214 protein-coding genes and 1 tRNA gene (2 of these 215 only partly in view) are annotated in these 227,112 nt (G+C 68.5%); 125 read left to right on the forward strand and 90 right to left on the reverse strand.

Annotated features, from left to right (window positions below; all coding sequences use genetic code 11):
• The 4 genes in view from EV647_RS37905 to EV647_RS37920 are tightly spaced (at most 31 nt apart) and all read left to right on the forward strand, a layout consistent with a single transcriptional unit that may run on beyond the window.
• Positions 1–590, forward strand: partial view of a carbohydrate ABC transporter permease gene (locus EV647_RS37905; RefSeq protein WP_134011832.1) — the 3' portion only. It extends 220 nt beyond the left edge of the window; 590 of the gene's 810 nt are visible here — the last part of the coding sequence; its start codon lies beyond the left edge, outside the window; it ends in the stop codon at positions 588–590.
• Between the two features lie 10 nt (positions 591–600).
• On the forward strand, positions 601–1,356 hold the full coding sequence (locus tag EV647_RS37910) for an SDR family NAD(P)-dependent oxidoreductase (protein ID WP_134011834.1): 756 nt from the start codon (positions 601–603) through the stop codon (positions 1,354–1,356).
• A 31-nt stretch (positions 1,357–1,387) separates the two neighbouring features.
• Positions 1,388–2,602, forward strand: coding sequence for an enolase C-terminal domain-like protein (locus tag EV647_RS37915; protein ID WP_134011836.1), 1,215 nt, complete (start codon positions 1,388–1,390; stop codon positions 2,600–2,602).
• The gene (locus EV647_RS37920; RefSeq protein WP_134011838.1) at positions 2,599–4,632 is read left to right on the forward strand and encodes a hypothetical protein; all 2,034 of its coding nucleotides are present in this window, start codon (positions 2,599–2,601) and stop codon (positions 4,630–4,632) included. The genes EV647_RS37915 and EV647_RS37920 overlap by 4 nt, the downstream gene beginning before the upstream one ends.
• A 16-nt stretch (positions 4,633–4,648) precedes the next feature.
• Here the strand turns inward: EV647_RS37920 and EV647_RS37925 are convergent, their stop codons facing one another.
• Positions 4,649–5,317: a GntR family transcriptional regulator gene (locus EV647_RS37925; protein ID WP_134011840.1), complete on the reverse strand. Its 669-nt coding sequence runs from the start codon at positions 5,315–5,317 to the stop codon at positions 4,649–4,651.
• Between the two features lie 170 nt (positions 5,318–5,487).
• Between EV647_RS37925 and EV647_RS37930 the strand changes: the two genes are divergently transcribed.
• Positions 5,488–7,113: a phage tail tip lysozyme gene (locus EV647_RS37930; RefSeq protein WP_238175355.1), complete on the forward strand. Its 1,626-nt coding sequence runs from the start codon at positions 5,488–5,490 to the stop codon at positions 7,111–7,113.
• A 19-nt stretch (positions 7,114–7,132) separates the two neighbouring features.
• Positions 7,133–7,750, forward strand: coding sequence for an S-layer protein (locus tag EV647_RS37935; RefSeq protein WP_134011842.1), 618 nt, complete (start codon positions 7,133–7,135; stop codon positions 7,748–7,750).
• A 12-nt stretch (positions 7,751–7,762) separates the two neighbouring features.
• Here EV647_RS37935 and EV647_RS37940 read toward each other — a convergent pair whose 3' ends face one another.
• Entirely contained in the window at positions 7,763–8,635 is an 873-nt protein-coding gene (locus EV647_RS37940; RefSeq protein ID WP_134011844.1) for a dimethylarginine dimethylaminohydrolase family protein, read from the reverse strand.
• Positions 8,636–8,790: 155 nt separating this feature from the next.
• Between EV647_RS37940 and hisC the strand changes: the two genes are divergently transcribed.
• Both hisC and EV647_RS37950 read left to right on the forward strand, forming a co-directional pair.
• Complete coding sequence (gene hisC / locus EV647_RS37945; protein ID WP_134011846.1) at positions 8,791–9,870, forward strand: histidinol-phosphate transaminase; 1,080 nt, start codon at positions 8,791–8,793, stop codon at positions 9,868–9,870.
• Between the two features lie 25 nt (positions 9,871–9,895).
• Positions 9,896–10,606, forward strand: coding sequence for an SDR family NAD(P)-dependent oxidoreductase (locus EV647_RS37950; RefSeq protein WP_166680529.1), 711 nt, complete (start codon positions 9,896–9,898; stop codon positions 10,604–10,606).
• A gap of 124 nt (positions 10,607–10,730) precedes the next feature.
• Here the strand turns inward: EV647_RS37950 and EV647_RS37955 are convergent, their stop codons facing one another.
• The gene (locus EV647_RS37955; RefSeq protein WP_134011850.1) at positions 10,731–11,324 is read right to left on the reverse strand and encodes a hypothetical protein; all 594 of its coding nucleotides are present in this window, start codon (positions 11,322–11,324) and stop codon (positions 10,731–10,733) included.
• Between the two features lie 469 nt (positions 11,325–11,793).
• Positions 11,794–12,732, reverse strand: coding sequence for an EamA family transporter (locus EV647_RS37960; protein WP_134011852.1), 939 nt, complete (start codon positions 12,730–12,732; stop codon positions 11,794–11,796).
• Positions 12,733–13,191: 459 nt separating this feature from the next.
• On the opposite strand from EV647_RS37960, the gene pdhA reads away from it, so the two are divergent.
• From pdhA to EV647_RS37975, 3 genes are read left to right on the forward strand one after another with little or no spacing between them, the layout of a single operon-like run.
• Complete coding sequence (pdhA, locus tag EV647_RS37965; protein ID WP_134011854.1) at positions 13,192–14,355, forward strand: pyruvate dehydrogenase (acetyl-transferring) E1 component subunit alpha; 1,164 nt, start codon at positions 13,192–13,194, stop codon at positions 14,353–14,355.
• 3 nt (positions 14,356–14,358) lie between these two features.
• Complete coding sequence (locus EV647_RS37970; protein WP_134011856.1) at positions 14,359–15,333, forward strand: alpha-ketoacid dehydrogenase subunit beta; 975 nt, start codon at positions 14,359–14,361, stop codon at positions 15,331–15,333.
• Positions 15,333–16,730, forward strand: coding sequence for a dihydrolipoamide acetyltransferase family protein (locus EV647_RS37975; RefSeq protein ID WP_202876456.1), 1,398 nt, complete (start codon positions 15,333–15,335; stop codon positions 16,728–16,730). The genes EV647_RS37970 and EV647_RS37975 overlap by 1 nt, the downstream gene beginning before the upstream one ends.
• A gap of 35 nt (positions 16,731–16,765) precedes the next feature.
• Here the strand turns inward: EV647_RS37975 and EV647_RS37980 are convergent, their stop codons facing one another.
• Positions 16,766–17,716 (reverse strand): hypothetical protein, encoded by a 951-nt coding sequence (locus EV647_RS37980; protein WP_134011858.1) that lies wholly within the window; start codon positions 17,714–17,716, stop codon positions 16,766–16,768.
• 214 nt (positions 17,717–17,930) lie between these two features.
• Between EV647_RS37980 and EV647_RS37985 the strand changes: the two genes are divergently transcribed.
• Complete coding sequence (locus EV647_RS37985) at positions 17,931–18,761, forward strand: EamA family transporter (RefSeq protein ID WP_202876457.1); 831 nt, start codon at positions 17,931–17,933, stop codon at positions 18,759–18,761.
• A gap of 109 nt (positions 18,762–18,870) precedes the next feature.
• Here EV647_RS37985 and EV647_RS37990 read toward each other — a convergent pair whose 3' ends face one another.
• Positions 18,871–19,707, reverse strand: a complete 837-nt coding sequence (locus EV647_RS37990; RefSeq protein ID WP_134011860.1) for a carbon-nitrogen hydrolase family protein — start codon at positions 19,705–19,707, stop codon at positions 18,871–18,873.
• A 227-nt stretch (positions 19,708–19,934) separates the two neighbouring features.
• Here EV647_RS37990 and EV647_RS37995 point away from each other — a divergent pair, with 227 nt between their 5' ends.
• On the forward strand, positions 19,935–20,372 hold the full coding sequence (locus EV647_RS37995; protein ID WP_134011862.1) for a hypothetical protein: 438 nt from the start codon (positions 19,935–19,937) through the stop codon (positions 20,370–20,372).
• Between the two features lie 99 nt (positions 20,373–20,471).
• Here the strand turns inward: EV647_RS37995 and EV647_RS38000 are convergent, their stop codons facing one another.
• Both EV647_RS38000 and EV647_RS38005 read right to left on the reverse strand, forming a co-directional pair.
• Positions 20,472–21,074: a hypothetical protein gene (locus tag EV647_RS38000; protein ID WP_134011864.1), complete on the reverse strand. Its 603-nt coding sequence runs from the start codon at positions 21,072–21,074 to the stop codon at positions 20,472–20,474.
• 323 nt (positions 21,075–21,397) lie between these two features.
• A complete protein-coding gene (locus tag EV647_RS38005) occupies positions 21,398–22,783 on the reverse strand; it encodes a S8 family serine peptidase (RefSeq protein ID WP_134011866.1) in 1,386 nt (461 codons plus the stop codon).
• A 258-nt stretch (positions 22,784–23,041) separates the two neighbouring features.
• Here EV647_RS38005 and EV647_RS38010 point away from each other — a divergent pair, with 258 nt between their 5' ends.
• The 5 genes from EV647_RS38010 (at position 23,042) to EV647_RS38030 (ending at position 27,466) form a co-directional block, all read left to right on the forward strand.
• The gene (locus EV647_RS38010) at positions 23,042–23,773 is read left to right on the forward strand and encodes a GntR family transcriptional regulator (protein WP_238177599.1); all 732 of its coding nucleotides are present in this window, start codon (positions 23,042–23,044) and stop codon (positions 23,771–23,773) included.
• The gene (locus EV647_RS38015; RefSeq protein WP_134011870.1) at positions 23,770–25,086 is read left to right on the forward strand and encodes a nitrate/nitrite transporter; all 1,317 of its coding nucleotides are present in this window, start codon (positions 23,770–23,772) and stop codon (positions 25,084–25,086) included. Before EV647_RS38010 ends, EV647_RS38015 begins: the two co-directional genes overlap by 4 nt.
• 99 nt (positions 25,087–25,185) lie before the next feature.
• The gene (locus tag EV647_RS38020) at positions 25,186–26,175 is read left to right on the forward strand and encodes an ATP-binding cassette domain-containing protein (protein WP_134011872.1); all 990 of its coding nucleotides are present in this window, start codon (positions 25,186–25,188) and stop codon (positions 26,173–26,175) included.
• Entirely contained in the window at positions 26,172–26,987 is an 816-nt protein-coding gene (locus EV647_RS38025) for an ABC transporter permease (protein ID WP_134011874.1), read from the forward strand. The genes EV647_RS38020 and EV647_RS38025 overlap by 4 nt, the downstream gene beginning before the upstream one ends.
• Before the next feature lie 35 nt (positions 26,988–27,022).
• Complete coding sequence (locus tag EV647_RS38030) at positions 27,023–27,466, forward strand: VOC family protein (RefSeq protein ID WP_134011876.1); 444 nt, start codon at positions 27,023–27,025, stop codon at positions 27,464–27,466.
• Here the strand turns inward: EV647_RS38030 and EV647_RS38035 are convergent.
• Positions 27,463–28,815: a serine hydrolase gene (locus tag EV647_RS38035; protein ID WP_134011878.1), complete on the reverse strand. Its 1,353-nt coding sequence runs from the start codon at positions 28,813–28,815 to the stop codon at positions 27,463–27,465. The two genes, EV647_RS38030 and EV647_RS38035, sit on opposite strands and share 4 nt — an antisense overlap.
• Before the next feature lie 85 nt (positions 28,816–28,900).
• On the opposite strand from EV647_RS38035, the gene EV647_RS38040 reads away from it, so the two are divergent.
• Positions 28,901–32,146 (forward strand): BTAD domain-containing putative transcriptional regulator, encoded by a 3,246-nt coding sequence (locus tag EV647_RS38040; RefSeq protein WP_166680530.1) that lies wholly within the window; start codon positions 28,901–28,903, stop codon positions 32,144–32,146.
• Positions 32,147–32,165: 19 nt separating this feature from the next.
• Here EV647_RS38040 and EV647_RS38045 read toward each other — a convergent pair whose 3' ends face one another.
• Positions 32,166–32,792, reverse strand: coding sequence for a TetR/AcrR family transcriptional regulator (locus tag EV647_RS38045; protein ID WP_134011882.1), 627 nt, complete (start codon positions 32,790–32,792; stop codon positions 32,166–32,168).
• Positions 32,793–32,943: 151 nt separating this feature from the next.
• On the opposite strand from EV647_RS38045, the gene EV647_RS38050 reads away from it, so the two are divergent.
• Complete coding sequence (locus EV647_RS38050) at positions 32,944–33,627, forward strand: hypothetical protein (protein WP_134011884.1); 684 nt, start codon at positions 32,944–32,946, stop codon at positions 33,625–33,627.
• Positions 33,628–33,716: 89 nt separating this feature from the next.
• On the opposite strand, the gene paaK is transcribed toward EV647_RS38050, so the two are convergent.
• The 3 genes from paaK to paaI are packed head-to-tail and all read right to left on the reverse strand — an operon-like array spanning position 33,717 to position 36,643.
• Positions 33,717–35,012, reverse strand: coding sequence for a phenylacetate--CoA ligase PaaK (gene paaK, locus EV647_RS38055; protein ID WP_134011886.1), 1,296 nt, complete (start codon positions 35,010–35,012; stop codon positions 33,717–33,719).
• 9 nt (positions 35,013–35,021) lie between these two features.
• Entirely contained in the window at positions 35,022–36,224 is a 1,203-nt protein-coding gene (pcaF, locus tag EV647_RS38060; protein WP_134011888.1) for a 3-oxoadipyl-CoA thiolase, read from the reverse strand.
• Positions 36,221–36,643, reverse strand: coding sequence for a hydroxyphenylacetyl-CoA thioesterase PaaI (gene paaI, locus EV647_RS38065; protein ID WP_134011890.1), 423 nt, complete (start codon positions 36,641–36,643; stop codon positions 36,221–36,223). Before paaI ends, pcaF begins: the two co-directional genes overlap by 4 nt.
• Positions 36,644–36,714: 71 nt before the next feature.
• Here paaI and paaN point away from each other — a divergent pair, with 71 nt between their 5' ends.
• The 9 genes from paaN to EV647_RS38110 all read left to right on the forward strand — a co-directional run bounded on the left by paaN (position 36,715) and on the right by EV647_RS38110 (position 47,812).
• The gene (gene paaN, locus EV647_RS38070; RefSeq protein ID WP_134011892.1) at positions 36,715–38,388 is read left to right on the forward strand and encodes a phenylacetic acid degradation protein PaaN; all 1,674 of its coding nucleotides are present in this window, start codon (positions 36,715–36,717) and stop codon (positions 38,386–38,388) included.
• A 142-nt stretch (positions 38,389–38,530) separates the two neighbouring features.
• Positions 38,531–39,898, forward strand: a complete 1,368-nt coding sequence (locus tag EV647_RS38075) for a serine hydrolase (protein ID WP_134011894.1) — start codon at positions 38,531–38,533, stop codon at positions 39,896–39,898.
• A 115-nt stretch (positions 39,899–40,013) separates the two neighbouring features.
• Complete coding sequence (locus tag EV647_RS38080; protein WP_134011896.1) at positions 40,014–40,532, forward strand: flavin reductase family protein; 519 nt, start codon at positions 40,014–40,016, stop codon at positions 40,530–40,532.
• Positions 40,533–40,753: 221 nt separating this feature from the next.
• Positions 40,754–42,031: an ABC transporter substrate-binding protein gene (locus EV647_RS38085; protein WP_134011898.1), complete on the forward strand. Its 1,278-nt coding sequence runs from the start codon at positions 40,754–40,756 to the stop codon at positions 42,029–42,031.
• A 59-nt stretch (positions 42,032–42,090) separates the two neighbouring features.
• Entirely contained in the window at positions 42,091–42,990 is a 900-nt protein-coding gene (locus EV647_RS38090) for a carbohydrate ABC transporter permease (protein ID WP_134011900.1), read from the forward strand.
• On the forward strand, positions 42,987–43,892 hold the full coding sequence (locus EV647_RS38095) for a carbohydrate ABC transporter permease (protein WP_134011902.1): 906 nt from the start codon (positions 42,987–42,989) through the stop codon (positions 43,890–43,892). Before EV647_RS38090 ends, EV647_RS38095 begins: the two co-directional genes overlap by 4 nt.
• 142 nt (positions 43,893–44,034) lie before the next feature.
• Positions 44,035–45,669 (forward strand): hypothetical protein, encoded by a 1,635-nt coding sequence (locus tag EV647_RS38100; protein ID WP_238177600.1) that lies wholly within the window; start codon positions 44,035–44,037, stop codon positions 45,667–45,669.
• Between the two features lie 55 nt (positions 45,670–45,724).
• Positions 45,725–47,503 (forward strand): NHL domain-containing thioredoxin family protein, encoded by a 1,779-nt coding sequence (locus tag EV647_RS38105; RefSeq protein WP_134011904.1) that lies wholly within the window; start codon positions 45,725–45,727, stop codon positions 47,501–47,503.
• Positions 47,504–47,563: 60 nt separating this feature from the next.
• Positions 47,564–47,812 carry a DUF6458 family protein gene (locus tag EV647_RS38110; protein WP_134011906.1) on the forward strand — a complete coding sequence of 83 codons (249 nt, stop codon included), beginning with the start codon at positions 47,564–47,566 and terminating at the stop codon, positions 47,810–47,812.
• Positions 47,813–47,819: 7 nt separating this feature from the next.
• On the opposite strand, the gene EV647_RS38115 is transcribed toward EV647_RS38110, so the two are convergent.
• The 5 genes from EV647_RS38115 to EV647_RS38135 all read right to left on the reverse strand — a co-directional run bounded on the left by EV647_RS38115 (position 47,820) and on the right by EV647_RS38135 (position 53,959).
• Entirely contained in the window at positions 47,820–48,578 is a 759-nt protein-coding gene (locus tag EV647_RS38115; RefSeq protein ID WP_134011908.1) for a DUF4097 family beta strand repeat-containing protein, read from the reverse strand.
• 117 nt (positions 48,579–48,695) lie between these two features.
• Entirely contained in the window at positions 48,696–49,916 is a 1,221-nt protein-coding gene (locus EV647_RS38120; RefSeq protein WP_134011910.1) for a hypothetical protein, read from the reverse strand.
• Complete coding sequence (locus tag EV647_RS38125) at positions 49,913–50,557, reverse strand: hypothetical protein (protein WP_134011912.1); 645 nt, start codon at positions 50,555–50,557, stop codon at positions 49,913–49,915. Before EV647_RS38125 ends, EV647_RS38120 begins: the two co-directional genes overlap by 4 nt.
• Complete coding sequence (locus EV647_RS38130) at positions 50,554–51,768, reverse strand: hypothetical protein (RefSeq protein ID WP_134011914.1); 1,215 nt, start codon at positions 51,766–51,768, stop codon at positions 50,554–50,556. The genes EV647_RS38125 and EV647_RS38130 overlap by 4 nt, the downstream gene beginning before the upstream one ends.
• Positions 51,769–52,099: 331 nt before the next feature.
• Positions 52,100–53,959, reverse strand: a complete 1,860-nt coding sequence (locus EV647_RS38135) for an acyl-CoA dehydrogenase (protein ID WP_134012518.1) — start codon at positions 53,957–53,959, stop codon at positions 52,100–52,102.
• 81 nt (positions 53,960–54,040) lie between these two features.
• On the opposite strand from EV647_RS38135, the gene EV647_RS38140 reads away from it, so the two are divergent.
• Complete coding sequence (locus tag EV647_RS38140) at positions 54,041–54,550, forward strand: histidine phosphatase family protein (RefSeq protein ID WP_134011916.1); 510 nt, start codon at positions 54,041–54,043, stop codon at positions 54,548–54,550.
• A gap of 43 nt (positions 54,551–54,593) precedes the next feature.
• Here EV647_RS38140 and EV647_RS38145 read toward each other — a convergent pair whose 3' ends face one another.
• From EV647_RS38145 to EV647_RS38155, 3 genes are all read right to left on the reverse strand, one after another.
• Positions 54,594–55,493, reverse strand: coding sequence for an endo-beta-N-acetylglucosaminidase H (locus tag EV647_RS38145; RefSeq protein ID WP_134011918.1), 900 nt, complete (start codon positions 55,491–55,493; stop codon positions 54,594–54,596).
• Between the two features lie 154 nt (positions 55,494–55,647).
• Positions 55,648–56,448 carry a hypothetical protein gene (locus EV647_RS38150; RefSeq protein ID WP_134011920.1) on the reverse strand — a complete coding sequence of 267 codons (801 nt, stop codon included), beginning with the start codon at positions 56,446–56,448 and terminating at the stop codon, positions 55,648–55,650.
• On the reverse strand, positions 56,445–56,942 hold the full coding sequence (locus EV647_RS38155) for a SigE family RNA polymerase sigma factor (RefSeq protein WP_134011922.1): 498 nt from the start codon (positions 56,940–56,942) through the stop codon (positions 56,445–56,447). The genes EV647_RS38150 and EV647_RS38155 overlap by 4 nt, the downstream gene beginning before the upstream one ends.
• A gap of 153 nt (positions 56,943–57,095) precedes the next feature.
• Here EV647_RS38155 and EV647_RS38160 point away from each other — a divergent pair, with 153 nt between their 5' ends.
• Genes EV647_RS38160 through EV647_RS38200 form a run of 9 tightly spaced genes read left to right on the forward strand, consistent with a single transcriptional unit; the run spans position 57,096 to position 64,093 of the window.
• Positions 57,096–58,382 (forward strand): MFS transporter, encoded by a 1,287-nt coding sequence (locus EV647_RS38160; protein WP_134011924.1) that lies wholly within the window; start codon positions 57,096–57,098, stop codon positions 58,380–58,382.
• 1 nt (position 58,383) lies between these two features.
• Complete coding sequence (locus EV647_RS38165; protein WP_134011926.1) at positions 58,384–59,535, forward strand: anhydro-N-acetylmuramic acid kinase; 1,152 nt, start codon at positions 58,384–58,386, stop codon at positions 59,533–59,535.
• Between the two features lie 15 nt (positions 59,536–59,550).
• On the forward strand, positions 59,551–60,069 hold the full coding sequence (locus EV647_RS38170) for an AAA family ATPase (protein ID WP_238175352.1): 519 nt from the start codon (positions 59,551–59,553) through the stop codon (positions 60,067–60,069).
• Between the two features lie 34 nt (positions 60,070–60,103).
• A complete protein-coding gene (locus EV647_RS38175) occupies positions 60,104–61,126 on the forward strand; it encodes a MerR family transcriptional regulator (RefSeq protein ID WP_134011928.1) in 1,023 nt (340 codons plus the stop codon).
• A complete protein-coding gene (locus tag EV647_RS38180) occupies positions 61,123–62,295 on the forward strand; it encodes an MFS transporter (RefSeq protein ID WP_134011930.1) in 1,173 nt (390 codons plus the stop codon). The genes EV647_RS38175 and EV647_RS38180 overlap by 4 nt, the downstream gene beginning before the upstream one ends.
• Before the next feature lie 25 nt (positions 62,296–62,320).
• Positions 62,321–62,554 carry a ribbon-helix-helix protein, CopG family gene (locus EV647_RS38185; protein WP_134011932.1) on the forward strand — a complete coding sequence of 78 codons (234 nt, stop codon included), beginning with the start codon at positions 62,321–62,323 and terminating at the stop codon, positions 62,552–62,554.
• Positions 62,554–62,949, forward strand: coding sequence for a type II toxin-antitoxin system VapC family toxin (locus EV647_RS38190; protein WP_134011934.1), 396 nt, complete (start codon positions 62,554–62,556; stop codon positions 62,947–62,949). The genes EV647_RS38185 and EV647_RS38190 overlap by 1 nt, the downstream gene beginning before the upstream one ends.
• 32 nt (positions 62,950–62,981) lie before the next feature.
• Positions 62,982–63,581, forward strand: coding sequence for a DJ-1/PfpI family protein (locus tag EV647_RS38195; RefSeq protein ID WP_134011936.1), 600 nt, complete (start codon positions 62,982–62,984; stop codon positions 63,579–63,581).
• The gene (locus tag EV647_RS38200) at positions 63,578–64,093 is read left to right on the forward strand and encodes a MarR family winged helix-turn-helix transcriptional regulator (protein WP_134011938.1); all 516 of its coding nucleotides are present in this window, start codon (positions 63,578–63,580) and stop codon (positions 64,091–64,093) included. The genes EV647_RS38195 and EV647_RS38200 overlap by 4 nt, the downstream gene beginning before the upstream one ends.
• On the opposite strand, the gene EV647_RS38205 is transcribed toward EV647_RS38200, so the two are convergent.
• Complete coding sequence (locus tag EV647_RS38205) at positions 64,071–66,566, reverse strand: polysaccharide lyase family 8 super-sandwich domain-containing protein (protein WP_134011940.1); 2,496 nt, start codon at positions 66,564–66,566, stop codon at positions 64,071–64,073. The genes EV647_RS38200 and EV647_RS38205 overlap by 23 nt on opposite strands.
• 105 nt (positions 66,567–66,671) lie before the next feature.
• Here EV647_RS38205 and EV647_RS38210 point away from each other — a divergent pair, with 105 nt between their 5' ends.
• Positions 66,672–67,055: a hypothetical protein gene (locus EV647_RS38210; RefSeq protein ID WP_202876458.1), complete on the forward strand. Its 384-nt coding sequence runs from the start codon at positions 66,672–66,674 to the stop codon at positions 67,053–67,055.
• Here EV647_RS38210 and EV647_RS38215 read toward each other — a convergent pair.
• A complete protein-coding gene (locus tag EV647_RS38215) occupies positions 67,028–69,136 on the reverse strand; it encodes a hypothetical protein (protein ID WP_134011944.1) in 2,109 nt (702 codons plus the stop codon). The genes EV647_RS38210 and EV647_RS38215 overlap by 28 nt on opposite strands.
• 187 nt (positions 69,137–69,323) lie before the next feature.
• Here EV647_RS38215 and EV647_RS38220 point away from each other — a divergent pair, with 187 nt between their 5' ends.
• A complete protein-coding gene (locus tag EV647_RS38220; protein WP_166680531.1) occupies positions 69,324–69,959 on the forward strand; it encodes a TetR/AcrR family transcriptional regulator in 636 nt (211 codons plus the stop codon).
• Here the strand turns inward: EV647_RS38220 and EV647_RS38225 are convergent.
• Positions 69,934–70,728, reverse strand: coding sequence for an SDR family NAD(P)-dependent oxidoreductase (locus tag EV647_RS38225; RefSeq protein WP_134011948.1), 795 nt, complete (start codon positions 70,726–70,728; stop codon positions 69,934–69,936). The genes EV647_RS38220 and EV647_RS38225 overlap by 26 nt on opposite strands.
• Before the next feature lie 99 nt (positions 70,729–70,827).
• Between EV647_RS38225 and EV647_RS42330 the strand changes: the two genes are divergently transcribed.
• The 4 genes from EV647_RS42330 (at position 70,828) to EV647_RS38245 (ending at position 74,498) form a co-directional block, all read left to right on the forward strand.
• Positions 70,828–71,604, forward strand: a complete 777-nt coding sequence (locus EV647_RS42330) for a hypothetical protein (RefSeq protein WP_166680532.1) — start codon at positions 70,828–70,830, stop codon at positions 71,602–71,604.
• The gene (locus EV647_RS38235; protein WP_134011950.1) at positions 71,592–72,440 is read left to right on the forward strand and encodes a DUF4097 family beta strand repeat-containing protein; all 849 of its coding nucleotides are present in this window, start codon (positions 71,592–71,594) and stop codon (positions 72,438–72,440) included. The genes EV647_RS42330 and EV647_RS38235 overlap by 13 nt, the downstream gene beginning before the upstream one ends.
• 110 nt (positions 72,441–72,550) lie before the next feature.
• Entirely contained in the window at positions 72,551–72,772 is a 222-nt protein-coding gene (locus EV647_RS38240; RefSeq protein WP_134011952.1) for a hypothetical protein, read from the forward strand.
• Positions 72,773–72,965: 193 nt separating this feature from the next.
• Positions 72,966–74,498 carry a hypothetical protein gene (locus EV647_RS38245; protein WP_134011954.1) on the forward strand — a complete coding sequence of 511 codons (1,533 nt, stop codon included), beginning with the start codon at positions 72,966–72,968 and terminating at the stop codon, positions 74,496–74,498.
• Between the two features lie 43 nt (positions 74,499–74,541).
• Here the strand turns inward: EV647_RS38245 and dcd are convergent, their stop codons facing one another.
• Together dcd and EV647_RS38255 are read right to left on the reverse strand one after the other, a co-directional pair.
• Entirely contained in the window at positions 74,542–75,117 is a 576-nt protein-coding gene (gene dcd / locus EV647_RS38250) for a dCTP deaminase (protein ID WP_134011956.1), read from the reverse strand.
• A 144-nt stretch (positions 75,118–75,261) separates the two neighbouring features.
• The gene (locus EV647_RS38255) at positions 75,262–75,702 is read right to left on the reverse strand and encodes a MarR family winged helix-turn-helix transcriptional regulator (protein WP_133784386.1); all 441 of its coding nucleotides are present in this window, start codon (positions 75,700–75,702) and stop codon (positions 75,262–75,264) included.
• A 445-nt stretch (positions 75,703–76,147) separates the two neighbouring features.
• Between EV647_RS38255 and EV647_RS38260 the strand changes: the two genes are divergently transcribed.
• Both EV647_RS38260 and EV647_RS38265 read left to right on the forward strand, forming a co-directional pair.
• A tRNA-Gly gene (locus EV647_RS38260) sits at positions 76,148–76,221 on the forward strand.
• A gap of 181 nt (positions 76,222–76,402) precedes the next feature.
• Positions 76,403–76,825 (forward strand): hypothetical protein, encoded by a 423-nt coding sequence (locus tag EV647_RS38265; RefSeq protein WP_134011959.1) that lies wholly within the window; start codon positions 76,403–76,405, stop codon positions 76,823–76,825.
• Here EV647_RS38265 and EV647_RS38270 read toward each other — a convergent pair.
• The 5 genes from EV647_RS38270 to EV647_RS38290 all read right to left on the reverse strand — a co-directional run bounded on the left by EV647_RS38270 (position 76,817) and on the right by EV647_RS38290 (position 83,383).
• Complete coding sequence (locus EV647_RS38270; RefSeq protein WP_134011961.1) at positions 76,817–77,782, reverse strand: aminoglycoside phosphotransferase family protein; 966 nt, start codon at positions 77,780–77,782, stop codon at positions 76,817–76,819. The genes EV647_RS38265 and EV647_RS38270 overlap by 9 nt on opposite strands.
• Positions 77,783–77,798: 16 nt before the next feature.
• Entirely contained in the window at positions 77,799–78,668 is an 870-nt protein-coding gene (locus EV647_RS38275; RefSeq protein ID WP_202876459.1) for a hypothetical protein, read from the reverse strand.
• Positions 78,665–80,236 (reverse strand): alkaline phosphatase, encoded by a 1,572-nt coding sequence (locus tag EV647_RS38280; protein ID WP_134011963.1) that lies wholly within the window; start codon positions 80,234–80,236, stop codon positions 78,665–78,667. The genes EV647_RS38275 and EV647_RS38280 overlap by 4 nt, the downstream gene beginning before the upstream one ends.
• Before the next feature lie 97 nt (positions 80,237–80,333).
• On the reverse strand, positions 80,334–81,134 hold the full coding sequence (locus EV647_RS38285) for a hypothetical protein (protein ID WP_134011965.1): 801 nt from the start codon (positions 81,132–81,134) through the stop codon (positions 80,334–80,336).
• 86 nt (positions 81,135–81,220) lie between these two features.
• Complete coding sequence (locus tag EV647_RS38290) at positions 81,221–83,383, reverse strand: (Fe-S)-binding protein (RefSeq protein ID WP_134011967.1); 2,163 nt, start codon at positions 83,381–83,383, stop codon at positions 81,221–81,223.
• A 189-nt stretch (positions 83,384–83,572) separates the two neighbouring features.
• Between EV647_RS38290 and EV647_RS38295 the strand changes: the two genes are divergently transcribed.
• Positions 83,573–84,100 carry a hypothetical protein gene (locus EV647_RS38295; RefSeq protein WP_134011969.1) on the forward strand — a complete coding sequence of 176 codons (528 nt, stop codon included), beginning with the start codon at positions 83,573–83,575 and terminating at the stop codon, positions 84,098–84,100.
• A 106-nt stretch (positions 84,101–84,206) separates the two neighbouring features.
• On the opposite strand, the gene EV647_RS43260 is transcribed toward EV647_RS38295, so the two are convergent.
• The gene (locus EV647_RS43260) at positions 84,207–85,079 is read right to left on the reverse strand and encodes a hypothetical protein (RefSeq protein WP_238177601.1); all 873 of its coding nucleotides are present in this window, start codon (positions 85,077–85,079) and stop codon (positions 84,207–84,209) included.
• A complete protein-coding gene (locus EV647_RS43265) occupies positions 85,076–85,657 on the reverse strand; it encodes a GAF domain-containing protein (protein ID WP_238177602.1) in 582 nt (193 codons plus the stop codon). Before EV647_RS43265 ends, EV647_RS43260 begins: the two co-directional genes overlap by 4 nt.
• Before the next feature lie 83 nt (positions 85,658–85,740).
• On the opposite strand from EV647_RS43265, the gene adh reads away from it, so the two are divergent.
• Both adh and EV647_RS38310 read left to right on the forward strand, forming a co-directional pair.
• Entirely contained in the window at positions 85,741–87,264 is a 1,524-nt protein-coding gene (gene adh / locus EV647_RS38305; protein WP_134011971.1) for an aldehyde dehydrogenase, read from the forward strand.
• A gap of 4 nt (positions 87,265–87,268) precedes the next feature.
• Positions 87,269–87,649 (forward strand): DUF779 domain-containing protein, encoded by a 381-nt coding sequence (locus tag EV647_RS38310; protein WP_134011973.1) that lies wholly within the window; start codon positions 87,269–87,271, stop codon positions 87,647–87,649.
• Positions 87,650–87,695: 46 nt separating this feature from the next.
• Here the strand turns inward: EV647_RS38310 and EV647_RS38315 are convergent, their stop codons facing one another.
• The 6 genes from EV647_RS38315 to EV647_RS38340 are packed head-to-tail and all read right to left on the reverse strand — an operon-like array spanning position 87,696 to position 94,282.
• Positions 87,696–88,181: a hypothetical protein gene (locus tag EV647_RS38315; RefSeq protein ID WP_134011975.1), complete on the reverse strand. Its 486-nt coding sequence runs from the start codon at positions 88,179–88,181 to the stop codon at positions 87,696–87,698.
• A gap of 16 nt (positions 88,182–88,197) precedes the next feature.
• The gene (locus EV647_RS38320) at positions 88,198–90,669 is read right to left on the reverse strand and encodes a GH116 family glycosyl-hydrolase (protein WP_134011977.1); all 2,472 of its coding nucleotides are present in this window, start codon (positions 90,667–90,669) and stop codon (positions 88,198–88,200) included.
• Positions 90,653–91,318 carry a hypothetical protein gene (locus EV647_RS38325; RefSeq protein WP_134011979.1) on the reverse strand — a complete coding sequence of 222 codons (666 nt, stop codon included), beginning with the start codon at positions 91,316–91,318 and terminating at the stop codon, positions 90,653–90,655. Before EV647_RS38325 ends, EV647_RS38320 begins: the two co-directional genes overlap by 17 nt.
• Positions 91,315–92,127: a carbohydrate ABC transporter permease gene (locus EV647_RS38330; RefSeq protein WP_238175351.1), complete on the reverse strand. Its 813-nt coding sequence runs from the start codon at positions 92,125–92,127 to the stop codon at positions 91,315–91,317. Before EV647_RS38330 ends, EV647_RS38325 begins: the two co-directional genes overlap by 4 nt.
• Positions 92,124–92,954 (reverse strand): carbohydrate ABC transporter permease, encoded by an 831-nt coding sequence (locus EV647_RS38335; protein WP_238177603.1) that lies wholly within the window; start codon positions 92,952–92,954, stop codon positions 92,124–92,126. Before EV647_RS38335 ends, EV647_RS38330 begins: the two co-directional genes overlap by 4 nt.
• 32 nt (positions 92,955–92,986) lie before the next feature.
• Complete coding sequence (locus tag EV647_RS38340; protein ID WP_134011983.1) at positions 92,987–94,282, reverse strand: extracellular solute-binding protein; 1,296 nt, start codon at positions 94,280–94,282, stop codon at positions 92,987–92,989.
• A 331-nt stretch (positions 94,283–94,613) separates the two neighbouring features.
• Between EV647_RS38340 and EV647_RS38345 the strand changes: the two genes are divergently transcribed.
• Together EV647_RS38345 and EV647_RS38350 are read left to right on the forward strand one after the other, a co-directional pair.
• A complete protein-coding gene (locus tag EV647_RS38345) occupies positions 94,614–95,825 on the forward strand; it encodes a hypothetical protein (RefSeq protein WP_202876461.1) in 1,212 nt (403 codons plus the stop codon).
• 281 nt (positions 95,826–96,106) lie between these two features.
• Positions 96,107–98,962 carry a M36 family metallopeptidase gene (locus EV647_RS38350; protein ID WP_238177604.1) on the forward strand — a complete coding sequence of 952 codons (2,856 nt, stop codon included), beginning with the start codon at positions 96,107–96,109 and terminating at the stop codon, positions 98,960–98,962.
• 458 nt (positions 98,963–99,420) lie between these two features.
• On the opposite strand, the gene EV647_RS38355 is transcribed toward EV647_RS38350, so the two are convergent.
• The 4 genes from EV647_RS38355 to EV647_RS38370 form a co-directional block, all read right to left on the reverse strand.
• Positions 99,421–99,918 (reverse strand): grhN, encoded by a 498-nt coding sequence (locus EV647_RS38355; protein WP_134011990.1) that lies wholly within the window; start codon positions 99,916–99,918, stop codon positions 99,421–99,423.
• A 27-nt stretch (positions 99,919–99,945) separates the two neighbouring features.
• On the reverse strand, positions 99,946–100,950 hold the full coding sequence (locus tag EV647_RS38360) for a methyltransferase (protein WP_134011992.1): 1,005 nt from the start codon (positions 100,948–100,950) through the stop codon (positions 99,946–99,948).
• A gap of 48 nt (positions 100,951–100,998) precedes the next feature.
• Entirely contained in the window at positions 100,999–103,875 is a 2,877-nt protein-coding gene (locus EV647_RS38365) for an AAA family ATPase (protein ID WP_134011994.1), read from the reverse strand.
• Positions 103,876–104,047: 172 nt separating this feature from the next.
• Complete coding sequence (locus EV647_RS38370; RefSeq protein WP_134011996.1) at positions 104,048–105,058, reverse strand: LacI family DNA-binding transcriptional regulator; 1,011 nt, start codon at positions 105,056–105,058, stop codon at positions 104,048–104,050.
• A gap of 116 nt (positions 105,059–105,174) precedes the next feature.
• Here EV647_RS38370 and EV647_RS38375 point away from each other — a divergent pair, with 116 nt between their 5' ends.
• Complete coding sequence (locus EV647_RS38375) at positions 105,175–106,077, forward strand: amidohydrolase family protein (RefSeq protein ID WP_134011998.1); 903 nt, start codon at positions 105,175–105,177, stop codon at positions 106,075–106,077.
• On the forward strand, positions 106,074–106,634 hold the full coding sequence (locus tag EV647_RS38380; RefSeq protein ID WP_134012000.1) for a cysteine dioxygenase family protein: 561 nt from the start codon (positions 106,074–106,076) through the stop codon (positions 106,632–106,634). Before EV647_RS38375 ends, EV647_RS38380 begins: the two co-directional genes overlap by 4 nt.
• A 74-nt stretch (positions 106,635–106,708) precedes the next feature.
• Here EV647_RS38380 and EV647_RS38385 read toward each other — a convergent pair whose 3' ends face one another.
• Positions 106,709–107,803 carry a TIGR03118 family protein gene (locus tag EV647_RS38385; RefSeq protein WP_134012002.1) on the reverse strand — a complete coding sequence of 365 codons (1,095 nt, stop codon included), beginning with the start codon at positions 107,801–107,803 and terminating at the stop codon, positions 106,709–106,711.
• A gap of 126 nt (positions 107,804–107,929) precedes the next feature.
• Here EV647_RS38385 and EV647_RS38390 point away from each other — a divergent pair, with 126 nt between their 5' ends.
• On the forward strand, positions 107,930–108,736 hold the full coding sequence (locus tag EV647_RS38390) for a PhzF family phenazine biosynthesis protein (protein WP_134012004.1): 807 nt from the start codon (positions 107,930–107,932) through the stop codon (positions 108,734–108,736).
• Here the strand turns inward: EV647_RS38390 and EV647_RS38395 are convergent.
• The gene (locus EV647_RS38395) at positions 108,733–109,356 is read right to left on the reverse strand and encodes a hypothetical protein (RefSeq protein ID WP_134012006.1); all 624 of its coding nucleotides are present in this window, start codon (positions 109,354–109,356) and stop codon (positions 108,733–108,735) included. The genes EV647_RS38390 and EV647_RS38395 overlap by 4 nt on opposite strands.
• 136 nt (positions 109,357–109,492) lie before the next feature.
• Between EV647_RS38395 and kdpF the strand changes: the two genes are divergently transcribed.
• The 7 genes from kdpF to EV647_RS38430 are packed head-to-tail and all read left to right on the forward strand — an operon-like array spanning position 109,493 to position 118,075.
• A complete protein-coding gene (gene kdpF, locus EV647_RS38400) occupies positions 109,493–109,582 on the forward strand; it encodes a K(+)-transporting ATPase subunit F (protein WP_130388079.1) in 90 nt (29 codons plus the stop codon).
• Entirely contained in the window at positions 109,582–111,243 is a 1,662-nt protein-coding gene (gene kdpA / locus EV647_RS38405; protein ID WP_134012008.1) for a potassium-transporting ATPase subunit KdpA, read from the forward strand. Before kdpF ends, kdpA begins: the two co-directional genes overlap by 1 nt.
• Before the next feature lie 17 nt (positions 111,244–111,260).
• Complete coding sequence (gene kdpB / locus EV647_RS38410) at positions 111,261–113,261, forward strand: potassium-transporting ATPase subunit KdpB (protein ID WP_134012526.1); 2,001 nt, start codon at positions 111,261–111,263, stop codon at positions 113,259–113,261.
• A 13-nt stretch (positions 113,262–113,274) separates the two neighbouring features.
• Positions 113,275–113,907 carry a potassium-transporting ATPase subunit KdpC gene (gene kdpC, locus EV647_RS38415; RefSeq protein ID WP_134012010.1) on the forward strand — a complete coding sequence of 211 codons (633 nt, stop codon included), beginning with the start codon at positions 113,275–113,277 and terminating at the stop codon, positions 113,905–113,907.
• Positions 113,908–113,924: 17 nt separating this feature from the next.
• Positions 113,925–116,504: a DUF4118 domain-containing protein gene (locus EV647_RS38420; protein ID WP_134012012.1), complete on the forward strand. Its 2,580-nt coding sequence runs from the start codon at positions 113,925–113,927 to the stop codon at positions 116,502–116,504.
• Positions 116,501–117,178 carry a response regulator gene (locus EV647_RS38425; protein ID WP_134012015.1) on the forward strand — a complete coding sequence of 226 codons (678 nt, stop codon included), beginning with the start codon at positions 116,501–116,503 and terminating at the stop codon, positions 117,176–117,178. The genes EV647_RS38420 and EV647_RS38425 overlap by 4 nt, the downstream gene beginning before the upstream one ends.
• A 54-nt stretch (positions 117,179–117,232) precedes the next feature.
• Positions 117,233–118,075: a hypothetical protein gene (locus EV647_RS38430; RefSeq protein ID WP_134012018.1), complete on the forward strand. Its 843-nt coding sequence runs from the start codon at positions 117,233–117,235 to the stop codon at positions 118,073–118,075.
• Here the strand turns inward: EV647_RS38430 and EV647_RS38435 are convergent.
• The 3 genes from EV647_RS38435 to EV647_RS38445 all read right to left on the reverse strand — a co-directional run bounded on the left by EV647_RS38435 (position 118,072) and on the right by EV647_RS38445 (position 121,015).
• On the reverse strand, positions 118,072–119,493 hold the full coding sequence (locus tag EV647_RS38435; RefSeq protein WP_134012020.1) for an aromatic amino acid lyase: 1,422 nt from the start codon (positions 119,491–119,493) through the stop codon (positions 118,072–118,074). The two genes, EV647_RS38430 and EV647_RS38435, sit on opposite strands and share 4 nt — an antisense overlap.
• 200 nt (positions 119,494–119,693) lie before the next feature.
• Positions 119,694–119,939, reverse strand: coding sequence for a type B 50S ribosomal protein L31 (locus tag EV647_RS38440; protein ID WP_133786074.1), 246 nt, complete (start codon positions 119,937–119,939; stop codon positions 119,694–119,696).
• The gene (locus EV647_RS38445; protein WP_134012022.1) at positions 119,936–121,015 is read right to left on the reverse strand and encodes a GTP-binding protein; all 1,080 of its coding nucleotides are present in this window, start codon (positions 121,013–121,015) and stop codon (positions 119,936–119,938) included. The genes EV647_RS38440 and EV647_RS38445 overlap by 4 nt, the downstream gene beginning before the upstream one ends.
• Before the next feature lie 74 nt (positions 121,016–121,089).
• Between EV647_RS38445 and rpmG the strand changes: the two genes are divergently transcribed.
• Entirely contained in the window at positions 121,090–121,257 is a 168-nt protein-coding gene (rpmG, locus tag EV647_RS38450; protein ID WP_134012024.1) for a 50S ribosomal protein L33, read from the forward strand.
• Positions 121,258–121,355: 98 nt separating this feature from the next.
• Here the strand turns inward: rpmG and EV647_RS38455 are convergent, their stop codons facing one another.
• The 3 genes from EV647_RS38455 to EV647_RS38465 are packed head-to-tail and all read right to left on the reverse strand — an operon-like array spanning position 121,356 to position 123,224.
• Positions 121,356–122,114, reverse strand: coding sequence for an IclR family transcriptional regulator (locus tag EV647_RS38455; protein WP_134012026.1), 759 nt, complete (start codon positions 122,112–122,114; stop codon positions 121,356–121,358).
• A gap of 25 nt (positions 122,115–122,139) precedes the next feature.
• Positions 122,140–122,331, reverse strand: a complete 192-nt coding sequence (locus EV647_RS38460) for a hypothetical protein (RefSeq protein WP_134012028.1) — start codon at positions 122,329–122,331, stop codon at positions 122,140–122,142.
• On the reverse strand, positions 122,328–123,224 hold the full coding sequence (locus tag EV647_RS38465; protein WP_238177605.1) for a GNAT family N-acetyltransferase: 897 nt from the start codon (positions 123,222–123,224) through the stop codon (positions 122,328–122,330). Before EV647_RS38465 ends, EV647_RS38460 begins: the two co-directional genes overlap by 4 nt.
• A 107-nt stretch (positions 123,225–123,331) precedes the next feature.
• On the opposite strand from EV647_RS38465, the gene hutH reads away from it, so the two are divergent.
• The 9 genes from hutH (at position 123,332) to hutI (ending at position 133,671) form a co-directional block, all read left to right on the forward strand.
• A complete protein-coding gene (gene hutH / locus EV647_RS38470) occupies positions 123,332–124,873 on the forward strand; it encodes a histidine ammonia-lyase (RefSeq protein WP_134012030.1) in 1,542 nt (513 codons plus the stop codon).
• Between the two features lie 16 nt (positions 124,874–124,889).
• Positions 124,890–126,545 (forward strand): urocanate hydratase, encoded by a 1,656-nt coding sequence (gene hutU, locus EV647_RS38475; protein WP_134012032.1) that lies wholly within the window; start codon positions 124,890–124,892, stop codon positions 126,543–126,545.
• A gap of 138 nt (positions 126,546–126,683) precedes the next feature.
• On the forward strand, positions 126,684–127,682 hold the full coding sequence (locus EV647_RS38480; RefSeq protein WP_134012034.1) for an ABC transporter ATP-binding protein: 999 nt from the start codon (positions 126,684–126,686) through the stop codon (positions 127,680–127,682).
• Complete coding sequence (locus EV647_RS38485) at positions 127,679–128,335, forward strand: ABC transporter permease (protein ID WP_134012036.1); 657 nt, start codon at positions 127,679–127,681, stop codon at positions 128,333–128,335. The genes EV647_RS38480 and EV647_RS38485 overlap by 4 nt, the downstream gene beginning before the upstream one ends.
• Before the next feature lies 1 nt (position 128,336).
• On the forward strand, positions 128,337–128,987 hold the full coding sequence (locus EV647_RS38490; RefSeq protein ID WP_134012038.1) for an ABC transporter permease: 651 nt from the start codon (positions 128,337–128,339) through the stop codon (positions 128,985–128,987).
• A gap of 80 nt (positions 128,988–129,067) precedes the next feature.
• Complete coding sequence (locus EV647_RS38495; RefSeq protein WP_238175347.1) at positions 129,068–129,991, forward strand: ABC transporter substrate-binding protein; 924 nt, start codon at positions 129,068–129,070, stop codon at positions 129,989–129,991.
• A gap of 7 nt (positions 129,992–129,998) precedes the next feature.
• Positions 129,999–131,186 carry an allantoate amidohydrolase gene (locus EV647_RS38500; protein WP_134012040.1) on the forward strand — a complete coding sequence of 396 codons (1,188 nt, stop codon included), beginning with the start codon at positions 129,999–130,001 and terminating at the stop codon, positions 131,184–131,186.
• Positions 131,183–132,511, forward strand: coding sequence for a formimidoylglutamate deiminase (locus EV647_RS38505; RefSeq protein WP_134012042.1), 1,329 nt, complete (start codon positions 131,183–131,185; stop codon positions 132,509–132,511). The genes EV647_RS38500 and EV647_RS38505 overlap by 4 nt, the downstream gene beginning before the upstream one ends.
• Entirely contained in the window at positions 132,508–133,671 is a 1,164-nt protein-coding gene (hutI, locus tag EV647_RS38510; protein WP_134012044.1) for an imidazolonepropionase, read from the forward strand. Before EV647_RS38505 ends, hutI begins: the two co-directional genes overlap by 4 nt.
• A gap of 62 nt (positions 133,672–133,733) precedes the next feature.
• On the opposite strand, the gene EV647_RS38515 is transcribed toward hutI, so the two are convergent.
• Positions 133,734–134,609: a DUF559 domain-containing protein gene (locus tag EV647_RS38515; RefSeq protein WP_134012046.1), complete on the reverse strand. Its 876-nt coding sequence runs from the start codon at positions 134,607–134,609 to the stop codon at positions 133,734–133,736.
• A gap of 185 nt (positions 134,610–134,794) precedes the next feature.
• On the reverse strand, positions 134,795–135,256 hold the full coding sequence (locus tag EV647_RS38520; RefSeq protein WP_134012048.1) for a GNAT family N-acetyltransferase: 462 nt from the start codon (positions 135,254–135,256) through the stop codon (positions 134,795–134,797).
• 270 nt (positions 135,257–135,526) lie between these two features.
• Here EV647_RS38520 and dnaK point away from each other — a divergent pair, with 270 nt between their 5' ends.
• From dnaK to EV647_RS38560, 8 genes are all read left to right on the forward strand, one after another.
• Positions 135,527–137,395, forward strand: a complete 1,869-nt coding sequence (gene dnaK / locus EV647_RS38525; RefSeq protein ID WP_134012050.1) for a molecular chaperone DnaK — start codon at positions 135,527–135,529, stop codon at positions 137,393–137,395.
• Positions 137,392–138,087: a nucleotide exchange factor GrpE gene (gene grpE, locus EV647_RS38530; protein ID WP_134012053.1), complete on the forward strand. Its 696-nt coding sequence runs from the start codon at positions 137,392–137,394 to the stop codon at positions 138,085–138,087. The genes dnaK and grpE overlap by 4 nt, the downstream gene beginning before the upstream one ends.
• Before the next feature lie 27 nt (positions 138,088–138,114).
• Complete coding sequence (gene dnaJ / locus EV647_RS38535; protein ID WP_134012056.1) at positions 138,115–139,278, forward strand: molecular chaperone DnaJ; 1,164 nt, start codon at positions 138,115–138,117, stop codon at positions 139,276–139,278.
• Positions 139,278–139,733, forward strand: a complete 456-nt coding sequence (locus EV647_RS38540) for a heat shock protein transcriptional repressor HspR (RefSeq protein ID WP_134012059.1) — start codon at positions 139,278–139,280, stop codon at positions 139,731–139,733. The genes dnaJ and EV647_RS38540 overlap by 1 nt, the downstream gene beginning before the upstream one ends.
• Positions 139,734–139,938: 205 nt before the next feature.
• Positions 139,939–140,475 (forward strand): GNAT family N-acetyltransferase, encoded by a 537-nt coding sequence (locus EV647_RS38545; RefSeq protein WP_238177606.1) that lies wholly within the window; start codon positions 139,939–139,941, stop codon positions 140,473–140,475.
• Between the two features lie 162 nt (positions 140,476–140,637).
• Entirely contained in the window at positions 140,638–143,217 is a 2,580-nt protein-coding gene (gene clpB / locus EV647_RS38550) for an ATP-dependent chaperone ClpB (protein ID WP_134012062.1), read from the forward strand.
• 239 nt (positions 143,218–143,456) lie between these two features.
• Entirely contained in the window at positions 143,457–144,056 is a 600-nt protein-coding gene (locus tag EV647_RS38555) for a hypothetical protein (protein WP_134012065.1), read from the forward strand.
• Positions 144,053–146,671, forward strand: coding sequence for a hypothetical protein (locus tag EV647_RS38560; protein ID WP_134012067.1), 2,619 nt, complete (start codon positions 144,053–144,055; stop codon positions 146,669–146,671). The genes EV647_RS38555 and EV647_RS38560 overlap by 4 nt, the downstream gene beginning before the upstream one ends.
• Before the next feature lie 40 nt (positions 146,672–146,711).
• Here EV647_RS38560 and EV647_RS38565 read toward each other — a convergent pair whose 3' ends face one another.
• Positions 146,712–147,263 carry a dihydrofolate reductase family protein gene (locus tag EV647_RS38565; RefSeq protein ID WP_134012069.1) on the reverse strand — a complete coding sequence of 184 codons (552 nt, stop codon included), beginning with the start codon at positions 147,261–147,263 and terminating at the stop codon, positions 146,712–146,714.
• 102 nt (positions 147,264–147,365) lie between these two features.
• Between EV647_RS38565 and EV647_RS38570 the strand changes: the two genes are divergently transcribed.
• Both EV647_RS38570 and EV647_RS38575 read left to right on the forward strand, forming a co-directional pair.
• Positions 147,366–147,830: a hypothetical protein gene (locus EV647_RS38570; protein WP_134012071.1), complete on the forward strand. Its 465-nt coding sequence runs from the start codon at positions 147,366–147,368 to the stop codon at positions 147,828–147,830.
• 14 nt (positions 147,831–147,844) lie between these two features.
• The gene (locus EV647_RS38575) at positions 147,845–148,195 is read left to right on the forward strand and encodes an ArsC/Spx/MgsR family protein (protein WP_134012073.1); all 351 of its coding nucleotides are present in this window, start codon (positions 147,845–147,847) and stop codon (positions 148,193–148,195) included.
• Here EV647_RS38575 and EV647_RS38580 read toward each other — a convergent pair.
• Entirely contained in the window at positions 148,176–149,339 is a 1,164-nt protein-coding gene (locus EV647_RS38580; RefSeq protein WP_134012075.1) for a pyridoxal phosphate-dependent aminotransferase, read from the reverse strand. The genes EV647_RS38575 and EV647_RS38580 overlap by 20 nt on opposite strands.
• A 3-nt stretch (positions 149,340–149,342) precedes the next feature.
• Positions 149,343–149,774, reverse strand: a complete 432-nt coding sequence (locus EV647_RS38585; RefSeq protein WP_134012077.1) for a MarR family winged helix-turn-helix transcriptional regulator — start codon at positions 149,772–149,774, stop codon at positions 149,343–149,345.
• Positions 149,775–149,868: 94 nt separating this feature from the next.
• Between EV647_RS38585 and EV647_RS38590 the strand changes: the two genes are divergently transcribed.
• Positions 149,869–151,173 carry an MFS transporter gene (locus EV647_RS38590; protein ID WP_166680533.1) on the forward strand — a complete coding sequence of 435 codons (1,305 nt, stop codon included), beginning with the start codon at positions 149,869–149,871 and terminating at the stop codon, positions 151,171–151,173.
• A complete protein-coding gene (locus EV647_RS38595) occupies positions 151,104–151,427 on the forward strand; it encodes a hypothetical protein (protein ID WP_134012081.1) in 324 nt (107 codons plus the stop codon). Before EV647_RS38590 ends, EV647_RS38595 begins: the two co-directional genes overlap by 70 nt.
• Positions 151,428–151,448: 21 nt before the next feature.
• Here EV647_RS38595 and EV647_RS38600 read toward each other — a convergent pair whose 3' ends face one another.
• From EV647_RS38600 to EV647_RS38615, 4 genes are all read right to left on the reverse strand, one after another.
• Positions 151,449–153,401 carry a glycosyl hydrolase family 28-related protein gene (locus EV647_RS38600; RefSeq protein ID WP_134012083.1) on the reverse strand — a complete coding sequence of 651 codons (1,953 nt, stop codon included), beginning with the start codon at positions 153,399–153,401 and terminating at the stop codon, positions 151,449–151,451.
• A gap of 72 nt (positions 153,402–153,473) precedes the next feature.
• On the reverse strand, positions 153,474–153,905 hold the full coding sequence (locus EV647_RS38605; protein WP_134012085.1) for a GNAT family N-acetyltransferase: 432 nt from the start codon (positions 153,903–153,905) through the stop codon (positions 153,474–153,476).
• Positions 153,902–154,600: a FadR/GntR family transcriptional regulator gene (locus EV647_RS38610; protein ID WP_134012087.1), complete on the reverse strand. Its 699-nt coding sequence runs from the start codon at positions 154,598–154,600 to the stop codon at positions 153,902–153,904. Before EV647_RS38610 ends, EV647_RS38605 begins: the two co-directional genes overlap by 4 nt.
• A 93-nt stretch (positions 154,601–154,693) precedes the next feature.
• A complete protein-coding gene (locus EV647_RS38615) occupies positions 154,694–155,332 on the reverse strand; it encodes a pyrimidine 5'-nucleotidase (RefSeq protein WP_134012089.1) in 639 nt (212 codons plus the stop codon).
• A gap of 52 nt (positions 155,333–155,384) precedes the next feature.
• Here EV647_RS38615 and EV647_RS38620 point away from each other — a divergent pair, with 52 nt between their 5' ends.
• Positions 155,385–156,182, forward strand: coding sequence for an SDR family oxidoreductase (locus EV647_RS38620; RefSeq protein WP_134012091.1), 798 nt, complete (start codon positions 155,385–155,387; stop codon positions 156,180–156,182).
• On the opposite strand, the gene EV647_RS38625 is transcribed toward EV647_RS38620, so the two are convergent.
• Positions 156,103–156,741: a TetR/AcrR family transcriptional regulator gene (locus tag EV647_RS38625; protein WP_134012093.1), complete on the reverse strand. Its 639-nt coding sequence runs from the start codon at positions 156,739–156,741 to the stop codon at positions 156,103–156,105. The genes EV647_RS38620 and EV647_RS38625 overlap by 80 nt on opposite strands.
• A gap of 99 nt (positions 156,742–156,840) precedes the next feature.
• Here EV647_RS38625 and EV647_RS38630 point away from each other — a divergent pair, with 99 nt between their 5' ends.
• Positions 156,841–157,512: an NAD(P)-dependent oxidoreductase gene (locus EV647_RS38630; RefSeq protein WP_134012534.1), complete on the forward strand. Its 672-nt coding sequence runs from the start codon at positions 156,841–156,843 to the stop codon at positions 157,510–157,512.
• On the opposite strand, the gene EV647_RS38635 is transcribed toward EV647_RS38630, so the two are convergent.
• Positions 157,513–158,412: a LysR family transcriptional regulator gene (locus EV647_RS38635; RefSeq protein WP_134012536.1), complete on the reverse strand. Its 900-nt coding sequence runs from the start codon at positions 158,410–158,412 to the stop codon at positions 157,513–157,515.
• Positions 158,369–158,623 (reverse strand): hypothetical protein, encoded by a 255-nt coding sequence (locus tag EV647_RS42335; RefSeq protein WP_166680534.1) that lies wholly within the window; start codon positions 158,621–158,623, stop codon positions 158,369–158,371. Before EV647_RS42335 ends, EV647_RS38635 begins: the two co-directional genes overlap by 44 nt.
• Positions 158,624–158,935: 312 nt before the next feature.
• Here EV647_RS42335 and EV647_RS38640 point away from each other — a divergent pair, with 312 nt between their 5' ends.
• Entirely contained in the window at positions 158,936–159,829 is an 894-nt protein-coding gene (locus EV647_RS38640; RefSeq protein WP_166679897.1) for a LysR family transcriptional regulator, read from the forward strand.
• Positions 159,830–159,858: 29 nt separating this feature from the next.
• On the opposite strand, the gene EV647_RS38645 is transcribed toward EV647_RS38640, so the two are convergent.
• The 5 genes from EV647_RS38645 to tdh form a co-directional block, all read right to left on the reverse strand.
• Complete coding sequence (locus tag EV647_RS38645) at positions 159,859–160,683, reverse strand: aldo/keto reductase (protein ID WP_134012097.1); 825 nt, start codon at positions 160,681–160,683, stop codon at positions 159,859–159,861.
• 62 nt (positions 160,684–160,745) lie between these two features.
• On the reverse strand, positions 160,746–161,759 hold the full coding sequence (locus EV647_RS38650; protein WP_238177607.1) for a winged helix DNA-binding domain-containing protein: 1,014 nt from the start codon (positions 161,757–161,759) through the stop codon (positions 160,746–160,748).
• A gap of 103 nt (positions 161,760–161,862) precedes the next feature.
• Positions 161,863–162,450, reverse strand: coding sequence for a hypothetical protein (locus EV647_RS38655; RefSeq protein ID WP_134012101.1), 588 nt, complete (start codon positions 162,448–162,450; stop codon positions 161,863–161,865).
• A gap of 52 nt (positions 162,451–162,502) precedes the next feature.
• A complete protein-coding gene (locus tag EV647_RS38660; protein ID WP_134012103.1) occupies positions 162,503–163,687 on the reverse strand; it encodes a glycine C-acetyltransferase in 1,185 nt (394 codons plus the stop codon).
• Positions 163,687–164,736, reverse strand: coding sequence for an L-threonine 3-dehydrogenase (tdh, locus tag EV647_RS38665; protein WP_134012105.1), 1,050 nt, complete (start codon positions 164,734–164,736; stop codon positions 163,687–163,689). The genes EV647_RS38660 and tdh overlap by 1 nt, the downstream gene beginning before the upstream one ends.
• 149 nt (positions 164,737–164,885) lie before the next feature.
• Here tdh and pyrE point away from each other — a divergent pair, with 149 nt between their 5' ends.
• The 5 genes from pyrE (at position 164,886) to EV647_RS38690 (ending at position 170,797) form a co-directional block, all read left to right on the forward strand.
• The gene (gene pyrE / locus EV647_RS38670) at positions 164,886–165,431 is read left to right on the forward strand and encodes an orotate phosphoribosyltransferase (RefSeq protein WP_134012107.1); all 546 of its coding nucleotides are present in this window, start codon (positions 164,886–164,888) and stop codon (positions 165,429–165,431) included.
• Positions 165,431–166,201, forward strand: a complete 771-nt coding sequence (locus tag EV647_RS38675; RefSeq protein ID WP_238177608.1) for a hypothetical protein — start codon at positions 165,431–165,433, stop codon at positions 166,199–166,201. The genes pyrE and EV647_RS38675 overlap by 1 nt, the downstream gene beginning before the upstream one ends.
• A gap of 39 nt (positions 166,202–166,240) precedes the next feature.
• A complete protein-coding gene (locus tag EV647_RS38680; protein ID WP_134012109.1) occupies positions 166,241–167,095 on the forward strand; it encodes a LemA family protein in 855 nt (284 codons plus the stop codon).
• Between the two features lie 217 nt (positions 167,096–167,312).
• Positions 167,313–170,294: a BTAD domain-containing putative transcriptional regulator gene (locus EV647_RS38685; protein ID WP_134012111.1), complete on the forward strand. Its 2,982-nt coding sequence runs from the start codon at positions 167,313–167,315 to the stop codon at positions 170,292–170,294.
• Positions 170,295–170,386: 92 nt separating this feature from the next.
• Entirely contained in the window at positions 170,387–170,797 is a 411-nt protein-coding gene (locus tag EV647_RS38690; RefSeq protein WP_134012113.1) for a hypothetical protein, read from the forward strand.
• Here EV647_RS38690 and EV647_RS38695 read toward each other — a convergent pair.
• A complete protein-coding gene (locus EV647_RS38695) occupies positions 170,791–171,489 on the reverse strand; it encodes a DedA family protein (protein ID WP_238175344.1) in 699 nt (232 codons plus the stop codon). The two genes, EV647_RS38690 and EV647_RS38695, sit on opposite strands and share 7 nt — an antisense overlap.
• A 60-nt stretch (positions 171,490–171,549) precedes the next feature.
• On the opposite strand from EV647_RS38695, the gene EV647_RS38700 reads away from it, so the two are divergent.
• The 3 genes from EV647_RS38700 (at position 171,550) to EV647_RS38710 (ending at position 173,657) form a co-directional block, all read left to right on the forward strand.
• Positions 171,550–172,176, forward strand: a complete 627-nt coding sequence (locus EV647_RS38700) for a TrmH family RNA methyltransferase (protein ID WP_134012540.1) — start codon at positions 171,550–171,552, stop codon at positions 172,174–172,176.
• Positions 172,177–172,196: 20 nt separating this feature from the next.
• A complete protein-coding gene (locus tag EV647_RS38705) occupies positions 172,197–173,375 on the forward strand; it encodes an alpha-amylase family protein (protein WP_134012115.1) in 1,179 nt (392 codons plus the stop codon).
• A gap of 93 nt (positions 173,376–173,468) precedes the next feature.
• Complete coding sequence (locus tag EV647_RS38710) at positions 173,469–173,657, forward strand: hypothetical protein (protein WP_134012117.1); 189 nt, start codon at positions 173,469–173,471, stop codon at positions 173,655–173,657.
• Here the strand turns inward: EV647_RS38710 and EV647_RS38715 are convergent.
• From EV647_RS38715 to EV647_RS38725, 3 genes are read right to left on the reverse strand one after another with little or no spacing between them, the layout of a single operon-like run.
• The gene (locus EV647_RS38715; protein ID WP_134012119.1) at positions 173,646–175,376 is read right to left on the reverse strand and encodes an FAD-dependent monooxygenase; all 1,731 of its coding nucleotides are present in this window, start codon (positions 175,374–175,376) and stop codon (positions 173,646–173,648) included. The genes EV647_RS38710 and EV647_RS38715 overlap by 12 nt on opposite strands.
• Complete coding sequence (locus EV647_RS38720) at positions 175,373–176,245, reverse strand: intradiol ring-cleavage dioxygenase (protein ID WP_134012121.1); 873 nt, start codon at positions 176,243–176,245, stop codon at positions 175,373–175,375. The genes EV647_RS38715 and EV647_RS38720 overlap by 4 nt, the downstream gene beginning before the upstream one ends.
• Before the next feature lie 16 nt (positions 176,246–176,261).
• Positions 176,262–177,380, reverse strand: a complete 1,119-nt coding sequence (locus EV647_RS38725; protein ID WP_134012123.1) for a maleylacetate reductase — start codon at positions 177,378–177,380, stop codon at positions 176,262–176,264.
• A gap of 64 nt (positions 177,381–177,444) precedes the next feature.
• Between EV647_RS38725 and EV647_RS38730 the strand changes: the two genes are divergently transcribed.
• Both EV647_RS38730 and EV647_RS38735 read left to right on the forward strand, forming a co-directional pair.
• Complete coding sequence (locus EV647_RS38730; protein WP_134012125.1) at positions 177,445–178,227, forward strand: IclR family transcriptional regulator C-terminal domain-containing protein; 783 nt, start codon at positions 177,445–177,447, stop codon at positions 178,225–178,227.
• Between the two features lie 64 nt (positions 178,228–178,291).
• Positions 178,292–179,227, forward strand: coding sequence for a DUF1905 domain-containing protein (locus EV647_RS38735; protein WP_202876464.1), 936 nt, complete (start codon positions 178,292–178,294; stop codon positions 179,225–179,227).
• A 6-nt stretch (positions 179,228–179,233) separates the two neighbouring features.
• On the opposite strand, the gene EV647_RS38740 is transcribed toward EV647_RS38735, so the two are convergent.
• Positions 179,234–179,653, reverse strand: coding sequence for a VOC family protein (locus EV647_RS38740; RefSeq protein WP_134012127.1), 420 nt, complete (start codon positions 179,651–179,653; stop codon positions 179,234–179,236).
• Positions 179,654–179,735: 82 nt separating this feature from the next.
• Positions 179,736–180,755 carry an SIS domain-containing protein gene (locus EV647_RS38745; protein WP_133786017.1) on the reverse strand — a complete coding sequence of 340 codons (1,020 nt, stop codon included), beginning with the start codon at positions 180,753–180,755 and terminating at the stop codon, positions 179,736–179,738.
• Positions 180,756–180,894: 139 nt separating this feature from the next.
• Between EV647_RS38745 and EV647_RS38750 the strand changes: the two genes are divergently transcribed.
• Together EV647_RS38750 and fbaA are read left to right on the forward strand one after the other, a co-directional pair.
• Positions 180,895–181,614 (forward strand): GntR family transcriptional regulator, encoded by a 720-nt coding sequence (locus tag EV647_RS38750; protein WP_130388014.1) that lies wholly within the window; start codon positions 180,895–180,897, stop codon positions 181,612–181,614.
• Positions 181,615–181,806: 192 nt separating this feature from the next.
• Positions 181,807–182,832 (forward strand): class II fructose-bisphosphate aldolase, encoded by a 1,026-nt coding sequence (gene fbaA / locus EV647_RS38755; RefSeq protein WP_134012129.1) that lies wholly within the window; start codon positions 181,807–181,809, stop codon positions 182,830–182,832.
• A 66-nt stretch (positions 182,833–182,898) separates the two neighbouring features.
• Here the strand turns inward: fbaA and EV647_RS38760 are convergent, their stop codons facing one another.
• The 3 genes from EV647_RS38760 to EV647_RS38770 are packed head-to-tail and all read right to left on the reverse strand — an operon-like array spanning position 182,899 to position 185,142.
• Positions 182,899–183,870, reverse strand: a complete 972-nt coding sequence (locus tag EV647_RS38760) for a type IV toxin-antitoxin system AbiEi family antitoxin domain-containing protein (RefSeq protein WP_238177609.1) — start codon at positions 183,868–183,870, stop codon at positions 182,899–182,901.
• A 45-nt stretch (positions 183,871–183,915) separates the two neighbouring features.
• Positions 183,916–184,680: a GNAT family N-acetyltransferase gene (locus EV647_RS38765; protein ID WP_134012131.1), complete on the reverse strand. Its 765-nt coding sequence runs from the start codon at positions 184,678–184,680 to the stop codon at positions 183,916–183,918.
• A 12-nt stretch (positions 184,681–184,692) separates the two neighbouring features.
• Positions 184,693–185,142, reverse strand: coding sequence for an HNH endonuclease (locus EV647_RS38770; RefSeq protein ID WP_131335989.1), 450 nt, complete (start codon positions 185,140–185,142; stop codon positions 184,693–184,695).
• 143 nt (positions 185,143–185,285) lie between these two features.
• Here EV647_RS38770 and EV647_RS38775 point away from each other — a divergent pair, with 143 nt between their 5' ends.
• From EV647_RS38775 to EV647_RS38785, 3 genes are all read left to right on the forward strand, one after another.
• Positions 185,286–185,693, forward strand: a complete 408-nt coding sequence (locus tag EV647_RS38775; protein WP_134012133.1) for a DUF3151 domain-containing protein — start codon at positions 185,286–185,288, stop codon at positions 185,691–185,693.
• Positions 185,694–185,736: 43 nt separating this feature from the next.
• Positions 185,737–186,486, forward strand: a complete 750-nt coding sequence (locus tag EV647_RS38780) for a 2-phosphosulfolactate phosphatase (RefSeq protein WP_202876465.1) — start codon at positions 185,737–185,739, stop codon at positions 186,484–186,486.
• A 172-nt stretch (positions 186,487–186,658) separates the two neighbouring features.
• Positions 186,659–187,864 carry an MFS transporter gene (locus tag EV647_RS38785; RefSeq protein ID WP_134012138.1) on the forward strand — a complete coding sequence of 402 codons (1,206 nt, stop codon included), beginning with the start codon at positions 186,659–186,661 and terminating at the stop codon, positions 187,862–187,864.
• Here EV647_RS38785 and EV647_RS38790 read toward each other — a convergent pair.
• Positions 187,851–188,669: a helix-turn-helix domain-containing protein gene (locus EV647_RS38790; protein WP_134012140.1), complete on the reverse strand. Its 819-nt coding sequence runs from the start codon at positions 188,667–188,669 to the stop codon at positions 187,851–187,853. The two genes, EV647_RS38785 and EV647_RS38790, sit on opposite strands and share 14 nt — an antisense overlap.
• Positions 188,670–188,726: 57 nt before the next feature.
• Between EV647_RS38790 and EV647_RS38795 the strand changes: the two genes are divergently transcribed.
• Together EV647_RS38795 and EV647_RS38800 are read left to right on the forward strand one after the other, a co-directional pair.
• On the forward strand, positions 188,727–189,212 hold the full coding sequence (locus EV647_RS38795) for a VOC family protein (RefSeq protein ID WP_134012142.1): 486 nt from the start codon (positions 188,727–188,729) through the stop codon (positions 189,210–189,212).
• A 268-nt stretch (positions 189,213–189,480) separates the two neighbouring features.
• Positions 189,481–190,761: an adenylosuccinate synthase gene (locus tag EV647_RS38800; RefSeq protein WP_134012146.1), complete on the forward strand. Its 1,281-nt coding sequence runs from the start codon at positions 189,481–189,483 to the stop codon at positions 190,759–190,761.
• Between the two features lie 21 nt (positions 190,762–190,782).
• On the opposite strand, the gene EV647_RS38805 is transcribed toward EV647_RS38800, so the two are convergent.
• Positions 190,783–192,618 (reverse strand): serine/threonine-protein kinase, encoded by a 1,836-nt coding sequence (locus EV647_RS38805; RefSeq protein WP_134012150.1) that lies wholly within the window; start codon positions 192,616–192,618, stop codon positions 190,783–190,785.
• Between the two features lie 65 nt (positions 192,619–192,683).
• Entirely contained in the window at positions 192,684–194,678 is a 1,995-nt protein-coding gene (locus EV647_RS38810; RefSeq protein ID WP_166680535.1) for a sialate O-acetylesterase, read from the reverse strand.
• A 176-nt stretch (positions 194,679–194,854) separates the two neighbouring features.
• On the opposite strand from EV647_RS38810, the gene EV647_RS38815 reads away from it, so the two are divergent.
• A complete protein-coding gene (locus EV647_RS38815) occupies positions 194,855–195,451 on the forward strand; it encodes a DJ-1/PfpI family protein (protein ID WP_134012156.1) in 597 nt (198 codons plus the stop codon).
• On the opposite strand, the gene EV647_RS38820 is transcribed toward EV647_RS38815, so the two are convergent.
• Positions 195,440–196,141: an SDR family oxidoreductase gene (locus EV647_RS38820; RefSeq protein WP_134012158.1), complete on the reverse strand. Its 702-nt coding sequence runs from the start codon at positions 196,139–196,141 to the stop codon at positions 195,440–195,442. The two genes, EV647_RS38815 and EV647_RS38820, sit on opposite strands and share 12 nt — an antisense overlap.
• Before the next feature lie 88 nt (positions 196,142–196,229).
• Here EV647_RS38820 and EV647_RS38825 point away from each other — a divergent pair, with 88 nt between their 5' ends.
• The 3 genes from EV647_RS38825 (at position 196,230) to EV647_RS38835 (ending at position 198,573) form a co-directional block, all read left to right on the forward strand.
• The gene (locus EV647_RS38825) at positions 196,230–196,814 is read left to right on the forward strand and encodes a TetR/AcrR family transcriptional regulator (RefSeq protein WP_134012160.1); all 585 of its coding nucleotides are present in this window, start codon (positions 196,230–196,232) and stop codon (positions 196,812–196,814) included.
• A gap of 16 nt (positions 196,815–196,830) precedes the next feature.
• Positions 196,831–197,226 (forward strand): PPOX class F420-dependent oxidoreductase, encoded by a 396-nt coding sequence (locus EV647_RS38830; protein WP_166680536.1) that lies wholly within the window; start codon positions 196,831–196,833, stop codon positions 197,224–197,226.
• A 159-nt stretch (positions 197,227–197,385) separates the two neighbouring features.
• A complete protein-coding gene (locus tag EV647_RS38835; RefSeq protein WP_134012164.1) occupies positions 197,386–198,573 on the forward strand; it encodes an alginate lyase family protein in 1,188 nt (395 codons plus the stop codon).
• A gap of 46 nt (positions 198,574–198,619) precedes the next feature.
• On the opposite strand, the gene EV647_RS38840 is transcribed toward EV647_RS38835, so the two are convergent.
• The gene (locus tag EV647_RS38840; protein ID WP_134012166.1) at positions 198,620–199,426 is read right to left on the reverse strand and encodes a siderophore-interacting protein; all 807 of its coding nucleotides are present in this window, start codon (positions 199,424–199,426) and stop codon (positions 198,620–198,622) included.
• Between the two features lie 115 nt (positions 199,427–199,541).
• Here EV647_RS38840 and EV647_RS38845 point away from each other — a divergent pair, with 115 nt between their 5' ends.
• The 3 genes from EV647_RS38845 to EV647_RS38855 are packed head-to-tail and all read left to right on the forward strand — an operon-like array spanning position 199,542 to position 202,538.
• Positions 199,542–200,609, forward strand: a complete 1,068-nt coding sequence (locus EV647_RS38845) for an iron ABC transporter permease (protein ID WP_134012168.1) — start codon at positions 199,542–199,544, stop codon at positions 200,607–200,609.
• Positions 200,606–201,643: an iron chelate uptake ABC transporter family permease subunit gene (locus EV647_RS38850; RefSeq protein ID WP_134012170.1), complete on the forward strand. Its 1,038-nt coding sequence runs from the start codon at positions 200,606–200,608 to the stop codon at positions 201,641–201,643. Before EV647_RS38845 ends, EV647_RS38850 begins: the two co-directional genes overlap by 4 nt.
• A gap of 4 nt (positions 201,644–201,647) precedes the next feature.
• On the forward strand, positions 201,648–202,538 hold the full coding sequence (locus EV647_RS38855) for an ABC transporter ATP-binding protein (protein ID WP_134012172.1): 891 nt from the start codon (positions 201,648–201,650) through the stop codon (positions 202,536–202,538).
• Here EV647_RS38855 and EV647_RS38860 read toward each other — a convergent pair.
• Positions 202,535–203,245 carry an MBL fold metallo-hydrolase gene (locus EV647_RS38860; RefSeq protein ID WP_134012174.1) on the reverse strand — a complete coding sequence of 237 codons (711 nt, stop codon included), beginning with the start codon at positions 203,243–203,245 and terminating at the stop codon, positions 202,535–202,537. The two genes, EV647_RS38855 and EV647_RS38860, sit on opposite strands and share 4 nt — an antisense overlap.
• Positions 203,246–203,308: 63 nt before the next feature.
• Here EV647_RS38860 and EV647_RS38865 point away from each other — a divergent pair, with 63 nt between their 5' ends.
• Entirely contained in the window at positions 203,309–204,475 is a 1,167-nt protein-coding gene (locus tag EV647_RS38865; protein ID WP_166680537.1) for a M48 family metalloprotease, read from the forward strand.
• Positions 204,472–209,490, forward strand: coding sequence for an AAA domain-containing protein (locus EV647_RS38870; RefSeq protein ID WP_166680538.1), 5,019 nt, complete (start codon positions 204,472–204,474; stop codon positions 209,488–209,490). The genes EV647_RS38865 and EV647_RS38870 overlap by 4 nt, the downstream gene beginning before the upstream one ends.
• Here the strand turns inward: EV647_RS38870 and EV647_RS38875 are convergent.
• Entirely contained in the window at positions 209,447–210,088 is a 642-nt protein-coding gene (locus EV647_RS38875) for a hypothetical protein (RefSeq protein ID WP_134012180.1), read from the reverse strand. The genes EV647_RS38870 and EV647_RS38875 overlap by 44 nt on opposite strands.
• Positions 210,089–210,142: 54 nt before the next feature.
• Positions 210,143–211,174: a hypothetical protein gene (locus EV647_RS38880; protein WP_134012182.1), complete on the reverse strand. Its 1,032-nt coding sequence runs from the start codon at positions 211,172–211,174 to the stop codon at positions 210,143–210,145.
• 93 nt (positions 211,175–211,267) lie between these two features.
• Between EV647_RS38880 and EV647_RS38885 the strand changes: the two genes are divergently transcribed.
• Positions 211,268–214,969, forward strand: coding sequence for a S8 family serine peptidase (locus tag EV647_RS38885; protein WP_134012184.1), 3,702 nt, complete (start codon positions 211,268–211,270; stop codon positions 214,967–214,969).
• A gap of 76 nt (positions 214,970–215,045) precedes the next feature.
• Here EV647_RS38885 and EV647_RS38890 read toward each other — a convergent pair whose 3' ends face one another.
• Complete coding sequence (locus tag EV647_RS38890; protein WP_133785989.1) at positions 215,046–215,417, reverse strand: FKBP-type peptidyl-prolyl cis-trans isomerase; 372 nt, start codon at positions 215,415–215,417, stop codon at positions 215,046–215,048.
• Between the two features lie 80 nt (positions 215,418–215,497).
• On the opposite strand from EV647_RS38890, the gene EV647_RS38895 reads away from it, so the two are divergent.
• From EV647_RS38895 to EV647_RS38910, 4 genes are all read left to right on the forward strand, one after another.
• Entirely contained in the window at positions 215,498–216,358 is an 861-nt protein-coding gene (locus EV647_RS38895; protein WP_134012186.1) for an alpha/beta fold hydrolase, read from the forward strand.
• 32 nt (positions 216,359–216,390) lie between these two features.
• Positions 216,391–217,053, forward strand: a complete 663-nt coding sequence (locus tag EV647_RS38900) for a hypothetical protein (protein WP_370344779.1) — start codon at positions 216,391–216,393, stop codon at positions 217,051–217,053.
• 111 nt (positions 217,054–217,164) lie between these two features.
• A complete protein-coding gene (locus EV647_RS38905) occupies positions 217,165–217,377 on the forward strand; it encodes a type II toxin-antitoxin system HicA family toxin (RefSeq protein ID WP_238177627.1) in 213 nt (70 codons plus the stop codon).
• Positions 217,374–217,847 (forward strand): type II toxin-antitoxin system HicB family antitoxin, encoded by a 474-nt coding sequence (locus EV647_RS38910; protein ID WP_202876466.1) that lies wholly within the window; start codon positions 217,374–217,376, stop codon positions 217,845–217,847. The genes EV647_RS38905 and EV647_RS38910 overlap by 4 nt, the downstream gene beginning before the upstream one ends.
• Before the next feature lie 241 nt (positions 217,848–218,088).
• On the opposite strand, the gene EV647_RS38915 is transcribed toward EV647_RS38910, so the two are convergent.
• Genes EV647_RS38915 through EV647_RS38925 form a run of 3 tightly spaced genes read right to left on the reverse strand, consistent with a single transcriptional unit; the run spans position 218,089 to position 221,263 of the window.
• Entirely contained in the window at positions 218,089–219,492 is a 1,404-nt protein-coding gene (locus EV647_RS38915; RefSeq protein WP_134012190.1) for an ABC transporter substrate-binding protein, read from the reverse strand.
• Between the two features lie 14 nt (positions 219,493–219,506).
• Entirely contained in the window at positions 219,507–220,349 is an 843-nt protein-coding gene (locus EV647_RS38920) for a carbohydrate ABC transporter permease (RefSeq protein WP_134012192.1), read from the reverse strand.
• Entirely contained in the window at positions 220,346–221,263 is a 918-nt protein-coding gene (locus EV647_RS38925; RefSeq protein WP_238175341.1) for a carbohydrate ABC transporter permease, read from the reverse strand. The genes EV647_RS38920 and EV647_RS38925 overlap by 4 nt, the downstream gene beginning before the upstream one ends.
• A 76-nt stretch (positions 221,264–221,339) precedes the next feature.
• On the opposite strand from EV647_RS38925, the gene purD reads away from it, so the two are divergent.
• Positions 221,340–222,617: a phosphoribosylamine--glycine ligase gene (gene purD / locus EV647_RS38930; RefSeq protein WP_134012194.1), complete on the forward strand. Its 1,278-nt coding sequence runs from the start codon at positions 221,340–221,342 to the stop codon at positions 222,615–222,617.
• A gap of 3 nt (positions 222,618–222,620) precedes the next feature.
• On the opposite strand, the gene EV647_RS38935 is transcribed toward purD, so the two are convergent.
• A complete protein-coding gene (locus EV647_RS38935) occupies positions 222,621–223,130 on the reverse strand; it encodes a TIGR04222 domain-containing membrane protein (protein ID WP_134012196.1) in 510 nt (169 codons plus the stop codon).
• 72 nt (positions 223,131–223,202) lie between these two features.
• Between EV647_RS38935 and EV647_RS38940 the strand changes: the two genes are divergently transcribed.
• The 6 genes from EV647_RS38940 to EV647_RS38965 all read left to right on the forward strand — a co-directional run.
• A complete protein-coding gene (locus EV647_RS38940; RefSeq protein ID WP_134012198.1) occupies positions 223,203–223,691 on the forward strand; it encodes a SigE family RNA polymerase sigma factor in 489 nt (162 codons plus the stop codon).
• Positions 223,684–224,301 carry a hypothetical protein gene (locus EV647_RS38945; protein ID WP_134012200.1) on the forward strand — a complete coding sequence of 206 codons (618 nt, stop codon included), beginning with the start codon at positions 223,684–223,686 and terminating at the stop codon, positions 224,299–224,301. Before EV647_RS38940 ends, EV647_RS38945 begins: the two co-directional genes overlap by 8 nt.
• 77 nt (positions 224,302–224,378) lie before the next feature.
• Positions 224,379–225,815, forward strand: a complete 1,437-nt coding sequence (gene purB / locus EV647_RS38950; RefSeq protein WP_134012202.1) for an adenylosuccinate lyase — start codon at positions 224,379–224,381, stop codon at positions 225,813–225,815.
• A 3-nt stretch (positions 225,816–225,818) separates the two neighbouring features.
• Complete coding sequence (locus EV647_RS38955; RefSeq protein ID WP_134012203.1) at positions 225,819–226,175, forward strand: hypothetical protein; 357 nt, start codon at positions 225,819–225,821, stop codon at positions 226,173–226,175.
• A gap of 1 nt (position 226,176) precedes the next feature.
• The gene (locus EV647_RS38960) at positions 226,177–226,569 is read left to right on the forward strand and encodes a hypothetical protein (RefSeq protein WP_130387968.1); all 393 of its coding nucleotides are present in this window, start codon (positions 226,177–226,179) and stop codon (positions 226,567–226,569) included.
• Between the two features lie 63 nt (positions 226,570–226,632).
• Positions 226,633–227,112: the 5' portion of a bifunctional glycosyltransferase family 2/GtrA family protein gene (locus tag EV647_RS38965; RefSeq protein ID WP_134012205.1), read on the forward strand. Its footprint extends 750 nt past the window's final position; the window shows 480 of its 1,230 coding nt (coding positions 1–480); the start codon lies at positions 226,633–226,635; the stop codon falls past the right edge of the window.

The raw sequence follows: 227,112 nt of genomic DNA on the forward strand, positions 1-227,112 counted from the left end.
CGCCGGTGGTCGCGGTGCTGATCGGCTCTGCGGCCGGGTACGCGATCGTCGTACTGCGGTTGAAGCGCGGCTTCCTGTGGTTCGTGTTCATCTTCGGCGGGACGATCTTCCCGCTGCAGATGATCCTGATGCCGTTGTTCTCCGGGTACGCGAACTCCGGGCTGTACGACACCCGGATCGGGATGATCATCGTCTACACCGCGATCAGCGTGCCGTTCTCGGCATTCGTGATGCGGAACTTCTTCACCGGGATCGCGCGCAGCGTGTTCGAGGCCGCGGTGGTCGACGGCGGCGGGCTGTTCCGGATCTTCCGCAGCATCTACCTGCCGATGGCGGGGTCGGCGCTGGCGGCGATCTTCATCCTGCAGGCGACGTTCGTCTGGAACGACCTGCTGCTCGGCCTGACCCTGAGCCAGTCGGACTCGGTCCGGCCGATCATGCCGGCCCTCACCGGCCTGCAGAGTACGTACGGCGGGGCCTCGCTCCCGACCGTCCTGGCAGGTGGCCTGCTCGTCTCGCTGCCCACGGTCATCCTCTTCCTCGCCGCCCAACGCTTCTTCTCCCGGGGCCTCGCCCTGGGCCAGTTCTGAGAGGACACATATGAGTAGCCGCACAGTCGTCGTGACCGGCGGTGCCGCTGGCATCGGACGGGGTGCAGTCGAACGCTTCGTCGCCGCCGGAGACCGGGTGATCGCCCTGGACCGGGACGCGGAAGCACTGTTAGCCCTGGGTGATCAGGTGACAGGCGTGGTTGTGGATGTCTCCGACCGTGAGGCTCTCGCGGCCGCTGCGGACGAGCTCGGCGCGGTGGACGCGCTCGTATGCGCCGCCGGGATCCAGCGGTACGGGACGGTTGTCGACACGCCGTCGTCGGTCTACGACGAGGTGATGGCGGTGAACGTCGGCGGCGTGTTCTTCGCGTGCCAGGCGTTCGTCCCACGGATGTCGCGGGGCGGGAGTGTCGTGGTGGTGTCGTCCGTGCAGGCGTATGCGGCGCAGACGGGTGTCGCGGCGTACTCGATGGGCAAGGGCGCCTTGCTCAGCCTCGTACGGGCGATGGCGGTGGATCACGCTCCGGACGGGATTCGCGTGAACGCGGTCTGCCCGGGGTCGGTGGACACGCCGATGTTGCGTACGTCGGCAGCACAGTTCGCCGGCGACCGGACGACGGACGAGGTGGTCGCCGAATGGGGCCGCTCGCACCCGCTCGGGCGGGTCGCGACACCGGAAGAGGTTGCCGAGGTCATCTACTTCCTGTCCTCCCCGGCCGCGTCGTTCGTGACCGGAGCGGACGTGAAGGTCGACGGTGGGCTGACCGCCGGGCTGGCCGTCGTACTGCCGGAGGACGCGAAGTGAAGCCTGACTGGGGCGACGGGGTGGGGGAAGCATGAGAATCGTCGACGTACGCGCGACCACGGTGACGATGCCGTTGGAGGCACCGCTGCGGCACAGCAACGGAGCGCACTGGGGACGTTTCGTGCGGACTGTCGTGGAGGTCGAGGCCGACAACGGGCTGATCGGACTCGGCGAGATGGGCGGCGGCGGGCAGAGCGCCGAGGCCGCGGTCACCGGGCTCAAACCGTATCTCCTTGGTCACGACCCGGCGCGCACCGAGGCGCTGCGCTGGATGCTCGCCAATCCAACCGCCAGCCTCTACAACAATCGCACCCAATTGCTGGCCGCCATCGAGTTCGCCTGCCTGGACCTGCAGGGCCGGGAGCTCGGCGTGCCCGTGCACGCGTTGCTGGGCGGGAAGGTGCGCTCGCACGTGCCCTTCGCCAGCTACCTGTTCTTCCGGCATCCCGCCGAGGACGGGACGGGCGAGATCCGTACGGCGGAACAGCTCGTAGCGCACGCCCGCGAGCTGGTCGACCAGCACGGGTTCAGCGTGCACAAGCTGAAGGGCGGCGTGTTCCCGCCGGATTACGAACGCGAATGCTTCCGTGCGCTGGCCGAGGCGTTCCCGGGCCACCGCCTGCGGTTCGACCCGAACGGCGCGTTCAGTGTCGAGGAGGCGATCCGGTTCGCCCGCGGGATCGAGGACCTCGACAACGACTACCTCGAGGACCCGACCTGGGGCCTGAACGGGATGCGCCGGGTCCGCGAGAAGACCCCGATCCCGCTCGCGACGAACACCGTCGTGGTGAACTTCGAGCAGCTCGCCGCCAACGTCCGCGACCCCGCGGTCGACGTGATCCTGCTGGACACGACGTTCTGGGGCGGCATCCGGCCGTGCATCAAGGCGGCCGGTGTCTGCGAGACGTTCCAGCTCGGGGTCGCGGTGCACTCGTCGGGCGAGCTCGGCATCCAGCTCGCGACGATGCTGCACCTCGGTGCCGTCGTACCGAACCTGTCGTTCGCCGCGGACGCGCACTACCACCACCTGTGTGACGACATCATTGCCGGCGGCAAGCTTCCGTACGCCGACGGCGCGATCGCGGTCCCCGACGCACCCGGCCTGGGCGTCGAGCTGGACCGCGACAAGCTGGCCGAGTACGCCGAACTGTTCCGCGAACTCGGCTCGTACCCCTACGACCGCGATCCGGCCCGCCCGGACTGGTACCCCCTGCTCCCGAACACCGATTGGGCCGACCCGTCATGACGATTCCGCGTTCTGCCGATCTGGCGAGCGACGTTCTTGTCCACACCTACGACGACATGTTCAACCCGCCCGGGCTGACGAACTTCCTGGGCACGGCGCAGGTCGACCACGACGTCGTGGCGATCAGGAGCGTCAACTTCCCGCCGTACTCGCACGGCGACACCATCACCGGGCAGCTGTACGTCGACGGACGCCTGGCGCGCTCGTACGGCGGGACCGTGGAGGTGGTGTGGCGGCCGGACTGCGTCGTCCGCTCCACCACCGTCGACGGCCTTGACCTCCGCACGACCACCGCCTGCGCTCCGGGCAGACCAGCCGTCGTCGTCCAACTCGAAGTGTCGGGACTACCGGGACGGTCCGTCCGACTGGGACTCGCGCTGGCCAGTACTGCGACGCGCTCGCCGACGGGCTGGTTGCGCCCGGAACCGCCGTCCGAGCCCAACACGCTGCAGGTTGTGGACAATCGGGTTGTCGGCACCGGCGAGTCCGGATCGGCCGTGAGCGTGCAGGGTCTCGATGTGCCCAGCACTGTGGACAGGGCGATGCTCGAGGCAACGGTCGTGCTGGACGAGTCGGGGCGCGGGCGGCTGTCCTACGTGCATGTGCTGGCGGGGACACTGGAGGAGGCGACGGAGCACTTCGATGTCTGCGTGGCCGACGTACCCTCCGTGATCGCGGTCGCGGAGAGCATGTGGGACGTGGCGCTCGCCGACGCGTTCGACCCTCACAGCGACGGGTTCAGCGGTTCGTTGCCTGTACTGGAGACGTCGAACGAGGCGCTGCGGAAGCTGTACTGGTGGGGTGTGCTGGGTGTCATCTGGTTCCGGAGGGACAACCCGGCCAGTGTGATCGGGCGGACGTACGACACGTTGATGCCGCGGTACTGGCAGACCACGACGTTCATCTGGGACTACAGCCTGTCCTCGCTGACGCATGCGCTGCTGGACCCGGAGCCGATGCGAAAGCACATCGAGCACTGGATCGACCTGGACACGCACAAACACTTCGGCACCGAGTGGCTGACCGGCGGACCGGTCGGCTACTGGTACTCCGTGAACGACTTCGCCATGACCCGGCTGGTGCGCGACTACGTGCGCTTCACCGGGGACTCGGCGTTCCTGGACGTTTCCGTTGGCCCGAAGCCGGTCGGGGAGCATGTGCACGACTGGGCGACCGCGTGGCGCGGACTGCGCGGTGAACATGCGCTGGCCGACTACGGCGGCATCGACAACCTGCTGGAGTGCGTGAGCAGCTATGTGCACGAGGTGGCCAGCTTCAACGCCGCCAACGTGTGGTGCATGCGGGTAGCGGCTGAGATCGCAGACCGCTCCGGTGACGCAGACCGTGCTGCTCTGCTTCGCAAGGAGGCGTCCGCGCAGGCAGGCCACGTCAACGAGCTGTACGTCGAGGGCAAGGGCTTCTGGCACGCGCGGCAGCCGGACGGCAAGCTTGTCCCGGTCCGGCACTGCTACGACTTCAACATCGTCGGTACGACGATCCCGGACGACCTGTCCGAGTCGCAGCGCGCCGAGATGGTGTCGTTCTTCCAGCGGGAGCTCCAGACGCCCACATGGATGCGCGCGCTGTCGCCGTACGACGCGGATGCCGCGTTCAGCGTGCGGCCGGACCACCAGTGTAACGGCGCGTACCCGGCGTGGCCGGCCGACGCCGGTCGCGCACTGTTCGCGCTCGGGCGCGGCGACGTACTGCTGGACTGGCTTCCGGGTCTGGCCAAGTCCGCGAACCAGGGCCCGTGCGGTCAGGCGCACTTCGTCGAGGAGGCACAGCCGCCGATGGCGGGGGGAGCGCGGAAATCGCCGCCGCAGTTCCCGTACCTGATCGACTGGTCCTGCTCGTCGTCCGGCGCCTGGGTCAGCCTGGTCCTGGAGGGCGTCTTCGGCATCGAGGTCGCACTGGACGGCACCGTGACCGCGAGCCCACAGGTCGCCGCACTCGACCCGAACGCCCGCCTGACCGGCCTCCGGGTCGGCTCGAAGACGTACGACGTGACGGCGGACGGACTGGTCTGAGACGCAGCGGGACCGCTCAAGCCGGCGGCATCGCGATGGCCTCGAGGAGGGACTCCTCGGCGCCGGCGAGGTGACGGCGGAGCTCTTCGACGCACTCGTCGAGCTCGCCCCGCTCGAGCAACCGGACGAGTTTGCGGTGGGAGGCGACCTGCTGGCGCGCGTCCTGCCGCAGCGCGTCCACCCGGGCCAGCGCGAGCCGCGCCTCGCCGGTGATCGAGTCGGCGGTCGCGATCAAGCGTTCACTGCCGGTGAGCGCCACCAGGCTGCGGTGGATGGCCAGATGGGTCTCGGTCAGGGCCTCCGGGTCGGCACCGTCCCTGGCGGTCGCGGCGAACACCCGCATCGCCTCCCGGACCCGCTCCCGGGCCGTCTCGTCGGCGTCGTACCAGGCCCGGATCCCGGCGGACTCGAGCACGAACCGGGCTCGGCAGATGTCGGCCACCGCGTCGGGGTGCAGGATCGCCACGCTGACGCCCTTGTTCGGCTCGCGGACCGCGAGGCCCTCGGTGACCAGCATCGTCATCGCCTCGCGGATGGTGCTCCGGGCCACCCCGAGCGCCTCGGCGAGCGGCTGCTCACGCAGCGGCGTACCCGGCTCCAGATCACCGGCGAACAGGGCGGCGCGCAGCGCGTCGACCACCCGGTCCACCGTGGTCGAGCGGTCCACCCGCAGCCGTTCGTACATGGTGTGATTCTCGTCCAGACCCGGTCCGTTGTCGCGCCCGACCCGGCCCGGACGGGCGGCCTGTGGATAACTTCCGGCAGATGACCCGGTTTTCGGGCAGCATTTCCCTGGTGGCGCCACTGCCCGCGGGCCCAGCGCGGGAAGCCACTTGAACCAGCGAGGAGCAGAGCGTGGGAAAGATCAGTCCGCTTCAGCTCCTCGGTGCGGTCGGGCTGGTGCTGTTGCTGCCGTTGATCATCGTCCTGCTGATGCTGCTCGGCGTTCTGAGCGGGCTGGACTCGGCCGAAGCGCAGTGCGCGCAGCACAGTCAGGACCAGAGCCTGATGGGCTGGCCGACGGATCGGCACCAGATCGACGGGGACTGGACCATCTTTCACCAGGGCTACGACTTCCAGGTGAAGGAGGACGACAAGGTCTACGCCTCCCAGGACGGCAAGGTCGTCATGGCCTCGGGGAACGAGGTCCGGATCCGCCTGGAGAGCGTCGAGACGCGGTACAAGTTCCTGAAGACCATCACCGTCAGCAAGGACGCCGACGTCAAGCGGGGCGACCCGATCGGCACCGCCGGCATCGGCAGCGAGGGCACCGACGCCAACGGCGCCCCGATCGGTGTCGCCGGGGCGCATGTGCACTGGGAGATGTGGGCCGACCAGGAGAACAACAACAAGTGGTCCATCGTCCCGAAGCCGGAGGAGAACCCGTTCGAGCTCGACACCTCGAAGGGCGGTGGCGGCTGCAGCTGCGTCGACGGCAACCTCTCCGGGGCCAACAACCAGCAGAAGGCCTTCAACTTCTTCGTCCAGAACGGCTACTCCAAGGAGCAGGCTGCGGGCATCGTCGGCAACATGATCGCCGAGTCCAGCGTGGAGCCGGCTCGGCTGCAGAACACGGCGCCGGGCGTCGTCACCCCGCCGGACAAAGTGGTGAACTCCCCGCTCGGCTGGGGCATCGTGCAGTGGACACCGGCCGGCAAGATGATCAACCCGTCCCGCGACGCCGGGGTCCAGGACGAGCAGATCGCCTCCCTGGGCTACCAGCTGGAATTCCTGATCAAGCAGCTCAACGGCGACGGACCCCTCGGGGAAGGGGCGGCCGGGCGCGCCATCAAGTCGGCGACAACGGTCGAGCAGGCTGCGTACGAGTTCGGCGACAAGTTCGAGCGGTTCGGCGGACACGAGAACCCGAACCATCCGACGTACGCCGAGCGCAAGGCGAACGCGCGGCACGTTTTCGACCAGTTCGCCGGTTCGGCGCCGGCGTCGGGCGGGGACGCGCAGACCGCCGGTACCGGCGGGTGCGGCGAAGGCAGCGGCAACATCGCCGAGGTCGCGAAGAACCTGGCCTGGCCCGAGGACGGTCACGACGGCGTCGACGCGAGCATCGCGAAGAAGGAGTACGTCGATGCGATGGAGAAGTTCAACGACGGCTCCAGCGGCATCGACCCCTACAGCGACTGCGGCCGCTTCGTCGCGACGGTGATGCACATGAGCGGCGCCGACAAGGACTACCCGAACGTCGGAACCGACGTTCAGCGGACGTATCTGGAGAGCTCCGGGAAGTACGACTGGTGGCACGGGGAGCCTCCGGGCGGCATGAAGCCGGGTGACATCCTGAACGGGCCCGGTCACACCTACCTCTTCGTCGGTCCGTGGGGTAAGGAGGGCGGCGGTTACAACGCGGCCTCCGCCTCCCTCCACGGTCACGTACCGGAGGCAGGCCACCTGTACGACGTCGGCGGCGGTTCGGGCAACTTCACGGTCTACCGGCTGAAGAACGCGCCGAAACCGGCGAGCTGAGCAAGGACGGGAGCAGCGGATGCTGGATGAGAACCGGCGGCCCTTCATGGTCGTCGTGGTCGTGCTGGCGGTCGTCCTGATCGTGATCGGCGGCGTCGTGCTGTTCCGCGGCGGCGGATCGGAGACGACGCTGACCGTGCAGTCGATCCCGAACGACCTGACCCTGAAGCTGGACGGCCACGAGATCCCGGCGAACGGCGAGGTCAAGATCAAGGCAGGCACGCACACCCTGGAGGGTTCGCGGCGCGGCTTCCAGAGCTACACCCAGACCTTCACCTCGGGCAGCGACCGGCTGAGCTACAAGATGTTCCTCTACGCCAACAGCGCCGAGGGCCGGGAGTGGGCCAAGAACAACCCCGAGCAGCAGCGTGAGGCCGAGGCCGAGGCCGGCCGGAGGTACGACGAGGTCCAGGCCCGCCTCAAGCAGAAGTACCCGATCCTCAGCCAGCTCCCGTACGTCGGCGACGGCTTTCAGGCGACGTACACCAAGTCCAAGAGCGACCCGACGAACCCGGAGGCGATCTCGATCGTCATCGAGGTCTTCGGGCCCCAGGGCAGGACGAAGGCCCTCCAGTGGATCAAGGGCTACGGCTGGGACATCGACACCCTCGACATCATCTGGACCACCGGCAAGTAGGCGCCGCGCAGGTCAGGCGGGGAGGACGACCTCCCCGCCCGGCGTGCCGATCCGGGACAGCGGAAAGTCCAGCGGGTTCGTCAGGCACCGGATCGAGCCGCCGCCCTTGTGGAACTCCGACAGGTCCAGGACGACGACGCGCAGTCCGAGACCCGTGAAGACGTCGTGCAGCCGCGGCGAGCAGGCCGGCATGATGATCGTCTCGCCGACCACGATCGAGTTCGCGCTGAACGCGAACGCCTCCTCGTCGGTGAGCACGATCGGGTCCGGGACGATCCCGGACAGTTCCGCCTGGCTCGCGGCGTCGAACGCCGACGGGTAGATCATCGCGTGCGTGCTGTCCACCGGGCAGAACGGCAGGTCGAGGTGGTACATGCCCTCGTGGGCGATGCGCAGCCCGCGGACCCGGATGTTCCACTCGGTCGCGAGGTGCTTGAGTGCCGCTTCCTCGGTCCGCGGCCCGTACCCGACGACCAGGCTGTCGCCGAACACGAACGCATCCCCGGACTCGAAGTGCGGCCCGACGCCCTCACTGCCGGTCCGGTCGAGCCGGAAACCGGCCTCGGTGAACCAGTCGGCCGCGCTCAGCGACTCCTTGCGGCGCGGCTCGAACCGCATGTGCGAGAGCATCGCGCGGCCGTCCGCGGTGGCCAGTCCGAGGTTCATCGCGTACACCATGTCCGGCGAGTCGGCCCGCTGCGCGAGGACCTCGACCTCGCCGCCGGCGTCCACGATCGCCTGCCGCAGCGACTCCCACTGCTTGAGCGTCAGTGCCGGGTCCGGCTGGTCGTGTGTCGACATGTACGGGTTGATCACGTAGTCGATCCGGAAGTGGTCCGGCCGGACCATCAGATAGCGACGACCCCACTCCAGCGGCTGCCCCATGAACCCCTCCTGACGACGTTTCGGATCTTGCCAGATCCCCTGATTGTCCGACAATCAGTCAGTCTGAGGCTCGAGGTTTCCGGAGTCAAACGGCGTGCTGTACGTCGCTTTCCGGAGGGTGGTTCCGGGGTGCGGGTAAGGACTAACCTGCGGGCATGACCCCTGACAACGAGGTTCGCTTTCGCGCCTGCCTGGACGATGTCGCGGCTTACAAGCCGGGTCGTCCGCCGGAGCGCTCCGACGGTCGCCCGACGTACAAACTGTCCAGCAACGAGAACCCGTACCCGCCGCTTCCGGGTGTGCTGGCCGCCGCGACCGAGGCCGCCGCGCAGATGAACCGGTACCCGGACATGGGTGCCGTCGACCTGCTCGAGGCGCTGTCGGACCGGTTCGGCGTACCGGTGAGCGACCTCGCGGTCGGGACCGGGTCGGTCGCGCTGCTGTACCACTTGCTGCAGGCGACAGTCGCCGAGGGCGACGAGGTCGTCTACGCATGGCGCTCGTTCGAGGCGTACCCGATCGCGGTCCAGCTGACCGGCGCGACGTCGGTCAAGGTGCCGCTGACCGCCGAGGCCCGCCACGACTTCAAGGCGATGGAGGCCGCGATCACCGACCGCACCAAGGTCGTGCTGGTCTGTACGCCGAACAACCCGACCGGCCCGGTGGTACGACGCGACGAGCTGCTCGCGTTCCTCGACGCCGTACCGTCGAACGTGCTGGTCGTGATCGACGAGGCGTACCGCGAGTTCGTCCGGGAGACCGACGTCGTGGACGGGGTCGAGCTGTACCGTGACCGGCCGAACGTGCTGGTCCTGCGGACGTTCTCGAAGGCGTACGGGCTGGCCGGGTTCCGGGTCGGGTACGCGATCGGTCACCCGGCCGTCGTCGGGGCGATCCGGAAGTGCGCGCTCCCGTTCGGCGTCAGCTACGTGGCCCAGGCGGCGGCGATCGCGTCCCTCGGCGTCGAGGAGGAGCTGTTGGAGCGGGTCGACGCCCTGGTCGAGGAGCGTCAGCGGGTCGTCTCCGCGCTCCAGGCCGCCGGCTGGGACGTCCCGGAGTCGCAGACGAACTTCGTCTGGCTCGAGCTCGGCGAGGACACCGTCCGGTTCGCCGAGGCTGTCCAGGCCGAAGGTGTCTCGGTCCGCCCGTTCCCCGGCGAAGGCGTCCGCGTCACGATCGGCGAACGCGAGGCCAACGACCTGTTCCTGAACGTCGCCCGCACCTGGCGCCAGTGACCGTCGGCGGACGGGGTTCCTGCCGGTGAGCGCTCTCGTTTGGATCTCGGGTGCTTCGGCCGGGATCGGCGCGGCGCTCGCCGCGACGGTGCCGTTCCGGGATGCCCGCGTCGTGGACATCTCACGCCGCGGCGGTACGCCGGAACACTTCAAGGCGGACCTCGCGGATCCCGCCGACTGGTCCCGCGTCGCGGAGCACTTCACGGACGAGCTGTCGACGTACGACGGTGACCGCGTCGTCTTCATCCACAACGCCGGCACGATCACCCCGATCGGCCCAGCGGCTGGAGCAGATCCCGACGACTACACCCGAGCGGTCCTGCTGAACTCCGCAGCGCCCCAGGTCCTCGGGGCCGCGTTCCTCCGGGCGTCCGCGCACCTCACGTGCGAGCGCCATCTGGTGATGCTCTCCTCCGGTGCCGCAACAACGGCGTACTCCGGCTGGTCGTCGTACAACGCCGGCAAGGCCGCCGTAGAGCACTGGGTCCGCACCGTAGGTCAGGAACAACCCACCGACGGCTGCCGAATCCTCGCCGTAGCCCCGGGCGTAGTAGACACCGCCATGCAATCCGAAATCCGATCCACCCCCGAAGCAGACTTCCCCGCCGTAGCTCGCTTCCACACCCTCAAAGCCACCGGCTCCCTCACCACCCCCGAGGCAGCAGCCACCGGCATCTGGTCCCTCCTGCACCGGGATCTCCCCAACGGCACCTGCACAGACCTCCGAACCCTCTGAGGCCAGGCACAAAGGAGCGGCGCCGGGAGGAGTGAGGCTTGCTCCCGGCGCCGCTTGTGTTGCTCCGAATCAGTCAATCCACCGAGGTGACTGGTTCGGGTCCCGCATCACTGACCAGGGAGGGTCAGTTGTTCTGCTCGTTGCTCTGCTCGCAGGTCTTGAGCGAGTCGACGGAGTTGCCGTCGTTGTCCAGGCCCAGGATGCCGGTCGGGTTCGACAGCGGGACAGTGCCGCCGATGCCCGTGATGTCGACCTGGTTGTGGCAGACCTGCCACGGACCGACCTTGTTGTCGGACACGGACACGACACCGTTGCCGTCGGCCTTGTACCACTTACGGTTCTGCTCGTTCTCCTGCTCGCAGGTCTTGACGGCGGTCACGCTGTTGCCGTCGTTGCCCCAGCCGATGATGCCGGTGATGTCGTTGGCCGGCACGGTGCCGCCGATGCCGGTGCCGGCACCGAGGTTGTGGCAGGCCTGGAACGCGCCGAGGTCGTTGCGGTCGATGGCGACCAGCGAGCCGTCCTTGTGCATGCCCCACCAGCGGGCGTGGCCGCCGTCGTAGCCCTTGCTGGCCGAGGAGACCGCGTCGGCCAGGCCGGTGACCTGAGCCTTCTGCTGGGCGTCGTCGAGAACGTTGGCGCTCACGACGGTGGCCAGACCGAGGGTGGCGACAGTCGCCACCGCTGCAGCGGCGACGATCTTACGAGTTACCTGCATTATGCCAGGTTTCCTTTCGGGTTTTGACGGATTCGTCTTAGTGCTAACGACACCTGGCACAGGCGGTTACAAACTTTTTCGTCAACTATTTTCCGGGTACGGACATGCATAGTAGTCCGGTGATGAGTTCCCTGACGGAGCAGCAAACCTCGTGCTGACCAGGCAACTTGCCGGTGACGGTAGTGAGTGGAAGTTGATACGGAAGGTCCCGTAACCGAGCTCCCGGTACGTCGTTGAGTCAGCGCGGGTGACGGAAGCCCGGCGAATCGGAAGATTGTTTCGGTGGGCTCGGTGGCTGCCGAATTGGCAATAGCACGATTCGTCGGAATATGTTGGAACCATTGCCGGAGATTCGTGCCGTGTTTTTCGGGGCACGGCGCGACCGGCAGCCAGACCCGCTGCCGCGCGCATCGGCAGCGGTGGGAGACCCGGGTCCCTTGGGCCCGGGTCTTTCCTTTTCGTACGGGCGCTACGAGCGCCGGCGCTCCGAGGTGACCACGAGCGCAACGCCGACGATGATCACCGCGCCGCCGAGCAGGATCTGCCAGGTCAGGCTCTCGCTCAGGATCAGCCAGCCGAGGAACACCGCGACCGCCGGATTCACGTACGCGTAGGTGCCCACCAGCGAGATCGGCGCGTTCGCCAGCAGATACGAGTACGCCGTGTATGCGAGCAGCGACCCGAACACCACCAGGTACGCGAGTGCGATCCACCCGGATCCCTGGATCCGGTCCAGGTGCAGTCGCCCCGGCTCTCCTCGCAGTACGCCGAGCAGCACCATCGCCGTACCGCCGAAGACCATTTCGTAGAGCGCTGTCACCAGGGGATCCCGCGGCAGCCCGAGCTGCGGCGCGTACCGCGAGCCGGTCGCCCAGCAGATCGTGCCGACCACCAGGATCGCCACCGACAGCGGCTTCGCGCTCGTGTTACCACCTGACAACGCGAGCAGCGCCGCGCCGCCGAACCCGATCAGTACGCCGACCCACGTCATCGCCCGCGGCCGCTCGCCGCCGCCGACGCGCAGCAGCATCAGCCACAACGGGATCGCGGCGACCAGCAACGCGGCCAGCCCGGACGGCACCGTCTGCTCCGCGATCGCCACCGCCCCGTTGCCGAAGGCAAGGAGCAGGACCCCGACCGTGGCCGCGCCGATGGCCTCGCGGCGGGTGATCCGCAGCCGCTGCCAGCCCGACTTAACAGCCAGGCCGGCGGCCATCAGCAACGCGGCGGTGAGGAAGCGGGTGGCCATCCCGAGCATCGGCGGGATGTCCGCCTCCACCACGACCCGGATCGCCAGGTACGTCGAACCCCACACGACGTACACGACGGCGAGGGCGGTCCAGATCATCGCGCCGGAGGCCGTCCGGGAACCGGACTCGACCACTTCGGCGGGAGCGGACGCGGCCATCGGAACCTCCTCGGAAAGGGTGTCAGGGGTGTTTTGCAAGAACGATGCTTACGCTATGGCTCGCGACGGCTCCCCGCAAGGCGGTATCCGGCCACCGATCCACGGATTCCCGCCAGTTCGGCGTACGTCGAGACCCATTTGTGACACTTGATGTCGAGATGCCAGATCTCTGTAATATGAGCGTGCCGATAGGACCAGTGGATGGACTGGTGTCTCACCGGAGGACCGATTTCGGTACCGCCGTACCCGCCGGAGTCCAGACAGTTAGCGAATCAGGCACCTCGTCGGTACGGTGTCCGGCAAGATGGGAGTGAGACCAGTGAGGAGGTCCACTGCCAGCAGTGCATCAACCCCTGGAATCACGCGGACCAGCCTGCGAAAGCCTCATCCGGCGCACCGGGCCGGCCCCGTGCAACGTTGCGGTCGCGGCGATCCCGCGCTCGAACCCGAGGAGTGCATGTGAGTGAGTCGGTGCCGGGCCCTGCCCCGGAAGTGTTCGCGCCCCACAAGGCGCCGGTCAGTCCGCCCCAGGCCTCCGAGGAGGTCGAGTTCGTCCAGCTCCTGACGCCCGAAGGCGAGCGCGTCGAGCATCCGGACTACACGTTCGACCTGGACGACGAGACGATCAAGGGCTTCTACCGGGACATGGTCCTGGTCCGCCGGATCGACACCGAGGCGACCGCCCTGCAACGCCAGGGTGAGCTCGGGCTGTGGGCGTCGCTGCTCGGCCAGGAGGCCGCGCAGATCGGCTCCGGCCGGGCTCTGAACAAGAAGGACATGGTCTTCCCGACGTACCGCGAGCACGGTGTCGCGTTCTGTCAGGGGGTCAACCCGCTGAACCTGCTCGGCCTGTTCCGCGGCGTCGACCAGGGTGCCTGGGACCCGAAGGACAACAACTTCCACCTCTACACGATCGTGATCGGCGCGCAGACGCTGCACGCGACCGGGTACGCGATGGGCCAGCAGCGCGACCACGCGATCGGTGACGCCGAGAACGGCGAGGCCACGATCGCCTACTTCGGCGACGGCGCCAGCAGCCAGGGTGACGTCAACGAGGCGTTCATCTGGGCCTCGGTGTTCAACGCGCCGGTGGTCTTCTTCTGCCAGAACAACCAGTGGGCGATCTCGGAGCCGATCGACCGGCAGACCCGGATCCCGCTGTACCAGCGCGCCGCCGGCTTCGGCTTCCCCGGAGTCCGCGTCGACGGCAACGACGTACTCGCGACGTACGCCGTCACCCAGCAGGCCCTGAAGCGGGCCCGCGAGGGCAGTGGCCCGACGCTGATCGAGGCGTACACGTACCGGATGGGCGCGCACACCACGTCCGACGACCCGACGAAGTACCGGCTCAACGAGGACCTCGAGCACTGGAAGCTCAAGGACCCGATCGAGCGCGTACACGCGTACCTGAGCCGGCACGCCGCCGTCGACCACGACTTCTTCGACGAGGTCGAGGCCGAGGGGAACAAGATCGCCGCCGAACTGCGGGCCGGCTGCCTCGCGCTGCCGGACCCGGTGCTCACCGACTTCTTCCAGAACGTGTACGTCGAGGAGACGCCGCAACTGGCCGAGCAGCGGGACCAGTTCATTGCGTACGCCGCTTCGTTCGAAGGCGAGGGCTGAGCGATGACCAAGATCACTCTCGGCAAGGCCATCAACGCCGGACTCCGGGCCTCGATGGAGAAGGACCCGAAGGTCGTCGTGATGGGCGAGGACATCGGCAAGCTCGGCGGCGTGTTCCGGGTCACCGAAGGACTGCAGAAGGACTTCGGCGAGGATCGGGTGATCGACACCCCGCTCGCCGAGTCCGGGATCATCGGCACCGCGGTCGGCCTCGCGCTGCGCGGGTACCGGCCGGTCTGCGAGATCCAGTTCGACGGCTTCGTGTTCCCGGCGTACGACCAGATCATCAACCAGGTCGCGAAGATGCACTACCGGTCGATGGGCAAGATCACCATGCCGATCGTCATCCGGATCCCGTACGGCGGCGGTATCGGCGCGGTCGAGCACCACTCGGAGTCGCCGGAGACGCTGTTCGCGCACGTGCCGGGCCTCAAGGTGATCTCCTGCGGCGACCCGGTCGACGCGTACTGGATGATCCAGCAGGCGATCACGTCCGACGACCCGATCGTGTTCTTCGAGCCGAAGCGCCGGTACCACGAGAAGGCCGAGCTGGACGAGTCCGTGCCGCCGATGCCGCTGCACAAGGCGAAGGTGCTCCGGGAGGGCACCGACGCGACGCTGCTCTGCTACGGCCCGATGGTGAAGACCTGTCTGCAGGCGGCCGAGGCCGCGGTCGAGGACGGCCGCAACCTGGAGGTCATCGACCTGCGGACGATCGCGCCGTTCGACCTGGCGACGATCTTCGCCTCCGTCAAGAAGACGCGGCGTGCGGTTGTCGTGCACGAGGCGCCGTACTCGTTCGGTCCGGGGTCGGAGATCGCGGCGCGGGTGACCGAGGAGTGCTTCTACCACCTCGAGGCACCGGTGCTGCGTATCACCGGATACGACACCCCGTACCCGCCGTCGCGGATGGAGGACGACTACCTTCCGGACCTCGACCGGGTGCTGGACGGCGTCGACAAGGTGATGGGGTACTGATGGGCATCCAGCAGTTCCGCCTCCCCGACGTCGGCGAAGGACTCGTCGAGGCCGAGATCGTCAGCTGGAAGGTCAAGCCCGGCGACACGGTCAAGCTCAACGACACCGTCGTCGAGATCGAGACCTCGAAGTCGCTGGTCGAGCTCCCGGTTCCGTTCGCCGGCGTGGTCACCGAGTTGCTCGTGCCGGAGGGCGAGACGGTCCCGGTCGGTACGCCGATCATCTCGGTGCAGACCGAGTCCGCCGAAGCCCTCGCCGACGACATGGTTCCGACGATCCCGGAGCCCGAGGAGACCGGCGGCCGCACCGCGGTCCTGGTCGGCTACGGGCCGAAGACCACCGACGCCAAACGCCGCCAACGCAAGCCCGCAGCCTCCGCCGGCCCGACTCCGGCTGCCGCGGTAGCTGCGGTGCCCGCGGCTGCCCCGGTAGCTCCGGTTCCCGCGGCTGCCCCGGTTGCCCCGCCCGCACCGGCGGCGGTCCCCGCTCCGGCGCCGGTTGCTGGGGGCAACGGGTCTGTTCACGTGTTGGCGAAGCCGCCGGTGCGGAAGCTCGCCAAGGATCTGGGGATCGATCTGGCTGTGGTGCCGGCGACCGGCCCAGGTGGAGTGATCACACGGGCCGACGTCGAGGGTTACGCGGCGGCGCCTGCGGTTGCGGACGTTCCGGCGTACGAGCCTGCTCCGGTTGTCAGCGGCCGCGAAGACACCCGCGTCCCGGTCAAGGGTGTGCAGAAGGCGATGGCGCAGGCGATGGTTGCCAGTGCGTTCACCGCGCCGCATGTGACCGAGTGGATCACCGTCGACGTCAGCGCCACCATGGAACTGGTCGAGCGGCTGAAGTCCGACAGGGCGTTCAAGGATCTGCGCGTCTCGCCGTTGCTGATCGTCGCGAAGGCGGTCACGCTGGCGGCCCGGCGTACGCCGATCATCAACGCGGCCTGGGACGAGCAGGCGCAGGAGATCGTCTACAAGGGCGCGGTCAACCTCGGCATCGCCGCGGCCACCCCGCGCGGGCTGATCGTCCCGAACATCAAGGGCGCCGACTCGCTCACCCTGCCCGACCTGTGCCGGGCGCTGAACGACCTGGTCGCCACCGCCCGCGAGGGCAAGACCCAGCCGGCGGACCAGGCCGGTGGATCGTTCACGATCACCAACGTCGGCGTGTTCGGCGTCGACGCCGGTACGCCGATCATCAATCCGGGCGAGGCCGCGATCCTCGCCTTCGGCGCGGTCCGCAAGCAGCCGTGGGTGGTGGACGACGAGATCGTCCCGCGCTGGATCACCACGCTCGCGCTGTCCTTCGACCACCGCCTCATCGACGGCGAGAAGGGCTCCACCTTCCTCGCCGACGTCGCCGGCATCCTCGAGGACCCGGCCCGCGCCCTGATGTTCTGACCGCCGGCAGGCCCGGGTGCATCCGCCCGGGCCTGCTATCCCCAGGGATCCTCTGAACGCCAGCGCCGGCCCGCCATGGACGGCCGCTCGCGCCGACCCACTGTCATCGAGTGGAAGGCGGCACGCCAGCTTCGCGGCGGTTGGTGGAGCGTTCGCAGTACGTCGTCTGCCAGCCGCTCGGGCGCTTGATCGCCGATCGGGAACCGCAGGAAGACCTGGAACTGCTCGTCTTTCACGAACAGCGCTACCAGGAACTTCCGCGGGTCCTGATGATCGACCGCCGCCCAGCTGAGCTCCATACCTGCTGGGATGAAGCGCTCGCGATCGACCGCCTCGATCACCAACCGCGCCGCGGTGTCCGCCGGCCGCTGCCAGCTCCGGTCGTTGCCGATCCGTTCGACTTCGGCGTCGTACTGCGCGGCGTCGAAGGACACCCCGTGACCCAGCGGCGGGTCGACGTACCAATCCCAATGGACGGCCATGCCCAAACGCGTGATCCGGGCCTCGGTCGAGCCGCAACCCGATTCGCCGCAGGTGCAGCGAGCGACCACGACGTGGCGCGGCTCGGTGGTCGCAACGAGCTGGTTGGTGGGGACGAAGAGGTTGAACGGGTGCATGCCCATTCCGGCGCCCGCCTCGGTGATCTCCAGGTCGTTGACGTGGATCAGCACCTCGCTCGGCGTGATTTCGAGGCGCAGCGTGTCGGTGGGAAGGCGGGCGTACCTCGTACCGCCGATGTGCTGACCGGGCGACGCTTCGGGGCGCGGGACCGAGAGTTCGTCGAGCGCGTCGAGCAGGAGCCGGCGAAGTTTTCTGATCCGGTCCGACTGCGACGCGGCGGCGAGTTCTCGCAGTCCGGGGGAGTCGAGGCCGTCTGTGAGGGCATGGGTTGCGGTCTCGATCAGGCGGGTGGAGTTGGCCCAGTACGGGTCCGCGGAGCAACGGGCGGCCGCGTCGTACAAGCGCTCCGTAGGCGAGGTCTCCACCAGACCATGATGAGGGTTGCCCGCTCGTGGCGACCGGCTCTTCGCGGCCGAGTGCTGCAAGCTCGACAGGTAGTGCACCGGCGAGACGCTGTACGCACGGACGCATTCACGCTCAGGTGCACTACCCGGCCGGGTGACACATCCTGTCGAGCTGCAGATCACACCGAGCCTAATCCGCCTGACTGTGTCGGCGGGACGGTGAGAGGGTGGTGCGGTGCTGGTGATCTTGGTGGTGCTTGGGGCGGCGGTTCTGCATGCAACGTGGAACGCGATGGCCCATGGGGCACCGGATCGGGTCGCTGGGTTGGCGTTGTTCGAGCTTGCGGCGGGGGTGATCGGGCTCGTCGCGGTGCTGGTGATGGGGCTGCCGCCCGCCGGGACGTGGTGGTACATCATCGCGTCCGCGTTGCTGCACCTCGCGTATCTCGGTGGGCTGCTGGCGTCGTACCAGCTGGGTCAGTTCAGCCAGATGTACCCGTTGGCCCGCGGTATGTCGCCATGGGTCGTGGCCGTGGTGTCCATCGTCGTACTGCACCAGACCCTGGCCGTACTCGAGTTGGCCGGCGTACTGCTCGTGTCGGCCGGCCTGATCGCGCTCGTGTTCATCGGCCGCCCGGGGCGCGGTCAGGTCCCGGCGTTGTTCGCGGCGATCGGGACGGGGCTGATGATCGCGTCGTACACGGTCGTCGACGGGGTCGCCGTACACAAGATGCCGGTGGCGACGTACATGGGCTGGGTGTTCATGCTGCAAGGGTTCGCGGTGCCGTTGGCGGTTCTGTTCTGGCGCGGCCGGCAGGCGTTCAACCTGCCCCGCCCCGCGATCCTCTCCGGGCTGGCGGGCGGCGTCGTCTCGATGGCCGCGTACGGACTGGTCCTCTGGGCCCAGACCCGCGGCACCCTGGCCGCGATCGCCGCCCTCCGCGAAACCAGCATCATCTTCGGCGCCATCATCGGCGCAATCTTCTTCCACGAACGCTTCGGCCCCAAACGAGCCACCGCCGCAGCCGTAGTAGTCGCCGGCATCGTGTTGATCACCACCGGCTAACCGCTCCTCGCCCGCCGAGTCGTGGGAATTGGCTGAAGATTCGAGCCTCGATCCACGACTCGGCGATCGGGGTCGGAGCCAATCGCCACGACTCGACGACGGCCGGGTTTTACAGACAGGTGCGGTCGGTGCTTCGTGGATCGTCCACCCGCTGGCTGCGGTAGATCTGACCGTGCATCGCACTGTCGCGCCATGGTCGGGCCTTCTCGAACCACATGTCGAAGTCGGGCCGGGTCAGGTCGGCGTACACCACGCCTTCACCGCCGTCGACCTGCGCGAGGTAGCGACCGTCCGGACCGATCACGCCGGAGTTCATCAGGTGCGCTGTCTGCGAGGGCAACGCCATGGCGACCCAGTACGTGTTGATCGAGGCGTGGGCGCGCGCCTTGGCCTCGAAGACCTCGTCGACGGGATAGGCCGACAGCAGCAGGCAGTCGACGCCGAGTTCGCGGTACTGCGAGAACAGGTCGGGGAAATTGATCTCGATACAGATCGCGCACCCGAACCGGAACCCGTCGACCTCGAAGACAACCGGGTCGAACCCGGGACTGTAGAAGCTCGTGATCTCGGTGTGCGAGCAGAACCGCTTGTCGTAGCGATCGACGACCTTCCCCTCGTCCGAGATCACGTACAGGCTGTTGTGCGGCCGATGCGGTGGAGTCAGCGGGTGCGCTGATCCCAGTACGACCCAGATGCCCAGCTCGGCGGCCAGTACGGCGATCTGCTCGAGTTCGTCGCGGACCGCCGGCCAGTCGACGTCGCCCCAGTCCTGGATCTGTTCCTTGGCGTATCCGGACAGGAAACCTTCGGGGAACTGCACCAACCGAGCTCGCTCACTCGCGGCATCGCGCATCAGCCGCCGTACCGTGCCGCCGTTGTGGCGGATGTCCGCGGTGGCAGTCGTCTGAGCGACCGCGATGCGAAGGGATTGCTTGCTGTTCGTCACTTCGTCCTCCGTGCCCCGGCACACGGCTTCCCCAGCAACCACGTCCGAGACGGTAGGACCAGCGACAACGACCCGAGACCAAGGTCCCTTTGCCTTCACAACAGACCGCGCTGGGGACGATCAACGAAGGTTAGGCGCAGGCCGCGCCGCGACATATCGTGCCGCCTCTCCCGAACGCGCGTCAACCAAGACATCGTCAAGGACGACCGCTTGGCTAGCATCGACCCGTGGCAGTGACGGCGTCTGGGGTGTTCCGGCGGACCGCGATCGAGCGGGCAGATCAACGAGTCTCCTGGGAACGAACGGATCAGGCGTTCTTCTCGAGTGGGGCATGCCACGTGCTGGCTTGGGCGTGCAGGGATTTCTATCCCGATCAGGGGATCGACCTGGCGGCGCTGTACTTGGGTGATTTCGAGCATCCACTTCATGTGTACGCGAGGTGGGGCACGTGGGTGTTCGATGCGTCGGGTTGGAACCTCGAGTCCGAACTCCTGCAGGCCAACAGCGACTTCGAGGGCCTCCCCGTCCGTGAGGTGGAGACGATCAGAACTGACCTTCGGGAGTTCTGTGAAAAGCACGTCCATCGACAACCGCACCAGTACTGGGCAGATCCGACAGAACGCGCCCGCGCCTACGTGGCCCGATACAACCCACCCTGGCTCTAGGCGCCTTCGCTCGTGCCAGCCATGAACCACGTCGCCGACGGCTAGGGACATCGCCTCCGTGGTTCGTTCCTGATCCCAGGCGTCGACAAGTAGCCGCGTTCAGGCCACGAAGCTCGGATCGTCGTAGCCCATGTCGCGCATCTTCGCGGCCGAGAAGACGATCATGATCTCGTCGCCCGCCGTGAACGCACGTTCCATCGACGGATATTGCGGGCTCGCGGGCGCGAACCAGACAGGACCGGCGCTGAAGTCCAGGCGCAGAGCAGTAGGAATCTCGACGACACGAGCAGGCTCGACCACCTCGCCGCTCGCCAAGGTGGCTGGACCGAGTTCGATCCGCTCCCACGATGTCGTCGTCCGCAGTACAGGGGTGTCCAGGATGCCTGTCCAACGGGATATTCCATCGGGGCCGATTCGTTCCGGCCCGTCCTCTCCCAGAACAAGATGGCGTTCGATGGGTTCAGCGAAGACCTCGACGCCGTAGGCGTAGAAGGTGCTGGTCCATGTGACGGTCACGGGGCCGGCGTCCGTAGAAAGTTGCACACCCATGACGGCGTGATGCCAGTCGCCGTAATCCCACCGGGCCGGCTCGGGACCGTAGTTGTGGATGTCCCAATAGTCCACTGCGTGGATCCGAAGCCCTTCAAGCGCGTGCACCTTCCGATGAAAGGCGGCCCGCGCGTCGGCATCGTTGACTGTCACGAGCCCATGATCCCGAATCGCGGGCCGCCGGATAGACGAAACGCACCCTCATGCCGCCATCCGCGCTGTCTCGCGAGCGGAGAGATCACTGTGCGCGGGCTCCTACGGATCAGAAGGTGCGGGTTTGGCGGGCGGTAGCCCGCAACTCCGGCGCTAAGCCGGAGAGTGGGTGGGCGGCGCGTAGCGCTGCGACGGAGGAGCCGTGCGTAGCACCGGGTGGGCTGACCACGGTTCCCGGAAACCACATTGCCTGGGCAAACCACAGTTCCCGGGCAACCACGGTGTTGTGAGCGGGGGTCCCGGGCGGGGGACCCCCGCTCGGTTCAGGGGGTTACGGCGTCCAGGGCGTCGGCGATGCCTTCGCCGTAGAAGGCGTTGTTGGCGGTGGTGCCGGTGCAGCGGGGGTCGGGGGTGGTGGGGCAGGCGGTGTCGTCCGCTTCCTGGTGGAGGGCGCGCTCGATGTCGCGTGGGCCCCACCACGGGTGGGTGGACTTCATCAGGGCCGCGATGCCGGTGACGTGCGGCGACGCCATCGACGTACCGCTGAACTTGGCGTAGCCGCCGGGGACTGTGGACAGGATCGAGCTGCCGGGGGCGGCGACGTCGATCTTGTTCAGGCCGAAGTTGGAGAAGCTGCTCTTCACGCGCGCCTGCGTGGTGCTGGCGACGGTGATGACGCCTGGCAGTTCGGTGGGCATGTCGAGGCAGTCGTTGTTGATCGTCCGCGTGACGGCGGTCGAGTCGTTCGGGCTGTTGGCGTCCGTGGTCTTGTTGGACAGGTCGTAGTTCGAGTTACCCGCGGCCGCGACCGAGAGGGTGCCCTGGTCGGTCGCCCACGCGTACGCGCGCCGTACGGCTTCCTGCACCGCGCCCTGGTCCCCGTTGTCGTTGCACCAGAACTCGTACGGGTCGATGAAGTAGCTGTGGTTCGTGATGGCCATCCGGTGCTGGGCGGCCCACACGATCCCGCAGATCGAGTACTCCGGGTAGATGAAGCCGGCGTCGTTCACGACCTTGACGGACGCGATCCGTACGCCGGGTGCGACTCCGACGATCCCGACGCCGTTCCGGGCCGCGGCGACCGTGCCGGCCACGTGCGTGCCGTGCGCGCTGGTCGTCGGCCGCCAGGCGCCCGTGGTGGTGTCCGGTACGCCGTTGTTCACGCAGCTGACCGAGTCCGCCGCGTCGAAGTTCGGCGCGAGGTCGGGGTGGGTGTCGTCGACGCCGCTGTCGTTGATGCCGACCAGCACGTTCCGGGAGCCGTCGGTCACCGCGTGCGCCTGGTCCGCCTTGATCTGGACCATGTCCCACTGCTCGCCCTCGCGCGGGTCGGCGACCGGGGTCGCGTCGGCGAGGTCGTTCGAGTTCAGCCCGCCGGGGCCTTCGCTGACCGCGGCGGTCCGGGTGGCGCCGACCGACTGCACGTCACGCGAAACGCGGACGTCGGTCTTGAAGTCGGGGTTCGTCGACTGCGCGATCACCACGCCGAGCTGCCGGTACGAGACCAGGACGGTTCCGCCGGCCGCTTTTACCGCATCCTCGGTCTTCCGGACGTGACCGGGCGTGGCCTTCGTGTTCACCACGTAGTTCATCAGCGGGCCGGGAGCCGGGTCGGCTTGCGCCGTGGTCGCGGCACCCAGCGACACACACGCCAGGGCGATGGCGGAGAGGCCGGCCGCCAGTCGGCGGGGGCGAGACGTTCGGGACAAGATGCCTCCTCAGGGCTGACCGGGCGGACGGGCCCGGTATGCCGAGACCTTAGGACGGATTCGCCACAGACGGAGTCCTTCATCCACAACGCAGGGGAAACCCTGCATCACGGTGAGGTCCTGTCTGGTTCCCCACATCCTGTGGATCGGCCTGTGGATAACTCGTGGACAAGTTGGGGAATACCCGGCCTCAGCGGTGGATTAGGTTGTGTGTAAGATAGATACAACAGAGATACGAGCCGTATGGGTGGGAGTTCAGTGGTAGGCGGGGAGCCGGCGCAGGCGCCGGATGCGTTGATCTTGGGTGACGAGACCGCGGAGATCGCTCGCGTGGTCGTCGAGGCGGCGCCGGGGGTGGAGAAGATCCCCGCGGCCGAGCGCGTGTATGCGTACGTGAAGGCCGCGATCCTGGACCGCGTCTATCCCGGCGGCGAGCTGGTCACCGAGGGTGAGCTGGCGACCGCGGTCGGTGTTTCCCGTACGCCGGTACGCGAGGCGCTGCTCCGCCTCGAGGAGTCCGGCCTCGTCAAGCTGTACCCGAAGCGCGGCGCGCTCGTCCTGCCGGTGCTGCCGCAGGAGATCGACGACGTCCTCGAGGCCCGCGAGTTGATCGAGACGCACGCGGCCGCCAAGGTCTGGCCGCGGCGCAAGCGGCTGATCGAGACGCTGACCGAGCGCGTCGACGAGATGCGCGCGCACCGCAACGCCGGTGACGCGAAGAGCTTCCTGGAGGCCGATCGGGCCTTCCACGAGGCCATCGTCGATGCCGCGGGCAACCAAATCCTGGCGAAGCTCTACAACAGCCTGCGGGACCGTCAGGTCCGGATGGGCGTGCCCGGGATCGAGGTCCAGCCGGTGCGGATGGACAAGTCCATCACCGCGCACCAGGAGATGATCGACGCGCTCGGCGCCAACAGCGTCAAGCGCTTCCGTGAGCTCGTCATCGCCCACATTGCCGAAGCCGCGAGCGATCTGCGGGGCACTCGGTGACCGAACTCCTCTTCCCCCTGGGCGGACGGCGAGCCTGGGCGGTGTGGGCCACTGCTGTCCTGACGTACCTCGTGACCGTGCTGCACCGCGGCTCGATGAGCGTGGCCGGCCTCCAGGCCGCAGAACGCTTCGACATCTCCGCATCCGCTCTAGCGAGCTTCACCGTCGTACAGCTGACGGTGTACGCCGCCATGCAGGTCCCAGTCGGCGTACTACTCGACAGGTACGGCTCCAAGCGCCTCCTGATCACCGCGTCCGGACTGCTGTTCGTAGCGCAGTCGGCCTTCAGCCTGGTCGACTCGTACCCCGCTGCGCTCGCCGCACGCGCCGTACTGGGTGTCGGCGACGCACTGGTCTTCATCAGCGTGCTGCGCGTGGTCATGTCCTGGTTCCCCGCGCTACGGCAGCCTGTGATGTCGCAGGCGACAGGAATGCTCGGAGGTCTCGGAGCGATCATGTCGACCGTGCCGATGGCCGCTGCCTTCCACGCCTTCGGCTGGACGACCACGTTCGCCAGTGCGAGCGTGCTGAGCCTCCTGGCCGGTCTACTCGTCCTGTTCCTCATCAAGGACACGCCGTACGACGAACCGCTCCGCCGGGCCAAGCAGCCGCTGCGCGAGGTCAAGAAGAACCTGCGCCGTGCCTGGCAGGAGCCGGGTACGCGACTCGGTCTGTGGACCCACTTCACCACCAGCTTCTCCGGGAGCACGTTCGGACTGCTCTGGGGCTACCCGTTCCTCGTACAGGGCCAGGGACTCGCTCCGACGACCGCTGCGGCCATGCTGATCATTCCTGTGCTGGCTGGGCTCTGCTACGGCCCGCTGGTCGGGCGGTACGCCGCCAAGTTCCCGTTCTACCGCTCGTGGATCGTGCTGGCGGTGATCGCGGGCTCGGTCGTGATGTGGACCGTCGTACTGCTTTGGCCGGGTCGTGCGCCGCTGCCGGTGCTCCTCGCGCTCATCGTCGTACAGGCGGCCGGCGGACCGGGCTCGATGCTCGGTCTGGACTACGCGCGGACGTTCAACCCCACAACGCGGTTCGGTGCGGCCAACGGAATGGTCAACACCGGCGGGTTCATCGCCACCCTGATCTGCATCGGCATGGTCGGCGTACTGCTCGACGCGTCGTCAGGTGGTGCACCGCAGGCGATCGACGACTTCAAGTTCGCGCTGGCGTTCCAGTACGTGCTGTGGGCGATCGGCACCCGGCAGATCCTCAAGTACCGGCGGAAGGCCCGCGGCAACCTGGCACGGTACAACCCCGAGGCCTACCAGGCCCTGCTCGCCAACGAGATCGTCCCGCTCAAGGGCTGATACCAGCGCGCTGTCACGGCCTGACAGCCGAGTGCCAGAGCGGTGCCAGGCCTCCGCGGCACGGTAGTCCCAGTGAAGTGCGAAAGCTGGGAGGAACCGATGACCACAACGAACCAGGTCGCCATCGAGGCGGTCGGTCTGGTCAAGAAATATGGCAGTACGACCGCGCTTGCCGGCGTCGACCTGAGCGTGCCCACCGGCACGGTCCTCGGAGTCCTCGGCCCGAACGGCGCCGGCAAGACGACCGCGGTCCGCATCCTCGGCACGCTGCTCCGGCCGGACAGCGGCCAGGCCACCGTCGGCGGGTACGACGTCGTACGGGAGGCGGGCAAGGTCCGCAGCATCATCGGGCTGACCGGGCAGTACGCCTCTGTCGACGAGGACATGTCCGGCCGCCGCAACCTGATCATGATCGGCCGCCTGCTCGGCTACTCGCGACCGCAGGCCCGCGCCAAGGCGGACGAGCTGCTGGAGCGGTTCGAGCTGGTCGACGCCGGTGACCGGACCGCGAAGACGTACTCCGGCGGTATGCGTCGCCGCCTCGACCTCGCCTCGAGCCTGGTCGGCAACCCGAGCATCCTGTACCTCGACGAGCCCACGACCGGACTCGACCCGCATGCCCGCAACGGCGTCTGGGAAACGGTCCGCAACCTGGTGCTCGACGGCACCACGGTCCTGCTCACCACGCAGTACCTGGAAGAGGCCGACGCGCTGGCCGACTCGATCGTGGTGTTCGACAAGGGCTCCGTGGTCGCGAACGGGCGGCCCGCCGAGCTCAAGGCGCAGGCGGGCAAGCAGTCGCTGGACGTCCGGCCGGCCGAGCCGGCCCACCTCGAGCGGGTCGCCGCGATCGTCGCCGAGTCGACCGGGTCACGTCCGAACGTCGACGTGGTGAACACCCTCGTCAGCGTTCCGGTCAGTGACGGTTCGTCGATGCCGGTCGTCGTACGGCGGCTGGACGAGGCAGGGATCGCGGTGACCGAGCTGTCGCTGCGGCTGCCCAGCCTGGACGAGGTGTTCCTGGCGCTGACCGGGCACACCGCCGAAGAAAAGAAGTCCGACGGCGTCCTGGAAGGAGCGAGCCGATGAGCACCGCAACCCTTGAACCTGCTGCGCACCTGGGCCACCGCTCGCGGCCGTTCGCCTGGGTACAGCAGAGCCTGACACTCGCCTGGCGGAACATCGTCCGGATCCGGCAGAACCCGGAAGCCCTGGCGGACGTGACGTTCCAGCCGATCATCTTTCTGGCGCTGTTCCTGTTCGTCTTCGGAGGCGCGATCGCCGGGGGCGGCGGCTGGCGCGGCTACCTGCCGCAGTTGCTGCCCGGCCTGCTCGTGCAGACCGTGGTGTTCGCGACGATGGGCACCGGGGTCGGTCTGAACGACGACTTCGCCAAGGGCGTCTTCGACCGGTTCCGCAGCCTGCCGATCGCCCGGGTCTCGCCGCTGATCGGTGCCGTCCTCGGAGACGCGGTCCGCTACTCGCTGTCGATCGTGATCCTGATGACGAGCGGGTTCGTGCTCGGTTTCCGCTTCGACAACGGGGTCGGCAACGGCCTCCTGGGCATGCTGATCGTGCTGCTGTTCGCGCTGTCGATGTGCTGGATCTGGGTCTGGCTGGGCCTGGTCATGAAGACCGCCCAAGGCGTGCAGGGCATCGCCTTCCTGGTGATGTTCCCGCTGACCTTCGGCAGCAACATCTTCGTCCCGACCAGCACGCTGCCCGGTTTCCTGCAGGCCTTCACCAAGGTCAGCCCGATCACGTACCTGGTCGACACCGAGCGCGCCCTGATGGGCGGCGGTGCACTCCAGAAGCCGCTCTTGATCACGCTGGCCTGGATGGTCGGTCTGGTCGCGGTCTTCGCGCCCTTGGCGATCCGCGCCTACCGCCGCCGTACCTGAGGAAATTGTCGGTGGTGAGCGGCACAGTGGCCGGTATGACGACCAACTGGACGCTCACCATCGACTGCGCGGATCCGGCCCTCGTCGCGCGCTTCTGGTGTACGGCGCTCGGCTACACGGAGGCGGATCCGCCGCAAGGCTGGGACACCTGGGAGGACTGGCTCACCGATCTGAACGTCCCCAAGGACGAGTGGAACGACGGCGCCTCGATCTCGGACCTGAACGGCGTTCTGCCGAGCATCTCGTTCCTCAAGGTCCCCGAGCCCCGCACCGTCAAGAACCGCCTGCACCTGGACCTCCAGGTAGCAGGCGGCCGCGCCGTCCCCCAGCACCTGCGCGAACAACGCATCCGCGCCACCGCCGAAACCCTCATCGAAGCCGGCGCCACCCTCGTCCGCGAGATCCCCATGGAAAACTCCACCACCCTCGACCACCTGTGGATGCAGGACCCCGAAGGCAACGACTTCTGCGTCGTCTAGCGCGGAATGATGTCGGCGAAGGCCAGGGGTTGGCGGGTGCAGAGGTAGGTTGCCCAGTGCAACTTTGCGGGGGTGCCGGAGGGGTCGCGGGTGATGCGGAGGAGTTCGCCGGTTTCGCGGCCGGAGACGGTGCGGTAGGTGTCTTCGGAGAGGCGTTCGAAGACCGCGGGGGACTGGTACTCGGCGGCGGCCGGGGACTTGGCCTCGAGTACGCCGTTCTTCACCGAGAACACGAACGGGGAGCCTTCGGTGAACCAGGTGCCGAGGACGCCGGCGAGTTCGGCGGGGACCTCGGTGCCCGGAACCCAGGGCTCCGGCGGGAGCGGGTCGTCCTCGAGGACCTTGATGATCAGGTCGGTGGCCAGCGCGCTGGGCGCCGGCGACGACGTGGCGCCGAACAGCGCGATCCCCGCCGTACCGGACGAGCGGTCGACGAAGGTCGACGTGATGTGGCCGGGCATACCGCCGTCGTGGCCGACGAACAGCCGGTCGCCGCGGCGCAGCAGCATGAACCCGAGCCCGAACGCGAGCTGCCAACGGTCCACGTCGGCCATGATCTGCACCTGGCACATCTCGTCCAGCGTGTCCTTCGACAGCACCTCGTCGACCGGGTTCGCAATGAACATCGCCCACTTCGCCAGGTCCTCCGCGGTCGACGCGAGCCCGCCGCACGCGTCCATCGCGCCGATGTCGAGCAGCGGCTCCCGCACCGGTACGTCGGACCACGGCGGCACGTAGTACCCGGTCTGCGCGGGGCCGCCGTCCATCCCGACCGTCGTACGCCGCATCTCGAGCGGGTCCAGGATCCGCGCCTTCACCGCGTCGTACCAGGACCGCCCGTCGATCCGCGCGACGATCTCGCCGAGCAGTGAGAACACCAGGTTCGAGTAGTGGAAACGGTGGTGCGGTTTGCCGATCCGCTCTGCGGCGTTCCAGCCCGGCACCAGTTCCTCGCGGGACGGGAACTTCATCAGGTCCCACACGTCACCGACCGGCTCGCGCTGCATCCCGCTGGCGTGGCTGAGCATCTGCCGGACGGTGATGCCCTCGTGCTTGCTGTCACCGATCAGCTTCTCGATCGGGTCGTCGAGGCTGAGCTTGCCCTCGTCACGCAACGCCATGATCGTCACGGCGGTCAGCGTCTTGCTCTGCGACGCGATCAGGAACTGCGAGTCCGCGGTCGGCGGTACGCCGGGATCGTCCAGGTCGGCGGACCCGACCCCGGTCGACCAGGCGAGCGACCCGGCGCGGGCGACGGCGCCCACCACCCCGGGAACCCGGCCCTTGGCTTGACGTTCGGCGACGATGCGGGAGAGCGCGACCTGTGTCTGCGCGGCGATTTCAGTCACGGCTCCCGACCTTAAGCTCCGGAATGACAAAAGGCACGGGTGTTTGGTCGGGCGGATGTGCGAGGCTGGTGGGGTGCGCATAGCGGTGCTTGGGCCTCTCGCGATGTGGGCGGCCGATGGGACTCCGCTCGACATCCGCGGCGTCCGCCTGCGCGGGTTGCTCGCGCGCCTGGCGTTGAGCGCGGGCAGGCCGGTCAGCGTCGAGACCCTGGTCGACGGGTTGTGGGGTAGTGAAGCCCCGAGTGCGAACGCTCTGCAGTCGCTCGTGTCCCGGCTGCGGGCGAGTCTGCCGGCCACCGAGTCGAGCATCTCCGTCCAGTCCGGTCCGGCGGGCTACACGCTGACGATCGGCCCGGACTGCGTCGACGCCCTCCAGTTCGAAGAGCTGGTACGGCGGGGGCGTGCGCTCCTCACGTCCGAGCCGGAGCAGGCGCACACGCTCCTCACCCAGGCCGAGAAGCTGTGGCGCGGCGATGCTCTCACCGACCTGCGCGACCTCCCGTTCGCCGCGGTCGAGGCGGACCGGCTGGCCGAGCTGCGTCTCGCCGCCGCAGAGGATCAGGCCGAGGCAGCCGTCAGCTGCGGTCACGCCCGCGACCTGATCACCGACCTCGAGCAGCTCGCCGTTACCCACCCGCTCCGTGAGCGCGTGCACGAGCTCCTCATCCGCTCCCTGTACGCCGACGGCCGCCAGGCGGAAGCGTTGGCGGCGTACGAACGTATCCGGACCACACTGGCTGACGAGCTAGGAGCCGACCCCGGCACCCGCCTGCGCGACCTGCATGTCTCGGTACTGCGTGGTGACGCAGTAGACCCGACTGCGAAGACAGCCCCCGTACCAGCGCCGGCAGCGCCCCGTAGCAACCTGCGCGCGCCGATGACGAGCTTTGTCGGTCGCCGCGAGGACGTGGCGGAGCTGACGCGTCTGCTGAGCAACGGGACCCGTCTGGTGACCATGGTCGGACCAGGTGGTGCCGGCAAGACCAGACTGGCCACGGAGACCGGTAGGACGCTGGTAGGTCAGTCGGGTGACGGCATCTGGTTCGTAGAGCTCGCACCACTCGGTGACGCAGCCGATGTGGCGCCTGCGGTCCTGTCTACGCTCGGCGCCAGCGAGTACGTCGACCTGCCGTCGACACCCTTCGGGCCGAAACACGTTCCGACGAGCCGGGCCGCGACCCTGCGACTTGTCGAGGTCATCGGCGATCGCCGGATCCTGCTCGTCCTCGACAACTGCGAGCACCTCGTCCAAGAGGTCGCCGGCATGGTCGACTCCCTGCTGGCGTCGTGCCCGCGACTCCGGGTCCTGACCACCAGCCGCGAGCCGCTGAGCATCCCCGGTGAGCACCTGCATCCAGTCGGTCCGCTCGGCCTTCCCCCAGAGGACTCGATCACCGACGAGTACCCGGCGATGCAGCTGTTCGTCGACCGCGCCCGCGCAGTACGTCCTGACTTCCAGCTGACCGACGCCAACCGGGAGGCGGTCGCCGAGATCTGCAGGCGGCTCGACGGGATGCCCCTGGCGATCGAGCTCGCGGCAGCTCGGCTGCGGGCGCTCAACCCGCCGCAGATCGTGGACCGGCTCGCGGACCGGTTCCGGCTGCTCACGAGCGGTTCCCGGACCGCACTGCCGCGCCACCAGACGCTGCGAGCGGTCGTGGAGTGGAGCTGGGACCTGCTGGACCCGGACGAGCAGGCTGTCGCTCGGCGACTCTCCCTGTTCTCAGGCGGTGCAACACTCGATGCGGCCGAGCAGATCTGCAGCGACGAGAGCATCCCTGCCGAGTCCGTGCTCGGCGTGCTCGCATCCCTTGTGGACAAGTCACTCGTCGAAGCGGCGGCCGACGAGAGGTCCGTGCGCTACCGGATGCTGGAGACGGTCCGTGCGTACGGCGCCGAACAGCTGAAGGCCTCGGGTGAGTACGAGCGGTTCAGGCACGCGCACACGATGTACTTCAGCCGCATGCTGCGCAGGGCGCGGCCGAAGCTGCGGACCGGTGAGCAGATCGAGTGGATCGCCCGGCTGACCGCCGACAACGAGAACCTGATCGACGCGCTCCGGACGGCGATCGACGTCGGGTCGGCGCGAGTCGCCGTCCAGATGGTCGCCGTCCTGGGGGAGTACTGGACGATGAGCGGCCGCCCTGCCGAAGCGGTGAGCTGGATGCAGGCCGCCCTCGCGGTACCGGGCAAGAGCGTTCCGCTGGACAAGGCCGAGGCGCTGTACCTGCTCGCGCTCGGCCGGATGTCCACCGAGCGGGAACCGTCAACGTCGTTCCAGCAGATGATCCGTGGACTCGCCACGGTCCGCTGGATGACCCGGCGGCACCGGATCCTCGTCGACTCCGGGATCGGCCTGTTCACCAATGCGATGTGGGCGGCGATCCGGCGGGACAAGGCGGCCTGCTTCGCCGAGCTCGAGGCCGCGGCCCGGCACCCGGATCCCTGGATCCGGAACATGGGCCTGATGACGAGCGCCATGTTCCGCGAGAACGAAGGCGAGGTCGACGAGATGGCGGCCACCCTGACGATCGCGCTCGACGGCTTCCGCGAGCTCGGCGACCGCTTCGGTTCGTCGATGGCGCTGCGCGGACTCGCCGGCTACCAGGCCAGTCACGCGGAGCACGACAAAGCCCTGGAGTCACTGCTCGAGGCACTCCGGCTGGTCGAGGAGCTCGGTACGACAGACGGCGTCGCGCAACTGCTCGGCGGCAGCGCGATGAGCCGCATCGAGCTCGGTGACCACGACGGCGCCCGCGCCGATCTGGAGCGTGCCATCCGGCTGTCCGAGGAGACCGGGTCCCAGGGCGGCCAGACGATGGCGTACATCGGACTGGCGCGACTGGCACACCGCGCCGGCAACTTCGACGAGGCCAAGGAGCTCGCGGAGCTGGCCTACTCGAGGCTCGATCTCGCGGCGGAGCGCGTGGCGCCGCATGGACAGTCGATGGTCCTCTCGCAGCTGAGCCGGATCTATGCGTCCGCCGGCGACGTCGAGGAAGCGCAGCGGCGCGGCCGGGAAGCGGTCGGCCTGGCGCTCAGCACCGAGGACATGCCGGTCGCGGCAGCCGTCGTCGAGGCGTCGACGGACGCGCTCGTGCTGGCCGCCGGCACCAACACCGCCGAGCTGTCGGCGGCCGCCCGGACGCTCGGTCTCGCCGCCGCGATCAAGGGCACGCGGGCGATCCCGGACGCCGACGTACAGCGCCTCGTCGACCGGCTGCGCGATGCCCTGGGCAACGAAACCTACGAGACGGCGTACGGCGAAGGCGCGGCCCTGACTCGCGCCGACGCCGTCGCCGAACTCCGAAAGCGCTACACCACGGACTAACGACGCGCTATACCACTGACTAAGCCGTGATCAGTTGGACGGCGAGGTCGCGGAGGGACTGCTGGACGTTCTGCTCCGGTGGGCGGGGGTCGGCGAGCATCCAGTCGTAGACGACGGTGTTCACCGCGCCGAAGAACGCCAGCGCGAGGAACCGGAAGTCCTTGCGCTTGATCTCACCGCGCTCGACCGCGGAGTCGCCGAGGGCCTGGACGTTGCGGATCAGCAGCTCCCGGAACGCGATCCGCTGCTCCTCGACCGCCGGGCTGGTGCCGACCACCTCGACGAACGAGATCCGGGCCCGCCGGAGGTCGGCCATGATGGTGCGCAGGTACGAGTCGACCGCCGCGGCGATCCGCTCCCGCACCGGCCGGTCGGCGGTCCGGCGGAGCGCGTCCCCGGTGGTCCCGACCGCCAGCTCGATCACCTGCGCGTGCACCGCGAGGAGCACCGCTTCCTTGTTCTGGAACTCGTGGTAGAAGTGCCGCGTGGACACTTTCGCCTGTGTGCACAGGCGTTCCACGGATGTCGCCGGATAGCCTTCGGTCCCGAAGAGTTCGAGCGCGGCAGCCAGTAGCCGTTCCCGGCGCGCGGCCTTCCACTCCTCGACTGACCGCCCGGAATAACGGCGTACGGAGGGTTCCCTCATCACACCTCTTGTCGCTACCCCGTGCCAGATCCCGGACATCCTATCCACCCCTCGGCCCGCGCGTAACCGGGTTACCGCCCTCGAGTCCCTGGTGGGCTGGTGGGGTGGCATGCTCGTTTGGTCGGCGACCGCCTTCGCTGAGAGGTGAGACGTGGATCCACGGTTCGACCTGCCCTTGTACACGCGTGCTGAGGCCGCGCTGCATCTTGGGCTGCCGGCTACGACGCTCGGGGACTGGTTGCGGTCGGGAGCGCTGGAGGCGAGCAGCGGGAGTCGCGGCGAGCCGACGATCACCTTCGCCGGCCTGGTCGAGACGCACATGCTCCGGCACCTGCGTCGTACCGGGCTGTCCTTGCACGCTATCGGCGAAGCCGCCATCGCCCTACGGTCGAGGGCCGGCCGGCGCTATCCGCTGGCCTGGTCGGGACTCGCGCACGACGGCCGCGACCTGCTGGTCGAGATCGCCGCCGAGGGCCGGGAACAGGGCTGGGAACGGATCCGTGACAGCCAGGGCGGCTTCCCCGGCGTCCTGCGCCGCGGCTCGGCCGCGATCGGCTGGTCCGACGACGGGTACGCCGCAACGCTGCGGCTGGTGATCTACCACGACATCGACGTGATCGTGAACCCCGAACGCTCCTACGGCCGTCCGATGGTCGACAACGTCCAGGTCGAAGACGTCATCGCGCAGGTCCGCACGGGCGCGCCCTACCGAGAAATCGCCACCAAGTTCAACCTCGAGGACTTCGAGGTCGAAGCCCTGGTCCGCCCGCACATTCGCCCACCCGCCTTCCACAAAACCCGCACCCTGGAATCCCAAGCCGAGCCCCTGCTCTGAGCTAAGGACAGGAAGTAGTCGGCCCCGCTCGATCACTCCCGCCTCAGCCGGGCGGCGGCGCGGGCGCAGCAGGCGACTACCTCCTGTCGTTAGCGGTTGTCCTTGATGTGTTTGGCCTTGCCGAGGGAGCGTTCCAGGGCGTGGGGGTCGAGGACCTCGACGGTGGCGGTGACGCCTACCCGGTCCTTGATGCGGCGGGACAACGTGGTCGCCGCGGCTGTGCGGTCCGCCAGGTCGGGGGCGGCTTCGACCTGGACTGTCAGTTCGTCGAGGCGGTGAGGGCGGGTGAGGACGCAGAGGTAGTGCGGGGTGAGGCCTTCGACCAGGAGGATCTGTTCTTCGATCTGGGTGGGGAAGACGTTGACGCCGCGGACGATCATCATGTCGTCGGTGCGGCCGGTGATCTTCTCCATGCGGCGCAGGCCGGGGCGGGCCGTTCCCGGCAGCAACCGGGTCAGATCCCTGGTGCGGTAGCGCAGTACCGGGAAGGCTTCCTTGGTCAGCGTGGTGAAGACCAGTTCGCCTTCGGAGCCGTCGGGAAGTACGTCGCCGGTGACCGGATCGATGATCTCCGGATAGAAGTGGTCCTCCCAGATGTGCAGGCCGTCCTTCGTCTCCACGCACTCCTGCGCGACGCCGGGTCCCATCACCTCGGACAGTCCGTAGATGTCGACGGCATGGATGCCGGTGCGTTCCTCGACCTCGGTGCGCATCTGCTCGGTCCACGGTTCGGCGCCGAAGATCCCGATCCGCAGCGACGTGTCCCGCGGATCGAGGCCGCGGGCCTCCATCTCGTCGACGATCGCGAGGAAGTACGACGGCGTGACCATGATGATGCGGGCGCCGAAGTCGCGGATCAGGTCCACCTGGCGTTCGGTCATCCCGCCGGAGACCGGTACGACGGTGCACCCGAGCCGCTCGGCCCCGTAGTGCGCACCGAGTCCGCCGGTGAACAGGCCGTATCCGTAGGCGACATGGCAGACGTCCCCCGCGCGCCCGCCGGCCGCGCGGATCGATCGCGCCATCAGGTCCGCCCAGTTGTCGAGATCCCGCCGCGTATACCCGACCACCGTCGGCCGGCCGGTAGTCCCGGACGAAGCATGCACACGCACGACTTGAGTCCTGGGTACCGCGAACATCCCGAACGGGTAGTTGTCGCGCAGGTGCTTCTTCGCCGTGAACGGCAACCGGCTCAGATCGCTCAGATCAGCAAGGTCGCCGGGCTTGAACCCGACCGCGTCCAACGCGGCCCGGTAGTGCGGGACGTTCTCGTAGGCCCGCCGTACGGTTGCCTGCAGCAACGACAGCTGCCGGGCCCGCAGCTCGTCGACCGACAACTGCTCGCCGGCATCACGCAACTCCGAAGGACAGGCGTCACCGAGCATAAGGACTCCCTAGGGACGGGCGAGCAGGGTCGCGATGCCCTGGCCGACGCCGATGCACATGGTGGCCAGCGCGTACCGGGCGTCGCGGTGGCGGAGCTCCAGGGCCGCGGTGAGCGCGAGGCGGGCGCCGGACATCCCCAGCGGGTGGCCGAGGGCGATGGCGCCGCCGTTCGGATTGACGTGCTCGGCGTCGTCGGGCAGGCCGAGCTCCCGCAGTACGGCGAGCGACTGGGACGCGAATGCCTCGTTCAACTCGATCACGTCGATGTCGGACAACGCGACCCCGGTGCGGTCGAGCAGCTTCCGCGTCGCGGGCGCCGGTCCGATCCCCATGATCCGAGGCGGTACGCCGGCAGCGGCCGTCCCCACGACCCGGGCCAACGGTGTCACGCCGTACTGCTCCACAGCCTCACCGCTCATCACGAGCAAGGCCGCCGCCCCGTCGTTCACCCCCGACGCGTTCCCCGCCGTCACCGTCCCAGGCGATCGGAACGGAGTCTTCAAGCCGGCGAGCGCTTCGAGCGAGGTCTCACGCGGGTGCTCGTCAGCATCAACGACGGTCACCGCCCCGCGCTTACCCGGTACGTCGACCGCAACGATCTCTTCGGAAAGTCGTCCGTTGGCCTGCGCCTTGGCGGCCCGCTGCTGCGAGCGCAACGCGAACAGGTCCTGATCCTCGCGAGAGATCGAGAAGTCCGCGGCGACGTTCTCGGCCGTCTCCGGCATCGAGTCGATCCCGTACTGCTCCTTCAGCACCGGATTGACGAACCGCCACCCGATCGTGGTGTCGAAGACCTCCGCCTGCCGGGAGAACGCGGTCGTTGCCTTCGGCATCACGAACGGCGCCCGCGACATCGACTCGACGCCGCCGGCCACCACGATGTCGTTGTCCCCGGCAATGATCGACCGGGCGGCGTAGGCGACCGCATCCAGGCCCGATCCACAGAGCCGGTTGATGGTCGTCCCCGGGACCGAGTCCGGCAGACCGGCGAGCAGCACCGCCATCCGCGCGACGTTCCGGTTGTCCTCGCCGGCCTGGTTCGCGCAGCCGAGGATCACGTCGTCGATCCGGGCCGGGTCCAGCGCGGTCCGGTTCAGCAGCGACGAGATCGCGTGCGCGGCGAGGTCGTCCGGACGGACCAGGGCGAGCGCACCGCCGTACCGCCCGATCGGGGTGCGGACACCATCGACCAGAAACGCCTCGCGAGTCATGATTCCTCCGTAACGATGGTTCCGGACAGTTGGCGGCTGCGGCCGCGGAACTCGGCGATCACCTCGTCGTCGCGGGTGACCGTGATGTCGTAGATCGCGTTCCGGCCGTACGACGTCCGCTCCCGGGCCTCGGCGACCAGCAGATCGCCACGGCGTGCCGGGGCGACGAACACGATGTCGCAGGCCTGCGCGACCGTCACCTGGTTGCGCGAGTTGCAGGCGAACGCGAACGCCGAGTCGGCCAGACAGAACACGAATCCACCATGCGCGATCCCGTGCCCGTTGACCATGTCCTCGCGCACCGGCATCTCGAGTCGCGCCGTACCCTCGCCGACCGCCACCAGCCGCATCCCCAGCCCGGCGCTGGCGGTGTCCTCCGCCCACATCGCCGCCGCCACGCGGGCCGCCAAGTCGTCCATCCGTTGCCCAATCGAGAAGAGGCTTGTGACACCCTAGTACGAATCGCGTCAACGACTGTAACATCGCCCTCATGACCACCGACCTGCTCTCCTCCCACCGCGAGCGCCTCAACGGTGCGCTGAAGGCGATCCACGACCGCGGCTACCACTCCGCGTTCCCGGAGTCACCGAGCCCCCGGGTGTACGGCGAGACCGCGGCGGCCGACGGTAAGGCGGCCTTCGAAGCTCATCTGGGTACGACGTACGCGCTCGAGATCCCCGGATCGCGCGGCACTGTCGTCACCGAGCAGTCGCCGTACGGGATCGCGATGGACGTCTCGTACCCGCGGGTCGTCGAGGAGGGTCTGGACGAGCTGCTGACCGCGGCGCAGCAGGGCCTCGCGGACTGGCGCCGGGCCGGGATCGACGGGCGGACCGGGGTCGCCCTGGAGATTCTCGAGCGGCTGCACAAGCGGATCTTCGAGCTCGCCAACGCCGTTCAGCACACCAGCGGTCAGGCGTTCGTGATGGCCTTCCAGGCCGGCGGCGCGCACGCGCTCGACCGGGCGCTCGAGGCGGTCGCGTACGCGCACGAGGAGATGAACCGCTATCCCGCGACCGCGACCTGGGAGAAGCCGGCCAAGGGCGATCCGATCCGGATGGAGAAGACGTTCACCGTCACCGGCCGCGGCGTCGCGCTGGTGATCGGCTGCAACACGTTCCCGACCTGGAACTCCTGGCCCGGCCTGTTCGCCTCGCTGGTCACCGGCAACGCGGTCGTCGTCAAGCCGCACCCGCTGGCCGTGCTGCCGTTGGCGATCACCGTCGACGTCTGCCGGGAGGTGCTCGCCGAGGCCGGTTTCGACCCGAACCTGGTCACCCTCGCCACTGAGCGCGCAGGTGACGGCCTGGCCAAGCCGCTGGCGACCCGGCCCGAGGTGAAGCTGATCGACTTCACCGGCGGCAGCGAGTTCGGCGAGTGGCTGGAGCAGAACGCGACCCAGGCGACCGTCTTCACCGAGAAGGCCGGCGTGAACGCGGTCGTCATCGACTCCACCGACTCCTTCAAGGCACTGACCGGCAACCTGGCTTTCACGCTCTCCCTCTACTCCGGCCAGATGTGCACCACCACCCAGAACCTGTTCGTCCCGGCCGGCGGGATCGAGACCGACGAGGGCCACAAGTCCTTCGAGGAGGTCGGCGCCGCGCTCGCGACGGCGATCGGCAGACTGCTCGGCGACGACGCCCGCGCGGTCGAGATCCTCGGCGGCATCGTGAACCAGGCCGTGATCAGCCGCCTCGACCTCGCCCCGGAGTACGGCGAGGTGGTGCTGGAGTCCCGCGCGATCCAGCACCCGGCGTTCCCGGACGCGGTGGTCCGTACGCCGTTGCTCGTGGCGGTCGGCGCGGACGACGCCGAGGTGTACGGGCGCGAGTGCTTCGGGCCGGTCTCGTTCCTGGTCAAGACCGCCGACACCGCGCAATCGATCGACCTGTTCCGGAAGACCGTCGCCGAGGGCGGCGCGATGACCGCCGGGATCTACTCGACCGACTCCAAGGTCTTGGACGAGGCCCGGGACGCGGCCCTCGACGCGGGCGTCGCGCTGTCGGAGAACCTGACCGGCCAGGTGTTCGTGAACCAGTCGGCCGCGTTCAGCGACTTCCACGGCACCGGGGCGAACCCCGCGGCCAACGCGATGTACACCGACGGCGCCTATGTCGCGAGCCGCTTCCGGGTCATCCAGTCCCGCCGCCACGCTGGGTAGCGGGTCGATTCGTTTCGGCAGGAATGGACAGGATTGGAAAGGACTCGCGGCGCTCAAGTTGCTGCCCTGGCGTCGTTGAGCGGACCCTGATGCGGAAGGCCTGACAGAAATCTCCATCCGCCGATCCGCCAGGAGAACCGCCGTGACACAAAGCGTGACCGAGGCACTCGCCTACTACGACAGCTGGCTGGCGTTCAACCAGCGGTACCAGCGGGTGCCGGGCGTCCAGGTCGCGGTGTACGTCGAGGACTCGATCGCGTTCTCGGCGTCGTACGGGCTGGCGGACGTGGAGAACGACGTACCGCTGACCGACCAGCACCTGTTCCGGATCGCGTCGCACTCGAAGACGTTCACCGGCACCGCCATCTTCCAGCTGGTCGAGCAGGGCCGGCTGCGGCTGGACGACAAGGTGTCGCAGCACGTCACCGAGATCGTCGGTACGCCGGTCGGCGAGCGGACCGTCCGTGAGCTGCTCGCGCACGCCGGAGGCGTGACCCGGGACAGCCTGGACGCGAGCTGGTGGCAGTTGTCCACAGCCTTCCCGGACCGTGACCAGTTGCTCGAGGTACTGCGGGACGAGTCGTCGGCCGTGATCGCGGAGAACGAGCGCTTCAAGTACTCGAACATCGGCTACGGCCTGCTCGGACTCGTCGTCGAGGCGGCGAGCGGTACGCCGTACAACTCCTATGTCCAGACCGCGATCGTGGACAAGCTCGGGCTGTCGGGTCTCGGCCCGGAGCTGGATCCGGCCCGGCTGACCGAGTACGCCGCCGGGTACAGCGCGCTGACGTACGCCGACACGCGCGTCCCGATCGAGCATGTCGACACCCGTGCGCTGGCCTCGGCGACCGGGTTCTTCGGTAACGCGCGCGACTTGGTCACGTACTTCTCCGCGCACCTGCCCGGCGACGACCGGCTGCTCTCGGACAAGTCCAAGCGCGAGATGCAGCACCCGCTGTGGACGACCGGGGCGGACGAGAAGGCGCGGTACGGCCTCGGCCTGGCGGTGAGCAAGGTCGGCGACCGGGAGGTGTTCGGCCACGGCGGCGGGTATCCGGGCCACATCACCAGGACCCTCGTCGACCCCGAGCACCGGATCGTCGTCTCGGTGCTGACCAACGCGATCGACGGGCCCGCGTCGCAGTTCGCGGAGGGTCTCTTCAGGCTCCTCGACCTCGCCGAGTCGAAGGATCGCGGCGCAGGCGACCTCCACCGCTTCACCGGCCGCTTCGCGAACCTCTGGGGCGTCACGGACTTCGTCGTCATCGGCGGCCGCCTCTACGCGACCGACCCGTCCAGCCCGAACCCGGCTGACGAACCGCAGCCGCTCGAGGCGGACGGCGACACACTCCGCGTCACCGGCGGCAACGGCTACGGCTCGTACGGCGAGTCGTACCGCTTCACGTTCGACGCCAACGGCGCGGTCAAGACGGTCCACGGCTCCAGCGGCCTGAGCCTGGAGCCCATCGAAACCTTCACCCTCCCGAAACGAGTTACCGTGGCCCGGTGACAGCACACATGCCACGCCTCCGGCGCGGCGGGTCATGGGGCTTTAACTCCCGTCCTTCCCTCGTCGCTCCGGTCGCTTCGCTCCCTCCACTCCTCAGTCCAGGACGGGAGGCCCCATGACCATTCACGGTGACCATCCGTTCCTGCCGCCTGAGTCCGAGCGGAGTCCGGTTCGGCGGTTGCGGGGGCGGCTCCCGTCGCCGGTCGGGCTGTGGACGACGGCGTACGACGGGAAGCGGGCCGGGCTCACGGTGTCGTCGATGCTGGTGGCCGACGGCGAGCCCGGGTACGTGATCGGCCTGCTCGACCCGGACTCGGACCTGTGGGAAACGTTGCGCGAGGCAAGGACCGCGGTGGTGTCGCTGCTCGGCGAACCGCACCGCCAACTGGCCGACGCCTTCGGGTACATCGCACCCGCTCCGGGCGGACCGTTCCGGATGATCGACTGGACGGATACCGCCTGGGGCCCGGCGCCGGCCGGCGTCAGCACCTGGGCCGGCTGCACCCTCGTCGACCCCGACCCGCCCGAGATCGGCTGGGCGCTCCAGGTGCAACTGGAGATCGCGCACGTGGAGCTCGCCGCCGACGACGTACCCGCGCTGGTGCACCGCCGCGGACGCTACGCGACGATCTAGGTGCTGCTCAGACCCTGACGTTTTGCGCACTTCGGATGCGCGCAGGGGTCGATCGAACCCGGAATGTGCGCGCTCTCACACTGTCAAGGTGCGCGGGGTCACGGCTGCGCAACGCGCCTGCGCGGAACGTTGACACCCGCTGCGCGCCGTCCCAGAGTTGCACCGTCAAGGGGGCATCGTTGTCACAGGCGGCTCCATCTATTGATCGGAGAGTGAAAATCATGCGTGGTGGTCTGAGCAAGACCCTGGCGCTGGTGGGTGCGGCGGGTCTTCTCGCGGTGAGCGCCTGCGGAAACAGCGACGACAGCGGTGGCGGAGACTCCTCCGCGAGCAAGGACGTCACTGTCTTCACCTGGTGGGCAGACGGTGGTGAGAAGGCCGGGCTGGACGGCCTGGTGTCCGTGTTCGGCACGGAGTGCAAGGACTACAAGTTCGTCAACTCGGCGGTGGCCGGCGGTGCCGGCGCGAACGCCAAGCAGGTGCTGGCCAACGACCTGCAGGCGGGCAAGCCGCCGTCGACGTTCCAGGCGCACGCAGGTGCGGAGCTGAAGGACTACATCAACGCCGGCCAGGTCGACGACGTCAGCCAGCTGTACAAGGACTACGGACTGGACAAGGCTTTCCCGCAGAACCTGATCGACAATCTGACCGTCGACGGCAAGATCTACTCGATCCCCGCCAACATCCACCGGGCGAACGTGGTCTGGACGAACCCGACGGTCCTGAAGAAGGCGAACATCGACGCCACCAAGGCTCCGGCCAGCGTGGACGCGTGGATCGCCGATCTGACCAAGCTGAAGGCCGCCGGTGTGGCCGCGCCGCTGGGGCTCTCCAAGGGCTTCGCCCAGGAGATGCTGGTGGAGACGACTCTGCTGGCCGAGCTCGGTCCGGACAAGTTCAAAGGTCTCTGGGACGGCAAGACTGACTGGGCCGGCGCCGATGTGACCGCGGCGCTGAACAAGTACAAGACGCTGCTGTCGTTCAGCAACGCCGACCGCGAGGCGATCGACTGGTCGGACTCGCTCGGCTACGTGAACGCCGGCAAGGCCGGATACACCCTGATGGGTGACTGGGTCGCCGCGCAGCAGCTGGCCAACAAGGTTCCGGAGACGGCGTACACCTACTGGCCGGCCCCGGGTACGGGCGACTCGTTCCAGTTCCTCGCGGACTCGTTCACGCTGCCGACCAACGGTGCGGACCCCGACGGTGCGAAGTGCTGGCTGAAGGTCGTCGGCTCGGCCGAGGGCCAGAAGGCGTTCAACACCAAGAAGGGCTCGATCCCGGCGCGTTCGGACGCCGACCCGGCCGACTACCCGAAGTACCAGCAGACCGCGATGGCGGACTGGAAGAAGGACACGATCGTCCCGTCCTGCGCCCACGGTGCCGCGTGCACGGCCGGCCAGAACAACGACATCCTGTCGGCGCTCAGCCAGTTCAGCGGCAGTCAGGACGTCGCGAAGCTGCAGAAAGCCCTTGGTACTGCGATGAAGACGAGCTGATGCAGCCAAGAAAATTCAGCGCAGCGTTGCGGACCGTATGCTCGTTGGAGGACTGAGAGGTGCACGGAAGAATTCGCACGTGGGGCCCTGGCGCCCTGGTGCTGCTGCCGACGGTGCTGCTGCTCGGGTACTTCGTCTACGGGCTGATCGCATGGTCCTTCAACACCTCGCTGACGAACCGGCACACGGCTCGCAAGGGCCCGGCGGACTACGTCGGGTTCGAGAACTACGGGCACCTGTTCACCGAGGACCGGTTCCTCAACTCGCTGAAGAACCTCGGCGTGCTCACGGTGGCGTTCATCGTGGGCACGCTGATCTTCGGTCTGATCTGGGCCTTGCTGCTCGAAAAGGGCGTGCCCGGCGAGTCGATCTTCCGGTCGGTCTTCCTGTTCCCGATGGCGATCTCGATGATCGCCTCGGGCGTCGTCTGGGGCTGGTTGCTGAACCCGTCCCAGGGCGACGACGCGCGGGGGCTGAACCGGCTGTTCGCGATTCTCCATCTGAACTTCCTGGAGAATCCGTGGTGGACCGGGGGAAGTAGATGGACGACGATGATGTCGATCGCGTTGCCCGCGGTCTGGCAGATGTCCGGATACATCATGGCGCTGTTCCTGGCCGGCTTCCGCGGAATTCCGCCGGAGCTGCGTGAGGCGGCCCGGGTGGACGGCGCGTCGGAGTTCAAGCTGTACCGGCACGTGTTGTTCCCGCAGCTGTCGCCGATCGCGCTGTCGGCTCTCATCATCCTCGGGCACATCTCGCTGAAGCTGTTCGACCTGATCTACGCGATCACCGGGCCGAACCAGTTCCGCACCGAGGTGCCGGCCATCCTGATGTGGAACACCTTGTTGCGCAGTGACCAGGCCAAGGCGGCCGCGATCGCGATCGTGATGCTCGCGGTCGTCGCCGTACTCGTCATCCCGTACCTCGCGTTGACCGTCCGGCACGAGGAGGAGCGATGACCGCCGTCGAGGCGCAGGCCGCGACCGGCAAGGCAGCGGCGGCGATCAGCCGGAAGCCGCCGAGCAGCAGGCTCGGCGAAGGAACGACCCGGCGCAGCAGGACCGTGCGTTACATCCTGCTGCTGCTGTTCCTGTTGTTCGTGCTGACCCCGGTGTACGTCGTACTGATCACCAGCTTCAAGACGTCCGGCGACACCACCGCGGCCTCGCAGTGGAACCTGCCGAAGGAATGGACGCTGGAGCCGTGGCGCAAGGCCTGGGACGTGCTGCAGCCGTACATGATCCGGTCGCTGTCGCTGGCGATCCCGGCCGCGATCATCTCGTCGGTGATCGGGTCCGCGAACGGGTTCGTGCTGGCCCGCTGGCGGTTCCCGGGCGCGAACATCGTGTTCGCGTTCATCCTGTTCGGGATGTTCATCCCCTACCAGGCGGTGATGCTGCCGCTGCGGACGACGTTCACCGAGCTGGACATCACCCGGGGCGTGCCGACCCTGATCGTCGCTCACTGCATCTACGGCATCCCGATCTGCACGCTGATCTTCCGCAACTACTACGCCACCATCGTTCCGAACGAGATCATCGAGTCGGCCCGGGTGGACGGGGCCGGCCTGATCCAGACGTACGCGCGGATCATTCTGCCGATCTCGATCTCCGGGTTCGTGGTGACGCTGATCTGGCAGTTCACCTCGGTCTGGAACGACTTCCTGTTCGCGTTGTTCCTGACCCAGCAGAACAACGGGCCCGTGACCTTGGGCCTGGCGGCATTGTCCGGCGGCCAGAAGGTCGACTACGCGGCGAGTATGGCGGGCGCGCTGATCACGTCGTTCCCGACGCTGCTCGTCTACATCCTCCTGGGCCGCTGGTTCATCGGCGGCCTGATGGCCGGCGCCCTCAAGGGCTGAAGCCGGCCGTCTTCGAGCACCCACCAACCGCATTTCCACCCGCGAAACGGTTGGTGGGTGCTCATGGATGTACGGCGGAGTTGTCCACAGGGCGCGCTGACAGGACTGCGGGGGAGGGGGTGCGGACGGTAATCTCACGGAGGTGACCAAGTCTCCGAGTGGACGGGACGGACGGCGCAGCCATCTGCGGCTCGTCGGCTCCGACCCGGGCGAGTCGCCCGCGCCGGCGGTGGCTGTGGATGTCGACACCACGCCGAGCGTCGCCGTGCTGGAGACCTTGCTGGAAACGCTTGCCCTCGACATGGCCGCGGTTCCGGCCGCTCTGCATCCGGTGATCGCCGAGGCGTCGGTGGCGCGTTCGGCGGCGATGCTCGCCGACCAGCTGTGGCCGGCCGGGCTCCCGGACGAGATCGGCGAGGTGGAGCGGTTCTTCTGGGCCGACGCGGCGCGGGTGCTCGGCGAGCGCCGTGATCTCGAGTCTTTCGTCCTGCTGACGAGCCTGGCCCGGACCGTCGGCCCGGCCGGGCGACTGCCGCTGCAGCGGGCGCATGTTTCCCGGTTGCGGACACAGGACGAAGTACCGGAATGGGTGACGCGGATCGCCGGCTTCCGGCTGACCAGCGCGATCGTGTCCGAGGACATCACCGGTGACGGGCTGAGCGTCGTGCTCGACTACGACGACGAGCAGCATCCGCACACTGTGGTGGTGTTCATCGACAACAATCTCGGCGCGATCATCAAGGACGTGTTCGTCGGCCCGCCGGTGGACCGCGTCCTGGAGGCGTACGAGCGCGGCGGCCGGGTGACCATCCGGACCGTGCGGCCGCCGATCGCCGCCGGCATCATCCTGCACGCGCTCGGCGAGACCCGCGACTACGACGATCCGCCGGTGAGCGAGGACTTCGAGTTCTTCACCGGCCTGCTGGTGAACCGGCTGACCCAGATGCCGGAGCGCCCGGTCCGGCCGCCGATCCGCCCGCTCATGACTCCGCGACAGCGCGAACAGCTGGTCGAGGAGTTCCTCGATTCACGGTACGCCGTTGGCCTGCCCGACGACGCCGCGGACATCGCCCGGCTGTGGATCGATCACGCGGTCGACCACACCGTCGGCGGTCCGCTGCGCGTCAGCGGCGTACTGGTCGAGCTCTTCCTCGCGCACTGGCTGCCGCGCAAGGTGCTTGCTGACAGCACCTATTTCGACGCGGTCCCGGTGGTGGTGAAGGCCTGGCTCGAGTTCGCCGGCGATCGGACCCACCTGCCGCTGGACACGGTCGACGAGGCGATCGACGCCGTCGACGTCTGGCAACCGGCCCTGGAAGCCGCCGCGATGATCGACCCGGTCGGCTCGAAGCCTGGCGAGCGGGTCTTCCTCGACGACGCGACCAACGACCTGGAAGACGCTTACCGAGCCCTCGCCGGCCTCGGGTCCCCGCCTCAGCCCGACCTCCGCGGCCTGGACAATCACCAAGCCGCGACGCTCTCGGTCCTCGCGCCGCACGCCTGGCTGATGGCCGGTGAAACCCTCGGTACGGCGTACGCGCCGGACGCCTTCGACATTGCCGAACGCCTGGTCCGCGACGCCCCCGACCTCCTGGCCAAGGCCCGCCTCTCCACCTGGCCCCGAGCCATCGTCTGGCTCCTCGCGCACCGCCACCGCCTGGTAGGCCCCGGCGAAACCCTCACCCCCTACACCCTCGCCACCGACCTCTCGTCCTCCCCGGCAACCCTCCGCAAAACCGCAAAACTCCTGACCGACACCCTGATCCTGCCGCGCTGATCTCATCCGCCGGGCCTGTGGCGGCTGCTGTTGAGCCGCGGCGGACAATGGGGACATGCATGTGCGCGCGCCGGAGCTCAAGGGTCGTGGGTGGTTGAACACGGGTGGGCGGGAGTTGTCGCTCGCGGACTTCCGTGGACGCTTTCTGTTGCTGGATTTTTGGACGTTCTGCTGCATCAACTGTCTGCATGTTCTGGACGAGTTGCGGCCGTTGGAGGAGAAGTACGGCGACGCGCTGGTGATTGTCGGGGTGCACTCCCCGAAATTCGCGCACGAAGGGGAGGAAGCTGCGGTCCGAGCCGCTGTCGAGCGGTACGAGGTGGGGCATCCGGTGCTCGACGACCCGGAGCTGATCACCTGGCAGAACTACACGGCACGCGCCTGGCCGACGCTGGTCCTGGTGGATCCGAACGGGTACGTCGTCGCGCAGTACTCCGGTGAAGGCCACGAGCATGCCCTGGACGCCCTGCTGGCCGAGCTGATCGTGCAGCACGAAGAGGCAGGGACCCTGACCCGCGGCCGGTCGCCGTACGTCGCTCCGACACCCGAGCCGTCCGACCTCCGCTTCCCGGCGAAGGTCGTTGCGGTGGACAACGGGTTCCTGGTCGCGGACGCCGGTAACCACAGCATCGTCGAGCTCGCCGCCGACGCGACCACCGTCGTACGCCGGATCGGATCGGGCCATCGTGGTTTCGCCGACGGAGCCGCCGGTGAGGCGAGCTTCTCCGAGCCGAACGGTCTGGTGGTGCTGCCGTCCGACGTGGCCGAGAAGGTCGGGTACGACGTCGTGGTCGCGGACACCGTCAATCACGCGCTGCGCGGCGTGTCGCTCGCCGACGGCCAGGTGACGACGTTGGTCGGCACCGGCAAGCAATGGATGGACGGCGACGGGACCGACGTACTGAGCTCGCCATGGGATGTCGCTTGGTGGGGCGACAAGGTGTGGATCGCGATGGCCGGCGTACACCAGCTGTGGACGTTCGATCCGTTCACCGGAGAGACCGCGGTCGCGGCAGGTACGACCAACGAGGGGCTGAAGGACGGGCCGCTCGGCGAAGCGTGGTTCGCGCAGACGAGCGGGCTCGCGGCGGACGGCGATCGGCTGTGGCTGGCTGATTCGGAGATCTCGGCGCTGCGATGGATCGACGCCGAGGTACACACTGCTGTCGGCACCGGGCTCTTCGACTTCGGGCTGCGCGACGGCAAGGCGAGTGAGGCGTTGCTGCAGCATCCGCTCGGCGTGACGATCCTCCCGGACGGATCCGTCGCGATCGCCGACACCTACAACGGCGCCGTACGGCGGTACGACCCGCGGACCGAGACCGTCGACACAATGGCCACCGGGCTGGCCGAGCCGAGCGGAGCTGTTGTCGTGGGCAACGAGTTGCTCGTCGTCGAGTCCGCCGCGCACCGCCTGACCCGGATCCCGCTCGGGGCTTCCGCGACGGCCGACGAGTTCAGCACGCGGTCGCAGCGTCCGCCGATGGATCTCGCTGCTGGAGAGGTCACGCTCGAGGTCGTCTTCAACCCGCCGCCGGGACAGAAGCTGGACGACCGCTACGGCCCGTCCACCCGGCTTCTGGTCTCCTCCACTCCGGACAACCTGCTCCGTGCGGGGGCGGGCGACTCCACCGATCTCGTACGTCGTCTCGTCGTCGACCCGCACGCCGGCTCCGGGGTCCTCCACGTGGCCGTCCAGGCCGCCTCGTGCGACGACTCCGCCGAGGTGGAGTTCCCCGCCTGCCATATGCACCGCCAGGACTGGGGCGTCCCCGTCCACATCACCCCCGACGGCCCGAACCGCGTCGAACTCGTTCTGTCCGGCGGTAAGTAACTTGTTTGCCGAAGGGGTACCGTCGAAGGTGTAGGTCCAAGGACTCGCTGGGAGGCCCGGATGAGTATCGGTGTGGGGATCTTTTTGATGGTGGTCGGCGGCATTTTCGCGTTCGCCGTCCGCGACAGCTGGGACGCCGTGAACCTGCAGGTCGTCGGCTACATCCTGCTCCTGGCGGGCCTGGCCGGCATCCTGCTTTCCTTCTACATCACCAACCGCCGCCGGCGGGTGGAGACCACCGCTATCGACCCAGCCGTCGAAGAGGAATACCGCGTCGTCGAGGAACACCACCGCGACCTGAAGGAGTAGTCCTTCATCAGTGGCTGTGGAGTTCGATATCGCCTGAGGTGGTGGTAGCGGTCAGAGTGTGGCCGGCGGTCGTGTTGCTGCCGAGGCTGTCCTCGACCTCGCCGTGCTTGGTCTCGGTGGTGACCTTGTAGCCGCCGCTCGGTGCGCTGATCTCGATGTCCCCGCTGGTGCCCTTGGCGCGGATGTCGCCGGCCTCGGAGAGGTCGAGCTCGATGTCGCCGGACGTGGTCTCGACGTTCACCGTGCCGCCACTCAGGTCCTTGGCCTCGATATCGCCGGAGTTGGCCTTGACGTCGAGTTTCCCGGTCAGGTCCTGCACGGACACGTTGCCGGAGGTGACATCGAGGTTGACGTCGCCCTTCACCTCGCGGAGCTCGACCTTGCCCGAGTTGGACTTCGCGTCGACCCCGGCCACGCCGGTGATCTCGATATCACCGCTGCCGTTCTCGCCGGTGACCTTGGTGCCGCGCGGCACGGTCACCTCGAAGTCGGCGGTGCACTGCCAGCCGCAGTCGCCGTCCAGCTTGAGTACGCCGTCCTTCACCGAGTACGCGTCGCCGTGCTTCCAGAACCAGAACTTGCGCTTCTCCCGCACGCCGGCCTGGTCGTCGTCGGACACGTTGATCGTGATGTCGGCGTGGCCCGCGGCGAGCTGGACGGTGGTGATCTTGTGCGTGTCGTCGGAGTCCCGATCCCCGAACTGCCAGAACGCCAGCCCGGCCGCCGCCACCAGCAGGATCACGCCGAGCTGCTTGTTCTCCGCCATCGTCCGCCTCTTCTCGAGCCCACCCACGTTGTCGCAACGACAGTAGGCTCCGGAGCCGGGCCCCAGGATCCGGCAGATCCCCCGACGCGCCCCTGAACCGCTCTCAGGGAAGTACCCTCACCGACGCAGCTCGCCCCGGGAGACAGCCGCGGCCAGATCGTCGCCGGTGGTGCCGAAGAAGGTCCGCGCCCAGACCGAGTCCTCGTACCAGTACGGCCCGTCCTCCCCGGGCAGCGACGCCGGCGCCGAGCGACGCTTGAGCGCCTGCCGGCACTCGTTGCACAGCGGCAGCGTGAGCGTGGTGCCGTCCGACTCCACCTTGGTCGGCCGACCGGACGAGCGACCGTGCAGCGGGTTGAAAGCGCACAGATCCGGTACGGCGTCCACCTTCCGGTCGGCTGCGACCGCGACTGCGGCGTCGTACTCCCGCCGTGCCTTGTCGAGCAGCACCATCGCGCCGACCAGGTCGACGAGGTCGGGCGACGTGTCGAGCACCTTCGACGCGGCGGCGTGGTCGTCGAGCGCGGCCTGCTGGTGGACAAGACCTGCGCCTTCGGCGGTCGGGAGCGCGGCCAGCTCCGAGCCGAGCCTGGTGAGCTCGGCGTTCGTCTCCTGGGTCAGGCGCCGGCGCCGCTCGGCCGCCACCGTCGCGGCCACGTGCGGCGGGATCCGGAACGTCTTGGACCCCGAACCCCGGCTGCGCCCGATCAGCAGACCGAGACCGACCAGGACGACGAGACCGCCGACGATCGACAGCGCGACGATCCACCCGTGACCGCCTGGGTCCGAGATGCCCCGTGACGGCCGACCCGACTGCGGTCGGTTCGAGGTCTTCGGGATACCCGGTTGGGCGAGCAGCTCGTACATCCGGGTCAGCACCTCGGTCGGCCCGGCGTCGTACCCCGTGTCGGCCAGCGCGCGCGTCCGCGCCGCCTCCAGCTTCTCCTCGCTGACCTGTGAGACGTCGCGCGCCTCGTACCACGGGAAGCGGCTGCCGCCGTCCACCACGACGTACAGCCCCGGCTGCCGGAGCGCGTCCATCACCAGGGTGAGCGCCGTACTCTCCTCGCCCTGGAACTCGTCGCTCGGGGTCAGCGGCAGGACGACGGTGTAGACCGGGTACCCGAGGGCCTTCGCCTTCGTCCGCAGGTCGTCCAGCAGCTTCGCGGGCAGCGCCGTCTTGTACGCCGGGTCGACGTAGACCGGGTCCTTCTTCAACGCGGTCGCGATCTCTTGCGCCCGCTCCGCCGGGGTCCGCGCAGTACCGGCCTCGGCCGGAGCCGCGACGAGCAGCGTCAACGCCGCCGCGAGGCAGGTGAGGAGAAAACGGGCCTTCACGCGCGTCCCTTTCGTCGTGGGCGGGCCAGCGCCGCCACGATCAACACGATTCCGCCGAGGAGACCGCCGCCCATCAGGCCGAGCACGGTACCGCCGAGGCCGTTCCCGATCGCCTTGCCGACGGTGAACTTCTCCACCGGTGCCGAATCCTCCGGCTCGAGCGGCAGCGGCGCGGTCCGGGCCGGCTTCGGCGTGCTGTACGTCGACTCCCGCAGGCCGTCGAGGTACTCCGAGAGTTGCTTGCTCAGCGCCTCGTCCCCGTCCGCGTAGGTCCACGTCGGCACATACGCACCGAGTTGGTGCGCGACGCCGTACGACCGGTCGCCGTCCATCACGACGTACACGCCCGGCTTGCCGTTCGCGGCTGCCAACCGGCCGGCGAGCAGCGTGGTGTCGCCCTTCTCCGGGAACCATTCGCCGCTCGGTACGACGGCCACGAAAACGGGCACCTTCGCGTTCGAGATCACCTGCAGCGTCGCCTCGCGGTCCGCGATCGACGTGAAGTCCGGGTCGACGTACAGGTTCTCCTGCGCCCAGGCCGCGACCGCGGCGGTGATCCGGGGATCGGTCGGAGTCGCCGCCGACGCAGTCCCCGTCAGCAGCACAACTGTTGCCGTCAGCAAGAGGACGAGTCGTCTCATCGGACATCCTCCTTCCGGCCGGTGATGCGGTCGGCCAGGTCGTCGGAGAGCGCGCCGAAGCCGGTCGCGACCATCGGGCTGTCCTCCGGGTCGAGCGTCCAGTACGGCACCCCCTTGCGGTCGCCACCGAGCAGCCCGGACTTGGCCGGCACCAGCAGACCGCGCGGCGTATCACCTCGGCGTACGACGCTGGCGCACTGCTGGCAGGCAGGTACTTCGACCTCGTCCGACCAGTCGACCTTCACCGTTCCGGGGTTGTGCGTCGGGTCGAAGAAGCACGGTGGCTGGAGGGCCGCGCCGGAGGCGATCCGCTCGGCCTGCCGGGCGAGCACGAGCGCGCCGGCCGACGCGAGGACGTCCTCCGGCTGGTCCGCGCGCAGCGTCCGCGCCGCGTCGAGCCGGCGGTACGCGTCGTCGCGCTGATCCAGCAGTTTGGTCGTCTTGTTGCGACGCCGGTCCAGGCGCCCGAGGGCCCGCTCGGCCTGCTTGATCTTGCCGTCCGCCTTGAGCCGTACGTTCCGCGGCTCGACCGCACGCTTACTGGTCCCGGAACTCTTCGGCCCGCTACGCCGCCGCAGTGCGATCACCAGCGTCAGCACGAGCCCGAGGAATCCGCCGACACCTAGGCCGACGTATGCAGCCCGGTCCGACTTGTCGGTCACCGAGAGGCCGCGATGCGGGCGCTCCGGCTCCAGATCGGCGGCAGGGACAGCCGGCAGCGCGCGACCGTCGTACGCCGTCGACGCATGCTGGATCGTGCGGACGATCTGTGGCGCCGGACGATCAGTGAGGAGGTCGAGGCGCTGCTTGTCCTCGGCCCGCACGCTGGTCAGGTCGCGTCCCCGGAGCCCGCCCTGCCGGTACAGCTCCGCGCTCGTCGACCAGTAGTTGTCGTCCGCGAGCGCGACCAGGTACAGGCCGGGTTCACCGACCCGCGCGTGCAACAGGGTCGGCCAGTCGAGTCTGTTCTTCGCCAGGTACGGCGTGCGCGGCACGAGGGCGACGTACACCGGAAGGCCCGCGGTGCGCATCGCGCTGCGGATCCGGTCCAGCTCGGTGGCGGGGATCGCCAGCCGCGGGTCGACGGACAGGTGATCGGTTCGCCAGGCGGCGGCGATCCGGTCGGGCGGCTCAGGCGTCTCGGCACGCGCCGGTAGGGCGGGGAGGAACGCGACTGCCGCGAGCAGGGCGGTGAGGAATCGAACGGGCATCGCGCACAGCGTACGACGACCGAGCTTCGACACATCCACACGGACGCAAGCACACATCGACTGGTTCCACCCAGGTGAGTTGGGCGCGACCCTGGCTCGGACAGGGGAGACCAAGCCAGGGTCACGGTGTTTCAGGGCAGAAACGTTGCTACACCAGCACGCTCCGCAACAGGGTAGATCGTGGGGCAACCTGGGGCAGATCAGCCGATTTCATGCCCCGAGTTTGTCCTGAGCATCCTTGCCCTGGGCACTCTTGCTCTGGGCATCCTTGCCCTGGGCCCCGAACCTCCGGCTCGACCCGCGCAAGTGGCCGAGCCGGAGGAGAACGGGATCAGAAGGCGGACTCAGGAAGGTCCATCACCTCGAGGTCGGTGAGTTCGGCCTTGACCCGCTCGGCGCGGACCGACGGCATCGTCGAGCGCACGAACCACTGTGCCGCCGCGACCTTGCCGGTGTAGAAGTCCTGGTCGGCCGGGGACAGCTCGCCGCCCAGCTTCTCCAGTGCGACCTCGGCCTGCCGGAGCATCAGCCACGAGCAGACCACGTCGCCGAGGACGAACAGCAGCCGGGAGGTGTTCAGGCCGACCTTGTAGACGTTCCGCGGGTCGCCGTTCTCCGCCTGCGGGTTGGCGGCCATGAGGGCCTGCCCCATGATGCCCAGGATCTTCTGGGTGTCCTCGAGGCCCTTCGCGAGCAGCCCGCGCTCTTCCTTCAGCCGTCCGTTGCCGGCCTCGGAGGCGACGAACGCCTGCACCTGCTCGGCGAGGTGGCCGAGCGCCTTGCCCTGGTCCTTGATGATCTTGCGGAAGAACAGATCCTGACCCTGGATGGCGGTCGTGCCCTCGTAGAGCGTGTCGATCTTCGCGTCCCGCACGTACTGCTCGATCGGGTAGTCCTGCAGGAAGCCGGAGCCGCCGAACGTCTGCAGCGACTCGGTGCCGAGCAGCGTCCAGGACTTCTCCGAGCCGTAGCCCTTCACCAGCGGCAGCAGCAGGTCGTTGACGCCCTCGGCCAGCGTGTCGTGCTCACCGGCGTACCGCGCCTGCTCGGCCCGGTCCTGGTACGTCGCCGTGAACAGCACGAGCGCCCGCAGCGCCTCGGCGTACGCCTTCTGCGTCAGCAACGAACGCCGTACGTCGGGGTGATGGGTGATCGTGACCCGCGGCGCGTCCTTGGCCGGGTTCGTCATGTCGGCGCCCTGGACCCGCTCCTTGGCGTACTCGAGCGCGTTCAGGTAGCCCGTCGACAGGGTCGCGATCGCCTTGGTGCCGACCATCATCCGCGCGTACTCGATCACCTGGAACATCTGCGCGATGCCGTCGTGCACCTCGCCGAGCAGCCAGCCCTTCGCGGGAACACCGTCGCCGAACGTGACCTCGCAGGTCGTGGAGACCTTGATGCCCATCTTCTTCTCGACGTTCGTCACGAAGGCGCCGTTGCGCTCACCGGTCAGCTCACCGGTCTCCAGGTCGAAGTGGTGCTTCGGGACCACGAACAGGCTCAGGCCCTTCGTGCCCGGACCGCCGACGCCCTCGACGCCCTGCGGACGGGCCAGCACCAGGTGGACGATGTTCTCGGTCATGTCGTGCTCGCCCGAGGTGATGAACCGCTTGACGCCCTCGATGTGCCAGGAGCCGTCGTCCTGCAGTGTGGCCTTGGTCCGCCCGGCGCCGACGTCGGAGCCGGCGTCCGGCTCGGTCAGCACCATGGTGGCGCCCCAGCCGCGCTCGATGATGTGGTGCGCGATCTTCTTGTCCCGCTCGGTCCCGTTGCGCCAGAGCACGTGCGCGAAGTTCGGGCCGGCGGCGTACATGTGCACCGGCGGGTTGGCGCCCAGGACCAGCTCGGCGGCGGCCCAGCGCAGCGACGGCGGAGTCGGCTGACCGCCCAGCTCGGCCGGCAGTTCGAGCTTGAACCACTCGGCGTCCATGTAGGCGTGGTAGCTCTTCTTGAACGCCTCCGGCATCCGGACCTCATGGGCCTCCGGGTCGAAGACCGGCGGGTTCCGGTCGGCCTCCGCGAAGGACTCGGCCAGCTCGTGCTTGGCCAGCCGGTCGATCTCCGCGAGCACCTCGCGGGCGGTGTCGACGTCCATATCGGCGTACGGGCCCTGACCGAGCACGTCGCCCCGGCCCAGCACCTCGAGCAGGTTGAACTCGATGTCCCGCAGATTCGACTTGTAGTGAGTCACAGACACTCCCCAACTTTACTCGCCAGTAACTTAAGTATATACCCGCCGGTAATGAGGGCAAAGGGAGATTGACTGTGAGGTATGAAGTTGATCTACGAGACGCACGCGACCACGGTCGACAACGAACGCGGGATCGCGACCGGTTGGTTGCCGGGTGAACTGTCGGCCGCGGGCCGCGAGCAGGCGCGGGAACTCGGCGAGCGCCGGCGAGAGGTCGATGTGGTGTTCAGCTCGGATCTGCGGCGCGCCGTGCAGACCGTCGAGCTGTCCGGGCTCACCGTGTCGCACTTCCAGGACTGGCGGCTGCGCGAGTGCGACTACGGCGAGCTGAACGGCGCGCCGCGAGACGCGCTCGAGCCGCGGGTCGAGCGCGTCGGTACGCCGTTTCCCGGTGGCCAGTCGTACGACGACGTACTCGAACTGACGCGCTCGTTCCTCGCTGACGTCGAGCGATGGTACGAGGACCAGGTGGTGCTCGTGGTGGCCCACTCGGCGAACCGCTGGTCCCTCGAGCACCTCGTGGGCAGCCGCGCCCCGATGGAACAGTTGGTTGCCGACGGCGTCAACTGGCAACCGGGCTGGGAGTACTGACCGGGATCGCCGGCTCGGTTGGCCGACCATCCCGTTGTTGTTTCTAAGGCTTGTAAACCGTCGCGCTGCCGTACAGCTTCTGCGTGAAGGCGCTCATGTACGACGACGTGTCGGACTCGGTGAGGTTGTACGTGAGGAAGACGCCGTACCCCTCGCTGACCGTGCGTTGCGCGAGGCTTGCGGCGGTCGAGGAGCTGGTGGCGGTGTACGACACGGCGGCGGGGGACACGCGCGACTTGGCGCTCGGTGCGGACGGGACGCCCCAGGTGCCGTAGTACGGGTTCCAGCCGTAGTCGAAGGTGTCGACGATGCTCTGGCCGTTGTAGGTGAGCCGGTCCGCGGCCGGGCCGATGTCGTAGAGCGTGATGAGCTTGTTCGGAAGCTTCGCGCGGAGCGCCTGGACCAGGTAGACGAACGAGAAGTCGTTCGGCTGGCCGGTGCCGTTGTTGCCGTACTCGGCGTACTCGTCGTCGAAGTCGATGCCGTCCAGGCCGTACTGGTTGACCGCGTCCGCGAGTTCCTGGGCGAAGGCCTCGGCGGACGCCTGGTCCGGGAAGTTCGCGAAGCCGGCGCCCTGGTGGTTGCCGAGGATCGAGAGCAGGACCTTGATGCCCTTCTGCTGCAGCGGCCGGACCTGCGTGGCGACGTTGTCCAGCACGCTCTGGACCTGCTGGTTGAAGGACAGGTACGCCTTCGTGCCGTCGTAGTTGATGTTCGCCGCGAAGATCACCGCGACGTCGATCACCTGCGCGCCGCCGTTCGCGAGCGTGTACTTGCCCGCGTTCAGCATGCTGTGGTCGTTGACCTCGATGTACGCGACGGTGACCGGTCCGGTCTTCGCGCGCGGGCGGCGCTTGTCGGCGGCCTCGGCGGGCAGCGCGGCACCGGTGGCGGCCGCGGCGGTCCCGACGGCCAGAGCTGACAACAGGGTCCTTCGCTTCATGAGCTGATCGACTCCTCGTCAAACGATGGGCGGTATCGCTATATCGGTTAAGTGGCCGTCGCCGCCTGGCCGAACACCCAGACGGCGACGAGAGATAAACCGGTATAGCGACACCGATCATCGATCGGCGAATACCCGGTGTCAAGAGGTCGGGCTACCGGGGCTGCAGCGGCAGGACGCTGAGCTTGGCGGGGTCAACGGATGCCGGCAGGACCAGCACGCTGACGCCATCTTTGAAATGCAATGGGGTGTACTGGTGCCGGCCCTTCGCGTCGGCACCCGCGGACCAGCCGGCCGGCTGGCCGACGTCGGCCGTGACGAGCACATTCGTACCGCCCTTCGATGCCACGTGGCTGGGCAGGCGGCCGCCGGCCGGCAGCGGGTACAGCACCACCGGCACCGACGGATTTCCTTTGTGGTCATCGGCAACGAAGGCGACGAGGGTGTAGACCCCCTCCATGGCCAGCTTGACGTTGCCCCGAGGATGCACCTCGTAGTGTTGCGCCACGATCGCGATCCGGCCGGCCGGGGTGTTCCCCGCCCAGTAGACCTTCGGGTCGCCGCGCAGCGCGCCGGTGACGGCGGAGTCGCGGACGGAAAACAAACCGCTGCTGGAACCGCGCCAGGTAGCGAGCACCTTGTCGAGGTAGGCCTTGTCGCCGGCGAGATCGCCCCGGGTCAGTCCTTGCATCAACGACTTGTACGGATCATCGGCGGCCGGCGTGACCGGCGCGGGGCTGGCGGCCGGCTGGTCGTTCGTGCGGCCGCCGAGCAGCCCCGGGACGACGACCGCGCCGCCGACGAGCGCGGCTACGGCGAAGGTGGTGCCGGTCAGGGTGGCGAATCGGCGCCGGCGGACGCGACGGGTGCCGCCGAGGCGGGTGCGGTCGAGCAGGTCGGACGGCGCTTCGACGTCCTCGACGATGTCGATCAAGCGCTGCTTGAGATCAGTCATCGGAGTCCCTCCAGGATGGTGGGTTCAGTGATCAGCCGGAGCCGGTCGAGGGCTCGCGAGGCCTGGCTCTTGACCGTGCCGACCGAACAGCCCAGTACGTCGGCGGTTTGCGCCTCGGTCAGGTCCTCGTAGTACCGCAGGACGATGACGGCGCGCTGCCGCGGCGGCAGCTCCTGCAGTGCGGCCAGCAACTGGTCGCGGATGGCGAAGTTGTCGGAACCGTCCGGGGTGGCACGGTCATGGTCGGCCAGGGCGACCTCGGGTTTGCGTCCCCGGCTGCGCCAGCGGTTGGCGGTCAGGTTGGCAAGGGTCTTGTGCGCATAGGCCTCAGGAGCGCTGTGGATCCGCCGCCAGCGGACGTAGATCCGCTCGTACGTCTCCTGGACGAGATCCTCGGCCGCCGCCCGGTCGCCGGTCAGCAGTACGGCGGTGCGCAGCAGCCGGGTCGCGCTGCCGCGGACGAAGTCGTCGAAATCGTCTCCCCGGGTGACCATCCGCCCCTCCTCGGTCAGTCGGCCTGTCACCGAGAATGACACCGGCGGCGCGCGGAAGGTTGCCTCCGGGCTCGCCTACCTGGGAAGTTATGCACGAAGATGAGTCGGAGGGGCGGGAGAAACTTACGGGGGCCTTTTCTGGAGGAGGACCCGATGAGCACTGTTGACCAGGCCACGACGGCGCGCACCAGGCGGTCACTGGTCGCCGGGACGGTCGGTAACTTCGTCGAGTGGTACGAGTTCGGTGCCTACGGCTTCTTCGCCACCGTGATCGCGGCGAACTTCTTCAGCAGTACGGCGACCAGCGACGCGGAGAGCTTGATCAAGACGTACGCCTCGTTCGCGCTGGCGTTCTTCTTCCGGCCGATCGGCGCCGCGGTCTTCGGCCGGGTCGGTGACCGGATCGGGCGGCGGCCGACGCTGATCCTGGTGCTGCTGCTGATGACGCTGTCGACCACGCTGATCGGCCTGCTGCCCACCTACGCGAGTGTCGGCGCTGCCGCACCGTGGTTGCTGACGCTGGTGCGGGCGTTGCAAGGACTGTCGGCGGGTGGTGAGTTCGGCGGCGCCGTGTCGATCATGACCGAGTTCGCGCCCCGGACCAAGCGCGGCCTGTACGGCGCCTGGCAGTCGTTCACGGTCGCACTCGGCCTGCTCGCGGGAGCCGGACTCGCGGCGATTCTCGCGACCACGTTGAGCAAGGAAGCATTGTCGGACTGGGGCTGGCGGGTGCCGTTCCTGGTGGCGCTGCCGCTCGGCCTGGTCGCGCTGTGGCTGCGGCTCAAACTGGACGAGACGCCGAGCTTCGCACGGGTCCAGGAGGAGCCGCGCCCTGCCCCGGCCGGTGAGGTGGCCAAGGCGATCGCGCTCGGCATCGGCCGGCTGATGGGCTGGTCCGCGGCCGGATACACGTTCCTTGTGGTGATGCCGTCGTACCTGCAGGCGACCCTGCACGCGACGTTCCAGCAGGCCTTGGTCGCGACCGTGCTCGCGAACACCGGGTTCGCGGTCTCGATCCTGCCGGCCGGGTGGTTGAGTGACCGGATCGGGCGGCGGCCGGTGATGGTGGCCGGCGCGGCGCTGGTCGTCGTACTGGCGTTCCCCTTGATGAACCTGCTGCAGGACAAGGAGTCGGGCAACGCCGCCAAGGGGCTCGCGGTGTTCGTGGCCGGGCTCGTCGTGGGGCTGATGGCGGGCCCGGGTCCGGCGATGCTCGCGGAGATGTTCCCGACCCGGGCGCGCTACACCGGGCTCGGGTTGGCGTACTCGCTGTCCAACGCGGTCTTCTCGGGATCGGCCGGGCTGATCATCACCGAGTTGATCAAGCGGACGAAGAACGTCGACATTCCGGCCTGGTACGTGGTGGTCACCTGTGCCGTCAGTGTGATCGCATTGCTCACACTGCGAGGTGACGACTACCGACGGGAGCTGCGGGACTGACATGCGAGTCATCGGATTGATGTCCGGGACGTCGTACGACGCGATCGACGCCGCTGCCGCGGACCTGCGGCTGGACGGCGACGAGTTGGTGCTGACGCCGTTGGGGATGTTGAGTCAGCCGTATCCGGACGAGCTGCGAGCGGCCGTTGCGGCGTCGTTGCCGCCGGCGTCCACCTCGGTCGAGCAGGTGTGCAAGCTCGACACCGGGATCGGGCAGTCGTTCGCGGCGGTGGCGGGGCAGGCGGTCGAGCAGCTCTGCGGTGGGTACGCGGACCTGATCGTGTCGCACGGGCAGACGGTCTTCCACTGGGTCGACAACGGATCGGTGCGCGGAACGCTGCAGCTCGGGCAGCCGGCCTGGATCGCGGAGGCGACCGGCGTACCGGTGGTGTCGGACCTGCGAGCGCGGGACGTCGCGGCGGGTGGGCAAGGGGCGCCGCTGGTCAGCATTCTCGACGTGCTGTGGTTGCGCGGGCGGCCCGGCGTACCCGTGGCGCTGAATCTCGGCGGGATCGCGAACATCACCGTCGTCCAGGACGAACCGGTTGCCTTCGACACCGGTCCGGCGAATGCGCTGATCGATGCGGTCGTGACGGAGCTGACCGGGCAGCCGTTCGACGCGGACGGGGTGATGGCGACGCGCGGGCAGGTGCATGACGAGTTGCTCGCGCGGTTGCTGGCCGAGCCGTACTACGCGCGGCCGGCGCCGAAGTCGACAGGGAAGGAGCTGTTCAACCTCGCGTACCTGGCCCAGGCGATGGAGGGACTGCCGGTGATCCCGGCAGAGGACCTGGTCGCGACAGTGACCACGCTGACGGCGCGAACCGTGGCCGACGCCGTACGGCGGTACGGCGGGACCGAGGTGGTGGCGTCGGGTGGCGGGATCCGGAACCCGGCGCTGATGCATCTGCTGGCGGACGAGTTGGACGTTCCGGTCCGGACCACCGACGAGCTGGGGATGCCGTCGGCGGCGAAGGAGGCGTACGCATTCGCCGTACTCGGCTACCTCACCGTCCACGGCCTCGGCGGAACGGTCCCGAGCTGCACCGGCGCCGGACACTCGAGCGTCCTCGGCTCGGTCACCCCCGGTCTGAGCGGACTACCGACCATCTCAGGCGAGGCACGACCACCCATGCGCCTCCTGCTCGAGTGACCGCACACTAGTCCTGTGACGAGATTGTTCGTGGTGACTGGGGCACCTGGGTCGGGGAAGTCGACGGTCGTGCCGGAGCTCGTGCGGCTGAATCCTGGGAACCTGGTCGTGATGGACATGGACGAGCTGCTGGACGACGACGGCCGGCTGCTCGGGCTGGACATCGCGAGTCCGATGGCGGCGCCGATCTGGCCGGCGTACAACGCGCTGTGGCTGCGGATCACCGAGCTGATCCGGCGCTCCGGCATACCGGTTCTGCTGCTGTCCCCGGCGCAGCCGGCCGAGCTGCCCGAGGGCCGGTGGCTGCACCTGGACTGTCCGGACGCGGTACGGCGGAAGCGGCTGGCGCGACGTGGCTGGCCGGAGTCCCAGATCGACGAGGCGATCGCGGATGCGGCCGAGATCCGTAAGCTCGTACCGCGCTCGGTGCGCGGGGACGTCTCGCCGGAGCGGGTCGCGAGGAGCATCCTGGACTGGATCCGCGGGGAACGCTTCGGCAAGACCCTGAGCCTGTGGGGCCGGTTCCGGAGTTGACCTTCGAGTTGGTGCAGGGATGAAGGTCGGGCCCATGAGGCTGACGATCAGTGAGTTCGCACGGCTGGTGGGACTGGCGCCGAGTGCGCTGCGGTTCTACGACGACTGCGGTCTGCTCCCACCCGCCGAGGTCGACGCGACGAACGGCTACCGGTACTACGACAAGTCGCAACAACCGCGGGCCCGGTTACTCCGCGACCTCCGCGAGATCGACCTCCCACTGCCCGACGTCCGCCTCGCCCTGGACGCTTCTCCGTCGGAGGTCGCCGACCTGGTCCGCGCCCACCTCCGCACCCTGGAAGCGAAATCCACCGCCACCCGCACAGCCGCAACCCGCCTCCTCACCAACCTCCTCTCCCAAAAAACCACCGCCCTCCTAGGCGGCCCCGAACTAGCCAGCGCCATCCGCCAAGTAACCCCCACCGCAGCCCCACCGGGGGAGGAGGACCTGGGGCTGGTGTTGAGCTGTGTGCTGATTGAACTGGGGCCGGACGAGGTTACGTTTGTTGCGACGGATCGGTATCGGCTGGCGGTGCGGACCGTGCGGCCGGTGGAGTTCGGCGGGGTGGCGGCGCGGTTGCTGGTACGCGCCGACGAGCTGGCTCAGGTAAGTAGGTGGGCTGCGGCGGGGGACGTCGTACGGGTAGAGGTGAACGGCGGTCTGACGCTGGTGCGAGGGGAGGAGTCGCGTGAACTGCAAACGGTTGATGCGGAGTATCCGGCGTACGGTCAGATCCTCGACGGCCTGACGCCGCCGGCGTGCCGTGTAGTGGTCGATCGCCTGCGTTTGCTGGACGTGCTGGCGGGCCGCGACGTCGTTGCCTTAGACATCGATCAGCAGAGTCTGCGGATCGGCGACGAGGTGAAGCTCGATGCGATCGGGACCGGTTCGGTGCGGATCGGGTTCACCGCAAGCCTGCTGGCGGCCGCGCTCGAGGCGAGTGTCGGGCCGGACGTGCTGCTCGAGATCTGTGAGCCGGCGCGACCGGTCGTCGTACGGTCGGCCGACCAGGGCACGTTCACCACCCTCGTCATGCCCGTCCGGCTGGACGGGTGAACCGGTCCTACTACGGCTGGCTGGCAGGTTCGACACTCTCGGTTCTCGGCGACACCGCGCTGTTCTTCGCGCTCGGCTGGGCCGCGACGGGCATCGGCTCGCGAGTCGCCGCGCTGGTGCTGACGGGGTTCACCCTGCCCCGCGCCGTACTCCTCCTGCTCGGCGGCGTACTCGGTGACCGCATCGGTCCACGCCGCCTGCTGCTCGCCTGCACCGCGATCGTCGGCTCGTGCTGCTTCCTGCTGGCCGTCGCTGTCGGGATCCGCGGAGTCTCGGCCGGGCTGCTGCTGGCCACATCGGTCGTCGTCGGCACCGTCGATGCCTTCGCACTACCGGCCGCCGGCGTACTCCCGCGGCTGTTCGTACCCGACGATCAGTTGCCCAAGGCAATGGCGTTGCGTACGTCGGCCACCCAGCTCATCACCCTCGCCGGCGGACCGATCAGCGGTCTCCTCGTCGCGACGGTCGGGCTGGTCGGGGCACTCACCCTCGACGGCCTGACGTTCGCCGTCCAGTTCGCGGTCCTCCTGATGCTCAGACCGCCGTACGACGTGACACCGCAGCGCGACCGCCCCTCGGTGGTCCGCGACGCGGTGGACGGACTCCGCGTGGCTGTCCGCGATCCCGTACTACGGATGATCCTCGCGGTCGTCGCGCTGGTCGCAGCCTTCGTACTACCGGTCACGTCCCTCTGCGTCCCGCTACTCGCCCGCTCAAACGGCTGGGAAGCCAAGCAGGCAGGCTTCGTGGTGGCGGGCAACGTCGCCGGCGGACTGCTGGTCACAGTCCTCGTCGCACGCTTCGGCACCTTCACCCGAGCCGAACTGACCGGCGGCCTCGGCTGCCTACTCGCCGCACTCGGAATCGCCGGCCTAGCCCTAGCCCCTTCGGTCCCAGCCGCCATCGGCGCAACCCTCACACAAGGCGTAGGCATCGGCCTGTTCACCTCACACCTAGCTCCCCTCTTCGTCCGCAGCACACCACGATCCCACCTGACCCGCCTCCAATCCCTCCTCTCCCTGGCCCAAACCGTCCCCCTGATCGCCTCGACGAACCTCCTGGCCACCCTTCCCATCCACCAATCCCTAACCCTCACCGCCACCACAACAGCCCTAGCCGGCCTGATCCTCCTCAAACTCAAACCATCCGACCGCCTCGTGGCCTTGTAAGACGATTCGTCTTACAATTGGTGTCATGGCTGACACCATCACGATTCGCACCGACGCGGAGACCGAGCATGCGCTGGACGTGCTGACACGCGACGGCAGCTCGCGGTCGGCGGTCATCAGGCGGGCCGTCCTCGAAGCCGCGGTCCGCCGCGAGCGGGCGGCGGCGATGCGTCGCGAAGTACTGCGGATGCACATCGGTGATCCGGACGGGATCGACGTCGGTGCCGAGCTCTCCCGGGAGCGGGACGGCGAGCGCTGATGATCTACCTCGATTCGGCCGCGATCGTGAAACTGGTACATGCCGAGTCCGAGTCGCACGCCCTGCGTCAGTGGCTCGATGAGCGGGCGGAGGTGGGGTGGGTGAGTTCGGTGCTCGCGGAGATCGAGTCGTTCCGCGCCCTCGCGCGGCATGTTCCGGAGGCGGTCTCGCGGCTGCCCCGCGTGCTCGACCTGATCGACCTCCTCGAGCTGGATGCCGGTGCCCGGATCCTTGCGCAGACCGTGCGGCCGGCGACGGTGCGGAGCCTGGACGCCATCCATCTCGCGACCGCGTTGCGCGTCCAGCCGCTCACGTCGTTCGTCACCTACGACAAGCGCCTGGCCGACGCGGCCCGAATCGCCGGACTGACCGTCGACGCCCCCGCGAGCCATTGACAACATGTTGTCGTTATGACAGCATATTGTCTATGAGAACAGCATATGTGGCGGTGTACGAGACGTTGGCGGACTGGGAGATCGGGCATTTGGTGGTGGAGCTGCGGACTGGGCGGTTCACCGGGGTGCCGTGGAACGTGGTGACGGTGGGCGAGACGTTGGAGTCGGTGGTGACCATGGGTGGGATGCGGGTCGTGCCGGACGTGACGATCGCGGACGTGACGCCCGACGCGGGAGATCTGCTCGTGCTCGCCGGGTCGGGGCAGTGGGATGTTGGTGGTGGTGAGGCGTTCGCGAAGTTGGCGGGGCAGTTCCTCGATGCCGGCGTACCGGTTGCGGCGATCTGTGGCGCGACGGCCGGTCTGGCTCGGGCGGGGCTGCTCGACGAGCGGAAGCACACGAGTGCGGCCAAGGAGTACCTGCAGGCGACCGGGTACCAGGGTTCGGAGCAGTACGTCGATGCCCGCGCGGTCGTCGACCAGGACCTGATCACGGCGGGACCGGACTCGCCGGTGCAGTTCGCGCGGGCCGTCATGGAGCGGCTCGAACTCGCGGACGAGCCGAAGCGCGAGGCGTACGAGGGCGTGTTCCACCGCGCCGACCCGGCGGCGTACGCAACGCTGGTCGGATGACGGCGAAGGATCAAGCGGGAGCGGCCGAGCGCGCGGCGGCCGTCCCGCCCCGAGAGGAGTGGCCGGAGGTCGGGAAGCGGTCCGAAGGTGGTGTGGTGTTGACGGATGTCGTCCTCGCCACCTTCCGGCTGAACGCGCGGCTGATGGAAGCCGCGCAAGGCTTGGCGGCGAACGGCGGGATCACGGCGGCCTGGTGGCAGGTGCTCGGCGGCGTCCTCGACGAGCCGCGGTCGGTCGCCGACGCGGGCCGGATCATGGGTGTCAGTAGACAAGCCGTGCAACGGATCGCGGACCTGCTGGTCGAACGTGGTCTCGCGGAGTACCGGCCCAACCCGGCGCACCGCCGCGCGAAGCTCCTCGCCTGCACCGAGGCGGGCTACTGGGCGATCCGGCAGATCTCACTTGCTCAGGGCCCGTGGACCACCGAACTCGCCAAGGCCGTCGACGTCGACGACCTCCGTACGACGCTCAGCACGCTGCAGACGCTGATCACCAAGCTGGAAGAAGCTTGATCGCGAGGCTCCGCCCGTAGGTCTGCCGCGTGGTGAACGTCAGTCGCGTCCCGGTGGCCGTGCGCGTCACCTGAACCCCGTCGACCGGTGCCGCGGGCCTGAGGTACTGCGCCCGCAGGTTGACCGTGACGCTGTCGCGCTGCGTCGTCGGATCGGAGACGGCGACCTGCACGCTCGAGGACTGTCGGCGGATGAGCAGTGAAGCCGGACCGTCGATGCTCAATCCCGGAAGGTTGTGGGGACCGGGAGTAAACGTGTTGACGGCGGTGAGGCGCAGACCGAGGTGCTGGATCGCCTGCATTTTCACGGTGTTCGAGAGCGTCGCGATCCGGCCGTGCTGATACGACTTCAAGGCGGAATCCGTTGCGTTGGGCACCAATGCGTAGGCGAGTGCGCGCTTCGTGCCGGCCGGTTGGGCGACGGTGAGCGCGAAGACCTGCTTGGTGACCGCGGTATCCGGATTGGAGGTCCGCACCTCCCGGCGGCTCCGGGTGACTGTCCGGAGATCTGCCGACAGTTCGGTCGGCTGAAGGAAGTAGTAGCCGACGGACACGGCGCCGTTGGCGTAGCGAAGCCACCGCGGTTCCCCGGTGCCGGTCCAGGTCTGACCGTCACGTCGTACGCCGGTGATCGTCACGGGATCGGCGGCGCCGGCGATGCGGGTGTCGAGGGTGGTCGTCACCGCGCGGGTCGCGTCGCCGACACCGGCTGCGAGTACGACGATCTCGTCGTCGAGCAGGAACCACGACTTGGTCGCGGATGCGTTCTGGTAGACCACGAAGTCGTCCGGCAGGCTCGCCCGCGACGCGTACGCGAAGTCGTCCGACTGCACCCAGCCGACCGCGCCGTACGCATCGAGCGTCGCGCCACCGGAGTATTCATTCGTCCCGACCGGGAAGTAGACGTAGGTGTTCTGGGCCTCCGACGACGGGGTGAAAGTCGGCGGGTTGTCGTAGTACGCCGTCCCGTACAGTTCCGGGATCGACTTGCGCGTCTCGACCGGCGCCGTCACGCCGCCCAGCGCGTACGGCGACACCGTGGTGAAGTAGTCGACGCCGAAGGACTGCGTCTGATCCTGACCGGCGAGGTACAGGTAGTGCGCGCCGTCGCCCTGGAACCACGGCATCAGGTTCTCGCCACTCATGTACTCGTACTTGCTGATCCGCGACGAGTTCCGCGCCAGCGCGAACGCATATCCGGGCCTGCGATGCACCGTCCGGTCCATGGCGTTGAACGCCGTCGTACCCGCGGCCGGGTTGAGATCGGCCGGGACGATCGCAGGATCGTTCTTGATGTCCGCGAACCGCCCGATGCTCACTGGTGAGACGAAGGAATTCACGTTGATCGTCGGCCGTGCTGTGAACTTCGCGAAGGCCTTCAACCGCTGGGAATCCGCTCCCGTCGCGTAGTCAGCGAGGTCGACGATCGCCTCGACGACGACCGCGACGTCGTCGTACCCGGTCGCCGTCCGGGACACCGCGCGGCCCTTGACGATCTCCATCATCCAGCCCTCGAAGATCAGCGGCGCGAACCCGTGCTCGACCCAGCCCTGCACCACGCCGACCAGGTCGTCGCTCTGCGCGTACTCCGTCCCGGCGAGCACCTTGATGGTCTGCACGACCCTGCTGAGCAGGCCTTTTCCGTACGAGCCCGTGTAGGCGACCGATGCGTGCTGGACGAACGAGCCGTCCGCGTAGTACCCGTCGGTGACGCCGTGCTGCAGGGTGTACGGGTCGACGGTCGCGAACACCGTGAACTGGTCCTGCAACGCCTTCCGGACCCGCGCGTCGTCGTTCAGGAGAGCGCCCTGAAGGACCCGGTTCGCGGTGATGTCGACGAGGTTCGCGCCGGTGTGGAAGCGCGAGTCGAGGTCGACGTCGCCGTCCTTGCCGTTGCGCAGGTACGCGTCCATCGAGGCGACGTACCGCGTGATCAGGTCGGCCGGGGCGTCGATCAGGGCGAGCGTCTTCGACACATACGTCGAGATGCCGATCTCCCAGGTGAACCAGTTGCCGTAGTACCCCTTCGACTGGTCGCCGTAGTAGTTGTCGTGCAGCCAGACGAGTTTCTCCGCGATCCGCGCGCGGACCTGCTCGTTGCCCTGCAGGTCCGAGGCCGGTCCCGGTCGCCGGTAGGCGAGGGCGATCTCGTAGAGGTGCTGGTACGACGAGCTCAGGTTCGGATCGCTGGTCCCGAGTGGGAGGCCCGCGAACAGCTCGCCGCTGCCGGCGCGGTCGAGTGCGGTCAGCCAGGTACGGGCGGTGTTGTCCATCGCGGTGACCTTCGCGGCGACCTCGGGGCGCGCGTTCGACTCCGCCGTACCGGCGTAGATCGCGATCGCGTTGGCCAGTAGCTGGCTGGGGTCGGCGTTCACCGCAGCCCTGCCGGCGCGCGCGGCCGGAGCCGGGTTGACCGCAGTCAGCAACGCGGTCGCAGGGACAAAGGACAGCAGACGACGGCGGGTGAGATCCACTGGTACTCCCGGGCGGATGGGAAAACCTAACCAGCGAAGTCAATCAGTCGGAACTATCCTGCGACAACCGCTGACTGCTCAGTAAGACATGAGATCGTTCTGCTCGTGACCACTCGCACGGCGCCCGACAGCCGTCTCGCCTCTGTACTGCGGTTCGCGACCGAGCTGATCGCGTGGGTCGGAACACCGTGGGCGATCGCTCCGCACTCCGTCCTGCTCGCGATCGTCTCGGTCGTCGTCCTGATCGGCCTGCCGACGGTCTTCCAGACCCGGGGTGACAAGCCGCACGTCGTCGTACCGGTCCCCGGCTTCGTCACTGTCCTGCTGGTGCTTCCGCAGTTGGTCGCCGCAGTGGTGGCCGCCTGGTTTGCCTGGCCGACTGCTGACGCACTCGTCGTCAGCGTGCTCGCGGCTGGATGTGTGGTGACGGAGCAGCCACGGTGGCGGTGGCTGCTGTCCCGTCAGGCGCCGCCGGCGCCTACTAGTTGAGGGTCTATTGAGAGGACCTGTACCGCGTCGCCGGTTGACTTGGCCGGGATCACAACGGCGACCTGGTGCAGGTAGTCCTGGTGCAGGGTCTGGGTGTACTTGACCATGCTGCTGAACGCGGTGGCCTCGCCGCTGGTCCAGTAGGCGTTCGAGCCCGGCTCGACGCGTTGCAGGTACCGCTCGGTGAGTGACAGGAACACCAGCGCGTCGCCGGACTCCGTGATGAACGTCAGCGGGACAGCGGACGGCGCGAACGTGTCGGTGACGTCGGCGATGTACGGCTCCGCGGTGTCGGCGGCCTTGGACTTCGCGCGCAGGTCGAGCATCTTGGTCAGGCCGGGCGTCGGCGTGAAGAGGCGCGACTGCGGCGCGTTCTTGCCGCCGGTGAGGTACGCCGCGAGGTCCTTCGCGACTGCCTCGGGCCGGCCCTGGAGCTTGCTCAGGTCGTCCGCGTCCGGGGTACGCAGCCCGTCGACGGACGGCAGTTCCACGGCCTTCGGCGGGTAGACCGAGTGCGTCAGCAGCCACGGGCTCCCGGCGCTCTCCCGCTGCCAGACGCCGAGCTGACGGTTCCCGGGCGCGTCCGAGACGCCGGAGCTGACCACGAACCGCATCGGGTACGAGGCGAACTGCGGCGCGCCGATCTCCGGGTCGGTGTAGCTGAACGGCTTCGACACGTCCTTGCCCGCGGCGTCGAGCTTCCGGCCGATCAGGAAGCCCGCCTGGGTCTGCGCGAGGGTCGGGTTGCCCTCGATCGTCGCGGCCAGCTTCCCGTCGCGGGTCTTGTTCGCCTGGTTGTTCAGCTGGTTGTACCGCTGGACGACGGCCTGCGCGTCGGCGAGCGTGACGGCCGGGCGGGAGTCCGCCGCCGTCATCGTGTTCTTCGGCGGCATCAGCCCGCAGCTGGTTGCCGTCAGCAACATCGCGCCGCTGGCCAGCAACGCCGCCGTACGCCGCACAGCCTCGTCGCTTTTCACGAACTCCGGCGAGGCCGCCAACGGAACGGTCTCCTCCGCAACGATCTCGGTGGGCTCATCGACAGGTTCGGCGTACGTCGTCTGCGCAGGCTCGTCGTACCGCTGGGAGGCGCCCGCCCCGATGAGCGCGGGCGACTTGGCCCGCGCGATCGCGGCAGGCGACATGAACATCGGTGCCGCCGGCACAGCAGCCGCCGGCCGAACCGGCGCCGGCCGCACAGGCACCTGCCGCACGGGCGCCTTCACCGGAGCTGGAGCCGGAGCCGGGCTGACCTGTGCCGGAGCCGCGGCGGCTGCGGCCGGTGCCGTCTCGTTCACCGCCTGCTCCTTCTTCGCGGCGACCGGGGCGAACGGGCTGACTCGATCGGGGGCGAAGGGGGAGACGCGATACGCCGGAGCGTTCTCCTCCTCTTCGCGCTGGACCGGGGCCGTCGTCACCAGGACCGGGATCCGGGTGTTCGTGATGACCGGGATCTCGGTCGTGTCCGAGATCTCCTTCACCACCGAGCGGCGGCGCAGTACCAAGGCCAGGCCGAGCGCGAGCACCACGATGCCGGCCCCGAGGACCAGCAGGCAGATGCCGAACAGGCGGTGCACCTCGATCCCGAACGAGACCTGCGCGCCGACCGCCGGCGTACCGTCCGCGTTCATCACTACCACGTCGTACAGCCCGTCCTGCATCGGCCAATTGACGGCCTGCGAGCCCGGCGCCGACTGCGCGACCCACCAGTCCAGCTCGCCGGGCGGCGTCAGCTTCTTGGTGCCGCCGCGCAGCTCCTGCGTGCCGAACGTGGCCGGCGGCTCGAACTGGATCAGCCGGGTGTGCGCGGTCCCCGCGAGGTAGTCGCGCACGTCCAGGTCCTGTCCGACGCCGATGAACAGCGGCTTGTCGCCCGACGCGCTCACGCGCAGTGTCGGGCCGTGCCGGTCGAGGAGGGACGGGGCGGTGACGACCGCGAGACCCGTACTGGCGAGCTCGCGGCGAGGTGTCGAGATCGTGTTGTCCGGGCCGACGAGCCAGAAGGCCGCGACGGCCCCGGCGATGGCGGCGAGCAGGCCTGAAAGTGCCAGCAGCAGACCCAAGGTGATGCGGGCGAAACGCATGAAGAGGCTCCCGTTGTCCGACGAGCCCGGCCCACGGACGGGTGCACCGGACGGCGGGTGCACTGGTCCGGACCCCTCTCCAGGTGTCCGGAAGCTCACCCGTTGTCACTGAATAACTGAGCCAACAAGGATCTGTTACGATTCCGTGTATTAACGAATGGCCATTCATAAACCAGGAGGCGTTGACATGGCCCGGCCGCGGCTGGTGAGCGACGACGCGATCCTGGACGCCACTCGCCAGGTGCTGGCGGAGCTCGGCCCGGTGAAACTGACCCTCGCGGCGGTCGGTTCCCGGGTCGGTCTGGCGCCGCCGACGCTGATGCAGCGGTTCGGTTCCAAGCGCGGTCTGCTGCTCGCGTCCGCGGCGCGGTCGCCACTGATGGTCAAGCTCGGGGCCGAGGAGGCCGCCGCCCGCAACACCTCCCCGCTCGCGACGCTGCGCGACTTCGCACTCTCGGCGGTCGCGCACATCAAGCGCCGCGAGGAGCTCGGCAACGGTCTCGGGTTCGTCCAGCTCGACGTCGCGGATCCGGAGTTCCGGCAGCACGCGCTGGCGCACTCCGCGGCGATCGTCGACAGCTGCGAGACGTTCTACCGGGCTGCGGTGGAAGTCGGTGAGCTCCGCGAGGACACCGACGTACCGGCGCTGGCTCGGCAGACCCTCGTCTGTTTCAACGGCGCGCTCCAGGTCTGGGCGGTGAACGGCTGGGGCTCGCTGTCCGAGTTCCTGACCGAGCAGCTCGACCTGATGATCGCCCCCTATCTCAGGAGTGACGGTGTTCCTGGTGGCGGTCTGTTCAGTGCAGGTACGACGCGCCGTTGAAGTCGAGGACCGCGCCGCTCGCCCAGTTCGCCTCGGCTGAGGCGAGCCAGTAGATCGCGTTCCCGACCTCCTCGGCGGTCGCGACCCGGCCGAACGGGCTCTGTGCCCGGATCGCGTCGCCGCCGGGACCCGCGAGGAACGTCTCGGTCATGTCGGTCGCGATGAAACCGGGCGCGATTGACGTCACGGTGATGTCATGTGGCGCCAACGACGCCGCCAACGACTGCCCGAGCGAGTGCAGTCCGGCCTTCGAGGCGCCGTACGCCGGGACGTCGGGCTCACCGCGGTAGGCGCCACGCGAGCCGACGTTGACGATCGCGCCCCGCCGTACGCCGTGCGCGGGCTCCTTGTCGAGCATCTGCCGCGCCACGCACCAGGTCACGTGCGCCGCGCCCTCGAGATTGACGGCGAGGGTACGACGCCAGGTCGCGACCCATTCCTCGTACGACGTCTCCGCCAGCGGGTGACCGACCCGGCGGGAGCCCGCAACCGGCTCGTCGACGAACATCGCGGCGTTGTTCACCAGTACGTCGATCCGCCCGAGCTCGGCGGCCGATTCCGCAACCAGGGAAGGGATTGCGGCCGCATTGCCGAGATCCGCGGCGATCACCGCGTGGCCCTCGCCGGGAAGTCCGGCGCGGACCTCCTCGGCGCGATCGACGGCGCCCCGGCAATGCAGCACGACCCGGTCGCCAGCGTCCGCGAACGCCCGCGCGGCAGCCGCGCCGACACCCCTCGACGCACCGGTGATCAGTACTCCTCTAGACATGGTCCTCCTATCGGTGACTGCACGAAATTCTGCCCTTGCCGCCATCATGACATCAGAAGGGGTTGACAGTGACGTCACGATGACGTCATGCTTGCTGTCATGGAACTTGACCATTACCTCGAGTCGGTCCGGCGGAGCGTTGAGAACGCCACCGCCCTGGCCGACGAGCAAACTCGCTCCGTGGCACAGCGCCTCGGGGCAACGCTGGATGACGCGGGCCGCCTGGCCCTCATCTCAGCCCTGTCCGACGCCGCCGGGGAGATCAGCCGTGAGCTGTCCCCGGGTTCGGTCGAGCTCCGGATGGCCGGCGGCCGCCCGGAGTTCGTGGTCACGCCGGCGCCCAGCCAGCTGACCGGTCCGGACGAGACCGACGAAGACATCGACGACGAGACCGACGCCGAGGCCGGCGACCAGTTCGTGTTCGACGCCGACGAGCCGACCGCGCGGATCACGCTGCGGCTGCCGATGTCGATCAAGAACAAGGTCGACGAGGCCGCCAACGCCGAGGGCATCTCCTCGAACGCGTGGCTGATGCGCACCGTGATGACCGCGCTCAGCGAGCGCCGCCGCGGCGGCCCGCGCCCACCCCGGCCGCCGCGCCCGCCGCGTGGCCCGGTGTTCGGTCCGGAGGGCCCGCTGGGTCCGAACGGACCGCTCGGCCCCGACGGGGTCTTCGGCCCGAACGGCGTGTTCGGCCCGAACGGCCCGTTCGGCGAGGAAGGCGTCTTCGGCCAGGACCGCGGCCGCTGGGAGCGCGATCGGCGTCGTGACGACCGGGACCGCCGCCGGGACGACAAGGACCGGCGACGCGAGGACAAGGAACGCCGCCGTGGCGGACACGGGCCGGGCCAGCGACTGACGGGATGGGCGGAGTGATGGGCGGCTTCAGCCAGCAGATCATCGACGACGAGAACGACCGGATCGAGCGGATCCGGATCGACATCGGCTCCGGCCTGGTCGAGATCGGCGCCAACGCCGACGGCGAGGGCACCGCGGTCACCGTCGAGGTCGACAGCGGGCCCGAGGAGGACGTCGTCGTCGAGGTCGTGGACGGCGAGCTGATCGTCGAGGGGCCGCGCAACGTCCGCCGGGGGCCGGAGATCCAGGTCCGGATCGCCACCTCCGCGGTGCTCGACGCCCGGGTCAAGACCGGCTCCGGTGACATCACCGCGGACGTCCCGCTCGGTTCGGCGCGGCTCGCGACCGGCTCCGGCGACGTCCGGCTGACCCGGGTCGAGAACGAGCTCGGCGTCAACACCGGCAGTGGTGACGTCAAGGTCGAGTCGGCCGCCGGCGCGGTCCGGGCCGGCACCGGCTCGGGCTCGATCGACATCGAGGAGGCCGGCGACGCGCTCGGCCTGAGCACCGGCTCCGGCGACGTCACGATCGGCGACGCGGCCGGTCCCACCTCCGTCAAGGTCGGCTCGGGTGACATCACCATCGAGCGGATCCGCGACCACTCGGTCGCCACCTCCGGCTCCGGCGACGTCAAGGTCGAGATCGCCGACGGGCCGAGCGTCCAGGCCGAGACGGCCCGCGGCGACGTACAGATCGGGGTCCCGGACGGACTTCCGACGTACCTGGACCTGAAGACGGTCACCGGACGGATCCGGTGCGATCTCGAGCCCGGCCAGAAGCCGGCCGAAGGGGACCGCGCCCTGATGCTGCGCGCCCGCACCGTCTCCGGCGACATCACCGTCGTCAAGGTCTGACCCACCCACCACCGCACAAGGTCCCGCCACTGGGGGCGGGACCTGGGCGAAGCACTGCCTGAAACCACTCTGAAACCACAGCACGGGGATTACGCGAGGGGAGCACCATCATGATGACCGAGCAGCAGGAAGTTGCCCGCTACCGCGTCGAGGACCAGTTGCGGAGAATCGAAGCACGGGCGATAGGGCGCAACGGCAGGCCGCGCACCACGCTGCGCACGCGGGTGGCGCACTTGTTGCGCAGGATCGCCGACCGGCTGGAGCCCGCGTCCCGCCGCCTGACCGAGCCGCAGCCCCGCCATCGCGGGACCGGGCTCTCGATCGTCCGATGAACGGCGTACCGCTGAACGGCCTACCGCTGAACGGCCCGGCCGCCGCGATCTGCGCCGTACTCGAAAGGCTCGGACTCCTCGGCGCGGGACCGACGGTCCGCCGGTAGCGCTGCAGGTTCGTGCAATGCCTGTGGATAACCGCCGGGCGGACCCGCGGACACTGCTAGCGTTCAGTCGATCATTCTCGGTCGACATGGGAGAGAAACCAACGATGTTGCGTCCGATGGTGGCAACCACAGCTGTCACCGCAGCCCTGATCCTGGTAGCCGGTTGCGGCGGCAACGACAAGAAGTCCGACTCGGGCTCCGAGAACAAAAGCGGCGAGTCCACCACCTCGGCCACACCGTCCGCCCCGGCTGCCCCGTCGTTCGACCCGCCCAAGGCCTTCACCGCCGCGGCGGCGTACCCGGTGATCAAGGACAAGGCGAACCCGTTCTCGGAGGCGAAGGCCCAGACGGGCATGGCCGGCCAGGTCGCGCTGATCGGGCGCTGGACCGGCCTCACCGGCCACGACGTCGCCGACCCGAACAAGACCTGGACGGTCAAGTCCGCGGAGGCCGAGACCACCAAGGTCAGTGACGCGACGAAGCCGGCGGCGGTCAAGGTCGACGGCAAGGACGTCGCCCTGGTCGCGTACGCCGAGTCCGACAAGGGCAGCGGGACGCAGAAGCCGACCGGGCTGGTGGTCGTCCACTGGGTCGACGTGGCGTCCGGCCAGAAGATCGCCGAGGTGTCCGCGAAGGTGAGCACGCTGGAGGGCACCGGCGACACCGCGCCCGGCACCCCGAGCATCGCGGGCGCGGCCTACGACCCGGAGACCGGTCAGATCGCCGTCGGCGTGAGCCTGTCCGGCAGCGTGTCGAAGTACCAGACGGTGTACGCGGATCCCAAGACGCAGAAGTCCACGGTCGTGCCGGGGATGAACCCGGCCGCCGTGCACGACGGAGTGGTCGCGGGCTCGAAGGGCGCGGCGGACGAGGGTTCCGCGGACGGCACGGTGCTGCTCGTCGACGGCGCGAGCGGGAAGGTCACGAAGCAGGTCCCGCTCAAGCAGGCCTCCCTCAAGCCGCTGGCCACCAGTGCCGGGCACGCGTACTTCTACGGATACAAGGACTCGTCGTACGTCAGCGGCACCAAGGGCCAGGCCCTCTTCGTGATCGACCTCTCGACCGGTGCCGTCACGCAGACCGTGCCCGCGGCCCCGTCGGACTCGAACGTCGAGGTCGAGTGCCTCGCGGACCAGGCGACCTCGGTCGTCTGCACGAGCAGGACGGTCCAGGGCGGTGCCGTGGAGATCGTCGGGTTCGACGACGCGACCGGCAAGAAGACGTGGGGTTACACGAACGACTCCGGCGGCCGTGTCGTACCTCGGGTGACCGCGGCCTTCCATGGTGTCGTCTACGCGCAGACTGAGGCACAGCCGGTGCTGATGGACGCGAAGACCGGTGAGGACCTGCCGAGCGCGTCGTCCTCGTCCAGCCCGGGCTCGAGCGAAACCCCGTCCTCCGGTGACACGCCCACGTCCAGTGACACGCCGTCCGGCAGCGACTCTCCGACGGGCAACGAGTCTCCCGGGAACGGCGACATGGGTCTGTTCGACGGCAAGATGCTGTCGCCGTCGGCCGTGTCGCCGTACGGCGGTGTCTACGGGCAGTTGCCGAACGGTGACGGCATGAGCACAGTCGAGCTCGAATCCGTGTTCATCTTCCTGAAGCCGACCGCCTGACGTCAGCGAGAAGGGCCCCGGTTTTCCGGGGCCCTTTCGTTTGTCAGATGTCGGTCCGGTGGAAGTTCTTGAACGAGCGCGACGGGGTCGGGCCGCGCTGGCCCTGGTAACGGGAGCCGTACTTCGACGAGCCGTACGGGTACTCGGCGGGGGAGGACAGCCGGAAGAAGCAGAGCTGGCCGATCTTCATGCCGGGCCAGAGCTTGATCGGCAGTGTCGCGACGTTCGAGAGCTCGAGCGTCACATGGCCGGAGAAGCCCGGGTCGATGAAGCCGGCGGTGGAGTGGGTCAGCAGGCCCAGACGGCCCAGCGACGACTTGCCCTCGAGCCGGGCGGCGACGTCGTCGGGCAGCGTGACGAGCTCGTACGTCGATCCCAGGACGAACTCACCGGGATGCAGGATGAACGGCTCGCCGCCTTCGGGCTCGACCAGCCGGGTCAGATCGGGCTGTTCCTCGGCCGGGTCGATATGCGGATACTTGTGGTTCTCGAAGACCCGGAAGAACCGGTCCAGCCGTACGTCGACACTCGACGGCTGCACCATCGCAGCTTCGAACGGATCCAGCTGGACCCGCTTCGCGTCGAGCTCGGCCAAGATGTCGCGGTCGGAGAGCAGCACGGTCGCACGTTAGCAGCGTGCCGCTCGTCCGCACAGCTCGAGTTGCCGGTCGGGCCCGTTCCCGTGCCTGGTGGTGAGTCGTCCGGAGCCCTCAGCTCCCCGGCGGGAGCACACCACCAGACCGTGGGCCTGAGGCAACTATTTTCAGTTGGCCAGCTTGTTGAACTTCGACACCTGGCTGGCGAAGGTCTTCACCTGCGCCGGCGACCAGTCCTTGAGCAGGTCCTCGATCACCTTGTGCCGCTTCTTCCGGGCCGCCGTCAGCTTGCGCTTGCCGGCCGCGGTCAGCGTCAGCAGGGTCGCGCGCGCGTCCGACTTGTCGGCGGCCCGCTTCAGCAGGCCCTCCTCCTCGAGTCGCGCGCAGGCCCGGCTGACCGGTCCCTTGTCCACCTCGAGCGCTGCCACCAGGTCGGCCATCCGCACCGGCGCCAGCTCCTCCACGTGGTTCAGCAACGCGTACTGCGCCGGCTCCAGGTCCGGATGCGCCTCGTCGGACAGCGTCCGCTGCAGACCGCGCAGCCGCCGTGCCAACGTGACGAGTTCCTTCTCCAGGTTGTCCACCGCGTCAGTTGTGTCTGTTGCCACCGTTCACCCCTTCATCCAGTTGCCCCGCAACCATCTTGTCCGGTCCCGGCGAGGACCGCATCCTCACGTTGCGTCGAATGTTGCCCCCGGCAACGCGTTCTAATCTGCCAGAAGATGACGAACCTGCCCAGTCCTGAACGTGCCCTTTGTGAAAAACTGCCCAAGAACCCCCGATGCAAACCGCCCACCCCCTCTTTTCGATGCATCGGGCACCTTCTACACACCAACCCTCCTGACCCGGCAACAACCACCCCGCCACCCGGGACCTCGGACAAGACCCGGGGACATGTGCTGGGGACAGGAGACAGGCAATGACCTGTCCCAAGTCCCCGCCGGGTGTTCCCAGTCCCGGTACGGCGTCGCAGTCGCGCGGCGCGCCGGACCCGTGATGCCGGCCCCTTGGCGCATCGGCTATGCTCTTCACCGCTGCCGGGAGATCGGCCGCGCGGGTGTAGTTCAATGGCAGAACATCAGCTTCCCAAGCTGACAGTGCGGGTTCGATTCCCGTCACCCGCTCCATCGGTAACCCGCAGGTCAGCGGTGTGTTTGCGACCTGCGGGTTTTGTCGTTCCAGGGAGGATGCGCTGTGCCGCCGTCCGGTTACGCGATCTTTTTGAACGGTGGGTTCGGTGTTGGGAAGTCGGCTGCGCTCGAGCATGTCGGGGATCTGCTCGCGGATGCCGGTCGGCCGTTCAGTCTGATGGATGTCGACTGGTTCCATCGGTCGTGGCCGCCTGCTGAGCAGGACAATGCTCTGATCGAGGCAAACAACATTGCCGCGGTCTGGAAGTCCTATCGGTCGGTTGGGCCGCGTCAGTTGGTCATGTGTGGGGTGATCAGTACCGCGGCCGATCGAGAGCGCTACGAGGCCGCGGTCGAGAGCCCTCTTCGTATGGTTCGTCTCACCGCGAACGCCGACATCACCAGGAAACGGCTGCGCGGCCGGTACACCGCGAGTCAGAGGTCGGCGTTGGAATGGCACCTGGAGCGCTGTGACGAGATCGCCGCGCGCCTCGACGCCGCGGATCTGGACGAATTGGTCATCGACACCAGCGCGCTCGAGCCGCAGGAGGTGGCTGAGCGCACGCTGCGCCACTTCGGTCTGCTGGACAACTCAGAGTAAATCGATCGTTTGCGTTGCTCGGTGCAGTTGGTCGAGTTTGCCGGGAAGGTCCCGCAGAGTGTTGCCGATGGCGTTCTCGATCGCCGTGTGGTCGCCCATCCATCGGACTGCAGTGGTCTCCCCGAGTGAGACGCGGATCTGCTCGCCGAGCACCTGGACGACATTTCTCGCCACACTGAGGAAGAGATCCGCGCCGGCCCATCCGAGATCGCCGCCTGCTGCGACGTACGCGGTGAGGATTCTCTTGATCTGCTCGGGTTCGCCGTCTCCGAAGATGTACGCCGACCGACCTGCCTCAAGGGCTGCACTGTCGGTCCGGACACTGTCCCAGTCCACTAATACTGGACCGGATGGAGACGTGACGATGTTGTGGGTCTTGAAGTCGCCATGCGTCGTTACGAGGTCCGGTACGTCGTCGCAGAGTTCGGCGATGCGCGCTGTGACCGCGAGGATGTGCGGAAGGCTGTCCGCTTGCAGAGCTGCCCATGAGGCGTCGCGTTGTCGGGCCTTGGCGAACCAGCCCTCCCAGGTCCCCGGCGGCTGCACCGGTTGCCGCCACCACCGAGGCAAGCCGGCCCGACCGAGTGGCTGCAGTTCATGGACCTTCGCCATCGTCCCGCCGAGCCAGGCCGAGATGTCGGGCTCGGGTGTTCGGTGCTCGATCCATCGGTAGACGCGGAACAGCCGATCCTCGATGCGGGTCACCCAGCCAAGAAGAGGATTGGTCGGCGCGATCGGCTCTGGCATGTCCACGCCGGACGCGAGCGCCTGACGCTCGAACGCCATCGCGAGTTCCAGTTGGTGCACATCCGCGGCAGCCAAGTACCCCTTGACGAAATAGCTCCCGGTTGAGGTGTTCAGCCGCCAAGCATCCGCGTCGCCGCGTCGGACGTGGATGAGGTCGCCGTCCGGTGAGCCCAGATCGAAGGCGAGCGCGACTTCTTCTGAACCAGGCATAGTTCAAATGGTTGACCTAGGTTCCGTAGACCTCGAGTTCGACGATGCGGGAGTAGGTGTGGTCGTTGCCGTCGAGGCAGAGGACACGTACAGCTTCCGCCTGGACCGGGTCGAAGGTCGATGTGACGTGGCCCAGGGTGTTGCCGCGGACCTGTGTGACGGTCTGCCATACGCCTCCGACCTTGGCCTGAATGTCCCAGTCGCGTAGGCCGTTGAGCCGTGCCGGGTACTTCGCTGAGTCGAGCGTGTAGAGCTCTACCCGGTTCACGGTGGCGGGGGCCGACAGTGCGACGTCGTACGTGTCGGGGAAGACCGCGCGGGTGCCGTCGTTCCAGCCGGTCAGGGTGTCCCAGTGTTCTGGGTCCTTGTCGCCGTCGACGGCGCCGCAGAGGGTGAAGTTGCCGTGGGTGGAGGACGCCGTCGCCTGCTCGCCGAGCGCGAGGTTGTCACCGGGACCCTTCGACGGCAGCGGTTCGACCGTCACCGGGACCGTGACCCGCGACCGGTCGACCTCGACGCCGATCTGATAGCTGCCGGGCTTGGTCTCGCGCGGGACCCGGATCTCGACCGGCGCGGACACGGGCTGGTCGGGATCGACCGCGGGCAGCCACGAGGAGAAGAGCGTGCGGGACAGTTGCAGCGGACCGGTCGGCTCGAGCGTCAGGTCGGCGTACCGGTCCTGGCTGCCGGTGTTGGTCATCGTCAGGTTGAGGGTGCTGGGCAAGCACGGGAGTCCGACCACGCTCAGCTGCTCCGGAGCGACGCTCACCGCCACGTCGGAGGTTGCCGCCACGTCGGGGGTTGCCGCAGGCATCGAACTGGAGCCGAGCACGGCGGCCGCCAGCAGCGTGCCGGCCGCGACGACGGTCTGTCGGGGGATCCTCATTTCTGCACCTCCGCGATGCCGGGGCGGCCGTCCTCCACGAGGAGTTTGGCCCGAGTGCTCACGGTGCCGCCCTGGACGGACACCTTGTCGACGACTCGGTAGTCGGAGATCCATCGCTGCGGCGTGATGGAGCAGCTGACGTACCCGCGCTGGAAGTTGCCGAACTTCATGTGCGGGTTCTCCCGCAGCAAGGTCGCGCCGCCGGCGTCGAGGTCCTGACCGTCGATCCCGGACGTGATCGACGTACCGACGAACTCGGCTCCGACCGTCGCCGATGCCGGATCGTTGAAGTCGAGCTTCAGGTCCGACGCCACGCTGCGGTGCAGGTCGCCCGCGATCGAGACCAGGTTGCGAACCTTGCGTTGTACCGCGCCGCCGAGGATCCGGTTCCGCGATGCCTCGTACCCGTCCCAGGTGTCCATCGGGACCAGCACCTCCGGCCCGTCCTTCGTGTCCAGCCGGGCGATCGCGGTCTGGTGCGCCAGCACGTTCCAGCGCGTCTGCGACGCGGCCCACCCGTCGAGCAGCCACTTCTCCTGAGCGTCACCGGTGATCGTGCGCGCCGGGTCCTTCGTCTCCGGCCCCGGCGCCTTCGTGCCGTCGCCATACGCCTGGTCCGACCGGTACTGGCGCGTGTCGAGCACGCTGAACTCTGCCAGCCGCCCGTATCTGAACCGTCGGTACAGCTGCATGTCCGGCCCCTTCGGCAGTTGCGCGAGCCGCAGCGGCATGTGTTCCCAGTACGCGCGGAACGCGTTGGCCCGGCGTACCCGGAACTGGGCGGGCGGCGCACTCGGATGCGCCTCGTCGGCCCAGTTGTCGACCACCTCGTGGTCGTCGAGCGTCACGATCCACGGCGCCTTCGCGTGCGCGCTCTGCAGATCCGGATCCAGCTTGTACGCCGCATACCGCCGCCGGTACTCGTCCAGTGTCACGGTCTGCTGGGTGATGTACGGCTCGTTCGAATGCGGCCGGATGCCGCGGTCGATCCCGAACTCGTAGATGTAGTCGCCGAGGAAGAACACCACGTCGTGGTCGCGCTTCGCCATGTCGGCGTACGCCGTGTACCAGCCCTCCCACCATGCCTGGCAGGACGCGAACGCCAGCGACAGCTCAGGAACGACAGCGTCGTACGCCGGTGCGGTCCTGGTCCGACCGACCGGGCTGAGCTGCCCGTTCACGCGGAAGCGGTACCAGTAGTGCCGCCAGGGCCGCAGACCGCGTACGTCGACGTGCACCGAGTGACTCGCTTCGGGCCCGGTCCTGGCCGTGCCGGAGCGGACGATCCGGCGGAACTCCTCGTCCTCCGCGACCTGCCACTGCACCTCGACCGGCCGCCGATCCATCCCGCCGAACGGCGCGAGTGGATCGGGGGCCAGCCGGGTCCAGATCACCACCGCGTCCGGCAACGGATCGCCGGACGCGACACCGAGCGTGAACGGATCCCGCCGGTCCACCCGGCCGGTCCAGCCCGCTGCGGCCGTCTTGATCTCCGGAAGACTGCCGCTCAGCGCGAGCGCCGCCGCTGCTCCGCTGACGGTAAGGAAGTTGCGTCGTGTAGTCGGCATCGGCACCCACCCACCCGATCATCCTGAGGTGATCACATCCGTAACGGGAGATTACGAGAAGTTCACACAACAGGGTGGGAAAATGACCGATTCCGGCCTATTTCACGATCTTGCTCGCCGGCGGCGCGGTGATGTTCACCGGCTTGTTGTAGTCGGACATGGTCATCACCATCGACACACCGCTGAGGTCGAAGGTCATCCGCCGGACCAGGTGGGACTTGTCCAGCCACATCGAGTAGGTCAGCGTCTTCGGCAGGCCGGCCGGGACCTTCTTGCCCTGGAGGGCCAGCGCCTTCGCGGTGTTCACCGTCACGGCGTACCGGTCGAGCTGCTGCCCGCCGATCGTCTCGGTGCGGACGAACTTGGCGTCGACCATGCTCTTGTCGAAGGACTTGTAGATCTTGGTCGGGTCGCCGCCTTCGATCAGCTCGGTCAGCTGGTCGTTCAGACCGGACGCGACCTTCTTGTACTTCCCGGCCGGCGTCAGCCCGGGGATCGAGAGGTAGGCGGTCTTCCCGATCACGACGATCTTCGCGGTCTTGCCCTGGAACGCCGCACCGGACATCTCCATGGACATGGCGACCGGGTTCGTGGTCTGGACGCCGTCCATCGTCATCAGGGGCGAGCCGTTGGCGGTGACCGTGCCGACCGTGTGCCAGGCCTTCTGCTTGCTGACCGCCGTCGTCATCGCCGGGACGAACGTCACGCGGTTCAGATGGGCGACCGTTGCCGGCTTGGCCGGTGCGGACGTGCTGGTGGCGGCCGGCTTGGGTGCGGCCGTTGTGGTGGCCGGAGTCGTCGGCTTGTAGCCGGTGGCCTTGGGCTCTCCACCGCAAGCGGCGAGGCCGAGGACGAGCGGTACGGCGGCCGCGGTGGCCACGGCGGCGCGGAACTTCATGATGCGTTTCCTCCCCAGATGATGCAGACGGTGGATCTTATGGTCTGGACCACCCGGGGAGGAAGTGTTTTGCAGCTAGTTGCAGGTCAGCTTTCCCCACGCTTTACGGAAGCGAGCAGGAGCTGGGCCACGTCCTGGACCTCGACGGACTCGCGGGCCGATCCGTCCGCCTGCTTGGCGGTGAGGCCGTCGGACAGCATCACCCGGCAGAACGGGCAGCCGGTGGCGATCTTGTCCGCACCGGTCTCGACCGCCTCGGTGGTCCGGTTCAGGTTGATCCGGGTGCCGAGCTTCTCCTCCATCCACATCCGCGCGCCGCCGGCGCCGCAGCAGAACGACTTGGTCTGGTTCCGCGGCATCTCGGCGTACTCCGCGCCCGGGATGATGTCGAGCAGCTCGCGCGGGGCGTCGTACACCTGGTTGTGGCGGCCGAGGTAGCACGGGTCGTGGTACGTGATCTTCTGCCCGTTGAGCGAGCTGTCGGCCGGCGCGACCGGGGTCAGCTTGCCGTCGCGGACCAGCCGGTTCAGCAACTGCGTGTGGTGGATGACGTCGAGCTCGACGCCCAACTGTGAGTACTCGTTCTTCAATGTGTTGAAGCAGTGCGCACAGGTCGAGACGACCTTCTTGACGTTCGTCTCCTTGAAGACCTCCGCGTTCTGCATCGCCAACTGCTGGAACACGAACTCGTTGCCGGACCGGCGCGCCGGGTCACCGGTGCAGGTCTCGCCGTCACCGAGTACGGCGAACGAAACGCCGGCGATGTTCAACAGCTCGGCCACTGCCTGCGTGGTCTTCTTGGCGCGGTCCTCGAACGCACCGGCGCAGCCGACCCAGAACAGGTACTCGACCTCGTCCAGCGACTCGACGTCCGAACCGACCTGCTTGACCTCGAACGGCAGGTCCTTGGCCCAGTCCATCCGGCCGGACGGGTTCATGTTCCACGGGTTGCCCTTGTTCTCCAGACCCTTGAACAGCCCGTTGAGCTCGGACGGGAACGACGACTCGATCAGCACCTGGTACCGGCGCATGTCCATGATCGCGTCGACGTGCTCGATGTCGACCGGGCACTGCTGCACGCACGCACCGCACGACGTACACGCCCACAGCGCGTCCTCGTCGATGACCGCGACGTCCGCGGGCCCGACCAAGGGCTTGTCCTGCTCGGCGAGCACCAGCTCCGGCAGCGACTTGCGGGCGTCGTCATCGGCGGCCAGCAGGTACGGCGCCTTGGCGTATGCGTGCTCGCGCAGGTTCATCATGATCAGCTTGGGCGACAACGGCTTGTCGGTGTTCCACGCCGGGCACTGCGACTGGCACCGCCCGCACTCGGTGCAGGTGGTGAAGTCGAGCAGGCCCTTCCAGGTGAAGTCCTCGACCTTGCCGACACCGAGCGCCGCGTCCTCGTCCAGCTCGTCGATGTTCTCGAAGTCGATCGGGGCGCCGTTGACCGAGATCGGCTGCAGCGCGCCGAGCGCCGTACCGCCGTCGGCCTTGCGCTTGAACCAGATGTTCGGCCAGGCGGTGAACCGGTGCCAGGCCACGCCCATCGTCGCGTTCAGCGAGATCGTGATCATCCACGCGAACGAGATCAGGATCTTGACCATCGCGACCAGGTAGACCGCGTTCTCCAGACCGTGCTCGCTCAGCCCGCCGAACAGTCCGCTGCCCAGGAAGAACGTCATCGGGAAGTGGAACTTGTCGCCTGCTCCGAGTTGGTACTCGAGACCGCGCAGCAACAGGATGCAGATCAGTACGCCGAGGATCGTGTACTCGACGTAGTAGGCCTGCCAGGACACCGATCCGTAGAACCGCGAGTACCGGCCCTCCTCGCCGCCCGAGCGACGCGGCAGGTTGCGCAACCGGATCGCGATCAGACCGATGATCGACAGCAGGCCGGTCCAGCTGAGCGCCTCACTGACCCACTCGAACACGAACCAGTGCCCGATGATCGGCAGTGCCCAGTGCGGGTCGAAGAGCTGGCCGAACGCCGTCACCAGGCTGAGGAACAGCCCGATGAACCCGAACGCGACGAACCAGTGCATCACCCCGATGTGGCTCCACTGCAGCATCCGGGTGTGGCCGAGGGACTCCTTGACCAGGGTGACGGTCCGCTTGCCCGGCTCATCGGTCCGGGAGACCGGCTGACCGAGCTTGATCACGGACACGATGTGCCCGATCGTCTTGCCGAACAGCGCGACGGCGACCAGTGTCACCGCGAGCGAGACGACGATGGCGAGGATCTGCATACCAGCGATGTTATTGGTCGGTTACCCGTCAGTCATGTCTGTGTAGGGCTCGTCACGCCGCCAATTCCGCTGTCACCAAACCGACACACAGCGTTACAGAAGGTTCGTTGTGCTCGTGGTGGACCAATGCGTAAGTTTCTAACCACTGCAACCGCAGTATCTGTCAATCGGTTTCGGTGGGAGAGAACCATGCGTCTTCGTCGGGGAATCGCTGCTGGAGTACTGATCGCGACCGGTCTGGTGGTGCCGGCCGCGGCGAGCGCGGCACCGGCCGTGGCCAAGAAGTGCGACACGAACACCGTCAACTGGTACACCCGCGGCGGGCACGAGGTGTACGTCGGCACGAACCTCTACAGCGACTGGATGGAGGGGCCGGGCCGGATCACCTACCAGAAGACCGCTACCTCGGAGTCGAACTCGTCCTGGTCCGGTGACCTCGGGGTCAGCATCCCGCTGGTGATCGCCGAGATCCAGAACAAGTACTCCAAGACGGTCGGCAAGTCCCACGCGATCACCGACAGTTGGTCGTACACCGCCGAGGTGCCGGCCAACAAGGTACGCCGTCTGCATCAGCTCAAGCAGTCGTGGCGGGTCCAGGTGGTGCGCTGGAAGTACACCACCAGCGACTGCAAGAAGACCAAGGAAGTCAGCAACAAGACCGCCACGTTCCCGACCAAGAACCGCGACTACATGTGGATCCTCGTCGGCCGCGAGTGAAGGCGGACCTCAGCCACTCACCAAACGGCGGCGTGCCCGCCGGCGCACGCTCGCCGGACCGCGTCGGGCGCCTTGCGGCACAGGTTGCCGAGTGGTGGGCGTCCGCTCAGTCGACGAGCCGCGCGAGGCGGGCAGCGATCGCCGGGCGGCGCGGGTCGTCCACGGGCAGACGGGCCTCGAGGGCCTCGAAGATTTCGAGGTCCTCGGCGCCGACCGGCGTCTGCGCGAACTGCCAGAGCATGTCCGCGTCGGCAGCGTCCAGGACGGCGCGGCGCAGGGTGGCGTCGAGTTCGTCACGTTCGGAGCGCAGTGCCGGGGCGTCCGAGCGGGCGAGCAGCGGACCGGCGTACAGCTCGAGGGCCTTCGGCAGATCGCCGCGGCGCAGCGCGGCCTGTACTTCGGTCACGTCGCCGGTGACGTCCGCGATGATGCGGTACGGCTTGGTGTCGAGGACTCCGCCGCCGAGCAGGTTCCGCAGCCGGTGCATCTCGGCGCGGACCGTCGTCGGGTTGCCCTCGTCGCCGTACAACTGGAGCATCAACTGGTCGGCCGTGAGCCCGGTCGGCTGCAGTAACAACAGTGCGAGTACCTCGGCGCGCCGCAATGTCAGCGCGATCTCGCGGCCGTCGACGACCGCGATCGGCTGTCCCGAGCCGAGCAGCTTCAACCGCAACGACGGTCGCGTACGGCGTACCGGCGTACCGGGCATGCGGAGCAGGAAGCCCTCGTCCAGGCGCTCCAGCAGACCTTCCCGGCCGTCGCCGAGGTCGATGCGGTCGGCGCCGTCCGGTACGACGAGGCGGTCGGGCAACCATTCGAGCGGCTGGACGGCGAGCACGCGGCCGGTCGGGGTCAGCAAGGCCCCCGGCGCATCGCCGAGCGCCATCAGGTGCCGCATGTTGCGGGCGCGAAGCATCTCGTCGGCGGCGGCCATCCGGACCCGCAGCTGTCCTTCGGCGAGCTGAGCCGCCGCGGTCACCAGGGCGACATGGCGGGGTGGACCGTGCGCAGCGGTCCGGAGACGTCGACCGCGCCGAGCAGCTTGCCGGTGTCGGGATCGTGGACCGGCGCGGCGGCGCAGGTCCATTCGTGGATCCGGCGGACCAGGTGCTCGGCCGAGTGGATCTGGACCGGTTGGCCGACGGCGAGCGACGTACCCATGCCGTTGGTCCCGATCTTCTCCTCCGACCAGACCGCGCCCTCGGACAGTGCGATCCGGTCGGCCTGGCGTTTCACCTCCGACGATCCCTCGCGCCACAGGATCGTCCCCTGGGCGTCGGTGATGATCATGATGTGCGACGCCTCGTCGGCGATCGTGGTCAGCGTCTGCCGGAGCACCGGGAGGACGGCCTGCAGCGGGTGGTTCTCGCGGAGCGCCGCGACCACGTCCGGGTCGACGATCACCGGCGGCGCGTCGAGCTCGGGATCGACCGCGGCCGCCAGAGAGCGCTCCCAGGAGGCGGCGACGAGCGGGCGCGGGTCGGCTGTTGCCCGGCCGCCGCCGAGAACCTCGTCGTACAACTCGCTCAACCGGCGGGCCTGATCCGATGCGTCCATGCCGCCTCACTCCGCGCTGCAACGTCGGTGCAACGTTCATTCTCCTACCTTCGGTTCAACGTCGGGTATCCGAAGGAGAACCAATGACGATCTTCGCAGCTCCTGGGCAGGATGGCAGCCCGGTCACGTTCAAGTCGCGCTACGACCACTACATCGGCGGGGAGTGGGTGCCGCCGGTCAAGGGCGGGTACTTCGAGAACCCAACTCCCGTCACGGGGGAGACCTTCACCGAGATCGCTCGCGGTACGGCGGACGACGTCGAGCGTGCCCTCGACGCCGCCCATGGTGCCGCGCCGGGCTGGGGGCGGACGTCACCGGCCGAGCGCGCCAACATCCTGAACAAGATCGCCGACCGGATCGAGGCCAACCTCGAACTGCTCGCGGTCGCCGAGTCCTGGGACAACGGCAAGGCCGTCCGCGAGACGCTGGCCGCCGACCTGCCGCTGGCCATCGACCACTTCCGGTACTTCGCCGGCGCGCTGCGGGCCCAGGAGGGCTCGGTGTCGGTGATCGACGACGACACGATCGCGTACCACTTCCACGAGCCGCTCGGCGTGGTCGCGCAGATCATCCCGTGGAATTTCCCGATCCTGATGGCGGTCTGGAAGCTGGCGCCCGCGCTCGCGGCCGGCAATGCCGTCGTACTCAAGCCGGCCGAGCAGACCCCGGCCTCGATCCACGTGCTGCTCGAACTGATCCACGACCTGCTGCCGCCCGGCGTACTCAACGTCGTCAACGGATTCGGCGTCGAGGCCGGCAAACCGCTTGCCTCGAGCAACAGAGTCGCCAAGGTCGCGTTCACTGGTGAGACCACGACCGGGCGGCTGATCATGCAGTACGCGTCCGAGAACATCATCCCGGTGACCCTCGAGCTCGGCGGCAAGAGCCCGAACGTGTTCTTCGCCGACGTCGCGTCGTCCCGGGACGACTTCTACGACAAGGCGCTCGAGGGCTTCACGATGTTCGCGCTGAACCAGGGCGAGGTCTGCACCTGCCCGTCACGGGCGCTGATCCAGTCGTCGATCTACGAATCGTTCCTGGGCGACGCGGTGGCCCGGACGCAGGCGATCAAACTCGGCAACCCGCTCGACACCGACACGATGATGGGCGCGCAGGCCAGCAACGACCAGTACGAGAAGATCCTCGCCTACCTCGACATCGGTCGCGCCGAGGGCGCCCGGGTCGTGACCGGTGGAGCTCGCGCGGAACTGGAAGGCGACCTGGCCGGCGGGTACTACATCCAGCCGACGGTCTTCGAGGGCGACAACAAGATGCGGATCTTCCAGGAGGAGATCTTCGGCCCGGTCGTCGCGGTGACCAAGTTCGACGACTACGCCGACGCGATGAAGATCGCCAACGACACGCTGTACGGACTCGGGGCGGGCGTCTGGTCGCGGGACATCAACACGGCGTACCGGGCCGGCCGGGAGATCCAGGCCGGGCGGGTCTGGACGAACAACTACCACGCCTACCCGGCGCACGCGGCGTTCGGCGGGTACAAGAACTCCGGCATCGGCCGGGAGAACCACAAGATGATGCTCGACCACTACCAGCAGACCAAGAACCTGCTGGTCAGCTACAGCCCTTCGAAGCTCGGGTTCTTCTGAGCTCATGACGGTCGAGAAGGTGTTGTTGACAGACGAGGCGGCGGAGTGGCTGCGCCGCCTCACCGGGATGCACGGTCCGCTGATGTTCCACCAATCCGGTGGCTGCTGCGACGGCAGCTCGCCGATGTGTTACCCGGACGGGGAATTCATCACGGGGTCGGCGGACGTGCATCTCGGCGATCTGCTCGTCGACGGGGTAGACGATCCGATCGGCTTCTGGATGTCTGCGAACCAGTACGAGTACTGGAAGCACACCCAACTCACCGTCGACGTGGTGAAAGGCCGAGGCAGCGGCTTCTCGGTGGAGGCCCCCGAGGGCGTCCGCTTCCTGATCCGCTCCCGCCTCTTCACCGACAAAGAGTCCGCCGAACTAGGACTCCCCTGATCGAGTGCCGCCCGTCCGGTGGCGTTGCCGGACGGCCGGCACTCTTCTATTTCCCGAGAACGGCGGCGTAGATCGCCGAACTGTCCCTGTCGGCATCGGCATCCTTCAACTCCAGAATCCGCCGCCGCTGCCCATCGCTCGCTCCCTTCAACCGCAGTGCATCAGCCACATGCGGCCGCTCCACCACGTGCAGCCAGAAGGTCAGGTCGATCTTCCAGTCGTCGGTGTGCAGCACCGCGTAGAAGCGTTCGTCGGTGATTGCTGGTGTGGGGCGGCGGTCCGCTCGCTCGTCTCGGAAGTCGACGCTGCGCAACTCCACCCGGCCGGCCAGGGTGATCAGACCGCTGAGGATGGTGGTGCTCGTCGCTTTCGGTGCGTCGAACATGACGTCTAGGTCGCGGTCGACCATCAGGCCGGAGAGGGCGCTCCCGATCAGCACCGGCTCCCACGGGAACGCGGTGCCGAGGTCCAGGAGGTGGTAGAGCTCCCGGGCCTCGGCCTGCAACGCGTGCGCTCGCTCGACGAGGTCCATGCCTCGACGGTAGGTGTCAGGTTGTTGCGATCACGAAGGGTTTTCCGGGGTGGATCGGGGCGTCGATCGAGTAGGTGGTGCCGTCGACCGTGATGGCTCGGAGGTCGAGATGGCCGGCTTTGCAGGTGATGGTGAGGGTGGTGCCGTCGTGGGTGGCGATGGCCCAGCCGGTGTTGGTGGTGAAGGGGAAGCGCCAGGTGTTGCCTGATCGGGCCGGGGGGAGGGGCGCGAAGGTGATGGTCTTGGTGATCGCGTTGTGGCGGTAGCCGGTGAGGGCTTCGAGGACGGACCAGCCCGCGGCGTTGCGGATGTAGTGGTCGCCGCACTCGATCGGGTTGAACGGGTTGCGGCGGGTTCCGTCGTACCTGGTCCAGAGGCCTTGCAGGATGGACAAGCCCTCGGCGGTGAGGCCTTCGTAGAGGCAGTGGGCGGCGACCTGGTACTCCGAGCCGGTCCAGACCTCGTCGCAGTACCGCGTGGGGATGTCGGGGCGGCCGCCGCGTGGCCAGGTGCACATGAGGAGTCCGGTGTCGTCGCCGTCGGCGAAGACGCGGTAGGGGTGGTCGAAGTCGCGGAAACCGGTCCGCAGGTTGTGCCGTACGACGTTGCGCAGCGCCGTACGCACGTGGTCCTCCGGGAGCAGGTAACCGAGGTCCAGCTGGTGCGCCCACCACTGCCCGATCAGCTGGTCGGCCAGGCAGCCGTCACCCCACTGGAAGTCACGGGTCTCGTCCGGGTCCAGGATCTGCCGGTAGTACTCGCCTGTGAAGAGCAGTTCGTCGTACGCCGTGCTGCCCATGTCGAACAGGCTGCGGTACTCCTTGGCGTCCTCACCGAGCAATAGCGCCATCTCCTCCGCCGCACGCAGTGCCGCGAGCCACAGCGTGCCCATGAACGAGTTGACACCGCACAGGTCGATGTCGTGCGTACTGGGCTGGATGCCACGCAGTACGCCGTCCCGCAGCCACTTGCCGTGGATGTGGTCGAGTAGGCGCACCACCTGAGGCCAACGTCGACCCAACCAGTCCAGACCGGCGCCCTGCCGTACCTCTCTATATGTCTTGAGTACCGCGCCCAGCATCCCGTCCAGGGCCGGCTCTTCCGGTCCACCGATCACCACGTCCCACAGTTGCTTCACGTAGAGCGGTGCGCGGACCCGGTGCGGGATGTACCCCTCCGGCGCCTGCATGACGTTGTACTCCGTGTCGCGCATGTTCTGCTCCAGCGCCGGGAAGAGGCGCGACAGCGTCTGCTCGTAGTTCCACACGTGCGTGCAGTTGAGCGGACACGAGCCGCCGTACCGGCCGCCCCACATCGCGGTGGACGCGCCGAGGACGCCTTCGAATCCGAGTACGTCGCCGTCCGCGGTCTGGAAGACGGTTGGACTCCGTACGTCGGCCGCTAGCGCTGCTAGCCGTGCACCGGCCTCGCCGGGCAGGCTGCTCTCCTCGAACGCCTCCGTCCAGGCGGTCGTCAGTGTTTCCAGTTCGGACCAGTGCTCGATGAAGTGGTCGGCCGCGGCGACGGCGTCCGGCGTACGACGGGTGTACGCGTTGCCGAGCCAGAAGCGGGTGTGACCGTACTCCGGGTGCGGTCCGAACTGGTTGAAGTCGACATATCGGTTCGGGAAGTGCCACGCGATCACGAACCGGACCGTGGCGGTCTCACCTGGTCGGAGGTTGAACGGCACCGCCAGGCCGCCGTTCCAGGTGGTGCCCGGAGCGCTGGCACCGCTCGCCTGGTGTACGGGGCCGTTGAGGAAGGCAACGAATTCGTCCGGACGGGACCATTGCGGGTGAGTGAACGCGTCAGAGTCGGTCGCGAGTACCAGCTGCCCGGAACCGTGGTGATCGAGAGGAAGCGTGGTGTTTTCGAGGACGAGCGAGGTCCAGCCGGCGCCGCGGCGGGTGCGGTTCGTGTTGCCGCCGTACAGGCTGCAGGACACGCCGTCGACCGGGGTGACGCCGTCCCAGCCGACCGAGTTCTGGAGCGCGCTTGCGAGCTTGCCGTGGATGGCGATGTCACCCGGGTTGTGCAGCGTGAACGTGAACCCGACGACAGGCTGCGAGCTGGCGGCCGCGTCCGACGGCACCAACGGGTTGAACACGTCCAGGCTGATCTCGATCGGCAGCTCCGTCTCGTACACCACACGGGCGCGGGGATAGGTAGCGGTCACCTTCGTCGTACCGATCGACGGGATGACCTCGTGCAGTCGTTGCTCGCCAGCCGGTACGACGTCATCGGTGACCAGCGGGGTGTCGGTGGGGTCCAGCGGCAGGCCTTGGAGGAGGCGGATCTCGTCGAGCGGCGGCTCGATCCGGGAGAGGCGGATCGCGAAGAAGCTGTCCGGCACATGTCCTTCGTGGTTGCCGATGTTGTGCAGCTGCCATTGCCGCAGCGCACCGTTGCCGGCCAGCGCGACGGTGCCGGTGCCGAGACCTCCCAACGGCAGTGCGAAGTGTCGAAGGTTCTCACCGGTGTAGTGCATGTTTCTCCGTCCCATAAGAAGTCCAGGTGCCGGCAGAGGCGAACAACGCCACCGGACCGGGGGCGAGCAAGAGTAGTGAGGCGGTAACCGAGGTCCCGAGGAGCAGGGCGACGAAAACGAGTGCGAGTACGCCGAGTGGGACCAGCGGAGCGCGGGCGACCAGATGGAGTGCGGTGAACCAGAGTGTCTTGCCGCGCAGTCCTGAGGTGATACGCAGGCTGAACGCGTAGCAGGAGGCCAGTAGTAGCAGCACGCCGGCACAGCCGCTGACTGCCAGGGGGAGGGCGTAGAGCGGTCCGGCGTACAGCTGCCAGTTCAGTAGAGCGAGCGCGATCACTACTGCCGGAACCACACCCACCTCCAGCCCGGCTAGTGCGTGCCTGCGGAGGTTCTTCAGCAGCAAGGGTACGCCGCCGCGGTCTTCTCGGACTACTGCATCCATGGTGGCGACGACGGCTGCCCAAACCGGGGCGATGGCGAATGCGGCTAGGAGAACGCTGAGTGGTGACAGCCCTGGACTGAGTAGTACTACAACGGCCGAGGCTGCGCAGACGAGGGCTCCGGCCGTGGCCAGCAGAGGGAGCTCGTGCCAGAGCGCCTTGAGCGCGGTCGGGAGATGGTCGTGCGTGGCGCCGGGGTGGTTGGTCATGCGCGCAAGCCTGTGGACGCGATGGAGGCGATGAACGAGCGCTGGAAGATCAGGAACAGGACGAGGATCGGTAGCACCACCAGGGTGATCGCGGCGAACAGTACGACGGCCGGACCGCCGCCGACCGCTCCCTGCAACGACACCAGCCCCACGGGAAGCGTCATCTTCTCCGGCGACGACAGGAAGATGTACGGCCAGAAGAAGTTGTTCCAGGACGCCTCGAAGACGAAGATCCCGAGTGCCGTGAGCCCCGGTCGCGCGAGCGGCAGAATCACCCGGAACAGGATCCAGAAATGCCCGGCGCCGTCCATGATCGCCGCCTCGTCCAGCTCCCGCGGGATCGACGAGATGTACTGCCGCAGGAAGAAGATCCCGAACACGTTCACCAACGCGGGCAACCAGATCGCCACCGTCGTGTCCACCAGATGCAACCAGCGCATCATGATGAAGATCGGGACGACGGTCAGCTGCACCGGAACAACCAGCGCTGCCAGCAGAACCGAGAAGATCTGGTCCCGCCCCGGGAACCGCAGCCGGTTGAACGCGTACGCCGCCAGCGCGCTCGTCAGCAATGCGCCGGCCGTCGTGATCACCGCGATCTGCAGACTGTTCCATGCCATCTGAGCGAACGGGATCAGGTCCGGCACCTGCTGGAAGTTCTGCAGCGTCGGCGGTCGCGGAATCCACCGCGGCGGCAACTGGAACGCGTCGATCGGCTCCGACAACGCGTTCACGACCAGCCACACCAGCGGCGTGATCATCACCACCCCGCCGAGCACCAGCACGAGGTCGAGCAGCTTGCCCCTCACTGGTGCACCCACCTCCGGCTCAGGCGGAACTGCAGGCCGGTGACGACCATGATCACGACGAACAGGACGAGCGACAGCGCCGCGGCGTACCCGACCTCGAAGGACTGGAAGCCCTTTTCGTAGGTGTACTGCACGATGCTCCGGGTCGCCCCGTCCGGGCCGCCCTGGGTCATGATCACCATCGGGTCGAAGATCTGGAACGCGCCGATGAATGTGATCACGGTCGCGAAGAAGATCGTCGGCGACATCACCGGCAGCGTCACGCTCCAGAACCGCCACCACGCGTTCGCGCCGTCCACCCGCGCCGCCTCGTGCAGCTGCGCCGGCACGGTCTGCAGCCCGGCCAGCAGGATGATGAACGTGTACCCGATCGTGTGCCACCAGTCGACCACGATCAGCGTCGGCAACGCGAGCGTCGGCGAGGCGAGCCAGTTCGTCGTCGCCGAGAGGTAGTAGTTCGCCAGCCCGAACGCCGGATCCAGGACGTACTTCCAGATCAGCGCGACCGCGGCCCAGGACACCAGGAACGGGAAGAAATAGGCGGTTCTGACGAAGTACTTCGTTCCGCGCGTCATCGTCCGGTGTACGCCGAGCGCGAGCAGCATCCCGATCCCGATATGGGTGACCACCGACGCGAGCGCGAAGACGAAGGTGTTGATCACGGCGCGCACGGTGGCGCCGTCGGTGACGAGTTGCCTGAAGTTGTCCAGGCCCGCGAATTCCGGCGTACTCAGCAAATCCCAGTGGAACAAGCTGAGCGCGAAGGCGGCGACCAGAGGCCCGGCGACGAAGACGACGAAGAGCAGGATGGCTGGGCTGATGAACAAGTAGCCCGGCAGCCAGTCACGACGTTGGGGTTTCAGACCAATTCCTCCAGCGTGGTCTGGGCCTTGCCGAGTGCGTCGGCCGGTGCGGCGTTGCCGGTCAGCACCTGCTTCCAGCCGTCCTCGATCGCCTTCTGTACGGCGGCGCCCTTGTCCGGCGACGGGATCGGGGTCGCGTAGCTGAGCGCCTGGTAGAGGTACTCCGTACCCTTCGGCGCGTCGGTGAGGAACGACTGGCTGTTCGCGATCGACTTCCGCGCCGGGACGATGGTGCCGCCGAGCTGGGCGAACGTCGACGAGCCTTCCTTCGAGATCAGGAACTTGATGAACGTCCAGGCGTCGTCCTTCTTCTTCGACGCCTTCAGGATCGGGTACCCGTTCCAGCCGACCGGCGAGCCCTGCTGCACCTTCACAGGCCAGGGCACGATGCCCATCTTCGCCGTCGCCTTCAGGTTCCGGATGCTGATGATCGGCCAGCGGCCACCGCCGAACATCGCGAGCTTGCCCTGCGCGGCCGCGGTGAACGCGTCGAACGTGCCGCCGGGCGGCGGCGACAACTTGTCCGCAACCAGCTTTCGGTTGAATTCAGCGGCCTCGATCACGCGAGGGTCGTCGTACGTCGGCGTCGACCAGTCCTCGGAGAAACTGCTGGTCCCGTTGGTGAGCAGCCACGGCATGATCGCCGCGAAGTACGCCGAGTCGGCGGCGTACCCGAAGGCGCCGGTCTTGGTCTTGATCTGCTCGCACGCGTGCCGGAAGTCGTCCCACGTCCATTTCGCGGTCGGCTCGGGTACGCCGGCCTTCGCGAACAGGTCCTTCGAGTACCACATGCACATCGTGTTGAACTCGCCCGGCAGGTAGTACGTCTTGCCGTCGGTGGACGCATACTTCTTGTCCCACTCGATCAGGTTCGGGTCCATGTCGCCGTAGTACTCGTCGATCGTCGACTGGTCCTTCTTGATGTAGTCGTCGAGCGGCGCGAGCAGGCCTTTGGACGCGAACAGCCGCTGGCCCTCGGTGGCGATCTGGATGACATCCGGCACCTGGCCGCCGGCGATCCGGGTGGAGAGCTTGTTGAAGAAGTCGCCCCAGTTCGACAGTGGGATGCCCTCGGCCTTGAGCTTGATCTCCGGGTGCTGCTCGGTGAACTTCGCGAACAGCTTGTTCCAGGTCGCCTGCTGCTCGGCCGTGCCCATGTAGACGAACGACAGCTCCTTGGTGGATGCACCGCCCCCACTACCCCCGCCTCCGCAGGCGGCCAGCGATGCGGCGAGCGCCGTACCGCCACTGGCCTGGAGGAAACGTCGTCTGCTGAGCAGGGCTTGGTCCATGACGAAACCTCCAGCGAGGGAAATCGATTTCTCAGAGATTCCGGCAGCATAGTCCCGAGAGCTGAAACCGTGTCAAGAGTCGGCGCTCCGGAAACTCAGGGGGAAACCTTCATCGGCCCGCGCCCCCTCGTGACGCCGCGATCACGCGAGAATTCCGGTCCAGCCGGGGCGGTTGTCACGGGGTCACCCATGACATTTGTCAGCGGTCCGATCGCTGGCTTCCGGTGCTCCGGCGGACGCACGATGCGATCACCCCCAAATCAAGCCGGCCTCCGCCCACCGGCCCGACGGGACCATCCGCGGAGGCCTGCCCCAACCTCGAGGAGTCCAGTTGAGGCAACGGATTCTCGTCTCCGCCCTGAGTGCCGGCGCACTTGCCGTCGTCGGACTGACCACAGCGGTGTCGAGCGCATCGGGAGCCGTCGCGGCGCCCACCCCCTACACGGCCGGGAAGCATGCCGCCAAGGTCTGCTCGGCAGCTACGGCCGCGCACACCGCGGCCTGCATGGCGGTCAAGCTGGTGAACGACAAGGGTGTCGCGCCCGCGTCCACCGCACCACCGGCGACCGGTCTCACCCCGACCGGCCTGCGCGACGCGTACAAGCTGAACGGTCTCAGCGCCGGCGGCCGGACGGTCGCGATCGTCGACGCCTACGGTTACCCGAACCTGGAGCGCGACCTCGGCGTCTATCGCTCACAGTTCGGCCTGTCGGCATGTACGACGGCCAACGGCTGCCTGAAAATCATCAACCAGAGCGGCGGGACGACACTTCCGCGGTTCAACGTCGGCTGGGCCGGTGAGCAGGCGCTCGACGTCGACGCGGTGTCGGCGGCCGCGCCGGACGCGAAGATCGTCGTCGTCCAGGCGAACTCGGCGAGCTTCGCCGACCTCGGCGCCGCGGTCGTGACGGCGTCCAAGCAGCCGGGAGTCGTTGCCATCTCCAACAGTTACGGCGGTGGCGACGCGTCCGACGCGACGTACGGCAGTTACTACAACCACCCGGGTATCGCGGTCACCGCCTCCACCGGTGACAACGGTTACCAGGGCGGTAGTTACCCGGCGTCCTCGTCGTACACGACTGCTGTCGGCGGTACGTCGTTGGTTGCTGCTAGCAACACTCGCGGTTGGAGCGAGAGCGTCTGGGACGGCGCCGGCTCGGGCTGCTCGACGTACAACACGGCTCTGAGCGCCGCGTCGTCGTTCGACACCGGTTGCTCGAAGCGTGCGATGGCCGACGTGTCCGCGGCGGCCGACCCGTCCAAGGGCGGCATGGCGATCTACTACCCGACGAGCAAGACAGCGTCGACCTGGGCGCAGTTCGGCGGTACGAGTGAGGCCGCGCCGATCATCGCGGCGGTCTACGCGCTGTCGGGCAACACCGCCGGGTACGCCAACGCGTTGCCGTACGCCCACCCGGGCTCGCTGTTCGACGTGACGAGTGGCAGCAACGGCACCTGCCCGACAACCCAGTGGTGCAACGCCCGCACTGGTTGGGACGGTCCGACCGGCCTCGGTACGCCGAACGGCGCCGCGGCGTTCTGACCCCTTTGAGACACCGTTAGTGACCGGTCTGTCGCTACGTGCAACCTTCCGGTCACTAACGGTACTGTTCCGAGCACGAAGGACAACCCTCGACTCCGCGACATTCCGGTGATTTCTCTTCCCCGGACCCTTCGGCAGGCTTAAGGTCGGCCCCCGGGGACGGGTCGTGGAGGGCGACCCGCGAACACGAAACTTGATGGAGATTCGCTGTGACAACATCACGCAGAGGGCGGGGGCTCTTAGCAGTCTCAGCCGTCTCCGCGGCTGCCACCGTGCTGGCCATGACGGCCGGCGGTGGCGCGGACGCTGCTCAGAACTCCGGTGCCGAGGGCAAGAAACCCGCGCAGACCGAACAGAGTGCAGCCAAGGACCGCAAGGGCAACTACGACGCCCGTACGCCGAACGCCCGCACCACCTATGCCCGCGCCGCGAAGGTCGAGGGCAAGGAGACGGCCGCCGCGAAGAAGTTCCGCGACTCGCTCGGCACCCAGGGTGTCGTCGAGGTCGACCCGAACACCGGCACGCCGGCCCAGGTCACCAAGCTCAACGGCTTCCTCACCGGTAAGAGCGCGAAGAAGGCCACGGACGTTGCCCTCGGCTATGTGAAGGCGCACCCGGAGATCTTCAAGCTGTCCGACGCCGACCTCGGCACGCTGAAGCTGCGCAAGGACTACGTCGACGATCTCGGTACCCACCACATCTTCTGGTCGCAGGTCGTCGACGGCGTCGAGGTGTTCGGCAACGGCCTGAAGGCCAACGTCACCAAGCACGGCCAGCTGATCTCGGTCATGGGCTCGCCGGTCTCCGGCCTCGCCACCGCCGCGCAGAGCCGGTCCGCCGCCGCGTCGCCGAAGGTCACCGCCGCGGGCGCCCGCAGCGCCGCGATCCAGGACGCCGGTGGTACGACGAAGTCCGCGACCGCGACCACGTCCGGCGTGAACACCAAGTGGAGCAACGGCGACACCGCCAAGCAGGTGTGGTTCCACACCGCCGACGGGCTCCGCAAGGGCTGGTTGACCTACACCAACTCCGGTGGCACCAAGATCTACAGCCACGTCGTCGACGCCCAGACCGGTGCCACGCTGTACCGCAAGGACCTGGTCAGCGAGGGCAACGGCGACGCCCTCGTGCAGGACAACTACCCGGGCGCCGCGAAGGGCGGCACGCAGCGGGTCGAGAACCTGATCTACAACAAATGGCTGCCGAAGAACGCCAAGACCCTCCTTGAAGGTACGTCGGTCGCCGCCTTCGCGGACGTCAACGACGACAACCAGCCGAACGCCGGCGAGACGGTCAAGGTGCCCGGCACCAAGACCGGCGCCGAGTACAAGCTGACCACCTTCCAGAACGCGTCCTCGTTCTGCTCGGCCTCGTTCATCTGCACCTGGGACCCGGCGAAGCCGGACTCCTGGAAGACGAACCTGAACCAGGACGTCACCAACGCGTTCTACCTGGCCAGCAACTTCCACGACTGGCTGGCGAAGGCGCCGATCAGCTTCACCCCGGCGGCCGGCTCGTTCGACGCCGCGGGCGGCGACCCGGTGCACCTGAACGCCCTCGACGGCGCCGCCACCGGTGCGGACGGCGGACCCGACGCCAACCACGACGACAACGCGAACATGTCGACGCCGCCGGACGGCACCTCGCCGACCATGCAGATGTACCTGTGGCACTCGCCGGGCAAGTCCGACGCGCAGGAGCCGTGGGTCCCGGCCAGCGGCGCCAACGACGCCAGCATCCTCTACCACGAGTACACACACGGTCTGTCGAACCGCCTGGTCGTCGACGCCACCGGCAACTCGACCCTGAACAGCATCCAGGGCGGCTCGATGGGCGAGGCGTGGAGCGACTTCTACGCGATGGACTACCTGGTCTCGCACGGCCTGGAGAAGGACACCACCGCTGCGGGTGAGGTCCTCGAGGGCAAGTACGTCGCGCACGGCGAGCTGTTCCGCACCCAGGCGATCGACTGCCGCGTGAAGGCCGTGAGCCCGAACTGCGTCAAGGCGAACGGTGCCAAGGGCGGCTACACGTACGGCGACTTCCCGACCATCGGATCCCGCGGGCCGGAGGTGCACTCGTCCGGCGAGGTCTGGGCCCAGACCCTGTGGGACCTGCGTGAGCGGTTCGGTCGCGCCTACGCGATGAGCATCATCACCCGCGCGATGGAGCTGTCGCCGGCCGACCCGACGATGCTCGACATGCGCAACGCGATCGTCCAGGCCGATCTGGTCGCCAGCGGCGGCAAGAACGCGGACATCATCTGGACCGTGTTCGCCAACCGCGGCATGGGCTGGTACGCCGGTGTCGTCGACGGCGGCGACGCCTACCCGGCGGAGGACTTCCACAAGCCGCCGACAGGTGCGACCACCTCGCTGACCGGCACCGTGAAGGACAAGGACACCGGTGCCCCGGTGGCCGGCGCGCTCGTGTACGTCGGCGGTCACTCGTCCGGCTACGCCGGTGACTACGCGGGCTCGACCGACGCGACCGGCAAGTACACGATCACCGGCGTTGCGCCGGGTACCTACCCGAAGGTCGTCGTCTCCGCTCCGGGCTACGAGCTGCTCGTCCAGCCCGTCAAGGTCAGCGCCGGCGCTCAGGCGAACTTCGTACCGCGCCGCAACTGGGCCGCCTCCTCCGGCGGCGGGTCTGTCGTCGGCTTCAACGGTCCGGACTACAGCGACTTCGGTTGCGGCCCGGGCGGTGCGATCGACAACGCGCAGGGCACCGGCTGGGGCAGCACCACCGGCGACAACAACGGCACGCCGACGGGCACGATGGTCCCGAAGCACGTCGACATCAAGCTGCCGGAGAAGGTCAACATCAGCTCCTTCAACGTCGACCCGTCGGCCACCTGCGGTGACTCGGGCACGGCGTCGACCGGCCAGTACAAGATCGAGACCTCGGCCGACGGCACCACCTGGGCGACCGCTCAGGAGGGTACCTTCACCACCGCCAACCAGGGCAAGTACAACCTGCTCACCCCGAGCGGCAACGCGACCGGCGTCCAGTACGTCCGCTTCTGGATGCTCAGCCCGCAGGTCCCGGACTTCTCCACCACCTGCCCCGGCAGCACCACCAGCGGCTGCAGCTTCACCGACATGACCGAACTCCAGGTCTTCGGCACCAAGTAACCCAGCACCCCCGCAACAACGCAGTACCTCCCCCGAGAAGGCCGGCCGAGCACCAGCTCGACCGGCCTTCCGGCATTCCCCCTCCACCCCGCTCGCTACCAACCCCGCCAACCCACCGCACTGCGCATCCACCGACCCACCCGCCCTGCGCATCCACCGACCCACCCGCCCTACGTATCCACCGACCCACCCGCCCTACGAACCCACCAGCACCGCCCACCGACCCGCACCGTGCACCCACCGCCACGGGGTAGCTCACGCGAGGGGATATCTCCTGCTGTGATGGGTTCTCTGCTGGTGTAGGAGGGGAGAACCCAGAACGCGCGGGGATATCTGCTCGTGTGTCGGTTGGCTGGCGCGGGCATGCGGGTGGGTACGCGGCTGAGCGCCGGCCGCCGCGATCTCGGGCATTAGGCGAGGCCGCTTGTCACGGCCATGTCGTCAGGAGCCTTTGCCGGTCATTCCTCGAGGGCCGCGGGCTCCAGCTCGAGGCGGATTGCGCACCTGCCCAGGGCCGGAGCTAGTGCGGCGAGCTCTGCGGCGGTCGGCTCGTGCCCCTTCGGACTGCGGATCCCCATCCGCTGCGCCGAGCCACCGCTGTCCAGCGACTTGCGGACGGCCGCACCCATCTCGTCCGGGGTGAGGCGCACCAGCGTGCCGTGGGTGTGGTGCGCCCGGCCTCGGTAGGTCACGGTTACGGGCGTGCGAGGCATGAAATTGTGCCGCCACGGCGCCTCGGTGAAGGCCATGAAGACTCCGTCCACGCGGTTCAGGTTGACGGGGACCCGGATGGTACGGCCCGAGCGCCGGCCCTGGAACTCCAGCAACATGACGCCGTCCATTCGCCTGCCGAGCGGTGAGGCGAGCAGCGGCCGCATCACGTGGTTCATCGTCCGCAGCACCCAGCGTGGGGGCGGTGGCACCAGGCGGACACCGGTCGCAGATTCGGTGGCCATGACTCCTCCTCGAGTCGGTAGGTGTCGTCAGATCGCCACGGCCTCGAGCACCCGCATGGCGCTCGGGGTGTCGATGACGGTGGTGGTGCGGAACCCGGCGTCGCCGAGGAGTGCGCCGAGTTGCGCCGGCGTACGCTCCCGGCCGCCGGTGAGCGCCAGCATGATCACGTCGAGGGTGGCCGCGCGGGGGTCGTCGACGTCGTCGTCGCGGATGCCCTCGACGATCAGCACGGTCGCGCCGGGCGAGGCCGCGCTGCGGATCGCGCGCAGGATCGCGGTCGCCTCGGCGTCGTCCCAGTCGTGGATGATTTCCATCAGTACGTAGCAGTCGGCACGCGGCAAGGGGTCCACGAAGAAGTCGCCGCGGTGGTAGCCGAGGCCCGGGCCGGGCTCCGGCAACGAGTCCACCACTCCGGGCAGCTCGAACAGAATGCCCCGCGCACCCGGAGCCGCCTCGAGGACGGCCCGTAGCAGGTGACCGCGTCCGCCTCCGATGTCCGCGACCGTGGCGAACGGCTGGAAGTCGTAGGCGGACACCACGGCGCCGATATCGGCCTGCGCCTTCGCCTCCATGGCCCGGTTGAAGGTCTCGGCCGCTTCCGGATTGGACCGCAGATAGGTCCACAGGCCGCCCGGGGAGACGCTCTCGATCGCCGGCGCGCCGGTCGCGAGCGTGTGAGTGAGCCGGGCGAAGGTCTGGTCGAAGACCGGCAGGCCCATCATCTGCGCGAAGGCGCGCATCGACCTGGGGTGGTCGGAGCGGAGCAGCGCGGAGGCGTCGTTATGGCTGTACGTCGACCCGCGGCGCGTGAAGACGCCGTAGCTGACCAGCAGCCTGAGCACACGGTCGAGAGAGTCGGGATCCACCGCGCAACGCTCGGCCAGCGCGGCGACGTCGATCTCGCCTTCGACCTGGTCGGCCACCCCGAGCTCGGCGACCAGGTGCAGGCAACGCGCCGGTATGGCGGCGTTGATCAGGGACCGTACGGTCTCGTGGACGGGCGTGGCAGCGGAAGCGGTGTCGGTGGTCATGACCGCACCGTAGGGGCACCTTCCCGTCCGCGGGATCCGTGGATCCACTCAGGCGTGGTACGCAACCCGATGCGCGGCCCAGGCGGCCACCTGCGCACGGTTGGTCAGCCCCAGCTTGGCCAGCACGCTCCGCACGTGCTGCTCGACGGTGCGCTCCGAAAGCACCAGGCGCGCCGCGATTTCGCGGTTGGTCAGCCCTTCCGCCACCAGCCGTGCCACCTCGGTCTCTCGCGGCGACAGTGCGACGACGCCGGCGAGCCGGTCCACCTCGGCCTGGACCGCCGCGGCAGTCGCGACGTACGGCGTCATACCGAGCCGGCGCGCTGTCGGAGCCGCCACACCGAGTAGGACACCCGCCCGGGTCAGGTCGCCGTGACCGCGCCGGTCGGCCAGCACGGCGGCGAGGCGGATCTGGGCCTCCACCCGGAAGCCTGCGGCGCCGGCGCGCGCACAGTGGGCATCGGCCTGCTCGAGGTCGGCTACGGCCTCGTCCAAGAGTCCGAGCCGGTGCGCGGCCACGCCGAGCCACAGCTCGACCGGTCCGAAGTAGCAGATCTGGGCAATGCCACTCACGACATGGTGGCCGCGATGGGCGGCGAGACGATCGCGCAAGTAGGACAGGTCTCCGGCGTCGCCGAGAACGTCCGACACCGCGATACCGAAAGCGTCGACGAGCAGCACCACGTGCGGCGGCGGACGCCAGGACTCGACCGAACCCGACGCGCGATAGAGCCGTTCTGCCTCTCCGAGCTCGCCCGCCGTCGCGTGGGCGTGCGCGGCGGCCACGTGGGCAATCAGCCCGAAGCGACGCAGGACCTCCGGGTCGCCCGACATCATCGCGCTGGCGTCCATCGACCGCCGCTCCGGTCCGACGTGGCGGCCGACCACGGGCAGCAGTCCCGACCTGAGTACGAGGGTCGACGCCAGGCCCCGCGCCTTCATGAGTTCGTAGGCCGTGTCCTCGAGCCGCACCGCGTCGGCGTACCGGCCCTGCGCCTGCGCCAGGACCGCACGGCACCTCGCTACCTCGAAGCGGGCGGTGAGCCAGCCGAGCGATGAGGCGCACCGGGCCAGGGCGTCGACCTCGTCTGCCACCCGCTGGAGGTCGCCGCGCTCGCTCGACGCATCGATCTGCCACAGGCGAGCCGCCAGCTCGGTGGGCGGGTCGCCGTCCCGCGCAGCCAGCTCGAGCATCCGCGCGGCCAGGATCTCCCGCTCCGCCAGTCCGCCGGGGCCGGCGCAGACGATCCGGCGGGCCGCCATCGCCGCACCCAGCGCCGCCGCGTCGTCGCAGGCCGTCGCGATGGCGAGCGCTTCGTCGCTCTCGGGGGCGACCCTCTCGAGGTCGCTGCCGAACATGTGGGTGTCCACCACCCGGGCGAGGAGCCGCGCCCGCATCGACGTGGGCTCCGAGCCGAGCGCGGCCAGGGCCTCCTTGCACAGCCTCCGGGTTACGACTTCGAAGCCCGGCGCGCTCGCAGTCACCTCCATGACGAGCGCCGCCTCGGCCAGGAGGTCTGCCCGCCCGAGCTCGCGGGCGACGTCCGCGGCGTCCAGGCAGGCCTGGAGCCGCCCGGCGAGGTTCCCCGCAAGGTGGTCGGCGCGCCCGACCAGCAGTAGCAGACGAACCCGGTCGACGGGCGCCAGCTCGGCCTCCGCCAGGGCGAGTGCACGACGCAGCAGCAGCGCCGCGTCCTCGAACGCCAGCTGGCCCATCGCCCGCACGGCGGCGCGTTCGAGCCAAACTGCGGCGACCAGGCGGTCGTCCCCGACGACCGCCGCCTCGGCGCGATGGTGGGCGATGTCGCCCACGTGGGCACCAGGGCTCGCGCCCACGCGTGCTTCCAGTGCTTCGGCCGCCGCCCGGTGGAGCGCGCCGCGCGTCCGCATCGGTAGCGCGTCGAGCACGGCGTCCCGCACGATCGCGTGGTCGAATCGCCACCGCCCGGCGTCGTCCGCAGGCTGGAGCAGCGCGGCGTCCTGTGCCTCACCGAGCAGCCGCACAACCTCTGTCGGGTCGGCGTCGGCCAGTCTGGCGAGTTCCGGAACCGACACCTCCGCACCCAGGACGGCCGCTGCCCGGACCACCTCCGCTGCGGCGGGTGCCAGGCTGCGCAGGCGCTCGGCGATCGCCGCCCGCAACGCGGTGGTCACCGGTACCCGACCCGGATCCGGTCCGGCAGCAAGCGCGCGGCCTACCTCCCCCACAAAGAACGGGTTGCCGCCGGTCGAGGCACGGACCCGCTCGACCAGGGCATCGTCGACGGCCCGTCTGGTGATCCCGACGAGGCGCCGGCGCACCGCCGTACAGTCCAGTCCGCCGAGTGCCAGGTCTGTGGCCGCCGGCTCGCTCAGCAGGGTGCCAAGGACGTCGATCTCCTGGCCTCCTGCCTGTCGGCGCGAATTGACCAGCAGCAGCAGCCGCTCGTCCTGCAGCGCTTTCACCACGTGCTGGAGCAGTCGAAGGCTGGCCTCGTCGGCCCAGTGCATGTCATCGAGCACCAGCAACAGAGACGACCGCCGGGCCACCTCCCGTATCAGCCGCGCGATGCCGTCGAAGAGCCGGAACCGGTCTTCAGGAGTCGTCCCCAGCTGGGGACGGCCGGTGTCGCGCAGACCCGACAGCTGGGCCTGCAGGCCGCGTTCCCGCGCCAGCTCCTCCAGACCGACGACCTCGTCGATTTCGCGCAGTGCCTGCCACCAGCACCAGTACGGCGGAGCCCCGGAGGCCTCGAGTGCTGCACCGAAACCGGTCAGGAACCCTTCCTCGCGGGCGCGCGCCACCAACTCCCGGGCCAGTCGGGTCTTGCCGACGCCGGGCTCGCCGCGACAGATGACGAGCTGTGGCCGGCCCGTCCCAGCGGCGTCGAGGCAGGCCGACAGGGTGGCGAGCTCTCGGTCCCTCCCGACAAGGCCGTCTGTCATGATCACCCCCCCGGCGATCCACCAATTGCCTCCAGTGCACCACAGCAGGCTGGGCGGCCGCGAGGACCGAGGCGCACGCCGACGTCCGGATCATGGACAAGGGGCAGTAAGTACAGTGGATTAGTCTAGTTTCGAGCGCGTGGAACCTGTCGCGTATCAGCCGCCGCTTCGCCTACTTGCTGGGCGGGGCGGCGACCGAGCCGCGTTCGATCAGGGTCGGGGTGAGCGTGGTCCGGCGGACCCGGCGGTTGGTGTCGACGGCGGACGTGACGCGGGAGACGACGTGGCTGACCAGGTCGTCGAGCGGCCAGTGGAAGGTCGAGAGCGGCGGCGTGAGCAGCTGGGACATCGGCTGGTCGTCGTACCCGAGCAGCGACAGGTCGTCCGGGATGCGCAGGCCGAGCTCTCGGCCGGCGGCGTACACCCCGAAGGCCATCGAGTCGGCCAGCGCGAGGATGCCGGTCGGGCGCGCGGTGCCGGAGAGCAGCGTCCGGGCGACGGCGGTCGCGCCGGCCAGGTCGTGCGGGCATTGCAGCAGGCGGATCTTCAGGCCGAGATCGGTGGCCACCCGCTGCGCGATCTCCTCGGCGGAGCGCTCGACTTCGAGGCGGCGGGTCGGACTCAGTACGGCGATGTCGCGGTGGCCGGCGTCCGACAGGCGACGCAGCGCCGTACTCACGCCGGACTCGTTGTCGAGGATCACCTCGGACTTCGCCTTCGCGCCGGGCAGCGCGTCGCCGATCGCGATCACCGGCGCCTGCTGGGCGATCTTGGCCCAGCCCTTCGCGGCCGGGTCGATCGGGATCACCACGATCGCGTCGGCGCGGTGGTCGACCAGGTGCTGGGCGAGCTCGAGTTGGCGGTCGGCGTCGCCGGCCGAGTCGATGATCCAGGCGTTCCGGTCCGGGGCCAGGAGTTCGCGGCCGAGCGCGGCCGCGACGCGTTGCTGCCAGAGATCCTCGAGCGAGGCACAGAGCACGCCGATGGAGCCGCTGCGGCCGGAGGCGAGCGCGCGAGCGACCGGATCGGCCTGGTAGCCGAGGCGGTCGGCGGCGTCCTGGACCCGCTGCCGGGTCTCGGGCGTGCCGTGCAGACCGCGCAGCGCGTACGACACGGCGGCCATCGAGAGCCCGGTCTCGGCGGCGATGTCCTTGAGGGTCGGCCTCCGGCTGGTTCCGGACATGTCCATGACCCTAGCCGTCGCCGTGGACAGAAACTTGACAGACCGCCCTTTGAAGCGCTTCACTCTAATCATCCTGAAGCGCTTCAATTTGATCAAACAGGCGAGGGGAGGGGCCGATGATCGACGTCCATCAGCATCTCTGGCCGGAAGCGTTCGTCGACCGGCTCCGGGCCCGCCGCGAGCCGCCGTACCTCGACGGCTGGACGCTGCACACCACGTGCGAAGCGCCGTACGACGTGGATCCGGCGGCGCACGAGCTCGGCAAGCGGGTCGCGCTGGAGGAGGACTCCGGTACGACGCTGGCCGCGGTGTCGCTGTCGAGTCCGCTCGGCGTCGAGGAACTCGGGGACGCGGAGCTGCTCGCCGCCTGGCACGACGGGGCGGCGGAGTTCCCGAAGCCGTTCCGCGCGTGGGCTTCCGTTGATCTGCTCGATCCTGATGTTGCCGGGCTGGAATCCCTTCTGAACAAGGGATTCCTAGGTCTGCAACTGCCGGCTCATGTGCTTGCTGAACCCGCCGGCTGGGAGGCGCAGGCGGAGTTGCTGCGGGTCGCCGAGTGGGCGGGCAGGCCGATCCTGGTGCACCCCGGTACGGCGCGACCGACCGATGCGCCGGGGTGGTGGGCGCCGGTCGTCGACTACACGACACAGTTGCAGGCGGCCTGGTGGGCGTGGCATGCCTTCGGCGGGCGACGCTCGTACCCTGATCTTCGCCTGTGCTTCGTTGCTGCCGCCGGTCTTGCGCCCGTGCACCACGAGCGGCTGACCGCGCGCGGCGGCCGGCTCGGCACCATCGACCCGAACCTGTACGTCGACACGTCGAGCTACGGCCCGCAAGGGATCGACGCAGTCGCGCGGGTACTCGGCATCGACCAGGTCGTCCACGGCACCGACCGGCCGTACGCCGACAGCATCGAACTCCGCCAGGGCGACGCCGCGACCGCGGTGATCCGCCACGACAATCCACACCGGCTGCTGTTCGGCACCGGTACAGCTACTCCTGAGAGGGGAGTGCAATGACTGCTCAGCCAATCGACGTACCCAACGTCCCGGCGCGCCAGGCCAGCCGGCTCGTGGAGCTCAACAACTGTCTGTCGCTGGACGACCTTCCGGGCCGCGACCTGACACCCGCGGAGCTGTCCGAGCTGGCCGCGTCGATCGCGGCGCAGCCGCACCTGTGGGAGGACCAGGTCGCGTACAGCGACGAGGAGCGGGTCTTCGCTTCACTCCACCGGGACGCGAACGTCGACGTCTGGCTGATCTGCTGGACGCCCGTGAACGACACCGGCTGGCACGATCACGACGTCTCGTCCGGCGCGGTGGCCGTTGCCCGCGGCAAGCTTGTCGAGCACAATCTCGCGATCGGTACCGAGTCGATCGAGACCGAGGTGGAGGCGGGTGACGTCTACGGCTTCGGCCCCGACCACATCCACCGCCTCACCGGCCTCGACAAGGGCAGCGTCACCGTCCACGCCTACAGCCCGCCCCTGTGGCGCATGGGCCAGTACTCGGTCAAGGACGGCGTACTCCGCCGGGTCTCCGTCTCGTACGCCGACGAGCTCCGCCCCATCGACTGACCCCGAGACGGCCCGGGTTGGGGAGGGTTTTGTACCCGGAACGGCACGAAACCCTCCCCAACTCCGGTGAGAAGTTACGGTTTGCGGAGTTGGCCGAGGAGGCCGTGGGTTTCGTTGGCGGGGCCGGCGGAGAACCAGAGGACATCGGTGCCGCCTGTGGTGGGTGTGCCCGGGATGAGGGCCCAGAGGCCTTCGACGGCGAGAGGTTCGCCGGTGGTGGCGCGGACCTGGCCGGTGAGCTTGAAGCGGTTGTGGGACCTGGGTTCGAGAATGTTGATCCGCCCGTCGCCGAAGTTGCCGACCAGGAGCGTGCCGGCCGGCGCCCCCCAGGCGGCAGGGGCGAGAGCGAGAGCCCACGGGGCGTTCAGCGTGCTGCGCGACGCGACCCGGGTGACCAGCTTGCCGTCGGTCGTGAACTCGTCGACGAAGCCGAGGCCTTGTCCGCGAGTCGCGCGGCCGGTCTTGGGGTCCGGCTTGGCGTAGGTGACGAAGATCCGCCCGCCCAGCGTCTGCACGTTGTACGGCGCGTAGCCGCGAGGCAGTGAGAAGTCCCGGAACGACCACCACGGTAGCTGCACCGGCTGGAACGCCCCGTCGAACACGTCGATCCGCCCGCGGGCGAAGTCGGCCGCGAACAACCGGTCCGGCGTCGCGGCGATCGCCAGCCCGGTGTAGACGGCGCCTGGCGTGGTCGCCTTGATGTCGGCCGGCCCGAGCAGCGGGTTGATCGTCGGGTTCCAGGCCGCGATCTGCCCGGTCAGGGTCGCGAAGATGAACCGGGCCGGGGCGCTCGCGGTCGCGTTGCTGACCACGAACGAGGTGCTCGCGTTGGACACCTGCCCGGTCGGCAGCGGCACCGTGACGCGGACGGTCGGAACCTTCGTCACGGTGGCCGAACCCGGCGCGGACGAGTACAGCGTGGACGTCGACGTACCTTGGTTCGAGACCCACAGCGGGGTCGTCGCGCCCAGCGACAGCCCCCACGGATTCACCAGATCCGGATCCTGGAGCACGGCCTTCCCGGGCTCGTCGGAAACCAGATTGACCTGCTGTACGGCGAGGGCTTGCGACGAACCGTGTGCGTCGGCGGTCGCCGGAGCGACCAGGGCAAGGCTGCCGACGAGTGCGGTCGCAACTGCGAGTGGACGGCCCTTCGAGCGGAACGACATGTCACTTTCCTGTCGGTCGGGATGCGGGACACCCTCGATACGGCCCGTTCCGCGGAGCGGTTCAATGGCCACTCGGACGGAAAGTGGTTATGGAACGCGGACCGGCGCAGTGGTTAGCGTCGAGGCATGAGGATCCGCGTGGTTGATGCGTTCGCTGACCGAGCCTTCACCGGGAATCCGGCGGGCGTCTGTGTGCTCGAAGCCGGTGACTGGCCGGACGAGGGCTGGATGCGAGCCGTGGCAGCCGAGATGAAGCACGCGGAGACCGCGTTCGTCCGGCCGTCGGCGGGCGCCGAGGCCGAGTGGGACCTGCGGTGGTTCACACCGACGAAGGAAGTGGTGCTCTGCGGGCACGCGACACTGGCGACTGCCCATGTACTCGCGGCGGACGGAAAGGTGTCCGGGAAGGCGTCGTTCGCGACGCTGAGCGGGGTGCTGGTGGCCGACGTTGCGGACGACGGGATCACTCTGGACTTTCCGCTCAACCGGCCGATCGAGGTTCCGGTTCCGGACGGGCTCGGCGACGCGCTGGCGGTGGAGCCGGCGGAGGTCTATGTCACCGGCGAACTCCGTGACCTGCTGGTCGTCGTCCGCGACGAGGCGACGGTGCGCGCGGTAGCGCCGGACTACGACGCGATCGCCGCGATCACGCAGCGGGAGAATCTTCGCGGCGTGATCGTGACGGCGCAGGGTACGACGTACGACTTCGTCTCGCGGTTCTTCGCGCCGGCGAGCGGGATCCCGGAGGATCCGGTGACGGGGAGCGCACACACGAGCCTCGCGCCGTACTGGGCCGAGCGCCTCGGGCGGGACGAGCTGGTGGGTTACCAGGCGTCCGCCCGAGGCGGTGTCGTCCAGGTCGTGCCGGCCGGCGACCGCGTCTACCTGAAGGGCCAGGCGGTCACGGTGCTGGACGGGGAGTTGCTCGTCTAGGCCCAGGTCTCGGCGTGGGTGGCGACGCCGTTCGGGGCGATGAGTTCGGTGACGACATCCTCGGCGTCCGCGTCGAGCGGCTCGAAGGGCGGCTCGGGTACGACGTACGCGCGGGCGCCGGCCACCATCTCGATACCGGGCAGCTCGAACCACGCCTCGCCGACCTCACGGCTGATCTCGTAGATCGCCTGCTCGGCGGAGTCGACCGGCTCGCGGTCGCCGGACTCGTCCAGTTCGGCCGGGTGCCGCTCCTGCGCGGCGCGTCCGGCCTCGAGCAGCGCGTCGAGGTCGAACACGCGCAGGTCGAACCGCGACACCACGCTGATCACCTGGTCCTGCTCGGCCTCTTCGTCCTCCTCGTCGTCGACTGCGTCGTCCAGCAGCAACGGCGACGTACCGGTGTGCTCGAAGACCGCGTCGTTCCAGTCCTCGACCACGCCTTCGAGCGCCGCGTTGTGCTCGAACAGCGTGGTGTGATCCTCGTCGCCCGTCATCGCGAGCAGGGCGTCGGTGTGCGCCTGGAGCCGTTCGGCGAGCTTGCGGCTCGCTTCGGCGAGGGCGGTCCGGGTCTCCGCGGAGAAGAACTGCTCGGCGGGGGCGGTGGTGTCCAGTTCAGTCACGTACGTGTACTTCCCTCATCTGTCGGTGGGAATGCCAGGCGTAAGTATGTGAGAAGCCTGTGAGAGCTGCGTCGGCGGGTGTGAGAGCCCTGCGAGAACCCTCCTGACGGGGCAGCAAGCGGTGTGCAGTGAAGGCATGAACGCGGAGAACATCGCCGGCCTGGTCGTGGCCGCTGCTCTGGTCCTCTATCTGATCGCCGCCCTGGTCTTTCCCGAGAGGTTCTGATGTCCGACACTGCGGCCGGCTTGTTGCAGGTCGGCCTTCTCCTCGCGTGCCTGGCGGCCGTGTACCGCCCGTTCGGCGGGTACCTGGCTCGGGTCTACACGTCCGACAACGACCTGCGGATCGAGCGCGCGACGTACAAACTCCTCGGCGTCGACTCGAAGGCCGATCAGACCTGGGCAGTCTATGCCCGTTCGCTGATCGCGTTCTCCGCGCTCAGCGTCGTCCTGCTGTACCTGCTCCAGCGGTTGCAGCACTGGCTGCCGCTCTCGCTCGGGCTACCGAACGTGGAGTCGGGGCTGGCCTTCAACACCGCCGCGTCGTTCGTGTCGAACACGAACTGGCAGAGTTACGTGCCCGAGGCGGTCATGGGCCATTTGGTCCAGTTCGCCGGTCTCGCGGTGCAGAACTTCCTGTCGGCGGCCGTCGGCATCGTGGTCGCGATCGCCCTGATCCGCGGCTTCTCCCGGTCGACGACGAACCGGCTCGGCAACTTCTGGGTCGACCTGACCCGGACCGTACTGCGAGTACTGCTGCCGATCGCTGTGCTCGGGACCGTGGCGCTGGTTGCGATGGGCGTCGTACAGAACTTCTCCGGCGGTCACGAGATCACCTCGGTGGTCGGCCAGACGCAGACTCTCCCGGGCGGCACCGTCGCCAGCCAGGAGGTCATCAAGGAACTGGGCACCAACGGCGGTGGCTACTACAACGCCAACTCCGCCCACCCGTTCGAGAATCCGAACCCGTTGTCGAACCTGTTCGAGATCTTCCTGCTGCTGGTCATCCCGGTCTGCCTGACCCGGACCTTCGGCCTGATGGTGAAGGACAGGCGGCAGGGGTACGCGATCCTCGGCGTGATGGCGACCATCTGGTCGGCCTTCGTCGTCCTCGCGACGCTCTTCGAGGTCCAGGGCGCGGGTTCCGCGACCCAAGCCGCCGGGGCCGCGATGGAGGGCAAGGAGACACGGTTCGGCGAGTGGGCGTCGGCCCTTTTCGCGGTTTCCACGACGGGTACGTCGACCGGTGCGGTCAACTCGATGCACGACTCGTTCACCCCACTCGGCGGCGGTACGGCGCTGTTCCACATGATGCTCGGCGAAGTGACGCCCGGCGGTACCGGGACCGGGTTGTACGGCATGTTGATCCTGGCCGTGCTCGCGGTCTTCGTCGCGGGCCTGATGGTCGGCCGTACGCCGGAATACCTGAAGAAGAAGATCACCGCGCGCGAGATGAAGCTGGTGTCGCTCTACATCCTGACCACGCCGACCCTGGTCCTCGTCGGGACCTCGATCGCGATGGGCCTGGCGACGGCGCGCGCCTCGATCCTCAACACCGACAGCCCGCACGGCTTCTCGGAGGTGCTGTACGCCTTCACGTCGGCCGGCAACAACAACGGGAGCGCGTTCGCCGGTATCAGCGCGAACACCCCGTTCTACAACACCGCTCTCGGGCTGGTGATGCTCCTCGGCCGGTTCGTGCCGATCGTGTTCGCGCTTGCCCTGGCCGGCTCGCTCGCGCGGCAGCACCCGGTCCCGGTGACCCAGGGCACGCTGCCCACCCACAAGGCCCTGTTCGTCACGATGCTCGTCGGTGTCGTCCTGATCGTGACCGGCCTGACCTACTTCCCCGCACTGACTCTCGGACCCCTCGCGGAGGGACTGTGACCACGTTCAAGCCGAAGATGTTGCTCACGTCGCTGCCGGACGCGCTTCGGAAGCTCGATCCGCGGGTGATGTGGAAGAACCCGGTCATGTTCGTGGTCGAGGTGGGCGCTGCCGGATCGACGATCCTGGCCTTCACCGACTCCAGCGTGTTCGTCTGGTGGATCGTGGTCTGGCTCTGGCTGACGGTGATCTTCGCGAATCTCGCGGAGGCCGTCGCCGAAGGCCGGGGCAAGGCCCAGGCCGAGACGCTGCGCCGTGCCAAGACCGAGACCACCGCGCGCCGGCTGACCGCAAGCGGCGACGAGGAAGAGGTTCCGGCCACCCAGTTGAGGCTCGGCGACCTTGTCGTCGTAGAGGCCGGCCAGATCATCCCCGGCGACGGTGACGTCGTCGAGGGCGTCGCGAGTGTCGACGAGTCAGCGATCACCGGGGAGTCGGCTCCGGTCATCCGCGAGTCCGGTGGCGACCGCAGTGCGGTCACCGGCGGTACGAAGGTGCTGTCCGACCGGATCGTCGTGAAGATCACCACGAAGCCCGGTGAGAGCTTCATCGACCGGATGATCGCGCTGGTCGAGGGCGCCTCGCGGCAGAAGACCCCGAACGAGATCGCCCTGAACATCCTGCTGGCGAGCCTGACGATCGTGTTCCTGATCGCGACGGCCACCCTGCCGACGTTCGCCGCCTACGCGCACACGAACCTGAGTCTGGTGATCCTGGTGGCCCTGCTGGTCTGCCTGATCCCGACCACGATCGGCGCGCTGCTGTCCGCGATCGGCATCGCGGGAATGGACCGCCTGGTGCAGCGCAATGTGCTGGCGATGTCCGGCCGCGCCGTCGAGGCGGCCGGCGACGTGAACACCTTGCTCCTGGACAAGACCGGAACGATCACGCTGGGCAACCGGCAGGCGTCCGAGTTCATCCCGGTCCAAGGCGTCAGCGACACCGAGCTGGCCGATGCGGCGCAGCTGTCCAGCCTCGCCGACGAGACGCCGGAGGGCCGGTCGATCGTCGTACTGGCGAAGACCGGCTACGGGCTGCGTGAGCGGCACACCGGGGAGTTGCCGCACGCAACGTTCGTGGAGTTCACGGCGCAGACCCGGATGAGTGGCGTGGACGTCGACAACCGGCAGGTCCGCAAGGGCGCCGCGGGTGCGGTGAACGCGTGGATCCGTGAGCACGGCGGTACGACGGACGCGCGGCTCGGCGAGATCGTCGACGGGATCTCGGCTTCCGGCGGCACACCCCTGGTTGTTGCCGAGAGCATCGATGGTACGGCGCGGGCGCTCGGCGTGATCCATCTCAAGGACGTGGTCAAGGCGGGGATGCGGGAGCGGTTCGACCAGATGCGCGCGATGGGCATCCGGACCGTGATGATCACCGGCGACAACGCGCTGACCGCGAAGGCGATCGCGGAGGAGGCCGGGGTCGACGACTTCCTGGCCGAGGCGACGCCCGAGGACAAGATGGCGCTGATCAAGCAGGAGCAGGAGGGCGGCCGCCTGGTCGCGATGACAGGTGACGGTACCAACGACGCTCCGGCCCTGGCGCAGGCCGATGTCGGCGTGGCGATGAACAGTGGTACGTCGGCCGCGAAAGAGGCCGGCAACATGGTCGACCTCGACTCCAACCCGACCAAGCTGATCGAGATCGTCGAGATCGGCAAGCAGTTGCTCATCACCCGCGGATCGCTGACCACGTTCTCGATCGCGAACGACGTGGCGAAGTACTTCGCGATTCTGCCGGCGTTGTTCGCGGCGGCGTACCCGGGTCTGGACAAGCTGAACATCATGGGGCTGCACTCGCCGGAGTCGGCGATCGTGTCCGCCATCGTGTTCAACGCCCTTGTCATCGTCGCGCTCGTGCCGCTCGCGCTGCGGGGCGTCCGCTACAAGCCGTCGTCGGCCTCGGCAATGCTGCGCCGGAACCTGCTGGTGTACGGCGTCGGTGGTCTCATCACCCCGTTCGTCGGAATCAAGCTCCTGGACCTGGTGATCTCACTGATCCCAGGATTGCGCTGAAAGGTAGTTGTTGATGGCAAGCAATCTGCCCGGCTCGGTCCGGCAGCTCGGAGTGGCGCTCAGGGCGCTGCTCGTCTTCACGGCGGTCCTCGGGATCGTCTACCCGCTGGTGATGACCGGAGTCGCCCAGGCGCTGTTCCACGGCAACGCGAACGGGTCGATCATCAAGGTGAACGGCAAGGAGGTCGCGTCCGATCTGATCGGCCAGGCGTACACGATGGACAGCGGCAGGTTGGACTCCGACGGCAAGGCGATCATGGTCGCCGACCCGAAGTGGTTCCAGACCCGCCCGTCCGCGAGCGACTACGACGCGAAGGCCAGCGGGGGCTCGAACCTCGGGCCGAACAACGCCGACCTGCTCGCCGCGATCGACGAGCGGCGCAAGGCGGTCGCGGCGCTGGAAGGCGTCGCCCCGTCCCAAGTCCCGCCCGACGCGGTCACGGCCAGCGGCAGCGGTCTCGATCCGAACATCAGCCCGGCGTACGCCGCTCTGCAGGTCAACCGGGTCGCCCGTGAGCGGGGCCTGCGGGTCGAGCTGGTCCAAAAGCTGGTGAAGGACAGCACGGAGGGTCGGGTCCTGGGCTTCCTCGGCGAGCCCAGGGTGAACGTGGTCAAGCTCAACGCCGCAATGGCTGCGCTGGGCTGAGCTGAGAGCATGAGGGTATGAGCAAGAGCGGCCGCGGGCATCTGCGGATCTATCTGGGGGCCGCGCCCGGCGTTGGGAAGACCTACAAGATGCTGGGCGAGGGCCGCCGCCGGCGCGACCGGGGAACCGACGTCGCGGTCGGTTTCGTGGAGACCCACGGCCGCAAGTACACCGGCGAGATGCTCGACGGCCTGGAGACGGTGCCACGGCGGATCGTCGACTACCGCGGCGCCAGCTTCACCGAGATGGACCTCGACGCGGTCCTGGCCCGGCGGCCGGACGTCGTGCTGATCGACGAGATGGCGCACACCAATGTGCCGGGCAGCCGGCACGAGAAGCGCTGGCAGGACATCGACGAGCTGCTGAACGCCGGGATCGACGTGATCTCGACGCTGAACATCCAGCACCTCGAGTCGATCAACGACGTGGTCGAGAAGATCACCGGCGTACCGCAGCAGGAGACGGTCCCGGACCGGGTGGTGCGGGCTGCGGACCAGATCGAGCTCGTCGACATGACACCGGAGGCGCTCCGCCGCCGGATGGCGCACGGGAACGTGTATGCCGCCGACAAGATCGACGCTGCTCTGGGCAACTATTTCCGGGTCGGGAACCTGTCCGCACTGCGGGAGCTCGCACTGCTCTGGCTCGCCGACCGGGTAGACGCTGGTCTGCAGCAGTACCGGGCAGAGCACGACATCGACTCCACCTGGGAGGCCCGGGAGCGCGTGGTGGTCGCGCTGACCGGCGGTCCCGAGGGCGAGACGCTGATCCGGCGTGCCGCGCGGATCGCGGCGCGGTCGTCCGGCGGCGATCTGCTCGCGGTCCATGTCGCGCGGTCCGACGGGCTGACCGGCGCGAACCCGAGCAAGCTCGCCGAGCAGCGGAACCTGGTCGAGCAGCTTGGCGGCACCTACCACCAGGTGGTCGGCGACGACATCCCCACCGCGCTACTGACCTTCGCGCGGGCGGAGAACGCCACGCAGCTCGTCCTCGGCGGCTCGCGCCGGAGCCGGCTGTCGACGTTGCTCACCGGCCCGGGCATCGGGTCGACGACGATCCGCGACTCCGGCGACATCGACGTACACCTCGTCACGCATTCGCTGATGGGTCGCGGCAGATTGCCCAGGCTCCGGGGCAGTCTGTCCCGGAAACGGAAGGTTCAGGGCTTCGTGCTGGCGGTTCTCCTGCCGCCGGTGCTTGCGCTGGTCCTGGGGTTGGGCGGTGACACGCTCAATCTGACCAGCAACGTGCTGGCGTTCCTGTTCGCTGTCGTAGTGGTGGCGCTGGTCGGCGGCATGTGGCCGGCGATGGTGACCGCGATCGCCGGGTCGCTGGTGCTGAATTGGTTCTTCACCCCGCCGAAGCGGACGTTCACGATCGCCGAGCTGAACAACGCGCTGGCGTTGCTGATCTTCGTCCTGGTCGCGGCCATGGTCAGTACGGTCGTCGACCGCGCGGCACGACGTACCAGACAAGCCGCCCGGGCGGCCGCGGAATCGGAGACGCTAGCGACGTTGGCCGGATCGGTACTGCGTGGCGAGACGGCGCTGCCCGCCCTGCTCGAGCGGGTCCGCGAGGCGTTCGGGATGACCGGAGCCTGCCTGATGGAGCGCGTGGACGACGACGAGCTGACCGAGGTCTGGCGACCGGTCGCCTCGGCCGGGACGCTGACCTGCACCCGGCCGGAGGAGGCCGACGCGGAGATCCCGGCCCGCGACGATCTGGTGCTGGTGCTGCAGGGGCATCGGCTGGAGGCGGACGAGCGGCGACTGGTCGGGGCGTTCGCGGCGCATGCGGCGGCGCTGGTCGATCGGGCTCGGTTGAGCGAGGCGGCCGCCGAGGCGAAGCCGCTCGCGGAGGCCGACAAGCTGCGTACGGCGTTGCTTCGCGCTGTCGGCCATGACCTGAGATCGCCGCTGGCGTCGGCGAAGGCGTCGGTGACTTCGCTGCGCAGCGATGATGTGGAGTGGAGCGAGTCTGAGCGGGCCGAGCTGCTGGAGACCGCGGACGAGTCGCTCGACCGGTTGTCGCGGCTCGTGGACAACCTGCTCGACCTCAGTCGCCTGCAAGCCGGCGTACTCCCGGTCTTCACGCGTCCGATGGCGCTCGACGAGATCCTCCCCGGCGTACTGGCCGAGCTGGGCGACGACGCCGATCGGGTGACGGTCGACGTCCCGGACACCCTGCCGTTGGTCGAGGCGGATCCGGCGCTGCTGGAGCGCGTGGTGGCGAACATCCTGGCGAACGCGATCCGCTACTCGCCGGCCGGACGGGCACCGCTGGTCACCGGGAGCGCGCTCGGCGACACCGTGGAGATCCGCGTGATCGACCGCGGACCGGGGATCCCGCGCGAGGAACGGGACCGGGTGTTCGCGCCGTTCCAGCGACTCGGCGACACGGACAACACCGTCGGCGTCGGGCTCGGGCTGGCACTGGCCCGAGGACTCGCCGAGGCGATGCACGGCACGTTGCAGCCCGAGGACACTCCAGGTGGTGGACTGACCATGGTGGTCGCGATCCCGGCCGCGACAGTGCGCCCCACCGACGTCCCCGTACCCGGCACCCGCGAACGATCCCAACAGGAAGGCGCCTCGTGACGAGGGTTCTGGTGGTTGACGACGAGCCGCAGATCGTGCGGGCGTTGCAGATCAACCTGAAGGCGCGGGGGTACGAAGTGCATCTGGCCGGCACCGGTACGTCGGCGTTGAAGGTCGCCGCGCAGCATCCGCCGGAGCTGGTGATCCTCGACCTCGGGCTGCCGGACTTCGACGGCGTGGACGTGATCCGCGGACTGCGTGGCTGGACCGACGCGCCGATCCTGGTGCTGTCGGGGCGGACCGACCAGACCGACAAGGTCGAGGCGCTGGACGCCGGCGCGGACGACTACGTGACGAAGCCGTTCGGGATCGACGAGCTGCTGGCCCGGATGCGCGCCGTACTCCGCCGAAGCAACGTAGCCCAGGACCAGCCGGTCGTGACCGTCGGCGGCGCCGTCGTCGACCTGGCCGCGAAGCGCGTCACCCTGGAGAACGGCGAGGACATCCGCCTCACACCGACCGAGTGGCACCTCCTGGAGGTTCTCGTCCGCAACCCCGGCAAGCTGATGTCCCAGCGCCAGCTCCTCACCGAGGTCTGGGGCCCCGGCTACGAGACCGCCGGCGGCAACCTCCGCTTCTACATGGGCCAGCTCCGCCGCAAACTGGAACCCGACCCCGCCCGCCCCAAACATCTCCTCACCGAACCAGGAATGGGCTACCGCTTCGAGCCGTGACGAGGTGTCCGATTCGTTCAAGACCTGTCGGTGGGGATGGGTAAGGGTACGGGTATGGACATCTTCACGGCAGGTCGGGACTTTGTACGGCGGGATGCTCGGGTGCTCGAGCGGCGGCTCTTCGCGGCGGTTTTCGAGGGGGCTGATCCGCAGGGGGTGGTCGACGCGCTCCGCGGGTTCCAGAACGCTGACGGCGGGTTCGGGCACGGGCTGGAGCCGGACAAGCGTTGTCCGGACAGCCTGCCGCTGGACGTCGAGGTCGCGTTCGACACGATGCTCGCGGCGGGAGCCCGGGACGAGGAGATGATTCGGCGAGCGGCTGACTGGCTCGACCAGACCGCGACGGCCGATGGCGCTGTGCCGTTGTGCGGGCCGGCGGTGGAGGGCTATCCGCGCGCCGAGCACATCACCGAATGGACCTACCAACCCGACATCAACCCCACCGCGGGCCTGGTCGGCCGGCTGCACAAGCTCGACATCGAGCACCCGTGGCGTGACCGGGCCGCCGTTTGGTGCGCCGCCCAGCTGGCGAACGGGTTCCCGGAGGACGCTCACGGAATGCACGAGGCGCTCGAGTTCCTGGAGCACACCGGTGACGTCGACTTCGACCGCGTCCGCGAGTGGCTCCCGAAGCTCGCGCATTACCGTGCCGACGCCGCGGATCCGACGTACGGCGTGACTCCGCTGCAGTTCGCGCCGACTCCGGACAGCTTCTGGCGCCCGCTCTTCACCGACGCCCAGCTCGACGCCCACCTGGACCGCCTGGTGGAGGATCAGCAGGACGACGGCGGCTGGGCCATCACCTGGGAACCGCCGGGACCCGCCGCCACCCTCGAGTACCGCGGCATCGTCACCATCGCCGCCCTCCGCACCCTGAAGGCGTACAACCGCCTCTAGCCGGACTCGGCGGGGTGTTCGACCTGGCGGTCGCCCCATTGGGTGAGGAGGCCGCGGGCGATCTCCAGGTCTTCCCGGAGGGATCGGTCGGCCAGATCGTCCGGCAGGGCTGCGAGGGCGTCGGTCAGCCACGGGGCGGCGGGTGCCGGGGCGAGATCGTCCGGGGTCAGGCCGGCCAGACGGATCGCGCGGACGGCGGTGACGAGTTCGCTGGCGAGGACCTCGCGGAGTGCGTCGAGGAGTTGCTTGGTCAGTACGGCGGCTTGCGGCGCGAAGCTGGCGTGCAACTCGGCGCCGCGGGACAGTGTCGCCGTACCGAGAGTCGCGGGTTGCGCGGCCGAGCGAACCGCGGCGAGGGCGTCGTGGGCGACGTACTCGATCATCATCACGCCCGAGCTCGCCTCCGCACCGCTGGCAAGGAACGCGCTGAGGCCGGTGTACTCCGGGTCGACGAGGTTCGCCACCCGGGTCGTCGACAGGGTGGCGACACTGTGCAGGCTGAGCCGGAGCGAGTCGAGGGCGATGGCGATCGGCATCGCGTGCCAGTTGCCGTTGTGCAGCACGGTGTCGCCGGCCACCAGCGGATTCTCCGCCGCCGCGTTGATGTCGATCCGCACGCTGTTGCCCAGGGCATCGGCATGGTCGACGGCCGGGCCGAGGACCTGGGCGAAAGCCCGCAATCCGAAGGGATCCTGGACCCGGGCCGGTTTCAGCGGGAGCCCTTCGAGCAGTTCACGCATCCGGCGCGCGACCCGGATCTGACCCGGCTGCGGGCGGGCCTCATGGACGCGGACGTCGTACACCTCGGCGTTGCCGCGGAGCGCGACGTGGGAGAGAGCGCCGACCAGCGGTACGACGTTGATCAGCGTGGCGGCCTCGACGTACGCGAGGCAGCACTCCGCGAGCGTGAGCGCGTTGCTGGAGAGCAGCGGGAGGGCGCTGGTGCCGTCGATGACGTCGCCGAGCGCGAGCCCGAGTTCGGCGAGCGGGCCGAGGTCTCCGGTGCCGATCGCACCGCCGCGGTGCAGGTCGGGCAGGTCGTCGTCGTTGAGCAGGCCAACGATCGCGTCGGCCACCGCCGGGTCGAGCCCGGACCCACCCGCCGCGAGCTGGTTGACCCGGATCAGGAGCCCGAGCCGTACGACGTCCTTCGGGTACGACGTCGTACCGGTGGTGGAATGCGATCCGAGCAACCGCGCGCCGTGCTCCGGGTCGGACGTCAGCACGTCCCGGTTCGCCCCGACACCCGTGGTCCGCCCGTACACCGGCCGGCGCCCCGCGACCTCGGCGACCACCTGCGCCGACTCGTACATCCGCTTCCGGGCGTCGTCGCTCAACCGCACCGCCGTACGCCGTTGCCCGAGCGCCACCGCCTCCAACGGCGACAGCCCCGCGCCCGTCAGCTCAACCGGCTCCATGCGCACAGTGTGATCCGCCCCACCCCCGAACTCCCACTACCCCCGCCGTCTTCCCGTCTCGAACCCGAGACAACCCATCTTTGAGAAGCCACCGATCATCGTCGCGGGCTCAGAACGGTTGGTGGCTTCTCAAAGTTGGCATCGGGTGGGCATGCGAACGGCCCGCTCGGAGATCGAGCGGGCCGTTGGGGTACGGCGGGTTACTTCTGGCCGTAGCGCTTGCGGAACTTCTCCACGCGGCCCTGGGTGTCCATGACGCGCTGCTGGCCCGTGTAGAACGGGTGGCTCGCGGACGAGATCTCGACGTCGACGACCGGGTAGGTGTTCCCGTCGTGCCACTCGATGGTCTCGTTGCTCTCGCGGGTCGAACCGGTGAGGAAGCTGAAGTCGCCGGACTTGTCCCGGAAGACGACCCGGCGGTAGTCGGGGTGAATGTCCTTCTTCATGCTGCGGTACTTCCTTCCAAGTAGGGAGCGAACGGATCGGTCAGGGGGTGGACCGCTTCGTCCGCACGCAGGACACAACCGTCGAGGCGCTCCTGTAATTCCCGGACGTCCAGGTCGGCACCGGTCAGTGAGAGGTACGACGCACGGTCGCCGTACTCGGGGTGCCACTCGAGGGCCGACCGCGCCTGGTGCTGCTGCCCGACGCCGGCCCAGCGATCGGCGGGGAGGTCGGCCAGCCAGGGACCGAGGACGCCGATCGACACGTTCGTGCCGAAGCTGTCCCAGCTGAGCCGGTTGCGGTGCTGGGTCGCGATCCAGAGCGTGCCGCGGCCGCGGGCCGTGCCGGCGACCAGGTCCTCGAGGGCGTCGTACAGCCGCTCGGGGTGGAACGGCCGGGCGGACTGCCAAACGAAGGTCCGGCCCTCCAATGGCGCCGCGATCGAGCCGGGCTCGACGGCGGCGCCGGGAACATGCAGCCGTACGCCGAGCAGGCCGGCCGGACTGGTCTTGACCAGGAGTCTCGGGTTGATCGCCTGGATCAGCGCGCGGGTGTTCTCCTCGTCGGTGGTGAGGACGGCTGCGTCGGCGTACTCGAGCTGCCGTACGACGATCTCGGCGATCGCGCGGCCGTCCTCCGCAGCGGTCGGGATGGCGCGTTCCCGGACCAGCTCTTCGCCGGTCAGGTCGGCGGTAGCGGTCGTCGTGTCGACGGTGGTGATGACCGCGTCGACGCGGAGGTCGGTGTCGCGGTCGATCTCGGTCGCGATCGCGTGCGTGTCGCCGGCGGTGGGGACGTTGACGATCGCGACGTCGTACCGCTCGACAGCGGCGATGCTCGCCAGCAGCTGGAGGAGCGATCCGCGCATCGCACAGGACACGCACGGGTGGTCCATCGTGATCACCTCACGGTCGATCACGCCGGTGGCGGTGCGGGCGATCCGTACGACGGAGCCGGTGCTCAGGGCGCTCACGTCGTACTCCACCAGGACGCCCCGCGGGGCGGCGGCCAGCAGATTCCCCGCGACGGCGCCGCGGAACCCGTCGTCGAGCCCCGTCAGCAAGGTCACCGGAATCATCTGCGCTCCTGTCTTGTTGAAAACGATAACCAATACAAAATACCCTATGGGTCCCCGGTCAGTGAAAGGACAGCATGGCCAAGCGCAACGACCTCCGCCCCATCGTCAAGCTCCGCAGTACGGCGGGTACCGGCTTCACCTATGTAACCCGCAAGAACCGCCGGAACAATCCCGACCGCCTCGTGATCCGCAAGTACGACCCCAAACTCCGCCACCACACCGACTTCCGCGAAGAGCGCTAAGCGGCCATCACTCCTGGTAGCCCGCCGGCTGGCGGCTTGTCACCGCTGACCCGCTACAACAGGCCAGCCATCAAACAACCCGCCAGTCGGTGGCAGGTTCAGCCGTGGAGGCGGCGGGTCAGGGCTTTGGCGGCTTGGCGGATTTTGTGGGCCAGGTGGGGGCGGTCGGTGGCGGGGACCGCGTCGGTGCGGAAGGTGACGCTGATGGCGGCTACCGGGTGGCCGGCGTGGTCGACGGCGGCGCTGGCGACCGAGGCGACGCCGGGGGTGATGAAGGAGTCCTCGACGGCGAAACCCTGGCGTTTCTCGTCGGCGAGGAGGCGGCGCAGTTGGCTCAGCGTCTGCGGTCCCAGATCGGTACGCCGTACGAAGGACTCCGGCGTCGGGAACAACGCCCGTACCTGAGCCGGCGGCAACTCGGCCAGCAGTGCGCGACCTGACGCAGTGAGCGTCGCAGGCAGCCGTACGCCGACATCCGTCACCAACGTGACAGGTCGCGGCGGCTGCTCCTTCAGCAGATACACCAGCTCCCGACCATGCAGTACGCCGAGATGCGCCGTCTGCCCCACCTCGTGCACCAACTGCGCGAGCAACGGGCGGGCCAACCGCTCGAGCGGATCGTGCCGCAGGTACGCGGACCCGATCTCGAAGGCCGCCACCCCGAGCCCGTACCGCTTCTCCTCGGGCAGATGCACGACGAACCCCTCGTCGATCATTGCCCGCAGCAAGTGGTACGTCGACGAGCGCGGCAACCCGACCGCGGACGCGATGCGCTCCATCGGTACGGGACCGGGCTGCGTGGCCAGGAACGTCAGGACCCGCAGGGTTCGGGTCGAAGCGGGAACGTTGCCGCTCACAACCGCACTGTAACTCCGCCCCGCCTCAGATCCCGGTCGTTTGGCGTTTCTTCGCGCGGCTCTTCCGCAGCCAGAACCGGAAGCACTCACCGGCGACCGCGACCGCGAACAGCCCGCCCGCCACGCCCCAGTCCATGAACGACGGCCCGGACAGCACGTATCCGATGACGAGCGCCAGCACCAGGAAGAACGTCAGTGAGATCGCGAGCCGCTTCACAGGGCCTTCTCCGCGGTCCAGGCGCCCCCGGTCTCCTGGTATCCGAGCCACCGGTTCACCGCGAGCATCGGCTCGTTCGCCGCGTCGTTCCCGGTCGACGCGACCGTGAACCCGGCATCCCGGGACCGGGCGAGCGCCACGGACTTCACCACCTTCGCCAGCCCGCGGCCACGCGCCGAGGGGATCGTCCCGGTCAGGTTCGACCAGATCAGCTTCCGGTCCGGATCCGCGGTCGTGGTCACGAACGACAGCGCCCGGTCCCCGTCCAATACGGCGATGCTCAGGTCGTACCGGTTGTCCGGGTTCGACCACGACGTACGGACCCATTCCTCGTACGCCGGTCCGCCCGACAGCCCGCTCGGGTCGTCGTCACGCACCTGGACCTCGGCGTCGTACAACTGCTTCGGATCCAGTTCGTCGTACGTCGCCACCCGCAGGCCCTCCGGCGGGGCGAGCGGCTCGCGCGCCGCGGTCAGGTCGGCGGCGGAGTGCGACATCCGCCGCCCGATCGTGAACCCGCGCTTCGTCGCGAAGGCCTGCGAGTCGGGGTCGTCACCCACGACCACCAGCAACCGCCCGGCGCCGAGCTCCGCGCACCGCTGCGTGACCCTGGTCGTCAACGCACTCCCGATCCCGCGCCCGCGGTACTCCGGCGGCACCTGGATCGTGACCCGCACCCGCGGCGCCTCGGCATCCGCCGGCGGCAGGTAGATGTTCGCGTACCCGACGACGTCCCGTCCGTCGACGGCGATCAGCACCTCCTGGCTGCGACCGTGCCTCAACTGCAGCTCGATCGCCCCCGCGGTCTTCACCAGATGTGGCACCGCCGCGGCCCAGACCTGGGCGATCCCCACCGCATCCTCCGGACGCCCCGTCCGGACCTCGAACACCATGGCAGGACTCTACGGCTACCGAGGGTCGCGACGGCTGTCTCAGATCCGAGACGGATAGTGGTACGGCGCTGCTGTCCAGGAGCGATCCGGCGCGGTGCAATGTTCGGGTGGAACACACAGTGGATGTCGGCGCCGGACCGCTGACCCCGGCCGAGGTGGTCGCGGTCGCACGGTACGGCGCGCAGGTACGGATCGACGACCAGGCCCTCGAGGAGATCGCGAAGTCGCGCGCCGCGATCGAGGCGCTGGCCCACGCGGACACCCCGCACTACGGGGTCTCGACCGGGTTCGGCGCGCTCGCCACGCGGCACATCGCGCCGGACCTCCGGGCGCAGCTGCAGCGCAGCCTGATCCGCTCGCACGCGGCCGGCTCCGGCCCCGAGGTGGAGACCGAGGTCGTCCGGGCGCTGGCCCTGCTCCGGCTGTCGACCCTCGCCACCGGCCGCACCGGGGTGAAGGTCGAGACGGCCCAGGCGTACGCCGGTCTGCTCAACGCGCACCTGACGCCGGTGGTCCATGAATACGGCAGCCTCGGATGCTCGGGCGACCTCGCCCCGCTGTCCCATGTCGCCCTCGCGATCCTGGGCGAAGGCAAGGTCCGCGATGCCGACGGCAACCTTCTCGACGCCGGCGAGGCGCTCCAGCAGCACGGCCTCACGCCGGTCGTCCTGGCCGAGAAGGAAGGCCTCGCGCTGATCAACGGGACCGACGGCATGCTCGGCATGCTGCTCCTCGCGCTCGCCGATCTCGACCGGCTCTTCAAGTCCGCCGACCTCGCCGCGGCGATGAGCGTCGAGGCCCAGCTCGGGACCGACCGGGTGTTCGCCGAGGACCTGCAGGCTCTGCGTCCGCACCCCGGCCAGGCCGCGTCCGCCGCCAATCTGCGCGCGATCCTCAAGGACAGCGCAATCGTCGCCAGCCACCGCGGCCCGGACTGCAACCGGGTGCAGGACGCCTACTCCCTCCGCTGTTCGCCCCAGGTCCACGGCGCCGCCCGCGACACCGCCGCGCACGCCGCGAGCGTCGCAGGCCGCGAGCTCGCCGCCGCGATCGACAACCCGGTCGTGCTGCCGGACGGTCGCGTCGAGTCCAACGGTAACTTCCACGGCGCACCGGTCGGGTACGTGCTCGACTTCCTCGCGATCGCCGTCGCGGACCTCGCCAGCATCAGCGAACGACGTACCGACCGTTTCCTGGACGTCGCCCGCAACCACGGCCTGAACGCGTTCCTGGCCGATGATCCGGGCGTGGACAGCGGCCACATGATCGCGCAGTACACCCAGGCCGCTATCGTCTCCGAACTCAAGCGCCTCGCCGTACCCGCCAGTGTCGACTCGATCCCGAGCAGCGCGATGCAGGAGGACCACGTCTCGATGGGCTGGTCCGCCGCGCGCAAGCTGCGCAAGTCCGTCGACGGCCTGCAGCGGGTGCTGGCGATCGAGATCCTCACGGCCGCGCGGGCGCTCGACCTGCGCGCGCCGCTGGAGCCGGCGCCGGCCACCGCCGCCGTCCGGGCCGCCCTGCGGGAGTACGTCGAGGGCCCGGGCACCGACCGGCACCTCGCTCCCGAGATCGAGCACTCCGTCCAGCTTGTTGCTGACGGCACCTATGTCACCGCCGCCGAGGCCGTCACCGGCCCGCTCTCCTAGAAAGGCTGGATCACCCATGTCCGGACCCCGTCCCGTACGCGCGCCTCGCGGAACCACCCTGACCGCCCGCGGCTGGCAGCAGGAAGCCGCGCTGCGGATGCTGCAGAACAACCTCGACCCCGAGGTCGCGGAGCACCCTGACGAACTCGTCGTGTACGGCGGTTCCGGCAAGGCCGCCCGCGACTGGAACTCGTTCGACGCGATGGTGCGCACCCTGACCACGCTCAAGAACGACGAGACGATGCTCGTCCAGTCCGGACGCCCGGTCGGCGTGATGCAGACCCACGAGTGGGCTCCGCGGGTGCTGATCGCGAACTCGAACCTGGTCGGCGACTGGGCCACCTGGGAGGAGTTCCGCAAGCTCGAGGCGATGGGGCTCACGATGTACGGCCAGATGACGGCCGGGTCGTGGATCTACATCGGCACGCAGGGCATCCTGCAGGGCACGTACGAGACGTTCGGCGCGGTCGCGGACAAGAAGTTCGGCGGCTCGCTGGCCGGCACCGTCACGCTGACCGCCGGCCTCGGCGGCATGGGTGGCGCGCAGCCGCTGGCGGTCACCATGAACGACGGCGTCGCGATCTGCATCGACGTCGACTCCACGCGGATCGACCGGCGCATCGAGCACCGCTACCTCGACGTACGGGCGTCTTCCCTGGACGAGGCGTTGCGCCTGGCGGAGGAGGCCAAGAGGGCGCGCCGGCCGCTGTCGATCGGTGTCCTCGGCAACGCCGCGGTGATCGTGCCCGAACTGCTCGAGCTCGGGGCGCCGATCGACATCGTCACCGACCAGACCTCGGCGCACGACCCGTTGATGTACCTGCCGGTCGGCATCGACTTCGAGGACTGGGCGACCGCGCGGGAGAAGGACCCGGCCGGGTTCACCGAGCGCGCGCAGGCCTCGATGGCGCGGCACGTCGCGGCGATGGTCGGGTTCCAGGACGCGGGCGCCGAGGTGTTCGACTACGGCAACTCGATCCGGGACGAGGCGCGGAAGGCGGGTTACAGCCGCGCGTTCGAGTTCCCCGGATTCGTGCCGGCGTACATCCGGCCGTTGTTCTGTGAAGGAAAGGGCCCGTTCCGGTGGGCGGCGCTGTCCGGCAACCCGGCGGACATCGCGAAGACGGACCAGGCGATCCTGGACCTGTTCCCGGACAACGAGCACCTCGGCCGGTGGATCAAAATGGCCGGCGAGCGGGTCGCGTTCCAGGGGCTGCCGGCAAGGATCTGCTGGCTCGGCCAGGGCGAGCGGGACAAGGCCGGGCTGCGGTTCAACGAGATGGTGGCCTCCGGTGAACTCGAGGCGCCCATCGTGATCGGCCGCGACCACCTGGACACCGGCAGCGTGGCCTCGCCGTACCGGGAGACCGAAGGCATGCTGGACGGCTCGGACGCGATCGCGGACTGGCCGTTGCTGAACGCGATGGTGAACGTGGCCAGTGGCGCGTCCTGGGTGTCGATCCACCACGGCGGCGGCGTCGGCATCGGCCGGTCCATCCACGCCGGCCAGGTGTCGGTTGCCGACGGCACCGACCTCGCCCGGCAGAAGCTGGAGCGGGTGCTCACCAACGACCCGGCGATGGGTGTGATCCGCCACGTCGACGCGGGCTACGACAAGGCGGTGGAAGTTGCTGACCAGAAGGGTGTCAGGATCCCGATGCGGGAGTCCTGACTGCGGAGTGCGACCGCGGCAATCTGTACTGCTACGGTGCACTTTCTCACGGACCGGGAAACTGTGCGATCACGTGGAATAGATCGCCCGGTCCGCTAGGGTCGATCGGGCGACCGACGACGAGCGCGAAGGGGCGCCATGATCGAGTTCGAGGACGTCACCAAGCGGTATCCGGACGGCACCGTCGCCGTGGACAAACTGTCCCTGCGGATCCCGAGCAACCAGATCACCGTGTTCGTCGGCCCGTCCGGCTGCGGCAAGACCACGTCGCTGCGGATGATCAACCGCACGATCGAGCGGACCAGCGGGACCATCTCGATCGACGGCGACGACATCAACTCCCACGACGCCGTGACACTGCGCCGCGGGATCGGGTACGTGATCCAGAACGCCGGCCTGTTCCCGCACAAGACGGTCGTGGAGAACGTCGCCACCGTGCCGAAGCTGATCGGCTGGGACAAGCGCAAGGCGCACGGTACGGCGATGGAGCTGCTCGAACGCGTCGGCCTCGACGTCAAGCTGGCCGAGCGGTACCCGGCCCAGCTGTCCGGGGGCCAGCAGCAACGAGTCGGCGTCGCCCGCGCGCTGGCGGCCGATCCGGCGATCATGCTGATGGACGAGCCGTTCAGCGCGGTCGACCCGATCGTCCGCCACCAGCTGCAGGAGGAGCTGCTCCGGCTGCAGCGCGACATCGGCAAGACGATCGTGTTCGTCACCCACGACATCGACGAGGCGATCAAGCTCGGGGACAACGTCGCCGTACTGCGGGTCGGCGGCAAGCTCGCCCAGTTCGCGCCGCCGGCCGAGCTGCTTGCCAATCCGGCCGACGACTTCGTCCGCGGGTTCGTCGGGCAGGACCGGGGTTACCGGGCTCTTACGTTCGTACACCCCGACGAGCTGCCGGTGAAGCCGTTGCCGGACGAGCTGGCGTTGCAGGACGGCGTACCGGTCGGATGGCGCAACGGGTCCGAGGAGCTGCTGCCGCTGGGCGCCGTCTTCAAGCGCGGTGATTCCCTGCGCGCGGCGTTGGACGCCGTACTCACCTCACCGACGGGCTGCGGAGTCTGCGTCGACGACGACGGCAAGGCCGTCGGCGTCATCGACCAATCCACGGTCGCGGAAGCCTTGCGCTCATGAGCTGGATCGGCGACAACCTCGGACTGATCTGGGAACAGTTGCGCGAGCACCTCTATCTGGCGATCCTTCCGGTCATCCTCGGGCTGATCATCTCGGTGCCGTTGGGGTACGTCGCAACGCGCTACGCCTGGTTGGCGAACCCGCTGATCGCGTTCGGCGGCATCCTGTACTCGTTGCCGTCGATCGCGTTGTTCATCGTGATCCCGGCGGTGCTCGGCACCAAGGTGCTGTCCACGGTCAACATCATCGTGGCGCTGACCATCTATACGGTGTCCCTGCTGATCCGCAACGTGATCGACGGACTCCGCTCCGTGCCGCCCGACGTCCGGCAGTCGGCGATCGCGGTCGGGTACGGCGCCTTGCACCGGGTGGTCGCGGTGGATCTGCCGATCGCCGTACCGGTGATCTTCACCGGTCTGCGGGTCGTCACCGTCGCGAACATCTCGATGGTGAGCGTCGGCGCGGTGATCGGCATCGGCGGGCTGGGGGAGCTGTTCACGCTGGGCTTCCAGAAGGACTTCCTCACCCCGGTCGTGGTCGGGGTGGTGCTGTCGCTGGCCCTGGCGCTGATCGCGGACGTCATCCTGGTCACCTTGCAGCGGATCCTGACTCCTTGGGCGCGGGTCGCGACGCCCGTGGCGGAGGTGGCGTGACATGTGGGAATACCTGACCGACCCGTTCAACTGGTCCGGCAACGAGGGGATCTGGGCGCGGATCGTCCAGCACCTCTGGTACACGTTCGCCGCGCTCGGCCTGTCCGTCGTGATCGCCCTGCCGATCGGTCTGCGGATCGGGCACACGCGGCGCGGCGCGTTCCTGGCCATCAACCTGGGCAACGCCGCCCGCGCCCTGCCGAGCCTCGGCCTGCTGATGATCGCGGTGCTGCTGACCGATCAGATCGGCTTCCTGCCGGTGCTGATCGCGCTGGTCGCGCTGGGCATCCCGCCGATCCTGGCCTCGACGTACGCCGGTCTGTCGGGTGTCGATCCGGCCACGATCGACGCCGCGCGGGGGATGGGGATGACGGGCCGCGAGATCCTCACCAAGGTGGAGATCCCGATCGGGCTGCCGTTGATCATCTCCGGCGTCCGGAGCGCGACCCTGCAGATCGTGTCCACCGCGACGATCGCCGCGCTGGTGTCGCTCGGTGGTCTGGGCCGCTACGTGGTCGACGGGCTGAAGCTCCGCGACTTCCCGCAGATGTTCACCGGTGCCCTGCTGGTGGCGCTGCTCGCCCTGCTGCTCGACGCGGTGTTCGCGCTGATCGGCCGGATCACCGTGTCGCCCGGGCTGAAAATCGGCTGAACTGTCGGTTGTACCTGATGAACTTGCTGCACCATCCATCGGCACCGGCCGATGGCTGAACGAGAACACTGGAGGCTCTCGTGTTGAGATCCACACTCATCCGTACTGCGATCGCCGGGATGGCGGTGCTCGGCCTGGCCGGCTGTGGGGGTGGGGGCGACCAACTCGGCGACAAGGACGCGGGGTCCTCGCCCGCACCGTCCAAGGTTTCGAGCATCACCGTCGGCTCGGCCGACTTCTCCGAGAGCCAGCTGCTGGCGGAGATCTACGGCCAGGCGCTGGCGGCCAAGGGCATCGAGGTGAAGAAGAAGCCGAACATCGGCAACCGCGAGACCTACATGGCCGCGATCAAGGACGGGTCCGTCGACCTGGTGCCGGAGTACACCGGCGCCGCGCTGGCGTACTTCGACAAGAACTCCACCGAGACCGACCCCGACAAGGCGTACGACGCGCTGAAGAAGGCGCTGCCCTCCGGGCTCGAGGTGCTGGACAAGTCGCCGGCCACCGACGAGGACACGATCGTGGTCACCAAGGCGACCGCGGACAAGTACAGCCTGAAGTCGCTGGGCGACCTCAAGGGCAAGAACCTGGTCGCGGGCGGTAGCTCGGAGTTCAAGGTCCGGTCGGCCGGTCTGAAGGGCCTGAAGGAGAAGTACGGCGTCGAGTTCAAGGAGTACAAGACGCTGGACGCGGGTGGTCCGCTGAGCATCAAGGCGCTGCTGGACAACCAGGTCCAGGTGACGAACCTGTTCACCACCCAGTCGGTCATCAAGGACCAGGGCCTGGTGCAGCTCGACGACCCGGAGAAGATCCTGCCGCCGAACAACATCGTTCCGCTGATCCGGACCGACCACAAGTCCGACGACGTCAGCGCGACGCTCAACGCGGTGGACGCCAAGCTCACCACGGACGCACTGACCGACCTGGTCAAGCGGATCGACGTCGGCAAGGAGAGCGCGGACGCGGTCGCCAAGGACTGGCTGTCGAAGAACCCCCTGTCGTGAGTCTGTCTTGAGCTTCGAATCCCTCTGGGCGGACGAGTCCGCCATCGGCCGTAGCCCCGACACCGGCGGCTACACCCGCGGCGGCTGGTCTCCCACCGAACGCGAGGCGACGCACTGGTTCCTGGACCAGTGCGCCGCCCGCGGCCTGACCGTCGAATCCGACGGCATCGGCAATCTCATCGCGTGGTGGGGCGCCTCGGACGGACCTGGGGTGGTCACCGGTAGCCATCTCGACTCCGTGATCGACGGCGGAGCGTTCGACGGGCCGCTCGGTGTCGTGTCGGCGCTTGCGGCTGTGGATCAGTTGCGGGCCGAGGGATTCGAGCCCGGGGTTCCGATCGGTATCGGGGCATTCGTAGAAGAAGAAGGGGCGCGATTCGGGATGCCCTGTCTGGGGTCCCGGGTCGCGGCCGGGGTGTTGCCCGCCGAGAAGGCGCTGCAATTGAAGGATCGGGTCGGCGTCGGGCTGGGGGAGGCCTTGGAGAAGGCCGGCCTCGACCCCGCCGCAGTCGGCCCGTCGCCGCTGCTGCGACGGATGGGGACGTTCGTCGAGTTGCACGTGGAGCAGGGGCGCGGTCTGACCGCGCCGGTGGGCGTGGCCAGCTCGATCTGGCCGCACGGGCGGTTCCGGTTCACGTTCGGCGGTGAGGCCAACCACGCCGGCACCACGCTGATGGAGGACCGGCACGACCCGATGCTCACGTACGCGATGACCGCCCTCGCCGCCAACAAACAGGCCCGGCTCGCCGGCGCCCGCGCGACGTTCGGCCGGCTCTCGGTGGAGCCCAACGGGACGAACGCCGTACCGTCCCAGGTCACCGCCTGGCTCGACGCCCGGGCCGCCGACACCGCCACCCTCGAATCGTTGCTCGCAGCAATCACCAAGCAGGCCACGGAACGGGCCGAGCGGGACGGCACGACGCTCGAGGTGACACCGGAGTCGGTGTCGCCGATCGTCGACTTCCCGGCCGGGCTGCGGGACCGGTTGGTGAACGTGCTCGACGGCGCACCGGTGCTGCCGACCGGCGCGGGGCACGACGCGGGCGTGTTCTCGGATGCCGGGATCCCGACCGCGATGCTGTTCGTCCGCAACCCGACGGGCATCTCGCATTCGCCGGCCGAGTACGCCGAGATGGACGACTGCCTGGCCGGCGTCGAAGCGCTGGCCGCCGTACTGAAGGACCTTGCGAAGTGACGTCGTACTGGTGCGAGACCGCTCTCCTCCCCGACGGTCTCACCGGGCGAGTTCTGGTGTCTGTGGTCGACGGTCGCTTCGCCTCGGTGGAATCCGGCGTCGACCCCGGCGACGCCCAGGTGCTGAACGGCCTCGTCGTGCCCGGGCTCGCGAACTGCCACAGTCACGCGTTCCACCGCGCGCTCCGCGGCCGCACGCAGACCGAGCGCGGCACGTTCTGGACCTGGCGCGAGCAGATGTACGCCGTCGCCGCTGCGCTCACCCCCGACACGTACTACGAGCTCGCGAAGGCCGTGTACGCCGAGATGCTGCTCGCCGGGATCACCGCGGTCGGCGAATTCCACTACCTGCATCACGCGCCCGGCGGCAGTCGGTACGACGACGCGAACGCCATGGGTACGGCGCTGATCGCGGCGGCCCGTGATGCCGGCCTCCGGATCGCGCTGCTCGACACCTGCTACCTCGCCGGAGGGTTCGACCAGCCGCTGAACGAGGTCCAGCAACGCTTCAGCGACGGCGACGCCACCGCGTGGGCCTCCCGGGTCGCGCAGCTCGCCGGTGCGCATGGTGTCGCTGGTGCGGACGATGTCGTGATCGGTGCGGCCGCGCATTCGGTGCGCGGCGTTCCGCAGGATCAGCTCGGCGCGGTCGCCTCGGCGTTTCCCGACGTACCGCTTCACATCCACCTGTCCGAGCAGGTCGCCGAGAACGAGGCCTGCCTCGCGGCGTACGGCCGGACCCCGACGCAGGCGCTCGACGAGGCCGGTTTCCTGTCCGGGCGGACCAGTGCGGTGCATGCGACGCATCTGACCTCGGTCGACATCGGGCTGCTCGGGAGCTCCGCGACGTACTCGTGCTTCTGCCCGACCACCGAGCGCGATCTCGCGGACGGGATCGGTCCGTCGGTGCAGCTGCGGGATGCGGGGTCGCCGTTGACGCTGGGCTCGGACAGTCACGCTGTGATCGACTTGTTTGAGGAGATGCGCGCCGTCGAGCTGGACGAGCGGTTGGCGTCGCAGGAGCGCGGGCACTGGTCCGCGGCGGAGCTCCTGAAGGCGGCAACGGTCGACGGCCACCGCTCGATCGGCTTCGAGGACGCGGGGGTGATCGCGCCCGGTGCCCGCGCCGACCTCGTCGCGATCCGCCTCGACAGCGCCCGTACGGCGGGGACCGGTGGCACTGTGGAGACCGCAGTATTCGCCGCAACGGCCGCGGACGTCACCGACGTCGTTGTCTCCGGCCGGCGGGTGGTTGCTGCGGGCAAGCATTCGGCGATCGACGTACCGTCCGCGCTGTCCACCTCGATCGCGGCGGTGACCTCGTGAGCTCGCTGCTGCTGACCGGTATCGGGTCGTTGGTGACCAACGACCCCGCCCATGGCGGGTTGCTCGGCGAGCTTCACGACGCGGCGCTCGTGATCGACGGCAGCACGGTGGCGTGGGTCGGCTCGCGGCGCGAGGCGCCGGCGGCCGACAGTGCGATCGACCTCGGCGGGCGAGCGGTGATCCCGGGGTTCGTCGACTCGCACTCCCACCTGGTGTTCGCGGGCGATCGGGCCGAGGAGTTCGCGGCCCGCATGACCGGTACGCCGTACTCCGCCGGCGGCATCCGCACCACGGTGGCGGCGACCCGCGAGGCCACCGACGAACAGTTGACCGCGAACGTGTCCCGGCTGGTCGCGGAGATGCGCCGCCAGGGGACGACGACTGTCGAGATCAAGTCCGGGTACGGGCTGACGGTCGCGGACGAGGCGCGGGGGCTGCAGATCGCGCGGCAGTTCACCGACGAGACGACGTACCTCGGCGCGCACGTCGTACCGGCCGACTACGCCGACGACGCGGCGGGCTATGTGTCGCTCGTGACCGGGCCGATGCTCGACGCGGCGGCCAAGCACTCGAAGTGGATCGACGTTTTCGTGGAGCGTGGCGCGTTCGACGCGGACCAAGGACGGGCGATCCTCCAGGCCGGGATCGCGCGCGGCCTGCAGGCGCGAGTGCACGCCAACCAACTCGGCGAGGGGCCTGGTGTCCAACTCGCCGCCGAGGTCGGCGCCGCGTCGGCCGATCACTGCACCTATCTCACCGATGCCGACGTCGACGCGCTCGCGTCCACTGGAGTCGTCGCCGGACTCCTGCCCGCGATCGAGTTCTCGACAAGGTCGCCGTACCCGAACGCCCGCCGCCTCCTCGACGCCGGCGTCACCGTTGCCCTCGCCACCGACTGCAACCCCGGCTCCGGCTACTCGTCCTCCATGCCGTTCTGCATCGCACTCGCAGTCCGCGAAATGCACATGACCCCGGCCGAAGCCCTCTGGTCCGCCACCGCCGGCGGAGCCGCTTCCCTCCGCCGCCCCGACCTGGGCCACCTAACCCCCGGCACCCAAGCCGACCTAGCCGTCCTGGACGCCCCCTCCTACCTACACCTCGCCTACCGCCCGGCGGTCCCCCTCGTCACGCAAACGTTCATCGGCGGACGACTGGTGTAGGGCCGGACCGCCCCCACTCAGCAACCTCCAGCTGCGTGACCGCCGCACGCTCACTCGTCGAGTCAGGCGGCGCGCAGTAGGCGCTTACTGAGTGGCGGAAGTCCGGCAGCCCGCTCGATCGTGGCGACCACCCAGTCAGGGTCGTACATGATGTCCTCCCAGCTGAAACGAAGTACTCGCCAGCCACGGACCGTCAGGTTCGCCTGCCGACGACAGTCCTTCACCAGCGCCCGCCGGCTCCCGTGGAACGCGAACCCGTCCGCCTCCAGACCGAGGAGAAGCTCGGTGTTGCCCAGGTCGAGGCGAGCCGAGAATTCCGCGTCCCGCACAACCAGCTGAGGTACGAAGCCTTCGATTCCCCGCTCGATCAACAAGGCGCGCAGAACCGACTCCAGAACTGATTCGGCTCGACCGTCCGCGAGTCCGACGGCGTGCTGGATGCGCCGACGGTGTGGCCCTCGCAGCCGAGCCGCCGCGTCGAGGAGCAGGTCGTGCTCGACACAGCCCGTGCGTAAGGCCGAGTCCGCGATCGCGAGCCCTTCGGCCAGCGGCACGATGCGAAGGCAGTCCAGGACGGTCCGGAGTGGGGTGGTGACATCGTCCAGCGCGGGAACATCAGCCCAGTGCAGTGTGCAGGGCAGGCCGGTGCGTCGCCGGACTCGGCCCGGAGGCAAGGTGACGTGCGGCCGAACGGGCGGGGTGATCACCCCGAGACCCCAGTGCTGCGCTGCGCTGAGATGCGAGACGACACCGCCGTGGCTTCGAGCCGCGATGAGCGCCGGTGGTGCGGCCGGCACCGCGTAGACACCCTTCGCCACGCGGTTGATCACACCTGACGTGAGCGCGTTGCGGATGGCGCGCGCGGACACGACCGCGCGCAGGTCACCGAACGTTGCCGACCCGCCGCGCCTACCGATCACCTCGACCACGTCTGCCATGAGTTCATGATGGGGAGTTTTCGCGGACCGGGGCGGGCGTTGTCCACAGGCGGACCGCCACCACTCAGTAAGCAGGCTGCCTTCCGGCCGCTCACGCTCGACTCCGCGTGCGAGAAGCGCATGCCGGCGACTTAGTGAGTGGCAGCGGTCCGCCCCAGCCACATGAACCACCCACGGGCGCCGCCCTAGTCCGAGAGTTCCTTCGAGACGAGGATGGTGGTGCTCCCGTTGGGGTGGTGTTGTTTGGCGACCTCTTCGTAGCCGCGGGTCTTGTGGAAGGCGAGGGCTGGGGTGTCGGTGGGGACGGAGGCGACGGTGCGGTCGAAGGGTTTGGCGGCTCGTTCGATGGCGCGGTAGACCTGGGTCGCTATGCCGGTACGCCGGTGCTCGGTGGCGATCACGATCCGCTCGACGAGCAGGAAGCGGTCGGCGTACGTCCGGGTGAACGCCTCGAACGCCAGCCCGTCGTACGCCGAGCCCGGGGTGAACGTGAGCACGAACCCGGCGGGGACGCCGTCCAGGTCGACGACGACGGCGTGGGCGGCGATCAGCCGGAGCCAGTCCAGGCGGTCGGGGTTGAGGGGTTCGACAAGACCTTCCGCGGTGCCGTTCAGCGCGAGGACCGCGCCGAGGTCGGCTGCGGTCATCGGGCGGAGTTTCACACTGAGCAGGATCGCACGGTAAACGTTTGCATCGGGAGGGGTGACCCTGGCCGCACCCTGGCCGGAACCCCGAAATCGGGGGCTGCCCTTGGGAATGACCTGACCGTCGTGCAATGTTGAGTCCAGTGAACTCAAGTTTGTTCAGTCACGGATTTGAATCCGAGGCGGACGAACGGCAACATTGAGTCTGCATCACTCAAGTTTCCGGGGGTTACGGGGGTCGTCCCCCGGACTCACTCAGTGTGGAGGTAAAGCATGGCCCGCGCGGTCGGAATCGATCTCGGTACGACGAACTCCGTCATCGCCGTACTGGAAGGTGGCGAGCCCACCGTCATCCCCAACGCCGAGGGAGCGCGCACGACGCCCTCGGTGGTGGCCTTCGCCAAGAACGGCGAGGTCCTGGTCGGCGAGGTGGCGAAGCGCCAGGCCACCACGAACGTCGACCGCACCATCCGCTCCGTCAAGCGTCACATGGGCGAGAGCTGGAACGTCGACATCGACGGCAAGAAGTTCACGCCGCAGCAGATCAGCGCTTTCGTGCTGCAGAAGCTGAAGCGGGACGCCGAGGCGTACCTCGGGGAGCAGGTCACCGACGCGGTCATCACCGTGCCGGCGTACTTCTCCGACGCGCAGCGCCAGGCGACCAAGGAGGCCGGCGAGATCGCGGGCCTGAAGGTGCACCGGATCGTCAACGAGCCGACCGCGGCCGCGCTCGCCTACGGCCTGGACAAGGGCACCGAGCAGACCATCCTGGTCTTCGACCTCGGCGGCGGCACGTTCGACGTCTCGCTGCTGGAGATCGGCGACGGTGTCTTCGAGGTGAAGGCGACCAGCGGTGACAACCACCTCGGTGGTGACGACTGGGACAACCGGATCGTCCAGTGGCTGGTGACCCAGTTCAAGAACAAGAACGGCACCGACCTGTCCGGCGACAAGATGGCCATGCAGCGCCTCACCGAGGCTGCCGAGAAGGCGAAGATCGAGCTGTCCGCCGCGGCCGAGACCACGATCCACCTGCCGTACTTGAGCCTGACCGAGTCCGGCCCGCTGCACCTGGAGGAGAAGCTCTCCCGGGCAGAGTTCCAGAAGATGACCAACGACCTGCTCGAGCGCGCCCGCGCTCCGTTCAAGGCCGTCATCAAGGACGCCGGCATCGACGTGTCGAAGATCGACCACGTCATCCTGGTCGGTGGTTCGACCCGGATGCCCGCGGTTGCGGACCTGGTCAAGGAGCTCACCGGCGGCAAGGACCCGAACAAGGGCGTGAACCCGGACGAGGTCGTCGCGGTCGGCGCCTCCCTGCAGGCCGGTGTGCTGAAGGGTGAGGTCAAGGACGTCCTGCTGCTCGACGTGACCCCGCTGAGCCTCGGTATCGAGACCAAGGGCGGCGTGTTCACCAAGATCATCGAGCGCAACACCACGATCCCGACCAAGGGCTCGGAGATCTTCACCACGGCCGAGGACAACCAGCCGTCGGTGATGATCCAGGTCTACCAGGGCGAGCGCGAGATGGCCCGCGACAACAAGTCGCTCGGCAACTTCGAGCTGACCGGCCTGCCGCCGGCGCCGCGGAACGTGCCGCAGATCGAGGTCACCTTCGACATCGACGCGAACGGCATCGTGCACGTGAACGCCAAGGACCTGGCCACCGGCAAGGAGCAGCGGATGACGGTCACGGGTGGCTCCGCGCTGCCGAAGACCGACATCGACCAGATGGTCCGCGACGCCGAGCAGTACGCCGAGGAGGACCGCAAGCGCCGCGAGGCGGTGGAGAACCGCAACCAGGCGGAGAGCCTCGTCTACCAGACCGAGAAGTTCCTGCAGGAGAACGAGGACAAGGTTCCGGACGACGTCAAGACCGAGGTCAAGGACGCCGTTGCCGAGCTGAAGAAGGCCCTCGAGGGTGACGACGCCGACGCGGTCAAGGCCGCCTCGGAGAAGCTCGCCCAGTCCAGCCAGAAGATGGGCGCCGCGATGTACGCGAACGCCCAGGCCGCCGGCGGTTCCACCGACGACGGCGCCACCTCCGAGGACACGACCGGCGGCAGCAGCAACGACGACGACGTCGTCGACGCCGAGATCGTGGACGAGGACCGGCCGCAGGACAAGACGGAGGACAAGTGACGGATCGACCGACTGGCAGCGAGTTCGGTGACGGCGAGCCCGTCATCCGCGACAAGCGCCGGATCGACCCGGAAACCGGCAAGCTGCGGGAGCCTGCGGAGCAGTCCGCGGCTCCCGCGGCGGAGGCCCCGAGCGGACAGCCGCCCCGGGACCCGTCCGACCTGATCGGTCCGTCCGCTCAGGAGGCCCTGCTGACCGAGGCGCTCGCGGAGCGTACGGCGGACCTGCAGCGACTGCAGGCCGAGTACGTGAACTACAAGCGCCGCGTGGACCGGGAGCGGGAAGCGTCCCGCGAGCTGGTGATCGGCACGGTGCTCTCCGAGCTGCTCGGGATCCTGGACGACGTCGGCCGGGCCCGCGAAGCCGGCGAGCTCGAGGGCGCGTTCAAGGCCGTCGCCGAGTCGCTGGAGCGGGTCACCGAGAAGCTCGGCCTGGTGAAGTTCGGCGAGAAGGGCGACCCCTTCGACCCGCGGATCCACGAGGCCTTGCTGCACAACTACTCCGACGAGGTCGACGGCCCGACCGCGACGATGATCATGCAGCCGGGCTACCGCCACGGTGAGCGGATCCTGCGGGCGGCGCGCGTGGCCGTGTCGGAGCCGACCGAACAACTACCGGGCGAGCCTGCGAAGGCCGACGCGCCGGTGGAGAGCACTGATGACGACAAGGCCGCGGACGAGTCCGCGGAGTAATCGGTACGACGGGAGGGGAGGCGCCAGATGAGTACGAAGGACTGGATCGAGAAGGACTTCTACAAGGTTCTCGGCGTCTCCAAGACCGCCGAGGCCGACGAGATCAAGAAGGCCTACCGCAAGCTCGCCCGGCAGTACCACCCGGACTCCAACGCCGGGGACACCAAGGCGGAGGCCAAGTTCAAGGAGGTCTCCGAGGCGTACGACGTCGTCGGCGACCCGAAGAAGCGCAAGGAGTACGACGAGGCACGCCGGCTGTTCGGCAGCGGCGGCTTCCGGATGCCGAGCGGCAGCGGTCAGGGCGGGGGCTTCGACTTCAACGTCGGTGACCTGTTCAACCGCGGCGGCCAAGGCGGCGGCAGCGGGCTCGGCGACATCCTGGGCGGCATGTTCGGCGGTGGCGGCCGGACCACGACCACCACCACGGCCCGTCCGCGGCGCGGCCAGGACATCGAGACCGAGGCGACGATCGAGTTCGCCGAGGCCGTGAACGGTGTCACGGTCGGGCTCCGGATGACCAGCGACGCCCCGTGCCCGACATGTCGCGGGACCGGTGCGAAGTATGGCACGGTGCCGAAGGTCTGCCTGAAGTGCGAAGGCACGGGCATGCAGACCTCGGTGCAGGGCGGTGTGTTCGCGATGACCGAGCCGTGCACCGAGTGCAAGGGTCGCGGTCTGGTCGTCGACCAGCCGTGCGAGACCTGCCACGGCTCCGGCCGCGGCCAGTCGAGCAAGACCATGCAGGTCCGCATCCCCGCGGGCGTGCAGGACGGTCAGCGGATCCGGCTGAAGGGCAAGGGCGCGGCCGGCGAACGGGGTGGCCCCGCGGGCGACCTGTACGTCACCGTGCACGTCAAGCCGCACCGGATCTTCGGCCGGCAGGGCGAGCACCTGACGTTGAGCGTCCCGGTGAGCTTCACCGAGGCGGCGCTGGGTGCCGAGATCAAGGTTCCGACCCTGGACGGCCTGCCCGTCACAGTCCGGATCCCAGCAGGTACGGCGAACGGGAGCAAGCTGCGCGTCCGCGGTAAGGGTTCGGTCCGGCGGGACGGGACCAAGGGCGACCTGATGCTCACGCTCGAAGTGCAGGTCCCGCACGAGCTGACCGACGAGCAGAAAGAGAAGCTGCAGGAGTTCAACTCCGCGTCGGATCAGCCTGATCTGCGGGCCGGGTTGTTCGGGAGTTCGTGATGGGCATCCCGTTCAGCCAGGTGCCGACCTGGGACGACCGCACCCCGATCTACGTGATCTCGGTGGCGGCCCAGCTGGCCGGCATGCATCCGCAGACGTTGCGCCAGTACGACCGGCTCGGCCTGGTAGTGCCGAGCCGGGCGTCCGGCCGCGGCCGGCGGTACTCGGCGTACGACGTGGCGCGGCTGCGCTACGTGCAGCACCTGTCCCAGGAAGAGGGCGTCAACCTCGCGGGAATCCGGCACATTCTCGCGCTACAGTCAGAGGTGGAGGACCTGCGTCAGCGGGTCAACCAGCTGCTGGCCGAAGTCCAGCGCGGTGTCGGCGCCTCCCGGCGCCCCGCCGCCAGCCGGGTCTTCTCGGCCGGTCCCGCCGGCGACGTGATCGCCATGGGCCGGCAGCAGACCACGACGCGATGGATCCGCACCCAGCCCCTGGAACTCGGTCCTCGCTGATCCTCCGCCGTACATCTCCTAGCACCGGAGTGTTCTGATCCCCCTCGGGGCCTCCGGTTCGGTGGAGGCCGTCGTTCCCCCACGACGCCTCCGCAAGTCGAAGGTGCGCTATCCCCCCAGCGCCCTTCGGCCACCGCAGGGTGGTCCGTTCCAGGACCGCCCTGCGGTTCGCTTTCTGTTGTGTCCCGGCGCGTACGCTGGCGAGGTGAACCTGAAGCTGGAGACCGACCGGCTGCTGATCCGGGACTGGGAGGAAGACGACGCCGACGCCGCGCTGGAGATCTTTGGCTCCGCCGACGTGGCGCCCTGGCTGTCACCGGCCATCGACAAGGTGCCGGATGCCGCGACCATGCGGCTGATCCTGCAGTCCTGGATCGAGGCCCAGCCCAACTTCGTCGTACCCGCGGGCCGCTGGGCGATCACGCGCCGGGACGACGGTGAGGTCGTCGGCGCGTTGCTGATCCGTCTGCTCCCGCCGTACGAGGAGGATCTCGAGATCGGCTGGCAGTTGCGGCCGAGCGCCTGGGGTTTCGGGTACGCGACCGAGGCCAGCCGCGCGTTGATGGGCTGGGCGTTCGGCGACGGCGAGGTCGACGAACTGTTCGCCGTCGCGCGACCGGCCAACAAGCGCGCGATCGCCACCGCGCGACGGCTCGGCATGGAATGGGTCGGCGAGACCGACAAGTACTACAACCTGAATCTGCAGGTGTACCGGATCCGCGCCTCGGAGTTCACCGCCTGATCCTGTCTGCGAGGGGTGGCGCCGCACCGGTGCCACCCCTCAGGCATGCCCCGGGACCCTGACTTGTCCCTGGGATTTTCCAGAGTTGAGTGGAATGGACTCAAGTTTGGATAAGTTGTACTCAGTGACTGTTGTTGCTGGAACTGAAAGGCTGGAAACCAGATGGACGTTCAGCGGTTGACGACGCTGGCCCGGGAAACCCTGTCGGTCGCGATCCGTCAGACCTCCGCGGCGGGCAACCCGACCGTGGAACCGATTCACCTGCTGTCCGGATTGCTCGCGCAGCCCGAGGGCACCACGATCGGCCTGCTCGAAGCGGCCGGCGGGGACGTGGACGCCGTACGCCGGAAGACCGCCGAGCAGCTGAGCCGGCTCCCGAAGGCGAGCGGTGGCAGTGTGCAGGCGCCGAGCCTGTCGCCGAAGACAGGTGACGTGCTGAACCAGGCGGAGCAGCGGGCCCTCGGGCTCGGGGACGAGTACGTCTCCACCGAGCACCTGCTGATCGCGCTCGCGACCGTCGAGGGAGCCGCGCAGAGCGCGCTCGGCGTGACGCCGGACGCGTTGCTGAAGGCGTTCGACGAGATGCGCGGCAACCGCCGGATCACCTCGCCGGAGGCCGAGGGCACCACCAAGAGCCTGGAGAAGTACGGCGTCGACCTGACACAGGGCGCGAAGGACGGCAAGCTCGACCCGGTCATCGGCCGGGACACCGAGATCCGGCGCGTCGTCCAGGTGCTGTCCCGCCGTACCAAGAACAACCCGGTCCTGATCGGTGAGCCCGGCGTCGGCAAGACCGCCGTCGTCGAAGGGCTGGCCCAGCGGATCGTGGCCGGTGACGTGCCCGAGTCGCTGCGTGGCCGCCGGCTGATCAGCCTGGACCTCGGCGCGATGGTCGCGGGTGCGAAGTACCGCGGTGAGTTCGAGGAGCGGCTGAAGGCCGTGCTGACCGAGATCAAGGAGTCCGACGGTCAGATCATCACGTTCATCGACGAGTTGCACACCGTCGTCGGCGCCGGTGCGTCCGGCGAGGGCGCGATGGACGCCGGCAACATGCTGAAGCCGATGCTGGCGCGCGGTGAGCTGCGGATGATCGGTGCGACCACCCTGGACGAGTACCGGACGCGGATCGAGAAGGACCCCGCGCTGGAGCGCCGCTTCCAGCAGGTGTTCGTCGGCGAGCCGTCCGTCGAGGACTCGATCGCCATCCTGCGTGGCCTGAAGGAGCGCTACGAGGCGCACCACAAGGTCGCGATCTCCGACTCCGCGCTGGTCGCCGCGGCGACGCTGTCGAACCGGTACATCTCCGGTCGGCAGCTGCCCGACAAGGCGATCGACCTGGTCGACGAGGCCGCGTCCCGGCTGCGGATGGAGATCGACTCGTCCCCGGTCGAGATCGACTCGCTGCGCCGTACCGTCGACCGGCTGAAGATGGAGGAGCTCGCGCTGTCCCGCGAGGACGACGCCTCGTCGCAGGAACGGCTGGAGCGGCTGCGCGCCGACCTCGCCGACCGCGAGGAGGAGCTGCGCGCGCTGGAGGCCCGCTGGGAGCGCGAGAAGACCGGCCTGAACCGGGTCGGCGAGATCAAGGAGCGCATCGACGAGCTGCGCGGCCAGGCCGAGCGCGCCCAGCGCGACGGGGACCTGGAGACCGCGTCCCGGCTGCTGTACGGCGAGATTCCGCAGCTGACCAAGGAGCTCGAGGAGGCCGACGCCGAGGAAGAGGTCGCCGAAGGCCCCGAAGCGATGGTCAACGAGGAGGTCGGCCCGACCGAGATCGCCGAGGTGATCGCGATGTGGACCGGCATCCCGACCGGCCGGCTGCTCGAGGGCGAGACCGGCAAGCTGCTCCGGATGGAGGACGAGCTCGGGCACCGGCTGATCGGTCAGCGCGAGGCGGTCAAGGCCGTGAGCGACGCCGTACGGCGGGCGCGAGCGGGCATCTCCGACCCGGACCGGCCGACCGGTTCGTTCCTGTTCCTCGGCCCGACCGGTGTGGGTAAGACCGAGCTGGCGAAGGCGCTCGCGGACTTCCTGTTCGACGACGAGCGGGCGATGGTCCGGATCGACATGTCGGAGTACGGCGAGAAGCACAGCGTCGCGCGGCTGGTCGGAGCACCGCCCGGGTACGTCGGGTACGAGGAGGGTGGCCAGCTGACCGAGGCCGTACGCCGCCGGCCGTACTCGGTGATCCTGCTCGACGAGGTGGAGAAGGCGCACCCCGAGGTCTTCGACATCCTGCTGCAGGTGCTGGACGACGGCCGGCTGACCGACGGCCAGGGTCGTACGGTCGACTTCCGGAACGTGATCCTGATCCTCACCAGCAACCTGGGTTCGGCGTACCTGGCCGATCTGACGCTCGACGACAAGGCCAAGCGCGACCAGGTGATGGCCGTCGTGCGGCAGTCGTTCAAGCCGGAGTTCATCAACCGGCTGGACGAGATCGTGCTGTTCGACGCGCTCGGGACCGAGGAGCTGACGAAGATCGTCGGCCTGCAGATCGCCGCACTGCAGCGGCGGCTGACCGATCGGCGGATCACGCTGGACGTCGACGAGGGCGCGATGGAGTGGCTGGCGCTGACCGGGTACGACCCGGTGTACGGCGCCCGCCCGCTTCGCCGCCTGGTCCAGTCCGCGATCGGCGACGAACTCGCCCGCGGCCTCCTCAACGGCACCATCCGCGACGGCGAAACCGTCAAGGTCACCCTCAACGAGTCGAAGGACGCGCTGGACGTCGCTGCCTGACGATCACTGCTCGAGCCGGGCCGGTCTCCCTGACCGGCCCGGCTTTTGCATTGGCCCCGAATGCCTTCAAACACTTGAACTTCCAGCAGTTGGCAGTCGGTATCTCTCCGCTCTTGAAACCAGTGGTTACTGCTTGGTAGGAACGTCCGTCAGCAAGGTACTGAACAGTAGTTCAAGTACCTGAAACTTGGATTTTCCGGCGGGGGGTCCCCGGAGTCCCACAGTGAGTGGAGGACTCAATGCAGCGCAGCACCCTGTTATCCGGTGCACTGCTGGCCGTCATCGCGGGTCTGTTGTGTCTGGTCGGGGAAGCCCTCGGTCTGGATACGCAGCACATAGCACTGGTCGGCGGGGCACTGGGCGGTGTGGTGGGGCTGGTGCACGACCGCACCCCGGCGATGCGCGCGGCCGGCTTCTTGATCGGGCTGTTCGTCGCCTGGCTCGGATTCGCCGTACGGGCGCTCTATCTGCCGGACTCGGCCTCCGGCCGGGCCGTCGCGGCCGTCGCCGTGATGGCCGTGTGCGTGGCGTTCACGGCCGGCTCGGCCGACCGGATCCCGTTGTGGACGTTGCTGCTCGGTGCGGCCGCGATGGTCGCCGTGTACGAGGAGACCTATACCGCGGACAGCCCGGCCTTCCTCGCCCAGTCGCCGTCGGCGGCCACCGGCGTACTGCTGGCGGCCGGGATCGGGTTCCTGACGACCTCGCTCCAGCGGCCGCGACCGGCGCCGGCCGCTGAGCGTTCCGAGGTTCCACCCGACGAGCCTGCCGAAGAAGACACCTGGGTTCCCGCCGACGACACCCGTGAGCTTGCCTCGACCGAAGGAGACCGTGCGTGACCGCCCGACGCATCACCCGGGGACTGGCTGTCGCCATCGCCGTCCCCTCCGCTTTCGTCCTGTCGACGTCCCAGGCACTGGCCACCTCGAGCGCACTCTCCGCCGGACCTGTCACGGTCACCAACACCGAGACTGTTCAGGCCAGACTCGATCCCAGCGGCAAGGTCAAAGGCGCCCGCATCTACGAGCAACTCGCCTTTGCCGGCACCGGAAAGGTGAAGCTCGCCAACCCGGTCTCGACCGACAGCCTGCGCAACCTGGACAGCTTCGGCGGCTTCTCGGTCAAAGACGGCAAGATGGCTGTCGACCTGTCGGTGGACGGCGAGCAGCGGATTCGTACCGTCAGCGACTTCGACAAGAAGAAGCTGCCGATCAAGGTCGCCGTCACCTACACCCTGAACGGCAAGAAGCTGTCCAAGCCCAGTGACGTCGTCGGCAAGAAGGGTCGGCTGGAGGCGCACTACGTCGTGGAGAACACCTCGGCCAAGACGGAGTCGGTGACGATCACCGATGGGTACGGCAAGCAGGTCGTCGAGGAGGCCGACGTCGTCATTCCGATGGTCGGTCAGCTGACGACGGTGCTGCCGCCCGAATTCGCTGATGTCACCTCGGCCGAGGCGAACAAGGCCGGCGACGGCAAGGGCGGTACGAAGCTGAGCTTCACCGCGACGCTGTTCCCGCCCGTCGGTGCCGCGACCGCGGAGTTCGGCTGGGCGGCGGAGGTCAGGGACGCGATCGTCCCCGAGGCCGAGCTGACCGCGTTGCCGGTCAGCCCGCTGGAAAGCCCGTCGTTCAAGACCGCGGTGTCCGGCTACCAGAGCGGCGCGGAGAAGGGCGCCGACCTGGTCGAGGGCGGTACGACGCTCGACTCGAACCTGATCCGGCTGCGGGACGGCGCCCAGAAGCTGCTGACCGGCCTGCTCCAGTTGAACGCCGGCGCGAAGACCCTGAACGAAGGCCTCGCCAACCAGGCCGCTCCGGGTGCCACGAAGCTCTCCGGCGGTGCGGTGCGGCTGGCCGACGGCCTGGGTGAGCTCGAGTCAGGTGCATCTCTCCTACGCACGAAGACCGGCGAGGCCGCCAAGGGTGCGAACAAGCTGGACAAGGGCGCGGGTGAGCTGCAGAAAGGCGCGAAGGACCTCGCAGCAGGTGCCGGGCGGCTGAAGACCGGCACCGGCAAACTCGCCTCCGGCCTGGAGGAGGCCGCCGGCAAAGCTCCTGCCCTGATCGACGGCCTGAACCAGGTCAGCGGCGGGCTGAAGAGCGTCGAGGACGGGCTCGGTCAGATGTACGGCGGCATCGGCCAACTGCCCGTCAAAGCGAAAGCCCTGCACGACGGCGTGGCGCAGCTCCGCGCGGGGATCGGCTCGGTCGGAGCCGAGGGAACGCTGCTCGGCGGACTGGAGAGCCTGAAGAAGCAGCTCGCGGCCGCCGGTCCGGGAATCGACAAGATGCGCGGTGGCGTGCACTGTGCGGCGGACGCGCTCACCGCAGTCAGCAAGGGCAAGCCGGCCGGAACGTACGACGAGGCTTGCTATGGCGCCGCTGCCGCGCAGCTGAACGGGCCGGCCGGGGCGCTGAACGTCGGGCCGGAGACCAATCCGGTCAAGAAGATGATCCTCGACTCGGTGATCGCCCGGATGGGCTCGATGGGTGACCCGGTGCCCGATCTGGACAAGCCGCTGCCGGATTCCGCCGAACTGCAGGCTGCTCTCGCTTATCTGAAGGGTCGGCTGACCCAGCGCGCCGTACCAGGTATCGCGCAGCTGCAGTGCGGGCTCGACAACCGGGTCTCGGGCTGCCCGGACTCGGAGCCTGGTCTGGTGCAGGGGCTCGCGGCGGTGGATGCCGGCGTGACTCAGCTGGTGTCCGGCGTGGTTGCCAGTGTCCAGGGCGGCATCGGCACCTCCAAGGACACGCCGGCCAACAAGACCCTGCGTGGTGGGGTCAACGGGCTGCAGGGTGGCATCGGACAGATCCAGGCAGGTGGTAAAACGCTGCTGGCCGGCCTCACCCAGCTGTCGGACGGAGCTGACCAGCTCGACACGGGTGCGGGTGCGCTGTCCACCGGCACTGGCAAGCTCAAAGCGGGCGCCGGCGTGCTGGCGAACGGCACCGGGCAGCTCGGCAACGGGCTCGGGTTGCTGGCCGGCGGTACGGGCAAGTTGGCCGACGGCGTCGGCCAGGCCAAGACCGGCTCGGACCAGCTGGCCCAGGGCTCCAAGGACCTGGCGACCGGCATCGGCTCCGCGGCCGAGGGTTCGGGCAAGCTGGCGGACGGTCTCACCACCGCCGCCGAGCAAGCGCCCGCCATCCCTGACGGCGCCGGCCGACTCTCGAAGGAAGGTGCGAAGGTGCTGACCAAGAACGGCGCCGACACCGCACGCGACTTCGGCCGCCGCTACAGCCTGCTCTCCGCCGCCGCCGACCGCGCCAAGACCGAGTCGATGCCGTTCGGTGCTCCCGAGGGTTCGACCGGCGCAACGGCGTACTCGCTCAAGCTGGCCGGGGCCACCGGTGAAGGCGACCGCAGCTGGATCCGCCTTCTTGCCGGCCTGGCGGTCTTCGGGGTCGCCGTCGGCGCCACCAGTCGCCTCCGCAGGCGCGCCATCTAGGCGTGTTGGGGCCCGGTCACTCTGACCGGGCCCCATTCGTCTATGCGGGTTCGTAGGTCAACACCAGGACGCCTGATTGCAGCGTCTTCTGACGCACCAGTTTCAGTTCGGTGCGTTCCGCGAACAGTGTCTGGCCCGTGCCCAGCACCAGCGGGTGCAGCATGATCTCCAGTTCGTCGACCAACCCGTGCTCCAGCAGGCTGTGCAGGAGCGCCGGATTGCCGTACATCATGATGTCGCCGCCGTCCTCCTTCTTGATCTCCCGGAGAGCAGCGATCGCATCGCCTTCCAGCAGCGTCGCGTTCCACGTCAGTTTCCCGGTCAAGGTGCTGGAGGCAACGAGTTTCGGCAGGCTCCGCAGGCGATCGGCGTACGGCCCGTCGGCGTTTCCCCAGGCGGCGGCGAACATCTCGTAGGTACGCCGCCCGCACAGGAAGTAGTCGCAGGTCGCCAGCTTCTCGATCGACAGGCGCACCGACTCCTCACCGAAGTACGGTTGCGCCCAGCCGCCGTACGCCGTACCGCTGTAGCCTCCAGGGTCCTCTACGACTCCGTCGAGCGTCATCAGCGCCGAGGCGATGATCTTGCGCATGCTGCTCCTTCCGGTCTTTGGTGAATAGACCGGCCGCGAGTGCGAAAGGAATCGGTTTTGGTGATCTGGGAGGATCGGGGCGGGGGTCGTGGAAGGAAGCGGATGGCTGAGCAGCGTGGCGACGAGCCGGTCGATGGTGGGCCGGGACCGTACAGCGGGCTGTTCGGTGCGGTGCCGGACACGCACAGCTATGAGGCGGCGACGCCCAAGCAGGTGACGGTCGCCGCGGTCATCTCCGCCGGGCTGGGCGCGATGTGCCTGCTGCTGGCGGCGCTCACCCTGACGTCCGCAGGCGGCCAGATCTCCGAAGTACTTACCGGGTCCCGTGGCAACACCCCGGTCGCGGTCGCGGCCGCGCTTGTCTGCGCCGTCGTCTACCTTGTCCCCGCCCTCTACCTCCGCAAAGGCCGCCCCTGGTCGCGCTACGTCCTGATCGCCGTAGCAGCCCTCGGCATCGCAGGCGGCGTCATGGCCCTACCAGCAAGCCTCCTAGGCCTGGCCATCCACGTCACCTTGCTGACCCTCATGCTCCAACGTCCCACCAGACTCTGGTTCAACCACCGCTGACTCCAGGAGACCCTGTGGAGATCTGGATCAACCCCGCCTGCTCGAAATGCCGAGCCGCCACCACGGCGTTCGACGAGGCCGGCATCGACTACACCGTACGGCGCTACCTCGACGACCCGCCCACCGCCGAAGAACTGACCGCCGTCCTCACCCGCCTCAACCTCGAACCCTGGGACATCGTCCGCCACAACGAACCCGCCGCGAAGCCCCTCAAAGCCCTGCCCCGCGACGCCGATCACCGCAGCGAATGGATCGACGCGATGGTCGCCGACCCCATCCTCATCCAACGCCCCATCATCACCGCCGACGACCGGACCACCGCCATCGCCCGCGACCCCGAGACGCTCAGGAAGTTCCTCCCCTGAGCTTCTGCAAGCGCTCCAGGGCCTCCTGTAGCACCTCGGGTTGTTTGCAGAAGGCCCAGCGGACCAAGGGGCGGCCTGGTTCGGGGTTGTCGTAGAAGACCTGGTGGGGGATGGCTACAACGCCGGCTCGTTGGGGGAGCATCCGGCAGAATTCGATGCCGTCGGTGTGGCCGAGGGGGCGGATGTCGGTGGTGACGAAGTAGGTGCCGGCGGGCCGGTGGACCTCGAAGCCGAGGTCGGCCAGGCCGTCGGACAGGAGGTCGCGGCGGGACTGGAGGTCGGCGCGCAGGGCGTCGTAGTAGTCGTTGCCCAGGGCAAGAGCGTTCGCGACGGCCGGCTGGAAAGGGGCGCCGGAGGTGAAGGTGAGGAACTGTTTGGCGGTGGTGACCGCCGTCACCACCTCGGGTGACCCGGTGACCCACCCGATCTTCCATCCGGTGACCGCGAACGTCTTCCCGGCGCTGCTGATCGACACGGTCCGGTCCGCCATCCCGTCGTACGACGCCAGCGGCCGGTGGATCCCGTCGTACACCAGGTGTTCGTAGACCTCGTCGGTGATCACGATCAGGTCGTGTTCGAGGGCGACGTCGCGGATGCCGCGCAGTTCTTCGTCGTCGAGGACGGTCCCGGTCGGGTTGTGCGGTGAGTTGATCAGCAGGACCTTCGTCCGCGGCGTGACCGCGGCGCGCATTTCGTCGAGGTCCAGGCGGTACGACGGTGCGCGCAGTGTCACGGGTACGCGCCGACCGCCGGCGAAGGCGATGCCGGCCGCGTACGAGTCGTAGTACGGCTCCAGCGCGATCACCTCGTCGCCGGGCTCGACGAACGCCAGCAGCGCGGCCGCGATCGCCTCTGTCGCGCCGGTGGTGACCAGGACCTGCGTGTCGGGGTCGTACGAGAGGTCGTAGAACCGCTTCTGGTGGTCGACGATCGCCTGCCGCAGCGCGGGCACCCCGCGAGCCGGCGCGTACTGGTTCGCGCCGGCCCGGATCGCCGCGATCGCATCCTCGAGCAGCGAGTCCGGCCCGTCGCGGTCCGGGAAGCCCTGGCCGAGGTTCACCGACCCGGTCGCCAGCGCCAGCGCGGACATCTCCGCGAAGATCGTCGTACCCAGGCCGTTCAACCGCTCAGCGTGTGCGCGCATCCCTCAACCCTCGACGGCCGTGACCATGTGCGCAAGCCAGGCGCGCGCGGTGGCGCGGTCGGCCGGGCTGAAGGCGGCCTCGAGGTCGTTCTCGACCTTGCGGATCGCCGGGGCCGCCTCGGCCAGCCGGCGTTCGCCGCCGGGGGTGAGGTGCACCTGCTGGGTACGGCGGTCCTTCGGGTTCGGCCGCCGTTCGACCAGGCCGGCCCGCTCCATCCCGGTGATCAGCTCGTTCGCGGACTGCCGCGTCGTACCGACCACGCGGCCGACCTCGGCCACGGTGAGTCCCGGCGCCTCGCGGACGCACAGCAACGTGCCGTACTGCTGGACCGACAGCCCGTGCTCGTCGAGCGCGACCGCGAGCGCGGATCGCATGCTCAGCCAGGCGTGCCGCACCAGGAACGTCACACAGCCGGTCTCGTCATTGGGGTCCATGCATCACATTCTGCCGAAAAAGAGATTGACAGGAACCTGTCAATCTACGACGATGGGAAACCTCGTCAGGGTCCTGTCAATTATAGGAGACCTCGTGTCTGTGATCGACCCCCCGCAAGGTCCAATCCACCAGCGCCGCATACTCGCGATCCTGGTCGTCTCGGCCGTCCTGATCTGGATCGACTCGACCGTCCTCGGTATCGCTCTCGAACGCCTCGCCGATCCCGTGGCGGGCCTCGGCGCCACGCCCGGCCAGCTGCAGTGGGCCGTCGGCATCTACTCGCTGTTGTTCGCCACCGCCCTGTTCCTGGCCGGCGCCCTCGGCGACCGCTACGGCCACCGAACCATCCTGATGCTCGGCCTGCTGATCTTCGGCATCGCCTCCGCCTGGGCCGCCTGGGCCACCGACCCGGTCGGCCTGATCCTCGCCCGCGCCACCATGGGCCTCGGCGGCGCGTTGATCATGCCCACGTCGATGGCGATCATCGGCTGGACCTTCCCGCCGGAACGCCGGGCCGGTGCGATCGCGGTCTGGTCGTCGTCGGCCGGTGTCGGCGTCGCCGTCGGGCCGGTGCTCGGCGGGGTGCTGATCGATCACTTCTGGTGGGGGTCGGTCTTCACGATCAACCTGCCGATCGTCGCCTTCGGCCTGATCGGTGCCGCCGTCGTACTCCCGAACCCGCGCAGCCCGAAGCGCCGCCGGCTCGACCCGCTCGGCCTCGGCCTGTCCACGCTCGGCCTGCTCGGCCTCTCGTACGGACTGATCGAAGGCGGTCACCAGGGCGGCTGGGATCGCTGGCAGGTCTGGGCAAGCATCGGTGCCGGTCTCGTGCTGCTCGCCGGCTTCCTCTACTCCGAGTGGCGTGAACCGGAGCCGAGCTTCGACCCGCGCCTGTTCCGCAATCGCCGCTTCGCGGCCGGCAATCTCTCGCTGGCGGCGGTCTTCCTCACCATTACCGGGCAGGGCTTCTACCTCGCGTTCTATCTCCAGGGCGCCCGCGGTATGAGCGCCCTGGACGCCGGTCTGATGTCGTTGCCTGGGGCAATGGGTGTGATCGTCGGCGCCCCGCTCGGTGCCCGGCTGGCCGCACGGCTCGGCGTCGCCAAGGTGTCGGGTACGGCGGTCCTCACCCTCGCGGCGTGCTTCGCGCTCAACCTCACGTACGACGTCAGCACGTCGCTCGTGGTGATCGGGATCATCGGCGGCCTCGCCGGGCTCGCGATCGGCATGACCGTCGCGCCGACGACCGCGGCCGTGATGGCGACGCTCCCGATGGATCGGATCGGGGCCGGATCCGCGGTCAGCAACGCCCTGCGTCAGGTGGCAGTGTGCTCGGTGTCGCCGTACTCGGGACCGTCGTGTCGTCGACGTACCAGCACCAGATCGCGCCGGCGCTGACCGGCCTGCCGAACGAGGAGGCGATCGGTACGTCGGCCGAGGCGACCCGCCACGCGGCCGGCGCGCTGCACCGCCCCGACCTGGTACAACTCGCGAACGACGCCTTCGTCCACGCCATGCACACCGCGGCCGGCGTCGCCGCGGCCATCGTCCTCCTCGGCGCGATCGTCCTCACGGCCGCCTTCCGGACCTCCAGGCCATCACAATCGCCGAATCAGCAAGCAACTACGCCGGAGCGCGCCGGCATCGGTTAATTGTGATGGCCTGGGGAACCGTCAGTTCCACGGAGACGGCGGCGGTGGCGGGACAACGGTGGGGCGATCCTCGCACCAGGTTGCGCTCGTCCAGCCGCCGTCGTTGCCGGCGAGCAGGCGTACGTCGAACTCCGGCGGGCCGTTGAAGTGGAACGTGCCGCAGTTGTTGACGAACGGCGCGCCGACGTTGCGGGCGTCGACGTTCTCGAAGGTCGCCCAGCCGCCGACCCGGGCGTTCACCACGTTGGTCCCGGTGCCGTCGACGTGGGCGTTGCGGACGACGACGCCGGTGATCGCGTAGTCGTCCTTCACCGGCCAGTCGACGACGAACATCATCGCGTTGTACGTCGAGTCCAGGAACGAGCTGTCGACGATCTCGACGGGAGCCGACATCGTGGACTGCAACGCGTACAGCCAGATCGCGCCGAGGCCGATGTTCCAGTTGAGATCGCGCGGACCGCCGCGGACCGTGGTGTTGCGGGCGAACCTCAGCGTGCCCTCGAACGGGGTCGCGTTGAAGCGCGAGCCGGCGTGCAACGTACTGCCCTCGCGGATCGGATCGGCGACCAGGTTGTCGGTGACCGCGTTGTCGCGACCGCCGTAGATCGCGATGTTGTTCGCGAGCACCGGGGTCTGCACGGTGTTGTGGTCGTAGACGTTGTCGTGATTGACCACACCGGACGGGTTCGCCTCCGACCACATCGCCAGCCCGTCGTCGCCGCTGTTCCGGACGAAGTTGTTGGTGGCCCTGACGTTCGAGACGCCGAGGTGCAGATTGATGCCGTCGGCAACGGCGTCGGTGATGACGTTGTTGCGGATCAGCAGGCCGTCCATCGGGCCGTCGAGCCAGATGCCGACCTTGGTGTGGTGCAGGTACAGGTTCTGGATCGTGGAGCCGCCGCCGATCGCACCGCCGATGCCGTTCACCTGGTCGGTGTCGATGCGTTCGCGGACGTCGCTCTCGATCGCGAAGTCCGACAGATGTACGCCGGTGCTCCCGCCGTCGGCGGCGTACTTGCCGTAGAAGCCGGGTGCGCTGTGCACCGACTTGTCCGGCGCAGGCTCCGCGAGCGGCAGGACCCTGCCCTTGATGATCGTCCACCAGTTGCCGGCGCCGCGGATCGTCACCCGGTCGACGACGATGTGCCGGTTGACCTGGAACGTGCCCGCCGGGATGAACACCGACCAGCCGATCCGCCTCGCGGCCGCGATCGTGCGCTCGATCGCGGGCGCGGCGTCCCGTCGCCCGGTCGGATCGGCGCCGAACAACCGCACGTCGAGGGACCGGGCCGGCTGCTTCATCGGGGCGTTCACCAGCTCGAAGTCTGCGACGTCGAGCACCGTCCACGCCGCCGCAGTCGCGTTTGGTACCGCGAACCGAATGCGCGCGCCGGCCTGGTACGTCCGATCGAGCATCACTCGCTGCTCGTCGTAGAAGTGGTTCGGCCGGAACGGCTTCGCGACCGGATCCGGCTCGGGCTTCCACCAGCCCGGGGTCGGGTCGACGTTCGGGTCGTTGGAGAACGGATACATGCCGTACAGCCAGGCGTACTGTGATGTCAGCGTCATCGTCTGGCGGTGCTTCCCGTTGACGCTCACGTCGAGCGGCGCGGTGATCCCACCGCCGGCCGGTGCGTCCGGGATGCTGTACCGCAGCGTGAACGCGTTCGCGGGCTGCGTCAGCGTGAATTCGACGTACTGCTTGGGCTGCAGCCGTACGGCGGTACGCCCGGAGGCCTCGGCCGGGAGGGTGTACGCCTCCCGTCCCGGGCCGAGTTGCTCGCCGGTGAAGGCGGCGTTCTCCGCCTCCTGCTCGACGAACGGTACGTCGGCGCCGCGGCCGGTCACCAAGGCGGGATCGAGGCCCGCACGGGTGATGCGCGGCGCGGGGCTCGCGGCGGCTGGTTGGTACGTGAGCACGGCACCGAGCAGCGCGGTCGACACGGCGACCGCGATCAAGTGCGAACGGGACATCGGCGGATCCCCTCCCGGACGAATTGTCTGGAGGTTATGCACCCGACGATCGGCGCGCAAGATCTCGACAGGTCAGAGAAATTTCCGAACCATGAAGACGTCGACGGGATCCTCGGCCTCGGTGACGAAGCCGTGGCGCTCGTACAGCTTCCGGGCCGGGCTGCCCTGCAGGACGTTCAGCGCGACGGTCGCGCCGCCGGCTTCGTCCAGGACAGCGCGCAGTACGGCGGAACCGACGCCGCGGCCCTGGTGGTGGGGGGCGAGGTAGAAGTGCTCGAGCCACTGGCGGTCCTTGGCCGGCCGCATGCTGATGGACCCGGCGAACTCGCCGTCGACCTCGATGATCCGGGTGTGCTCGGGTGCGTAGGCGTCCCGCAGGCGTTGCCGCACGCGATGGTCGTCGTACCGCCCGAGGCGTTCGAGGTCCGGGCGCATGGCCACGGCCCGGAGCTCGACGAGATCCTCGAGGTCGTTCGCCGTCGCGGGCCGCAAGGTCCACCTCATGGCAGCGCCGGTTGCGGGACGGGTCGGAGGGCGCGTAGCCAGAGTTCGGTCTGGGCGATGTGGGCGGATGCGGCGGTGGCGGCGGCCGCGGGGTCGCGGGTGGTGATCGCGGCCAGGATCTCGCGGTGGCCGCGGTCGCTCGTCTGTTTGATCGCGTCGAAGTCGGCGCCGGGCTCGAAGATCCGGTAGTGGCCGCCGCGGCCGCGGATCACGCCGGTGAGCGCGGTGACGGTCGGGTTGCCGCCGGCCGCGCAGATCAGGCCGTGGAACTCGGCGTCCAGGTGCTGGATCTCGGTCGCGTCGGTGGTCGACTCGAGCCGATCGAGGACCTCGCTCAGGTGCGCTGCGAGCTCCGGGTCCTGGCGGGCCGCCGCGGCAGCGGTGGCGTGCGCCTCGAGCACCCGGCGTACCTCCAGCAGTTCGAGCACTCCTTCGAGCGGGATCAGCTCGACCGACAGCGAGAACCTGCCGATGATCGCGGCCGGGTCCAGCGCGGAGACGTACGTGCCCGACCCGTGCCGGGACTCGATCACCCCGAGCGCGCCGAGCGACCGTACGGCCTCCCGCAGCGAGCTCCGGGACACGCCCAAGTGGTCGCACAACTCGGGCTCCGGCGGAAACTTCGCCCCCGGCCCGAGTTCCCCGGACGCGATCATCTGCCGCAACCCGGCCAGTGCCTTGTCCGTAGCAGCCATCCCCTCACCTCCCTCCGAAGCGTAAGTCCTCAGACCACTCATGGTCACATTGCCCATGCGCAGCCTGCTCGACCGAGCCAATCCGGTAATTCATCAGATGTTTGCTCGCAGGAACCCGGTCAGATCGGCCGCCCGCCAGCGCCGGTCACCGAGCCGCTCGTACGGCGTCCCGCCGGTCACCCAGACCGTCGTCATCCCGCGCTCGTGCGGCCCGGTCAGGTTCACCTCGAGATCGTCGAACATCGCGGCGCGAGCCGGGTCGATCCCGAACGACGCCAGGAACGCGTCCAGGCTCTCGTCGTACGGCTTCGGGATCAGGTCGGCGGCGAGGATGTCGAAGACGCCGTCGATGCACTCGCTCAGTCCGAGGCGACCTAGCACCTGCTCAGCGTGGTACGCCGAGCCGTTCGTGTACAGGTACCGCCGCCCGGGCAACCCGCGGAGAACCTCCGCCAGCGCCGGATCGGGACGCAGTACGGCGTAGTCGATCGTGTGCTCCCACGCGAGGTAGTCGTGGGGGTCGATCGACCGGGTGTTCATCAGGCCGCGCAGGGTCGTCCCGTGCTCGGCGACGAGCTGCGCCTGCAACCGAAGGGCCTCGGCTTCGTCGGTGCCGAACAGGTTGGACAGGTACGCCCGGATCCGCACGTTCATCTGGCCGGCCAGTCCGGTCTCGGCCGGATACAACGTGTTGTCGAGATCCAGAACCCAGGTGTCGATGTCCGCCAGCACCAGATCAGGGTAGGTGACACACTGGTGGCGTCACCGACGGGAGGACTGCACGATGCCGACTGCGCTCGTCACCGGGCCGGCGACCGGGATCGGCCGGGCGTTCGCGGACAAGCTCGCGCTCGAGGGGTACGACCTGGTGCTGGTGTCGCGGGACGAGGCGCGCCTCAAGGAGGTCGCCGCCGACATCACGCGGCTGCACGGCGTCGAGTGCGAGGTGCTGGCCGCCGACCTTACCGACGCGGCCGATCTGGCGCGCGTCGAGGAGCGGTTCCGGACCGGGCCGATCGAACTGCTGGTGAACAACGCCGGCTTCGGCCAGAAGAAGCCGTTCTGGGAGAACCCGGTCGAGGTCGAGGAGAAGCAGCTCGATCTGCTGGTCCGCGTCGTACTGCGGCTCACGCATGCCGCCGTACTTCCGATGATCGAGCGCGGCTCGGGTGCGGTGATCAACGTGTCCTCGGTGGCCGGGTTCCTGCAGCGCAACATCTACAGCGCGCACAAGGCGTGGGTGACGACCTTCTCCGCCGGGTTGGCGACCGGGCTGCACGCGCAAGGTGTGGCAGTGATGGCCTTGTGCCCGGGGTTCGTGCACACCGAGTTCCACGAGCGGATGGGGATGGACAAGACGCTCATCCCGTCCTTCATGTGGCTGGACGCGGACGAGCTGGTCGCCGCGGCCTGGAAGGACCTGATGCGAGGCAAGGCGATCTCGATCCCGAGCCGCCGCTACAAGCTCCTGATGCTCGCCGCGCGCTTCACACCCCGAGCGCTCATTGCGCGCGTGTCGACCGTGGGCCTGGACGGCCGCCGTCCGGCTTCGTCGGCTGCAGGGTCTCGTAGAGAGTCTTGACGAGAGCGGCGGCGTACTTGTCGTGCTCCTCGCCGGACGGTGTGACCCCGGCGAAGTTGACCTCGAACCCGCGCTGGAAGCACGCCCCGAACAACAACGCGGCCGCGGCGCCGGCATCAGCGGTACGCCGTACACGCCCGAGCTTCTGCTCAGCGCGGAGGTAGCGGATCAGGCCCTCCTGCGCCTTGTGTGGCCCGGCGTTCAGCTCCTGCAGACGAAGCCGGTGCGCGGCGAGCAACTCCCGCGACGAGAACAGTGATACCAGGATCGGAAAGCCCTCGACGTAGAAGTCGATCGCGGTGCGCGCCAGCTGGGTCAGATTGCCGCGGACCGTTCCGCTGCCGGGGTTGCCGAGCAGTTCCTTCAAGGAGCCGGGGAGTTCGGGCATCCGCTCGTGCATGACCGCGAGCAGGATCGCGGCCTTGTCCGCGAAGTGCTTGTAGAGCGCGGCCTCGGAGTACCCGGCGACCTGGGCGATCGACTTGGTGGTCGCCCGCGCGAACCCCTGCGTCCGCAACACCTCCGCGGCCGCGTCCAGGATCTCGTCCCTGGTCCCCATCCCGTCCTCCCGTTCGTCCGCGCCGAACTCTACCTTGACAGGTTGGTGAGTGTTTACTAACCATAGTGAGTGAGCGTTTACTAACCTGGAGGGGTGACGATGAAGCTGGTGGTGTTCGGGGCGTCCGGACGGATCGGGACCGAAGTGGTGCAGCAGGCGGTGGCGGCCGGGCACGCGGTCACGGCCGTCGTACGCGAGGGGTCGAGTCTCCAGGTGCCGCTGCCGGAGCTCCGGCTGGTCGCGGCGCGCGCCGGTGTTGCCGGCGGGCTGACCGAAGTGGTGACAGCCGACGTGATGGACCCGGCGTCGATCACGCCGGTCGTGGCCGGCCACGACGCCGTACTGTCCGCGCTCGGTCCGCGGCCGAAGGGGCCGAGCGATGTGCTGACGAGCAGCGCGCGAAGCATCCTGCACGCGATGAGCGATGCCGACGTACGACGCTTCCTCGTGGTGAGTGTGGCCGGCATCCACAGCGGTGGCGACGACCTGTTCACGAAGTACGTCGTGAAGCCGATCCTGCAACGCATCCTCCGGGACTCGTTCGCCGACGCCCGCCAGATGGAGGAGGTGATCCGGGCGAGCGACCTCGACTGGACGATCGCGTGCCCACCGCGTCTGACCAACGCCGCTGCGAAAGGCACCTTCCGCAGCAACACCGAAGGCACCGTTCGCGGCGGATTCACCATGACCCGCGCGGACGTCGCCACCTACCTGCTGAACGCGATCGACGACGCGGCGGTTGTTCGGAAGACCGTAGTCATCTCCAACTGACTACAGCTTCTCGGCGACCTCGGTGAGGACTGTGAGGGTTGCGGTGATCAGGGGGTGGTCGGCTCGGCTGTTGCGGACGGCGGCGTAGACGCGGCGGGTCGGCGCGGGGGCCGGGAGTGGGCGGATCAGGGCGAGGGTCGGTTCGGGTACGGCGAGGCGTGGGACGAGCGAGACGCCGCCACCGGCCGCGACCAGTGCCGCGACGGCGCGGAAATCGTCGGACTGGTGGACGATCCGCGGCTGGAACCCGGCCTGCTCACACGCGAGCAGCACGACGTCGCGGATCGGGTTGCCCGGTGCGGTCATCACCCAGTCGTCGTCCGCGAGCATGCCCAGCTCGATCGTGTCGTGGTCCGCGCCCGGGTGCGTCGGCGGCAGGACGGCCACGAAGGGCTCGGCGTACAACGGGATCCGGACCAGGCGCTGGTCGTCGTGCCGCGGGGAGCCGCGGTGCTCGACGGCGATCGCGAGGTCGGCGTCGCCGTCGAGCAGATGGGTGATGCCCTGGTGTCCCTCGGCATCGCGCACGACGAGGGAGAGGCCGGGGCTGGTCTCGCGGAGTCTGGTCAGCGCCGGTGCGACCAGCAAGGTGATCGCGGTCGCGAAGGCGACGACGCGGACCTCGCCGTTCGCGCCGCTCGCGTGCAGCCGCATCGCGTCCTCGGCGCGTTCGACCTCGGCGAGGATGGTGTCGGCGTGGGCGAGGAGCAGCCGGCCGGCCGAGGTGATCGCGACCCGGCGGCCGCGGCGTTCGAGCAGTTCCTGGCCTACCTCGGACTCCAGGGCCGCCAGTTGCTGCGAGACCGCCGAGGGTGTCAGATGCAGCACCTCGGCGGCCGCGGTCACAGTCCCGTGGTCAGCAAGCGCGCGCAACACCCGCAGGCGTCGTACCTCGATCACGAAGCTCAGCTTGGCACAGGTCGTCATTGAGCTCGCCGGGGAGCAGGTTCAGTTCGACGGCCGGACGGTCCGGCGTACGGCGCTCCCGCCACCGGCGTACGGCGTCACGGATCGGGTGGCGTTTCGGGACATAGGGGCGCACCGGGGCATCCGACGCGGCGGAGTGGGTCTGCTCGTGAATCGACTTGATCACGGTATAGGGGATGTACATGCGTCAGCTCGCAACGTCTCTGAGACAGGGCGTGGGTTGGCACGTGTTGGTGACCGGACGCGTCCCGGCGTTGCGGCGTACTGCTCGGAGTGGCCGCAGCAAGCCGCGCAGCGGACGGCGAGGCGGACGGTGCGGGACGACCGGGGCGTTGGGCCAGGCCGAGCGGTTTTCGTTGTGGACCTTCTTGATGACTTCTGTCGGGAAGACGTACATCGGTTTTCCTTTCCTCTGCTTTCGACAGTAGGAACCGGACCTTGATACGTCCAATGAAAGTTCTGGGCGGAGTTGATGTGCATGGTGCATGATGTGGGTATGGAACTGCGCCAGCTCAGGTCGTTCGTGGTGGTGGCCGAGGAGATGAACGTCGGGCGTGCGGCCACGCGGCTGCACCTGACCCAGCCGTCGCTGAGTCGCCAGATCGCGGCACTCGAACACGATCTCGGCGTCGAGCTGTTCGCTCGCGTGAAGCGACGGTTCGTGCTGACGGCCGCGGGCGCGACGTTCCTCGCCGATGCGCAGGACCTGCTGCGGCGGTCGGACGAGGCGGTCCGCGCGGCGCAACGGACGCAGCGCGGTGAGCTCGGGACGTTGCGGCTGCGATTCGTGCAGTCGGCAACGTTCGATACGTTGCCGCGGCTGCTGGGTGCGTTCCGGCAGGCGTATCCCGAGGTGGTGCTGGACCTGGAGTCGTGGACGACGTTGCGGCAGACCGAGGCGCTCCGGGACGGGCGGATCGACGTCGGGCTGCTGCGGCCCAGTACGCCGGCGGGTGCGAGTGCCGTCGTACAGCTCGCGCCCAAGTTGACGTCGCGGGTGGTTGCCGAGGACTCGTTGGTGGTTGCGTTGCCGGCCCGGCATCGGCTGGCTCGGCGGAAACGGCTGCGGCTGGCCGAGCTCGCGGAGGAGCCGTTCGTGTTCTACGCGCGGCCGAGCGGCCCGGCGGTGCACGACACGATCGTCGGGTACTGCCGGGATGCCGGATTCACACCGCGGATCGAGCAGGAGGCGGCCGACGTACAGACGATCGTGTCGCTGGTCGCGGCCGGACTCGGGATCTCGCTGCTGATCAGCCCGACCCCGCCGTCCAACCCCGACACGGTCGTCTACCGCGAGTTGTCCGACGACCTACCACCGTGGCAACTCTCCGTAGCCTGGTCCCCGGACAACCACTCGCCCGTCCTGACGCGCTTCCTCGAACTGGTGTAGGTCCTGTCTGGTGATCCATCAGACAGGACCTAGCCGAAGACGTCCGGGTCGCCGCCGGTGCGGACGCCGGTCTCCAGGTCCGCGATCGCGGCCATGTCGTCGTTGTCCAGCCGGAAGTCGAAGACCTCGAAGTTCTCCTTGATCCGGCTCGGCGTCACCGTCTTCGGGATCACCACGTTGCCGAGCTGCAGGTGCCAGCGGATCATCACCTGGGCCGCCGACTTGCCGTACTTCGCGCCGATCGTGGCGAGCGCCGGGTTCGCCAGCAGCTCGCCGGACGCCAGCGGGCTCCACGCCTCGGTGACGATGTCGTTCTCGGCGTTGAACGCGCGCAACTCGTCCTGCGGGAGCGCCGGGTGCAGTTCGATCTGGTTCACCGCGGGCCGGATCGTGGTCTCCTCGAAGATCCGCCGCAGCGCGGGCTCGTGGAAGTTCGAGACGCCGATCGCACGCACCCGCTTGTCGGCGTACAGCTGCTCGAACGCCTTCCAGGTCTCGACGTACAGGTCCCGCTGCAGCGACTGCCAGTGGATCAGGTACAGGTCGACGTACTCGAGGCCGAGCTTCTCCAGACTCGCGTCGAAGGCCTTCAGCGTGCTGTCGTACCCCTGCTCGGAGTTCCACAGCTTGGTGGTGATGAACAGTTCGTCACGCGGGAGACCTGACGCCGCGATCGCCCGGCCGACGCCGGACTCGTTGCCGTAGATCGCTGCGGTGTCGATGTGCCGGTAGCCGGTCTCGAACGCCGCGGCCACGACGTCGGTGACGATCGCATCCTCGACCTGCCAGACCCCCAGGCCCAGCTGCGGGATCTCGACGCCGTTGTCCAGAGTGATGGAGGGGACTGTGTTCATCTACCCATTCCACCCGGCGAAGGGTTTCTGGCCCAGTCATCCGACGTGTGACAACAACCTCATTAACCGGTAGTAACCACTTCATAGGACTTGGCATCGGGCTCCAGGAACCGGAGTAGCCCGTCGCCTTCCCGCTCCAGCTCCGCCTGTGTCTTCTTCAGCGTCCGGCCGAACGGAGTCAGCGTGAGAGTGGCCACACCGCGCTTCTTCTCGGTCGTCCACAGCCCGGCGACCAGGCCGTCGACGGTGTACGTCGCTTTGACGCGGAGGTTCTTCGTGAACACGGCCGGCTTGTGTTCGTCGGCGATGATCCGCTCCCGTTTTGCGTGCGACAGCAGCACGTTGTCGAACTCCGGCAGGAAGCGCACCGGCGCCGGCGTGTCCGGGTCGGGGCGAGGCGCGTCCGGTACGTCGTACAGCGTCTTGCCGGCCTCGTCCTTGAACGTCTCGAGCTCGAGCTCGTCGAACAACGGCTTCGCCTTCTGCAAACCGGACCACGTCTGGAAGTCCGCCGGCGTGGCGGGGCCGAACGCCTGCAGGTAGCGGGTGATGAGTTCCTTGGTCTCCGAGCGCTGGTGGAGTTTCTTCCCGATCCACTTCTCGGCCGGCGTGAACCTGGAGTTCGCCGTCCAGGACCAGCGGACGTCTGTCGGGTACACCACCAACGGCACCAGCATCCGCGTGCAGAACCCGAGCGCGCGCTCGTTCACGTCCGGGAACTGCTGCTGCAACGCGTCGCGTACCTCGGTGAACGTCAACGGCTCCTTGGTCAGCAACTTCTTCGCCGCGGCCACGACCTTCTCCGGCTCGAGCCCCGCGCCGCGTTCCCCCAGAACCTTCAATCCCGCTTCGAGCACCGGCGCCACGGTCGCGCGGAACCGCAGGTAATCCGCCGCAGTCACCAGATGCAACGTCCCGCGAAACAGCGTTGCCCGTACGACGTCGTGCTCCCGGACCGCATCATCCAACTCGGACTCCGCGAAGTGGTCGATCCGCGACCACAACCCGACGTACGGATGCTTGGCCTCCTGCCCCTGCATCCCCACCAGCCGGCCGACCACGTCAACCGCCGGCACCGCTTCGCGCCCCAGCAAAACCTGCCGAGCCAACGTCGCCCGATTAACCGCCCGCCCACTCATCACCACCATGCACGCATCTTCGCGCACAGCACCGACAACGTCAGCTGTAGTCCTTCTCGTTGTACTTGGGGAGGCCCAGGAGTTGGCGGATCTGGGTGGAGGGGGACTTGCCGCCGGCGGCTGAGGCGCGCTGGACGTGGTCGGCCATCTCGGACTTGCTGTCGGCCGCGGCGGCCAGGAGCCAGTGTGGCCGGGCGGCGGCATCCGCCTTCGCCAGTGCCCGGATCTGCGTCGAGACCTTGGCGGGCCAGACGGTCGACCTCAGTGCGCCGTACTCGGCGAGGTTCGCCGCGGCCACCGCCTTGGCCCTGGCCTGCAGGGTCGTCAGCGACATGTTCTCGTTGGCCGCCTTCTCGAACCGCTCGAGCGCGACGTTGTACGGCCGGGTGATCTGCAGGTACTTCGTGCCCGCAGCAGAAAGACTCAGCATCGTCGGTGTCGTCCGCACAACGGGAACGCTCCGCGCCGACGTCGGCGGCGTGTACGCCCCAGCCGGCTCCGAAGGTGTCACCGGCGGCGCACTCGAGGAGGCCGGCGACGGCGCCGTGGCCACCGGCCCGCCGTCCGCCCCACATCCGGCAACGCACGCCAAACCCAGTACTCCGACAACGGCCAGCATCTGGCGCATAAAGCTCCTCACCCAGTGCGAACCGGACAACCCTAGCGGCGTCCGGCTCGAACTATCCCGCCAGGGCGGCGCGAGCTTCGGCGAACGCAGCGACGGCGCGCTCCACGTCCTCGGTGGAGTGAGCTGCGGACAGCTGGACCCGGATGCGGGCCTTGCCCTGGGGTACGACGGGGTACGAGAAGCCGATGACGTAGATGCCGAGGTCGAGGAGTTTGTCGGCCAAGCGGCCGGCTTCGGCGGCGTCGCCGATCATCACGGGGGAGATCGGGTGGTCGCCGGGGAGTACGTCGAAGCCCGCCGCGGTCATCTTGGTGCGGAAGAGTGCGGTGTTGGCGGCGAGCTTGTCGCGCAGGTCGCTCGAGGTGCCGATCAGCTCCAGTGCCTTCAGTGAGGCGGCGGTGACGGACGGCGCCAGCGAGTTCGAGAACAGGTACGGGCGGGAGCGCTGGCGGAGCAGCTCGACGATCTCGCGGCGGGCGGACACGTAGCCGCCGGACGCGCCGCCGAGGGCCTTGCCGAGCGTTCCGGTGACGATGTCGACGCGGTCCTTCACGCCGAACAGCGACGGGGTGCCGGCGCCGTCCGGTCCGACGAAACCGACCGCGTGCGAGTCGTCGACCATCACCAGGGCGTCGTAGCGCTCGGCCAGGTCGCAGATCTCGTCGAGCGGGGCGACGTACCCGTCCATCGAGAACACGCCGTCGGTGGCGATCAGCCGGTACCGCGCGTCGGCGGCGTCCTTCAGCTGGGCCTCGAGGTCGGCCATGTCCCGGTTCTTGTAGCGGTACCGGCGAGCCTTCGAGAGCCGGACGCCGTCGATGATGCTGGCGTGGTTCAGCTCGTCGGAGATGATCGCGTCCTCGGCACCGAGCAGCGTCTCGAAGAGGCCGCCGTTCGCGTCGAAGCAGGAGCTGTAGAGGATCGTGTCCTCGGTCCCGAGGAAGTTGCTCAGGGCACCTTCGAGGTCCTTGTGGATCGCTTGCGTCCCGCAGATGAAGCGCACCGAGGCCATCCCGAAACCCCAGCGGTCCAAGGCGTCCCGGGCCGCGGCGATCACCTCGGGGTGGTCGGCCAGGCCGAGGTAGTTGTTCGCGCAGAAGTTCAGTACTTCGTTGCCTGACGCAACCGAGATCAAGGACTGCTGGGGTGAGGTGATCACCCGCTCGGACTTGTAGAGCCCGGCGTCCCGGATCTCGCCGATCGTCGTCGTCAGGTCGTCCCGCATCCGCCCGAACATCAGTGCTTCTCCTCCAGCGTCTCAGCCGTCCAGTCCATGATCACCTTGCCGCACTGCCCCTGGCGCGCCACGTCGAAGGCCCGCTCGAAGTCGCCGTACCCGAACCTGTGGGTGATCACCGGCGTCAGGTCCAGTCCGCGCTCCAGCATCACCGACATCGAGTACCAGGTCTCGAACATCTCCCGGCCGTAGATGCCCTTGATGGTCAGCATGTTGAGCACCACCGTGCCCCAGTCGATCGCGATCTCGTCCGACGGCAGGCCGAGCATCGCGACCTTCCCGCCGTGCGTCATGTTCGCGAGCATGTCCCGGAGCGCGGCCGGCTGCCCGGACATCTCCATCCCGACGTCGAACCCCTCACGCATCCCGAGGCTCTGCTGCGCCTGCGCGATCGTCTCGTCGGCGACGTTCACCGCGCGGGTCACGCCGATCTTCCGCGCCAGGTCCAGGCGGTACTCCGACAGGTCGGTGATCACGACGTTCCGCGCCCCGGCGTGCAGCGCGACCGCCGCGGCCATCACCCCGATCGGGCCGGCCCCGGTGATCAGCACGTCCTCGCCGACGAGCGGGAACGACAAGGCGGTGTGTACGGCGTTGCCGAACGGGTCGAAGATCGCGGCGACGTCGAGGTCCACCGCGTCCTTGTGAACCCAGGCGTTCATGGCCGGCAGAGCGACGTACTCCGCGAACGCGCCCGGCACGTGGACGCCGAGGCCACGCGTCTTGATGCACAGGTGGCGGCGCCCGGCCCGGCAGTTGCGGCAGCGGCCGCAGACCAGGTGTCCCTCACCGCTGACCAGGTCGCCGACCGCGACGTCACGGACGCCGACGCCGACCTCGACCACCTCACCGCAGAACTCGTGCCCGGTCACCATCGGCACCGGCACGTTCTTCTGCGCCCAGTGGTCCCAGCTCTGGATGTGCAGATCGGTGCCGCACAACCCGGTGCGGAGCACCTTGATCAGGACCTCGTCGGCCTCGATCTTCGGCTCCGGGACCTCCTGCAACCACAGACCGGGCTTGGCCTCAGCCTTCACGAGCGCCTTCATGCCCACATCGTCGTCCCGGGCAACCATCGCCGTCCATCGACACGTCGTACACAGCCTTTACAGGTCAACTGCATACTCGTCCGTGTGCGGGGAGTAGCCAGGTGAGCAAGAAGTCGGAGCGCCCCGGCCGTGATCTAAGCTCAAGGCTCATGAGCTACGACCGGGACGGACTGCTGGAGCAGGTCAAGAGCAAGGCGATCGTGCACGGCCGGGTGACGCTGGCCTCGGGCAAGGAAGCCGACTATTACGTCGACCTGCGCCGGATCACGCTCGACGCGGCCGCTGCGCCGTTGATCGGCCCGGCGATGCTCGAGCTGACCAAGGACCTGGAGTACGACGCTGTCGGCGGGCTGACGCTCGGCGCGGACCCGGTCGCGATGTCGATGCTGCACGCGGCGGCCCAGGAAGGGCGGGCGCTCGACGCGTTCGTCGTACGGAAGGCCGAGAAGACGCACGGTCTGCAGCGGCGGATCGAGGGTCCGGACGTGAAGGGTCGCCGGGTGCTCGCGGTCGAGGACACCTCGACGACCGGGGGATCGGTGCTCACGGCGGTCGAGGCGTTGCGCGAGGCCGGGGCCGAGGTGGTCGCCGTAGCGGTGATCGTGGACCGGTCGACCGGCGCGCAGGAGCGGGTCGAGGCGGAGGGCCTGGAGTACCGGTCCGTGTTCGGACTCGAGGACCTGGGGCTCGGCTGATGCAGAGCAGCACCCTTCTGTACATCCTGCTGGCGATCGTCGTCGGCGTCGGCCTCGTCTACTTCAACTACTACCGGGCGAAGAAGCGCCGAGAGATGTTCGCCGGGTTCGCTGCCCAGCACGGCTGGTCGTACGTCCCGGCCAACCACTCGCTGGCCGGTCAATGGGCCGGTACGCCGTTCCGCACCGGCGACAACTGGCGCGTCAAGAACGTGCTGTCCGGACCGTACAACGGCCACCAGATGGTTGCCTTCGACTACAGCTACCAGACCCACACCACGAACGGGAAAGGTCAGCGGCGCACCACCACCCACAACTTCGGTGTCGTCGTGCTGCAGTTGCCGGGCGCGCTGCCGCACCTCGAGGTGACGCACGAGGGGATCTTCGGCGGCGCCGTGGCCAACGCGTTCGGTTTCCGCGACATCCAGTTCGAGAGCGATCAGTTCAACCGGGCGTTCCGGGTCAAGGCCGACGACGAACGGTTCGGGCACGCGGTGGTGACGCCGCGGATGATGGAGCTGCTGCTCGCCCGCGGCGAGATCGGCTGGCGCTTCGAGGGGAATTCGCTGGTCGGCTGGGACAACGGCGCGCACAACCCGAACGAGGTGCTGAACCGCCTCGCGCTGCTCGAACAGGTCGCGCTGAACGTCCCGCCGTACGTCTGGCGCGACTACGCGGGCGTCGACCCCCGCGGGCCGCAGCCGGCTTACCCGCAGCAGCCGTCCGCCTACCCACAGCAGCCACCCGCGGGCGGACCCACCTACCCGTAGAGTCGCTCCCAGCACTGCCAATTATTCGGGAGCTGGGAAATGGTCTGGGTCATCATCGCGATCGTCGCGGTGATCGTCATTCTGGCGATCATGCTGATCACGTCGTACAACCGGTTCGTCAAGCAGCGGAACCTGATCCAGGAGTCGTGGCGGCAGATCGACGTCGAGCTGCACCGCCGGTACGACCTGATCCCGAACCTGGTCGAGACCGTGCGCGCGTACGCGGCGCACGAGCGGCACGTGTTCGAGGAGGTCGCCCGGCTGCGCACCCAGGCGGTGAACGTGCAGGGTTCCAACCCGGAGCAGCGAGCCGCTGCGGAGGGTCAGCTGTCCGGCGCGCTGCGTCAGATGATGATCTCGGTCGAGCAGTACCCGCAGCTGCAGTCGAACCAGAACTTCCTCGGTCTGCAGCGCGAGCTGACCGACACCGAGGACCGGATCGCGGCCGGCCGCCGGTTCTACAACGCGAACGTCGGCGACTACAACACCCGGATCGAGGCGTTCCCGTCGAACCTGATCGCGGGCGGCTTCAAGTTCGAGAAGGCCGGCTACTTCGAGGTCAAGGACGAGCAGGTCCGTGCGGTGCCGCAGGTCTCGTTCGGCACCATCGGCTCGGTCGCCGGCGAGCAGGCGCCGCCGCAGATGCAGCCGGGTGCGCCGTCGTCGGGCCAGATCCACCCGCAGATGCCAGGGGATCAGGGCAACTACCCGCAGCAGATTCCGGGCGGTTACCAGCAGCCCGCGCAGCAGCCGCCGTACCAGGGCCAGCCGGGTCAGGGGCAGGGTCAGTACCCTGCTCCGGGGCAGTACCAGGGAGAGCCACCGGTGGGCGGGCCGCCTGCGGGTTCCCCCGCGCCACAGGACGGACAGCCGCCATTCACCGGTGGCCAGTAGGCACCGGTTCCCCGTGATCCAGGTCCCCCGATCCCGGACTCACTCCCAGTGCCAGGCCCGGTGTGACGGCGGTCAAGTCGCCACCTCCGGGCCTGCCCTCCCCCCGGTACCTGTGTCAACAGTGCCGGATTGAGATACATCCGGCGTACATCGGGCTTCCCGGCGCGTACAGCCGGATGCCACGATGGGGCAGTTCAAGAGTGGAGAGGTCGGGCGAGTGGACAGTCTGAGGTACGGGATCCTCGGACCTCTGCGACTCGTTCACGTCCCGGGACAGCCGCTCAAGGCCGCCAAACCGCGCCAGTTGCTCGCAACCCTGCTGCTGCACCCGAACCGGTTCGTCTCCACGGACCTGATCGCGGACGCGCTCTGGGAGAACACCCCGCCGCGTTCCGCGACCGCGAACATCCGGACGTACGTCCGCGCGCTCCGCGGCGTGCTGCAGGACGCCGGGCTGCCCGCGCCGATCGACACCTCAGCTGCCGGCTACAGCATCGAGGTCGGTGTCGACGAGCTCGACGCCAGCCTTTTCGAGTCGCTGCTCGCCGAGGGTGGCCACCTGCGCGACCAGGGTGACGGGCGGCAGGCCATGCAGGTGCTGTCCCGCGCGTACTCGCTCTGGCGTGGCCGCCCGCTCGAGGACCTGCCGATGCCCGCGGCATGGGAGGGCTCGATCGCCCGCCTGGAGGCGCAGCACCGTGGGCTCGTCGACGGCCTGCTGGACCTGCGGCTCGAGTACGGCGACGTGAGTGGCGCCGCCGTACTGCTGAGCGCACGCCTCACCGAGGACCCGTACGACGAGCAGCTCTGGCGGCGGCTCGTCGACGCACTCGTAGCCGCGGGGCGAGTGGGCGAGGCGCGAGCGGCGTACGCGAAGGCAGTGCAGACGCTGGCCGACGACCTGGACATCAAGCCCGGTCCGGAACTGGAGGCCGCCGGCGCTCGCGCCGAGAACGGCCGCTCGGCGAACTGGCCCAACCCGGGCATCCCAGCGGACCGTACGGCGGACCGGCCGGGACCGACCGCGCAACCCGGCCCGATGGCCGCGCCCGAGCTGACCGATCCGCTGCGGCCGCCGAGCCAGCTCCCGCTGGACCTGGCCGACTTCAGCGGCCGGCAGGAGCTCCTGGACCAGCTGCGCGACCTGGTCTGCGGCCGCGACCCGGTGCGGCCGCCGATCGCTGTCATCTCCGGTGCGCCCGGGACCGGGAAGACCTCGCTGGCCGTTCGGCTCGGGCACCTGGTCCGGGAGTACTTCCCCGACGGGCAGATCTACCTGGACATGCACGGCGCGACACACCCGCGTGACCCGGCCGCTGCACTGACCGATCTGCTGCTGAGCCTGAACCTGCCCGACTATGCGATCCCGACCGACCCCGAGCGGCGGTCCGCGATGCTGCGCTCCGAGCTGGCCAGCCGCCGCGTGCTGATCATCCTCGACGACGTGGCGACCGCAGGTCAGGTGACTCCGCTGATGCCAGGTACCGGCGCGTCGGCTGTGGTCGTGACGAGTCGCAACCGGCTCATGGACCTGGCAGGTGCGGACAGTACGCCGCTCGACACGTTCGACGACCGCGAGGCAGCCCTTCTGCTGTCGTCGGTCGCTGGATCCGGCCGGATCGATCCGTCCTCTCCCGAGGCCGAGGAGATCCTGGCGGCGTGCGCGAACCTGCCGCTGGCGATCCGGATCGTCGGCAGCCGCCTGGCGCAGCGCCCCGATCTGAGTGCCCGTGAGCTGGCGCGGCGGTTGCGGGACGAGGCGTCGCGGCTCGACGAACTGAGCATCGGTGAGCTCGCCGTACGGTCCAGTGCGGACCTGAGCTACGGCGCGCTGAGTCCCGAGGAAGCCCGGCTGTACCGGCTGATCGGTCACTTCGCGGTCGGGGTCTTCTCCGCGCGTGCGCTCGAGGCGGTCGCGTCACCGGCCGCCGTACGACGGAGTCTGGATCGGCTGATCGAGGTCAACCTGGTCCGGATCAGCTCGGTCGACGAGCGCGGTACGGCGCGCTACCGCGTCCACGACCTCCTGCGGTTGCACGCGCTCGGCGTCGGCGACGACGAGCAGAAGGCGCAGGCGGTCCGCGACGTCGAGGCCGTGGTCGACGCGATCCTCAACAAGATCCGGCGCGCCAACAACGCGCTGTCCTTCGAGTACTTCGGCGTACTGGAGCACACCGGGCCGTTGACGGCGCCGGACCCGTCGCCGTTCACCGAGACCGATGCGATCGCTTGGTTCGACAGCGAGCGCAGTACGTTCGTGCCGGCCATCCGCGCCGCGGCGCAGAACGGGTTGCACGAGCACGCGTGGCGCATCGCGGCGGCCTGGGGACCGTACCTTGATCTGCGGGCCGGGTTCGACGACTGGAACGGCTCGCACCAGCAGGGGCTGCAGAGCGCGATCGCGTGTGGCAACCGGCGTGGCGAGGCGATCATGCACCGGAACCTCGGCCAGCTCGCGCTGTACCAGGACGACTGGGAGAACGCGCGCCGGCATTTCGACGCGGCCGCGCAGGTGTTCGCGGAGGTCGGCGACCGGCTCGGTGAGGGTGTCGCTGCCGTCGGCCTTGGTACCTGGCTGCGGGAACGCGGCGAGCGGGAGAAGGGCCTGGAGCAGTACGAGAAGGCGATCGAGGCCTTCGTCGAGGACGGCAACGCGAACGCCGAGGCCCTGGCGCGGACCGCCGCCGCGAACGTCTACCTGATCCGCGGTGACCTGGCCACCGCCCGGCGGTACCTGGCCCAGGCGTTCCTGATCGCCGTACGACGGGCGGACGCGCACCGGGAGGCCAAGGTACGCCGACGTATCGCGGCGCTCCGCGTACATCAAGGGCGACACGACGAGGCGGTCCGCCAACTGCGGAAGGCGCTGGCGATCTTCGACGGGATGGGTGACGACCACTGTGCGGCGTACACCCGGGCGCTGCTCGGGCAGGCGCTGATGGAGCGTGGTGAGGTGGCCGCGGCGCGCAAGACCCTGCTGGACGCGATCGATATCGGTCACCGGCTGGGTGATCGCAGCGTCGAGGGCGAGGCAGCGCAGCACCTCGGTGAGCTCTACCTGTCCACAGGCAGCCTGGACAACGCCCGTCGTACGCTCGAACGCGCTGCACGCGTGTGGCAGCAGGCCGGGAACGACGGAGCGGCTGCTGAATGCCGCCGAAGGCTCGCCGGGTTCGAGGCCGGGGCCGCGGCCGGCTGACGCCGCGAATGTACGGCGGCTGTATTCGGGTTCGGCAGCATTCTCACCATGCCACGGCACGTAGGCCGAGGACGGGGGATCGGGGAGGACCTATGGCCTGGGGGGACGTAGTCGTGGATCGCCGGAACGTCCCGCGGGTGGCAAACCCGCGGGACACCGAGGCGGCGCTCAACTGGCAGTTGGAGCGGGTCGGATCGGCGGCCTGGCTGGACTGGCCGCTGAAGTTCCAGCGGATGGCTTTCGGTTATGCGCACGACAGCGGCTGGCACGACGCGGCCGACGCGGTTCGGTGGCTCGACCACCACACCCTGCTCCGTGAAGGGGCAGCGCCACGGGGGGCGCTGGTCTGGTACCAGGCGGCAGATCGGATCCGGGTGGCTTGTTCACTCGGCTCCGGTCAGGTGATCGGCCCGCTGCCGACCGGACCGGTCGAGGCCGCCGAGTTGTCGTTACTCAGCACCGACTGGGTCTGGTCGGAGCCGCACTTCCCGTTCGGTCACTGACCGTTGCTCACCGGGTGCTTCGGTGCCGCGTGCTTCGGGGCGTCGCCGGACTTGCCGTTGCGGTTGCGACGCCGGGCCAGGAAGTACTCGACGACCATCGGGATCAGCGAGACCAGCACCAGCAGGATCAGCGCGGACTCGAGGTGGTCGTGGATGAACTGCACGTTGCCGAGCGCGTGGCCGAGCAGCGTGATGCCCGGTGCCCAGATCACCGCGCCGACCCCGGTCCAGAGGAAGAACTTCTTCGGGTCCATCTTCCCGGCGCCGGCCACGATCGTGATGAACGTCCGGACGATCGGCACGAAGCGCGCCATCACGAGGGCGCGCGGACCGTACCGCTCGAAGAATTCATGCGTTTGCTCGATGTACTTCGGTTTCAGGAACCGGGCGTTCGGATTGCGGAACAACGACGTACCCAGGGCCCGGCCGATGTAGTAGCCGGAGACGTTGCCGAGGAACGCGGCAACGGTCAGCAGCACACAGGCCAGCCAGAGCGGTACGTCGATGGAGCCTTGCGCGATGAACAGGCCGACGGCGAACAGCAGTGAGTCACCGGGCAGGATCGGGAACAGCACCCCGCACTCGATGAACACCACCAGCAGCGTGCCCCAGAGGGCCCAGTTACCCATCCAGTGCAGGAGGTACTCAGGGTCCATCCAGTTCGGCATCAGCATCGCGACAAGAGGAAGCACGCGGACAGGGTAGCGTCCCGACCTGTGCATGAGCTGAGCAGCGACGTCCGGGGAGCGGACATGGTGGGCCCGAGCGAGGTCGGGGTCGGGCCCTGGGAGGGCGACTGGCCGGACGATCCGCGGCTGGACGCGGAGCTGCTCGCGGGCGGGGATCGGCGCAATGTCGTGGACAAGTACCGGTACTGGAAGCTCGAGGCGATCGTCGAGGACCTGGACCGGCAGCGCAACCCGTTCCACGTCGCGATCGAGAACTGGCAGCACGACCTGAACATCGGCTCGGTCGTCCGGACCGCCAACGCGTTCCTCGCGTCGGAGGTCCACATCGTCGGCAACCGGAAGTGGAACCGGCGCGGCGCGATGGTCACCGACCGCTACCAGCACGTACGCCACCACCCGCAGCTCGCTAACCTGGCGTCGTACGCCGCCGAGCGCTCGCTGGCCGTGATCGGTATCGACAATCTGCCGGGCTCGGTGTCGTTGGAGACCTACGACCTGCCCCGGGAGTGCATCCTGCTCTTCGGTCAGGAAGGGCCTGGGCTCACCGAGGACGCGCACCAGATCTGCACGGCCGTGCTCTCCATCGCCCAGTTCGGTTCGACCCGCTCCATCAACGCCAGCGCGGCGGCCGCGATCGCGATGCACGCCTGGATCCGCCGCCACACCTTCGCCCAGCCGCCGAACAGCTGATCGTTATCCGAGGAGGCGACATGTGGCCTGATCATGCGATCTGGTGGCAGATCTACCCGCTGGGCTTCACTGCGGCTGAGGCGACGGCCCAGCAGACGGTCGTGCATCGCCTGCCGCAACTGGAGAACTGGCTCGACTACGCGATCGACCTGGGCTGCAACGGGATCCTCCTGGGACCTGTCTTCGCCTCCGAAACGCACGGCTACGACACGGTCGACCACTTCCGGATCGACCCGCGTCTCGGGGACGACGCCGACTTCGACCACCTGATCGCCCAGGCGCACTCCCGCGGCCTCAGAGTCGCCCTCGACGGCGTCTTCAACCACGTCGCCCGTTCCTTCGCCCATCCGGAATGGTTCCGCCGCGGTGGTCTCGACACCTTCGAGGGTCATGAACATCTCGTGGCCCTCGACCACAGCAACCCCGAGGTCGCGCAGTACGTCGGTGACGTGGTGCGGTTCTGGAACGACCGCGGTGTCGACGCGTGGCGCCTGGACGCGGCGTACGCCGTACCGCCCGAGTTCTGGCGCGATGCGCTGCCGCGGGACCGCGACACCTGGTACTTCGGTGAGGTGATCCACGGCGACTACGCCGCGTACGTCGAGAAGAGCGGGCTCGATTCCGTCACGCAGTACGAGCTCTGGAAGGCGATCTGGAGTTCGCTCAACGATCGCAACTTCTACGAGCTCTCGTACGCGCTCGGCCGGCACAACGCGCTGCTCGACACGTTCGTCCCGCAGACGTTCGTCGGCAATCACGACGTGACACGGCTCGCGACCCGGCTCGAGGACGAACGCCATCTCGGCCATGCGCTGGCGATCCTGTTTGCGGTCGGCGGCGTACCGAGCGTCTACTCAGGCGACGAGCAAGCGTTCCGCGGTCTCAAGGAGGACCGCGCCGGCGGGGACGACGCGATCCGGCCGGCGTTCCCGGGGTCGCCCGGCGAGTTGGCGGCGTACGGCCGGCCGACATACCGCCTGCACCAGGAACTCATCGGCGTACGGCGGCGGCATCCGTGGCTGACCCGGGCGCGGACGACTGTCGAGCATCTCACCAACGAGTCACTCGCGCTGCGAAGCACGCACGGTGAGGAGTCGGTCCTCCTGCTGTTGAACATCTCCGATCAGGAGCAGCGGTTCCCGCTCGCGGACACGCCACCCGTCCCGGCCCACAGCTGGGAATTGTTGACAGGTCCGTAACCTTCCTCCACTTGCGCCCGTTGTTCTCGGTGAGACAGAAGTGAGGCTTCCCGTCGCGCTGGATCTGGTGACGGGACACATGGGGGTTTGCTGATGAACACTCTGTGGGACGAACTGATACACGAGCTGGGCACCGTGCGCGCGTTGAGCGCCGCGGCTCTGGAGGCGCGGTCGGAGACCTCGCGGGTCGCGCTGATCACCTTGCTGGACGCCGAGACCGCGGAGATCTCGGCGATCCTCGACCGCATCCTCCGCGAGGACGCTGCCTCTTCAGCGGCCTAATACAGCATCGACCGCCTGCCGGAGCGCTTGCGTCGGATCGTCGGGCTGGTCGAACGCGCGGTACGCGATGTGCGCGTCGGGCCGGACGAGCAGACAGCCCTCGTCCGGGATCTCGCGCACGCGCGCCCAGTCGCCGTACAGGTCGTCCAGCTCACGACCCGGACCGATCACGAACGGCTCGATCGGTACGCCGAGCTGCTCGGACACGGACTGCGCCGCCTTCACCCACGCGTCGCCGCCGATGCCGGTGAGCAGAGTGAACCGGCCCTTCCCGACCACGTCCAGGGTGCTCACCGTGTCCGATCCGCGCGTCAGCCAGCAGTGCGGGATCCGGGCCCCGGGCCAGGTCGTCGGGTGGTAGTACAGCTCGTGATCCCGCTCGTACGGCGGCTCCGGCGTACCGTCGTCGACCACGGCAGACGAGCGGTAGCGCTGCCCGAGCTCGACACCGTGCGCGTTGAACTCGTAGTCCTTCAGCTCGATCGCCTTCCGCAGCTCCTCGCGCTGCGCGGCGCCCTCCGGGGTGTCGTCCTTGCGCGACTCGATCGTCCGCCCGGCCGGCGCGTCCGGCGTCATGCCGAGCGCCCGGAAGATCTGGCCGAACTGGTTGCGGCTCTTGTTGGCGCGGTCAACGATCTGCCGCGCGATCGGGGCACGCTCGGCGTCGTAGCTCTGCAGCAGCTCGGGCGCGGCCTGGCCCTTGAGGACCAGAGCGAGTTTCCAGGCCAGGTTGTACGCGTCCTGGATCGAGGTGTTCGACCCGAGCCCGTTGCTCGGCGGGTGCCGGTGGATCGCGTCGCCCATGCAGAACACGCGGCCCTTGGAGATCTTCTCGGCGTACATGTGGTTGACGCTCCAGACCGACGTACTCTTCAGCTTCACGTCGATCGTGTCGTCGCCGACCAGGTTGTGCACGATCTCGGTCGCCATCGCCTCGTCGACGACCGGTGCGGGCTGGTTGATGTCGTAGCCCCAGACGACGAGCCATTCGTTCCACGGGCGGACCATCCGGACGAGGCCCGCGCCGATCCCGCCGATCTGCGCACCGGGCTGCAGTACCCAGTACAGAACGCTCGGGCGATGCGCGACGTACCGGCTCAGGTCGGCCTCGAACACGATGTTCATCGAGCCCTCGATGTCCATCGCACCGGCCATCGGCAACTCGAGGTCCTGGGCAACCTTGCTCCGCCCGCCGTCGGCGCCGATCAGGTATTTGGCGCGGATCTGGTACGTCGTGTCACTCAGCCGATCCCGCACCGTGGCGGTGACGCCGTCGTCGTCCTGCTCCAAGCTCACGTACTCCGTGTCGAAGCGGAGCCGCGCGCCGCGACTGGCCGCCGTACTGACCAGGATCGGCTCGAACAGCGTCTGGGGGAGATCCATGGGGAGACAGGGACTTGCCTCTGTGTAGTCGGCCAGACGGCGTGGATGTGTGCCCCAGGTGCGGATCCGGCCGATCTCCTCGCCGGCCAGGCTGGTGCAGAACGCGGTCTGACCCATCAGGTCGTGCGGGGTGCCCTTGTCGGTCACCTGGTCCTCGATGCCTACGTCGCGCATCAGCTCGATCGTGCGCTGGTTGGTGATGTGCGCGCGGGGCGTGTTGGCGGTCCATCCGTACCGGGTGAGGACGATGTTGTCGACGCCGTACGTGGACAGGAAGAGGGAGGCGGCGCCACCGGCCGGGCCACTACCGACGACAAGAACGTCTGTGGTGATCATTGCTGGGCCTCCTCGGTGGTGGCGAGCACCAGGTCGTAGTCGACGGTGTAGAAGGGCTGGTCCGGCGTACTGCCGTCGGGGGCCTCGGTGCCGGGCGGGTGCTCGGTGAAGTCGGCGATGAGTGACTGCTTGACGCCGAACACCGCGTCGGTGTCGAGGTATTCGTCGCCTGCCGCGAAGACGTGCGTGATCAGGCGGCTGTACCCAGGGGCCGTGACCATGAAGTGGATGTGCGCCGGGCGCATCGGACCGCGACCGCCGGCGCGTAACAGCTCGCCGACCGGCCCGTCGTCGGGGATCGGATAGGCGACCGGCTTGACCGCCCAGAACCGGTAGTGGCCGTTGGCGTCGGTCGTCAGATGGGCGCGGTTCTGCGGACCGTCGAGCTCCTTCTGTACATCGTAGAACCCGTCCTCGTCGGCCTGCCAGGTCTCGACGAGCGCGCCCGGGATCGGCTCGCCCTTGATGTTGAGGACACGCCCGCTCACCAGGCACGGCTGTCCAGGGGCACCGTTCGAGATGTCACCGCCGAGCTGTACTTCGGGAGATCCCTCGACGAAGAACGGCCCGAACACCGTGGACTGCGTGGCCTCGGGCGGTTTCCGGTTCCCCAGACCGACGGTGAGCATCGACAGCCCGAGTACGTCGGCCAGCAGCACGAACTCCTGTCGCGTGCCGGTCGAGATCTGACCGGTCCGGGTCAGGAAGTCGATCGCGGTGAAGTACTCGTCCTCGGTGAGGTCGACCTCGCGTGCGAACGCGTGCAGGTGGCGCACGAGGGCGCTCATCACCTCCCGGTAGCGGTCGCTCGGACTGTCCCCGAAGCTGGCCACTACGGCCGCGGTCAGATCATCGCCTTGCAGGTCCATCCGGTCTCCTCGCTCATCAAGGTCGCGTACCGGACCAGGCGCGGGTGAGAATCTCCCGCACCAGGTCCTCCGTCACCGGGATCGGATTGTCCGTGGGTTTGAACGCCGCGGTTGCTTCCGCGACCTGCGCCTCGGTCAAGCCCAGCTCCCGCAAACTCGTTGGCACTCCCGCTGCCTGAAACAGGTCGAACAGTCCGTCTGCCAGATCTGTTGTGCCCAGTGCGGCTTCCAGCCGTGTTTTCGCTTGTGGAACTGAGGAAGCGTTGACGCGAGCAACCTGAGGAAGTACCGCCGCATGCGTCTCTGCGTGCGGCAGGTTGTAGGTGCCACCCAGCAGATGGCACAGCTTGTGATGCAGGCCGGTCCCAGCTGTCGCCAATGCCGAGCCCGCCAAGCAGGCGCCGTACAGAAGGTTGCTTCGAGCATCTAAGTCGCCGGGCGCTCGCAACACGTCCCGCATTCCGTTGCTCAACGCCCGCAGCCCTTCCACCGCGGTCAGCTCGGTGATCGGATCGGCCTTCGGTGTCCAGACCGCCTCCACACAATGCGCGATCGCATTCGCGACACTCGCCGCCGTCACCTTCAACGGCAACTCCCGGCTCAACACCGAGTCGTAAACAACCACCCGAGGCAACACCCGCACATCAGTCCCGGTGCTCTTACGGCCATCTGTCGTCTCGCCCCACACCGGCGTCATCTCAGACCCTGCGTAGGTCGTGGGCACAGCAACAACCACCACCGCACGCCCGTCGACCGCCTCGCTTGCGGGTGGGGCGGCGGTGGTGAGGGCGATTGCTTTGGCGAGGCCGATTGCAGAGCCGCCACCGATGGCGACGACCGCGTCAGCTCCGGCCTCGCGTGCCTTCGCCCGCGCGTCCTCGGCCACCTCGGTGGGGACGTGCTGTGCCACGCCGTCGATCCGGCCGGCGAACAAGTCACCCAGTTGAGCCTCGACCACGTCAGCCGCAGCCCGCGCGGAGTTCGTCGCGATCACGAGCACCCGCCGTACCCCGAGGGCTTCGACCTCGGTCGCGACCCGGTCGAGCGCGCCGGCTCCGAACACCACCCGCCCGGGCAGGAAGGTGTGCACGAACCCAGCGCCAAGCGCCGCCTCAGGCTCGACTGGACGTGGCATCGGCAGCTCCGCTAGGATTTCGCTCAGCGAATAGTTCTTCTTTCAACGAAAAGTAGGCTAGCCGATGCCGGGTGACGCGTCTACAGGCACGTTTCTGCAGGGTCTGGAGCGAGGCCTCGCGGTGATCCGCGCGTTCTCCACCGAGGCGCCGTCGTTGACCCTCAGCGAGGTGGCGCGCGCAGTCGGCATCACGCCCGCGACAGCGCGCCGGATCCTGCTCACGCTGGAGGAACTCGGCTATGTACGCAGCGACAACCGCCGCTTCTCCCTCACCCCGCGCGTCCTCGCCCTCGGCTGGGCGTACCTCTCCTCCCTGGACCTCGGCGAACTTGCCGGCCCGTTCATGGAGGAACTGAGCGCCAAGACCCGCGAGTCCTGCTCGATCGCAACCCTCGATCTCCCGGACATCGTGTACGTCGCCCGCGTGCCGACCAGCCGGATCATGACAGTGGCGCTCGGAGTCGGCGCCCGGCTGCCGGCGTACCCGACCTCGATGGGCCGTGTTCTCCTGGCCGCGTTGCCCGACGACGAGCTGACGGCGTACCTCGAAACCTTGCAGGCCGAGCCGCTCACCGATCGCACGATCACGGCCCCGGGCGACCTGCGCGCCAGCATCACCCAGGCCCGCGCCGATGGTTACGCCCTTGTCGACCAGGAACTCGAACTCGGCCTCCGCTCCATCGCTGCCCCCATCCACGACTCCCGCGGCCGCGTCATCGCCGCACTCAACGTCTCCGCGCACGCCTCCCGATCGACCCCGACGTCCCTCTGCGAGGAATTCCTCCCGCACCTTCAGCAAGCCGCCACCCAGATCACTACGGCGCTGACCCACCGCGGCAACTTCTGATCGACCGGAAATCGGTGCCGAATCCGGAAGCGGGCTGTCCGGAACCCGGCCTAGCATCTGACCCATGCATCAGTCGTTCAGCGGCGAGGTCATCGAGTGGCGCGGTCCAGCGCCGTACTTCTTCGTCCCCGTGCCGGAGGAGGAAGGCGACGCGCTACGAGCCGTGGCCTCAGCTGCCAGCTACGGCTGGGGAATGCTGCCGATCCGCGCCCGGATCGGCAGCACCGAGTGGAAGACGTCCCTGTACCCGAAGGACGGCAGCTACCTGCTCCCGCTGAAGGACGCAGTACGCAAGCCGCACGGACTGGACGCGGGCGACACCGTGGATGTCCGGCTCATGCTGGACGCGCTGCCCGAGAGGGAGAAACGCCCCGCACCTCCACGGCTGCCCCGCCCATCGGGCTCCCGAGAACCGATCGCCGCGGAACAACTCACGATCGTCCCGGCGAACCAGGCGACCGCCGAGGATCTCAAGGCGATCTTCGGTACCAGCGGAGACACCGCACGCTGCTCGTGCCAACGGTTCCGGATGCTGCCCAAGGAGTCCTGGGCCTCGGAAGGACCCGAAGAGCTCGCCGCCCGGCTGCGCGACCAGACCGCCTGCGGAAACCCCGAGGCCAAGACCACGAGCGGCCTGGTCGCGTATCTCGACGGCGAGCCCGTCGGCTGGTGCGCCGTCGCCTCGCGCGCCGACCACCCGAGGCTGCGCCGCGACAACCGTGTCCCTTGGCTGGGCCGCAACGAGGACAAGGCCGACAGGACTGTTTGGGCCGTGACCTGCTTCGTCACCCGCGTGGGCTATCGGCGCCGCGGCATCAGTCGTGCGCTCGCCCGAGCCGCCGCCGACTTCGCCCGTGAACGCGGCGCCCGCGCCGTGGAGGGCTACCCGGACTTCGTCGACGGCGGATCGGTCGGCACTCTCGGCACGTTCGCCGACGCCGGCTTCGTCGAGGTGAGCCGGCCGGGCAAACGCCGCGCTGTCCTGCGGATCGACTTCTGAACAGCCTCAGGCCTTCAGTTCTTCGAGAATCTGCAGGTAGTGCGGGTTGTTCATGATGCCGACGAGATTGCCGAACGGGTCGACGACCGACGCGGTGCGGAAGCCCGTGTTGTTGCCTCGCTCAACGATTCCCTGGTTGAGCGTCGCCCCGAGCTCGAGCAGCCGCGCGAGCGTGCCCTCCAGGTCGTCGACGTGCCAGTTGACGATCGCCCCGGCCGCCACCGGCCCGACCTGGTGCGTCGCGTACTTGGCGTCGATGATTCCCAGTTCGCACTGGAAGTCCCCGAACCGGAACTCGACGTACGCCGGCTCCTCCGCGGTCGGCACGGCGTAGTACGCCTCGATCCCCAGCAACTCCTCGTACCAGGTCCGTGCCGCCTTCACGTCGCCCGCGTAGAAGCTGACAGTCGCAAGCCCTCGCAACATCGTGGTGGTCCTCTCTCAGGTGTTGCCCCGGTTGATGACCACCACGATTCCACCCAAAGTGCTCACCGAGTGAGCACTTTGTTCAGTCGGTTTGGGTGACCTTGCGCAGGCCGCGGGGGGCGTCGGGGTCGAGGCCGAGTTTGCGGGCCAGGAGCTCGATGGCGCGTTGGGCCGGGATGACCAGGGCGAGCGGCGCCAGCGTCTCAGGGAGGTCGGGGCCGGCCAGATTCACGTCGCAGCGGGAGGCGAAGGTCGGGTCGCCGCCGATGCCGAGGATCTTGCTGCCCTTCTCGCGGACGATGCCGGCCAGCTCGGTCATACCGGCCAGCGCAGGGCCTTCGCCCGCCGCGACCAGGATCGTCACCAGGTCGGAGTCGACGACCGCGATCGGGCCGTGCTTCAGGTCGGCGTACGAGAGTCCGCGGACCGGCTGCAGGCAGGTCTCCTCGAGCTTCAGTGCGACCTCGAGCGTCGTGCCGAACGTCAGTCCGCGACCACTCGCGAGCACGTCGTGCGCCGCCGCCAACAGGTCCGCCGCCGCCTCGACCGACCCCGACAGCATCTTGGTCGCGGCGTCCGGGACTCGCGCGATGTCGGCGTCGAGCGTCCCCGGCCGCGGCGCGAGCGCGTCCACGGCGACCGTGATCGCCGCCAGCTGCGTCGTGTACGTCTTCGTGGCCGGTACGGCGAGTTCCTGGCCCGCCTGCGTGATCAGGGCGACGTCCGCCGTCGAGGCCAGCGGGCTGTTGCCGTCGTTCGTGATGCCGACGATCGCCGCGCCGTTCCGCTTCGCCCACTCGGCCGTGTCGACGATCTCCTGGGTCGCGCCCGACTGGCTGACGGCGACCACCAGCGAGTTCGAGAGGTCCAGGTTCGCGCCGTACAGCGTGGCCACCGAAGGAGCGGCCAGCGACGCCTGCCGGCCGGCGTGGATCTCGGTCAGGTAGCGGCCGTAGACGCCCGCGTTGTCGGACGATCCGCGCGCCACGAAGATCACGTTCCGGCGCCCGGCGGCCAGCCGGGTGATGTCGTGCCGCAGCGGCAGGACATGCTCGAAAGTCGCGGCGAGCGCGGCCGGCTGCTCGGCGATCTCGGCCGCCATCCGGGTCTCTTGGGCGGGGACAGACACCACTACGATCACTGGTCCTATCTGGTCTTAACAGGTATGCTGCGCACGATAGCAGTGAGCGGCGTCCCGGGGCACCCCCGAGACCCGCCCAGGTCTGGAGGATCGAGATTCCATGGTGGCGACGAAGCGGGCCCAGGTCCGATCGGTGCTGGAACGGCTGATCGACGTCGAGCTGCATCCCGGGGACCCGATCCCCTCCGAACGGGCCCTGGTGGACAAGCTGAACGTCTCCCGGGTGACCGTCCGGCAGGCGATCAGCGACCTGGTCGAGTCCGGCGCCCTGGAACGGGTGCACGGCAAGGGGACCTTCGTCACCGGTCCGCAGGTCGACTCGCAGCTGCACCTGACCTCGTTCTCCCGGGAGATGCGGGCCCGTGGGCTCGAGCCCGGGACGGTGGTGCTGTCGGCCAGCGAGATAGAGGCCTCCGACGAGACCGCGAAGGGCCTGCGGGTCGCGAAGGGCACCAAGGTGATCCGGGTCGAGCGGCTCCGCACGGCCGACGCGTCGCCGATGGCCTACGAGGTCGGCTATTACCCGTCCGCGCTCTTCCCCGGCCTGCTCGGCCGCGAGCTCGGCACTCTGTACGACGTCTTTGCCAGTGAGTACGACGTCGTCGTCACCTCCGGTGAGCAGACCGTCCGGGCGGACAACGCCGACGGTCATGTCGCCCGGGTGCTCGGCGTGGCCCGGCGGGCACCCCTGCTGGTCCTCGAGCGCACCACCTTCGCCGGCCGCAAGGTCGTCGAACTGTCCTGGTCGGCCTACCGCGCCGACCGCTACCGGCTGCACATGGCCCTGACCCCCCGCGGCCCGCGCACCGGGTCGGCCTGAGTCCGACGCGCGGTCGTCATCGGGCCGCAACGAACTGGACCTGTCCTGTTCATCAACTGGTCTACATCCCTGCCGTTCGCTCCCCGGCCACCGGGCCGGCTCGGCAGGTGGGCCGCCGGATCCGACGAAGCACCCAGCGGCAATACTGGAGCCGAACCCCCGAGAACTGTGTTGTGAGGAGTACCGCGAGACATGCCTATTGCAACCCCTGAGGTCTACGCCGAGATGCTGGACAAGGCCAAGCAGAACCGCTTCGCCTACCCGGCCATCAATGTCAGCTCCTCGCAGACGCTGATCGCCGCGATCCGTGGTTTCGCCGAGGCGGGCTCGGACGGCATCGTCCAGGTCTCCACCGGCGGTGCCGACTACCTGTCCGGTTCCACCGTGAAGAACATGGTGACCGGCTCGGTCGCCCTGGCCGCCTACGCGCACGAGGTGGCCAAGAACTACCCGGTGAACATCGCGCTGCACACCGACCACTGCCCGAAGGACAAGCTCGACGGTTTCGTCCGGCCGCTGCTGGCGATCTCCGCCGAGCGCGTCGCCCGGGGCGAGAACCCGCTGTTCCAGTCGCACATGTGGGACGGCTCGGCGGTGCCGCTGACCGAGAACCTGGAGATCGCCAAGGAACTGCTGGCCCGGACGGCCGCGGCGAAGGTCGTCCTGGAGATCGAGGTCGGCGTCGTCGGGGGCGAGGAGGACGGCGTCGCCAACGAGATCAACGAGAAGCTGTACACCACCGTCGAGGACGGCCTGGCCACGGTCGAGGCGCTCGGCACCGGTGACCACGGCCGTTACCTGACCGCGCTGACCTTCGGCAACGTGCACGGCGTCTACAAGCCGGGCGCGGTCAAGCTGCGGCCGGAGATCCTCGCGGAGATCCAGGAGGCGGTCGGCGCCAAGGTCGGCAAGGAGCGCCCGTTCGACCTGGTGTTCCACGGCGGATCCGGGTCGACGCTCGAGGAGATCCGGGCAGCGGTCGACAACGGCGTCATCAAGATGAACGTCGACACCGACACGCAGTACGCGTTCACCCGGCCGGCGGCGGGTCACATGTTCGCCAACTACGACGGCGTGCTGAAGGTCGACGGCGAGGTCGGCAACAAGAAGGCCTACGACCCGCGCTCGTGGGGCAAGGCGGCCGAGGAAGGTATGGCGAAGCGCGTCGCCGAGGCGTGCGAGGACCTTCGCTCGACGGGCACGTCGCTGAACGCCTGACATCATCTGGTCCTCCTGTAGGGGGTCTGCGAAGGGCTCACCGCCATCGGGCGGTGGGCCCTTCTGTCACATCCGAGCCAAGTCGAAATGCCGGACTCCGGTGCGGCGGGCGGCTCGGGTGAACGTGGTACGGATGCGGTCGGCCACGGTCGGTGGGTCGGCGAGGTCGGCCCAGGAGATCCAGCAGTGCTCGACGGGTTGCGGTCCGTCGGGGTCGGCGGCGGCCGGCTCGGGGACCGGCTCCTCGGCGGAAGGCTCGAATTCCTCGCACCAGAAGGGGAAACGCGGTTCGAACTCGACGACGGTGCGCTCGTCGGGGAACCACAGACCTTCGGCTGCGGATCCGTCGGGATCAGCTGCTTCGGAATCGGGTGGTGGTGACGAGCTGGGTGCGGGAAGACCCGCGTCGGCGAGGATGACGCGCAGGCGGGACTCGGCGATCGAGGCCGATCCGGTGAGCTGGTCGAGGACTCTGGAGGCCCGTCTGGCACCGTGGTCGAGCGTCGCGACCGCACGGTTCAACGTGCGCCGGTTGACGAGTCCGGCGTACATCGCGGCGTCGGCGAGCACAATCGCGGGCGCGGGTGGTGCGGTCGCGGCCACCTCGGCGATTGCCCGGGCGGGCGAGGCCATCCGCAGCCTGTTCCAGAGTTGGACGCCCGGGCCCACTGGGTCGCGGATGTGGCGGTGGACGCCGCGTAGCCGGCCGGAGCGACCGTCCGAGGCGGTGACGTGGACGCGGGTGAGGTCGAGACCCCAGACAGGCAAGGCATGCAGAGCCGCGGCCGACTGATGGCTGGCGAACACGCCGGAGCCGCTGGCGCGCAGGACCTGGTAGATCCGGCGCAGGTAGAGCACCTCGTCGGTGACGAGCATGAGTGAACGGTGAGCGGCATAGCTCCCGCGCCGGATCCGTCGCCAGGAGCCGGACTGCAGCAGGGAGTCGATATCAGCGTCGTGGTAACCGGAGGCACGTGCATCGGCCCGGGTGAACACACCACCCCGGATCGACGCCATCACGGCAAGTTGAGGATTCATGCCCAAGAACGTGCCGCGATCCGACCCCGCTCGGACCCACGACTTTCAACCTGTGGAGAACTCGTGCCGCACCCAGACATTCGGCTCGACGTACACCGCGCGATCGGCGACGACGTCACACTCCACCGGAACCAGCGCGCCCGGTACTTCGACGGGACCGCTGCGGTCGAACGGAAGCCTGGTCCAGGAGCGCCATTCCGCCAGCGATCCCGCGATCACCCACGATGCCGGTGCGACGCCGGCGATTCGGCCGCCGGCGCGTACGTGGGTGCGCAGCCATGGGTCGAGGGGGAGACCGTCGGGGCGGGTGCGGACGGCGTAGTCGTCCATCGCGACCGAGGGCTCGAGATGCTTGTGCGTCGGGCGTACTGGCGCATCGAGAGCGTTGAGGCCGAGCCCAGCCGCTGCCTCGCGGAGTGCGGTGAGGAGGAGGGCAGCGACGCCCTCGCCCTGGAAGTTTCGGGCGACGCTGATGTTCAGGGCGCAGGCGGTGTCAGGCTGGACGCCGTGGCGGACGTCGGTGAAGGCGCGAACGACCGACTGTTCCCAGCCTCCGGCGGGAAAGTTGCCGTCGGAGAGTTGGACGGCGTGGGCATCGCCGACGGGTTTGCCGTCCGAGGTGGCGATCAGGCAGGTCTCGGCGAACGTCTCGACCGTCTGGGCGAAGTAGGCCTCGGAGACGCGGTTGTGGCGCATGAAGGCCGGCCAGTCGCCCACGTCGATGTCGGCGTGGGCGAGGTCCGGGCGGTCAGCGACGGTGGTGATCTCGAGGGTGCGCCCGGAGGGCAGCCGGTGCCTGGAAGCGGGCATAAAAAAGGCCCGTCATGTGTCTATGACGAGCTCTGCGCGGGTTGGTACCCAGGGTTGCCAGAGGAGGGGCATGCCGGCCTCGGACGGGGTGCGGTTGCCTTTCCGCTCGTTGCAGGAGGCATGGGCGGCGACAGCGTTCAGCCACTCGGTGCGGCCGCCTCTGGACCTGGGTTGGACGTGGTCCATGGTGTCGGCGTTCTCGAGACCGCAGTACGCGCACCGGAACTTGTCCCGCCGCAGGACGCCGTGCTTGCTGTACTTCATCCGGCCGGCCGCGTAACGCCAGTGGGTCACGACGTACCGGACCAGGCGGAGGACTCGAGGAACCGGAAACGGGCCGATAGTTCGCTCTCCGTGCGACTCTTCGACGACTGCGACCTCCCGCACCAGCATCCGGATGGCGTGCTGGATCGAGACGGTGTGCAGCGGTTCGTACGACGCGTTCAGGACTATGACGCTCATCCGGTGCCTCCTTCCGGCCGTAGCTGGGAACCACGGCGGTTGATGCAGGGTCTCAAGCATCCGTGGCCGCCGGGTGAACGGTCAACGGATTTCGCCAGACGGTCACGTGCCGGTACGGCTGCGTGATCGGCGAAGATGTGCTTATGGAATTGAACAATCTGCTCTCAGGTCCACCCGAGACACTACTACCGGTCGACCCGGCCGCGGCGGAACTCGCCGACGGGGCCGCTCCGGCCGACGTCGCGGCCAAGTACCCGACGTCGTCGCTGGCCTGGGCGGTGCTCGCCGAGGGGGCGCTGGCGGACGGGCGCACGATCGAGGGGTACGCGTACGCGCGCACCGGCTACCACCGGGCCCTCGACCTGCTCCGCCGGAACGGCTGGAAGGGCCACGGGCCGGTGCCGTGGGAGCACGAGCCGAACCGTGGATTCCTGCGCGCGCTGGCGGCGCTGGGCAAGGCCGCGGCGCTCATCGACGAGAAGGACGAGGCCGAGCGCTGCGCCACGTTCCTGCGCGACTCGTCGCCGGCTGCTGCCGACGCTCTGCGCTGAAACCTGCTTGTGGGGTTGGACGCCCGGCGGAATGATCTGCCGGGTGACCAGCCCTTACGCGCAGGCCGGATTCGGCATCGGGTTCGAATGGGGGCCGGTCGGCGCCGGGGTCGTTTCCGGCGACATCGTCGCGGTCGTCGACGTGCTGTCGTTCACCACAGCGGTGACCGTCGCGGCCGACCTCGGAATCGACGTCTACCCGTATCGATGGCGCGACGAGACGGCGGTTGCGTACGCCGAGCAGTACGGCGCCACGCTCGCGGTCGGGCGGTCCGCGGCCGGTCCTGACGACGTAAGCCTCTCGCCGGTGTCGATCAGGCGGCGAGTGACGGGAATCACCAGGTTGGTGCTGCCCTCGCCCAACGGATCGACCATCGCGAAGCAGTTGAGTGACAGCGGTGCTGTGGTGGTTGCGGTGTCGCTGCGTAACCGAGCCGCGGCTGCTGAGTGGGTGACGAAGCAGTTGAGCGAGCGGCCGACGGCGAAGGTCGTGGCGATTGCCGCGGGCGAGCGATGGAAGGACGGGTCGCTCAGACCCGCGGTCGAGGACCTCTGGGGTGCCGGCGGGTTCCTGAGTGCGCTCCAGGGTGACAACCTTTCCCCGGAAGCACGGGCGGCAGTTGCGGCGTACGACGCGGCGGCGGGTGAGCTCCCGCGGCTGCTGCACGAGTGCGCCGGCGGTCGCGAACTCACGCAGTACGGCTATCCGGAGGACGTCGCGATCGCGGCCGAGGTGGATGAGAGTCGCAGTGTGCCCGTGCTCCGGGACGGTATGATGTTCCGGTCAACTTGAACCATCGAGGTTTCTGCCCGTTGACAGTGCCGGCAGGCGGTGAGCGTCCCCCCTTCCTCTCGAAGGGAAACTGTCTGCCGAACATGGACGGTTCTTGGCGGACGGACAGACCGGCGAAGCTGGACGCCCACGGTCGGGTCCCCGCCCCAACAGGGCAGCGGAAGGTCTCACCGTGCCGGCTCTCACCGGACGGATCGACACGCCCACCAACACCTACGCAGCGGTTCTGCGTACTCCGGGCGCGTGGAAGTTCTACCTAGCAGCGGCCCCGGCGCGGATCGGGATCGCCATGACCGGCCTCGGCATCGTCTGGCTGGTCCACGGATCGACCGGCTCGTACGCCGCGGCAGGTAGCGTCACCGGCGGCTTCGCCGTCGCCGAAGCGGTCGCCGGACCGCAGGTCGCCCGGCTGATCGACCGTTTCGGTCAGACCCGGATGTTGCCCGTGACACTGCTGGCACACGCCACGACGATGGCGTTGCTCATCGGCCTCACGGTCTCGCACGCCTCCCTGTGGTCACTCGTCGTGACCGGCGTCCTCGCCGGTGGATCGCTACCGCAACTGAGTGCGCAGACTGGGGCCCGTTGGTCGCACGCACTCCGGAACACGCCGCTCCTGTCCACAGCGTTCGCCTTGGAGGCGTTCAGCGTCGGCGTCGCCTTCATGGTCGGCCCTGGACTGGTCGGCATCGTGAGTTCGTCCAGCAGCCCGGCCATAGGTTCGGTCCTCGCCACGAGTCTCCTGCTGTCCGGTGGCTTCCTCCTGGCAGTGCAGCGAGGTACTGCGCCGCCGCCGAGCGCGCCAGGTCATCATCAGAGTCCCAAACGCTTGCTGCACAAGCGATTCGTCGGCCTGGTCGGCACGAACGTCGGCATTGGCCTGTTCTTCGGCAGCATGCAGGTCTCGGTCACAGCGTTCGCAGTCGCACGAGGTACGCCGGGCATCGCCGGGCCGCTCTACAGCATCACCAGCCTGGTGAGTCTGTTCGCCGGTCTCCTGTACGGCGCGAGGCGCTGGCGGATCGCTCCGGAGACGCAGTTCGTCATCGCCTTCGTCTGGCTGACCGTGAGCTGTCTGCCCTTGATCGCGGTGCACAGCCCACTGGCCGCAGCTTTCGCGTTGACGCTCCCCGGCCTGGCGATAGCGCCGTTCCAGACCCTGTCGGCGGTGCTGACCGAGTCGGCCGTCGAATCCGCGGTGCTGACCCAGGCCTTCACCTGGGTGAACTCGGGCGGCGCCGCGGGCATGGCGCTCGGCTCGGCGTTCGCCGGCTGGGTCGTCGACGGGCACAGCCCGCAGCACGGCTTCACCGTCGCACTCGGAGCGGCCCTGATGGCAACCGCGATGGCGGTGATGGTGAAGCTCAGCGGTAGGTGATCTGGCGTTCGGCTGCGGCGCGGGCTGCGTATTCGGCCGGCGTCAGTCCGATCTGCTGCTTGAACTCCTTGGAGAAGTGGGCCTGGTCGAAGTAGCCGAGGGATGCGGACAGCTCCGCGAGCTCGGCGACTTCGCCCTGGGCTAGCAGCTCCGCGCCGTCGTGCAGCCGAAAGCGCCGCAGCACCCACTTCGGACCCACCCCGACGTACCGCCGGAAGAGCCGCTGCAGTGTGCGGATCGGTACGCCGAAACGCTCGGTGATCTCGTCGACGCGGGCCACCGAGCGGTCGGCCGCCATCGTCGACACGATCTCCCGGACCAGCTCGTACGACGGATCGGGCGGCGCCAGGTGATCGCGGAGGAACGCCTCGAACACCGCGCGCCGCCGTACGTCGGACTCGGCCTCGAACATCAGGTCCGCGAGCCGATCGCCGTCCGGGAAGACTGCGGTCAGCGGCAGCACCTCGTCGCGGAACGAGCCGACATCGAGACCGGTGATCGCGCCGAAGCCGCCGGCCCAGAACTTCACCCCGAACGCACGCCCGCGACCGCGCAGCTCCCGCTCGAACTTGCGCGTGCAGACGCCGTTCACGAAGGCGCCGCCCGGCTGCTCGAACGTCACGTTCACCGCCGGGAACGGCAGCACCTCGGCCGTGTACGGCTCGTCGAGATCCCACTCCACGATCCAGTACCACTCGACGAACCGCCCTGCCTCCGGCCCCGGCGCGAGCCGGTTCAGCGAACGATGGCGGGCCTGCTCGCGCGGATGCAGGATGCCCTTCTCGCTGTCGGCTGGCTGGGTCAACGCGGGCTGTCGCTTTCTTACAAGACCGTCCGGCGGTCAGCGGATTGACTTGATGTCATGACGACGAACACGGTAAACCCCATCCCCGACGGTTATCACTCGCTGACCCCGTACCTCGCCGTCGCGGACGGGCCGAAGGCGATCGAGTTCTACCAGTCGGTCTTCGGGGCCGAGGTGATCAGCCGGCAGGACATGCCGGACGGGCGGGTCGGTCAGGCGGAGCTCAAGTTCGGCAACTCGATGCTGCAGCTGAGCGACCAGATGCCGCAGATCGGGCTGCGGGCACCGAACGGCGAGTGGGTGCACTCCTCGCTGGTGCACTACGTCCCGGACGTGGACGCGACGTATGCGAAGGCAATCGCAGCCGGGGCGAAGCCGGTCGAAGAGGTGCAGACGTTCATGACCGGCGACCGGTTCGGCACGGTCATCGACCCGTTCGGCCACCGGTGGGCGATCCTGACGAAGGTCGAGGACGTCTCGCGCGAGGAAGCGGACCGGCGGGTGAAGGAGTGGCTGGCCTCCAACCCCGAGGGCCTGGACTAGCCGAAAAGAGGAAGCGGCCCGCCGGAACCGTCCCCTGCGGCAGTTTCGGCGGGCCGCTGACTAAGAGTGTGCACGCGATCACGGAAAATGGCAACCCGTCACCTGATGAAACAGTGACTTGAAACGGTCGCTGGAGGGTTGTGGACAAGCCCGTAACGAGTGAGCTCCGGTCCGGTAGGCTTTGGTCGCAAGAGCCTGGATGCGTTGCCGGACGAATGTCCGGTGAACGTCTCCGGGCTTCACCGTTTCAAAGCACAGGAGGGCTGAGATGCCCGCAATCGTGCTCGTCGGCGCCCAGTGGGGCGATGAGGGCAAAGGCAAGGCGACCGATCTGCTCGGCAACACGGGCGAGGTCATCGACTACGTGGTGAAGTTCAACGGCGGTAACAACGCCGGCCACACGGTCGTGATCGGGTCCGAGAAGTACGCGCTGCACCTGCTCCCGAGCGGCATCCTCACACCGGGTGTCACCCCGGTGATCGGCAACGGGGTCGTGGTCGACCTCAGCGTGCTGTTCGAGGAGCTCGACGCGCTGCAGGCGCGCGGAGTGGACACATCCCGGCTGGTGGTCAGTGCGAGCGCGCACGTGATCCCGCCGTACAACCGGACTCTCGACAAGGTCACCGAGCGGTTCCTCGGCAGCCGCCGGATCGGTACGACGGGCCGTGGCATCGGTCCGACGTACGCCGACAAGATGAACCGGATCGGGATCCGGATCCAGGACCTGTACGACGAGAAGATCCTCGAGCAGAAGGTCACCGGTGCGCTGGAGCAGAAGAACCAGCTGCTGGTGAAGGTGTACAACCGGCGCGCCGTCGAGATCCGCGAGGTCCTCGACGAGCTGCTCGCGTACGCCGACCGCCTGCGGCCGATGGTCGCCGACACGAGCCTGCTGCTGAACAAGGCGCTCGACGGCGGCAAGACCGTACTGATGGAGGCCGGTCAGGCCACGCTGCTCGACGTCGACCACGGCACCTACCCGTTCGTCACCAGCTCGAACGCGATCTCCGCGGGCGCCTGCACCGGCACCGGCATCCCGCCGACCCGGATCGACCGCGTGATGGCCGTCGTGAAGGCGTACACCACCCGCGTCGGCGAGGGGCCGTTCCCGACCGAACTGCTCGACGCGGACGGCGAATGGCTGCGGACCCAGGGCGCCGAGTTCGGCGTCACCACGGGCCGTCCGCGGCGCTGCGGCTGGTACGACTCCGTCATCGCCCGGTACGCCGCCCGCGTGAACGGTGTCTCCGACTTCGTCCTCACCAAGCTCGACACCCTCACCGGTCGCGAGCGGATCCCGGTGTGCGTCGCGTACGACGTGAACGGCGTCCGGCACGACGAGATGCCGATGACCCAGACCGACTTCCACCACGCGGTCCCGGTCTACGAGGAGTTCGACGGCTGGTCCGACGACATCACCGGCTGCCGCGCGTTCGACGACCTGCCGAAACAAGCGCAGACCTACGTCCGCGCGGTCGAGTCGCTCAGCGGCGCCCGCATCTCCGCCATCGGCGTGGGTCCGGAGCGCAGCCAGATCGTCCAGCTCTGAGACGAGCCGAGGACCTCCCCGTCAGTTGCCGATGATGGGGAGGTCCCGGATGAACGGGGCGTTGCGCAGGTCGCCGAGGGTCGGACGTTCGATGTTCGGCGTCTGGATCGGGCTCCGCGCCCAGCCGGCGCCCTCGCCCTGCGTGGCCAGGTAGAACGTCAGGCCGCCGATCGCCAGCAGTACGACGGCAATCAGGCCGGAGAACCAGTGCGCCCGGAACGTGTTGCGTGCCGTGATGTGCGCACCGCGGCGCAGTGAGCTGCCGCCAGGACCCCACCAGCAACAGAACAGGGCGGTCAACGCCGCCGTACCGAAGCCGACGGCCGACAGCGGCTCCCACTCGAGCCCGTACGCCGAGGCGGCGACGCCGGTGACGATGCCGCCGACAACAACCGCCGTGAGCAGCGGCAGGATCAGGCACGGCAGCGTGATCAGGGCTGCCGTGGCGAGCTGTACCGGGCTGGCGGCCAGCGCGACAAGGCCGTCCGACTTCCCGGACCGGCCACGGATCTGACGGCGCCGCATGAGCGCCGTACTCGAGCGATCGACCGTCCGGGCGAGCACCAGCAGCAGGATGGCCACAACTGTGCCGAAGCCCGGAGTCAGAGCGACCAGGCCGGTGAGCGCGAGCATGCAGCCGACGATGATCGCAGTACGCCGACCAGTCGGTGGAGCTTTGACCGCTTGGGCCGGCTGGACAGGCACCGGTTGAGCAGGCTGCTGGTAGGGCACCGGCGGACCACTCTGGTACGGCGGCGCACTCTGATAGGGCGCATACGGATCGTAAGGCTGCGCCGGAGGTGCCTCAGCCACCGGCTTCTTCGCGGCAGCGTCGCGGATCTTGTCCCGGATCGGGGTGAACGCGGACAGCGGCGGAATCACCGGCGGAACCAGTTGCGCCACCTCGGTCGGCGTCGGGCCTGTCGGCTCCTCGACCGCGGGCTCCTCCGTCGGCATGAGCCGCGTCACCAACTTGGTCGGCGGTACGGCGGCCACCGTCTGAGCCTCACGTGGCGGGAGCGCGTCGCGACCCTCGGCGTACCGGCTGAGGCCGGTCATGATCTCTTCCTGTGTCGGCCGGTCGGCCTTGTTCGGTGAGAGCGCTGCGGCGAGCAGTGACTTCAGCCGCGGGTCCAGCCCTTCCAGGTCGGCCTGTCCCGAGTGCACCCGGGCCAGGACCGCCTCGAACGGCCCCTTGCCGAACGGCCGGCGTCCGGTCGCGGCGAACGCAGCAGTGGCCGCCCAGCCCCACCAGTCCGCGGACTGCGACACCATCTCGCCTTCGATGAGCTCAGGTGCCAGGTAGCCCGGCGTACCGATCACCAGACCGGTCTGAGTGAGCCGCAGGTCGTCGGCGGCCTGGGCGATGCCGAAGTCGATCATCACCGGCTTGCCGTTGCACATCATCACGTTGCCGGGCTTGAGGTCGCGGTGGATCACTCCAGCCGCGTGGATCGCCTGGAGCGATTCGGCGAGGCAGCCGGCCAGTGGGAGCCACTTGCGCGGGGTCAGCGGTCCACGCTCGTCCACCTGTTCGTCCAGCGGGCGACCAGGAACGAAGCGTGTCACCAGGTACGGCCGCTCACCCTCCAGGTCGTGGTCGAGGATGCCTGCCACGCCAGGGTGGTTCACCTTCTGCAGTGTGGTCGCTTCGCGCTGCAACCGGGCCCGTGCGATCGGGTCGTGTGCCACGTGCGAGCGCAGTACCTTCAGCGCCACCTCTTGGTGTTCGGGTCCCTCGGCCAGGTAGACGACACCCATGCCACCCTGTCCGAGCCGTCGGATCAGCCGGTACGGCCCGACCCGCTCTTCCACCTCCTCTTCGTGGGTGGAAGGCGGCCCCCCTGTCACTGACATGCCTTCTACGGTACGTCGACATCAGACCAAGGGCGGCCGGTGCACCGGCCGCCCTTTCGCTGAGGTCAGCTGATCGGCAGGGCGAAGGTCAGTAGACCCGTTCCGATGGCGTTCGTGATCCATGGGCCCGCACGCAGATGAGCCTGATAGGTGAGGGCAGTCGCTCCGGTTGGCGGACCGGACAGCTGCAGCACCAGCTTGCCTGGCTGGTACGCGACAGATGTCACTGTGACCGCAGCGCCGTCCACTCGGAAGTCAGCGGCAACACCTTCCTCCACGGTGAGCGGATCGGTTGATCGCAGCTGGACCGTGAGCTGTGAGCCACTGGCCGTGACAGTGCGCGGGTTCGGCGGAGCCACGCCGGACGGTCCGCCGTACAGGTCGCGGGCCAGTACGGCGTACGTGTGGTCACCCATGTCGCGGTATCCACCGGCGTACGCGTAGTGGCAGCCGTCGTGGCCGGACAGCCCTGTGGTCGACAGCACGGTGACGCCGAGCGTGTCACCCATCTCACGCTGTGCCTCGCGGAGACTCGTGCTGGTCGAGTTCCCGCAGGGCGACGTACGGACTTGGTAGACGTAGTACTTCGGTGTCGTGCCGAAGTCGGAGCGCCAGTCCTGCAAGAGTGATGTGAAGCCGCTGACGTGCACGGCCGCGTTGTCGTTGTCGGACTCGCCCTGGTACCAGAGAACGCCGCGGAGCTGCCCGATGACGCCTGCGGCCGTCAGGCGCTGCCGAAGCCGGCCGTAGTTGGTGGCGATGTCGTCAGGGTTCGCGTCGTTGCGCTGGAAGAAGCTGATCGGCTGACCGCCGTGCGCGCCGTTGACGAGTGCGATCGGGACCTTGTACTTGTCGACGAGCTGCCTGCCCATCCGGATCGCCCACTGCCCGACCGAGCCGGACTGCCGGGACACGTCGCCGGTCGCGTAGCCCCACACGCGGTCCGCGGCGGAGATCGTCGGATCGGAGACCGGACTGCCGAAACTGCGCAGGTACGGCGATTCCTCGCCACTCGCGGCGCCGTTGTACATCGACGCTTCCGCATTGGACTGCCCTTGGACGACGTACGCATCACCGGACACGATGCCCTCGCGGCGAGCCACCACCCGGCCGAGCGCCCGCAGCTCGAACGTGTACTCGTGCAACCCAGCACGGATCCGCGGCGTGAACCGGAACTGCCTCGACGCCGAGGTGTAGAGGTCCGTCTTGCCGTTGCTGGTCACCGCCAACTGCACGCTCTTGACCCGTGGATCCGTCATGCGTCCCGCGACAGGCACCGTCGCGCCACCCTTGCTGTCACGCGGCACCAACTGACGATCCTGAGGCGACTCGGTCAGTGTGACGATCGAAGTGCGCACGTACGCCGTCAGCCGACGCTGGCTGTACTGCGCTGCGTTGCCGGCGAATGTCCAGTCCGGATCGGCAGTGGGCCTCGCGCCGATGCCGAGCGACAGCAGACTGGTGTCCGACTGGGTGAAGGTGTTGATCGCGAGCACCGGCTTCGCGGGCACGGTCGACGGCCGCGTCGGCCCGACCTGCGAGACCTGGAACGAGCCGTAACCGAGGGGCGTGGTCGGGCTGTCGTCGGCGTCGTACGTCATCGCCGACGCGTTCGCCACTTGGCCACTCGCCGTCTTCGCGTACTGGTTCGGCCACATCTCCAGGTAGCCGGACTGACCCGTGCCTTCGGTCACGCCGGGCACGTTTGACCGCACTTCGAGGTCGCCGACGCGTTGGCGCACGATCTCGCCCGGTCGGGTCGGCAGACCGATCCGCCGGGCGTCGGTGCTGAACGGTTCCATCGCGGTCCACACCCACTGCCCGTCGAGTTCCAGGCAGTAGCCGACACGGTCGAAGTTGGACCCGATCTCCGCAGTCCGATCGAGGCTGTAGGGCGGGGTCGTGTTCAGGTAGTTGGCCTGTTCGGGCAGATCCAGTTGCAGGACGGGTGTGAACCCGGCGGCTGCGGCATCACACGCAGTGGCTGCACCAGCGGGTGTCGGAACGACGACAAGGGATGCGGCGAGCAGAGTCAGGACAACAGCGGCAGGACGTCTCACTGTGGACCTCCGGGGCGGCGGGGGTGTCTTCTCCACATGTAGCGGTCCGATCACCCCGAGTGCGAGCATCAAGCGCTCAGCGGTGCCAACCCTGCGCCGAGAGGTTGGCCAGAACCTTGCGAACACCGGCCTCGTGGCCACTGGCTCCCCTCCGCGCCCTCCGGTTGGGTTGAGGTATGCGGATCGAGGTTCTGGTGTTCGACGGTGTGGACGAGATGGACGTGATGGGGCCGTTCGAGGTGTGGAGTCACGCGTCGCGGCGGCCCGGGTTCGAGATGGCGCTGGTGGGGCTGGACGGTCCGGCCGAGGTGACCGGGCTGCACGGGCTCCAGTTCAAGGCGCCTGAGGGTCTCGGGCAGCCGGAGGCGCTGTTCGTTCCGGGGGGCGGCTGGATGAATCGCGCCGAGAAGGGGGCGTGGGCCGAGGCACGTCGGGGCGTGATGCCGGCGCGGATCGCCGAGCTGGCGCCGTCGCTGCAGTGGATCGCTTCGGTCTGCACCGGCTCGATGCTGCTCGCGGAGGCCGGCCTGGTGAAGGGTCGAGCGGCGACGACGAACCGTGGCGCGTGGGCCGAGCTGGAGGCGTTCGGCGCCGAACTGAAGACCAACCGCGTCGTCGACGACGGCACGCTGGTCACCGCCGGCGGCATCACCGCGGGGATCGATCTGGCGCTGTACGTCGTCGAGCGCGAACTCGGCGCCGATGTGGCCGACGGGATCGCGGGTGCCATGGAGTACACCCGCGACCGCGACGTCCACGTGTCAGCCGGCTAGCTCGGGATAGACGGCGGTCAGGTCGAGGGCCGTGGCGGCCTTCGCGCCGCGGGCGGTGTCGTCGGCGAGAACCTCGTACGCGCCGGACTCGATGCCGTCGAGGGCTTGCTTGGCGATGTCCTCGGGGCGGGACTTCGGTGCGGTCACAGCGGTCACCATGTCGGTGTCGACGTACCCCATGTGCAGGCCGGTGACGCCGATGCCGCGGTTCAGCAGCTCGAGCCGGATCGCGTTGGTCTGCAGCCAGAACGCGGCCTTCGTCGCGGAGTACGCGCCGTGCCGGGCGACCCAGGACAGGGCCGAGTGGGCGTTCAGCAGGTGGCCGCCGCCGTTGCGCTCGATGATCGGGACGAACGCCCGGGTGAGCTGGAGCGGGCCGAAGAAGTTCGCCTCGAAGACCGCGCGGACGTCCTCGATCGGGGCGTCGAGGTAGGTGTCCGGCGAGCTCGCGCCGGCGTTGTTGATCAGCACCGTGACGTCCGGCGCGGCTGCGGCCAGCGCGTCGATCGAGGCCTGGTCGGTGACCTCGAGCGGCAGCGGTACGACGCGTGGGTCGGTGCTCGGGCGGGGATCACGGGCGGTCGCGTAGACCTTGGCCGCGCCGCGGGTGAGCAGGTCGTCGACGATCGCCTTGCCGATCCCGCGCTGCCCGCCGGTGACGAGGACAACGGCGCCTTCGAGTGTGGTCATCTGGAACTCCTTCATGGAAACCGATCTGTTTCCAACACAGTAAACCGATCGGTTTCTTATTTCAAATCCAGCCGGTACCCTCGATGACATGAGCACTTCCGCAACTCCCCGTGAGCGGCTGCTGGACGCCGCGGGCGAACTCTTCTACCGCGACGGCGTCAACATCGGCGTGGACGCGCTCTGCAAGGCGGCGGGGGTGTCGAAGAAGTCCATGTACCAGCTGTTCCGGTCGAAGGACGAGCTGATCGCGGAGAGCCTGGCAAGCCGCGGTCCGGCGTACCAGACGATGCTGCACCCGGGGGCCGAGGACGACCGCCCGCCGCGGGAGCGGATCCTCACCGTGTTCGACCGGCAGGACGCCATGGTTGCGGCAGGCAACTACCTTGGCTGCCCCTATGTGAGTACGGCGGTGGAGCTGAAGAACCCCGAGCACCCGGGGTCCGTGGTGGCGCGGCACTTCAAGCAGCAGCTCACCGACTTCTTCCACCGCGAGCTGGTGAAGGCCGGCGCGGAGGATCCGTCCACGCTGGCCGTCCAGCTCACGATGATCTTCGACGGCGCGGCCGCCCGTGCGGTCGTCCGTGCGCAGCCGCTCGGCGGCATCGGTGCGACCACCGCGGCCGCCCTGCTCGACGCGGCCGGTGTCCAGGCGGGTGAGCTCGCCCTCAGCTGAGCTTATTCTCGCCATCGTGGAGATTCCTGGCGAGTTTCATGACCTGCTGGCTTCGACGGCGATCGCGCTGGTGGGGACGATCGGCAAGCGCGGCGAGCCGCAGGTGACGCCGCTGTGGTTCCTGTGGGACGGCGAGCGGGTCCGCATCAGCCTGGTGGACGGGCGGCAGAAGCTGCGCAACCTGCGGCGGAATCCGGCGATCTCGGTGGTGGTCGTCGATCCGGCGCGGCCGACGTACTACGTCGAGCTGCGCGGCCGGATCGACGAGCTGGTCGCCGATCCGGAGTTCGCGCTGGAGCAGGCGATCGCGCGGAAGTACACCGGCAGCTGGTCGGACGTCGAGCCGCCGGGTACGACGCGGTTCGCGACCAGCGTGATCGTCGACCGCATCACCAGCCAACTCGGTCACTGATGGGACGGGAACGCCTCTTGTTCCATGGGAAATGGGACAGAAGAGCGCTGTGTTCCAGGGAAGTTCCGGTACCGGCGAGGTCTTGACCGTGGTCGTCGGGCGTCGTGAAACTGCGGTGGAAACCGCTGTCCTACCGCCCCCGAAGACAGGACACCGCCCATGCGAAAGATGCCCTTCGTCCTGGCCGCCGCCTGCGCCGCGCTGGTCGCCGGGACCCTCAGCGGTCCGGCGGCCGCTTCGCCGCGGTCGGTCGACGCACCTGCGACGTTCACCCATCCCGGCGTCGGGTCGAGTCAGGCTCAGCTCGACTTCGTCCGGGCCAAGGTGCAGGCCGGCGCGCAGCCGTGGACCGATGCCTTCAATCAGGCCAAGAACAGCGCGTACGCGTCCCTGTCCCGTACGCCGAAACCACGCGCGGTCGTGGAGTGCGGTCCGTACTCGAACCCGAACTACGGCTGCACCGACGAACGTGAGGACGCCATCGCGGCGTACACCGACGCACTGCTCTGGTACCTGACTCGCGACGACCGGTACGCGCAGAAGTCCATCCAGCTGATGGATGCGTGGTCCGCGACCATCCAGGACCACACGAACAGCAACGCACCCCTGCAGACAGCCTGGTCCGCGTCCTCGTGGCCGAAGGCCGCGGAGATCATCAAGCACGTGTACGGCAACTGGCCGAACTCCGGCCGCTTCGCCACCATGCTCCGCAATGTCTACGTCCCGGAGATCATCAACGGCTCGAACTCCAACGGGAACTGGGAGTTGAGCATGATCGAGGCACTACAGGGCATCGGGGTGTTCCTCGAGGACAAGGCGATCTACGACAAGGCGATCGCGCTCTACCGGCTGCGCGTACCGGCGTACGTGTATCTGGAGTCCGATGGCGCATTGCCGAAGACCGTGCCGAGCCAGAACCTCAACACCCGCGACAAGATCGTCAGCTACTGGCAGGGCCAGGGGACCTTCGTGACGGGCTTGACTCAGGAGACCTGCCGCGACTTCACCCACACCGGCTACGGCATCTCGTCGATCTCACACGTGCTGGAGACGGCGCGGATCCAGGGCATCGACATGTACCCCGAGTTCGGTGAGCGGCTCCGTCAGGCGCTCGGCTTCCAGTCCAAGTGGGAGCGCAACCTGGAGCCGGTGCCGTCGTGGCTCTGCAAGGGCACACTCAATCGCGGGCTCGGACCGATCACCGAGGTCGGCTACAACGCACTGCACACCCGCCTCGGGATCGCGATGACGAACACCCAGGCCCTGACCGAGTCGCGCCGGCCGGCGGGCTCCAACAACCTGTTCGTCGCGTGGGAGACGCTGACCCACGCGGAGAACCCGTCCTAGGAGAACTTCCGGGAGGGCCGGAACTCTGCCCTCCGGCTCTCCCGGATCAGCAGTGCGCCTCGCCGCGCTTCCAGTAGCCCTGGAACGAGATCGCCGACTTCGGCATCCCGACGGCGTTCACGAGATGGCGACGTACCTCTTTGATCATCGACGACTCACCCGCGACCCACGCGTAGTCAGGGTCGAAAGGCAGCGCTCCTGACTTCACCGCATCCACCAACGAGCCGTCCGTCACCCACGTGACCTCAGCCGAGCCGGCCAGCGGACGCACGTCAGCAGCATCCGGTACGGCGATGAACACCGCGGCCTGTACTGCGGCCGGCAGTTCCTCCAGGATCCCGGCCACTGCCGGCAACGCTGTCTCGTCCGCTACGAGGATCCGGCGCACGCTGGTCGCCGGCGGGACGTAGTCGACGCCAGAATGCAGCAGGCCCTTCGTGCTGGTCGTGTCGACCGCGAACGGCAGCAGGAGACCCACCTGGTCGCCCAGCTCGGCTTCACTCACCCAAGCCGACGCAGGTCCGTTCACTCCGTGCAGTACGAACTCGACGTCCAGCTCGGCCACCTCCGGCCGGAGCGCTCGCACGGTGTAGGTCCGCATGATGAAGCGCTCTTCTTCCGGCTGGGCGCACCACTCGGTGTACCACTCGGGTCCGGAGGGCAGCTTGATCGCGCTGCCGTTGGGCGGAGTGAGCAGGACCTTGATGCGCTGGTCCGGGCCGGCGGTGACCGCCTCCGCGATCCGCGGTGCGACGAACGTCACGCGGCGCAGGTGCGGGCTCAGGTCCTCGACGGCCGCCACGGTGGCCAGGAGCGAGTCGAACACGATCGGTCGCTCGAGCACAGTCGTCATGCTGTGGTTTCTCCATAAACTCTGGCAGGGGAGCCTCACGTGCAGACCCATGGGCGGCCGGGTTATTCTGAGGTGTCTAGAGGTTAGCCTTACCTAAGAGGATCCCGAAAGTCCAATGCCCCCGCCCACTGCCACGGCCGACGCCGGCCCGGACACCGTCGCGCCCTCGCGTCCACGCCGGGCCCGGCGGACCACGCTGATCCTCGGGCTGCTCGGGTGCGTCGTCCTCCTGGTCCTCGTGTCGCTGCTCAGCATCGCGATCGGGTCCAAGCAGATCCCGTTGTCCACGGTGATCGATGCCCTGCGCCACTACAACGAGTCCGACACCGACCACGTGATCGTCCGGTCACTGCGCGTGCCGCGGACGCTGATCGGTCTGATGGTCGGCGCCGCGCTCGGGCTGTCGGGGGCGCTGATGCAGGGCGTGACCCGGAACCCGCTGGCCGATCCGGGCATCCTCGGGGTGAACGGTGGCGCCGCGTTGTTCGTTGTCGGGGGCATCTACTGGTTCGGGTTGTCGTCGTTGACGGCGTACGTCTGGCTGGCCTTTCTCGGCGCGGCGGCGGCGTCGGTCGCGGTCTACCTGCTCGGTTCGATGGGGCGCGAGGGGGCGACGCCGGTGAAGCTCGCGCTCGCCGGTGCGGCGCTGACGGCGATGCTCGGGTCGCTGACGACCGCGTTGCTGATCGGGGACGTCGACACGTTCGACCAGTTCCGGTTCTGGTCGGTGGGATCGCTCGCCGGCCGCGGCCCCGACATCGCGAAACAGGTGGCGCCGTTCATCCTGGTCGGGATCGTGCTGGCCATGTTCTGCGGGCGGGTGCTGAACGCGTTGTCGCTGGGGGATGACGTGGCCAAGTCACTCGGTCAGAGGGTGGGGCTCGCCCGCGCCTTCGTCGCGGTGGTCGTCGTGCTGCTCTGTGGTGCGGCGACCGCGGCGGCCGGGCCGATCGGCTTCATCGGGTTGACCATCCCGCACGTGGCGCGGCTCGTGACCGGCCCGGACTACCGGTGGATCCTGCCGTACTCGATGCTGCTCGCGCCGATCCTGCTGCTCGGCTCCGACGTGATCGGCCGCGTCGTCGCGCAGCCCGGCGAACTGCAGGTCGGCATCGTGACCGCGGTCCTGGGCGCCCCGTTCTTCATCGCCTTGGTACGCCGCCGAAAGCTGGCCGATCTATGACGGCTGAAGCAGTCCATGTCATCGCGCAGGCGCGCAGGGCGCGGCAGACGCGTTCGCTGGTCGTCATCGTCGTGCTCGCGGTCGTGGTGTTCGCGATCTTCTGCGTGTCGTTGTCGCTGGGGGACTTCAAGATCCCGGTGATCGACGTGGTGAAGACCCTGTTCGGCGGCGGCGACCGGGCGACCGAGTTCATCGTCAACCGGCTGCGGTTGCCCAGGGCACTGACCGGCCTGCTCGTCGGTACGGCGCTGGGCCTGTCGGGCGCGATCTTCCAGAGCATCGCCCGCAACCCGTTGGCGAGCCCGGACATCATCGGCGTGACGTACGGAGCCAGCGCGTTCGCCGTCTTCGCGATCGTCACCCTCGGGCTCACGGGGGTCGCGGTGTCGGCGTTCGCGATCGTCGGCGCGGTGCTGACCGCGTTCATCATGTACGTGCTGGCGTGGCGGCACGGGGTGTCGAGTTACCGGCTGATCCTGATCGGGATCGGCATCGGCGCGATCGCCACCAGCATCACGTCGTACCTGCTGACGAAGGCCCGGGTGGAGATCGCGCAGCAGGCGCTGATCTGGCTGACCGGGAGCCTGAACGGGCGGGACTGGTCCAACGTACGGTCGCTGGCGATCACGTTCGTCGTCCTGCTGCCGGTGATGGCGTTCCTGGTGCGGCAGCTGCGGATCCTGCAGCTCGGCGACGAGACGGCGTACGGGCTCGGGCTTCGGGTCGAGGTGGCGCGGCTCGGGTTGATCGTGGTCGCCGTACTGCTGGCCGCGGTGGCGACGGCGGCGGCCGGGCCGATCGGGTTCGTGGCGTTCGTCGCGCCGCCGATCGCGCGCCGGCTGACCCGGTCGCCGGGGCCGGCGATGATCACGTCCGGCCTGCTCGGGGCGCTCGTGGTCGGGCTGTCGGACCTCGTCGCGCAGCACGCCTTCGGAGAGACGCAGTTGCCGGTCGGAGTGGTGACCGGCGTGGTCGGGGCGCCGTACCTGATGTTCCTGCTGGCGCGGGCCAATCGTGTCGGTAGTGGTGGCTGAAAAGATGGAGAACCCTGTGGAACACAGCTTGGCAGCCGACGGTCTCGCGGTCGGGTACGACCAGCGGGAGATCATCCACGACCTGTCGGTGCGGATCCCGACCGGGAAGATCACGGTCATCGTCGGCGCCAACGCCTGCGGCAAGTCGACGCTGCTGAAGGCGCTGGCGCGGTTGCTGAAGCCGTCGCGGGGCACGGTGCTGCTCGACGGGAAGAGCATCCAGCAGATCCCGACGCGGGAGGTGGCGACCAAGCTCGGCCTGCTGCCGCAGTCGCCGACCGCACCGGAAGGGATCACGGTCGCGGACCTGGTCGGGCACGGACGGTACCCGCGGACGCGGTGGATCCGGCAATGGTCGCGCTCCGATGACGAAGCAGTCGCGGAGGCGATGACGTCGACCGACGTGCTCTCGATCGCGGACCGGCCGATCGACGAGCTGTCCGGCGGGCAGCGGCAGCGGGTGTGGATCGCGATGGCGCTGGCGCAGGAGACCGACATCCTGCTGCTGGACGAGCCGACGACGTTCCTCGACCTGACGCACCAGTTCGAGGTGCTCGACCTGCTGGTCGACCTGAACAGGTCGGAGGACCGGACGATCGTGCTGGTGCTGCACGACCTGAACCAGGCCTGCCGGTTCGGCGACCACCTGATCGCGATGAAGGACGGCGCGATCGTTGCCGAGGGCAACCCATCGCAGGTGATCACCGAGGACGTGGTCCAGGACGTGTTCGGGCTGGCGGTCAAGGTGGTCCCGGATCCCGTCGCTGGCACGCCGATGGTGGTCCCGATCGGCCGACACACGTCGGCGCAGGACACGCCGAGGACCAGCCCCGTGGCTGCGGCTTTGGCCGCCAGTGCGGCGGCCAACGGGGTCTGCCGTCCTTCAGACCGCTAGAGCCGCAGACCGTCGTACGCGACGGCCCAGTCACCCAGGTCTGCTGCCAGCGCAGTTGGTGACAGGTGGGTGAGCACCAGTTGCCGACTGGTGAATCTGTCGCGTTGCTGACTCAGTGTGGTCAGGTCGAGGTGCCAGCGGATCGGTGTGGGGCTGTAGCCCTCGCATAGGAAGAGGTCGACGTCGTCCGCCGCTTCCAGGAGCGCGTCGGTCCACTCGGTGTCACCTGAGTAGGCGATCGAGCGGTCCGGCGTCTGGAGCCGCACGGCGTACGCCGGAGCGCCGGACGCGTGTCTTACCTCGTACGGCGTGACAGTGAGGTCGCCGAGCTGCTGTGGACGGCGGTCGGAGTGTTCGAGGACGTGTACGTCGAAGCGGCGGCGTACCTCGGACGAGCCGGGGTAGAGCGTCTCCATTGCGGCGGTCAGACGGGCCTGGGCGCCGGGTGGGCCGACGACGGTTAGATCCTCGGTGCGGCGGCGAAACTGGCCGTCGAGGATCAGGAACGGCAGTCCGCCGAAGTGATCGCCGTGCAGGTGGGTGATCACGATCGTGCGGATCTCGTTCGGATCCAGGGACTGCTGACGGAGCGCGGTCAGGCTGGTCGCGCCGCAGTCGACGAGCGTCTGGGTATCGATCGCGATACAGGTCTGGAAACGCCCGCCCGATCCGAACGCGTCTCCGCTACCGACGACTGTCACGTCCACTTGTCCACAGTCTCAGAGATTGGGGGTCTGTTTTCGTCGGTGGGGGTGGTTATGGTTGCGGGCATGTTGTCAGCGCTCGGGTACCACCGGTCCGTCCTGGCGGTTGTCCGCCAGGTGGACGAGCGCGCCTGGGCGGCGTTGCACGGTGGGCCCGAAGGGTCGCTCGACGAGCTTTTGCTGCGGAACGCGTACCGCGTGGAGGCCGACGCGCATCCGGATGTCTTCCGGGCAGGGGAGCGGGCGGCTCGTGCGTTGGGGCTGGACGAGGGTGTCGACTTCTACCAGGTGAACGGCGAGCCGAATGCGGCGTACCTGCACCAGGCCGGCAGGGCGGCGATCCTCTTTCAAGGGGCGTTGCTCGACCGGCTGGACGAGGACGAGCTGACGGCGGTCATCGGGCACGAGTTGGCGCATCGGCTGTTGTGGCAGGCCGAGGACGGTGGGTACCTCGCTGTCGATCGCCTGCTCGACGCGGCGGCAGGTGACGCTCGGACGCCCTCGCAGTACCTCGAGACGCATCGGCGCTGGTCGCTGGCGACGGAGCTGTTCGCGGACCGGGGAGCGCTGACGGCGTGCGGTGATCTGAGTACGGCGATCCGCGCGTTGCTGAAGCTGGAGACGGGCCTGAGTACGGCGGATCCCGCGGCGTACCTGCGGCAGGCGGAGTCGCTGGATCTCCGCTCCGGCAGTCGAGGGACGTCGCACCCGGAGGCCGTCGGACGAGCGTGGGCGTTGAAGAACTGGCTCGACGGCGAGGACGTCGAGGTCCTGGTGACCGGTCCGCTCGACGTGGACGCGCCGGACCTGCTCGACGCTGTGTTGTTGCGTGAGTTGAGCCGGGACTTCGCCGCGGTAATCGCGCAGACAGACGGTCTGCGGACCGATGCGATCGCCACGGCGGCCGCGGGCTTCGCGGATCCGCCTGGACCTCTCGGCGTGCCTGGTGGAGCGGTGCGCTTCGACGAGCCGTTGGCGGTGCGACCGGTCGATGGGGCGCCACTGCCGCGACCACGCCCGCTGACCGCGGCCACGAAACGCTATCTGTGTTACCTGCTGCTCGATCTCGCCACGGCTGATCCCGACGTCGGCGATGCCGGGTTGATCGCGTCACTGGCTGTTGCGCGACGATTCGGATTACCGGGGTACGTCGACGTCGCGGACGACGAGCTCGGATGGAGCGACAAAGAACGCGGACGCTTCGTGCAGGCCGCCGCGGAGGTGGTCGGATGAGCGCGGAGGATCTCGTCGCGCTGGCCGTCTCGCAGGGCGGTCTGGGCAACGACGCGTTGCTGGCGGCGGTGCTGCCGCTGTTCCACGAGACAGCGGCGGTGCACGAGCGTGGACTGGTCGCGCCGTTGCGCGGTCTGGATCGGATCGTCGTCGACGAGCAGAACCGGCTGGGATTCGCGCCGGAGGACGCGGGCCGGCCGACTCTGGCCACTCAGGAGATCGATACCCGGCAGGGGAAACGCCCTTCAGCTGTTGAGGTTGTGGCGCATCGACAGGCCGACATCGATCTGGGGGAGAGCGGCGGCCAGGAGACCACCGTCGTACCCGAGCCGGTTCCGGACGCGATCGCGGCACCGACGCTGGTGGCCGGGTGGCAGAGCTGGGAGCACGTGGTCGGGCACCACGATCAGCTCACCGACATCTTCAGTCTGGGGCAGTTGCTGCTCGCGCTCGGCTGCGGTCTCGACCTGTCCAGGACATCGGATGTCGCGTCCCTGATCGAGGCTCGAGGCAACTTGTACCGGCTGGATCCCGACCTGCACCCGGTGATCGTCTCGGTCGCCGCGCAGATGGTCGAGCCCGACCGGCACCGGCGCGCGCAGGACCTGCATTCGCTGATCGAACAGCTGCAGAACTACCGCGACCAGCCGCTCGACTTCGATGTCGAGGCGATCGTCCAAGGCGCCGCGGACCGGCGTACGGCGGTGCTCGGCGCGCTCCGCGACCGGCTCTTCGACCTCTCCCGGCGGAACCGGCTGATCAACTTCCGCCCCACCGCGCAGACGCTGAACCTCACCGAGGTCTCCGTGCCGCTGATGCTCGACGTACGGACGATTCGCTCGGAGCAACTGTTCACCTGGCGCGACGACATCGCGGAACACCTGCTGAAGAAGGCCCAGCCGCTGGGCAAGTGGATCCGGTACGACGAGGCGCCGTACGCCGCGAACACGCTGGACAAGCTGATCTCCACGGCGCGCCGGGATCGCGCCGACTACGGGCAGGATCAGCTGCGGCTGGTTCCGGCGTTCTTGCGTTGGCACGATCTGAAGAACGACCGGGACACGCGGCTCGCGTCGCCGTTGGTGCTGGCGAAGGTGGAGCTGACTCGTAAGCGTGGTGTGCGCGACTCCTATACGTTGCGAGTCACTGATCCGATCGCCGAGGTGAATCCGACACTGCGGCACAGTCTGCGGCAGCTGTACGGGATCTCGTTGCCGGAAACTGTCGACTTGTCGGCTCCTGGTGCGCTGCGGGAGTTGCACGAGCGGCTGGCGAAGGAGATCCAGGCGACCGAGCCCGGGCTGCAGCTGCATCTGCGCGAGAAGCCGCGGATCGATCTGGTGCGGCAGCGGGCGATGACGCGGCTGCGGACGTACAACCGGCGGCGGCATGGGAACGTGGCGACCGGGTTCGGCGGGAAGCAGTACCCGTACTCGTACCGGCGTACGGACTATCAGCCGCTCGGGGTGCAGATCTTCCGGACCCAGATCGCGCAACAGTCGCTGCCGCTCGGGATCGCGCTCGGTGCGGAGCCGCGGCGGCCGGGGGCGCTCGAGACCGACGTGTACTCGCTCGACACCGAGGGCGGACCGTACTCGTGGGACGTCGATCTCTGCGCGGTGTCGCTGGCGAACTTCAACTACCGGACGTTGGGGCTGGTTCGTGACTACGACGAGCTGCTGACGACCGGGGAGTCCGCGGCGTCGTTCGACCAGCTGTTCTCGGATCGGCCGCGACCAGTGGGGAGCGCGCTGCCGGAGCTGCCTCCTGCCGACCGGCATCTCGTCGTACCTGCTGATGGCTCGCAAGTGGCGGCGATCGCGCGGGCGCGACGGGGCGAGAGCTTCGTGATCCAGGGACCGCCGGGGACGGGGAAGTCGCAGACGATCACCAACCTGATCGCGGACTTCGTCGCACGCGGGAAACGGGTGCTGTTCGTGTGCCAGAAGCGGGCGGCGCTGGACGTCGTCCACGCGCGGTTGGCGAGTCGGCGCCTGGACGGGCTGTGTGCGCTGATCCACGACTCGCAGGGCGACAAGAAAGCGTTCATCCACGGTCTGCGGGAGACCTACGAATCCTGGCTGTCCGGTGAGGACGACCTGGACGCGTTGACTCAGCGGCGAGCTGAGCTGGTCGCGCGCGTCGATCGTCTGCTGGCCACTGTGGATGCCTTCGAGAAACAGTTGGCGACCGGTAGTCCACGCCTCCGAGACCTCGTCAACCGCCTCGCCTCGCTGCACGATCACGCGTGGAACCCGCCTGAGGGATCCGAGCTGCCTGCTGTGGATGAGTGGTTCGCGGCCGAGGGAGCTGTGCGGGAGGTTGCGCAGGCGCTGGCGGGGGCCGACCCTTCGACCGGTGGGGTGTTGGCGCGGAGCCCGCTCGCCTTCCTTGCGCGGTGGGACTCCGACGTGAGCCAGGCGGCCAGGGAGCTCCGTGCGAAGTGGGATGCGGTCGCAGCCGCTCTGGTGGACGTGCCGCTGGGCGAGTCCGCGAGGCCGGAGGCCGCGGTCGAGCAGGCGACCGTGCGGGACGTTCGGGCCCTGGCTCGATTGGGGCGGTTGGTCGAGCCGTTGGCTGCGCTGGATCAGGTGGAGGCGATCGTTCCGCGGTCGGCGACGGCGCGCGAGCTGACGGCCGCCGGCGCGGAGCGCAAGAAGCTCGTCGCCGCCGAGCGGGCCGCGTGGAAGGAGGCTGCGGGCTGGCAGGAGCCGCTCGCACCGGCCGACGCGCGATCGGCTTTGAAGGTTGCCCAGAGCAAGGAGGGTGGTGCCTTCTCGTTCCTCAGCGGCGACTGGCGCCGCGTGAAGACCCTTGTCCGCAGCCGCTTCGACAGTACGGCGCGCTCCGTGCAGCCGTCCGTCACCGAGATCCTCACCGACCTGGTCGCCGCCCAGTCCGCCTCGGCCGCGGTCGCGGAACACACCGAGCAGACCCGCCACGACTGGGCGGCCGATGACCCGCGCGAGCTGATCGACCAGCTCGCCGCCGCCCGCAAGAGCATCCCCGACTGGCGGTTCGTCCTCGACGACGGCGCCCCGGCCGAGCTCGCGCGCTTGGCGGATGCCCTCGACGACGCCTCGGAAGTCACCAGCGACCTGTTGGCCGATCACTGGGACACGTTGACAGTCGACCGTCTCCGCGACCTCGCCGATCGGCTGGCGTCCGAGGGGCCCGTCGTACGTGCTGTCGGCCCGAAGCTTCGGGAGCTGACGCCTGCCGCGCTCACCGCTCTCCGCCGGCTGCATGCGACGCCCGACCAGCTCGAGTACGCCGTATGTGCCGCGGAATGGGATCGCGCCCGCTCGGCTGCCCCGCTGCAGCTGTCCTCGGGCCGCGTCGACGCGATCGTCGGCGAGCTGAGCATGGTGTACGACGACCTCACCGCGCTCAACGCGGAGGTCGTCGTCGCCCAGGTCCGGCGCCGGTTCCTCGCCGAGGTCGACCACTCCGAGCGCAGCGTGACCGGCATGTCGCCGCAGGACCGCGAACGCAAGAAGACGTTCGCGACCGGGCGGCGCGAGCTGGAACACGAGTTCGGCAAGGTGATGCGGTACCGGTCGATCCGCGACGTGGCGTCCGGTGCCCCCGGCGCGGTGGTGTCCGTCCTGCGGCCGGTGTGGTTGATGAGCCCGTCCTCGGTGTCCGACACGTTGCCGTTGACCACTTCGTTCGACGTCGTGGTGTACGACGAGGCGAGTCAGATCCCTGTGGAGGAGGCGATCCCGGCGCTGCACCGTGCGCCGCAGGTGATCGTCGTCGGCGATCAGATGCAGCTGCCACCGACGACGTACTTCCGGGTGCGGAGCGAAACCGATGATCTCCAGGCGGACGAGGAGGCCGCCGAACAGGTCGGGATCGCGTTGACCGAGGACAGCTTCCTCTCGATCAGTGCGTTGCGGCTCGCGTCGACAATGCTGACCTGGCATTACCGGAGTCGCTCGGAGGCGTTGATCTCGTTCAGCAACGCGGCGTTCTACCAGGGCAAGCTGGCCACGGTTCCCGATCGGTTGCCGCCGAATACCGCGCCGCCGTGGACGCTGCGGGCCGACTCACCGGTGTCCGAGGTGTGCGACAGCGTGCTGGCCGGGAGCATCACGGCGGTTCGGCTCGTCGACGGGGTGTACGTCCGGCGTACCAATCCGGCCGAGGCGCGCTGGATTGCTTCGCTGGTGCAAGAGTTGCTGGTGCGGGGGACCGGTAAGAGTCTCGGGATCGTCGCGTTCTCCGAGGCGCAGCAGGGCGAGATCGAGCGGGCGCTGGACGAACTCGCCGAGCGCGACCCGTCGTTCGCCGCGCTGTACGAGGCGGAGCAGGTGCGCACGCACGGCGAGCAGGACGCCGGGTTGTTCGTGAAGAACCTGGAGAACGTGCAGGGTGACGAGCGCGACATCATCCTGATGAGCGTCTGCTACGCCGCCGGCCCCGACGGCCGGATGCTGATGAACTTCGGCCCGATCAACACGTCGGGCGGCGAGAAGCGGCTGAACGTGATCTTCAGCCGGGCGCGCGAACACATGGTCATCGTCAGCAGCATCGAGCCCGACGCGATCACCAACACCTACAACGACGGCGCGAACACGCTGCGCCGATTCCTCGGGTACGCCGCTGCCGTGTCCCGAGGAGATCAGGTTGCCGCGAAGTCCGCGCTCACGTCGTACAACCTGAGGACCACGCGCGCGGCCGGCACGCGTCCTACTCCGGTCGTCGAACAACTCGCCGCCGCCTTGGAGGCTCGCGGTGTGGAAGTCGATCTCGCGGTCGGCGAGTCGGTGTTCCGATGTGACCTCGCGTTGAAGGTCCCCGGGGATACGGGGTATCGCCTCGCGGTCCTCGTGGACACGCCCGAACGAGTCGCGGCCGACACCCTCCTGGAACGCTTGACCACCCATCCCACGGCCTTGAGCACCACAGGCTGGCGAGTCCACCACGTCCTGACGACGGACTGGACCCGCTCACCCGAGACCGTCGTCACCCACCTGATGAGTGCCTTACACCGCCCGGTCGACGCTTAGCCGCTTCGTGGACGAGGAGGCCGGCGAGGAGGGCACCCAGGGTGCCGAGGGCCAGGTCGCCGAGGGTGTCGGTGTAGGCGGTTTGGAGTTCGGGTGAGTTGCGGACGAAGGTGACGTACTCGCCGACCTCCCAGACCACCGCGGCGGTGGTGCCGAAGCCGAGAGCGACGAAGGTGGTCAGGGCGCGGGTGAGGTCGCGGGGTGCGAACGCCAGCAGTACGCCGGCGGTGAGGAAGCCCCACAGGACGAAGTGCATGGCGTCGTCCCACCAGTTGACGGTGTCGAACAGGTTGAGCCGGTTGCCGACCAGGTCGATCAACCAGGGCAGCGTCATCAGCAGATCCGCCGCCCACGGGAACGTGCGGTGCAGTTTGCTCCGCGTTCGTCCGTAGGCCCACCACCACAGCGGCAGGATCATCCCGCCGAGCGGGTACACGATCAGGCGAGCGGTCGACGCCTTTCCCTTGATGCCGCTGAGGTCCGGCCAGATCAGTGCCGAAAGCAACAACCCGAGCAGCAGGACCTTCGCGAGCAGGGCGGCGTACCGCGTCCAGTGCACCCGCACTCCGGGCGCCGATCTCGCAACCATTGTCGTCATACCCCCAGTCAATCGGGCCGCGACGTACGGCGGATGAGTACAACTACCCGATCATCAGACGCCCAGCCAGCCGCGGCGGGAGGCTTCGTGGCCCAGTTGGAAGCGGGTGACGACCTGCGCCCGGTCCATGAGCTGGCTGACCCGGCGCTGGACGGTGCGGAGCGACATCCCGAGCTGGCCGCCGATGGCGTGGTCGGTGAGGCCGGCGAGCAGCAGGGTGAGGATGCGGGCGTCGATGTCGTCGAGGCGTTCGGCGGCGAGCTCGGTGGTGCCTTCGGCGGTGGGCAGCACCTCGTTGGCGGTCGCCCAGACCAGGTCGAACAGGTGCAGGAGCGCGTCCAGCAGCCCGGACGGATGCACGAGCAGTGCGCCACCGGCGGCATTCGCCGCCGTAGGGGCCAAGGGCAACAAGGCCAGCGAGCGGTCGGCGATGATCAGCCGGAGCGGAAGATCGCCGGTGACCCGGATCTGCTCGCCGGCCTTGAGTGACTCGGCCACCAGGTCGACGAATCCGGGCTTGGCGAACGCCGCCCGCTCGACGACCACCCGATAGGCGACACCCCGAGCCAGCGCGGCGTCCTCGTCCACGTTCTCGTCCGCGGGCACGAGCGCGACCGAGGCCTTCACCAGCGCCAGCACTTCCTCCGACGCCCCACGTTGCATCTGACCGAACCGCTGCGCCACGGCCTGCGCGCCGCGGACCACCTCGATCACGTCGGTGTCGGAGCGATCGGCCATGACGCCCCGGTACTGCTCCGCGAGCCGCCCGAGCTCGAGCTGCGCCCGCCGGATCTCCTCCTGGCGTTGCACGATCAGCGAGCCGAGCGCGAGTGTCGGCGGAGACGCGACGAAATGACCCGGCGTCGCGGTCGACCGCGCCACCAGGCCCTTCTCCTCGAGCCCGTCGAGGGCAGCGGCGACGTCCGCGACCTCCGCCTCCATCGCGGCAGCCAAGGTCTCGAGCGACTCCGACGGCAGGGCGATCAGCCGCCGGTAGGCGCCTTCCTCGATCGCATCCAATCCCAGCACGTCGAGCATCGTGCGCTCCTTCGAGGGCCCGTCGGTGACGTACAGCGTGGCGGACACCTGTCATGCCGCAATCCCGCCATTGAGCAGTCTACGGCCGCATGGCATGTTCATGCCATCTGTTCCGCCAGGTCCCCCAGGAAGGGTCCGCCCATGTCCCGATCCGCCCGCGCCGTCGCCGGTGGGCTCGCCGTACTCGTGGCCCTCGCCGCGGTGACGACGACTCCATCGCAGGCCGACGGTGCCGCCGTACCTGATGCCGTACCATCTACCCAGTCGACCCACCGCGTCACGCTTCTCACTGGCGACGTGGTCACCCTGACCGAAACCGCGGGCGGGCCGCCGACGGCCGCCGTCGATCAGGCCGCCGGCAACGCCGGAGGGGTCCAGATCCAGCAGGTCGGCGACGACCTGCACGTCGTACCGGACGTCGCGCTGCCGTACCTCGCTGCGGGCCGTCTCGACCCCGAACTCTTCAACGTCACGTCGCTCGTCGACCAGGGGTACGACGACGCCTCGGTGAAGTCGATCCCGCTCATCGTGCAGTACCGCCCGGGCCTGCGTGCCGCCGTCGCGACCCCGCAGCACGCCGACCGTGGCGCCACGCTGGAGAGCATCGGCGGCCTCGGCCTGTCCGCGCGCAAGGCGGAGGCCGCGCAGTTCTGGTCCGGAATCACCGCTAGCACCGCTAGGTCCGCTAGCACTGCTAGGTCCGCGACGCCGGGCCAGTTCGGCGCTGGGATCCAGAAGGTGTTCCTCGACGGGAAGGTCGAAGCCAGCCTGGCCGAGAGCGTCGCCCAGGTCGGCGCGCCGGGCGCCTGGGCCCAGGGCCTCGACGGCACCGGTACGACGGTCGCCGTCCTCGACACCGGCATCGACCAGACCCACCCCGATGTAGCGGGGCGGATCGCCGAGACCAAGAGCTTCGTCCCGGGTGAGACCACCGACGACGTCAACGGTCACGGCACGCACGTCGCTTCCACGGTCGCCGGTACCGGCGCGGCGTCGAACGGCGTCGAGAAGGGTGTCGCGCCGGCCGCGCAGCTCGCGATCGGCAAGGTGCTCAACGACAGCGGCTCGGGTGCCGAGTCCTGGATCATCGAAGGGATGGAGTGGGCCGCGCACCGCGCCAAGGTGGTCAGCATGAGTCTCGGCAGCACCGAGGCCAGCGACGGCACCGACCCGATGGCGCTCGCGGTCGACGAACTGAGTGCCGAGACCGGCGCGCTGTTCGTCATTGCCGCAGGCAACTACGGCCGGGTCAGCGGGATCGGCTCGCCGGGTGCGGCAGCGGCCGCGCTCACGGTCGGCGCGGTGGACAAGAACGACGAGCGAGCCTACTTCCAGGACATGGGTCCGCGCCTCGGCGACGCCACGGTGAAGCCGGAGATCGTGGCGCCGGGCGTCGACGTGCTGGCGGCCCGCGCGGCGAAGTCCTCGGGCACCGGGTATTACAAGTCGCTCAGCGGTACGTCGATGGCGACGCCGCACGTGGCCGGTGCCGCGGCGCTGCTCGTCCAGCAGCATCCCGACTGGACGGGCGAGCAGGTCAAGGCCGCATTGGTCAGTACCGCGAAGCCACTTGCCGGCGAGACGGCGTACCAGGTCGGCGGCGGTCGGCTCGACGTACCGGCGGCTGCGTTCGGGAAGGTGGTGGCGACCGCGACCCGCGACTTCGGGTTCCACGCCTGGCCGCACGGTGACGACGCGCCGGTCGCACGCACCATCACCTACACGAACCTCGGCGACACCCCGGCCACGCTCGACCTGTCGGCCGACGTGACCAGCGACGGTACGACGCCCGCGCCCGCCGGACTGTTCACGCTCGGATCGGGCCAAGTCACCGTGCCCGCGAACGGGACCGCCTCGGTCACCGTCACCGCGACGCCGAACCTGGCCACGCCGGGACTGACCTACTCGGGCACGATCATCGCCAAGCAGGACGGCAAGCAGATCGCGCAGACCGCGGTCGGCCTGGTCATGGAAGGGGAGCGGTACGACCTCGACGTGCACGCGACCGGTCGTGACGGCAAGCCCGCGGGTGGGTTCCTGACGCTGTACAAGTACGGCGACCAGTTCGTGAACACGTTCGAGATCGATCCCGCCACAGGGACCGTCTCCGGCCAGCGCCTGACGCCTGGCGTGTACGCGGCGTACTCCTGGCTGCCGGTTGACGGCGGCGCGGGCGTCGCGTTGGTCGGCAACCCGCACCTTGTGATCGAGAAGAACACCGACCTCGAGCTCGACGCGCGCCAGGCGAACCCGATCACCCTCAGCACGCCGCTGCCCGGCGATGACGTCTATCGCCGGTCCGGCTGGTACCACGACTCGGGGATCGGCGGCGACTACGCAACCTTCCTCACCCAGTACGTGCCGACGCCGGTCGTCACCAAGGTGTACGCCGCTCCGACCGGCGCGGTGGCCGGTGGCGTGTACGACTTCTCGTCCCGCTGGCGCCGTACGTCGCCGCTCGTGTCGATGACCGTCGATGACAAGCAGTTGCACCCGTTGCTGCAGCGCGGTTCGAAGCGGTGGGACGGCAAGGCGACGCTGACTGCGGCGTACGTCGGTGCTGGTGCGGCGGCGAACTACGTGGGCAAGGATGTTCGAGGGAAGGCCGTGTTCGTGACGGCGAGCGATGCGGTCCCGCCGAGTGCGCGGGCGACGGCTGCTCGCGATGCCGGAGCTCGGCTGCTCGTCGTGGTGAACAACGGTGCGGGCAAGTACTACGACCTCGCCGGAGGAACCGATCTGCCCGTGTACTCGCTGACGGCCGCCGAGGGTGGTCCGCTGGTTACGCAGATCGGTGCCGGAGGCAACGTTCGGCTGCGGGTGACGGGTACCGAGGCGTCGCCGTACCTGTATGACCTGGTGAAGGCCTACACCGGTGCGCTTCCCGCGGACCTGCGGTACGCACCGCGGGCCGGGGAGCTGGCCACGGTCGTCAACCGGTTCGTCGGGCCGACCGGCGAGCTCGCGTTCGAGAGCCGCGCCGACTGCCGGATCGGGTTCTGGCCGCCATGTCTGCAGGTGACCGAGCCGATCCACCTCGGGACCCAGCGGATCGACTACGTGTCCACGCAGGAGGGGACGGACTGGTACGAGCAGACGAACCACCCGCGGGGCTGGGAGCAGCGGGGCGAGCAGCACGCCTACCAGCCGCGGACTCTGCAGACGAACTCGTGGTTCGCTCCGGCCGCCCGGCCGCGGGTCGGCTCGGGGTACTGGAATCCGCGCCGCAGCGGTGACTTCTTCGCGGTGAACGTGCCGACGGCGAGCAGTGGCGACCAGGGTGTCACCGGTTCGATGGACGACGAGTCGACCGTGGAGACGCGGCTGTTCCAGAACGGGAGGCTGGTTCGGAAGAGTTCGTTCCAGGCAGTGCAGACCGGCGTACCGGCGACGTCCGGTTGGGCGAACTACCGGTTCGAGATGGACACCGCTCGTCCGGAGGTGTGGAGCCTCGGGACGAAGACGACGAGTGCGTGGGACTTCCGGGCCCAGACGACCGAGTCGAGCGACTGGGTCTACCTGCCGCTGATCCAGCTCGACTACCACCTGGCGACGGACCTGAACGGCGCGTTCGCGGGTGGCAGCCGGCAGCGCATCGGGCTGTCCGCGTTCCAGTTCGCCGGCGTCGAGGGTGCGGGCAAGGTCAACGGCGCGACGCTGGAGGTCTCGTACGACGACGGCGCCAGCTGGCGCGCGACTCCGCTCTCGCGGACCGGTGCCGACTGGTCGGCGAATGTACGGCTGCCGAAGGGTGCGTCGTACCTCTCGCTGCGCGCGACGGCCACCGACGACGCCGGGAACAAGGTCAGCCAGGAAGTGATTCGGGCGGCCGCGATCCGGTGACGAAATGAACCAGCCGGCGGTGATCAGGAGTTCCTGGTCACCGCCGGCTGCTGTTGCCGGTGTGCTGCGTGGGTCGTCAGCTGACGCTGATCAGGTCGACGACGAAGATCAGGGTCTCGCCGGGCTTGATCGCGCCGCCCGCGCCGCGGTCGCCGTACCCGAGGTGCGGCGGGATGACGAGCTTGCGCCGGCCGCCGACCTTCATGCCCTGGACGCCGGTGTCCCAGCCCTGGATGACCTGGCCCACGCCGAGCTGGAACGCCAGCGGGGCGCCGCGGTTGTACGACGCGTCGAACTCCTCGCCGGTGGAGTGGGCAACGCCCACGTAGTGCACGTTCACCCGCGAACCGGCCTTGGCCTCGTCGCCCTCGCCCACGGTGATGTCGGTGATCTCGAGATCCGCCGGCGGCGGCCCGTCCGGAAAGTCGATCTCTGGCTTCTCAGTCATGCCACCAGCTAACCAGATTGCCCTAGGCTCTCGATCATGAGGCCGACCAGTGGGGGTGGGCCGGACCTGGAGGTGCTGTGATGCCGGAGCCTGTGACGCAGACGCTCGACGTACCGGGGGCGGCGCTGACGTACGACGTGCGCGGTGACCTGGCGCAACGGCCGGTGTTGTTGATGATCGGCTCGCCGATGGGCGCCAGCGGATTCCCGACGCTGGCCTCGCATTTCGAGGACCGCACCGTGGTGACGTACGACCCGCGGGGTGTCGAGCGCAGCGTCCGTAGTGGTGAGCTGGGTGAGCTCTCGCCTGACGACCACGCCGGTGACCTCGCCGCGCTCATCGAGCACCTGGACGCGGGGCCTGTGGACATCTTCGCCAGCAGTGGCGGTGCTGTGAACGCGCTGGCGCTGACGGCCCGTCGCCCTGACCTGATCAACACGCTGGTCGCGCACGAGCCACCGCTCGCCGGGATCCTCCCGGACAGCGAGGCAGCACTGGCCGCGGTCGCGGACATGTACGAGACCTACCAGCGCGACGGCATGGGGGCCGGGATGGCGAAGTTCATCACGCTGGTGTCGTACGACGGCGAGATCCCGGCCGACTACACGCAGCAGCCCGCGCCGGATCCGGCGATGTTCGGCCTGCCCTCGGAGGACGACGGGACGCGGACGGATGCTCTCCTGGGGCAGAACCTTCGCGGCTGTACGTCGTACCAGCCGGACTTCGACGCCCTGGGCAAGGCGACCGACCGGATCGTCATCGGGATCGGCGAGGAGTCGGGCAACGCGCTCGCGGGTCGGGGCGGGAAGGCAGTGGCCGAGAGGCTCGGGCTGACGCCGGTCGTATTCCCGAGTGGGCACGGTGGCTTCCTCGGCAACGAGTACGGTCAGCCGGGCAAGCCGGTCGAGTTCGCCGCCAAGCTACGCGAGGTGCTCGGCTAGAGTAGCGCTCTGTGATCAAAGCGCTCGTTTTAGTGGTCAGCTTGCTGACTGCGCCTGCCCCGGAAACGTATGCGCAGTACTCCTTGATGTTCGAGAAGTCCGCCGGCCAGTACTTCGCCGGTGGGACGGCGGCCGGGCAGTGGGCGTGGACTCCGTTGAGTACGACGGAGTCCGACATCTCCTGGGGCGACCCGAAGGCCTGGCCGCCGAAGTCCGCGGAGCACTTCATTCACGACGGCGACTGGGTCCTGCTCGACGGCTACAACGACGGCGCCGGCCGCCCGCTCACGCAGATCCAGCGCGTCACCACCGAAACCATCGGCGACGCGAACTGCGCCAACCAGCAACCCATCCCGCCCAACGCCGGCCGCCAGCACTACGTGAAGTGGACCATCCCCGCGGCCGGCTACTGCCTGGACGCCACCGGCACCATCAAGCCTCCCAACGGCTCCACCACCGTCCACTTCCGCCACCTCCAGAAGTGGCTCCCACCCCACCCCTGCACCAACCCGTACTACTCGAACCAGACCTGCATCACCCAGTACGAACAATGGTGGGACGACAACCAACACCCCTACGCCCTCCAACTGACCCGCACAGTGGAACTCGCCCGCGGCCTAGGCATGTCATTCACCAACCGCACCACCACCCCCCTCCCCTGGAACGCCAACGGCCGCTACTACTGGCACTACTAAGGCGCCGAGGAGGCTAGGGCCTGCGGCACTGCGGTCGCTCTAGCGGACTGTCTAGTGATTTGCCGCTTGTGTTGTCTAGTCACTAGACTTACTCTTGTGAAGGCGCGCGAGGTGATCCGAGCGATCCAGAGGGCGGGTGGTACCCAAACCCGGCAGGTCGGATCGCACAGACGGTTCCGCGTGGACTACACGAGGCCGGACGGTTCGCCAGGCATCGTGTTCACGACGGTCCCTGACCATGGCGGTGACATACCGATCGGAACTCTCGCGTCGATCGAGAAGGCGCTGGAACCAGCTCTCGGGAAGGGGTGGCTCAGGGGATGACGACGTACGAGGTGCATGTCACTCGGGAGGGCGATCAGTGGTTGGCCGACGTACCGGATCTTGAGGGCACGCAGACCTACGCCTCGAACCTCACTGCCCTGGACCGATACGTACGCGAGATCATCGTTCTCGCAGCTGACTTGCCTTCCTCCGCGATGGCGGAACTTTCCCTGGAGTGGTCGTACGACGTCGGCGATCAGCTCGTCCAGCAGGCCAACGCCCTCCGCGCCGAACGGGCGGAGTTGGCTGTCAAGGAGAAGCAGTTGGAGCAGGCGACGCGTGAACTCGCCGCGAAGCTGACCCACGACCTCGGACTCAGCGTGCGAGACACTGGCCCGCTGCTCGGCATCAGTCACCAGCGTGTATCGCAGCTCAGGCCCACGGGCAAGTCCGGAAGGTCCGCGGTTCCCGCCAAGAACTCGCGGACCAAGGCCTCGAAGTTGGCCGCCCGCCGCCCTGAGGCCGTGTAGCTCTCCTTGACTCGTTCTGCCAGTAGAGCGCCGGCGGCGGATTGCCGGCGATGAAACGCCGCGCGTGCCAGTAGGCGCGGTCCCCTCGCTAGAACCTGCCGGCGAAGGGCGGGGCGGTCGAGGCGGCGGCAGCCGCAACTCACCGGCGGTAGCCGGCAATGAATGCAACCGCGCTAAGCGGGGGTGTACTACGGCCGCCCGAAGAAACCTTCTATCTTCGGGCGGCCGCCGTACGCAGAAGTTACTTCTTGACGGTTTTGTTGTACTGGTCGATCTGGGGCTTGATGGAGTCTGCGGCTGCCTTCATGGCGGTGGCTGGGTCGGTGCCCAGGACTGCTTTTTCCAGGCCGTCTTCGGCGGCTTTGCGGGCTTGGGGCATGACGCCGAGGATGCAGCCGGAGGAGGCGTTGGTCGGTTTGGTGTTGTGGAGTTGGGTGATCGCCGTGGTGAACTGCGGGTACTGCGCCACCCACGCCTTGTCGGCGGCCTCGTCCAGCGCCTTCTTGTTGATGGGGAAGTAGCCCGTTCCGGTGTGCCAGGCTGCTTGCTGGGCAGGGGAGGAGGCGAACTTCACGAACTCCCACGAGGCGCGCTTCTCGGCGTCCGAGTGGCCGGGGCCGTCGATCCACAGTGAGGCGCCGCCGATGATCGGCCCGCCGCTGTCAGAGGCGGTCAGGTGCGGGAACGGCGCGGTCATGACCGTGAACTTGCCCTTCGCGGCGTCGATGTAGCCCCGCAGCGCACCGGTGGACTCCAGGTGCATCGCCGACGTACCGGACTTGAAGACGGCCTGCGCGTCGTCGGTCTTCTTGCCGGTGTTCGGCATCAGACCCTGCTTGACCATTTCCTGGTACCAGGTCGCGATCTTCACGCCCTGCTCGTCGGCGAAGTTCACCTTCGTCGCCAGGTCCTTGCGGCCGTTGTCGTTGTCGCAGTACGTCGAACCGGACTGGGCGATCAGCTGCTCCACGAACCACCCGTAGATCGCCGCGTTGAAGCCGTACTGGACGGTCTTCCCACCCTGCTTGACGGTCAGCTTCTTCGCCGCCGCCATGATCTCGTCGAGGTTCGTCGGCGGCTTGTTCGGGTCGAGGCCGGCCTTCACGAAGGCTTCCTTGTTGATGTACAGCAACGGCATCGACGAGTTGAACGGCATCGAGTTCAGTGCGCCGTCGATCGAGTAGTAGTTCGCGATGTTCGGCTCGATCGAGTCCAGCGTGTAGCCGTCCTTGTCGGCGAACTTCTGCACCGGCACGGTCTGCTTGGAGTCGATCATGAACCGCGACCCGATGTCGTAGATCTGTACGACGGAAGGCGTGTTGCCCTGCTGCACCGAGGTCTTGTACTTCGTGATCGTGTCGTCGTAGTCACCCTGGTAGACCGCGGTGACCTCGATCTTGCCGGAGTTCGCGGCGTTGAACGCCTTCACCAGCTTGTCGACGGCCGCGCCGTTCGCGCCCTTCATGCCGTGCCAGAAGGTGACCTTCGTGACCCCGCTGGCCTTGTCGAGCGCGCTGGCGTCGGGCACGTCCTGCCCGCCGTTGCCGGAGTCCTTGGAATCCGAGGAGTCACCACAGCCGGCGGCGACCAGAGCCAGCACCGCCAGCAGTGCCGCGGCACGCGCCGTACGTCGGACGGATCTCATGAGAACCAACCTTTCTAGCGAATCGCACCCGCGGTCAGCCCGCGGACGATGAAGCGCTGGCCGAAGATCACGATGGCCAGCGTGGGCAGGATCGACAGCGTGACGCCGGCCAGGATGAGTCCCGGGTCGGCGGCCTCCGCGTCGTTGAGCTGGCTGATGCCGATCTGCAAGGTACGGCGGGACGCCGTGTCGCCGATCAGCAACGGCCAGAAGAACTGGTTCCACGCGGACAGGAACACATACAGCCCGACCGCCGTCAGCGCGGGCTTGTTCAGCGGCAGCAGGATCCGGCTGAGGAACCGCCAGTGCCCGGCGCCGTCGATCGTTGCCGCGTCGCGCAGTTCCACCGGGAACTGCAGGAACGACTGCCGGAGCAGGAACACCCCGAACGCGTTCGCCAGGAACGGCAGCACCAGCGCGATCATCGTCCCGGCGTACGTCTTGGTCAGTCCGTGCCCGTTGAGCTCCCAACTCGTGATCGTCAGGTAGTTCGGCAGCACGATCGACTCCCACGGCACCATCAGCGTGGCCAGGAAGAGCCCGAAGAGAACGGTGCGGCCCCACATCTTCATGAAGACGAACGCGTACGCCGCCAGCACGCTGGTGATCAGCTGCGACAGCGTGATGATCGACGTCTGCAGGATCGAGTTCAGGTACTGCTGCCCGATCGGCGTACCCGACGAGGTCGCGCCCTTGTAGTTGCCGGTGAAGAGCCCGTGCGGGACGAGATCCGGCGGGTACGACGAGATCTGGCCGGGGGACATGACCGACCCGGCGATGACGTAGTACACCGGGAAGATCACCAGCAGCGCGGCCCCGATCAGCACCGCGTAGGTGACGACACGACCTGTTCTCACTTGTAGTGCACCCGCCTCTCCAGGACGCCGAACTGGATCGCCGTACAGGCGAGCAGGATCACCAGCAGCACGATCGCCTGGGCCGACGCGGCGCCGAAGTCACTGGCGTTGTTCGCGAAGGCGGTGTGGTAGATCGAGTAGACGAGCGTCTTGGTCGACTGCTCCGGTCCGCCCTCCGGCGTCAGGATCTTGATCTGTCCGAAGCCCTGCAGGGACTGGATCGTGGAGATCACGATCAGGAAGAACAGTTGCGGGCCGAGCAGCGGGATCGTGATGTACCGCGACGCGCTGAACCCGCCGGCGCCGTCGAGCGTGGCAGCCTCGTTGATCTCGGCCGGGATCGCGCCGATGCCCGCGGACAGGACCAGCACGTTGTACCCGATGCTCATCCAGACCGTGGTGATGGCGACGCTGATCAGCGCCCAGGACGGGTCGGTCAGCCAGCCGATCCGGTCGACGCCGAACCGGCCGAGCAGGCCGTTCGCGAGCCCGATCGCCGGGTTGTAGATGGTGGCGAAGATGACCGAGGCGCTGGCGACCGAGAACGCGAACGGCAGCGCGAAGGCGGTCCGGAAGATCCGGATGCCCTTGATGTGCTGCTCGAGCAGCAGTACGACGACCAGCGCGCCGAGCACGCCGGGGATCACGGTCAGCAGCACGAATGCGAACGTCACCCAGAGGATGTGCCGGAACTCGGCCGAACCGAGCATGTCCTTGTAGTGCTGCAGCCCGACGTACGCGTCCGGCCGGCCGAACAGGTCCGAGCCGTGCAACGACAGCGAGACGGACTTGCCCAGCGGCCAGATGATGAACAGCGCGAACACCACCAGGCAGGGGACGAGCATCAGCCAGGACACCAGAGAGACCGGTGTCGGGCGGCGGCCGGCACGCGCCGGTACTGAGTTGGTAGTCAATCGCTCACCTCCAGTAAAAGCGCAGTCTTGCACCGCTTGAGGCCTCTGTACCCGGGGCACGCTAGGCTGAGCGCCCGTGAAGGTCTTGGTGATTGGCTCCGGTGGCCGCGAGCATGCTCTGGCCTGGGCGCTGGCCCAGGATTCGGAGGTCGAGCAGGTCGTCGCGGCCCCGGGCAACCCTGGCATCGCCGTGTTGCGTCCGGCGTACGACGGGCAAACAATCGTTTGCCGTCCGGTGGACATCTCCGACCACGACGCGGTCGTCGCGCTGGCCCGGGAGCTGGACGTCGATCTGGTGGTCGTCGGACCGGAGGCGCCGCTGGTGGCCGGCCTGGCCGACCCGCTGCGGGACGCCGGGTTCGCGGTCTTCGGACCGTCCCGGGAAGCCGCGCAGATCGAGGGCTCGAAGGCGTTCGCCAAGGACGTGATGGCCGCCGCGAGCGTGCCGACCGGCCGGGCGTACGTGTGCACCACACCCGAGGAGGCCGCGACGGCGATCGACGCGTTCGGGCCGCCGTACGTCGTGAAGGACGACGGGCTCGCCGCGGGCAAAGGTGTGGTCGTCACCTCCGACCGTGAGGCGGCGCTCGCGCACGCGGCCGAGTGCGACCAGGTGCTGATCGAGGAGTTCCTGGACGGCCCCGAGGTGTCGCTGTTCGCGATCACCGACGGGACGACCGTGCTGCCGATGCAGCCGGCGCAGGACTTCAAGCGCCTCGGCGACAACGACGAGGGCCCGAACACCGGCGGGATGGGCGCCTACACGCCGCTGCCGTGGGCGCCGGACGACCTCGTCGCCGACATCACCGAGCACGTCCTGCAGCCGACGATCGACGAGCTCCGCCACCGCGGTACGCCGTTCAGCGGCCTGCTGTACGCCGGTCTCGCGCTGACGTCGCGCGGTGTCCGCGTGATCGAGTTCAACTGCCGCTTCGGCGACCCGGAGACGCAGGCGCTGTTGCCGATGCTGAAGACCCCGCTGGGCGGCCTGCTGTACGCCGCCGCCACCGGCAAGCTCGCCGACCACGGTGCCCTGAGCTGGCGGAACGCGTCGTCGGTCGCGGTCGTGGTCGCCGCGAAGAAGTACCCGGCCAGCCCGCGCAAGGGCGACGCGATCACGGGCGTCGAGCAGGCGGAGAACGACGACGTCCGCGTCTTCCACGCCGGTACTGCGCTCAACGACGAGGAACTGGTCACGGCAGGCGGCCGCGTCCTCGCGGTGAGCGCTGTCGGAAAGGACCTCGCCGAGGCCCGCCAGCGCGCGTACGCCGCCGTCGGTCAGATCCGGATCAAGGGCTCCCAGCACCGCACCGACATCGCCCTCAAGGCCGAGCGCGGCGAGATCACCGTCTGAACCTCAGAGGTACCCGCTCCCGGTCGTCGGGCCGAGCGTGCCGTCGATCGTGTTGTCCCGCACCGGTTTGAACGGATCGATCTTCGGCATCGCCGGCAACGGGTGCTCCAGCATGTCCCGGAGCCGCTCGTCCTCGATTCCCGGTACGCCGAGCACCGCAACCCGCCGTACCCCGGTGCCGGGGTGCTCGAGGAGGTCGCGGTACGTCGGGCTGAACCAGCGGAGCATCCGGAGCTGTCCCTTCGCGCGGACGGCCGTCTCGAGCTCCTTGACCGCCTCGGTGGCCGCGATCCGCGTGCGGAAGTCCGCGACGCCGAGGCCGCTCTCCGGGACCAGCGCGAGCGCGGCCGCCTCCACCGGGTACGCCGCCTCGGAGCGGACGAGCTTGACCCGCTGCCGCTTGTCCGCCACCTCCAGCCGGCCGTCCGTGGCGAGCGCCACGAAGATGACCAGTGCTGCTCGCTCGGCGCCGCCGATCAGCCAGGCGGCCTCATACGTGGTCAACTTGTTCATGTACACACAGTGACTTTGGATAGGGTCACGAAAACAGGGAACCGGATCGCCGGGTCGGGGGTGTTGGTGGGTATGGAGACGGAGGGGCTGCGAGAGTTCTACAGCGCCCACCAGCCGCGGCTGGTGGGTGTGATCTCGCTGCTGACCGGGTCACGTGCCGAGGCCGAGGACATCGTCCAGGAGGCGTTCGTCCGGCTCGTGCCCCGCTGGGAGAAGGTGTCGCGGTACGACGCTCCGGAGGCCTGGGTCCGCCTGGTCGCCGTGCGGCTGGCCGCGAACAGGCACCGGGACGGAAATCGGTTCACACAGCTGTTCCACCGGCTGCCGGCCGAACACGTCCCGGACCCCGCCGACCGGTACGCCGGTGACCTCGAGCAGGCTCTCGCCGGCCTGCCGATGCCGACCCGGCAGGTCGTCGTCCTCCATTACGTCTGTGACCTGAGCGTGGCTCAGGTGGCGGACACGCTCGGTATCGCGGAAGGCACGGTGAAGTCGCGCCTGTCCCGCGCCCGGGACGCCCTGTCCGAATCATTGCTGTTGAGGAGTGACGACCATGCCTGATCTGCAGGAGGACCTGCAGGCGCTGGCCGACCGCCGCGCCGCCGAGTCAGCCGGAGACTTCGACTCCGTTCTGACCACGGCCAAGACCCGCAAGCGCCGCCGGACCGCCGGTCTGACCGTGATCGGTGCGGCCGCTGTGGTCGGCGCCGTCGCGATCGTCCCGACGCTCCGCCCGGCCTCGAACACGCCCGTGGCCGACAGCCCGGTGCCGACGAACGCCGTGGTTCCGCCGTCGGTCGAGTCGGTGCCGTCCGCCCCGGCGATCCAGAAGGCCGGTCCGCTGGGCCTGAAGTCGGTGACCGCGCTTACCAAGGCAGCCGGCGGCCAGTTTGTCGCCTCGTTTCCGGACAAGCAGGTCCGCGCGGTGACGTTCTCGTTGTCGTCGGCGTCCAAGCCGGACGTCGCGCTGTACACGCTGGTCGCGAAGGTCCCGGGCGACGCGACCACGCCGTACGCGATCCGGATGACGGGTGAGATGGGGATGAGCATCCCGTCGTACCAGGGCACCGGTCCGTACACGCTGGCGATGCCGAAGGGCCTGCCGTCGGGCTCGTACCGGGTGTGCACCCTGTCCGGTTCGCTGCTCTGCGGTCTGGTGACCGTCAACTAGTAAGAGGTCGCGCGGAGCGGTGGTGCCTGCTGCGCGCCGCACCACCGCTCCGCGCGACCTCTGAGCCGTCTGGGAGAATGGGGTTCGTGACCAAACCCCGGATCCCCAACGTTCTCGCCGCGCGCTACGCCAGTCTCTCGATGGCGGAGCTGTGGTCACCGGAGCACAAGATCGTGCTCGAGCGGAAGCTCTGGGTCGCCGTACTGAAGGCCCAGAGCCGGCTCGGGGTCGAGGTTCCGGACGGGGTCGTCGAGGACTACGAGCGGGTGATCGACCAGGTAGACCTGGCGTCGATCGCGGACCGCGAGCGGGTCACGCGGCATGACGTGAAGGCGCGGATCGAGGAGTTCAGCGCGCTCGCCGGGCACGAACACATCCACAAGGGGATGACGAGTCGTGACCTGACCGAGAACGTGGAGCAGCTCCAGATCCGCGCCGGCCTGGAACTGGTCCGGGACCGTGCGGTGGCGACCGCCGTACGGCTGGGCCAGCTGGCGGCCGACCACGCGGCGCTGGTGCTTACCGGCCGCTCCCACAACGTGGCCGCGCAGGCGACCACGCTGGGCAAGCGGTTCGCGTCGGCCGCCGACGAGCTGCTGGTCGCGGTCGCCCGGATCGAGGAGCTGATCGAGCGGTACCCGCTGCGCGGCATCAAGGGCCCGGTGGGTACGTCGCAGGACATGCTGGACCTGTTCGGCGGCGACCCGGCCAAGCTGGAGGAGCTGGAGCAGGACATCGCCCAGCACCTCGGGTTCGGCCACACGCTGACGAGCGTCGGCCAGGTGTACCCGCGGTCGCTCGACTACGAGGTCGTGTCCGCGCTGGTGCAGCTGGCCGCGGGGCCGTCGAGCCTGGCGACCACGATCCGGCTGATGGCCGGGCACGAGCTGGTCACCGAAGGCTTCAAGGAGGGCCAGGTCGGCTCCTCGGCGATGCCGCACAAGATGAACACCCGGTCCTGCGAGCGGGTCAACGGTCTCGCGGTGATCCTCCGTGGGTACGCGTCGATGGCGGGCGAGCTGGCCGGCAACCAGTGGAACGAGGGCGACGTCTTCTGTTCCGTCGTACGGCGGGTTGCGTTGCCGGACGCGTTCTTCGCGCTCGACGGGTTGTTCGAGACGTTCCTGACCGTGCTGGACGAGTTCGGGGTCTACCCGGCCGTCGTGTCGCGTGAGCTCGAGCGGTACCTGCCGTTCCTGACCACGACCAAGGTGCTGATGGCCGCGGTGAAGAACGGCGTCGGCCGGGAGACCGCGCACGAGGTGATCAAGGAGCACGCGGTCGCCACCGCGCTCGACCTGCGCAAGGGCCTGCCCGCGAACGACCTGTTCCACCGCCTCGGCGCCGACGGCCGCCTCGGCCTCACCGAGGAGCAGATCGTCGGCATCGTCGGCGAACCACTGTCCTTCACCGGCGCGGCCGTCGCCCAGGTCGCCGCGGTCGTCGCCAAGATCGACGAACTCGCCAAGCGCCACCCGGAAGCAGCCGCCTACACCCCGGGTGACATCCTCTAACTCGTGTTCGCACCGCTCACCTGGTTTCTTGTCGCGTTGGCGCTGCTTGCGATGGCGTACGCCGTTGTACTGGCGGCGCGGGACAAGCGGATCGACTGGACCGTGCTGGGCGCGGTCGGAGTTGTCGAGGTCGGGCTGATCGCGCAGTTGGTCATCGGGATCGTGCAGTACGCCGGGACCGACCGTGACGTGTCCGGGCCGTTCTTCATCGGGTATCTGATCGGGTCGCTGATCATCCTGCCGATCGGGGCGTTCTGGGCGCTGGCCGAGAGCAGCCGCTGGGGTGCCGGAGCGCTGGCCATCGCCTGTCTGGTGATCCCGATCCTCGAGCTACGGCTGCACGACCTCTGGGCGGTCTGACATGACCGATCCGGCGGCCACGAAGCACGGGCCCGGACGGATCCTGATCGCGGTGTACGGCGTGTTCGCGCTGGCCGCGACCGCACGGGCCGGCGTACAGATCGCGACCAAGTTCGGCGACGCCCCGATCGCGTACCTGTTGTCGGCCGTTGCCGCGGTCATCTATTGCGCCGCGACGTTCGCGCTGGCGAAGGCGACCGTGGTGTCGCGCAAGGTCGCCACGGCCGCGATCGCGATCGAGCTGGCCGGCGTGATCGCGATCGGCGCCTTCAGCTACGCCGTACCCGACGACTTCCCGGACGCGACCGTGTGGTCGCACTTCGGGCAGGGGTACGGCTTCGTACCGCTGGTGCTGCCAGTACTGGGGCTGCTCTGGCTCCGTCGCACCCGGTAGGTCCCAGGGAACTGCCAGCCACGCACAGGGGCTGACTCAGGTTCACCGACCAGCATCGGTGGCATGCAGATTCCAGGTCATCCTCGGGTCGAGATCGTCGTACCCGTCAAGAACGAGGAACACGACCTCGGACCGAACATCAGACGGTTGCGGGAGTTCCTCGACACCGCTTTCCCGTTTCCGGCCGAGGTCTGCATCGCGGACAACGGAAGTACGGACGCGACCTATGAGATCGGTACGCTGCTCGCCGCCGAGCTGCCCGGGGTCCGGGTGGTCCGGCTCGAGCAGTCCGGGCGCGGCCGCGCGCTGAAGCAGGTCTGGTCCGCCAGCACCGCCGAGGTGCTCGCCTACATGGACGTCGACCTGTCCACCAACCTGAACGCGCTGCTGCCGCTGGTCGCGCCGCTGCTCGCCGGGCACAGTGACGTTGCCATCGGCACCCGGTTGGCGAAGAGCTCCCGGGTGGTTCGGAGGCCGAAACGGGAGTTCATCTCGCGCTCGTACAACCTGTTGCTACAGGCAACGTTGAATGCGCACTTCTCC

It is taken from the genome of Kribbella sp. VKM Ac-2566 (assembly GCF_004366005.1).
Lineage (GTDB): Bacteria > Actinomycetota > Actinomycetes > Propionibacteriales > Kribbellaceae > Kribbella > Kribbella pratensis.

Coding starts and splice junctions, on each gene's coding strand:
- EV647_RS37910 (WP_134011834.1), top strand. CDS start 601: ATGAGTAGCCGCACAGTCGTCGTGACCGGCGGTGCCGCTGGCATCGGA.
- EV647_RS37915 (WP_134011836.1), top strand. CDS start 1,388: ATGAGAATCGTCGACGTACGCGCGACCACGGTGACGATGCCGTTGGAG.
- EV647_RS37920 (WP_134011838.1), top strand. CDS start 2,599: ATGACGATTCCGCGTTCTGCCGATCTGGCGAGCGACGTTCTTGTCCAC.
- EV647_RS37925 (WP_134011840.1), bottom strand. CDS start 5,317: ATGTACGAACGGCTGCGGGTGGACCGCTCGACCACGGTGGACCGGGTG.
- EV647_RS37935 (WP_134011842.1), top strand. CDS start 7,133: ATGCTGGATGAGAACCGGCGGCCCTTCATGGTCGTCGTGGTCGTGCTG.
- EV647_RS37940 (WP_134011844.1), bottom strand. CDS start 8,635: ATGGGGCAGCCGCTGGAGTGGGGTCGTCGCTATCTGATGGTCCGGCCG.
- hisC (WP_134011846.1), top strand. CDS start 8,791: ATGACCCCTGACAACGAGGTTCGCTTTCGCGCCTGCCTGGACGATGTC.
- EV647_RS37955 (WP_134011850.1), bottom strand. CDS start 11,324: ATGCAGGTAACTCGTAAGATCGTCGCCGCTGCAGCGGTGGCGACTGTC.
- EV647_RS37960 (WP_134011852.1), bottom strand. CDS start 12,732: ATGGCCGCGTCCGCTCCCGCCGAAGTGGTCGAGTCCGGTTCCCGGACG.
- EV647_RS37970 (WP_134011856.1), top strand. CDS start 14,359: ATGACCAAGATCACTCTCGGCAAGGCCATCAACGCCGGACTCCGGGCC.
- EV647_RS37975 (WP_202876456.1), top strand. CDS start 15,333: ATGGGCATCCAGCAGTTCCGCCTCCCCGACGTCGGCGAAGGACTCGTC.
- EV647_RS38020 (WP_134011872.1), top strand. CDS start 25,186: ATGACCACAACGAACCAGGTCGCCATCGAGGCGGTCGGTCTGGTCAAG.
- EV647_RS38025 (WP_134011874.1), top strand. CDS start 26,172: ATGAGCACCGCAACCCTTGAACCTGCTGCGCACCTGGGCCACCGCTCG.
- EV647_RS38030 (WP_134011876.1), top strand. CDS start 27,023: ATGACGACCAACTGGACGCTCACCATCGACTGCGCGGATCCGGCCCTC.
- EV647_RS38045 (WP_134011882.1), bottom strand. CDS start 32,792: ATGAGGGAACCCTCCGTACGCCGTTATTCCGGGCGGTCAGTCGAGGAG.
- paaK (WP_134011886.1), bottom strand. CDS start 35,012: ATGCTCGGTGACGCCTGTCCTTCGGAGTTGCGTGATGCCGGCGAGCAG.
- pcaF (WP_134011888.1), bottom strand. CDS start 36,224: ATGACTCGCGAGGCGTTTCTGGTCGATGGTGTCCGCACCCCGATCGGG.
- paaI (WP_134011890.1), bottom strand. CDS start 36,643: ATGGACGACTTGGCGGCCCGCGTGGCGGCGGCGATGTGGGCGGAGGAC.
- paaN (WP_134011892.1), top strand. CDS start 36,715: ATGACCACCGACCTGCTCTCCTCCCACCGCGAGCGCCTCAACGGTGCG.
- EV647_RS38080 (WP_134011896.1), top strand. CDS start 40,014: ATGACCATTCACGGTGACCATCCGTTCCTGCCGCCTGAGTCCGAGCGG.
- EV647_RS38085 (WP_134011898.1), top strand. CDS start 40,754: ATGCGTGGTGGTCTGAGCAAGACCCTGGCGCTGGTGGGTGCGGCGGGT.
- EV647_RS38095 (WP_134011902.1), top strand. CDS start 42,987: ATGACCGCCGTCGAGGCGCAGGCCGCGACCGGCAAGGCAGCGGCGGCG.
- EV647_RS38105 (WP_134011904.1), top strand. CDS start 45,725: ATGCATGTGCGCGCGCCGGAGCTCAAGGGTCGTGGGTGGTTGAACACG.
- EV647_RS38110 (WP_134011906.1), top strand. CDS start 47,564: ATGAGTATCGGTGTGGGGATCTTTTTGATGGTGGTCGGCGGCATTTTC.
- EV647_RS38115 (WP_134011908.1), bottom strand. CDS start 48,578: ATGGCGGAGAACAAGCAGCTCGGCGTGATCCTGCTGGTGGCGGCGGCC.
- EV647_RS38125 (WP_134011912.1), bottom strand. CDS start 50,557: ATGAGACGACTCGTCCTCTTGCTGACGGCAACAGTTGTGCTGCTGACG.
- EV647_RS38130 (WP_134011914.1), bottom strand. CDS start 51,768: ATGCCCGTTCGATTCCTCACCGCCCTGCTCGCGGCAGTCGCGTTCCTC.
- EV647_RS38140 (WP_134011916.1), top strand. CDS start 54,041: ATGAAGTTGATCTACGAGACGCACGCGACCACGGTCGACAACGAACGC.
- EV647_RS38145 (WP_134011918.1), bottom strand. CDS start 55,493: ATGAAGCGAAGGACCCTGTTGTCAGCTCTGGCCGTCGGGACCGCCGCG.
- EV647_RS38150 (WP_134011920.1), bottom strand. CDS start 56,448: ATGACTGATCTCAAGCAGCGCTTGATCGACATCGTCGAGGACGTCGAA.
- EV647_RS38155 (WP_134011922.1), bottom strand. CDS start 56,942: ATGGTCACCCGGGGAGACGATTTCGACGACTTCGTCCGCGGCAGCGCG.
- EV647_RS38160 (WP_134011924.1), top strand. CDS start 57,096: ATGAGCACTGTTGACCAGGCCACGACGGCGCGCACCAGGCGGTCACTG.
- EV647_RS38165 (WP_134011926.1), top strand. CDS start 58,384: ATGCGAGTCATCGGATTGATGTCCGGGACGTCGTACGACGCGATCGAC.
- EV647_RS38175 (WP_134011928.1), top strand. CDS start 60,104: ATGAGGCTGACGATCAGTGAGTTCGCACGGCTGGTGGGACTGGCGCCG.
- EV647_RS38185 (WP_134011932.1), top strand. CDS start 62,321: ATGGCTGACACCATCACGATTCGCACCGACGCGGAGACCGAGCATGCG.
- EV647_RS38190 (WP_134011934.1), top strand. CDS start 62,554: ATGATCTACCTCGATTCGGCCGCGATCGTGAAACTGGTACATGCCGAG.
- EV647_RS38195 (WP_134011936.1), top strand. CDS start 62,982: ATGAGAACAGCATATGTGGCGGTGTACGAGACGTTGGCGGACTGGGAG.
- EV647_RS38200 (WP_134011938.1), top strand. CDS start 63,578: ATGACGGCGAAGGATCAAGCGGGAGCGGCCGAGCGCGCGGCGGCCGTC.
- EV647_RS38215 (WP_134011944.1), bottom strand. CDS start 69,136: ATGCGTTTCGCCCGCATCACCTTGGGTCTGCTGCTGGCACTTTCAGGC.
- EV647_RS38220 (WP_166680531.1), top strand. CDS start 69,324: ATGGCCCGGCCGCGGCTGGTGAGCGACGACGCGATCCTGGACGCCACT.
- EV647_RS38225 (WP_134011948.1), bottom strand. CDS start 70,728: ATGTCTAGAGGAGTACTGATCACCGGTGCGTCGAGGGGTGTCGGCGCG.
- EV647_RS42330 (WP_166680532.1), top strand. CDS start 70,828: ATGGAACTTGACCATTACCTCGAGTCGGTCCGGCGGAGCGTTGAGAAC.
- EV647_RS38235 (WP_134011950.1), top strand. CDS start 71,592: ATGGGCGGAGTGATGGGCGGCTTCAGCCAGCAGATCATCGACGACGAG.
- EV647_RS38240 (WP_134011952.1), top strand. CDS start 72,551: ATGATGACCGAGCAGCAGGAAGTTGCCCGCTACCGCGTCGAGGACCAG.
- EV647_RS38245 (WP_134011954.1), top strand. CDS start 72,966: ATGGGAGAGAAACCAACGATGTTGCGTCCGATGGTGGCAACCACAGCT.
- EV647_RS38265 (WP_134011959.1), top strand. CDS start 76,403: ATGGATGTCGACTGGTTCCATCGGTCGTGGCCGCCTGCTGAGCAGGAC.
- EV647_RS38270 (WP_134011961.1), bottom strand. CDS start 77,782: ATGCCTGGTTCAGAAGAAGTCGCGCTCGCCTTCGATCTGGGCTCACCG.
- EV647_RS38275 (WP_202876459.1), bottom strand. CDS start 78,668: ATGAGGATCCCCCGACAGACCGTCGTCGCGGCCGGCACGCTGCTGGCG.
- EV647_RS38280 (WP_134011963.1), bottom strand. CDS start 80,236: ATGCCGACTACACGACGCAACTTCCTTACCGTCAGCGGAGCAGCGGCG.
- EV647_RS38285 (WP_134011965.1), bottom strand. CDS start 81,134: ATGAAGTTCCGCGCCGCCGTGGCCACCGCGGCCGCCGTACCGCTCGTC.
- EV647_RS38290 (WP_134011967.1), bottom strand. CDS start 83,383: ATGCAGATCCTCGCCATCGTCGTCTCGCTCGCGGTGACACTGGTCGCC.
- EV647_RS38295 (WP_134011969.1), top strand. CDS start 83,573: ATGCGTCTTCGTCGGGGAATCGCTGCTGGAGTACTGATCGCGACCGGT.
- EV647_RS43265 (WP_238177602.1), bottom strand. CDS start 85,657: ATGGACGCATCGGATCAGGCCCGCCGGTTGAGCGAGTTGTACGACGAG.
- adh (WP_134011971.1), top strand. CDS start 85,741: ATGACGATCTTCGCAGCTCCTGGGCAGGATGGCAGCCCGGTCACGTTC.
- EV647_RS38310 (WP_134011973.1), top strand. CDS start 87,269: ATGACGGTCGAGAAGGTGTTGTTGACAGACGAGGCGGCGGAGTGGCTG.
- EV647_RS38315 (WP_134011975.1), bottom strand. CDS start 88,181: ATGGACCTCGTCGAGCGAGCGCACGCGTTGCAGGCCGAGGCCCGGGAG.
- EV647_RS38320 (WP_134011977.1), bottom strand. CDS start 90,669: ATGCACTACACCGGTGAGAACCTTCGACACTTCGCACTGCCGTTGGGA.
- EV647_RS38325 (WP_134011979.1), bottom strand. CDS start 91,318: ATGACCAACCACCCCGGCGCCACGCACGACCATCTCCCGACCGCGCTC.
- EV647_RS38340 (WP_134011983.1), bottom strand. CDS start 94,282: ATGGACCAAGCCCTGCTCAGCAGACGACGTTTCCTCCAGGCCAGTGGC.
- EV647_RS38350 (WP_238177604.1), top strand. CDS start 96,107: ATGACGGCCGGCGGTGGCGCGGACGCTGCTCAGAACTCCGGTGCCGAG.
- EV647_RS38355 (WP_134011990.1), bottom strand. CDS start 99,918: ATGGCCACCGAATCTGCGACCGGTGTCCGCCTGGTGCCACCGCCCCCA.
- EV647_RS38360 (WP_134011992.1), bottom strand. CDS start 100,950: ATGACCACCGACACCGCTTCCGCTGCCACGCCCGTCCACGAGACCGTA.
- EV647_RS38365 (WP_134011994.1), bottom strand. CDS start 103,875: ATGACAGACGGCCTTGTCGGGAGGGACCGAGAGCTCGCCACCCTGTCG.
- EV647_RS38370 (WP_134011996.1), bottom strand. CDS start 105,058: ATGTCCGGAACCAGCCGGAGGCCGACCCTCAAGGACATCGCCGCCGAG.
- EV647_RS38375 (WP_134011998.1), top strand. CDS start 105,175: ATGATCGACGTCCATCAGCATCTCTGGCCGGAAGCGTTCGTCGACCGG.
- EV647_RS38380 (WP_134012000.1), top strand. CDS start 106,074: ATGACTGCTCAGCCAATCGACGTACCCAACGTCCCGGCGCGCCAGGCC.
- EV647_RS38385 (WP_134012002.1), bottom strand. CDS start 107,803: ATGTCGTTCCGCTCGAAGGGCCGTCCACTCGCAGTTGCGACCGCACTC.
- EV647_RS38390 (WP_134012004.1), top strand. CDS start 107,930: ATGAGGATCCGCGTGGTTGATGCGTTCGCTGACCGAGCCTTCACCGGG.
- kdpF (WP_130388079.1), top strand. CDS start 109,493: ATGAACGCGGAGAACATCGCCGGCCTGGTCGTGGCCGCTGCTCTGGTC.
- kdpA (WP_134012008.1), top strand. CDS start 109,582: ATGTCCGACACTGCGGCCGGCTTGTTGCAGGTCGGCCTTCTCCTCGCG.
- kdpB (WP_134012526.1), top strand. CDS start 111,261: ATGTTGCTCACGTCGCTGCCGGACGCGCTTCGGAAGCTCGATCCGCGG.
- kdpC (WP_134012010.1), top strand. CDS start 113,275: ATGGCAAGCAATCTGCCCGGCTCGGTCCGGCAGCTCGGAGTGGCGCTC.
- EV647_RS38420 (WP_134012012.1), top strand. CDS start 113,925: ATGAGCAAGAGCGGCCGCGGGCATCTGCGGATCTATCTGGGGGCCGCG.
- EV647_RS38430 (WP_134012018.1), top strand. CDS start 117,233: ATGGACATCTTCACGGCAGGTCGGGACTTTGTACGGCGGGATGCTCGG.
- EV647_RS38435 (WP_134012020.1), bottom strand. CDS start 119,493: ATGGAGCCGGTTGAGCTGACGGGCGCGGGGCTGTCGCCGTTGGAGGCG.
- EV647_RS38440 (WP_133786074.1), bottom strand. CDS start 119,939: ATGAAGAAGGACATTCACCCCGACTACCGCCGGGTCGTCTTCCGGGAC.
- EV647_RS38445 (WP_134012022.1), bottom strand. CDS start 121,015: ATGATTCCGGTGACCTTGCTGACGGGGCTCGACGACGGGTTCCGCGGC.
- rpmG (WP_134012024.1), top strand. CDS start 121,090: ATGGCCAAGCGCAACGACCTCCGCCCCATCGTCAAGCTCCGCAGTACG.
- EV647_RS38465 (WP_238177605.1), bottom strand. CDS start 123,224: ATGGTGTTCGAGGTCCGGACGGGGCGTCCGGAGGATGCGGTGGGGATC.
- hutU (WP_134012032.1), top strand. CDS start 124,890: ATGTCCGGACCCCGTCCCGTACGCGCGCCTCGCGGAACCACCCTGACC.
- EV647_RS38480 (WP_134012034.1), top strand. CDS start 126,684: ATGATCGAGTTCGAGGACGTCACCAAGCGGTATCCGGACGGCACCGTC.
- EV647_RS38485 (WP_134012036.1), top strand. CDS start 127,679: ATGAGCTGGATCGGCGACAACCTCGGACTGATCTGGGAACAGTTGCGC.
- EV647_RS38490 (WP_134012038.1), top strand. CDS start 128,337: ATGTGGGAATACCTGACCGACCCGTTCAACTGGTCCGGCAACGAGGGG.
- EV647_RS38515 (WP_134012046.1), bottom strand. CDS start 134,609: ATGGCAGACGTGGTCGAGGTGATCGGTAGGCGCGGCGGGTCGGCAACG.
- EV647_RS38520 (WP_134012048.1), bottom strand. CDS start 135,256: ATGACCGCAGCCGACCTCGGCGCGGTCCTCGCGCTGAACGGCACCGCG.
- dnaK (WP_134012050.1), top strand. CDS start 135,527: ATGGCCCGCGCGGTCGGAATCGATCTCGGTACGACGAACTCCGTCATC.
- dnaJ (WP_134012056.1), top strand. CDS start 138,115: ATGAGTACGAAGGACTGGATCGAGAAGGACTTCTACAAGGTTCTCGGC.
- EV647_RS38540 (WP_134012059.1), top strand. CDS start 139,278: ATGGGCATCCCGTTCAGCCAGGTGCCGACCTGGGACGACCGCACCCCG.
- clpB (WP_134012062.1), top strand. CDS start 140,638: ATGGACGTTCAGCGGTTGACGACGCTGGCCCGGGAAACCCTGTCGGTC.
- EV647_RS38555 (WP_134012065.1), top strand. CDS start 143,457: ATGCAGCGCAGCACCCTGTTATCCGGTGCACTGCTGGCCGTCATCGCG.
- EV647_RS38565 (WP_134012069.1), bottom strand. CDS start 147,263: ATGCGCAAGATCATCGCCTCGGCGCTGATGACGCTCGACGGAGTCGTA.
- EV647_RS38570 (WP_134012071.1), top strand. CDS start 147,366: ATGGCTGAGCAGCGTGGCGACGAGCCGGTCGATGGTGGGCCGGGACCG.
- EV647_RS38580 (WP_134012075.1), bottom strand. CDS start 149,339: ATGCGCGCACACGCTGAGCGGTTGAACGGCCTGGGTACGACGATCTTC.
- EV647_RS38585 (WP_134012077.1), bottom strand. CDS start 149,774: ATGGACCCCAATGACGAGACCGGCTGTGTGACGTTCCTGGTGCGGCAC.
- EV647_RS38600 (WP_134012083.1), bottom strand. CDS start 153,401: ATGTCCCGTTCGCACTTGATCGCGGTCGCCGTGTCGACCGCGCTGCTC.
- EV647_RS38605 (WP_134012085.1), bottom strand. CDS start 153,905: ATGAGGTGGACCTTGCGGCCCGCGACGGCGAACGACCTCGAGGATCTC.
- EV647_RS38610 (WP_134012087.1), bottom strand. CDS start 154,600: ATGGCTGCTACGGACAAGGCACTGGCCGGGTTGCGGCAGATGATCGCG.
- EV647_RS38620 (WP_134012091.1), top strand. CDS start 155,385: ATGCCGACTGCGCTCGTCACCGGGCCGGCGACCGGGATCGGCCGGGCG.
- EV647_RS38625 (WP_134012093.1), bottom strand. CDS start 156,741: ATGGGGACCAGGGACGAGATCCTGGACGCGGCCGCGGAGGTGTTGCGG.
- EV647_RS38630 (WP_134012534.1), top strand. CDS start 156,841: ATGAAGCTGGTGGTGTTCGGGGCGTCCGGACGGATCGGGACCGAAGTG.
- EV647_RS42335 (WP_166680534.1), bottom strand. CDS start 158,623: ATGTACATCCCCTATACCGTGATCAAGTCGATTCACGAGCAGACCCAC.
- EV647_RS38640 (WP_166679897.1), top strand. CDS start 158,936: ATGGAACTGCGCCAGCTCAGGTCGTTCGTGGTGGTGGCCGAGGAGATG.
- EV647_RS38645 (WP_134012097.1), bottom strand. CDS start 160,683: ATGAACACAGTCCCCTCCATCACTCTGGACAACGGCGTCGAGATCCCG.
- EV647_RS38655 (WP_134012101.1), bottom strand. CDS start 162,450: ATGCGCCAGATGCTGGCCGTTGTCGGAGTACTGGGTTTGGCGTGCGTT.
- EV647_RS38660 (WP_134012103.1), bottom strand. CDS start 163,687: ATGTTCGGGCGGATGCGGGACGACCTGACGACGACGATCGGCGAGATC.
- tdh (WP_134012105.1), bottom strand. CDS start 164,736: ATGAAGGCGCTCGTGAAGGCTGAGGCCAAGCCCGGTCTGTGGTTGCAG.
- pyrE (WP_134012107.1), top strand. CDS start 164,886: ATGAGCTACGACCGGGACGGACTGCTGGAGCAGGTCAAGAGCAAGGCG.
- EV647_RS38675 (WP_238177608.1), top strand. CDS start 165,431: ATGCAGAGCAGCACCCTTCTGTACATCCTGCTGGCGATCGTCGTCGGC.
- EV647_RS38680 (WP_134012109.1), top strand. CDS start 166,241: ATGGTCTGGGTCATCATCGCGATCGTCGCGGTGATCGTCATTCTGGCG.
- EV647_RS38690 (WP_134012113.1), top strand. CDS start 170,387: ATGGCCTGGGGGGACGTAGTCGTGGATCGCCGGAACGTCCCGCGGGTG.
- EV647_RS38700 (WP_134012540.1), top strand. CDS start 171,550: ATGGTGGGCCCGAGCGAGGTCGGGGTCGGGCCCTGGGAGGGCGACTGG.
- EV647_RS38705 (WP_134012115.1), top strand. CDS start 172,197: ATGTGGCCTGATCATGCGATCTGGTGGCAGATCTACCCGCTGGGCTTC.
- EV647_RS38710 (WP_134012117.1), top strand. CDS start 173,469: ATGAACACTCTGTGGGACGAACTGATACACGAGCTGGGCACCGTGCGC.
- EV647_RS38715 (WP_134012119.1), bottom strand. CDS start 175,376: ATGATCACCACAGACGTTCTTGTCGTCGGTAGTGGCCCGGCCGGTGGC.
- EV647_RS38720 (WP_134012121.1), bottom strand. CDS start 176,245: ATGGACCTGCAAGGCGATGATCTGACCGCGGCCGTAGTGGCCAGCTTC.
- EV647_RS38725 (WP_134012123.1), bottom strand. CDS start 177,380: ATGCCACGTCCAGTCGAGCCTGAGGCGGCGCTTGGCGCTGGGTTCGTG.
- EV647_RS38730 (WP_134012125.1), top strand. CDS start 177,445: ATGCCGGGTGACGCGTCTACAGGCACGTTTCTGCAGGGTCTGGAGCGA.
- EV647_RS38735 (WP_202876464.1), top strand. CDS start 178,292: ATGCATCAGTCGTTCAGCGGCGAGGTCATCGAGTGGCGCGGTCCAGCG.
- EV647_RS38740 (WP_134012127.1), bottom strand. CDS start 179,653: ATGTTGCGAGGGCTTGCGACTGTCAGCTTCTACGCGGGCGACGTGAAG.
- EV647_RS38745 (WP_133786017.1), bottom strand. CDS start 180,755: ATGGCGGCCGAGATCGCCGAGCAGCCGGCCGCGCTCGCCGCGACTTTC.
- EV647_RS38750 (WP_130388014.1), top strand. CDS start 180,895: ATGGTGGCGACGAAGCGGGCCCAGGTCCGATCGGTGCTGGAACGGCTG.
- fbaA (WP_134012129.1), top strand. CDS start 181,807: ATGCCTATTGCAACCCCTGAGGTCTACGCCGAGATGCTGGACAAGGCC.
- EV647_RS38760 (WP_238177609.1), bottom strand. CDS start 183,870: ATGAATCCTCAACTTGCCGTGATGGCGTCGATCCGGGGTGGTGTGTTC.
- EV647_RS38765 (WP_134012131.1), bottom strand. CDS start 184,680: ATGCCCGCTTCCAGGCACCGGCTGCCCTCCGGGCGCACCCTCGAGATC.
- EV647_RS38770 (WP_131335989.1), bottom strand. CDS start 185,142: ATGAGCGTCATAGTCCTGAACGCGTCGTACGAACCGCTGCACACCGTC.
- EV647_RS38775 (WP_134012133.1), top strand. CDS start 185,286: ATGGAATTGAACAATCTGCTCTCAGGTCCACCCGAGACACTACTACCG.
- EV647_RS38795 (WP_134012142.1), top strand. CDS start 188,727: ATGACGACGAACACGGTAAACCCCATCCCCGACGGTTATCACTCGCTG.
- EV647_RS38800 (WP_134012146.1), top strand. CDS start 189,481: ATGCCCGCAATCGTGCTCGTCGGCGCCCAGTGGGGCGATGAGGGCAAA.
- EV647_RS38805 (WP_134012150.1), bottom strand. CDS start 192,618: ATGTCAGTGACAGGGGGGCCGCCTTCCACCCACGAAGAGGAGGTGGAA.
- EV647_RS38815 (WP_134012156.1), top strand. CDS start 194,855: ATGCGGATCGAGGTTCTGGTGTTCGACGGTGTGGACGAGATGGACGTG.
- EV647_RS38820 (WP_134012158.1), bottom strand. CDS start 196,141: ATGACCACACTCGAAGGCGCCGTTGTCCTCGTCACCGGCGGGCAGCGC.
- EV647_RS38825 (WP_134012160.1), top strand. CDS start 196,230: ATGAGCACTTCCGCAACTCCCCGTGAGCGGCTGCTGGACGCCGCGGGC.
- EV647_RS38835 (WP_134012164.1), top strand. CDS start 197,386: ATGCGAAAGATGCCCTTCGTCCTGGCCGCCGCCTGCGCCGCGCTGGTC.
- EV647_RS38840 (WP_134012166.1), bottom strand. CDS start 199,426: ATGACGACTGTGCTCGAGCGACCGATCGTGTTCGACTCGCTCCTGGCC.
- EV647_RS38845 (WP_134012168.1), top strand. CDS start 199,542: ATGCCCCCGCCCACTGCCACGGCCGACGCCGGCCCGGACACCGTCGCG.
- EV647_RS38850 (WP_134012170.1), top strand. CDS start 200,606: ATGACGGCTGAAGCAGTCCATGTCATCGCGCAGGCGCGCAGGGCGCGG.
- EV647_RS38855 (WP_134012172.1), top strand. CDS start 201,648: ATGGAGAACCCTGTGGAACACAGCTTGGCAGCCGACGGTCTCGCGGTC.
- EV647_RS38865 (WP_166680537.1), top strand. CDS start 203,309: ATGTTGTCAGCGCTCGGGTACCACCGGTCCGTCCTGGCGGTTGTCCGC.
- EV647_RS38870 (WP_166680538.1), top strand. CDS start 204,472: ATGAGCGCGGAGGATCTCGTCGCGCTGGCCGTCTCGCAGGGCGGTCTG.
- EV647_RS38875 (WP_134012180.1), bottom strand. CDS start 210,088: ATGACGACAATGGTTGCGAGATCGGCGCCCGGAGTGCGGGTGCACTGG.
- EV647_RS38885 (WP_134012184.1), top strand. CDS start 211,268: ATGTCCCGATCCGCCCGCGCCGTCGCCGGTGGGCTCGCCGTACTCGTG.
- EV647_RS38890 (WP_133785989.1), bottom strand. CDS start 215,417: ATGACTGAGAAGCCAGAGATCGACTTTCCGGACGGGCCGCCGCCGGCG.
- EV647_RS38895 (WP_134012186.1), top strand. CDS start 215,498: ATGCCGGAGCCTGTGACGCAGACGCTCGACGTACCGGGGGCGGCGCTG.
- EV647_RS38910 (WP_202876466.1), top strand. CDS start 217,374: ATGACGACGTACGAGGTGCATGTCACTCGGGAGGGCGATCAGTGGTTG.
- EV647_RS38915 (WP_134012190.1), bottom strand. CDS start 219,492: ATGAGATCCGTCCGACGTACGGCGCGTGCCGCGGCACTGCTGGCGGTG.
- EV647_RS38935 (WP_134012196.1), bottom strand. CDS start 223,130: ATGAACAAGTTGACCACGTATGAGGCCGCCTGGCTGATCGGCGGCGCC.
- EV647_RS38940 (WP_134012198.1), top strand. CDS start 223,203: ATGGAGACGGAGGGGCTGCGAGAGTTCTACAGCGCCCACCAGCCGCGG.
- EV647_RS38945 (WP_134012200.1), top strand. CDS start 223,684: ATGCCTGATCTGCAGGAGGACCTGCAGGCGCTGGCCGACCGCCGCGCC.
- purB (WP_134012202.1), top strand. CDS start 224,379: ATGGGGTTCGTGACCAAACCCCGGATCCCCAACGTTCTCGCCGCGCGC.
- EV647_RS38960 (WP_130387968.1), top strand. CDS start 226,177: ATGACCGATCCGGCGGCCACGAAGCACGGGCCCGGACGGATCCTGATC.